148 protein-coding genes, 2 pseudogenes and 2 riboswitches (1 of these 152 cut by a window edge) are annotated in these 168,939 nt (G+C 67.5%); of the genes and pseudogenes, 85 read left to right on the top strand and 65 right to left on the bottom strand.

Annotation, left to right across the window (positions count from 1 at the left end; translation table 11 throughout):
• The 4 genes from C8K38_RS04930 to C8K38_RS04945 form a co-directional block, all read left to right on the top strand.
• A protein-coding gene (locus C8K38_RS04930) for an AAA family ATPase (protein WP_097210832.1) crosses the window boundary here: on the top strand, window positions 1-575 show its 3' portion. The gene continues 559 nt to the left of window position 1, outside the view; only the last 575 of its 1,134 coding nucleotides appear in the window; its start codon lies beyond the left edge, outside the window; it ends in the stop codon at window positions 573-575.
• A 28-nt stretch (window positions 576-603) separates the two neighbouring features.
• Complete coding sequence (locus C8K38_RS04935; protein ID WP_179800477.1) at window positions 604-3,150, top strand: TniQ family protein; 2,547 nt, start codon at window positions 604-606, stop codon at window positions 3,148-3,150.
• Between the two features lie 254 nt (window positions 3,151-3,404).
• Window positions 3,405-5,030 (top strand): HEPN domain-containing protein, encoded by a 1,626-nt coding sequence (locus tag C8K38_RS04940; RefSeq protein WP_143548397.1) that lies wholly within the window; start codon window positions 3,405-3,407, stop codon window positions 5,028-5,030.
• 229 nt (window positions 5,031-5,259) lie between these two features.
• Window positions 5,260-5,871 carry a GntR family transcriptional regulator gene (locus tag C8K38_RS04945; protein ID WP_097210835.1) on the top strand — a complete coding sequence of 204 codons (612 nt, stop codon included), beginning with the start codon at window positions 5,260-5,262 and terminating at the stop codon, window positions 5,869-5,871.
• A gap of 103 nt (window positions 5,872-5,974) precedes the next feature.
• Here the strand turns inward: C8K38_RS04945 and C8K38_RS04950 are convergent, their stop codons facing one another.
• Window positions 5,975-6,691 carry a hypothetical protein gene (locus C8K38_RS04950; protein ID WP_108168798.1) on the bottom strand — a complete coding sequence of 239 codons (717 nt, stop codon included), beginning with the start codon at window positions 6,689-6,691 and terminating at the stop codon, window positions 5,975-5,977.
• On the opposite strand from C8K38_RS04950, the gene C8K38_RS27510 reads away from it, so the two are divergent.
• The gene (locus C8K38_RS27510; protein ID WP_257017193.1) at window positions 6,642-6,839 is read left to right on the top strand and encodes a metallopeptidase family protein; all 198 of its coding nucleotides are present in this window, start codon (window positions 6,642-6,644) and stop codon (window positions 6,837-6,839) included. The two genes, C8K38_RS04950 and C8K38_RS27510, sit on opposite strands and share 50 nt — an antisense overlap.
• Window positions 6,840-7,061: 222 nt before the next feature.
• On the opposite strand, the gene C8K38_RS04960 is transcribed toward C8K38_RS27510, so the two are convergent.
• Window positions 7,062-8,663 carry a serine/threonine-protein kinase gene (locus C8K38_RS04960; RefSeq protein ID WP_097210837.1) on the bottom strand — a complete coding sequence of 534 codons (1,602 nt, stop codon included), beginning with the start codon at window positions 8,661-8,663 and terminating at the stop codon, window positions 7,062-7,064.
• Between the two features lie 367 nt (window positions 8,664-9,030).
• Between C8K38_RS04960 and C8K38_RS04965 the strand changes: the two genes are divergently transcribed.
• Together C8K38_RS04965 and C8K38_RS04975 are read left to right on the top strand one after the other, a co-directional pair.
• A complete protein-coding gene (locus C8K38_RS04965) occupies window positions 9,031-9,801 on the top strand; it encodes a hypothetical protein (RefSeq protein ID WP_097210838.1) in 771 nt (256 codons plus the stop codon).
• Between the two features lie 299 nt (window positions 9,802-10,100).
• Window positions 10,101-10,343 (top strand): hypothetical protein, encoded by a 243-nt coding sequence (locus C8K38_RS04975; RefSeq protein WP_097210840.1) that lies wholly within the window; start codon window positions 10,101-10,103, stop codon window positions 10,341-10,343.
• Window positions 10,344-10,938: 595 nt separating this feature from the next.
• On the opposite strand, the gene C8K38_RS04985 is transcribed toward C8K38_RS04975, so the two are convergent.
• Window positions 10,939-11,289 (bottom strand): hypothetical protein, encoded by a 351-nt coding sequence (locus tag C8K38_RS04985; RefSeq protein WP_143548398.1) that lies wholly within the window; start codon window positions 11,287-11,289, stop codon window positions 10,939-10,941.
• 61 nt (window positions 11,290-11,350) lie between these two features.
• Window positions 11,351-11,884, bottom strand: a complete 534-nt coding sequence (locus tag C8K38_RS04990; RefSeq protein WP_097210843.1) for a hypothetical protein — start codon at window positions 11,882-11,884, stop codon at window positions 11,351-11,353.
• Between the two features lie 507 nt (window positions 11,885-12,391).
• On the opposite strand from C8K38_RS04990, the gene C8K38_RS04995 reads away from it, so the two are divergent.
• Entirely contained in the window at window positions 12,392-14,662 is a 2,271-nt protein-coding gene (locus tag C8K38_RS04995) for a hypothetical protein (protein ID WP_143548399.1), read from the top strand.
• 71 nt (window positions 14,663-14,733) lie between these two features.
• Here C8K38_RS04995 and C8K38_RS05000 read toward each other — a convergent pair whose 3' ends face one another.
• Both C8K38_RS05000 and C8K38_RS05010 read right to left on the bottom strand, forming a co-directional pair.
• Window positions 14,734-15,756 carry a DUF6615 family protein gene (locus C8K38_RS05000; protein ID WP_097210845.1) on the bottom strand — a complete coding sequence of 341 codons (1,023 nt, stop codon included), beginning with the start codon at window positions 15,754-15,756 and terminating at the stop codon, window positions 14,734-14,736.
• Window positions 15,757-16,280: 524 nt separating this feature from the next.
• A complete protein-coding gene (locus C8K38_RS05010) occupies window positions 16,281-17,231 on the bottom strand; it encodes an SMI1/KNR4 family protein (RefSeq protein ID WP_097210847.1) in 951 nt (316 codons plus the stop codon).
• Window positions 17,232-18,287: 1,056 nt separating this feature from the next.
• On the opposite strand from C8K38_RS05010, the gene C8K38_RS05015 reads away from it, so the two are divergent.
• From C8K38_RS05015 to C8K38_RS05025, 3 genes are all read left to right on the top strand, one after another.
• Window positions 18,288-18,746: a hypothetical protein gene (locus C8K38_RS05015; RefSeq protein WP_097210848.1), complete on the top strand. Its 459-nt coding sequence runs from the start codon at window positions 18,288-18,290 to the stop codon at window positions 18,744-18,746.
• 381 nt (window positions 18,747-19,127) lie between these two features.
• Window positions 19,128-19,628: a hypothetical protein gene (locus C8K38_RS05020; RefSeq protein ID WP_097210849.1), complete on the top strand. Its 501-nt coding sequence runs from the start codon at window positions 19,128-19,130 to the stop codon at window positions 19,626-19,628.
• Between the two features lie 64 nt (window positions 19,629-19,692).
• Window positions 19,693-20,181 carry a hypothetical protein gene (locus tag C8K38_RS05025; RefSeq protein WP_097210850.1) on the top strand — a complete coding sequence of 163 codons (489 nt, stop codon included), beginning with the start codon at window positions 19,693-19,695 and terminating at the stop codon, window positions 20,179-20,181.
• A gap of 3 nt (window positions 20,182-20,184) precedes the next feature.
• On the opposite strand, the gene C8K38_RS05030 is transcribed toward C8K38_RS05025, so the two are convergent.
• Window positions 20,185-20,430, bottom strand: a complete 246-nt coding sequence (locus tag C8K38_RS05030; RefSeq protein ID WP_143548400.1) for a hypothetical protein — start codon at window positions 20,428-20,430, stop codon at window positions 20,185-20,187.
• On the opposite strand from C8K38_RS05030, the gene C8K38_RS05035 reads away from it, so the two are divergent.
• Window positions 20,417-21,145 carry a MerR family transcriptional regulator gene (locus C8K38_RS05035; protein ID WP_257017202.1) on the top strand — a complete coding sequence of 243 codons (729 nt, stop codon included), beginning with the start codon at window positions 20,417-20,419 and terminating at the stop codon, window positions 21,143-21,145. The two genes, C8K38_RS05030 and C8K38_RS05035, sit on opposite strands and share 14 nt — an antisense overlap.
• A gap of 1,241 nt (window positions 21,146-22,386) precedes the next feature.
• Here C8K38_RS05035 and C8K38_RS05045 read toward each other — a convergent pair.
• Window positions 22,387-23,181 carry a polymer-forming cytoskeletal protein gene (locus C8K38_RS05045; RefSeq protein ID WP_097210853.1) on the bottom strand — a complete coding sequence of 265 codons (795 nt, stop codon included), beginning with the start codon at window positions 23,179-23,181 and terminating at the stop codon, window positions 22,387-22,389.
• A 300-nt stretch (window positions 23,182-23,481) separates the two neighbouring features.
• Here C8K38_RS05045 and C8K38_RS05050 point away from each other — a divergent pair, with 300 nt between their 5' ends.
• Window positions 23,482-23,841: a hypothetical protein gene (locus C8K38_RS05050; RefSeq protein WP_097210854.1), complete on the top strand. Its 360-nt coding sequence runs from the start codon at window positions 23,482-23,484 to the stop codon at window positions 23,839-23,841.
• 324 nt (window positions 23,842-24,165) lie between these two features.
• Here the strand turns inward: C8K38_RS05050 and C8K38_RS05055 are convergent, their stop codons facing one another.
• Both C8K38_RS05055 and C8K38_RS05060 read right to left on the bottom strand, forming a co-directional pair.
• Complete coding sequence (locus C8K38_RS05055; RefSeq protein WP_097210855.1) at window positions 24,166-24,822, bottom strand: hypothetical protein; 657 nt, start codon at window positions 24,820-24,822, stop codon at window positions 24,166-24,168.
• A gap of 273 nt (window positions 24,823-25,095) precedes the next feature.
• Window positions 25,096-25,404, bottom strand: a complete 309-nt coding sequence (locus C8K38_RS05060; protein ID WP_097210856.1) for a hypothetical protein — start codon at window positions 25,402-25,404, stop codon at window positions 25,096-25,098.
• 512 nt (window positions 25,405-25,916) lie between these two features.
• Here C8K38_RS05060 and vanR-O point away from each other — a divergent pair.
• Together vanR-O and vanS-O are read left to right on the top strand one after the other, a co-directional pair.
• The gene (gene vanR-O, locus C8K38_RS05065; RefSeq protein ID WP_077043363.1) at window positions 25,917-26,609 is read left to right on the top strand and encodes a vancomycin resistance response regulator transcription factor VanR-O; all 693 of its coding nucleotides are present in this window, start codon (window positions 25,917-25,919) and stop codon (window positions 26,607-26,609) included.
• A complete protein-coding gene (gene vanS-O, locus C8K38_RS05070) occupies window positions 26,602-27,702 on the top strand; it encodes a vancomycin resistance histidine kinase VanS-O (protein ID WP_097210857.1) in 1,101 nt (366 codons plus the stop codon). Before vanR-O ends, vanS-O begins: the two co-directional genes overlap by 8 nt.
• Here the strand turns inward: vanS-O and C8K38_RS05075 are convergent.
• Genes C8K38_RS05075 through vanH form a run of 5 tightly spaced genes read right to left on the bottom strand, consistent with a single transcriptional unit; the run spans window position 27,635 to window position 32,121 of the window.
• Window positions 27,635-28,786 (bottom strand): UDP-N-acetylglucosamine--N-acetylmuramyl-(pentapeptide) pyrophosphoryl-undecaprenol N-acetylglucosamine transferase, encoded by a 1,152-nt coding sequence (locus C8K38_RS05075; RefSeq protein WP_097210858.1) that lies wholly within the window; start codon window positions 28,784-28,786, stop codon window positions 27,635-27,637. The two genes, vanS-O and C8K38_RS05075, sit on opposite strands and share 68 nt — an antisense overlap.
• Window positions 28,786-29,394: a hypothetical protein gene (locus C8K38_RS05080; protein WP_097210859.1), complete on the bottom strand. Its 609-nt coding sequence runs from the start codon at window positions 29,392-29,394 to the stop codon at window positions 28,786-28,788. Before C8K38_RS05080 ends, C8K38_RS05075 begins: the two co-directional genes overlap by 1 nt.
• Window positions 29,395-29,426: 32 nt before the next feature.
• Window positions 29,427-30,035, bottom strand: a complete 609-nt coding sequence (gene vanX / locus C8K38_RS05085; RefSeq protein WP_097210860.1) for a D-Ala-D-Ala dipeptidase VanX — start codon at window positions 30,033-30,035, stop codon at window positions 29,427-29,429.
• Window positions 30,032-31,072 carry a D-alanine--(R)-lactate ligase VanO gene (gene vanO, locus C8K38_RS05090; protein WP_097210861.1) on the bottom strand — a complete coding sequence of 347 codons (1,041 nt, stop codon included), beginning with the start codon at window positions 31,070-31,072 and terminating at the stop codon, window positions 30,032-30,034. Before vanO ends, vanX begins: the two co-directional genes overlap by 4 nt.
• A complete protein-coding gene (vanH, locus tag C8K38_RS05095; RefSeq protein WP_097210862.1) occupies window positions 31,069-32,121 on the bottom strand; it encodes a D-lactate dehydrogenase VanH in 1,053 nt (350 codons plus the stop codon). The genes vanO and vanH overlap by 4 nt, the downstream gene beginning before the upstream one ends.
• Before the next feature lie 1,372 nt (window positions 32,122-33,493).
• On the opposite strand from vanH, the gene C8K38_RS05100 reads away from it, so the two are divergent.
• Window positions 33,494-35,044 carry an alpha/beta fold hydrolase gene (locus tag C8K38_RS05100; protein WP_306455723.1) on the top strand — a complete coding sequence of 517 codons (1,551 nt, stop codon included), beginning with the start codon at window positions 33,494-33,496 and terminating at the stop codon, window positions 35,042-35,044.
• A gap of 308 nt (window positions 35,045-35,352) precedes the next feature.
• On the opposite strand, the gene C8K38_RS05105 is transcribed toward C8K38_RS05100, so the two are convergent.
• Window positions 35,353-35,937, bottom strand: coding sequence for a hypothetical protein (locus tag C8K38_RS05105; RefSeq protein WP_257017207.1), 585 nt, complete (start codon window positions 35,935-35,937; stop codon window positions 35,353-35,355).
• A 633-nt stretch (window positions 35,938-36,570) separates the two neighbouring features.
• Between C8K38_RS05105 and C8K38_RS27515 the strand changes: the two are divergent.
• The 3 genes and pseudogenes from C8K38_RS27515 to C8K38_RS05120 form a co-directional block, all read left to right on the top strand.
• Window positions 36,571-36,726: pseudogene (locus C8K38_RS27515) on the top strand (zinc finger domain-containing protein); the annotation flags it as partial.
• 159 nt (window positions 36,727-36,885) lie between these two features.
• Window positions 36,886-37,473, top strand: coding sequence for an SMI1/KNR4 family protein (locus C8K38_RS05115; protein ID WP_097210865.1), 588 nt, complete (start codon window positions 36,886-36,888; stop codon window positions 37,471-37,473).
• Between the two features lie 205 nt (window positions 37,474-37,678).
• Window positions 37,679-37,942, top strand: coding sequence for a DUF6221 family protein (locus C8K38_RS05120; protein WP_097210866.1), 264 nt, complete (start codon window positions 37,679-37,681; stop codon window positions 37,940-37,942).
• Window positions 37,943-38,111: 169 nt separating this feature from the next.
• Here C8K38_RS05120 and C8K38_RS05125 read toward each other — a convergent pair whose 3' ends face one another.
• Both C8K38_RS05125 and trpS read right to left on the bottom strand, forming a co-directional pair.
• Window positions 38,112-38,528 (bottom strand): hypothetical protein, encoded by a 417-nt coding sequence (locus C8K38_RS05125; protein ID WP_097210867.1) that lies wholly within the window; start codon window positions 38,526-38,528, stop codon window positions 38,112-38,114.
• A 650-nt stretch (window positions 38,529-39,178) separates the two neighbouring features.
• Window positions 39,179-40,219, bottom strand: a complete 1,041-nt coding sequence (trpS, locus tag C8K38_RS05130) for a tryptophan--tRNA ligase (protein ID WP_097210868.1) — start codon at window positions 40,217-40,219, stop codon at window positions 39,179-39,181.
• 196 nt (window positions 40,220-40,415) lie between these two features.
• Here trpS and C8K38_RS05135 point away from each other — a divergent pair, with 196 nt between their 5' ends.
• Window positions 40,416-41,324, top strand: coding sequence for a helix-turn-helix domain-containing protein (locus C8K38_RS05135; protein WP_258195853.1), 909 nt, complete (start codon window positions 40,416-40,418; stop codon window positions 41,322-41,324).
• Here C8K38_RS05135 and C8K38_RS05140 read toward each other — a convergent pair.
• Window positions 41,271-41,846 carry a dihydrofolate reductase family protein gene (locus tag C8K38_RS05140; RefSeq protein ID WP_097210870.1) on the bottom strand — a complete coding sequence of 192 codons (576 nt, stop codon included), beginning with the start codon at window positions 41,844-41,846 and terminating at the stop codon, window positions 41,271-41,273. The genes C8K38_RS05135 and C8K38_RS05140 overlap by 54 nt on opposite strands.
• Before the next feature lie 84 nt (window positions 41,847-41,930).
• Here C8K38_RS05140 and C8K38_RS27520 point away from each other — a divergent pair, with 84 nt between their 5' ends.
• Window positions 41,931-42,059 (top strand): hypothetical protein, encoded by a 129-nt coding sequence (locus C8K38_RS27520; RefSeq protein ID WP_257017209.1) that lies wholly within the window; start codon window positions 41,931-41,933, stop codon window positions 42,057-42,059.
• A 215-nt stretch (window positions 42,060-42,274) separates the two neighbouring features.
• Window positions 42,275-42,595 (top strand): hypothetical protein, encoded by a 321-nt coding sequence (locus C8K38_RS05145; protein ID WP_097210871.1) that lies wholly within the window; start codon window positions 42,275-42,277, stop codon window positions 42,593-42,595.
• Window positions 42,596-42,725: 130 nt separating this feature from the next.
• Here C8K38_RS05145 and C8K38_RS05150 read toward each other — a convergent pair whose 3' ends face one another.
• Complete coding sequence (locus C8K38_RS05150; RefSeq protein WP_097210872.1) at window positions 42,726-43,715, bottom strand: RNA polymerase sigma factor; 990 nt, start codon at window positions 43,713-43,715, stop codon at window positions 42,726-42,728.
• Between the two features lie 381 nt (window positions 43,716-44,096).
• Here C8K38_RS05150 and C8K38_RS05155 point away from each other — a divergent pair, with 381 nt between their 5' ends.
• The gene (locus C8K38_RS05155) at window positions 44,097-44,606 is read left to right on the top strand and encodes a hypothetical protein (RefSeq protein ID WP_097210873.1); all 510 of its coding nucleotides are present in this window, start codon (window positions 44,097-44,099) and stop codon (window positions 44,604-44,606) included.
• Window positions 44,607-44,835: 229 nt separating this feature from the next.
• Here C8K38_RS05155 and C8K38_RS05160 read toward each other — a convergent pair.
• From C8K38_RS05160 to C8K38_RS05170, 3 genes and pseudogenes are all read right to left on the bottom strand, one after another.
• Window positions 44,836-44,985, bottom strand: a pseudogene (locus C8K38_RS05160) (zinc finger domain-containing protein); the annotation flags it as partial.
• A gap of 58 nt (window positions 44,986-45,043) precedes the next feature.
• Entirely contained in the window at window positions 45,044-45,178 is a 135-nt protein-coding gene (locus C8K38_RS27525; RefSeq protein ID WP_257017210.1) for a hypothetical protein, read from the bottom strand.
• Between the two features lie 441 nt (window positions 45,179-45,619).
• On the bottom strand, window positions 45,620-46,273 hold the full coding sequence (locus C8K38_RS05170) for a hypothetical protein (RefSeq protein WP_143548401.1): 654 nt from the start codon (window positions 46,271-46,273) through the stop codon (window positions 45,620-45,622).
• Window positions 46,274-47,703: 1,430 nt separating this feature from the next.
• Here C8K38_RS05170 and C8K38_RS05185 point away from each other — a divergent pair.
• The 3 genes from C8K38_RS05185 (at window position 47,704) to C8K38_RS05195 (ending at window position 52,634) form a co-directional block, all read left to right on the top strand.
• The gene (locus tag C8K38_RS05185; protein ID WP_097210878.1) at window positions 47,704-49,563 is read left to right on the top strand and encodes an HSP90 family protein; all 1,860 of its coding nucleotides are present in this window, start codon (window positions 47,704-47,706) and stop codon (window positions 49,561-49,563) included.
• Window positions 49,553-51,898 carry a hypothetical protein gene (locus C8K38_RS26805; protein ID WP_097210879.1) on the top strand — a complete coding sequence of 782 codons (2,346 nt, stop codon included), beginning with the start codon at window positions 49,553-49,555 and terminating at the stop codon, window positions 51,896-51,898. Before C8K38_RS05185 ends, C8K38_RS26805 begins: the two co-directional genes overlap by 11 nt.
• Window positions 51,899-52,154: 256 nt before the next feature.
• Entirely contained in the window at window positions 52,155-52,634 is a 480-nt protein-coding gene (locus C8K38_RS05195) for a hypothetical protein (RefSeq protein WP_143548402.1), read from the top strand.
• A 107-nt stretch (window positions 52,635-52,741) separates the two neighbouring features.
• Here the strand turns inward: C8K38_RS05195 and C8K38_RS05200 are convergent, their stop codons facing one another.
• Window positions 52,742-53,590, bottom strand: a complete 849-nt coding sequence (locus tag C8K38_RS05200; protein WP_097210881.1) for an alpha/beta fold hydrolase — start codon at window positions 53,588-53,590, stop codon at window positions 52,742-52,744.
• A 106-nt stretch (window positions 53,591-53,696) separates the two neighbouring features.
• On the opposite strand from C8K38_RS05200, the gene C8K38_RS05205 reads away from it, so the two are divergent.
• Both C8K38_RS05205 and C8K38_RS05210 read left to right on the top strand, forming a co-directional pair.
• A complete protein-coding gene (locus tag C8K38_RS05205; RefSeq protein ID WP_097210882.1) occupies window positions 53,697-54,149 on the top strand; it encodes a MarR family winged helix-turn-helix transcriptional regulator in 453 nt (150 codons plus the stop codon).
• A gap of 133 nt (window positions 54,150-54,282) precedes the next feature.
• Window positions 54,283-54,762 (top strand): hypothetical protein, encoded by a 480-nt coding sequence (locus tag C8K38_RS05210; protein ID WP_097210925.1) that lies wholly within the window; start codon window positions 54,283-54,285, stop codon window positions 54,760-54,762.
• Window positions 54,763-55,414: 652 nt separating this feature from the next.
• Here C8K38_RS05210 and C8K38_RS05215 read toward each other — a convergent pair.
• On the bottom strand, window positions 55,415-56,353 hold the full coding sequence (locus C8K38_RS05215) for a hypothetical protein (RefSeq protein WP_257017211.1): 939 nt from the start codon (window positions 56,351-56,353) through the stop codon (window positions 55,415-55,417).
• Between the two features lie 118 nt (window positions 56,354-56,471).
• Window positions 56,472-57,557: an RICIN domain-containing protein gene (locus tag C8K38_RS05225; protein WP_097210884.1), complete on the bottom strand. Its 1,086-nt coding sequence runs from the start codon at window positions 57,555-57,557 to the stop codon at window positions 56,472-56,474.
• Between the two features lie 349 nt (window positions 57,558-57,906).
• Here C8K38_RS05225 and C8K38_RS05230 point away from each other — a divergent pair, with 349 nt between their 5' ends.
• Together C8K38_RS05230 and C8K38_RS05235 are read left to right on the top strand one after the other, a co-directional pair.
• Entirely contained in the window at window positions 57,907-58,776 is an 870-nt protein-coding gene (locus C8K38_RS05230) for a hypothetical protein (protein WP_218840955.1), read from the top strand.
• Window positions 58,777-59,170: 394 nt separating this feature from the next.
• Window positions 59,171-60,391, top strand: a complete 1,221-nt coding sequence (locus C8K38_RS05235) for a hypothetical protein (protein ID WP_097210886.1) — start codon at window positions 59,171-59,173, stop codon at window positions 60,389-60,391.
• Here C8K38_RS05235 and helR read toward each other — a convergent pair.
• Window positions 60,326-62,605, bottom strand: a complete 2,280-nt coding sequence (gene helR, locus C8K38_RS05240; protein WP_179800478.1) for an RNA polymerase recycling motor ATPase HelR — start codon at window positions 62,603-62,605, stop codon at window positions 60,326-60,328. The two genes, C8K38_RS05235 and helR, sit on opposite strands and share 66 nt — an antisense overlap.
• Before the next feature lie 258 nt (window positions 62,606-62,863).
• Between helR and C8K38_RS27045 the strand changes: the two genes are divergently transcribed.
• Window positions 62,864-63,007: a hypothetical protein gene (locus C8K38_RS27045; RefSeq protein ID WP_179800479.1), complete on the top strand. Its 144-nt coding sequence runs from the start codon at window positions 62,864-62,866 to the stop codon at window positions 63,005-63,007.
• A gap of 94 nt (window positions 63,008-63,101) precedes the next feature.
• On the opposite strand, the gene C8K38_RS05245 is transcribed toward C8K38_RS27045, so the two are convergent.
• A complete protein-coding gene (locus C8K38_RS05245; protein WP_097210887.1) occupies window positions 63,102-63,755 on the bottom strand; it encodes a TIGR03086 family metal-binding protein in 654 nt (217 codons plus the stop codon).
• A gap of 88 nt (window positions 63,756-63,843) precedes the next feature.
• Between C8K38_RS05245 and C8K38_RS05250 the strand changes: the two genes are divergently transcribed.
• Window positions 63,844-64,812: a helix-turn-helix transcriptional regulator gene (locus tag C8K38_RS05250; protein ID WP_097210926.1), complete on the top strand. Its 969-nt coding sequence runs from the start codon at window positions 63,844-63,846 to the stop codon at window positions 64,810-64,812.
• 11 nt (window positions 64,813-64,823) lie between these two features.
• On the opposite strand, the gene C8K38_RS05255 is transcribed toward C8K38_RS05250, so the two are convergent.
• Window positions 64,824-66,365 carry an FAD-dependent monooxygenase gene (locus C8K38_RS05255; RefSeq protein WP_097210888.1) on the bottom strand — a complete coding sequence of 514 codons (1,542 nt, stop codon included), beginning with the start codon at window positions 66,363-66,365 and terminating at the stop codon, window positions 64,824-64,826.
• 114 nt (window positions 66,366-66,479) lie between these two features.
• On the opposite strand from C8K38_RS05255, the gene C8K38_RS05260 reads away from it, so the two are divergent.
• Window positions 66,480-66,923: a hypothetical protein gene (locus C8K38_RS05260; RefSeq protein WP_257017214.1), complete on the top strand. Its 444-nt coding sequence runs from the start codon at window positions 66,480-66,482 to the stop codon at window positions 66,921-66,923.
• Between the two features lie 51 nt (window positions 66,924-66,974).
• Here C8K38_RS05260 and C8K38_RS05265 read toward each other — a convergent pair whose 3' ends face one another.
• Window positions 66,975-68,213 (bottom strand): AraC family transcriptional regulator, encoded by a 1,239-nt coding sequence (locus C8K38_RS05265; protein WP_143548404.1) that lies wholly within the window; start codon window positions 68,211-68,213, stop codon window positions 66,975-66,977.
• Window positions 68,214-68,215: 2 nt separating this feature from the next.
• Between C8K38_RS05265 and C8K38_RS05270 the strand changes: the two genes are divergently transcribed.
• The 5 genes from C8K38_RS05270 (at window position 68,216) to C8K38_RS05290 (ending at window position 73,951) form a co-directional block, all read left to right on the top strand.
• Window positions 68,216-69,574, top strand: coding sequence for an MFS transporter (locus C8K38_RS05270; protein WP_097210891.1), 1,359 nt, complete (start codon window positions 68,216-68,218; stop codon window positions 69,572-69,574).
• An 81-nt stretch (window positions 69,575-69,655) separates the two neighbouring features.
• Window positions 69,656-70,483, top strand: a complete 828-nt coding sequence (locus C8K38_RS05275) for an SDR family NAD(P)-dependent oxidoreductase (RefSeq protein ID WP_097210892.1) — start codon at window positions 69,656-69,658, stop codon at window positions 70,481-70,483.
• Window positions 70,484-70,557: 74 nt separating this feature from the next.
• On the top strand, window positions 70,558-71,610 hold the full coding sequence (locus C8K38_RS05280) for a 3-keto-5-aminohexanoate cleavage protein (protein ID WP_097210893.1): 1,053 nt from the start codon (window positions 70,558-70,560) through the stop codon (window positions 71,608-71,610).
• A gap of 47 nt (window positions 71,611-71,657) precedes the next feature.
• Entirely contained in the window at window positions 71,658-73,271 is a 1,614-nt protein-coding gene (locus C8K38_RS05285; protein WP_257017216.1) for a long-chain fatty acid--CoA ligase, read from the top strand.
• Between the two features lie 59 nt (window positions 73,272-73,330).
• Window positions 73,331-73,951, top strand: a complete 621-nt coding sequence (locus C8K38_RS05290) for a DUF4304 domain-containing protein (RefSeq protein WP_097210894.1) — start codon at window positions 73,331-73,333, stop codon at window positions 73,949-73,951.
• Here C8K38_RS05290 and C8K38_RS05295 read toward each other — a convergent pair.
• The 3 genes from C8K38_RS05295 to C8K38_RS26815 all read right to left on the bottom strand — a co-directional run bounded on the left by C8K38_RS05295 (window position 73,915) and on the right by C8K38_RS26815 (window position 76,727).
• Entirely contained in the window at window positions 73,915-75,306 is a 1,392-nt protein-coding gene (locus tag C8K38_RS05295) for an MFS transporter (RefSeq protein WP_097210928.1), read from the bottom strand. The genes C8K38_RS05290 and C8K38_RS05295 overlap by 37 nt on opposite strands.
• A 97-nt stretch (window positions 75,307-75,403) precedes the next feature.
• On the bottom strand, window positions 75,404-76,291 hold the full coding sequence (locus C8K38_RS05300) for a hypothetical protein (RefSeq protein WP_097210895.1): 888 nt from the start codon (window positions 76,289-76,291) through the stop codon (window positions 75,404-75,406).
• A gap of 229 nt (window positions 76,292-76,520) precedes the next feature.
• Entirely contained in the window at window positions 76,521-76,727 is a 207-nt protein-coding gene (locus tag C8K38_RS26815) for a hypothetical protein (RefSeq protein WP_143548405.1), read from the bottom strand.
• A gap of 303 nt (window positions 76,728-77,030) precedes the next feature.
• Window positions 77,031-77,204, bottom strand: a riboswitch (M-box (ykoK) riboswitch).
• Between the two features lie 245 nt (window positions 77,205-77,449).
• Window positions 77,450-77,623: riboswitch (M-box (ykoK) riboswitch) on the top strand.
• Between the two features lie 430 nt (window positions 77,624-78,053).
• Here C8K38_RS26815 and mgtA point away from each other — a divergent pair.
• The 4 genes from mgtA to C8K38_RS05320 all read left to right on the top strand — a co-directional run bounded on the left by mgtA (window position 78,054) and on the right by C8K38_RS05320 (window position 82,659).
• Window positions 78,054-80,669: a magnesium-translocating P-type ATPase gene (mgtA, locus tag C8K38_RS05305; RefSeq protein WP_257017219.1), complete on the top strand. Its 2,616-nt coding sequence runs from the start codon at window positions 78,054-78,056 to the stop codon at window positions 80,667-80,669.
• Between the two features lie 79 nt (window positions 80,670-80,748).
• Entirely contained in the window at window positions 80,749-81,417 is a 669-nt protein-coding gene (locus C8K38_RS05310; protein WP_097210929.1) for an MspA family porin, read from the top strand.
• Between the two features lie 47 nt (window positions 81,418-81,464).
• Window positions 81,465-82,145: an MspA family porin gene (locus C8K38_RS05315; RefSeq protein ID WP_108168800.1), complete on the top strand. Its 681-nt coding sequence runs from the start codon at window positions 81,465-81,467 to the stop codon at window positions 82,143-82,145.
• 121 nt (window positions 82,146-82,266) lie between these two features.
• Entirely contained in the window at window positions 82,267-82,659 is a 393-nt protein-coding gene (locus tag C8K38_RS05320; RefSeq protein WP_097214164.1) for an ankyrin repeat domain-containing protein, read from the top strand.
• A 4-nt stretch (window positions 82,660-82,663) separates the two neighbouring features.
• Here the strand turns inward: C8K38_RS05320 and C8K38_RS27050 are convergent, their stop codons facing one another.
• Window positions 82,664-82,831 (bottom strand): hypothetical protein, encoded by a 168-nt coding sequence (locus C8K38_RS27050; protein ID WP_179800711.1) that lies wholly within the window; start codon window positions 82,829-82,831, stop codon window positions 82,664-82,666.
• A 182-nt stretch (window positions 82,832-83,013) separates the two neighbouring features.
• On the bottom strand, window positions 83,014-83,643 hold the full coding sequence (locus C8K38_RS05330; protein ID WP_097214162.1) for a TetR/AcrR family transcriptional regulator: 630 nt from the start codon (window positions 83,641-83,643) through the stop codon (window positions 83,014-83,016).
• A 68-nt stretch (window positions 83,644-83,711) separates the two neighbouring features.
• Here C8K38_RS05330 and C8K38_RS05335 point away from each other — a divergent pair, with 68 nt between their 5' ends.
• On the top strand, window positions 83,712-85,499 hold the full coding sequence (locus C8K38_RS05335) for an AMP-dependent synthetase/ligase (protein ID WP_097214161.1): 1,788 nt from the start codon (window positions 83,712-83,714) through the stop codon (window positions 85,497-85,499).
• A 3-nt stretch (window positions 85,500-85,502) separates the two neighbouring features.
• Here C8K38_RS05335 and C8K38_RS05340 read toward each other — a convergent pair whose 3' ends face one another.
• Window positions 85,503-85,952 carry a winged helix-turn-helix transcriptional regulator gene (locus C8K38_RS05340; protein WP_077043242.1) on the bottom strand — a complete coding sequence of 150 codons (450 nt, stop codon included), beginning with the start codon at window positions 85,950-85,952 and terminating at the stop codon, window positions 85,503-85,505.
• 106 nt (window positions 85,953-86,058) lie between these two features.
• On the opposite strand from C8K38_RS05340, the gene C8K38_RS05345 reads away from it, so the two are divergent.
• A complete protein-coding gene (locus tag C8K38_RS05345; protein ID WP_257017830.1) occupies window positions 86,059-87,510 on the top strand; it encodes an MFS transporter in 1,452 nt (483 codons plus the stop codon).
• Window positions 87,511-87,594: 84 nt separating this feature from the next.
• Here the strand turns inward: C8K38_RS05345 and C8K38_RS05350 are convergent, their stop codons facing one another.
• Window positions 87,595-87,891, bottom strand: coding sequence for a hypothetical protein (locus tag C8K38_RS05350; protein WP_097214160.1), 297 nt, complete (start codon window positions 87,889-87,891; stop codon window positions 87,595-87,597).
• 256 nt (window positions 87,892-88,147) lie between these two features.
• Window positions 88,148-89,698, bottom strand: coding sequence for an MBL fold metallo-hydrolase (locus tag C8K38_RS05355; RefSeq protein WP_097214159.1), 1,551 nt, complete (start codon window positions 89,696-89,698; stop codon window positions 88,148-88,150).
• A 250-nt stretch (window positions 89,699-89,948) separates the two neighbouring features.
• Between C8K38_RS05355 and C8K38_RS05360 the strand changes: the two genes are divergently transcribed.
• From C8K38_RS05360 to C8K38_RS05370, 3 genes are all read left to right on the top strand, one after another.
• Entirely contained in the window at window positions 89,949-91,145 is a 1,197-nt protein-coding gene (locus tag C8K38_RS05360) for an LCP family protein (RefSeq protein ID WP_257017828.1), read from the top strand.
• Between the two features lie 120 nt (window positions 91,146-91,265).
• Entirely contained in the window at window positions 91,266-92,009 is a 744-nt protein-coding gene (locus tag C8K38_RS05365) for a lysophospholipid acyltransferase family protein (RefSeq protein WP_097214158.1), read from the top strand.
• A 17-nt stretch (window positions 92,010-92,026) separates the two neighbouring features.
• Entirely contained in the window at window positions 92,027-92,653 is a 627-nt protein-coding gene (locus C8K38_RS05370; RefSeq protein ID WP_373560300.1) for a SanA/YdcF family protein, read from the top strand.
• A 96-nt stretch (window positions 92,654-92,749) separates the two neighbouring features.
• Here C8K38_RS05370 and C8K38_RS05375 read toward each other — a convergent pair whose 3' ends face one another.
• Entirely contained in the window at window positions 92,750-93,667 is a 918-nt protein-coding gene (locus tag C8K38_RS05375; RefSeq protein ID WP_097214157.1) for a hypothetical protein, read from the bottom strand.
• A 229-nt stretch (window positions 93,668-93,896) separates the two neighbouring features.
• Window positions 93,897-94,367: a COG4315 family predicted lipoprotein gene (locus C8K38_RS05380; protein ID WP_097214156.1), complete on the bottom strand. Its 471-nt coding sequence runs from the start codon at window positions 94,365-94,367 to the stop codon at window positions 93,897-93,899.
• A 211-nt stretch (window positions 94,368-94,578) separates the two neighbouring features.
• Between C8K38_RS05380 and C8K38_RS05385 the strand changes: the two genes are divergently transcribed.
• Together C8K38_RS05385 and C8K38_RS05390 are read left to right on the top strand one after the other, a co-directional pair.
• A complete protein-coding gene (locus tag C8K38_RS05385) occupies window positions 94,579-95,136 on the top strand; it encodes a sigma-70 family RNA polymerase sigma factor (RefSeq protein WP_097214155.1) in 558 nt (185 codons plus the stop codon).
• Window positions 95,137-95,149: 13 nt separating this feature from the next.
• On the top strand, window positions 95,150-95,791 hold the full coding sequence (locus C8K38_RS05390) for an anti-sigma factor family protein (RefSeq protein WP_097214177.1): 642 nt from the start codon (window positions 95,150-95,152) through the stop codon (window positions 95,789-95,791).
• Window positions 95,792-95,805: 14 nt separating this feature from the next.
• On the opposite strand, the gene C8K38_RS05395 is transcribed toward C8K38_RS05390, so the two are convergent.
• Both C8K38_RS05395 and C8K38_RS05400 read right to left on the bottom strand, forming a co-directional pair.
• Entirely contained in the window at window positions 95,806-96,939 is a 1,134-nt protein-coding gene (locus C8K38_RS05395; protein ID WP_097214154.1) for an alanine racemase, read from the bottom strand.
• On the bottom strand, window positions 96,932-97,690 hold the full coding sequence (locus tag C8K38_RS05400; protein WP_097214153.1) for a GntR family transcriptional regulator: 759 nt from the start codon (window positions 97,688-97,690) through the stop codon (window positions 96,932-96,934). Before C8K38_RS05400 ends, C8K38_RS05395 begins: the two co-directional genes overlap by 8 nt.
• A 208-nt stretch (window positions 97,691-97,898) precedes the next feature.
• Between C8K38_RS05400 and C8K38_RS05405 the strand changes: the two genes are divergently transcribed.
• The 7 genes from C8K38_RS05405 to C8K38_RS05435 are packed head-to-tail and all read left to right on the top strand — an operon-like array spanning window position 97,899 to window position 105,430.
• On the top strand, window positions 97,899-99,044 hold the full coding sequence (locus C8K38_RS05405) for an ABC transporter substrate-binding protein (RefSeq protein ID WP_097214152.1): 1,146 nt from the start codon (window positions 97,899-97,901) through the stop codon (window positions 99,042-99,044).
• On the top strand, window positions 99,041-99,973 hold the full coding sequence (locus C8K38_RS05410) for an ABC transporter permease (RefSeq protein ID WP_097214151.1): 933 nt from the start codon (window positions 99,041-99,043) through the stop codon (window positions 99,971-99,973). The genes C8K38_RS05405 and C8K38_RS05410 overlap by 4 nt, the downstream gene beginning before the upstream one ends.
• The gene (locus C8K38_RS05415; RefSeq protein ID WP_209927909.1) at window positions 99,961-100,794 is read left to right on the top strand and encodes an ABC transporter permease; all 834 of its coding nucleotides are present in this window, start codon (window positions 99,961-99,963) and stop codon (window positions 100,792-100,794) included. Before C8K38_RS05410 ends, C8K38_RS05415 begins: the two co-directional genes overlap by 13 nt.
• A complete protein-coding gene (locus C8K38_RS05420; protein WP_245221081.1) occupies window positions 100,791-101,975 on the top strand; it encodes an ABC transporter ATP-binding protein in 1,185 nt (394 codons plus the stop codon). The genes C8K38_RS05415 and C8K38_RS05420 overlap by 4 nt, the downstream gene beginning before the upstream one ends.
• Entirely contained in the window at window positions 101,972-102,655 is a 684-nt protein-coding gene (locus C8K38_RS05425) for an HAD family hydrolase (protein WP_097214148.1), read from the top strand. Before C8K38_RS05420 ends, C8K38_RS05425 begins: the two co-directional genes overlap by 4 nt.
• A 2-nt stretch (window positions 102,656-102,657) precedes the next feature.
• Window positions 102,658-104,526 carry a phosphocholine-specific phospholipase C gene (locus C8K38_RS05430; RefSeq protein WP_179800708.1) on the top strand — a complete coding sequence of 623 codons (1,869 nt, stop codon included), beginning with the start codon at window positions 102,658-102,660 and terminating at the stop codon, window positions 104,524-104,526.
• A gap of 58 nt (window positions 104,527-104,584) precedes the next feature.
• Window positions 104,585-105,430 carry an HAD family hydrolase gene (locus C8K38_RS05435; protein ID WP_097214176.1) on the top strand — a complete coding sequence of 282 codons (846 nt, stop codon included), beginning with the start codon at window positions 104,585-104,587 and terminating at the stop codon, window positions 105,428-105,430.
• Between the two features lie 60 nt (window positions 105,431-105,490).
• Here the strand turns inward: C8K38_RS05435 and C8K38_RS05440 are convergent, their stop codons facing one another.
• Window positions 105,491-105,886, bottom strand: a complete 396-nt coding sequence (locus tag C8K38_RS05440; RefSeq protein WP_097214146.1) for a RidA family protein — start codon at window positions 105,884-105,886, stop codon at window positions 105,491-105,493.
• Between the two features lie 134 nt (window positions 105,887-106,020).
• Here C8K38_RS05440 and C8K38_RS05445 point away from each other — a divergent pair, with 134 nt between their 5' ends.
• Entirely contained in the window at window positions 106,021-107,001 is a 981-nt protein-coding gene (locus tag C8K38_RS05445; RefSeq protein WP_097214145.1) for a helix-turn-helix transcriptional regulator, read from the top strand.
• Window positions 107,002-107,032: 31 nt separating this feature from the next.
• Here C8K38_RS05445 and C8K38_RS05450 read toward each other — a convergent pair whose 3' ends face one another.
• From C8K38_RS05450 to C8K38_RS05460, 3 genes are all read right to left on the bottom strand, one after another.
• Entirely contained in the window at window positions 107,033-107,674 is a 642-nt protein-coding gene (locus C8K38_RS05450; RefSeq protein WP_097214144.1) for a LuxR C-terminal-related transcriptional regulator, read from the bottom strand.
• A complete protein-coding gene (locus C8K38_RS05455) occupies window positions 107,674-108,978 on the bottom strand; it encodes a sensor histidine kinase (protein ID WP_179800710.1) in 1,305 nt (434 codons plus the stop codon). The genes C8K38_RS05450 and C8K38_RS05455 overlap by 1 nt, the downstream gene beginning before the upstream one ends.
• Window positions 108,979-109,136: 158 nt before the next feature.
• The gene (locus tag C8K38_RS05460; RefSeq protein WP_097214142.1) at window positions 109,137-111,374 is read right to left on the bottom strand and encodes an N-acetylmuramoyl-L-alanine amidase; all 2,238 of its coding nucleotides are present in this window, start codon (window positions 111,372-111,374) and stop codon (window positions 109,137-109,139) included.
• Between the two features lie 221 nt (window positions 111,375-111,595).
• Between C8K38_RS05460 and C8K38_RS05465 the strand changes: the two genes are divergently transcribed.
• Together C8K38_RS05465 and C8K38_RS05470 are read left to right on the top strand one after the other, a co-directional pair.
• Window positions 111,596-113,122 carry a SpoIID/LytB domain-containing protein gene (locus C8K38_RS05465; protein WP_257017826.1) on the top strand — a complete coding sequence of 509 codons (1,527 nt, stop codon included), beginning with the start codon at window positions 111,596-111,598 and terminating at the stop codon, window positions 113,120-113,122.
• Between the two features lie 73 nt (window positions 113,123-113,195).
• The gene (locus C8K38_RS05470; protein ID WP_097214141.1) at window positions 113,196-113,669 is read left to right on the top strand and encodes a VOC family protein; all 474 of its coding nucleotides are present in this window, start codon (window positions 113,196-113,198) and stop codon (window positions 113,667-113,669) included.
• A gap of 28 nt (window positions 113,670-113,697) precedes the next feature.
• Here the strand turns inward: C8K38_RS05470 and C8K38_RS05475 are convergent, their stop codons facing one another.
• Window positions 113,698-114,825 carry an alkene reductase gene (locus C8K38_RS05475; RefSeq protein WP_097214140.1) on the bottom strand — a complete coding sequence of 376 codons (1,128 nt, stop codon included), beginning with the start codon at window positions 114,823-114,825 and terminating at the stop codon, window positions 113,698-113,700.
• A 106-nt stretch (window positions 114,826-114,931) separates the two neighbouring features.
• Between C8K38_RS05475 and C8K38_RS05480 the strand changes: the two genes are divergently transcribed.
• The 3 genes from C8K38_RS05480 to C8K38_RS05490 are packed head-to-tail and all read left to right on the top strand — an operon-like array spanning window position 114,932 to window position 117,659.
• The gene (locus C8K38_RS05480; protein WP_097214139.1) at window positions 114,932-115,816 is read left to right on the top strand and encodes a sigma-70 family RNA polymerase sigma factor; all 885 of its coding nucleotides are present in this window, start codon (window positions 114,932-114,934) and stop codon (window positions 115,814-115,816) included.
• 47 nt (window positions 115,817-115,863) lie between these two features.
• Entirely contained in the window at window positions 115,864-117,081 is a 1,218-nt protein-coding gene (locus C8K38_RS05485; RefSeq protein WP_306455756.1) for a cytochrome P450, read from the top strand.
• Window positions 117,078-117,659: a TetR/AcrR family transcriptional regulator gene (locus C8K38_RS05490; protein WP_097214138.1), complete on the top strand. Its 582-nt coding sequence runs from the start codon at window positions 117,078-117,080 to the stop codon at window positions 117,657-117,659. Before C8K38_RS05485 ends, C8K38_RS05490 begins: the two co-directional genes overlap by 4 nt.
• A gap of 23 nt (window positions 117,660-117,682) precedes the next feature.
• On the opposite strand, the gene C8K38_RS05495 is transcribed toward C8K38_RS05490, so the two are convergent.
• Window positions 117,683-118,414 carry a VIT1/CCC1 transporter family protein gene (locus C8K38_RS05495; protein WP_097214137.1) on the bottom strand — a complete coding sequence of 244 codons (732 nt, stop codon included), beginning with the start codon at window positions 118,412-118,414 and terminating at the stop codon, window positions 117,683-117,685.
• 82 nt (window positions 118,415-118,496) lie between these two features.
• Here C8K38_RS05495 and C8K38_RS05500 point away from each other — a divergent pair, with 82 nt between their 5' ends.
• From C8K38_RS05500 to C8K38_RS05570, 15 genes are all read left to right on the top strand, one after another.
• Window positions 118,497-119,033, top strand: a complete 537-nt coding sequence (locus tag C8K38_RS05500) for a MepB family protein (protein WP_257017825.1) — start codon at window positions 118,497-118,499, stop codon at window positions 119,031-119,033.
• A 99-nt stretch (window positions 119,034-119,132) separates the two neighbouring features.
• A complete protein-coding gene (locus C8K38_RS05505; protein ID WP_097214136.1) occupies window positions 119,133-119,894 on the top strand; it encodes a MerR family transcriptional regulator in 762 nt (253 codons plus the stop codon).
• A gap of 134 nt (window positions 119,895-120,028) precedes the next feature.
• The gene (gene glf, locus C8K38_RS05510) at window positions 120,029-121,249 is read left to right on the top strand and encodes a UDP-galactopyranose mutase (RefSeq protein WP_179800709.1); all 1,221 of its coding nucleotides are present in this window, start codon (window positions 120,029-120,031) and stop codon (window positions 121,247-121,249) included.
• Entirely contained in the window at window positions 121,246-123,168 is a 1,923-nt protein-coding gene (locus C8K38_RS05515) for a glycosyltransferase (RefSeq protein ID WP_097214135.1), read from the top strand. Before glf ends, C8K38_RS05515 begins: the two co-directional genes overlap by 4 nt.
• Before the next feature lie 28 nt (window positions 123,169-123,196).
• The gene (locus C8K38_RS05520; protein ID WP_257017832.1) at window positions 123,197-123,718 is read left to right on the top strand and encodes a phosphatase PAP2 family protein; all 522 of its coding nucleotides are present in this window, start codon (window positions 123,197-123,199) and stop codon (window positions 123,716-123,718) included.
• Complete coding sequence (locus C8K38_RS05525) at window positions 123,715-124,620, top strand: decaprenyl-phosphate phosphoribosyltransferase (RefSeq protein WP_097214134.1); 906 nt, start codon at window positions 123,715-123,717, stop codon at window positions 124,618-124,620. Before C8K38_RS05520 ends, C8K38_RS05525 begins: the two co-directional genes overlap by 4 nt.
• A gap of 49 nt (window positions 124,621-124,669) precedes the next feature.
• Entirely contained in the window at window positions 124,670-126,520 is a 1,851-nt protein-coding gene (gene zomB / locus C8K38_RS05530) for a flagellar motor control protein ZomB (RefSeq protein ID WP_257017831.1), read from the top strand.
• A 283-nt stretch (window positions 126,521-126,803) separates the two neighbouring features.
• On the top strand, window positions 126,804-127,799 hold the full coding sequence (locus C8K38_RS05535; protein ID WP_097214133.1) for an alpha/beta hydrolase: 996 nt from the start codon (window positions 126,804-126,806) through the stop codon (window positions 127,797-127,799).
• A 320-nt stretch (window positions 127,800-128,119) separates the two neighbouring features.
• A complete protein-coding gene (locus C8K38_RS05540) occupies window positions 128,120-130,258 on the top strand; it encodes an alpha/beta hydrolase-fold protein (protein WP_097214132.1) in 2,139 nt (712 codons plus the stop codon).
• A gap of 149 nt (window positions 130,259-130,407) precedes the next feature.
• Entirely contained in the window at window positions 130,408-130,941 is a 534-nt protein-coding gene (locus C8K38_RS05545; RefSeq protein ID WP_077043993.1) for a DUF732 domain-containing protein, read from the top strand.
• A 6-nt stretch (window positions 130,942-130,947) separates the two neighbouring features.
• Window positions 130,948-131,928, top strand: coding sequence for a cutinase family protein (locus C8K38_RS05550; protein WP_097214131.1), 981 nt, complete (start codon window positions 130,948-130,950; stop codon window positions 131,926-131,928).
• 99 nt (window positions 131,929-132,027) lie between these two features.
• On the top strand, window positions 132,028-133,020 hold the full coding sequence (locus C8K38_RS05555) for an LLM class F420-dependent oxidoreductase (protein WP_097214130.1): 993 nt from the start codon (window positions 132,028-132,030) through the stop codon (window positions 133,018-133,020).
• A gap of 177 nt (window positions 133,021-133,197) precedes the next feature.
• The gene (gene fadD32, locus C8K38_RS05560; protein ID WP_097214129.1) at window positions 133,198-135,081 is read left to right on the top strand and encodes a long-chain-fatty-acid--AMP ligase FadD32; all 1,884 of its coding nucleotides are present in this window, start codon (window positions 133,198-133,200) and stop codon (window positions 135,079-135,081) included.
• A gap of 51 nt (window positions 135,082-135,132) precedes the next feature.
• The gene (gene pks13 / locus C8K38_RS05565; RefSeq protein ID WP_097214128.1) at window positions 135,133-140,178 is read left to right on the top strand and encodes a polyketide synthase Pks13; all 5,046 of its coding nucleotides are present in this window, start codon (window positions 135,133-135,135) and stop codon (window positions 140,176-140,178) included.
• Window positions 140,179-141,723, top strand: a complete 1,545-nt coding sequence (locus tag C8K38_RS05570; RefSeq protein WP_097214127.1) for an acyl-CoA carboxylase subunit beta — start codon at window positions 140,179-140,181, stop codon at window positions 141,721-141,723. It begins immediately after the preceding gene.
• A 28-nt stretch (window positions 141,724-141,751) separates the two neighbouring features.
• Here the strand turns inward: C8K38_RS05570 and C8K38_RS05575 are convergent, their stop codons facing one another.
• The 6 genes from C8K38_RS05575 to C8K38_RS05600 all read right to left on the bottom strand — a co-directional run bounded on the left by C8K38_RS05575 (window position 141,752) and on the right by C8K38_RS05600 (window position 153,898).
• The gene (locus C8K38_RS05575; protein WP_097214126.1) at window positions 141,752-142,606 is read right to left on the bottom strand and encodes a dienelactone hydrolase family protein; all 855 of its coding nucleotides are present in this window, start codon (window positions 142,604-142,606) and stop codon (window positions 141,752-141,754) included.
• A gap of 83 nt (window positions 142,607-142,689) precedes the next feature.
• Window positions 142,690-145,998, bottom strand: a complete 3,309-nt coding sequence (locus tag C8K38_RS05580) for an arabinosyltransferase domain-containing protein (protein WP_097214125.1) — start codon at window positions 145,996-145,998, stop codon at window positions 142,690-142,692.
• 171 nt (window positions 145,999-146,169) lie between these two features.
• Window positions 146,170-149,481 carry an arabinosyltransferase domain-containing protein gene (locus C8K38_RS05585; RefSeq protein ID WP_257017821.1) on the bottom strand — a complete coding sequence of 1,104 codons (3,312 nt, stop codon included), beginning with the start codon at window positions 149,479-149,481 and terminating at the stop codon, window positions 146,170-146,172.
• A 30-nt stretch (window positions 149,482-149,511) separates the two neighbouring features.
• Entirely contained in the window at window positions 149,512-151,302 is a 1,791-nt protein-coding gene (locus C8K38_RS05590; RefSeq protein WP_097214124.1) for a glycosyl transferase, read from the bottom strand.
• Window positions 151,303-151,405: 103 nt separating this feature from the next.
• Complete coding sequence (locus tag C8K38_RS05595; RefSeq protein ID WP_097214168.1) at window positions 151,406-153,049, bottom strand: GMC oxidoreductase; 1,644 nt, start codon at window positions 153,047-153,049, stop codon at window positions 151,406-151,408.
• A 42-nt stretch (window positions 153,050-153,091) separates the two neighbouring features.
• A complete protein-coding gene (locus tag C8K38_RS05600; protein ID WP_097214123.1) occupies window positions 153,092-153,898 on the bottom strand; it encodes a TioE family transcriptional regulator in 807 nt (268 codons plus the stop codon).
• Window positions 153,899-153,925: 27 nt separating this feature from the next.
• Between C8K38_RS05600 and C8K38_RS28035 the strand changes: the two genes are divergently transcribed.
• Window positions 153,926-154,546, top strand: a complete 621-nt coding sequence (locus C8K38_RS28035) for an erythromycin esterase family protein (RefSeq protein ID WP_354578476.1) — start codon at window positions 153,926-153,928, stop codon at window positions 154,544-154,546.
• Window positions 154,546-155,127 carry an erythromycin esterase family protein gene (locus C8K38_RS28040; protein WP_354578823.1) on the top strand — a complete coding sequence of 194 codons (582 nt, stop codon included), beginning with the start codon at window positions 154,546-154,548 and terminating at the stop codon, window positions 155,125-155,127. Before C8K38_RS28035 ends, C8K38_RS28040 begins: the two co-directional genes overlap by 1 nt.
• Here C8K38_RS28040 and C8K38_RS05610 read toward each other — a convergent pair.
• From C8K38_RS05610 to C8K38_RS05620, 3 genes are all read right to left on the bottom strand, one after another.
• Entirely contained in the window at window positions 155,124-155,660 is a 537-nt protein-coding gene (locus C8K38_RS05610; RefSeq protein WP_097214122.1) for a VOC family protein, read from the bottom strand. The genes C8K38_RS28040 and C8K38_RS05610 overlap by 4 nt on opposite strands.
• A 189-nt stretch (window positions 155,661-155,849) precedes the next feature.
• Window positions 155,850-156,494, bottom strand: coding sequence for a dihydrofolate reductase family protein (locus C8K38_RS05615; protein WP_257017819.1), 645 nt, complete (start codon window positions 156,492-156,494; stop codon window positions 155,850-155,852).
• Between the two features lie 96 nt (window positions 156,495-156,590).
• Window positions 156,591-156,860 (bottom strand): helix-turn-helix domain-containing protein, encoded by a 270-nt coding sequence (locus tag C8K38_RS05620; RefSeq protein WP_097214121.1) that lies wholly within the window; start codon window positions 156,858-156,860, stop codon window positions 156,591-156,593.
• A gap of 52 nt (window positions 156,861-156,912) precedes the next feature.
• Between C8K38_RS05620 and map the strand changes: the two genes are divergently transcribed.
• Complete coding sequence (gene map, locus C8K38_RS05625) at window positions 156,913-157,680, top strand: type I methionyl aminopeptidase (RefSeq protein ID WP_097214120.1); 768 nt, start codon at window positions 156,913-156,915, stop codon at window positions 157,678-157,680.
• Window positions 157,681-157,689: 9 nt separating this feature from the next.
• On the opposite strand, the gene C8K38_RS05630 is transcribed toward map, so the two are convergent.
• Complete coding sequence (locus tag C8K38_RS05630) at window positions 157,690-158,505, bottom strand: alpha/beta fold hydrolase (RefSeq protein ID WP_218840994.1); 816 nt, start codon at window positions 158,503-158,505, stop codon at window positions 157,690-157,692.
• 137 nt (window positions 158,506-158,642) lie between these two features.
• On the opposite strand from C8K38_RS05630, the gene C8K38_RS05635 reads away from it, so the two are divergent.
• Both C8K38_RS05635 and C8K38_RS05640 read left to right on the top strand, forming a co-directional pair.
• Window positions 158,643-159,629, top strand: coding sequence for a sigma-70 family RNA polymerase sigma factor (locus tag C8K38_RS05635; RefSeq protein ID WP_097214119.1), 987 nt, complete (start codon window positions 158,643-158,645; stop codon window positions 159,627-159,629).
• Window positions 159,626-160,219 (top strand): TIGR03086 family metal-binding protein, encoded by a 594-nt coding sequence (locus C8K38_RS05640; protein WP_097214118.1) that lies wholly within the window; start codon window positions 159,626-159,628, stop codon window positions 160,217-160,219. Before C8K38_RS05635 ends, C8K38_RS05640 begins: the two co-directional genes overlap by 4 nt.
• Here C8K38_RS05640 and C8K38_RS05645 read toward each other — a convergent pair.
• The 3 genes from C8K38_RS05645 to C8K38_RS05655 all read right to left on the bottom strand — a co-directional run bounded on the left by C8K38_RS05645 (window position 160,216) and on the right by C8K38_RS05655 (window position 162,868).
• On the bottom strand, window positions 160,216-161,445 hold the full coding sequence (locus C8K38_RS05645; RefSeq protein ID WP_097214117.1) for a serine hydrolase domain-containing protein: 1,230 nt from the start codon (window positions 161,443-161,445) through the stop codon (window positions 160,216-160,218). The genes C8K38_RS05640 and C8K38_RS05645 overlap by 4 nt on opposite strands.
• A 56-nt stretch (window positions 161,446-161,501) precedes the next feature.
• Window positions 161,502-162,185, bottom strand: coding sequence for a TetR/AcrR family transcriptional regulator (locus C8K38_RS05650; protein WP_097214116.1), 684 nt, complete (start codon window positions 162,183-162,185; stop codon window positions 161,502-161,504).
• Window positions 162,186-162,316: 131 nt separating this feature from the next.
• Window positions 162,317-162,868, bottom strand: coding sequence for a carboxymuconolactone decarboxylase family protein (locus C8K38_RS05655; protein WP_097214115.1), 552 nt, complete (start codon window positions 162,866-162,868; stop codon window positions 162,317-162,319).
• Window positions 162,869-162,951: 83 nt separating this feature from the next.
• On the opposite strand from C8K38_RS05655, the gene C8K38_RS05660 reads away from it, so the two are divergent.
• On the top strand, window positions 162,952-163,422 hold the full coding sequence (locus tag C8K38_RS05660) for a MarR family winged helix-turn-helix transcriptional regulator (protein ID WP_257017818.1): 471 nt from the start codon (window positions 162,952-162,954) through the stop codon (window positions 163,420-163,422).
• A gap of 95 nt (window positions 163,423-163,517) precedes the next feature.
• Complete coding sequence (locus C8K38_RS05665) at window positions 163,518-163,955, top strand: DoxX family protein (protein ID WP_097214114.1); 438 nt, start codon at window positions 163,518-163,520, stop codon at window positions 163,953-163,955.
• A 52-nt stretch (window positions 163,956-164,007) separates the two neighbouring features.
• Here the strand turns inward: C8K38_RS05665 and C8K38_RS05670 are convergent, their stop codons facing one another.
• A complete protein-coding gene (locus C8K38_RS05670; protein WP_097214113.1) occupies window positions 164,008-165,852 on the bottom strand; it encodes a galactan 5-O-arabinofuranosyltransferase in 1,845 nt (614 codons plus the stop codon).
• Between the two features lie 259 nt (window positions 165,853-166,111).
• Between C8K38_RS05670 and C8K38_RS05675 the strand changes: the two genes are divergently transcribed.
• Entirely contained in the window at window positions 166,112-166,348 is a 237-nt protein-coding gene (locus C8K38_RS05675) for a hypothetical protein (protein WP_097214112.1), read from the top strand.
• Between the two features lie 91 nt (window positions 166,349-166,439).
• Here C8K38_RS05675 and C8K38_RS05680 read toward each other — a convergent pair whose 3' ends face one another.
• From C8K38_RS05680 to C8K38_RS05690, 3 genes are all read right to left on the bottom strand, one after another.
• On the bottom strand, window positions 166,440-167,201 hold the full coding sequence (locus C8K38_RS05680; protein WP_097214111.1) for a decaprenylphospho-beta-D-erythro-pentofuranosid-2-ulose 2-reductase: 762 nt from the start codon (window positions 167,199-167,201) through the stop codon (window positions 166,440-166,442).
• Window positions 167,198-168,646 (bottom strand): FAD-binding oxidoreductase, encoded by a 1,449-nt coding sequence (locus tag C8K38_RS05685; protein ID WP_097214110.1) that lies wholly within the window; start codon window positions 168,644-168,646, stop codon window positions 167,198-167,200. The genes C8K38_RS05680 and C8K38_RS05685 overlap by 4 nt, the downstream gene beginning before the upstream one ends.
• A 185-nt stretch (window positions 168,647-168,831) precedes the next feature.
• The coding region (locus tag C8K38_RS05690; protein ID WP_306455722.1) for a Fe-Mn family superoxide dismutase at window positions 168,832-168,939 on the bottom strand (108 nt) is incomplete at its 5' end.

A 168,939-nucleotide genomic window follows, 5' to 3' on the forward strand; every position in this document is an offset into this window, starting at 1 on the left:
TCATCGACGACGTCCACTTCCTCAACGCACGAAGCAAGGACGGTCTCGCTGTCGTCAACCACTTCAAGTGGCTCGCAAACGAACTGCCTGTCACCTTCCTCTTCGTCGGTGTCGACCTCAAAGCCAGAGGACTCATGAGCGAAGGGTTGTCGGCGTCCACTGCAGCGCGTGCGCAAACTGCACGACGGTGGACCCGGCTGACCGTCGCACCCTTCGACATCTCGACCAGGCGCGGACATATCGCCTGGATACAGTTGCTGCTCGGCATCGAGGAGAACATTGTCCTGGCACGCAGCCATCCCGGAATGATCGCGGACGACCTGTCCGACTACCTCTTCGCCAGAAGCACCGGACACATCGGATCGCTGATGTCGTTGATCACCCGAGGCTGCTACCACGCGATCAGCAGCGAAGCGGAACAGCTGACCAAGAAGCTGCTCAACGAGGTGCGGATCGACGAAGCCGCAGAGCAAGCACGCGTTGCCCTGCAATCGGCCATGGAGCAGGGGCTCCTCACCACCCGCAACCGATCCGTCACTCCTGCCAGGACGAAATCACTAAGCCGGCAGGGCTAATCGCCGGAGCCACGTGATGCTCCGGACGATGCCCATCTGCCTTTCACCACTAGCCGGGGAATCACTCGACAGCTGGCTCTGGGCATATGCGGACCGACTACAGGTGCAACCGCGTGACCTTCTGATCGCGCTCGGGATCCCCGGACATGCCTACCGCGATTACACGGTCCGTCTGCTTCCCAGCGAGGCTGTCGACGTAAGTTGGGCATCCGGCATCGATCAGCATGTCTTGCACGCGATGACCCTCGCGCGGTACGACCGCCGCGCGATCATGCTCGCTGAAGGTGAGCGGCACATCTCTCGGTTCGAACTCATGCCGCGAGTGACCGGCACCCGATACTGTCCACGATGCTTGAAGGAGGCGGGCGGAAGATGGCAACTGTCGTGGCGGCTGTCTTGGTCTTTCGTGTGCCTGATACACCGGTGCCTACTGGTTGACCACTGTCCGTCCTGCGGCGCGGTTCCCTGCGGCTATCGCGGTATCGGGCACTCCGTCGCACCCAGATGCTGCACCGCGCGGATCCAGGGGCAACCACGCAAGGAGCGATGCCGCGCCGACCTGTCCCGCGCGAAGACCCCGACACTTCGCGCCGGCAGCCGCGTGCTCGCTGCCCAACAGTGGCTCGACGCCCTGATCGCCGGCGACGAGCCCGACGACACAGTCCGTGCAGTGTTGACCGACCTTGCCACCGTCAGCGGTCGGATCCTCACCCAAGGTCGGCCGGAGTCGGTTCGGCAATGCGGCGCCCGCTTCACGACCGCTCTGAATGACGCGCGCGAGAGCAACAGGATCAAACACTTGCGTGGTCTCTTTCCGGAAGAGAACGCCACGCTCGCCGCCGCGGCCCTGACGGCCGCAGTCGACATCATCACTTCCACCACCAGAGAGAAACAGCTGGCGCCTGCGCTTCGCGCCCTCGTTAATGCTGACCTCGAGACCCGATACGCGACGAACCCACTCGGCTACATCCCCGATTGGCACTTCGCTACCGAGAAGATGCGTTCCGCCGTCATCGACATCTATGCCGACTCCATCGCTCATGTCGACGCGCTGCGTCTCCGCGCCTTCTCGTCTTCGCCCCGCGCTCCGGCGCGGTCCCCGACAGTCGACCAGCGAAATCGCAAGATTCCCGAACTGTGCTGGCGCAGAATCTCGCTGATGCTCGACCCCGGCATTACACCGGAAGTTTTCCGTATCGCCCTGAGCGTCGCGTTGCTGCTGCCGGGAAACACAGAGCGTGACCTCGCAACTCTCGCATCACGCCTGTCCTCCCCCTACCCGGGCCGCACGAGCTACACACTCCGTCTGCTGCGGCGACACACCGGAACAGTCGGGTTCGAGGCAATCTGCCGGATAGCTGACTATCTCGACGAGATGGACCCGGTCATTGACTACCATCGCCGCCGCCAGACCGTTGGTCCGAATCTGCTGCCGGAGCGAACCTGGCTGGCACTGTGCCGCGACAATGACCTCGAACGTGGCGTTGGAGGAGCCAAGCTCCGAGCCGCCCGCTGTTACCTCTACACCACGCTGACCGGCACCTCACTGCACCAAGCGCCGCCGCTATTCCACCTTCCGTCCAACGCACTACGCATGCACTACGAGAGTTTCGCCTTCCGGATGGACGAAAAGCTCGCCGGCGCCCTCCGCGACTACAGCCGCGGCTACCTCACCGATCTCGGCATCTCGGGCGAGCCCGTCACATGGCAGCCGCCGACCACCATCCTCGACGGCCTCGAGCTGCCCGGGCCGCATCCCGACTCCCCTGACGTTGCCTCTGTCCACGCCGCCGTCACCGAGACGGATCTGTCCTGCAGCGCCGTCGCAGAATTGTTCGGCACGAATCGCGAAGGCATACGCTGCCTGCTCGCCGATCATCCGCGTCCATACCGGGAGCCCAAACCGCGGACCGTCCCGGGATCGTCACGGCGATACCGCGAGATCCGACTCCCACTCAATCGGGCCGCACTCGACACCTGGGCGCAACAGGGGATCCGGTCGACACGGCACCTGGCCGCCATGACGGGAATCGACCGCAAGCTGATTGCCCGCCGCCTCCGCGAACTCGACATGCCCATGCTCGAGCCCGGAGGTCAGGCCCAATTCCACGTCGACCGAGATTGGCTGAATCAACGCTACGTCGTGGACCAACGCACCCACGGCCAGATTGCCGACGAGGCCAGAGTCAGCCAGTCCACCATCGAAAGACTCACCGCCGCATATGGAATACCCAACAGGAGTCGGGGCGGCGACAGCGACACCGAGACCATCCGAGTCAGAATGGACGCGGATCGCCACGATCCACCACTGCGCAATGTTCTCACCGGCCGAGGAGCGTGGTCACGGCTCGAACGCTTCGAAACCATAGCCCGATGCGGTTCGCTCCAAGCGGCGGCAGTGGAGATGGACGTGTACGCGTCAGTCCTGTCCACTCAACTCGCTCGACTCGAACACGAAGCAGGAATATCACTCTGGGACAGAACGGCCCGGGCGCCAACTCATAACGGTGAGCAGCTCCTGCGACAGTTCCGCGGTGTGACGTCGACGAAAGCCACTCCACCGCCGTGTCAGTGACCTCAGCGGTGTGCACTGGTCAACCGTTGAACCCGTGCGCCGCGAACTCGCGGGCAGCGTGCTCGACTGCCCGTCGTGCCTGGGCCGTATCGTCCTCACGCAACACCTGAGCCATCGACGCTGCCGTGGTGGCCGACGCCGCCCGGCGGGGACTGCCTCGCAAGGCCGCAGTGATAGGCATGACTCTTGAACGCTTTTGCTATACCCGGGGGTGACACCGCGGCAGTACACGATGCACGATGCACAATGCACACGTGGTCGAATCCTCAAGGCAAGCCCTGGTCCTCGCGTATGGAACTGCAGCGCTGTGTCACCTGCTGAATGCTTCGGTGTCTACTGTCGAAGCGCGGTTCGCCGAGTTAGAGGTACCTTTGTCGGCGGAGGCTGAGACCGCCCTGGCTTCCTTGCAGGAGTTGGAAAACGCACTCCCGCCCGGCGTCACCAATGAGGACATCGCCCCCGATCTCGCCCGGTTCAAGATTCTGTCGATGTACGTCGAAGGTGCCGAAACGACCTGTGCCGACATGATAAGGCTGAGCGCCGGCGCACCTAGACAGAGTTTTGACGGCGACGACGACCTGGAACGGACACTTGTCGAGCTCGCCTGGCACGTGTATCCGCTGCTCCTGATAGTCGATGCGCGCCCTGGCCGGCACCACGGGCTTCTGGTCAATTGGACAAGCCCTGTTCGGCACCGGTTCGAGGCTGAGCTCTACAACGACCCAGATCTACGGCAGTTGTTCTCCGAGGAGGAGCGGCATGGCGATCACATCGGGTACGCCTACAGCAGCGCCGGGGCAGGCGGCACGATGCAAACGTGCGGGTTTGCAGACCGTATCCTCAGTTCCGCCTGGAAGCTTGCACACTTTCGCAGCTCTGCCCCCGTCCCAGACGACTTTCTAAGTGCGGCGCGCGAACTTCTGCGGACCCTGCGGTCCGCGATTCGCGGAGAACATGCGACGGTGCCAGTGCGGGTTGGCCTTGCGGGAGTTCTGCCTCCGGAAGGTATGAACACTGTCGACTGGAAATGGGGCCGGATCCGGCCGGTCGACGACCGGGACATGCGATTCTCGCGGCGGACACCGTTTGGTGGCGAGAACGACAATCTTCATTACACCGACGCTGATGGCAACAACGTTCAGATTCGGTACAGCGGCGATATCGTCGTCGAGGTTGACCTCCCATATCGAGTCCAGGGCGCTAAGACACCTGATGAGGTGAACCGGACAGCGAATCCCTTCTCGGACTGGACATCCATCGAAGAGACGATGGACAACATTCGCCTCGCCCTGCTGCTGACAGGTCAAGCGCAGAACACCACCGTGGTAGCCACCTGGAACACCCTCGTAGACCCGTTGTTCCATCCGGACAATATGGGTTGGCAAGACCCTCGGCTCGGTGCGGGTCTGCTCCCAACCCAACTTGATCACCAGCAGATTGATGAGTGGGGAGTATGGGCAGCACGCATCGCGGACACGCGAACCCAAGAAGTTGGAGTTGCCGTCCGCCGTCTGCTCCGCGCCGTCGCGGAGCGACAGCAAGACGAGGACTCCCTTGTCGACGCAATTATCGTCTGGGAGAACTTATTCGGTGCAGCGCAAGAAACCACGCTACGAGTCACCACCGCGATCGCCTGGCTGCTCGGTGCATCTCCGGATGAGCGAATTGAGCTTCAAAAGAAGTACAAGAAGATCTACGCCCAGCGAAGTCAGATCGTCCACGGGAGCGACAAGATCAAAAACAACCTCACCGCTCAGTACGCCAAGGACGCAATCCAGATCTCTATCGACCTACTACGCGTCATCTTTCGCGACCGGCCCGACTTACTGTCAATCAGGGACGCATCAGACCGCAGCATTGCAGTCGTTCTGCAGAAGTAGGCGACAGCCCGGTAGACGTTGTTGGGGGCGGTCCGCGTAGTGAGAGGACTTCGACCATGGCGGCGCACGGTGCGTGCGCCGTTGGCGGCCCGGCCAGTGCCTGACCATCGAGAACTGCTGTCGCATTTCGGTTCCGGGCGATACGTCGGGTGATCGGCGCCAGCGCCGAATCCGGCACACCAGCTCCTCGGAACGGAGTCGGAGAACAAGGACTGGGTACGGTGCGGAGATGTCGATGCTGCCGAAGTACGCCGCGATGCGCAAGTACCTGCTCGACGAGATCCGCTCCGGCCGGTATCGAACCGGAGATCAACTCCCAACCCTCGACGCCCTCAACATGAAGTTCGGCGCGGTCGGCGACGCGACGGGCACCCGGGCCTACTCAGAGCTCGTCAGGGTCGGGATGGCTGAACACCGCTACGGCGTTGGGCACTTCCTCCTCTCCACCACGCCACTCGAGGTCGAACTGGAACGTCACCGAATCCCGGCCCTGGTCCGCCTCGATTCGATCGAATCCGCACTCAGATCGGCCTTTGCTGCAACGCAGGCTCTCCGCGAAGACACCCGAACCGTGATGCACGCCGTGGAGTTCCAGGACAAACGGACCGGCGAACGGTTTGGCGCAAGCCTGCACCCCTCACGTGCCGCGGCAGAGCGATTCGCCGTCGAGATCCTCACCAGACTTGGCGAAGACCCCGCTACCGCCGCAAACCTGGCGAGTCACGCCAGGACAACCATCTGCGACGGCAAGAGGTATGGGGTACAGATCTGTAGCCGGACAGTGAGCGGGGCGGCCACCGATACCCGCGGCGAGGACCACGACGGCCACAGTCACGAATAGAGCCGACTGCATGACTCTTGCGCATGGACGCCCACGCAAGTCCGCCGAGCCGTCCAACAATCGACCGTTGCTGAGACAGTCTCCTGAAGGACGCCGCTGGTCTTTATCGTTCGATCGAATCGGTTTTGGTGCTGACAGGTGAGTCGGCCTCATGCGTATGCGTGACGGGCGGCCGCGTCCAGTTGGCCTCTCGTGCGCGTACTGGTCCGTTCCCGAAGGAGTAAGAGATGGCGACCCGAATCTCGACTAGCTGCTCGCCAGCGGTCCGGTCTTTCACCTCGAACTGCACGGTCTCGCCTGCATGGCAGAGGCGCGGCAAGGTCTCAGTTTCAGTTGGTGTCAAGCCCATCTCGTCGTAATACGTGCCGATACCAGATACGACGTGTGAATCGGTGGGATCCGGGTTCTGCACAAAGACGTACGTCAGCTTGAGGCCGTGCACAGTGACTGTGGCGCCCCGGCATGTAAGGAGCAAGTTCTGCCACGAGGTGACTTTCGCGAGCGAGTCATCCACTGCGTCGTCCGGCCGCAACCCCTCCAACTCCAGTCGACTTAACAGTTGCCGCACTTGGCCGAGCGTGGCGCGCATGCCCGGCTCCACATCGAACTGGACATCGACCGATGCTTCCGCCACGGCGACCGACGAGAGACTCGCCTCGGCTGCGATGCGGGACTGCTCGGCAGCAGTTCGTGCGCTGCTTGCCAGCGACCGCGTTAGGTACGCGTAATAACCCGTGATAGCAGTCAGTGCGACTGTCGATACGAGGATGATGAGGGGGTCCCAGTCATTCATCCAGTCGGTAGCGGTAGCAAGGTTCACCCGCCAATCTTGCCTAAATGCATCCCCGTCGGTGCGTGGGGGCCTGAACCGTCTCGGAATCGACCGGTTGGTACGCCGGACCGATGTCCACGAGGTTGGCCACCATTTCGGTATCGACGACGTACGACTGCACGAACTCGGATGGTGAAAGAGCTGACCCGGTCGTGGTTATGCCTTGGAAATGCTGGAAGAAACCGAGAATTCGGACGTCCGCGGCCTCGTGATGGCGCTGGTCTCTAACCAGAACCCTCGCCCCAGAGGCATCGGACTCCGAATGACCGGGTCCAGGATCCCGACCACGTCCTGGATCTTCGCCCAACTCGCACAGACTGATTGAACCAGGCCTCTCACACGATGGCCGCAGGCGTCATCAAGGTGCTGGCGCCCACTGCTGCACCGCGACTGTCACGTCGGCCAAATTGCTGGGGTCGGTGCTGCTCGCAAATTGGAACGCCGGTGTACTGCAGCCGTCGATGTCCATCCAACCTGCATTTCCCGTCAGCTTTGCGGGGCGAGGTCCTGCGATGGTTGCCACAACAGTTGCATGGGGATTGACCGCCCTCCACCGGACGAGGAACCGCTCGAGGCCGCATCCGTTCTGGGTAGCCGGGAACTCAGATTGGCCAGGCCCCGGCGCGAACGTCCATTTGCCTTGGAAGGCGCGAGACGTCTCGGTCCACGACTTCGAGAGCGCCCACTGCGGAAGCGACTGAGGGAACTCAGGCGACGGCGCGAGCCCGACATTGCCAGGGCCCGGCCAGCCTGGACCAGGTAGCTCACTCGTTGTGGCGTCGCCCGCTGCCGCAGCTGCTTGCGGTGCCCGCGCAGCTGCGGCCTGTGTGGCGGACGGGGCGGCCTGAGCCGCGGTGCGCGGACCATCGACCGCGTAGCCGACAACCGCCGTGCCCGCGGCCACAACGACTATTGCTGCTGCGAGAATCCAAAGATTCCGCTTGGTACTCAACCCCCGACGCGGACTCGAAGCTAGCGGTGACGCTGTCGGGTCTGGATCGGGCCCCGGTAGCGAGGCGGTCGCCATCCATGGCTCCAACTGCCGCGTCGGCGCCGGATCGGGCTGTTGAGCGTTGGCGACGACCATTGCGCCAGCGGCGGCGGAAGTCACGCCGGGGTGGGTGATCACGGCGCCTGTGCCGGGCTCCGTGTTGAGGGCATGTTTGGCGGCGACAGCGAGGTCCCCCGCGGTCACGTAGCGGTCATCCGGATCTTTCGCCATGCCGTGCGCGATGACCTCGTCGAACCCTGCGGGCAACCCTGCCCGGATCAGACTGGGCTGTGGTGGACCTACCGTCAGGTGGGCGGCAATCTGTTGCTCGAGGCTGTCCCCTGGATAGGGCTGTGCACCGGTCAAACATTCGTGGAGCACGCAGGCCAGTGCGTATACGTCGGACCGTGCATCAGCCTGCCCTGTCGTGAATCGTTCGGGGGCCATGTAGGCGAGGGTGCCGATCGTGGCCCCAGTGCTGGTCAATCCTTTGTCCCCTGCGGCGCGAGCGATACCGAAGTCGATGAGGTACACGAAATCGCGGGCACTGACCAGCATGTTGGAGGGTTTGACGTCGCGGTGAACCAGTCCGTCGGTGTGTGCGGCGTCCAACGCGGCAGCGACCTGGTCGATGATGGAGACAGCCAAGGCAGGGGGCATCGGCCCGTGCTGTGCCAACAGCGCCTTCACGTCGGAGCCCTCGATCAGGCGCATGTCGAGGTACAGCCGGCCCTCGATCTCTCCGAAGTGGTGAATCGGGACCACATGGGGTTCGCGTAGGCCGGCAGCTACGTGCGCTTCGCGGCGAAACCGTTCCCGGAACCCGGGATCCGCGGCTGAGTGCTCAGGCAACACCTTCAGGGCCACGATCCGGTCGGTGAGGGTGTCGAAGGCCTTGTAGACCTGCCCCATGCCACCCTCGCCGATCAGCTCCTGCAGGCGGTAACGTCCGAACGGGGTCCCGTCCACTGGCTATCTCCCTCACCGCCGGGTTACCGCATTCTCGTCGAGCGCAGCCTAGCCTCACGCGAGTACACCAGACCCGGCATGGACCCGACCGCGCGCAAACCCGCCTGGGCCGCCGCCACAAAAAGTATCTCGATAGACCATCGTCAAACAGGACACGTCAGCGAGCAGAAACAATCTCCCAGCAAAGTGCACCGTCGACAGCCGCGGGCCTGAAATTGCCCACAGTGATGCCCGACTCCAGAGCATTCGCATGGGCTGCGAGCATCGTCGTGACGCTGTCCCACTTCGGGCCGTGGGAGTCGGCCGCGACGCCGGCGTCGTCGAGGAGGTCGGCCGCGCTGTGGTCGGGACCCCATAGGCTCCGGGGATGGATGACGAGACCTCCTGGTTGCCTCCCGAGTTAGCGCCGGTCGCGCTGCGCCTCGCGCGCGCGGACCAGGCTGAGTTCCAGATCGGGGAGCTCGCACTGGAGTGGTCGCGAGGCGCCCTCGACTTCGACCAGGTCGAGAACGACGAGTCGGGAATTGAACTCACGGTGACCGGTATTCGCCCCATTCCACCGCTGTTGTCGATGCTGTTCAGCGAGGCGATCCACCACCTTCGCGCCGCCATCGAGAACACCCTCTTCTATCTCGTCGGAGCATCCCGGAGCGAGGAGCTATCCGAGGCGCAGGCGCGGGCGATCGAGATGCCGATCTACGAGAAGCCCGGCGATCTCGTGAAGTGGCAGAAGAAGAGGGAACAACGAGGTGTCGATGAGCTGGGTGCCGAGTCCACGCTCGGGCGCCGCGTCGCGAGCCTGCAGCCGTACGCCGACCCCGCCGTGGTGTATTCGCTCACCCCGTCTATCGGTGTGCTGATGGGCGGGGCGCCGGAGACCGCCCATCCGATGCTGCTGCTCCAGAAGTACTCGAACGAGGACAAGCACCGCGCAATCCGGATGGCGGCCGTGCGCACCCTCATCCAGAACTGGGGTGAACCGTTCTGGACAAGTGAGCGGAGGATGCGCCCGACTCGAGGTCGGCGACGTCGTGGCGACGACGCCACTCGGGGTGGTGGTTCCCGTAGAGACGAGCTCGGCGGTGCACGTTCAGCGTCCCGAGAGCTCCACGTGGGTTGCCCCGGGTGGCGAGCTTGACCAGATTCACCGCCATGTCGCCGACGTCGTCATCCCGACTCTTGTGACCGGCTTCGCGCTGACGCGATCGTTACCGCCGAAAATCGATCTCACCAACACCGGCCAGGAACCGGTCGAACGAGTCCGATCCGGCCGCTGGGAGCCGGCCCATCAGCGGTTCGCCAAGATCGCGGTCGCCGCGCTCGAGGACGCCACGGACCCACCGCGCATTCCACCGATCCGTCGCCGAAGCAACGTCGCCGAGGCACCCTCCGACGCGGTGGAATGACGGGACGCTCAGGGTCTGCGATGCTGAGCTGGTGAAGGAACTGCGCGTGACGGTCGGCCGATGGGAAGCCCGCGGCCCGTGGTGGCAGGGCCGTCGGCGCATGCCCGGCCTGTTCCTCGAGATCGAGGGCCACGGAGCGACGCAGACATACGGGACCCGCAGCCTCGACACCGCGCGAGAGATGGTCCTCGAATACCTCGAATGCACCGGAAATCCCGCGCCGGCCGACACGACCATCACCTGGATCGACCGCGCCGCCCCAGCCACCGACTAGCCGGGATATCCCTCCAACGGACACCAGTAACCCTCCGACGCCAGGAAGGTCGTACTGAGCTGGCAGGCGAACGTGCCATCAGTTGTTACTGACATAAGATAGGTTATCAGGAATCATTTTCAGGTGCCGCGAACGGCGACTACCACTGACCGGGCTGGCGCCGGATGGCCACTATGGAAGATAATCGAATCTATGTTCGACACCTGGCGGGCTGAGTTCACCCCGTCGCCGCACCGTGTTGTAGATCCACCGGTGCCCGTCATCGTCAACGTTGCACTCGCGATCGGTGAGGTTGCGGGGCGGCCGGCGAACAGCCTCCCACTCCGAGTTCGTGCAGAAGGACTCAGCGTTGACGTCGAGGTGCCTGGTCAGGTGCACGGCTGGGCCAGGACCAGTCGAGGAACCTGGCTGTGCAAGGTCCGGTTCGCGATACCAACAGGCAATGCTCGCGGCTACCTCGAAGTCGATCAGTGGTGTCCGGCGGCCGCGGTCAGACCGTGTCGCTGACCGCCGGTGAAAGAAGCTATCCCTGGGAGAAGATGGGGATGAGCAGTCTGGCCATGGAATGCGATCACAGCCCCACAGCGTTCACGAATCAGAAGGCCCACACCCATACCACCGCCAATACTGCGGCGAGGGCTCCGTACATAAGTAGGAGCCAGCTCACCGCCTGCCTCCTCATCCGGCGCCACTGCTCATGGTCGTCCTCGACCCATAACTTGCGGTAGAACGTATCCGTGAATCTGAACCTCTCCCAACGCCTCCGGGCGAGATTCCAACGCGGGATCTCCTGCTCGTGAACAGCCCACTCTTTGCCCAATAGTTCACGACTTGGCGTCAACACGTTCGCCTCGAACCGCTCGTAGAGCTTCCTCGCGTCGACTGCTTGTCGAGCGGTGCCAATGAAGGCCAGAATCCCGCTGACGAACTGGAACCAGAGTTCCATCATCCCCCCCTGTGAATACCACCGATCATGAATCTATGCCCCGGCGCACAGAGCGCGGCGGCTACAGCTCGGGACCTACATCGCGGCCGGGTGAGTTGAGTTCCGGGCCCGACGTTTCCGGTCCGTCTATGGACTCGGTGGTTCGGGGGACCTTGCCGAGCGGTTTGGGGAACGCTGCGCTGGCGGCGCGGAGCCCGTCGAGGACAGCGGAGTCGACGTTCGATGTACTCGCCGCGGCGGTGTCTGGTGCCTGCCACGTCAGTTGCAGGTCGCTCCCCCCGGTCCGTTCGTGGCGCTCGACGTGGTCAGCACCGCGGTCGACGGCCTTGGTCCGGTACAGGTCGTACCGGGTGACCGAGGGGGATTCCTCGCTGACTTCGCGGGCGTTGACCTCGGTGACGGACTTTCCGTGCAGCGGCTTGCCGTCGTGCTCCCGGAGGTCGGTGAACAGGCCGTCGACGGCGGCGCGAGGTATCCAGCGGCCTCCCATCTGTGCGCCGGGGTTTGCGGGTTCGGCTGCTGCCGCCAGGAATCCTTGACGCCATCGGGAGACGATGCGCTCGGCCGCAACGTCCTGCGGCGCTTCCACGTCCACGATCTGAATGCTGTAGCCGGGATCGTTGCGTCTGATTAGCGCCTACGCGGAATTTCAGTCCCGGCACGGCGAGACGCGTTTCGGTGTGGATGACTGCTCCCGACCTCGGACCTGTTGGACCTCAGTAGCATTCGAGGGAGGTGAGGTAGGTAATGATGTCGATGAGGGTAAAGACGACCGCCAACGGAAGCGGCCCCAGCCCCGTTTGGCGCCAGGGGCAGTAGAACCGCCGAACAGCAGGTTGGCCAGTCCCCAGTACGTCGACTGTGCGGACGCGCCCTCCAGCACCTGCGCAGTCAGGATCGCGATCGAGGTGACCGTCACACCCACGCAGAACCAGTGATTGGGGGCTCGTAGAGACGCTGCTCTCCCGTCCCAGCCGAGTCTCTTCGGGATGCGAACCAACAGTGACACGGGGTGGGGATAGGAGGAGGATCGCATTGTAAAGCAAACCAACCAGTCGCTACCCACTTTCCATCCATCTCGTCGACGAAAAGGTGAGGGATCATGGCTGTTGAGGTCCAACTATCGCTGCCGTCGTTCAAACAGGCAATTGCGAATATGGTGCAAGACAGGCTGTATTACGCATGTTTCCCGGCTCAAGCTGGGGTGTTTGTCGATCATGTCGACGTTTCCGGTTTGCCTGAGGTTCTCCCAGGTGATGGCGGGACTATCATCGTTCGCCTGGCGATAGATGTGTATCTTGTCAACGAACAGGAGTTGGAAGCTTTCAAGAATCAGGATCAGTTACCACCTGACGCGGCTGCACCTCGTGGTCGTTTGTCGGTCGACTATCGAATTTCGATCTCGGGAACGGAACTGTCGATCATCCTGGACGACGGTCCCCATTCGGTTCCGCCGAATCCAGTCTTTGACGCACTGCTTAATTCCATGAGGGGGAATCTCCCAGCGATACCGCCGGTTCCCTTCGATGGCATTCTCACCAGCTTGGGCGCACCGTTGCCCACCGTGAGCGGTGTTGAGTTGCTCCCAGAAATTCTCACCATCCGATTCGATCCTAGTGGGCCCGCAGTGCCTCACCTCTTCCCTGGGCAGGAGTGGGGAGTGTACATCGACGGTCCCGGGGTGGAGTCGTTGATTCTATCCAGACTCCCAGGTCGAGGCGTGCCAGGCCTGACTCGCACGCCGAGATGGACCCCAATGGGGAATCTGCCACGGGTAACCGTGAACGTGCGCCTCAAGCCAGATCTTCCTGATGGATTGTCTGCCGAAGGAAATGGTGTTGCCAGCGCGAACCTGACAGTTGTGGCCACTCAGCCCGCCGCTCTTCGGGTGACTATCAACTGGTCCCCGCCGGTGGTGGATCTTGGTCCGGCAGTTCCGGGATTCCTGGACAACGCTGTCGAGAGGATCGTGAGGGAGTTCCTCGACAAGACCTTCGATCCCGGAAGATTTGGCGGGACGAAAATTGATGCCAGATCGTTCTTCATCGATATTGGCTTGCCGACCGTCGCACTCGCGGGCGCGATGTTGGAGTACCGCAGCCTCGTATCGGATCAAAGCGGCATGACGCTTGGCGGACGTGTCCGCCAAATGCATGTCGAGTCGGGGACTCTCCGGATTGACGTGACGCCTTTTGGCCGCCCCACTGTGCATGGCACGTGTCGGCACGACGGCGAGCCACCGAAAAGGTTGGACGTGACACAGGTCCGATGCCTGGCGGGAGTGTCCATCAGCTCCTACGGGGCATTCTGCGGTGTAACGCTGCTAACGGCAGGACCGGCGGATAGGTACCTTGATTCGCCGGCGAATGGAGACAGATCAGAAACGATCACGGGGGTGTCCTTCGACCTCCCCGGGCTCGTTGCGATAGGTGTTACGGATGATGTGGAATTCATCATACGCACCTCACGAGGAGTCAGGTATATCAACCTCGGGCACCCTGTGATCGAATTTGACGAGAAGGGCAACGTCATCTTCACCCCGCAATGGGTCTGGGATTGTCTAACTCTGACACCGGAGGACCAAAGTGCCATCGACTTTGCAAAGGGCAAGGGCGGGAGCGCCGACTCACTCAAGAAGCCTCCGTTCGAGGATCCTAATTGGGCGAGCATGCTCGCGGGCGGTAGGGGTTTCGGGGTCCAACTCATTTCGCTGAATAGGCTCCAACCGGGAGAGTTGCTGCGTTACCGCTCGATCAGTCATGACATCTCAGTTTCAGCTGACTCCAACGGTAATGCGGTAGTCCCGATCTTCTATTCCTTCACCGAGGATTCTCGGTCAATGAGACTCGAACGCATCAACCGCCAGAGCCTTGACGGCAGGTTCAATACCAGGGCGCGATCTTTCGTCCGTCATGCGCGACTCGACGAAGGAACCGAGAACAACATTGAAGAAGGTATCGATGGCGGGGTAACTCTCACGAGAGTATTCGGTCGTGAAGTGAGGCGCGAAGAATTCACCTCCGACGGAATCCGTATTATCGTAGATGTCTCATCGGATGATGAGAACTTGTCGGTCGGGGGGGAGGAGGTCGCGTTGAACCCGCAGCCGCTTCCGCCGAAGGAGATGGCGGATATCGCTTCGAGGCTGCCCGGCGTCCTGGAAGTCATACCGATTCCCGGATTCGAAGACGAACCGTTGGCGGTCGCTCGAATGGCCGACGACTCTGCTGTCCTACTGGAACTGGACTCATCCGGCGATGGTCGCGTAGCCGGGTCCTTCTCAGGCCCCATAGGGAAAGTCGCAACGGCAGGGAGTTGGGGATTGGCCACGGCTGCAAACCGCGCCTTCGTGTTCAAGGTTGGCCGCGACTGAGCTGACCGGGGACGTAGCCGCTGGGGCGATCGAGCCGAGGGTCCGCGGGGAGCGCCAGTGGCATTCGGCCACTACAAAACTTCAAAGATGGCGGTTCCGTCGACGTTGGGTCTCGTCAGATGGCGGTACTCGGTGTCGAGTGCCCATTGAGGTGTATCGAGTCTCACCTGCTCGAAGTACTCAGGTAGGGCGGAAGCGCGGTCTCTGACCCGCTGGCGAGGGACCTCTTGAGAAATCTGGCGGAGTAGGTCACGGACGCTCTCGCTGTGCGGCTTCGAAGGATCAGAATCGGTTGGCCGGCTCCGCATCGTGCGTGCGAATTCAGTGCGGATCAGCAGCCCCGTGTGAACCCCGTCCAGCCAGTACTCCAGCATCCCGGTCCTGTCGGGACCAGGCTCGGCGGTCTCGTGGATCGCCCATACCGGAAGGAAGTCTTCTGCCTCCCAGAAGAGTTCAGACCAGGGAAAACAATCGTCCACGTAGGAGTCGACGTGCAGGCGACAAGCGCCTGCCGTCGACAAGATACGGCTCACGTCGTAAGAGGAAACCGCTGCGCAACCCCAACACCGATCTATGTGGTCGTGCGGTCGCTTCATCGCTGCGTATCGCTTTGGAAAGTCGATGGTCGGGTTGAACCGGTGCTCGTCCCACCCGTTGTAGAACACATGGAATGGGAATGTGGGTCGGCCGGCGCTGGTCTCGCTCTCGCAGTCCGTGATCAGGTTCTCGTGTTGATACTCGACTAGGCCGTCTTCGTTCGTATGCGGGTGCTCGAGGTACTTGTATGCCATGCCGTGAACTCGTTTGGCTTGGATTCGCAGGCAGATCCAACCGATGTCGTTCGAGCCAATCCACCAGGCCCAGTCTGCGCCGTTCTTGCGTTCGTCATGCGAAGTGAACTTCCGGACCTGAACTCCCTGGATGCTGCGCTGAATCTCGAACAAGTTCGATTCGGTGATCGACTCCTCGCGGAACTTGAGCTGGGCCGCGTCCCCCTGTTCGATGCGCTCCCACGTCCAGGAAGCGACGCGGTCCAGGATCTCCTGGGCGCCGTACGCCCGTCTGTGGGGCTCAGCACAAGCTGTTTCGTACATCTCGTCACTATCACATGGGCCGTGGCTGTCACGGACACGGCAGCAGGCAACCACTGGCGAGCTTGACCAGATTCACCGCCATGTCGCCGACGTCGTCATCCCGACTCTTGTGACCGGCTTCGCGCTGACACGCTCGTTACCGCCGAAAATCGATCTCACCAACACCGGCGAGGAACCGGTCGAACGAATCCGATCCGGCCGCTGGGAGCCGGCCCATCAGCGGTTCGCCAAGATCGCAGGCGCCGCGATCGAGGACGACACGGACCCGCCGCGCATTCCACCGATCCGTCGCCGAAACGACGTCGCCGAGGCACCCTCCGGCGGACACCAGTAACCCTCCGATGCCAGGCAAGTCGTACGGAGCTGGCAGGCGAACGTTCCGTCAGGTGTTACCCGACACAAGGTGGGTTATCGAAATCCGTTTTCAACTGTTGTTCGGGCTCGACGGGTCAACGCTCTGGCGCCAGCCCGGCTCGGGGAGCGAGCCGGCTTCAACCGAGTCCCAAAACGGCTCGTGCGAAAGATCAGCCGCCGAGAGCGAACGTGAACCCTTCCGGGGGAGCCTCATGGACGATGACCTCGTTCCCGACGCCGGTAACGATCGTCAGATAGACCTTAGTTTCGCCGTCGACGGAGACGAAAGCGTTAACCGTCAGTCCCCGCAGACGCGGAACTCGTTGGAACACCGTCTGACCGCCCTCCACGACCGAACCGGGGTGCAGCGCCCGGGCAGTGTCGAGAACCGTCTGTCGCACGACCTCGAGATCGACGAGGTCGTCATCGGGGCCGACCTGCGACGGCAAGAAACCGGTGACCTCGAACGGTAGACGCAACACCTTCGGGTCAGGCCGCGGTTCCGCGATCGGCATGTCCGAGGTGTCGATCTCCCAGATCAAGGCGCCATTCTCGATGGTCGGTATCAGGAACGGGTGTCCGGTACCGGACTCCACAATCCGGCACAAGGAGTCGATGTAGTCGGCCAGCGACGCGAACGATGGCACACCCTCATCGGCTCCTTCCCACCCGAAGGTCCGCACGCACCCGTGCTGCTCACCGGGTCGGGTGTCGACGCACAGGTAGTCGCCGCCACCGTCCTTGGCGAACGGAACGTACGCGTCGAGGAACATCTCCGCGACTGACCCGGCTGGCTGTTCGCGCGCGTTGTCGGCCCAGTCGGGACCGAGATCCTCCGTGTCGTGGAGCGATTCCCGACAGTACTTATGCTCGGCGACGACCTCGTCGAGTGAGAGCAGCGACAGATCAGGAAGCACGGTCCCCGTGGCGAAGTCGTCAGACGCACCTTGACCGTCGTGCAGGGAGAAGAACTCGCGAAGCTCCCCGGTCCACGGCGTCGTTGCGCGCTCCGCCTCCAGTCGATCTGCCGCTGACCGCGGCGGCCGAACCGCAGCCGCCGTGACCGGCGCGCGCTCCCGGAGCACCGTCATGTACGCCAGCCACGCCTCGGTGAGGGTCATCGCCCGAATCTAATCGACCCTCGACTAGATGTACCCGGCCATCACGTAGCAGTCGGCTGTTCGGGGCGTGGTCTCCGAGAGCGGTGTGGTTTAGGCCGTGGGCACGGCAATGAGAACGCCCTGCCACTCCCGTAGTAATACGGCAGGGCGGGGCGTCCGAGAAGGTGTCAGCTAGCGCTCGTGCTGTCTGCTCACGTCTCGGCGTGGCGGCCGAGGGGGTAAGGAACTTCTCAGGTGAACGTGTCCGCGAACTTGCCACGCGCTACGGCCCCCGCGGGGTCCTGCGCCGCGTCGGACCTGCTTGACGCGCGCGTCCTTCGGAAGTCATCGAAATGCCATCGCATCCTGGTGGGTTCCACGTCGACAATCCGACCATTCGACATCTCGGTGAGGATCGTTTTCGCCCGAATGGAGCCAGCGATCGTTGTCGGTCGGTCGCCGGGCTGCCTGAAACCGGGATGGGTTGGCACGAACCGGCACCGAGTGCCTGCGGCATCCGCGATGAGGCTCTCCTGAGGTCGCGCAGCGGTGACGGTGGAGTTCGCGATAAGTCATGGCCACGATGATGTGGCATCGGCTCGGGCCAGGGCTGAGGGAAAGGACATCTTCGCGCGGAGTTTCAGGGACAAGTGTCGTGGAAGATCTTGAAAATCCCAGGTGGCGCGGACAATTCGATCCGGAACCTACAGCCGCCATCGCCTGAAAATGAGACAAAAATCGGACATCGTGAGATTTTGAGACAAGCACCTGGGGCTTTGTAATCCGATGAGACGACCACGTCGTCGGATGAGCGGGCGAGGTCACGAACTCCACTGCGTTATCTGTGTTTTGTAGGCCCGGTCGGCCAAGTCTGTTGGGACGTTGCGGTGGGCTCGGGACCACGCGGAAATGGGTCCTGCATAGGCGCCCTCGCAGGATCAGCGTGCAGGACGGGTATCCAGGACTGTGTGCCGTCATACAGGACACCAGATTCACGACCGTTTCATGCGATGAGGATCGGATCAGCCCGCAACGAACGGTGCAATGTACGTGGTGTCACACACATAGGGTGTCGAGGTGTCCAACAAGAACGCGAGGGGGCCGCGGCAGGTCGAGCTCATCGGTCCCGTCGCCGGGGTGGTGACGTATTCGATCGCGGGTGGTCTCATCCTGGCCGGGCCGATCGCCGGGTGGGGCGACGGTTCGCTGGCGACGGGCCTGTGGGTAGGAGTCTTCACTCTCCCGTTTGGAATCGGGATCGCAGTCAGTACGTACGGCTGGCGTCGGAACGAAAAGCGATTCCAGTCCGCCGGGATCGCGGGGACGGTGAAGATCTTGGCCGTCAACCGGATCCGGAGCAGCGACGAGAGCCAGTACATCGCCGAACTGACGGTCCGTATCAGTGGCCCGGGTTTTGACACGTTCGAGGCGGACTGTGAGGTGCCTACAAGCAGCATGCGACCGCAGTTCGGTGACCGGCTCACGGTGATGGTCGAACCGTCCGACCTCACCTTCGCCATCTTCCAGCAGGATTAGCACCGATCGTCCTGCTCAATGATCGATATACAGGACGCCAGACACACGACTGTTCGTTGCGATGACGGGCTAGCCCGCAACAAGCGGTAAGGGAAGGCTTGCAAACCCTTGTTTGTCTCAAGGATGTAGGGCGACGTCTGTCTCATTTGCGTTGTTGTTGCAGGCGCTCGTCTCAGAATTCCACGTCAGCGGCACCCTTTTGCAACACTGCTTGTAGCTTCCGGATCTAGTTGGCCTTTTCCGGACCCAGATATCCCGCACTTGTCATGATTCCAGCCTATTTGTCCCTTGGAACTGCAACTCTTCCATGTCGGCAAGCCAACGAGGCGATCGTCATTGTCTTCCTTGCGGAGGGACGCGAGAAGGCAGAGTATTCCGGGCATGGGATTCTCGCTGATCTTCGTACGCGTCCAGGGAGACGAGCAGCGCGACGCGGATCGCGATGCCGTCGGCGCCTTCCTCGAGGCGGGCGGCCTGCGCGCGGTGGACAGCGCCGGCCAAGGTTCGCTTCTCGTCGATGCGGACGGGCAGGCTCTCTCGTTCGACGGCCACTGGACCGACCTACACCTCGACCCGCTCGATCAGGAGGAGCCGCTGAGCGGTGGGATCGATCACGCCTCGCTGTCGGAGGAGGAGACGACATTCATCTATGAGTTGTGCGTCGCGGCGGGATTCCTCATCGTCAATCCGCAGGGCAACCCGACCTATGTCGTCCCCGGCGCCAACCATGCCCCGGGAGATGTGCCGGATCAGGAGGACATGGACTGGGTGAACAGCGCTGCCGAGCTGCGGCAGGCGCTCGCCGGCAAGTTCGACGACTTCCGCGATTGGCGTGACCGCGTGGTCGCGCAGTACGCGGACGGGCGGGCCGACGGCGAGTAGCGCGCGCCAACCCGGCGGATACTCGATCTGGGGAACCTTCGTCCCCGGTCGCTAGGCTGTCGCGATGTCGATGAACTTCATGCTGGGCTTCGTGCCGAACACCGACCTCTCTGCCTTCGGAGCTGACGCCGAATCGACCATCGACTTCGACGACGCGAGCCGCAGCACCGCGGCCGGCCCGTCGGCCGCGCAGGTCGGCGCGCACGTGGTGCTCGTGGATCCCGGTCTCGATCTCCAGCAGCTTCCGCAGCTCTCCGAGCCGCCCGCGGGAACGGTGCTCGTCACCCTCGGTGGCACGAGCGACGTCTACGTGGTCCAGTCGTTCGGCGACGACCCCCGCCTCCGAGTGCTCGCCGAGCGCGAGGTCGCCGAAGACCGCGGCGCCCCGATCGACGCCGAAGCGGTGTTCGAGACCGAGGACGACCCGGAGGACGCGCACCTGGAATTCGTCTGCCGCCTCGCCAGGATCACGGTCGAGGAGCTGTGGAACCTCGAGTGGGCGCCGCTCGCGTCGGGTAGGGGCGGGTTCTTCGGCCGTCTTTTCGGTCGCTGAGGCTCAGTTCGGATCGCGCTCAGGCACGCGGCCGGCGGCTGCCCGCGGCAGTCGGCGCGAGGCGGCGATCACCTCCCGGATGACGCGGTGATGAGTCGAATTCCCGGTTGATTCGGCGCATTCCGGCTTGACCTTCACGTAGCGGCAACTTCTACGGTCGAAGACGAGGCCGGACGGACCGGCCTCACGGAAGATGGGAAGCGCCATGAGCTGGTCGATCGCGGATGTGGCGAGGATGTCGGGCGTCACCGCCCGCACCTTGCGGCACTACGACGACATCGGACTGCTCGAGCCCGCCTACGTGGGCACCAACGGCTACCGCTACTACGAGGATGAGCAACTGCTGCGTTTGCAGCAGATCCTCGTCCTGCGCGAACTCGGCCTGGGCCTTGCCGAGATCGCCGAGGCGGTCGACTCCGAGCGGGACACACTCGCCGCCCTCAAACGGCAGCACATCCGCCTACTCGGAGAGCGCCACCGCCTGACGCGGATGGCCGACACCGTGGCGCGCACCATCGCCGAACTCGAAGGGAAGACGGAGATGACAGTCAAGATCAACCGCCCGGAGAACCTGTTCGAGGGCTTCGACAACACGCAGCACGACGACGAGGCCCGCGAACGCTGGCCGGAGGAGTTCGAACAGTCTCAGCGCAACGCCGCGACGATGACTGCCGAGGACGTCGAGCGCATGCAGCGTGAGATGACCGCGGCGATGATCCGTATGGCCGAGTTCATGGCCGCCGGCACCCCTGTTGTCGACGTGGCGGTCCAAACGGAGATCCACACGCAATACCACGGCATCTGCCGCTTCTGGACCCCGAACCGGGACGCGTACAAGTGTATGGGGCAGATGTACGTGGACGACGAGCGGTTCAAGGCGAACTACGAGAAGATCGCCGAGGGCCTGGCCGAGTACCAGCGGGACGCGATGGTCGTCTACGCGGACGAGCGGCTCGGCGAGTAGCCCTCGGCCAGGAAGCCCGGGGTATCCCGGAGATACAGCGTCCCCTCCGCGGCCAGTGCGGAGGGGACGCTCCCATTGTCTCGGCAATCAGGCCGGAACCGACGGCGTGGACCGTCGACATTTGGAAACCCATCATCTCCCGTCCTGCAATGCGTCCACTCGGCCCGTACCGCCAAAGCGCTCAGCAGAATCGGCAAACACGCCCCCGACCTTTTGTCGCCGTCGACTGAGGCGGCTACTTGTCATCGGGTGCGTCGGAATCGCGCACCGTATAGCCCTGTTCGCGCAAGATCTTGATGACCTCGGCGAACGACGAGATCCAGTGGTGCAAGGGCGGAGGCAGCATCGGCAGCGGCAGCGCCGGTACCGGCCGCCTCGGATTCTGACCGCCCGGGCCGTGAACAGGAGCAGCACACGAGAACAAGCAGCATTGCCCGCCGAATCGGCTGGGGCACGGTCTGTTTGATGGCGGCGTCCGCCACGGCCGGGCTCACGGCGGCGACCACGTCGGCGGATTTGATCATGACCATCAACACCCCCCGCCGGTGGCTTCGTGGTGGGTACCGGCGTGTACATCGCCGGGACGGTTTCCCCACGGTGCTGTATCTCCCGTGGGTGCGGGTGACTTTCCGTGACAACGGGACCTAGTCCGGGAGCCCATACCGACCGTGTGCCTCGGCATCGAGTGCCGGCGCCCCTCCGCCCCAGAACCCATGCGGGTGGAGGGACGGCAACGATCACTGCTCAGGTGCCCGAGAGTGTGATCCTTGGATGCCCAGTACCCGAGGGCCTGCGGAATAGGACATCGGCAGCCGGAATTTCTAGGGCATTTGGCGTGGAAGATCTTGAAAACCGCAGGCCGATCGGACCAGTAGATCCGGAACCTACAACTACTACTTGCTTGCCGCGGACACGGAAACTTGAGACAAAAATCGGACATGTTGAGATGTTGAGATAGAAATCGGACATTTCCGGCTTGTTGAGACAAGGCCTCGGTCGCCATCGCCCGCATCGCGAGGGTCACGAAATCGAAAGATTGTGTGAGGGCGTTCTCGGGGGGTCGGTTGGCCAAGTCTGGCTCTGGGACGTTGTGGTGAACTTGGGACCGAGTGGAAGTGGGTCCTGGATAGGGAGCCCTCGCAAGATCAGCGTGCAGGACGGGTAACCAGGACTAGTTGATGGCAGTTGACTGACGTATCCGATCGGCTCGCTCACCGGAGTCCCGCTCTGTTTGCTGATCGTCAAACAGGACAGTCAGTAGCAGGGTCTTCGTCCATACGTTTCCACCCGGCGATACGCGCCCGGCACAGCGCCTCCAGTGCCTCGTGCTCGGCGCGCCAGCGGGCATGATCTTGCGCTGTTCCTGGCCACGTCTGTGAGCGCCGATCTACCTCGGCACGGAGTGTGTCGATGGTGCCGCCATGCCAACATCCGACCGATAAGTTGTGGCCGGCGGCGGTGCGGGTGAGAGTCGCGGTGACGGACTGGGAGCCGATGGGATATACGACGAGGATGTCCTGGCGCTCGGTGACAGTTGCTCGGCCGTGCACCTCCGCGCGGCCGGATACCCGCGCGTCGCCGGACACGTCCGCGTTGCCGTACACGCTGGCATTGCCTTCGACCTCCGCATCGCCGAATATCCTCGCCTCGCCATGCACCGTCGCATCTCCAGACACGTCCGCGTTGCCGTACACGTTGGCGTTGCCGTACACCTCGGCGTCGCCGTATACCCGCGCGTCGCCGTGCACCCGCGCGTCTCCGGAGACCTCCGCGTTGCCCGACACCCTCGCGTTGCTCGAGACCTCCGCGTTGCCTGAGATCTCCGCGTTGTCAGATACCGACGCGTCGCCAAACACCCTCGCGTCGCCTGACACCCACGCGTACCCAGACACATTGCGCTCGCATTCAACCCATCCTCCGACGTCGCCCTTGCGGACGCAGTACCGTGTCATGTCGCGTGTGGCGCGGATGCGATGCAGGTTGTGGCCGAAGTAGTTTCGCGTTTCGTCGGTCAGCTCGAAGTGCTTGCCGGTCATGTCGTCCTTCGCTTCTGGTCTCAGTCCCCACGCACAGCCGGGGCACAAGACGACTCGCTGGCATGAGGAGGCTGGCGGTGAACATTCTCCCCGGGGCCTCCATTCCGCAGCTCTCGAACCCGTGTCGCGTTCAGCGATCGTTAGACAGGACGGCCGGTAGAAGGGGAACCCGAGAGTTCAAGCGCCCTCGCGGCCACCGCCAGTAACGATGCGCCTGCCCCAGCGGACATACAGACTGTCCGTTTCTTTCGCAGGGGGTAGATCTGAATGAAGCGCTCATTTCTCGTCCGAGCTGGCGCAGTGGCCGTCGGACTCGCGGCGCTCGGCGCGGGTGTAGCGGCGCCGCAGGCGAGTGCGGCGGAGGCGTACGTTCCGCCGCCCGGGTACGAGCTGAACATGAGGTGGTTCAAGCTGCCGTGGGAGCCCAGCAGGTCGTGGGACAACAACTCGAACCTGCTCAGTCCGTTCGGCACTATCGACATCTACTGCTACACCTACCCGGGGGCCGTGACCGGCCCGCTTCCGCTCGACTGCTTTCAGCTCGATCCGTGGCGGCAGACCCATCAGGTGATGCGGGTCCCGTTCTCGCAGAACTTGCACACCATCAATCCGGTCCCGACCCCGCCTGGCCTGCTCCCAGGGACGCTGGGATCGTCCTGACACGTGAAGCGCCCAACCGTAATCGGTTGGGCACTTCACGGTTCGCCCTGAGCGCCGCGGCCGGAATTCTCTCACCAGCTCCGGCACGGTCGTCTATGACTCTCAGGGTGCCGTCAGCCGTCCTGTCCGGCGATCGTCAAACAAGGACGCACGTTGAGGCCGCGAATCCGGGGCGTGCACGGGTGGAACCGCTACTGGTATGCGAGGCGGAGTACCGCGAGCATACCGGCGGAGCCTTCGTCATCCGAGCTGGAAGGGACTGCGCGACAAGGCGCCCGGCGAGGTCAACGTGCCATGACCGGGGCATGCCCGGGGCGTCCATGGTCAGCCGACGCTCGCATAGAAGGGCTCGAGTCCCGTCAGTAAATCGTCGATCAACGCGGCAACAGCGTCCACCTCGTTCAGGTGGATCACCTTCCGTGTCGTCGTCGGCTTGTCGAGCTTGTAGGTGAGTTCGGTGTAGGGATGCTTCGACATCCCCATGTAGACGCAGTACGGCCGATCTTCGATCCGGGTGTAGGTGACGTCGATGAAGAGCTTCCCGCGAGTCGCCGAGAAGACCAGTTCCACGTCGTGGTGCGCAGCTTCTGTTTCAGTCAGATTGTTGACGACAACCGTCCAACTGGAGAGCCGGAGAGGAATCAGGTCCTTGTTGAGTGGGTTGAGGAACCGGAGGAGCAGGCCATAGATGGCCTCGATGTCGTGGCCGGCTGCGATCGTCGTGTGGACACTCCTGTCTTCGTCGTACATCCATCGGCCCAACGATCTCGACAGCAGAATCTGCTCGAGCGAGTAGCCGATGGCTGCGTTCTCATAGGAGAGGGAAACCGTCTCGCCGGTGATGCTGTTCACCGCGGTGAACAGCACGGTGTCATCGAACGGCACGTCCTGTGCGTTGTAGTGCTCGTCGACGAACGCATTGGAGTCGACACTCCACCCGCCGTCGACCTGGATCCCTCTTGTCCTGCTGATCTTCGTCACCGAGCTCCCTTGAGTCCGTCCTGCGTCCGCGAGCGTAGCGGCGCCCGGCGCTCTCCACGGCTGCATCGACGGTCCCACGCCTAGGGCATGCGGCGGGCGGCCTGCTCAGCGATCGTCAAACAGGACACAGGTTCACGAGTGTTCGTTGTGATGACGGGTCAGCCCGCAACAGATAGCAAGTGAAGGCTTGCAAACCCTGGTTCGTCTCACCATGTGGGGCGACTTCTATCTCATCCGCATTGTTATCTCAGGTACTCGTCTCAGATTTCCGCGTCAGCGGCACCCACTGCCGCAGACACCGAATCTTGAGACAGAATTCGGACATGTTGAGATGTTGAGACAAGAACCTGGGGTTTTGTGATCCGATGAGACGGACGCATCCCGAATGATCTCGAAGTTGTTCTGGTGCGGGCTCAGCACCACCAGCGCCTTGCCGTCACCAGCGCACGGCTGCGCAGCCTGCGCCTGCGCGAGCAGTTCGAGTTCGTCCTCGAAATCCGCGAGGCCTCCGGAGAGACTGAACAGTCCGTAGTCCATCGCCAGGACCACGGCCTGCTCACTGATCTGACTCGCGCTGCTCATCTCTCGATTGCCTGTGAACCTCAAGCGACGTGCTCGTACACAGCTTGCTCAGTGGCCAGCATTCGCGAAGGTGTGCGCCTCGCTAGAGCTGGATGCCATCGTCAGCGGCGTCGTTCGCGGCTGCGAGCATGGCCTGGAGTAGTGCTGGCTGAGGTTCGCTATGCCAGGGTGCTGGCGATCGAAGACTGTCGCGCCGTCGGGGAGGGCTCCGTCAGATTCAGTCATGTCGCCATCGGCATCGGTCCGCGTATCTCTGGTGCCGCCTACCTCAGACCCGCACTGCACCAGGTCCAGTCGTCCCCGATGGCGATGCCGACCGGTCTACGACGATCCCGACGGTCACAGCGAAGATGACGAGGACCAGGCCGACAATGGTCGGTCTGGGAGTCCTGCGGGTCTTCGGTCGTGCTGCGGTCTGGCCCACACTGCTCAATCAAGGCAATGCGCTGTTGCCAGCCCGAAGGCGATTTTTGATACGCCGGCGATATACGCGGCCGCCTAACATGGCGAGCATGCGTGTGTTGGTCGTCGAGGACGAGCGGTTCATGGCGGAAGCCATCCGCGATGGGCTGCGCCTGGAAGCGATCGCCGCCGACATCGCCGGTGATGGGGACACTGCCCTGGATCTGTTGGGCGTCAACGCCTACGACATCGCCGTCCTCGACCGTGATATCCCCGGCCCCTCCGGTGACGAGATCGCCCAGCGCATCGTCGCTTCCGGTGGCGGCATACCAATCCTGATGCTCACTGCCGCGGACCGGATGGACGACAAGGCCTCCGGGTTCGAGCTCGGTGCCGACGACTACCTCACCAAGCCGTTCGAGCTGCAGGAGCTCGTGCTCCGTCTCCGGGCCCTCGACCGCAGGCGCGCGCACAGCAGGCCGCCCGTGCGGGAGATCGCTGGTCTGCAGCTGGACCCGTTCCGTCGCGAGGTCTACCGGGACGGCCGGTACGTCGCGCTGACCCGGAAGCAGTTCGCGGTGCTCGAAGTTCTCGTCGCTGCCGAGGGCGGTGTGATCAGCGCCGAGGAGTTGCTGGAGCGGGCGTGGGACGAGAACGCCGATCCGTTCACGAATGCCGTGCGCATCACGGTCTCGACGTTGCGCAAGCGGCTCGGCGAACCGTGGCTGATCGCCACGGTGCCGGGGGTCGGGTACCGCATCGATACCGAACCGGACGCCAGAGGCGGCGGCGACGGTGGATAGAGCGCCTGGGTTGGGCGTTCGCCTCAAACTCACTCTCAGTTATGCCGGGTTCCTCATGCTCGCCGGTGTCTTGCTCCTTGCGGCGGTTTGGGTCTTCCTGCTGAGAGGGCGGTCAACGAATTTCCAATTCCCTGATCTGGCCGACTTTGCCCGGGTCTTCGACCCGAGCAACTTCGGTCCCGTGGTGTTTGTCCCAGCAGCGATCTTGGCGCTCGGGTTCTTGCTGGTGTTCGGCCTTGTCGGTGGTTGGATTCTCGCGGGCCGAATGCTTGCCCCGTTGACGCGCATTACGCGCGCCGCGCGGGAGGCGGGGAGTGGCTCGCTGTCGTACCGGATCGAACTGGAGGGACGCAACGACGAGTTCCGTGAACTTGCCGATGCCTTCGACGCCATGCTCGCACAGCTCGAAGCACGAGACGCCGCGCAGCAGCGATTCGCCGCCAACGCCTCCCACGAGCTGCGCACCCCGCTGGCGATCACACAAACCCTTCTCGATGTCGCCCGCAACGATCCGAACCGCGACGGCGGCGAGCTCGACGAACGCCTCCGCGCTGTCAACGCACGGGCGATCGAGCTCACCGAGGCATTGCTCCTGCTCAGCCGTACCGACCAACGGTCCTTCAGCCGAGAAGACGTCGATCTGTCGCTCATCGCGGAAGAAGCCGCCGAGACGCTCCTCCCGTTCGCGGAGAAGCACGGCGTCAGCATCGAGACCTCGGGGGACATCGCGCCGGTCATCGGCTCACACGCACTCTTGCTGCAGTTGACTACGAACCTTCTGCACAATGCGATCGTCCACAACGTCCCCGAGCACGGCAGCGTGCAGATCAGCACCGCCATCGGCCCCGAGTCCGTCATGCTCACGGTCGAGAACACCGGCGACAAGCTCAGTCCACAGTTGGTCTCGACACTCACCGAGCCGTTTCAGCGCGGCACTGCTCGGACCCGCGGGGACGATGCGAGGGTGGGCCTTGGCCTGGCGATCGTCAAGAGCATCACTCAGGCACACGACGGATCCCTCACGCTCAGCCCCCGAGCTGCCGGCGGGCTCTCCGTCGCAGTGCGACTGCCCGCCGCTCAGCGACGACCGTAAGCACGTGCCGGGCCAGCAGCGAACCCACGTCGGGTGCGCCGGCTGCCAACGCATGAGCCGACATCACCGCTCTCCGCTCGGTATCGGCGAGCAGCGGGATCAGAGTGGTTTCGATCCATCCTGCGTTGAGATCGGCATCGTCGACGATCACTGCCCCGCCGGCAGCAACGACCGCCTCGGCGTTCAAGCGCTGCTCACCGCCGCGCAGCGGCAGCGGCACATAGGCGGCCGGTAAGCCGACAGCGGCGAGTTCGGCGCACGTCATCGCCCCCGAGCGGCAGATCGCGAAGTCGGCTGCGGCGTAGGCGTACTGCATCTCATCGACGTACGGGACGACGACGTAGGGCGGGTCGCCGGGGTCGCCGTCGGGCGGCTCGACCATGCGCTGTGGCCCGGTGATGTGCAGCACCTGCACGCCGGCCGCCCGCAACGCTGTTACAGCGCCGGCCACGGCGGCGTTGATCGCTTGAGCTCCCTGCGAACCGCCAGTGACCATCAGTACCGGCTCGTCCAGGCGCAGGCCGAACCGTTGCCGAGCCGCCTCGCGCAGCGCGGCCCGGTCGAGCCTGGTGATCGCCGGCCGCAGCGGGATGCCGATCGCGCTGGCGTGAGCCAGGTGGACACGGGGCGCGGCGGTAAATACGTGGGTCGTCATCCGGGCCGCCAGTCGGTTCGCCACTCCAGGCCGGGCATTCGCCTCATGGACGACGATCGGCATTCCCCGCTGGCGTGCGGCAAGATAAGCGGGCATGGCCACGTAGCCCCCGAAGCCCACCACGACCTCGGCCCGCACGCGGTCGAGTACGGCTCCGGTCGCCCGGACGGAGTCGCGCAGTCTGCCCGGCGTGTGCAGCAGATCGCGGCTCAGCTTGCGCGGCAGTGGCACGGGCGGGATAAGTTCGAGCGAATAGCCGCGGGCAGGGATGAGCGTGGTGTCCAGGCCACGGACAGTGCCGAGCGCGGTGATCTCGGCCGTGGGCTCCAGCAGGCTCAGCGCGTCGGCGAAGTTCATCGTGGGCTCTATGTGCCCGGCTGAATGGCCGCCCGCGACAACGACGCGCGGTGCGGGTTCGCCAGCCAGCATCACGATGCCCCTCTGACCAAGATTCCTCGGTTGGCATGAAACCGCTCGAACACATGCATGGGCAGCGATGCAGAGTCTGAATTGTGGGAGTAGCCCGACGGATTATGAAAACGCACCACTCCATCGTCGACTGCATAGATCAGCACAAGATGGCCTCCTCGTCGCGGCTCGTAGGTGTTGGGATCGCGAATCTCGGGTGATACCGAAGCGATCATGACCTGCCCGGGCCGCAGCTCTCGGGCCGATACCTGAATCGGGGTGTGCTCGACCAGTTGGCAGTCGAATCCGAATTGTGTGCTGACCCACGCCATGAATGGCCTGTAGAGCAGGCCGTGGACCTTGCCCGAAGGCTCCACCACATAGCAACCCCACTCGACGGCCAGCGCAAGGAGTTCGCCCATCGACAGTCGGACGTCAGTCCAGCCGTGGAGCAGGGACTGGAGACACGCCAAGCCGCAGACCTTGCGGGACCAGAACAGGTACTCCTCGCTCGAGGGGTATCCGTCGGAGGCCCAGTCGTACAGTTTCGATGGATCGGTGTGTCGCAAGAAGACCTCCAGCCCCGATGGGCGTGTGCGCCGCATCACGACCTCGTCGTTGGTCGCCAAACGCCCCCACTGCGAGACACAATGGAGACCCATCACGTGATCGGAAAGTCGAAGTAGACATCTGGATATGGTTCGCGTTTCAGCGTGTAGTGCCACCACTCGCAGTCGTACCGATCAAATCCGCAGTCCTCCATGATGGAACGAAGAAGCTCACGATTCTTGGACTCGATTGGCTTGATTCCTCGCGCTCGATGACGTGAGATCGGGTCCATGAGGTCGTGGTCGCCACCCATAGGAGCAAGTTCACCGGTCGCAAGGTGATAGAGCGTCAGGTCAACGGCGCCGCCCCTACTGTGGCCCGACTGGGTTGCCACGTATCCCTTTTCGAGCATCTCGGGTCTGTCGATATTGGGATAGTGCCGCTGCTTCGTCTGGCCATCCTCCGGCTGTTCTGACCAGCGTAGGAAGCTGTCGACGGCGCGTCGAGGACGGTAGCCGTCCCAGAGAAGCAATCCGAAGCCGAGGGAAGCTGCCTTCTCGCGTGCTTGCTCGAGGGCCGCGCACAAGGCCCGGGTGCCGACGATTCGATTCGCGAGGTAGCCGTCGACCGGTTTGCCGGTGAAGTTGTCCCACGTGGCGTACTTGGCATCCCAGCGGACTCCGGGCACCCAGTCGTCGACGTAGACGAAGTCGTCGTTCATCGCTTCTTCCCGTGCATTGTCATCGAGATGAGCCGGTCGATCACGTCGGAGATCGGCAGCCCCGCGGCGGCCATCATCCGCGGGTACCGGCTGTACGACGTCATGCCGGGCATGGTGTTGACCTCGTTGAGGACCACCCGCCCGTCGTCGGTGAGGAACATGTCAACGCGGGCAAGTCCCTTGCAGCCCAGGGTGCGGTAGATGACCTTGGCGGTCTCTTGGACGAGCCGGCGCGATTCGTCGGAGATGTCGGCGGGAACGATGAACGTCGAGTTCTCCGATCCCGTTTCGGGTGAGTCCTCCTGGTGGATCCTGAAGAATCCGTGCGAGAGGTCGACGCGGTCCACCTCCCCAGTGATCAGGCCGAATAGTTCACCCATGACCGCGCAGCCGATCTCGCTGCCGGCCACGGCTTCTTCGATCAGGACCTTCGAGTCGTACTGTCGCGCCGCGCTCAGCGCGTTCGGCAGCTCGTCTTCACGGGTGACCTTGCTGACGCCGAAAGATGAACCCGAACGGGCCGGCTTCACGAAGACCGGATAGCGAAGATGATCGGCGTCGACCTTCTCGTTCTCCGCGACAACCCAAAAGGTCGGCGTGGCGATTCCCGCGCTCTTGGCCACGGTGTAGGCCAGGGCCTTGTCCATGCACACAGCCGAGCCCTGGATGTCGCAGCCGACGTAGGGGATGCCGGCGAGCTCCAACAGGCCTTGGATCGCGCCGTCTTCGCCGAGCTTGCCGTGAAGTACGGGGAAGACGAGGTCGAGGCGCACGGTTTCGTAGCCCCCCTGCTCCATGACCAGCAGGCCGTGCACACGTCGATCGGGTGACAGCACGGCGGGACGGGCGCTGCGATTCTCCCAATCCGCGTCGGGGCCGTCACAGAGCTTCCACTCGCCGCCGGTCGTGATGCCGATCCAGAACGGTTCGTACTTCTCCGTGTCGAGATTTCTTGCCACCTCTCGCGCCGACTTGATGGAGACGGGATGTTCTTCGGAAGCCCCTCCGAAGATGACCCCGACCTTCAATCTGCTCATGCTGTTCTCCCACTTTCAAAGTTGAGGCAGTTGACGAGGCTGTTTTCGACGGTGTCGTTCAGGGCGTGGTCTGTGTAGTAGGCGGAGTGCGGACTGATCAGCACATTCGGCAGGCGCTGTAGCCGCACCAGGGCCTTGTTCTCGATGAGCTTTTTCCTGCAGTCGGCGTAGAAGATCCCTTCCTCTCCTTCGACGACATCGAGCGCCGCGCCGCCCAACCGGCCGCTCTCCAAGGCGGAGAGGAGGGCCTCGGTATCGAGCAGCGGTCCGCGACCCGTGTTGACGATGTACGCGCCGTGCTTCATCTGGTCGATGCGTTGGCGATCGAGGAGATGGTGTGTGTCCGCGGTGAGTGGAGTGTGGAGCGTGACAATGTCGCTCTGCCGCAGCAGTTCATCGAGCGGAACGTAGTCGGCGGAGGCGTGAGGCCCGCTGTCATGTGCCAGCACTTGGCAGCCAAATCCCTGCAGCCGGTCGATGACTGCTGTGCCGATGCGCCCTGTTCCGATCACCCCGACGGTCAAGTCGCGCAGCTCCCTGCCGCGCGTCTCATTCAGCCGGTAATCATGCGTATCGGCGCGGCGGACAATTGATTTCGCGTGGCGTACGGTCATCAGCATCAACATCAGTGTGTAGTCGCCCACGCTGTCGGGCGAGTAGTCGACGTTGCCGACCGAGATGCCGATGCTCGCCGCGAATTCCACGTCGATGTGGTCGTACCCGACGCTTCTGGTGGAGATGTACTCCACTCCGACTCGGCTCAGCGCCAGCAGCGTGGAGTTGTCGATCTGCGTCTTGTGGCTCACGCTGATGCATCGGTTGCCACGCGCCAGTTCAGCGTTGGTTTCACTGACCGCTTCCTCGGTGATGCTTGGCGTTAGCCCGAGGCGGGGTCCCATCTCGCGGAACAAAACGGCTTCGTCGTGACCGCATCCGAAAACTCTGACCCCAGTGGTCGGGACGGCCGAGGGTGACGAATCGTCGAGCGCTCGGACGCGTCGCTCCGCGATCACTTCGCTGTCGATCAAACCCAGGTCGCTGTAGGACATGCCGAAAGTCAAGACAACGCGGTGTTGCCAGCGTGTATGCAATTTTCGATATGCGGACGATATGCCGCCCGTGGGGTTGCGTTCGGAAGCGGCATGCGCGGAACGAAACAGCGGCAAGATGTCCGCGCCGGCGCCACTAAAAGAAGGTAACTGAGCCTTACTTTATGCACCGTGTCTCAACGTGGGATATCGATACCGTCTCAACCGCCGCGTATCCCATGGTCGTTGTCTCATCTTTCGGCGCGGGCGGCAACATTTGCCGCGGACACCGAAACTTGAGACAAAATCGGACATCTGACGGATTGTTGAGACGGGCGTCATGTGACAAGTCGTAGATCCGGTTCGCGGCCGGTGCGACCTCGCGTGTGGATCCGCATGCGCTGTAACCCCTGGCCGCACCTGGTGGGCGTTGTACAACACGCACCGGCGGGCCGCTCAACAGGTCGCAGCACGGCCCGCCGGTGTGATCGCGAGCTAACTTTCGTTGTGCATCCGGCGTGCCTGACGGAGGCGTCGTCGAGAGAGCCCGCGATCGCGAGATCTGCCGATGGGACCACGCTGAAATGGGTCCTGGATAGGGTGCTCTCGCAGGATCAGCGAGCAGGACGGGTAACAAGGACTGTTTGATGGCAGCGGGCCGACTGCTGAAATGAGTCAGGCGTAGTCGGCATACGCGCGCCCGACAGTGTGCGGTGATCGAACTCCGTGGTGTCGGTTCAAGTGCGGCCTGCGCCTAGCTCTACGAATGACCTGGTTCCGGTATCCACACGTCAGGTGGTGTACGGGGTCGAGGACGGCTTCGGTATCGGAGAGCCTGCCGCGCAGGGATGACTGAACGCCGTCCATTGGCGGTTCTGAAGGAGATTCCGGTGAAACAGGAACCCGCCGAACAGACCTCGACCGTCCAGCCGAGGCTGCGTAGGAAGCCCGGCCGCTCACGACTGGGAGGAGTGCAATAGCGATCACGTCATCCGTTCACCGCCGGCGCCGGCGCCGTTGCCAACTTGCGGCAGCCGGGGCGTCTGGCAGCGGTCGACGAGCCGTCAGCGCCCTTCGGCAGAGAACGAGGCGTTGGGGTGTGTCATCGCCCGTACCCGATCCGTTTCCGGTCGGCGGCCGGAGCGCATTGATCGGCGATCGCAAAGAGTTCAGACCACTGCTCGGGGGAGAGATCCCGCGCGCCGACCCCATATCAGGGTGGCGTTCGCGTGGGCCCATCGCGCGAATAGGCTAACGATGTCGGCGGCGAGCGATTGGCCGAAAAGCGTTCGCGCGCAGTACCGTCGTGGATGTGCTGAACTTGGGGAACAGTATTCGGAAGTCGCAGTCCCGCACTGGTCGGGGTGCTCGCTTCGGTGTCGTCGCGATCGGTGTGACGGTCGGATTCGCTTCCGTCGCAGTACCGTCGGCTGCCGCCGACCCGGTCGGCGGGGAGCTGGCCTGGGGCCCGTGCCCCGTCGAGTACGCGCTCGATCCGGACACCGACCAGTGTGGAACCGTGACGGTGCCGCGCGACTATGCGAATCCGACGGCCGGATCGATCGATGTCCTCGTCACCCGTCACCGCGCCGAGGATCCGGTCGCCCGGCGGGGCGTGCTGTTCACCAACCCCGGTGGGCCCGGCGGCGACGCGATCGCGTCCAACAGCATGTTCGCGCAGGCGCTTCCCGAACAGATCCGCCGGCAGTGGGACTTCATCGGTGTGCAGCCGCGGGGTCTCGCGCATGCTGGGGCGGTCGAATGCGCCGTCACCCCGGAGCTTTTCGCCGCGATGAACGTCGGCTTCGCGGGTGGGGCGGCGCGGCTGGCGTGCGACGGCGCGACGCCCGGCGCCACCGCGCACATCACGACGGAGAACACCGCCCGTGACTGGGAACAGGTGCGGATTGCGCTCGGTGTCGGTGTGATCGACGTCTACGGCCTGTCGTACGGCACGATCCTCGCCTCGACATATGCCACCCTGTTCCCGCAGCACACGGGACGCATGGTGCTCGACTCGGCGGTCGATCGCGACTGGATGTGGAACGACGTCCTGTGGCACCAGAACGACGGGTACAAGACGCGCTTCTACGACCTCATGGACTGGATCGCGGCCAACGACGCGACCTACGGCCTCGGCGACACCCCGCTGAAGGTGTACCAGCGCTGGTCCGACCGCATCGTCGAGGAAGCGGGCGGCAATCCCACCCTGGCGCCCCCGCCGGCCAGGATCGGGGACGTCCCACCCGGCCTGGAAGGCGTCGCCGCCGCGTACCGGGCCGGTGTGGACCTGACTGGCCCTGCCCGGGTGCAGTTCGAGGCGTTCCTGCGACGACTCGGCGATTCGGCCCACACCCAGGCCGCGTCGAGCACCTATGCCCTCACACGCCAAGTGCTGCCCGCCCGGAACACTTGGCCGATGGTCGCCCGCGTCATCCGGGACGGCACAGGGGCGCTTCCCGAGGGTGTGTCCGGCGACTTCACTGCCGACAAACTCGACTCGATTGTCCGGACCCAGATGATGCAGGCGGTCGTGCTCTGCAACGAGAACGCGGTCGCGCCACGCCCGGAGCGGCTCCCGGGCTGGCTCTTCTCGACGTTCGTCACCGGCGATCTGTTCGACGCCATCGGCTACGGCTACAGCGCGGGGCCGGGGTGCGCAGGGGCGCTGCCGGTGACCGCGCTACCGGAGATCGGCAACCACGGTTTGGCCACGGCGCCCCTAGTGCTGCAGGGATTGCGGGACCCGCAGACGCCCTACGACGGCGGAGCCCAACATGCCCGCGACATGGACGCGCACCTGGTCACCGTGGAAGGCGGGGACCACGGCGCCGCCATCCAGGGCGACAACACCACGGTCGACACGGCAATCACGGACTACCTGCTGACCGGGACCACCGCGGTCACCTGGGCGCCGGAGGCACCGATAACCACGCCGCTGTAACGCGGCGGCGGTCCCGCCACCACAGCCTGTGGCGGGACCGAGCTGCCTGGGAGGGTTCTCGCGCGCCGCTGTGACTCCGGCGTCATGCCTTCTTCCTAGATCGCAGCGAGCTGGGGCCACCAGTCAATCCAGCGGCGCGATTCGCCAATCCTCGCTGCAAGTCGTCACCACCGCGCAACTCGCGTCCCACGGGCCGCGCACCTACTTTGACGGACTTCGGCGACTCGCCCGAGATCCGTCAAAGTAGCGGGGCGTGTCCCGCTAGTCTGCGCTGCATCTCGATAACGATTATTGCCCTGGTGGACCGATCAAATCGAGTCGGCGCTATTTGCCGACTCGACGAACCGTGACCAGAACGGCACTCGCACGACGATAGGTGAGAGCGCTTTTCGTCCCTGGCCGAATGGCAGTTCGTTGGTCAAATACTCGACGAGGTTGGCCCCGTAGTAGATGATGTCGGTTTGCCACGCGGAAAACACCGGCGATCCCGCCGGGGAGGGCGCTGCGGGGGTGAACCGGTGCCCGAAGATAGGGACGAGGCGAGGCCACATCGCTAGTTCTCGGTGCACGGTCGTGGCTACATCCTCAGGTGCGCAGGGTAACTCGCCCCAGGATGCAGGCCAGAAGGGTGGATTTTGGTTCAGTGCGTCGAAGATGAACCCTTCGGCCACGCTGTCCAGCCAGGTCCTTAACTCGAGGTCGCTACCATTGCGCCAATCCGGCCAGCGGTCGCCCAGCGGTAGGGCTGTCGCGAGGAGACTGTGGTGGTCCGGGTTGAATCGGAATCCGAAGCGTTCGTCGATCGAGTCGAATTCGGCGTCGGTCAAGCCGGGACTAAGTTCGATCCCTGCATCGTCCAGCAGTGTCGCCGCGTCGTGCCCGGGTTGTCCCACTCGAAGATTATCGCAGAGCATTGGCCGGACAAGTGCGGAGTTCTTCCTCGATCGAATTTTCTTTGCAGGAAGCCGTCGACTCCCGTACTCACTCCGGCAGTCAGGTATTCGGTCTTGTCTGCGAGGTCTGCGGAAGGAACGACGCATCGCGTAGGAGACACCGGAAGCACACCGCAGCGACTTGCATGCAGGACTGTTAGGCGGGACCCCGGGCGGGCCGTTCGTCCAGCTGTCGAGATGCAGCGAAGATTGACGGGACGCGCCCGCTACTTTGTCGGATCTCGGGAGGGTCGGCGAAGCCCGTCAATATAGGTGTACCGCCGGATCGAAAGGTGGCGAATCTGCTACGCCATGACCCCACAACAGGCTCGTTCACGGACCGCACAGCAATGGATCCCACTCCTGGTCGATTGCATCGCGTCGACACGGCGAGAGACGATGCGCCTGTGAGTATCTCCGACAAGAAGGCTGCCGACCTCAATGCACGCGCGGACGATGGCGAACAGAACGTAGAAAGTGCATCTCGTCCAATCCCGTACGTGCCCAAGCACTTTCGGACATCGATCTTCGCCATGTGTGACCACCGCTGAGAAGGCTGCGTTTAGTCGGGGGGGCGATGGGCAGACCCTGCGGTCATACGTCAACGGGGCATCCGGGTACTTCGAGCACTCCCTGAACGCCTATGGGCGCGCCGGCAAGCCGTGCCCGCGTTGTGGCACGCCGATGGTGCGGGAGGCCTTCATGAACCGCGGTTCGCACGTCTGCCCGAGGTGCCAGCGACGGCGCTGACGCTCGTGTTCAGTGCCGGGACTCAAGCCCTCGTAAGTGCTGTCCCGTTTGACGAATGAGCTACAGGACTTCCGCCAGCAATAAGGAGCCGTTCTCTTCAGTGTTCGTGTTCTGTGTGATTCGCTGAGGTTCGATGCTTCCGCGGATACCTTCGGCTGCATGAGTGTTGAGTCAAACTGGGCCCGGATCGTCCGATGGTGCAAGCAGCATGCCCCGACGACCACAACGAGGTTGCTTCCGCCGGCCGACCCGCAGGCCGTGCTCGCGGCCGAAGCGGCAACGGGCCAGACCTGGCCTGGGGAACTACACGAGTGGTTCGCGCTGCATAACGGCGGTCATCCAAACCCCCCAAGCCCTTGGGTCCTTCCCACCAACCAGCCGATCTCCGTTGCTTGGGCTGTCGAGCTCCACGACGAGATGGTTCGGTCATCGCAGGACAACACCGACGATCTCGGTGGCACCGACGTGCTGATGGCGGAACCGGCGGGAACTAGGGTCGAGACCTACCTGCCTGCCTTCATCCCAATTGGAGAGGACGGCGCCGGGGATTACCTCGCGGTCGACACCCGTGGCGGCGACCGCAGCGGCTGCGTTATCTTGTTCTACAAGGACGGGGGTGCAGCCTTCCAGTGGGACTCGATCGAAGCCATGCTCGACTGCACTGCTTCGGCGCTTGAACAAGGAACGGACTGTGCGGGGTGGGTGCCAGTCGTTGAGGACGGCGAGATCCGCTGGGACTATCCCTGATAGCGACGTCATGACGCTGTCTTCTCCGGGGCGCGTTGGATTGAGCGCCATACCGCACTCCTACTGGAAGCCCGTTCGATCGGCTCGGTCGACTCGCCGCGAGAGTGCAAGATCCGGTGTCCTGTTTGACGATCGTCAAACAGGACACTCGTTGGAATGGTTCGCATCCGACGATTCTCGGACTTGCGGTGTGGAGAATTAACCGATGAACATCGTCCAGTTCCTCGAGGCAAGGCTCGCCGAAGATGAGCGCGCGGCGATCACCGAGTTGAACGGGGGAAGTCAGTCGGCGCGCGCGTTACGGGAGGTCTCGTTCAAGCGGGGGCTGGTCGACCGCGTGTATCGAGAATCGAACTGGGATCTTCGCCCGGGCGCTGACGAGGAGAACCACGGGGGCAAGCCACTTCTAGTGCAACTTGCGGCCACATACGCGGATCATCCGGACTTCGACCCCCGGTGGGCCGACTAGGCGAACCGTGCTAGTTCTGGCTTGCCCTGGTCAGACCGAGCGTTTCCCGCTATGCGGGTCGATGCAGCGGATTCGCCGGCCACTCCAGCGATCCGAGCTGCGCACTACGCCCGCCGTGAGGCGCCTCTGAACGGCCTCGGCGCTGGGGCGGACGCGGTCCCCCGTCGTCTCAGGCCACCACAAACCGGGTCATCACCCGATTCGGGTCGAAGCTGCCGGTGCTGAACGCCTCGGTGGTCACGGTCAGGCCGGCGGGGCCGGAGCCGATCGGGATGCTGATCTGCTGATTCCAGTTCCCGCGGGGAGTGGCGAGGCCACTGGATTCATTGGTCAGGTTCGCCAGCATCGTGCCGCCCTGATGGGTGGCGGTGTTCCAGAAGTTCACGTAGGCCGTGATCGCGCAGGGGCTGGTGAAAAACGGCGTCCAGGACAGCGTGACCAGCGCGATTCCCGGCCGATCGTGTGGCGTCTGCACGGTGCCGGTGATCTGACCGCTGCACGGGATCGAGTTGCCTCGGCCGAGGGTGTGTGCCGTCGGCAGGGGTGTCCACTCCTGGTGGTGGGCGGAGGCAGTGGGGGCCGACAAGACAAGTGCTGAGGCCGCTAGGGTCGCCGGAATCAGTGCTCTGCGAAGCCGTCTCATCACTCGGCGGCTGCTGTCGGAGCCACGACGGTGCCCAATCCGATGGCCAGTACACCAGATATGACGAACATTGAACGCTTCATGCAGATCTATCCCCCGTGAAAGTAATGGACGGTCTGTTTGTCTGATTCGGTGTAGCTGGCGTTACAGGCTCAGGTCACGCCACTGCACCGGAGGGTGTCGGTCACGATGATCGTGACCGACACCCTCCTGCGATGTACGACCGGGCCCCGGTCCTCACACTCGTCGAGATGGAGGACCTTCGGCTGCGCGAGGTCGCGCGATGGTGCGCGAGCAAGGCGTACGAGTTCGGGACATCGCCGACCTGCCCTGGGTTGCACCCGCATTGGCGGCCCTGCACGCGGGCGGGCCACTGCCGCTGCCGTTCGACGACCCTGCCTCGGCATCCAAGAACCTCGGCGCCGATCGCCGCAAGGAAGCGACGGCCGCGAATGCACCGGTAACCCCGCGCCGGCCGACACGACCATCACCTAGATCGACTGCGCCGCCCCAGCCACCGACTAGTCGCGTGAGATCAGTGTCCCGTAAGACGATCGACAAACAGGACCCCAGGCATCCGCCTCAAGGGTGGGTCAGTACGTCGTTCCCATCGCGGTGCGAACTTCGTCGAGTGTTCGCTCCGCGATCTCGACGGCGCGTTGGTTTCCGTCCCGAAGGACGCTGCGGATGTGCCCTGGTTCTTGGGCCAGGGCCGTTCTGCGTTGGCGGTGTGGAGCGAGGAACTCGTTGACGGCGGCGGTGGTGAGCTTCTTGAGTGCGCCGGCGCCGGCGTCACCGATCTCGTCGGCGAGTTCGTGTTCGTCTCGGTCGGAACACAGTGCGGCGGTGGTCAACAACGCGGAGACACCCGGTCGACCGATGGGATCGAAGGTGATGCGTCGTTCGGAGTCTGTCGGGGCGCGCCGAATCGCGGCCGCCGTCTCGTCGGAGGTCATCGACAGCGTGACCGCGTTGCCGTAGCTCTTGGACATCTTTCTGCCGTCGAGGCCGGGGACTTCTGGCGTGGACGTGAGCAGTGCTTGCGGTTCCGGGAAGACGTGGTCGTAGCGGTCGTTGAAGCGCCGGGCGATCACCCGTGTCATCTCGACGTGCGGCAGGTTGTCCTTGCCCACGGGCACGAGATTCCCCTTGCAGAACAGGATGTCCGCCGCCTGGTGAACCGGGTACGTGAGTAACAGGCCACTCAGTGCCCGACCGGACGCTGCGTGCTCGGCCTTGACGGTCGGGTTGCGGTGCAGCTCGGCCTCGGTGACCAGGCTCAGGAACGGCAGGAGCAATTGGTTCAGCGCCGGCACCGCGGAGTGGGTGAAGATCGTCGCCCGCTCCGGGTCGATGCCGGCGGCGAGGTAGTCCAGCACAGCGTTGTGCACGTTCTCCTGGACCTGGCCGATGGCGTCGCGGTCGGTGATGACCTGGTAGTCAGCGAGGATGGTGAAGGTGTCGACGCCGAGGTTGTGCAGGCGGACCCGTTCGGCGATGGTCCCGAAGTAGTGCCCCAGATGCAGTGGGCCGGTGGGTCGTTCGCCGGTGAGGATCCGGTATCGATGCGGGTGTTCTGCGACGTCGGCGCGCAGCTGCTCGCTGCGTTCGACGGTGGTGGCGAGGGAAGTCACGTACGGCTCCTGGATGGTCAGGGACTGTACGAACCTCGTTCAAGTCGGATGACGTCGCGGGCTGCGTACAGCCCGTGGATATGGTTAGACGGGCTGCTGGAGCAGCCACCGCCATGCCTGTCGGATCTCGATCATCAGTCGACCATAGCAACCGTCTCATTTACCTTTCCCGAAACAGGACAGCTGCCGGAGCTTGATGACTGAGTCTGGCGTGGCGGCTTTCCGGGCCGGACTACTCCCGGCGGAGAATGCTCGCAGCGGGAGAACATCGCCCGCCGCGTCGATCTCGGCCTGGCGGGGCGGAAAGGTTCGTCACCGACACAAATCGATGTTGCGACACATTGATCGTAGGGTAAGCACCGTGGGGCTACACAACGAGACGCGCACGTCCGACTCGCCGTGGATATCGTCGGTATGGACCAGTCGCAGCGAAGACGTCAACGAAATGACGGCAGTCGCGTGCGAGACGTGGGGACTGGTGTTCTGGGAGCAAGACGGGGTGCGTTCCGCGGCTGTCGTCGGCCCCGAAACCCGATCCAGCACCGCTCCGGTTCCCGAGAACGCCCAGTTCACTGGCATCCAGCTCGCCGTCGGCTCCTCTCTGCGGATGACGCCGACTTCGACGTTGGTCGATTCCGGCATTGACCTACCCGACACCACCTCTCGACGGTTCTGGCTCGACGGCAGTCGATGGGAGATCCCCCACCCCGACGACGCTGAAACGTTCATCGGCCACCTCGTACGAAACGGGACACTCACGAGAGACCCACTGGTGTCGGCTTATCTAGCCGGCAATCCCTCGTTCGCCACCAACCGCACCCTCGAGCGGCGGTTCCGCGCCGCAACCGGCCTCACCCGCGGTGGCGTCGAGCAGATCCAACGTGCCCAACGCGCTGGCGAACTGCTCGTGGCCGGTCGGCCGGTCGCCGACGTGGTCGCGTCGTTGGGCTACTACGACGAACCACACCTCGCCCGCGCTCTGCGTCGTTTCGTGGGCCGCACAGCCGGTCAACTCAGGGGCGGCATCGGCGGTGCGATCGCGCTGGGCGGATCAGTGGACGACGTCGTAGACGACCTTGACCACACCGTTCGAATAGGCAGCTGAATCACGTAGTTCGAGCCGCTGCTCAGGCCGACTCATGTGCCCGAACAAGTTCTTGCCAGCGCCGAGCACCACCGGAAACACCAGCAGGTTGTAGCGATCGATCAAACCTGCGTCGGCCAGCCCGCGCGCTAGTTCGCCGCTGCCGTGAATGAAAATTGCGCCGCCGTCGGTTTCCTTCAGGCCAGCCACATCCTCGACCGAACGCAGGATGGTTGTGTCCCCCCACCCCTCGACGAGTGCTGTGTCGCCCAGCGTCGTCGACACCACGTACTTGGGCAGGTCCTTGTAGCTCACGTGATCCTCGGACTCCACCCAGAGCGGGGCGAACGCCTCATAGCTGCGCCGACCGAACAGCAGCGCCGTCGTCTCCTCCAGTTCCTCACCCTTCAGAGAGAAGGCCTCAGGCACGAAATTCGTACGGGCGACCCACCCACCGCTCGGGTGCCCCTCCGCCTCGCCGCCCGGGGAGTCCACCACACCGTCAACCGACATGAAACCCGTCCATACCAACTCGCGCGTCATCACATTCCCCAACTCTCAGAAAGAAACAGGCCTTCTCGGCCCGCGAGGACCCGTTGTCCTCGGCTGATTTCACAGTAGAGAGCGATGACGACCGGAGTCTTGGACGAAAACGACATCGACGACGCTCCCCCGGACCGCGGGGCACTGATGTCTGGCGAGCTGAACGAGGACGATGGCATCGTGCGGGGCCGCTCCAGAGCGCAGCGCAACTGAGCTTGGTCCAGTTGAACAACGGAAAAGACAAGGCGTTGCCGACACGCAGTACCCGCTTCTCCTCGGGCGGGCGGGCGGGCGGGCAGGCAGGCACGTCGCGATAGCGCCTCAATCCCGACGCGAGGTGGCCTGTTCGACGATCGGCGAGCAACACGGATCAACTCGGAATGAGAGCGTTCGGGGCAGAGATTTCACTCGCATGACAGGAGCGAAGCATGAATGCTGACGAACACAACGAGCCGTCAGGCGCACGGCGCCCGACGGCAAACGATGGGCCGTTTACCCTAACGGTCGACGGGGAGGTCTTCGCTGTGAAACTGCGCCCGGAGGAACCAGGCGCCTGTGACTATGACTGGGTATCCGGACCGAACAAAGGGTACGGATTCTCAAGCTTTCAATGGGTGGCCTACCCCAGCATTCAAGATCGAGCAGGCAGCCCGTCCGCACTTGAGCCGATAACGGTTGACGAACATCGCGAGTCAATCCGCGACTTCCTCAGCCAGATCAACCCTGAGACTGGGTATCTCGGCGGCTAGCTGGGACCTTCGCCCTGTTCCATGGTCGCCTCGCCGATCTAGCCGTTGCTCTGTCCTGTTTGACGACCAGTGAGCGGGACGGATTCAGGTCCGCACCGCATCGCCGGTTCTACCTGGATCAGGACAGTGGTCAGCCGCTGAAGTCGAGATTGACTGGTTCGGTGATTGTGGGGCCGGTCGTCGGTACATCGGTTCCGACCTTCTCAAACGTCAAGCCTGAAATATCGACTGCTCCCGCACCTGATAGCAGTACACCGAAGGCGATGCCGCGGGCCTGCGGGACAACATCCAACACGATCTCCACGCTCATCCACCCGGTAGAGCCGCGCACCGCACGGTCCTGCATGTTGTCGAATGCCTCGACCCCGGCGGGCCCGTCGATGCGCAGCCACAGTGCCGCCCACCCTCCAACATCACCGCCGCGGAGGGAGCCGGCGAACCTGATCCGACACCCGACGTACTCGTCGGCGGCGATGTTCTGCATCGCGGTACCGAAACCCTGTGGCGAATCAGCGGTGCACCGCAGTCGAGCAATAGCTTTGCCACCGACAGATTCGGTCGTCTTGTCGAACGAGTAATCGGCGGGGTGGCTACCCGCAATGGTCCAGCCGTTCATCCTTGTGCTCCTGTCTCGTGTGGGGTGGGGCAAAACGGTCGCAAGCGTCGCGCGTGCTCGATGCAGGGTGCTTTTCACCGTGCTCACCGAGATCCCTAGGCGGGCAGCGATATCAGCGACGCTCAGATCGCTGTAGTAGTGCAAGACGAGTACCTGTGCCTGTCGCGGCGGAAGCGCCTTGACCGCCTCCGCTACCTCGTCCAACCGCGAGAATCGATCCGCGTCGACGACCGGCGACTGCGCATACAGCGCGGCACGCCGCAGCGCAGCCTCTTCCCTTCTGCGGCGACGCAGCTCGTCCAGGCCCGCATTGTGTGCGACGGTCGTGATCCACGGCGCCAACGAACCGATGGGACTTCCACGCTCGGTGCTCAGCCAGGCTCGGACCAACGCCTCCTGAACCGCGTCCTCGCCATCTGCCCAACCACCAAGCCGAACCTGCAGCCGGTGCGCCGCCCCAGCGAACTGTCCCGATACCCACGACTCCAGATCTTCGACACCCATACAACCCTCCCTTCAACCGTCCTCATTCATGTAGACGTTCGAGAGCATGTGAAAGGTTGCTTCACTCGCCTGTCCTGTTTGACGATCGTCAACCAGGACGGCCGATCGCGTCCTGAGAGCAGATCCGGTGCTGGTGTCGACTTGCAGCGAAGATTTAGCGAAACGCGACGCTAGTTTAACTAGCGCGGTTCGACGCGATCCTGAGCTCTACCTGCGATGTCTACGGTCAACTGGCGTCCGATGTCGGGCGAGGAGTACTGCCGGATCCCTGCAGTGTCCGGACACGAACGCGTCGTGTTCCTGGTGTGGGACTGACGGTCGCCGCCTTCACTCCATCTGGCTCCAGGGGTGTGGCTCCCGCAACCCGACCATAATCGAGTCATGAGTGTCCCCGCGCCTGAATCCCCCTCGTTCGAGCATGTCGACTTCGAGGCACTCGATTCGTTCCGTTTCCCGGACGGCGGCGGGTACCCCCAGAGCTACCGCGAGTTTGTTCGCTCCTGCGGCTGGGCCCGCACGTTCGGCCTGTGGCTCATCTACCCGCCCGTGCAACCCGGTTTCGCAGACGGGCGGGCCCGTGCAGCGAACCTCACCGAGCACTTCCACACGGTGTTCCGCGACGGCGAAGAGGAGGAATTCGACTGGATGATCGAGCCCGACGGTAGCTGGGACCTCGCCGAGCGACTCGAAGTCTTCGGCTGGAGCGAGAACGGCGACCTTCTCCTCTGGGACGTCGCAAGCCGCAATGCCGACGAGGAGTTTCCGGTGTGGGAATCGCGCGGCATGAACACCCTCCACCTGCTCGGCTCGAGCCTTGACGAGGCGCTACTCAAGCTGCGCGAGCGCTCCGAGGCCCAGGTCATTGAGCCGCTGAGACCTGCCCGTCTCTGACCCACAGCTCATCCGGATCCGCTCGAGGTTGAGATCCGCCGGGACGCCACCGCGACCCGAGGCGCTCCGGCGTCAAGCAGCAGCGCCTGCAAGCCACGGACACGTTCACGTCGCGCTACACGCCGATCGCTCGCTCACTCCGCGTTGACGTAGACCTGAGCCACAGAGCCAGAAGCGACTGCGCTCACGCGCCAAGTCTCGACATCCTTCCCGGCATTGAACACGAGCGTCAGCGCCGTCGCTGGCACCTCGGGCAGCAGTGCGAACCGCGGTTCATGAAGGTCTCGCGCACCATCGGCGTGCCGCAACGCGGGCACGGCTTGCCGGCGCGTCCGTAGGCGTCCAGGGAGTGCTCGAAGTACCCGGATGCCCCGTTGACGTATGACCGCAGGGTCTGCCCATCGCCCCCCGACTAAACACAGCCTTCTCAGCGGTGGTCACACATGGCGAAGATCGATGTCCGAAAGCGACTCGGGCACGTACGGGATCGGACGAGATGCACTTTCTACGTTCTGTTCGCCATCGTCCGCGAGTGCATCGCGGTCGGCAGCCTTCTTGTCGGAGATACTCACAGGCGCATCGTCTCTCGCCGTGTCGACGCGATGCAATCGAGCAGGAGTGGGATCCATTGCTGTGCGGTCCGTGAACGAGCCTGTTGTGGGGTCATGGCGTAGCAGATTCGCCACCTTTCGATCCGGCGGTACACCTATCTTGACGGGCTTCGCCGACCCTCCCGAGATCCGACAAAGTAGCGGGCGCGTCCCGTCAATCTTCGCTGCATCTCGACACCCGTCGTCTCTTGTAGGTTCCGCACCTGGATGACGGCGCCGCGACGCGGCGGGCACGGATCACGAACGCCGACAGTGTCGCGGCGTTGCGCGCGATGAGTTCCTCGTGAACGGGCAACGGTGGCCATTCGGTCGGTGGGTGGGTGCGGTCACCGGTCGGGTCGTAGCAGCTTCGGGTGTTGTTGCGCGGCGAATTGACCGCGGTCGAGACCTCTACGGCGGACGTCATGTTCGTTGAGCGGGCCGGGTAGCGGCGAGTTCAGCTGATTGGAGCACTTCCGTGTCGGTGAGCTCGGCGAGCAGCGGAGACGGCGGAGTGCTCGCGGCGAGGTTGTGGCGGAGTTGGAACATCAGGCGCGGCACGTCATCTGGTGGGTCGATACGGTGGTAGGGCCGAGGGTCGTGAGGCTGTCCGGGTTGCCAACCCCGTAGGAATATCACCTCGCCCGGGTGGGTGGTCCACTGCTCGATGACATCTCTGTGATTGCGGGACGCATGGATCGCGAACGTCGCAGTGCCCTGCAGGGTGACGATCGCGATGTACGACGCGTAGTAACGCTGGTCGCGATGAGGTGGAATCCCGTTGCCGCCTGGTAGGTAGCGCTGGTAGCTCGCCTCGTTCGGAGCGAAGGGACCCAGGCCCACAGCGCTCGCAGCGTCGCCGATCCATCCGCTCGCTCGGCTCGGCGCGCGGTCCTGGTGTTCGAGTGAGGTCATAGCGAAGGCGCCACCGACGTGAGCGTGAGGCGTCGTGAAAGTGTGTCGGTCCGCATCCGCGATAAGGGCGGCGCGCAGGTCCTCAGGGAGCTCGCTGCGCATCACGCAAAATCCGTCGCGTGCCAAGCGAGTCGCATCTGGCACGTGCGAGGTGTTGTGCATTGTTTGCTTCCATTCTGAATGTTCGTTGGTCGCTTGGCTACCGAAGTATCGCTTTCCGTTGACGGAGGAACCCCCGCGGCCCGCAAAAACTATCGGGCAATTGTGAACCGTCCCGGGCTTCTTGCCGCTCCTATGCTGGCGACAACTCCGGCTGGAGGATCGATGGTCGAGTGGCGCTGTGCCGCCGGACGCTCGGGCCGGTGACCTTGGAGAGAGTCGCTGCTCACGCAGTGGAGTCAGCCGGACTCGCGTCCAAGCGTTCGACATCCGCGATCAGGTCGCGCACCGCCTCGTAGCAATGCGAGATATCGTGCGTCGCAGCACATTTCTCGACGATCCGACTCGCCTCGTCGCTTCCCGATTTCAGCGACTCCTTGCCCGTGAAGATATAGGAGAGTACCCAACCGATTGAGTACATCTCGTTGTGAAGGTCGTAGTCACGGAGTTCGTGTGCCGCCTCGCCAGGATCACGGTCGAGGAGCTGTGGAACCTCGAGTGGGCGCCGCTCGCGTCGGGTAGGGGCGGGTTCTTCGGCCGTCTTTTCGGTCGCTGAGGCTCAGTTCGGATCGCGCTCAGGCACTCGGCCGGGGTCTGCCCGCGTAGTCGCGCGAGGCGGCGATCACCTGTGCGCTCAGCTCGCTCAGCTCTGCGAGTCGGTCGCCTCCCAGCGCGGCCCCGACATGGTCGGCTCAGGCATGCTGCTCGACGGCCATGGCGCTCAGGAACTCTCCGTTCAGCGCGAAGGCCGGGAGCACCAGCGCTGTCAGCGCGTCGCCCCAAAGAAGGGGCGTCGCAGATGTGGCGAGGAACAGCGGGGGATCATGCCCGCTGGCGCGCCGAGTATGAGGGGGAATCCGTTCTCGAGCATGGTTTTCCGTCACGTGCCAGATCTGCTGTCGACCGATGCTGATGGCGCCGTGACCCTCTGGGACGTACGGAATCCTCGACGGCTGGATGAAGAGTTCACGCTGCAGTCGGACAGGACCCGCTCAGTGTGTGCGGCTGACGGATCGCGGTACGAGGTCTTGACCGGTCTTGGCGAGGTCGAACGACTCAACCTGTTGTGGCTACACGGATATCGGAGAAGGCCGAAGTGGCAGGGTGGCGTCGAGGCAGCCATCCTGGCCGCCGCGGCGGGCCATGGTGTGGTGTTGGACGATCTGTTTGCGCTCGACGACGGCTCGGGGCGGACGAAGTCATCGGTATCCGCTCCGCACACGTGGCGCTCTGCGCGGATTCAGGCGGTAGCCCCGCGGTCGTCAGTCCGGCACTCTCGCCTCCCGGCGACGTACTGAACTACTTCCGACGGCCACCTCGAGTGCACCCCCGCGATGACTACTGGCCGCAGAACTCGCCGATTGCGCAGGAGGACAAGGGGCCGCATCGCCCCTGGCTGAAATGTCGTATTCGCTCGATAGGCTCTGTCCCCGATGACTACTAGAGCAGACGGCGACAGCCGTCCATTTCAGGTACACCTCGGCGGGATCATCGAGCTTCTCAGCGCGAGCATCTACACCGGGCCGCAGGTCTTCATCCGTGAGCTCCTGCAGAACGGGTGCGATGCGATCGCGGCTCGTCGCGACCACGAGCCCGGCCACGTCGGCACCATCCGGGTGCTGCCCGCAGACGAGGCCGGGGCCGTGTTCGCGGTCGAGGACGACGGCGTCGGACTGACCGCGGCCGAGGTGGGTGAGCTGCTCGCGACGGTGGGCCGCAGTTCCAAGCGCGACATCCTCGATCTGCCCCGCACCGACCGTCTCGGCCAGTTCGGGATCGGACTGCTCAGCTGCTTCATGGTGAGCGACGAGATCCGGGTCCGGTCCAGGTCGGCCACCGGTGCGCCCGCCGTCGAATGGGTCGGGCGCGCCGACGGCACGTTCACGGTGACCGAGCTCGCCGACGAACTGCCGGTCGGAACCCGGGTCGAACTGTTCCCCCGCCCGGACTCCGCCGGACTCGTATCGCGCGTGGGGGCGCACGAGCTGGCCGACCGGTTCGGCCGGCACCTGCCGGTGCGGGTGACCGTGGCCGGCGAGACGGTGACCCGACCGGCGCCGTTCCTCGAGCGCACGACAGTCCCGTCGCCCGAGCTGCGCGAGCTCGGCCGGGAGATCGTCGGTGCCGAGCCCTTCGCCACGATTCCGTTGCATGTCCCGTCCACCGGCACGCGGGGCACCGCGTTCGTGCTGCCGTTCCAGCTCTCCCCCGGCCAGCGGCAGTCGAGCCGCGTCTACCTGGGCGGCATGCTGCTGTCCGAGCGCATGGACGACCTCCTGCCGGACTGGGCGTTCTTCGTGCGGTCCGTCGTGGACACCACCGGGCTGCACCCGACGGCCTCCCGCGAGTCCCTGATCGAGGACTCCGCGCTCGAGGAGACTCGCGCCGAACTGGGGGCCGCGGTTCGCCGCTGGGTCATCGGTCTGGCGGCGGAGTCGCCGCGCCGGCTGGCGGCGTTCCTGTCCGTGCACCACCTGGCGTTGCGGGCGCTCGTCCTCCACGACGACGAACTGGCCCGGTTCATCGTCCCTCACCTGCCGATCGAGACCACCGAGGGGCAGACGACCTTCGGCGAGGCCGCCCGCCGCGGCACGGTGCGGTACACCCGGACCGTCGACGAGTTCCGGCAGCTGGCCGGGATCGCCCGCCCCGGCGCTCCGATCGTCAACGGCGGCTACGTCTACGACGCGGAGATCGCGGCCCGGCTGCCGGAGTTCGTGCCCGATGCCGCAGTCGAGATCGTCACCGTGGCAGACGAAATCGACCACCTCGACGTGCCGCCGCTGTCCGAGCGGGCTGCGTCCCGCCGCCTGCAGGAGCGTGCCGACGCCGCCCTGGCGGACCTCGACTGCGCGACCGCGGTGCGGGCGTTCCAGCCGGAAACCGTCCCTGCCCTGTACGTCGCGGACGAGGCGGTGCTCCGGAACCTGCGGCGCGAGCAGGCCGGCGAGTCGGTCGGTGGATTCTGGGCCGATGTCCTCGGCCGGGTGGAGGACGCAGCTGCGGCCTCCGGTGCCGACGCCTCCGGTCGGCTGGCCCTGAACTGGCGAAATCGGTTGGTGCGTACACTCGCCGCCGTCGACGACGATGCGGTGCTGTCGCGGGCGGTGCGAATCCTCTACGTCCAGGCACTGCTCGCCGGGCACCGGCCGCTGCGGGCGGCCGATCGTTCGGCCCTGACCGACGCCATGACCGACATCGTGCACCTGTCCGTCGGTCTCGACGCGGGCGTCGTCACCGATCCCGGACCGCACTCCCCCTCCACCATCGACAAGGACGACCATGCCGACTGAGACCACCCTCGACGCACTGATCAGCGAGATCGACTCGACGTCCTACGGACCGGCGGAACGCGAACTCATCGAGCGGGCGATCACGCTCGCCGAGGAGGACGGCGACGAGGCCGCCGCCTACGCCGTGCGGATGCGACTGATCCAGTCCGCCTCCATCACAGGCGACACCGACGCCCTGCTCACCGCTTTCGCGTGGTGCGTCGGGCGAAACGCCGCCGACCCGGCCACTTTCCCCACCGAGGTCGACGACCACGACCTGCTGTGGTTCCACAAGTGGATCGCCGACGCGCTCGCCTCGAACCCGATGTTCCCGCGGGCGACGATCGCCGAGTCGATCGAACAGATGGAGACCGCGTACCGGCAGGCCGGCGTCGGCCTGTCCGGGGTGGTGCAGACCCGGTTCTGGCAGGCATTCGAGGCGGGCCGGATCGAGGAGGCCGCCCGTTACCTGGAGGAGCTGGGACGGACCCCGCGCGACGACTACAGCCACTGCGAGGCGTGCGTTCGTTCCGAGGAGGCCCAGTTCCGGCTCGCCAGCGGGGACCTCGAGGCCGGACTGGCCGTCGTCCAGGAGATGCTGGACCAGGACATGGGGTGCGCCGACGAACCGGAGCGGGCGATTGCCCACACGCTGGTGCCGCTGCTCGAGGTCGGTCGTCTCGACGATGCCGAGCAGATGCACATGCGGGGCTACCGACTCGCGCGCCGCAACGTCGACAACATCGACATGATCGGGCAGCATCTGATCTTCCTCTCGGTCACCGGGAACGCCCAGCGCGCGCTGGAGATGCTCGAGCGGCACATCGGCTGGCTGGCGCACGACAACCTCAACGCGGTCGCGCACCTCGACGCCCTCACCGCCTTCGCGGTGACGTGCACGGCCGCAGACCGAGCCGGGATCGGCCACGAGCACGTCCGCGGGGCCGACGCGGAGCCCCTGCGCCGGTTCTTCGGCGCGCACACCGGCCCCTGGACCGTCGCCGAACTGGCACAGGCGTCCTGGCGTGCCGCCGAGGAACTCGCGACCCGTTTCGACGTGCGCAACGGAACCGAGCGCCGCAGCGAGAAGGTCTCCGCCGCAAGGACTCTGGCTGGGCAACGCTGGGACCTGCCGATCGGCACGACACACGCTGTGCCGGCCCCTCCGGCCTCGGCGGACCCGGCCGCGACGACGGCCTTCGTCGACGAGGTGACGGGGGCGGGCCCGCTGGACGAGCAGGTCGACACGATCCTGGGCGCCGAGGGCGGGGATGCGGCGCTCGCCTGGCTCGAGTCCGAACTGACTCCGTCGACCGCCCCCGGCCGCCGAACGGTGCTGTTGCGGTTGCTGGCCCAGCTGCTGGCGGGCGGCGGCCGGTTCGAGGAGGCGCTGACCGCAGTCGATGCCGCACTCGACCTGTCCGTTGCCCACGCGGCCCGGTCCGTGACCGCCCCGCTGGCTGCCCTGAGCGCGCAGATCTGCGACGACCTGGGCCGGCTGGACGAGGCGGCCGGCCGACTGCGCCTGGCCGTGCGCGAGGCGGATCTGGCCGGTACCGAGTCCGTCGGCCACCGCTACCGGCTCGGCGTGACGCTCGTGCGGTCCGGACGCCCCGACGAGGCTGTCGACGAACTCACGACGGTGGCGGAGATCGAGAAAGCCAGGGACACCGAGCCCGCATCTCGTGCCCTGACCCTGCTGTGGCTCGGCTACGCGAGGCGCGATGCCGGCGAGCCGGGGGCAGCGGTCGCGGTGTGGGCCGAGGGCCGGGAGCTGGCCCGGGCGGGCGAGGACTACGCGGTGGCGGCACGGGTCGGCAAGGAACTCGGGCTTCTGATGATGCAGTTCGACGACGAGGACGCCGTCGAAGCCCTCGACGGCGCGGTCCAGGACGCCCGGAAACTCACCGATCAGCCGGACGCGCTCGCCGACCTCCTGCACGCACGTGGGCGGGCTCGGTGCCAGTTCGCCGATGAGGACGGGCTCGAGGACCTGCGGGCTGCGGCCGAGCACGCCGAGCCGTGGACCCGTGCGGACATCGAGGACTCGACGGCTCGGGCACTGTCCCAGCTGGGCCGGTTCGAGGAGGCGGTACGGACGGGGCTCGCCGCCTCCGACGCCTACGCCGCAGCCGAGGACGTCGTCGGTTCCGGCAGCGCACTGATCGTCGTCGCGCAGGCGTTGCTGTCGACCGACCGCCACGAGGAGGCCCTCGCGGTGCTCGCCGACGCCGCGCCGCGGGTGACCGAGGCACCGCGGCTCGCGGTCCGGGTCGCGCTGATGGAGGGCGACGCCCACGAGGCTCTCGGCCGGCACGACGCCGCAGCGGCCGCGCGGGCGCGGGTCGACGGCTGACGCGATCTCGCCGCTGCGGATCTGGATCACGCCCGTCAGATCCGCGGCGGTGAGCTGCCGGAGCACGCTCAGCCCCCTTCGCGTCATCGGCACACTGCCGCGACGGCGTCACACCAGGGCCTCGCGGTCGGGATCCGATTGCCTCTGCTGCCCCGGAAATCTGGGCCAACCCGAACCAATGGAATCTCCTCATTTCACACACTGCGAACGTTAGTGTGCGTAACGCCCCAACGCGGGGCCCGAACAGGAGATTCAGATGGCTGCGAGCAGGATGCTTTTTCGCCGGATCGGTTGGGGTGCATCGGGTTTGATGATGGTGGCCGCGGCGGTCGGCATGTCCGTCCCGGCCGCGTCGGCGGCCACGTCCCCCGACGGCCGGCTGGCCTTGGATGTCTTCCCGCCGCCCGGCGGATACGTCGTGGGTGTGAGGGCGGACATCACGGTGGAGGGGGTCGGCGGCTCGATGTTCCCCCTCCCCCAGTCGCGGGTGACCCTCAGCGACAACGGAACCTGCGTCTACTCCTTTTTGCCGGGCCAAGCCCCCTCGGGATTCAGCTACCTGTCGTGGGTACCGACCACGGCCGGTACCCACACGATCAGTGTCACCCAGTACGGCACAACGGTGTCGGAGGCCGTCACGGTCAACCCAGCCCCCGACGGCGCCCCGGTGCCGACTCCGGAGACCCCGGGATGCTCGGGCGGCGGCAGCATCGATACCGGCAGCCTCGGATTCTGATCGACCGGTTCGAACAGAAGCAGCGCATGAGCGTGCTTCCGCCCTCTTGATCACGAACCTCCCCGAGATACATATCGATGTCGCGGGTCGGCGATGTCGCGGGTCGGCTAGAGGGCGTTGAACGCGGTGCGCAGGGCGGCGGCATAGGCGCGGGGGTGGGTGGTGTTGCCGTTGTGGCCGCCGGGGAATTCGTGCAGTTCGCTGCCGACCAGGTCGGCCAGCGCGAAGGCGCACTTGTTGTCGAAGACGGTGCGCGGGGTCGTGCGCCCAACGGCCGCAACGATTCGGGTCGGGGTGTCGGCGAGCGCGGTGACGTCGAGGGTGTCGCCGATGACAGCGGTGAAGTCGTGCTCGACGAAGAAGTCGAAGTTGCGCGTCCGCTGGGGTGTCATGGGCTGCGGGGTGAGGCCGGGCTCGGCGTCGGGGTTGGCGGGGTCGATGCCGAGCACCTCGGCGACCACCTTGAAGGTGGCGGCCAGTCCGTCGCGGCGGTGGACCCGCTGAATGTGCGCCAGTTCCTGCTCGTGGTGGGCGTGCCGGTCGGGGGGCAGTAGCCGCGGCGTGACGGGCTCGTGGGCGATGAGCGTGCTGATCTGCCCGGGGTGGTCGTCAGCCACGTGGAACCCGATGGAGGCGCCCAGGCTGCAGCCGAGCATGAGCACCGGCTCATCGCTCAGGTGGGACAACAGGCGGTGCACGTCATCGGCGTGTTCGGCCAGGCTCACCCCTTGCGCGGGGTCGTCCAGCGTGCTGCGGGACAGGCCGCGGCGGTCGTAGGTCACCACGGTGTGATCGGCGACGAGGTGGTCGACCAGGTCTTTGCTGCGCCCGGCGTCTCCCTCGCCACTCTGGGAGATCAACAACATCGGGCCGGTGCCGCGCACCTCGTAGTAGAGCGTGGCGCCGGCAGCCCGGAGCATGCCGGTCGTCAGGCCCGGGGTCGTGGTGGTGTTCATCGAAGGCCCTCTCGATTGGGGCGACTCGGCCCGTTCGAGAACCACCGTAAAGCATCAGTTTTGATGAATCGATATTGATACATCAGAACTGATGTAGATTGTGGGCATGGATGGAGTCGAACTGTTCCTGCTGGGAAGGACCTTGATGAAGATCGGCGAGGAGGCCCTGCCCACCGACGGCATCGGTCCGCACTCCACCAGCGTTCGGTCCGTGCTGATCGTGGTCAGCGACGTGCGCGCACATCCCGGTAGTGCGGTCGGAGAAATCGCACAACGCACCGGCCTTCCCCAGAGCGCGGTCTCGGCAGCGGTCGCCCGGCTGCGCGACGCGGGCGCCGTCGTCACCGCGCCCGACCCCCGCGACCGACGACGCCTCCTCATCGACGCCGCACCCCAGCCCTCCGAGAGGGTGGAGGAGGTCAGGTCGAGCCCCATCGACGCGGCCGTCGCGACCGCCATCGACACCGACGACCCGCAACGGGTCGCCGAGGTCGTCAGCCTCCTCGAAGAGCTTGCGCGGCACCTGACCCCGCAAGCGATCACCCGCCTGCGGGGCTAGACACTTCCGAGGACCAGCAAATCGGGTCGAGCCGTCCCCTTCCGTGACGTTCGCGCGCGTGATGTTCTGGATGGGCGTCACCGACCCCGGCCTCAGGGCCGGATCGGATCATCCACGTGTCAGGGAAGGCGCCATGACCACGATTCATCTCCACCAGACGACCACCGCGACGCCTGAGCAGGTCCTTGCAGGCCTCACCGACTTCGGGCCGGGTCGCGAGGAAATCTTCGGCAGAAGCGCAGACAGTTACCTCAAGGTGCATCAGGAAGGCCCTCATGACGCCGATGTCACGGAGGGCTCGAGCGGTATCTGGGAACGACTCCACTACGACTGGACCGACCCCCATCGTGTCGTGATGACGACGACCGACTCCAACTTGTGGGGTGGTGCCTCGGGCCACACCTACACCCTCACGCAGGAGCCCACGGGTGTGACCGACGTGGACGTCGTCGTGGTCCGCGACGGTAAGAACCTCAAGGGGCGGCTGCTCGCGAGCGTGCTCGGGATCGTTGGCTCCCGCGTCGTGGGTAAGGGGCGCAGGAAGTCCGTCGAGGCCATCGAAGCTCGCAACGGCGGCGAGCGCGGAACGGCCACGCAGAAGCCAAAAGGGTGAACTGGTCAGAGAAGTCGCCGGTCGACCGGGCGGCCGACCCCTATGGGGCGACGTGCGTCAGGGGACGACCACTTCAGTCGAAACCGGAATGCTCGGGCGGTCGGTCCGCATGGTGAGCTGAACCCGTCCCGGGCCCACCCGAGCTGGCAAGGATTGGCCGCGTCTGCGGCGCCGGCTACGCCCGGCACCGCAACGAACATGGCAGCGCCAACGAGTCCGGTAACTGCGGCCGTCCTGGGGTTCAGTGTCGCGCGGTGTAGCGGTGAATGTGGATCGCCCAGGCGACAAGGTCCCGCCGTAGCGGTTCCACGTCGCTGGGACCCGGTATCTGGGCGGCAAGGATAGGCTCCACGCGCTCCGCAGCGATTCGATGTCGTCGTTGTTGAGCGCCCACCACAACTGTTTGCTGGTCGTTTCCGCGATTCGGTGTGGGATCACGCTGGTCCACTCTGCTTCGAGTCTGGCCACCGTCTCCTGGTCAATGCTGCCGTACTCGGCGTCCTCACCGAGTACGTCGCGGCCGATGGCGGACAGCGTCGTAGCCAGACCGTCGACCGAACTGAGCCAGCCGAAGAGGTCTACGGTCACCACAGCCACCATGCGTCCTCCCCTCGTGGATCCACGGGCGCAACATGAATCGGGTCCACTGTCCTCATACCAGCCCCTGCACGCACTCGCATTCAGTACCGAACAACGAACGTGATGCCGCCGACCGCTCATGCAGCATTGAGACCAGTCCGGCCGCAAACTGGTCGGGCTCTCGAATGAGCACCATGTCTCCCGGCAGGAAGAAGCGGCCGAACCTCATCTGGCTGACGCTGGGAATCTCGAGTTCCAAGTAGAAGCAGCGCTGTGTCCGGATTCGCTGAAAGGTGAACTTGACGATTCCGCCGTGTAGCCATTCGAGCGCTATGGGTCTGAGGTTGCTTCTGATGGCGGATCTGCGCGACAGGGCGCCCAGCGTTGCATCGAATGCCTCACCGAGCCCTGAGTTTTCGGGCGGCGGGGTGACGTGCAGCTTCCAGTACCTGCCTCGTCCATCCATATACGAGTGGTAAAAACTCCTGTTCATCGAGCGGTATACCGACGTCAGCTGGTCCTGGGCACCGTCTGCTCGGTATACCGAGAATTCTCCGAATACGTTCGCGTACTTCCGCCAATCGAAATTCGGCGGAGCTTCGAGCATGGATCCCGAACCCGAGAAGAAAGCGGTAACCAGATATCTCGACCACGTAGCCCCGGCTTCGGGGACGTATACGTAGACAGGGCCCAAGTTCACTGGCGCCGCGAGTCGCACGACACGAACGGCGCTACAGGGGCGCATGGCGATATCCACGACGCCAAACCGGATCATTATGTTTCCGGCCTCGGGAACGAATGTTCCGTCGTCGTCGACGCAGTGTCGGCCCACCGTGATCCGGATCGGCTCGCCGCCGACTTCTGTCGAATACCCTCCGATGGGAATTCGGCTTCCCTGCAGGATTGCCGGGACGTCGATGCCGCGCTCCCCGGCGGGTACTGGGTCGAGGTATCCATTTCCGTGACCACTGCGCTCGTGCGCCGGATGGGTCCGTTCGCGATGTCTCGTCACGTTACGTACTCCTGAGGACTCCATCCGGAGACGAAGAGAGGGACTCTACACCGCCTCCTTCTCCGACGAGACGATTCATGCCGGCGTCAGTAATCGGGCGGCTACTTGCAGGTGCGGATCACCACTTGTTGCAGGCGCGGATCACCACCCGGCCGCCGTTCTTGGTCACATCGTTCGGGTGCGGGGCCAGGCAGAGGCCGGTCCACTGGTTGCTGAACGTGTATTTTCCGTCCTTTGTCGGATTGACCGACCACATCTGGTTGCCTGAGTCCCAACGACTCTCGCAGCCCCACCACATGAGCTGGGTGTTCGCGCCGGGCGGGGTTCCGTTGTTGTACGGAGTGGTGAGGCAATAGCCGTTGTCGTTGCGGATGGTGAAATAGCCGTTGCTCGCCTTGACCGCGTTCCACTTCTGCCCGGCCTTGCCGTCGCAGGTCTTTTGCACGACGAGCCCGCCGTTCGGGATCGTGCCGCCGAGGGCGAGGCATTTGCCGCTCAGCTCGTTCTTGTAGGGAGCTCTGGAACCGGCCGACCAGATGCCGTATGCGTTGTTGGCCGGGGTCTTGCCGCAGATGTCCCTCTGCTCCGTGTCGGTCATCGGACGGCTCTCATACTGCCAGGCGAACGACCGGCTGGTATCCGGTACGAAAATGGTTACTCCCCTGGCGCTTTCGTGCCTGTTGCCGTCGTAATCGGCGTCGATGTCGATGACCGCCTCGATCAGAGGCTCACGCACCGTGATCCAGGCCACGCTCCCGAGCGGGACCACGGCGGTGTGGGTGTGGGTGTCGCTGGTGCTCCAGGTCCAGCTCCAACCGAGCTTGGGTCCAATCGACCCCTCCCAGTCGCCGAACTTCTTCTTCGCGCCCAGGTCGAGGCCGAAGGAGAAGCTGGTGGAGGAGGACTTGGTCCCGGACACGGCCACGCTGCCACTGGTAGTGCAGCCGTAGGCCATTGGGCTGTTGCTCCCGCCGAGCTTGTTGGGAATGGTGGCCTTGCCCCAGACCTGCTTGCTGCTCTTGTAGGTGAGATGGCACTCGGGGTCTTCGTAGATCATGTCGCCGGCCTGCTTGAGCATGGGCGCGGCGCAATCCTTGGCAACCTGTTCGGGCGACGCTCCTGCAGCGAGCGCAGCGGGGGCCGCGTTGAGATAGCTCGCTATCAAGAAGAGCAGGACGGCTGCCGCTCGAAGGCTGAATTTCATTCGGCGAGCCTAGGGATCACGGATGAAGCGCGCGGGAACGCCGCATGTATGTTCCGCGAGAAATGCGGGGCGGCTCAATCGATTTGGTTGATAGTTGAACTTCTGCCGTGGCGTCATTTGCGGTCGCAACCTTGGGTGAGGACAGAGGGTACGCACCGAAGTTGCGATGACGCGGACCTGATGTCCGGAACTGGCGTAGGTGCTCTCAAGCCAAGGGAGGTGTGGCTGGCCCCACCCCAAATGGGTGGCGAACCCCAGTGACGGACCGTTGCGGGTGCTGAATGGTGATCGGGTGTAGACAGCGTCACGCCACCCGAGCGCACAGCTCGAACGAGCTGAAGGAGCCTTCTTGCACCGCTACGCCGCCCCGCCGCGACCCGCGGGAGTGTCCGGTCGCGTCCTCGCCCTGCTCGTCGCGCTCGCCGCGGCGCTCGTCGCCGCCTTCGTCGTCGCCCCGCGCACCCTGGCGGCGATCGGGCCCGGCGAGGGGTTCTCCGACCAGAGCAGCCTCCTCGACGCAGTCCGAGAGACGTTCGTTGCGTATTGGAGCACCGGCGACCGGGACTTCTCGCCCGGTATGGAGGGGGTTGTCGACTACTGGGTCCGCTACCACGTGGCCAAGGGTGCGATCGCTGCGATCCTGCTGGTCGCGCTCGTTGTGCTCGGTGTTCTCCTCTGGAAGTCGTTCGCGAATTCAGGCGGCACCGGGGCGGTGAGGCGTGCCGCGCTCGCGGCGGGCGGCGTTCTGGTCACGATGCTCGCCCTGTTCTCGTTGGTGGTGGTGATGGCCAACGTCCAGGGTGCCGTGGCGCCCTTCTCCTCGCTGATGTCGATGTTGCCGGTCGGCGAAACCGACGGAGAGCTCGCCGATACTCTCAGCCAGGTCAGGCAGCAACTGGCCGACCCCCCGAGTGCGGGTGGTGACCGGATCCCGCCTGCCCTCGATGTGATGATCAGCGACTTTTCTCGATATCACGCGGTGATGGCCGTGATCGCCGCGATGGTGGCCGCCGTCCTCGTTGGCCTGAGCGTGGTGTTGTGGAAGTGGTTTGCGAGCACGGAGTCATCCGCCAGGGAAACGAGGCGCATCTTGGGGTCGTGCGCTGTCCTCTCGGCGGTGGTGTCGCTGGGCATGATCGTTGTCGGCTTGGCAAACACGACCACCGCGACAGATCCGACGCCGGCACTCTTGGCGTTCTTCGATGGCGGATTCGTCTGAGCGCCAGTCAATTACCGGGCCACTAGATCCCGGCGAGCGCAGATTCCAGATCGCGCCTGCTCGGCAGACTCTCCAGATCCTGCACGGGTATTCGACCAAACGCGCACCTTTGGTCGAATCAGGTGTGGGCCTGGCCATCCGATAGCGTTTCTCTTGGTACGTATGGAGGGCCGCGTCGTTCTCGCGAGCGCCCGAGCGGGATCTGTCTGTGTGGGGGTGGGTAGCAATGCAAGCCGGTCAGCTCCGCAGTCGCGCAACTGAGGCCGTAAGCCCTGCACCGAACGGACATTCGCGACGTCGAGCGGTCCGGTCGGCGGGATCTGTTCTCGGAGGCGGTCGTTACCGTCTACTCCGGCGTTGGGGTGTCACCGCCGATTTCGAGTTCTGGCATGCGATGGATCGGGTCCTGGATCGCGAGGTCGCGCTGACCATCATCGATGGTGTCAGTACGCAACTCGGCCGCTCGTCCGTCAACGAGGTCTTTGCGCGAACGGTGGTGCTGGGTCAGGTCAGGACTGCCGCTGTCGCTTCCGTTCTCGACATGGTCGACGGGGCTTCGTTCAGCGCGGTGGTCGCAGAGTGGATACCCAGTGTGTCAGTGGACGAGGCGTCCGCCGGCTCGACGTCGGTCCTGGGTGTGGCCCGCGCGGTCGTCGAGCTTGCCGACGCCATGCGCAGTTTCCACGAGTCCGGGGCGGTACTGGCGCTCGGAGACGCCGGGCGCGTGCGGGTTAGCCTGGATGGCATCGCGTACGTCGCCTTTCCCGGAACGCCCGCGTCCAGCGAGCGCGACGGTGACGTTCGGGGCTTCTGCCGCGTGGTCCAGACGTTGGCCGCGGGAGTCCAGAGTCCCGACGCCTTGGGCCTCATGACGAGGCGCGACGGCCCGGAGGTGACCGCGGGCGCCATTACCGACACGCTGCGGGGGATTGTCGATCAGCCACTCCCCCCGGAGGCTCCGGTTCCCGAACCGATCTCCGATGCAGAGCCCGCGACGCAGGATGACCCGACGCGACCGGGCGCTCTGGCCGCATTTGCCGGCATCGCAGCGGTCGCCGTGGCGATGCTCGGCGCGATCGGGTGGCTCATCGGGACGGCCATCGCCGATCCGCCCACCTTCGAGGCCGTCGCCTCGGCCGATGAAACGAACGGAGTTGGCGCGCCGCCACCGCCGCCTCCACTGATCCCCGTCGCTCCGGGCGGAGCGGCCGTGTACTCGCCCCAGCAATACCCGGACAACGCGCTCGCGGGCGGCCTGGCCATCGACGGGAACCTGGAGACGGCCTGGTCGACGGACACGTACATGCAACAGTTCCCGCAATTCAAGAACGGTGTCGGGCTGACGGTGGCGCTGCCCGTGGACACCGCGCTGAGGGGGGTGTGGATCGCATCGCCCTCCGCGGGAGCCCGCGTCGAGATACGAACCCTCCCCCCGGTCGGCGGAGCTCTCGAAGAGACCGCGGTGCTGGGAGCAGCGACCCTGCAATCGGGAGTGACGCCCATTGCCCTTGTCGCCTCGGCGCCGTACTCCGGGTTGACCGTCTGGATCTCAGCTCAGGCGGGCAGTGAGGGAGGCTTCCGGACCGAACTGTCGGAGGTCGGGTTCCTGAGCTGAGGGCGCGGACGTCCCGGGTTCATCGAGTTCGGCCAGGGCCTGCGGCAACGGGCCCTGGTGCAGCACCCCGAGACGTTGGGTCGCCCGGGTGAGGGCGACGTAGAGCTCGGCCGCGCCGCGCGGGCCGTCGGCGAGGATCCGTTCCGGCTCCACGACCAGGACGGAGTCGAATTCCAGCCCCTTGGTCTCCGACGCCGCCACCGTGCCCGGCATGTCCGCCGGCCCGATCACGATGCTGGTGCCTTCGCGCCCGGCTTCGTCCCGAACGAATTCTTCGATGGCAGAAGCCAGTTCGCCCGTCGAGACCCGCCTGGACCAGGGCTGGACGCCGCAGGCTCGGACGGATTCCGGGGCCTCGACTCCGGGAGCGAACTCCGCGAGCAGCGCGGCGGCGACGGTCATGATCTCTGCCGGGGTGCGGTAGTTCACTGTCAGCGACCGGTAGACCCAGCGGCCGGGCACGTACGGCTCGAACATCGCGTCCCACGAGGTCGCGCCAGCCGCCGACCGGCGCTGGGCGAGATCGCCCACCACCGTGAAGGATCGGTCCGGGCAGCGCCGCATCAGCACCCGCCAGTCCATCTCGGACAGCTCCTGGGCCTCGTCGACCACGACGTGCCGGTACGTCCAGTCTCGGTCCGCCGCAGCGCGTTCGGCGAGCTCCCTGGTGTCTCGTTCGACGAATCGATCGGCAAGGTCCTCGGCGTAGAGCAAATCCGTCGCGAACAGATGGTCGTCGTCGTCCATGTGGTCTGCACGGCCGACCATGAGGTCGAGCACGCCGGCGGCGTACGCCGCCTCGGCCTCGGCCTCAGCCTTCCGTTCCCGCGCGGCGGCCTGCTCGGCGCGCGGGTCCGGGCCGAGCAGGTCGACCAGTTCGTCGAGCAGCGGCACGTCCGATACCGTCCAGGCATCGCCCTCGGCGCGAAGCAGTGTCTGGCCAGCGCCCGCCGCGCGCAGCCGTTCGGGTGACGTGTACAGCTGTGCCAGTAGTGTTTCCGGCGTCAGGATCGGCCAGAGTTCGTCGAGCGCGGCGGTGAACGCGTCGTTGTCGGCGAGTTCGGCGACCAGGTCGGCCCGCAGCTCCTCCCACGCCTGCTCGTCCTTCCGGGTCAGCCAGCCCCGGCCGATCCGGCCTATCGCCCGTTCGGTGAGTACGTAGGCCACGATGTCAGCGAACACCGCGCGGGCCTCGTTGTGCGGCAGCCCACTCGCGCGCGCCTCCTCCCTGGCCCACTCCGCGGTCTCGGCGTCGATCCGCACCGTGACGTCCGACAGATCGACCGGCAGCGGATCCCCTGGCAGTCGCTGCCGATCGGCGATCGCGGCGGCGAGGATGTCCAGGATCTTCAGCGAACCCTTGAGCCGGGCGGCCTCCGGGGCGTCCTCGGCGGTGACGCGCAGACCGGGCACGAGATCGCCGGTGGTCATGAACACCACGTCGGACTCGCCAAGCGACGGGAGAACGCGGCCGATATGGTTCAGGAAGGCCGGGTTCGGCCCGACCACGAGCACGCCGTGGCGTTCCATCCGCTCCCGCTGGGTGTAGAGCAGGTAAGCGACGCGGTGTAGCGCCACCACGGTCTTCCCGGTGCCGGGGCCGCCCTCGATCACCAGCACCCCGGGGTGGTCGAGCCGGATGATCCGGTCCTGCTCGGCCTGGATCGTCGCCACGATGTCGCGCATCCCCTCACCGCGCGGCGCGTTGACCGCCGCGAGCAGGGCGGAGTCTCCTCTGTCATCGTCGGCGGCACCATCCGGGCGGCCGAGCACCTCGTCGGTGAAATCGACGACCTCACGCCCACGAGCATGGAACTGGCGGCGCCGGCGCATGCCCTCCGGACTGGCGGCGGTGGCGACGTAGAACGCGCGCGACGCGGGTGCCCGCCAATCGAGCAGCAGCGGTTCGAACTCGTTCTCCTCGTCGAAGATGCCGACCCGGCCGATGTACGAACGTTCGCCCGACAGGGCGTCCAATCGGCCGAAACACAGCCCGTTGTCGGCGACCTCCAGCCGATTCACCTCCCTCGCCAGCGCGCGCACCTCGGCATCGCGGTCGACGAGTGTCCCGCCGTTCTCGGCGTCGATCGGGCCACGGAGCGCCGCGCTGTGCCGACCCTTCACCCGCGCGCGCTCGGCGTCGAGCCGCGCGTAGAGCTCGGCCACGTGGCTCCGTTCGGCGCGCAACTCGTCCTCGTATCCCTGAGTTGACATGTGCCCCCCATTTCCGCAGTTCCTGGCTTCGGCCAGCGATTCTGCGGCACCACCCGGGTCTTGCCGCAAGCCCCCCGGTGCGCTATACATTGAAAGTGGAAAGGGGTACGGACTCCTTTCCATTCTTCGTCCGGACGGACAAATCCCCTCGAGAAGTGGCCTCGCGGTGTGCGCGGCACGAGCAGTTTCGTGCTGTAACGGAACGTGCTTTGCCGCCGACAGTTCTGTTGTATTGCAAACAAACAGGGAGGGAAGCGCATGGGTTCGGCGACTGATGCTTTGGAATGGATCCGCGAGGGATACCTGGCCGGTGATCCGCTGCGATCGGCGCTCTTCGTCGGCGCGTCGTTCATCACGATGCCGCTGCAGCTGATCGCGACGATGCTGGGCCGGCCCTTCTGACCCGCGTCAGCACCAGATCTCGAAGCCGCCCCTCCCATCGCGGAAGGGGCGGTTTTTTGACCCCGGCTTTGGCACACGCCGGCACCGCCTCGGATCAGGCGCGCGGGTCACGCCCGAGGTAGCGAAGCAGCTCGGCGACGGTGGTATCGCCCGACTCGTCCTCGAGCACCGCGGCGTATGCGCCCCACTGGCGCAGCGGTTCGACGATCTCCGCCTCGATGCCACTGCCGGGCGCCGGATGCGCGGTGCGTGCCGCGGTCAGGAGGTATCCGGCGAGTTCATCGGTCAGCGGCGACGGCTGGCCGGTCGCGATCGCGATATCCCAGGCGTGCACGGCGGCGTCCAGCGCGGCCATGACGGCGGCGACCGGGGTCGCGAGCGCGCCGTGCGGAAGTGGGGTCGGAACGGAATCGGTGTCGTCGGCGACGGTCGCCCACGCGGCGCCGGTCTGTTCGATCGCCTCGCGCACCAGTGCCGCTGCCGAGCCGTCGATGGCACCGGAGGGGTCGAAGGGGTTGTAGGCGGGTCCGGCCCCGACGCCGAGGGCCTGGGCGAAGGCGAGCTGGTCGCCCGCGGCGTGCTGGATCACCTGCGTGACATTCCATTCCGAGCACGGGGTCGGCAGCTGCCACTGCTGGTCGCCGACTCCTGCGACGACGCCTTCCAGCGCCGAGTAGGAGGTCGAGAGCACGTCGCGCCACACGGGGCGCAGGGTCGCGGTCGCGTCGGCGTTGGTGATGTGGTTCATGGCGGACCTTTCGTCGTACTTCCTGGGTGTGACCTGAGCCTATGAGGCCATTAGGCTGGATTCGTTCCTAATAATTTCGGAGGTGAATGTGGCGCCAACCACAACGCGTGTCCTGCGCCTGCTCTCACTGCTGCAGGACCGCGCGCACACCGGCAGGGAGCTGGCCGAACGGCTCGACATCACCGACCGCACCCTCCGCAACGACATCCAGCGACTGCGCGAACTCGGCTACCCGGTTCACGCCGAACGCGGCGCTATCGGCGGCTACCGGCTCGGCCGCGGTTCGACGATGCCGCCGCTCCTGCTCGATGACGACGAGGCGGTGGCGGTCGCCGTCGCGATCGACCTCGCGGCGGACGGCTCCACCGGCATCGCGGACATCACCGAGAGCGTCACGCGGGCCCTGGCGAAGCTCGAACAGATCCTGCCGAAGCGGTTGCAGCGTCAGGTGACAGCACTACGGAATGCCACCGCACTCGGGCCGGCGACCACCGGTTCGCGGGAGCCGGACGCCCCGGTGCCTGCCGCGGTGCTCACCGCCCTTGCGGGGGCGATCCGCGACACGACCGCGGTGTCCATCGAGATCGAGAGCGACACCGTAGAAGTCGAGCCGTACCGCCTGATCAACTGGCAGCGTCGCTGGTACCTGGTCGCCTACGACATCGGAACCCATTCCTGGCGAGCGATTCCCGTCGCACAGGTGCGCCAGGCAGCCGCGGGCAGCCGCCGGTTCGGGCCCCGCGCACTGCCCGACGAGGACCTGGTCGCGTTCGTCATGCGCCACATCGCGAGCACCGGCTGGAAGGTGCACGCCCGCGTCACCGTGCTCGCGCCCGCCGAAACGGTGATCGCCCGCATCAATCCGGCCGTCGGCGTGGTGGAGGCCGTCGACGCGGACACCTGCGTCCTGCTGACCGGCGCGGACGCCCTCGAGACCATCGCCGTCTACCTCAGCATGCTGATGATGGACTTTCGCGTCGACGGACCGCCGGAGCTGGTCGCGCATCTGCGCACGCTGGCCCGGCGGTATGCCGCCTCGGTGGAATCGGCACCGTAGCGGGAACCGGTTCAGCGACCCGAGCTGGGTTCGCCGAACCAGGACGAGAGCGCCTCCCGCAGCGCGGGCCCGGCGGCATCGGCGGGCTCGTCGATGGTGGCCGCCCAGGCGATGTGGGCGTCCGGTCGGATCAGCAGGGCGTCGGCCGGGCGATCCTCGGTCTTGGCGGGGTGGATGTCGATGCGGTGCTCCCAATCCCGCGCGACCTCGCGGAGGTCGGGGCGGTCGGCGAGGTCGAGGAGGGTGGGCCGACCGGGGTGCATGATTTCCGCGACGCTGGTGATGCCCTGGTCGGTGTGCAGGGTGAGGTTCGGTGCGAAGGTGCCGGCCATGGCGTGGTGATCGGAGCCCGGCATCGGGTAACGAATGTCGGTGTGGCCGACGAGGGATCCCATGCGGCGCAGCGCCGGCTCGTCGGCGACCAGTTCCTGGAAGACCTGCCGAAGCGCGTCGGCGGCTGCGTCGTGCCCGCGCCGCAGCGCCACCTGGGCTCGGGTCTGGAGCCGCGCACGCCCGCCGGCGTAATGGCGCTCGTCCTGATAGGTGTCCAGCAGTCCGGCCGGTGCCCAGCCATGGATATCGGCCCCCAGCTTCCAGGCGAGGTTGACCGTGTCGAGCATGCCGACGTTGAGCGCGGTGCCGGTGGCGGGAAACAGATGGGCCGCATCGCCTGCCAGCAGGATGCGCCCGGCGCGGTACTGCTCGGCCTGCCGATCCTTGAATGTATAGCGCGACAGCCGAATCGGGTCTCCCAAGGGGAGATCCGCGCCGAGCACCCGTCGGGCACTGTCGCCGAGCTCGGTCAGGGTCAGCGGCTCGTCATCGTCGTATTCGGTGGATTCGCCTTCGGTGGTTTGCAGCGACAGAACGCCGGAGCCGGCCGCGAACGCGAACACGCCGCGGTCGGTTCGGGTGAACCCGGCCTGGATTCTGCCCAGCCCCGGGACGTCGATATCGCCGTTGCCCTGCACGGTCACCGATTCGTGCACGGCGACCTGGGCGAGCCTGTTGACCTCCGGATAGGTGGTGCCGGGGAACGGGATACCGGCCATGTCCCGGACCCGGCTGCGTCCGCCGTCGCACCCAACCAGGTATCGGGCGGTCACCCGGAACGGCCCGTCCGGCCCGCGCACGTCCGCGGTGACCGTGGTGTCGTCCTGACTCACGCCGACCACCTCGTGTCCGCGGCGGATGTTGGCGCCGAGCTCGCAGGCGTGCTCGTCGAGCAGTCGCTCGATCTCCATCTGTGGGATCGGCAGCGCCCGCATCGGCGGATCCACCATGTCCGTGAAGTCCAAATACAAACCAGCGAAGGGGAATCGGGGTGCAATGTTGGGGTCGCTGCTGGCTGCTTCGAACCGTTCCAGCAGACCTCGGTAGCGCAGCAGGTCCAGGATCCGCCCGCCGATGCCGCTGGCCTTCGGGATGTCGCGAATCTGAGGCTGTCGCTCCAGCACCAGAGTTCGCACTCCGGCCAGGCGCAGCTCACCCGCCAGCATCAGGCCGGCCGGGCCTGCGCCCACGATGATCACGTCGGTGTCCGTCACTGGCATTTCGTTGACTCCCGTTTCCTCAGTTCTGACTCAGGCCAGCGATTCTGCGGCATAACCCGGGTCTTGCGGCAAGCCCCCCGGTGCGCTATATCTTGAAAAGGGGAAAAGCCGTGAGTGATCGCTTCTTCCTCGTTGGGGCAAAATAGGCCGGTGTTACGTTTTGCTCGTCCCAGACGCTCCGGTGGTGCTCATGCGCCCTATGAGCCGCGAGACCTGTTGCGCGCCTATGAGCATCATGCGACACGGGAGGTTCGGCCGAGCTCCGGCGAGCTGCTGATCGTGATCCCGCTCGGCGATGAGGACACCCTGGAGATCACCGTCGTCGATCCCACGGCGGACTGGATCGAGTCGCGAATCCGCGGCCTCTGCGCCTCGCTGGCCGAGATCGACCGGCGAGCCCAGCGGGTTCTGCGCGGAGGGTTCCGCATCGGCTGGATCGAACTCGATTCAGCGCATCATGGCATCGTGGACTATTGGGCCACCGGGGTGAACAGTGAATATGCCATCGAGATCTCGTGGACCGGAGATGCCTGGGAGGAATCGCCGGCCGCCCGCTGACCTGGCAGCCGATCGTGTAGCCGACCCGGGCTCCACAAGGCCGGAGAGTCCTTATCTCGGCCGCGGGCCGAGTTCACGTTCCCCGGCAGCCCAGGCCGTCGGACTCAGGCCGAACTGTCGGCGGAACCAGCGCGAGAAGGCGCTCAGATCCGAGAATCCGAGTTCGCCTGCGATGTCGGTGAGGTTCCTGTCGCCGCGCGCGATGTACCGGCGCGCGAGGTCTCCGCGTACCGAATCGACTACGGACGAGTAGGTTTCGCCCGCCTGGGACAGGTGTCGATGCAGGGTCCGCCTGTCCATTCCGAGACTGCGCGCAATACGGGCCGCAGTGCAGCTCCCGCCGGGGAGGAGGGCTTCGATGATGTCGCGCACCCGTCCGACGACGGAGGCATCCTCCGGTGGCGCGAGCAGATCCAGGTACTGCCGTGCGTAGGGCTGGAACATCGGGTCCGACAGCGGATTGACGGAGTCCAGATCGCTCGAATAGAGCACGAAGCCGTTGAAGTCTTGTTCGAACGCGATGTCCGTCCCGAACGCGCGGTGATGGACGTCGAGTGTGGGCGGTGCGTCGTGGACGAAGCACGTGGACAGTGGTCGCCAGTCCTCCGGAAGGAAGGCGCTGAGGATCCGGGCCAGCGATGCGATGACCAGTTCGATGGACTGGCGACCGAGTGTCATCCCTGGCGCGGGCTCGATCCGAAGGGATGCAAGCCCGTTCAACTCGACGAGCCGAATCCGAATCGCCTCGTTGTGTACCCGCATGTGGCGCAGGATGAGCGCGATCGCACTCCGGACGTCGGGCTCTTCCCTGGCGGCCAAACCCACAGCTCCGAGAATCGACACGCCCCTTCCGTCCGCCATCCTGACTGCGAAGGCCGGGCAGGCCGTTGCCAGTGCGGTGCGCTCCAACAGCTCGTCAACGCGCTCCGCGGGAAGCCACGTGTTCGGCTGGGCCAAGGCCGTCGGATCGATGCCGACGGCACGCATGAACGGATCAGGGTCCGAGCCGAGGGACTGCGTCAACTCGACGTACCCGGTCAGAGCCGAACTCCGCACCTTCAGCGCCGTCATCGATTTCCCCTGTCCCAAACTGCCAAAGAATGTGTCCCAATGGGTCAAGTGATGTCGACCCAATCCGTATAGCGTGACCTGAGTCACCCGCACTTGTCGAATCCGTCCATACGGTCGCTTCTCGCGGGCAGACCTCTGGTTCAGGACCGCAGCGAGCTCTCCGAACCGGCCATATCCGAGACGCGTCGCCCCAACGCGATCTTTCAAGAACAGGAGCACGCATGGAACTGGAGCCCCAGGAGTCCGCGCCGTCCCGAGAGGTTCCCGGCGCAGGCAACCGCTCGACGATCTATCCGTGGGTGGTCTTCGCCCTGATCCTCGGCCTCATGATGTCGGACTACATGTCCCGCCAGGTTCTCAGCTCGGTCTTCCCGGTACTGAAGGCCGAGTGGCACCTGTCGGACTCGCAACTCGCGGGTCTGACCAGTGTCGTTGCCCTGACCGTCGGTGTGTTGGCGTTGCCGATTTCGCTGCTGGCCGACCGTTGGGGTCGCGTCAGGAGCGTGGTGGTCATGGCCGGCATGTGGAGCGCTGCCACGATCCTGTGCGCCGCGGCGGGAAACTACGCGCAGTTGTTCGGCGCACGATTCCTGATCGGGTTCGGTGAGGCCGCCTACGCGAGCGTGGGCATGGCCGTGATTCTGGGAGTCTTCTCCCCACGACTGCATGCCTCGCTCAGTGGCTCCGTCATCGGCGCAGGGTTTCTCGGCTCGGTCGTGGGTGTCGCGCTCGGCGGGATCCTCGCGGATCGGCTCGGCTGGCGAGGGGCGTTCCTGATCATGGCGGCCTTCGGTCTGTGCCTGGTCATCCTGTTCCGGATCCTCGTCAACGAGCAGCGACTGGCGCGTCATGCCGCTGATCAGCAGATTCCCGGGACACGTGCTCCAGGGAATGGACGCGCCCCCATCTCGAGTCTGTTCACCAACGCGTCTCTGACCTGTGCATATGTCGGTGCGGGAATGCAGTTCTTCGTCGCGGGTGTGCTGCTCGCCTGGCTTCCCAGCTACTTCAACCGCTACCACGACATGGCGGCCGCGGATGCCGGATTGGCGGCCTCGGTCTTCGTGCTCTTGATCGGTGCGGGAACGGTCCTCTGTGGTATCGCTGCCGACCGGATCGGGCGACGGCGACCCGAACGCAGGTGGAGTGCCGCGATCGCGTACGGCGCCATCTCGATGGTGTGCCTGATGATCGGCTTCCAACTCGACAACGGGCCGGCGCAGCTGACGTTGATCGGAATCGGGGCATTCTTCTGCTCCGGATTCACCGGTGCCACAACGGCGGTCGTCGCCAGCCTGAGCCACCCGTCGATCCAGGCCTCGGCCTTCGGCGTGGGCACCCTCGCGAACAACGTCTTCGGACTGGCGCTCGGCCCGCTCGTCGTCGGGATGATGTCCGATCGACTGGGTCTGCTCGGCGCGTTGCAGTGGGTTCCGCTCGCCTCCGTCCTGTCGATCGTGGTCTTGGTCCTCGGCGTGAGGCTCTACCCCGCCGGTCTCCGCAAGCTTGCTTCGGTGGCGCTGAAGACCTCCGGCGAGACATTGGAAGCCCCGGCAGACGCGCTCGTGTCCCCGGCCTAGATCACCACGCTCATCGGAGCCTGTCGTCGCCAGGGGCGTCGAGACGGCTCGTCTATCCACCCACTGAAGGAGAGCAGAAAGTTGCAGCAGCTACTCGACAAGGTTGCCGTCGTCACCGGGGCAGCACAGGGCCTCGGCAGGTCGATTGCCCTGGCCCTGGCGCAGGAAGGCGCAGATCTGGTGCTCTGCGACGTGCAGGAGGACAGGCTGAACGAGGTCTCCGCGGAGATCGAGGCCCTCGGCCGCAAGAGTCTGCCCATCCGGTGCGACGTCTCCTCGCGGGAGGAGGTCTCGGCGATGTTCGCCCGCGCAGGCGAGCAGTTCGGGACCGTCCACATCCTCGTCAACAACGCCGCCCGCGTGCCGAACTCCCCGGCCGACGAGGTGCGTCGCAACAAGCACTACGCCTACATCACCACGCCGATGGAACGCCAGTCCCTCGGCATCACCAGCAGCCTCACCGACGACGACTGGCTCAAGTGGTGGGGCGTCAACGTGCACGGCGTCTTCTATTGCATCCGTGAAGCATTGAAGTTCATGGAGCCCCAGGGCTACGGGCGCATCATCAACATCGCATCGATCGCCGGTACCTCCGCGGCCAGCACCCACAGTCCCGGCTACTCCGCCAGCAAGGCCGCTGTGGTGAGCCTGACCAAGACTGTTGCGCTCGACGTCGCAGGCGCAGGCATCTACGTCAACGCCATCGCCTGCGGAGGCGTCTTGACGCCTCCCTTCCAGGAGTACCTCGACGGGGCCACCGAGGAGCAGAAGCGCAGCCTCTACCAGATCGTTCCCGTTGGCCGACTCGGTACTCCCGAGGAGTACGCCTCCCTCGCCGTCTACCTCGCAGGCGAAACCCACTACCTCGTCGGCCAGGTCATCAGCCCCAATGGTGGCGCCGTCATCTGACCGCCGCCGCCCCGCGGCTCCATCGAAAACCACATCCCACCAACTCTTTCCAGAGTCACCGACAGGAGCAACACATGCACTTCCACGACGACGCCCTCTTCCCGGAGAACCAGGAGAAGCTGGTCATCACGGCTGCGCCGTACGGGCCCGAGTGGGAGCCCAACGACTTCCGTGAGGACCTTCCGCTGACCATGGACGAGCACGTCCAGCAGGCCGTCGACTGCTACGAGGCCGGCGCGTCGGTGCTGCACATCCACGTCCGTGAGCTCGACGGCAAGGGCAGCAAGCGTCTCTCGAAGTTCAACGAGCTCCTCGGTCGGCTGCGCGAGGCCGTCCCGGAGATGGTCCTGCAGGTCGGCGGCTCGATCTCGTTCGCTCCGGAAGGTGAGGGCGCCGAGGCCAAGTGGCTCTCCGATGACACCCGGCACATGCTCGCCGAGCTCGACCCCAAGCCGGACCAGGTCACGATCGCGATCAACACCAGCCAGATGAACATCGCAGAGCTGTTGACCGCGGACGATATCGCGGGCACATCCCTGGCGCGTCCGGAGCTGCAGGAGACGTACCGGGAGATGACGATCCCGGCCGGCCCGGGTTGGGTCGAGGAGCATCTGCGCCGCCTACAGGCCGCCGGTATCCAGCCCCTGTTCGCGCTGACCGGCATCACCGGCCTCGAGAGCGTCGAGCGGCTCATCCGTCGCGGGGTCTACACCGGCCCGCTGAACGTGACCTGGACCGGCATCGGTGGCGGCATGGAGGGCCCGAACCCGTACAACATCATGAACTTCATCCAGCGCGTCCCGGACGGAGCGGCCCTTACCCTGGAGTCCCTCATGCGGAGCGTGCTGCCTGTCAACACGATGGCGATCGCGATGGGCCTGCACACCCGCTGCGGCAACGAGGACACCATCTGGGGCCGCAAGGGCGAGAAGATGACCTCGGTTCAGCAGATCCAACAGTTGGTCCGCATCGCCGGTGAACTCGGACGCGAGGTCGCCACCGGCAAGGACGCCCGCGACATCTACAAGATCGGCACCACCTATGCGGACGCCGACGAGACCCTCGCCAAGCTCGGCTACGCGCCGAACCGCCGCCCGGGCCAGGTCGGGTTCACCCACCACGCCTGATCAGCGACAGCGCCTCGCCGAATTCTGCCCCCATCTAGGAGTGTTACGTGATCAACGGCCTGACCATGGATGACTATCCGCTCTCGCTGACCGCGGTGGTCGAGCGAGCCGAGCGATTCCACAGCGGAAAGGATGTCGTCTCACGCCGCCCCGACGGCAGCATCGCCCGGACCACTCTCGGGGCGTGTGCCCGGCGGGCGCGCCGGCTCGCCACCGCGCTGGCCGAACTCGGCGTCGGCGACGGCGACCGGGTCGCCACGCTGCTGTGGAACCAGGCCGAGCACCTCGAGCTGTACTTCGCGGTCCCGGCGATGGGGGCGGTCGTGCACACGCTGAACCCGCGCCTGCACTCCGACGAGCTCGCGTTCATCGTCGGCGACGCACAGGACCGGGTGATCGTGGTCGACGAATCGCTGCTCGATGCGTTCGAAGGCTTCCGCGATGCTCACCGTTTCGAGCACGTCATCGTCGTCGCGCACGGCGAGTCGGCGCCGGAGGGGATGCTCGACTACGAGGCGCTGATCGACGGGGCCGAGTCGATGGAGTGGCCGGTTCTCGACGAACGACGCGCCGGCGCAATGTGTTACACGTCCGGCACCACGGGGCGCCCGAAGGGCGTGGTGTACTCGCACCGGGCGCTGGTGCTCCATTCGCTGACCGCGGCACTGCCCGACGCGTTGGGGGTGTCGACGCAGGACACCCTGCTTCCGGTCGTGCCCATGTTCCACGCCAACGCCTGGGGTCTCCCGTACGCGGCCGCGCTGCTCGGCGCGCGGCTGGTCCTGCCCGGGTCGAAGTTGGACCCGGTCAGCGTGCTCGACCTGATCGCGGACGAGAAGGTCACCATGACCGCGGGGGTGCCGACGGTGTGGATGGCGATGCTCGACGCTCTCGACGCGCAGCCGCAGCGCTGGGACCTACGTCACCTCGACCGGCTGATCGTCGGAGGGGCGGCGGTGCCGCGCAGCCTGCTCGAGGGATACGACCGCCACGGTCTGACGGTGGTCCAGGCCTGGGGAATGACAGAGACCGCACCGCTGGGCACCGTCAGCCGGCTCCCCGCGGACCTTGACGAGAGCGAGAAAGACGACCAGTACGCGTTCCGAGCCAGGCAGGGTGTCGCGATGCCGTTCGTCGACATCCGAGCCCGCAGCGAGGACGACGGGTTCATCGAGTGGGATGACCGTGCCATGGGTGAGCTCGAGGTGCGCGGGCCGTGGGTGACGGCCGGCTACCACAACGGCAAGGGCGCAGACAGTTTCACCGATGATGGCTGGTTCCGCACGGGCGACATCGTCCGCATCGACCATCGCGGCTGCATCCGGATCTGCGACCGCTCCAAGGACCTGGTCAAATCCGGGGGCGAGTGGATCTCGTCGGTCGATCTCGAGAACCATCTCATGGCGCACCCGTCGGTGGCGGAGGCCGCGGTGATCGCGGTGCCCGACCCGCGTTGGGGCGAGCGTCCCCTTGCTGTGCTCGTGCTCAGGGACGGTATGACGGCGGATCCGGCGCTGCTGCGCGAGCATCTGTCGACCGAGTTTGCGCGATGGCAGCTCCCCGAACGGTTCGAGTTCGTCTCGACCATTCCGAGAACGGCCACCGGCAAGTTCAAGAAGCTCACTCTGCGCGAGCAGTTTGTCACGGCCGACGGACTCTGACGGTGTCTGCGGCCGGTGGTCGACTGACCGCCGGCCGCCGGGTCTGCGAGCATGGTCGAATGGAGCAACCGTCCGCTGAACATGCCTTTGCCACTCTTCTCGGTGAGAGTGCTGTTCCGCTACTGAAGGAGCAGGGGTTCCGGAAGCGAAAGCTGACTTTCACGCGGGAGCGGGATGGTCTTGTCGACGTCATCAACCTGCAGCGGTCGGCGGGGAACAGCCACGAGTCGATCCGGTTCTACGTCAACTGCGGTGTCTACTCGGTGGAGTTCGACCGGGTCATCGGACGGACACCCCAGCAGCGACCGTCCGAGGTCGACTGCCAGTACCGGCGCCGGATCGAGAGCATCGCGACCGGGATCGGGCCGCACGTGACCGTACACGCCGACACCGACGTTCCCGCGGCCGCCGACGAGCTCCGCGCGGCACTCACCAGTGCGTTGGCTGTGATGGGTCAGCTTCGCGGCCCTGACGATATCGCCCAGTCCGTGGGGTCTGACATCGACTTCGACGTCCTCCGCTATCGACTCGCCACCCGCGACGAGTCCGGTGCGCGCGAGCAGTACATCAGAGCGCGGTCCCGTTTCGGTGCGGAGGACCGCTGGCCGCGCCTCGAGGAGCAGTTCCGAAAAGCGGCGGACTCCTACGACGTGGCCATCCTCGACCGCGAACGAGGGTAGGGAGCGGTAGGCCAGCGCCTGTGCTCGGCGTCCATGACGTACACGTGGGTGTGCCGGTAGAGACGCTCCCCCACGCGGACGGCGTCGGCCAGCCGGGCGTCGTCGATGGTCCCGGCCTCGTGCAGGTGGGTGATCTCCGCCGGGTCATGACGCGGCCACATCCGAGCGGCCACGGTGATCCCGATGCCTGCGATCACGGCCAGCGTCATCCAGGTGGTGGTGAGACCGGCGGCGGTCAGCCACCCTGCGATCGGGTAGGTGAGCAGCCAGGCCAGGTGCGACAGCGAGAACTGGGCGGCGAAGAGCGCGGGCCGGTCGGCGGGTTGCGACGAGCGCCGCAGTACCTGCCCGGTCGGGGTGAGCACCGCCGCGGTACCCGCGCCGACCACGGCCCACACCGCGATCGCCGCGCCCCAGCGCCAGTCGCCCGCATCGGCGGCCGAAAGGGCGACAGCTGCTCCGAGTCCCGCGATCAGGGTGGCGGCACCGGTCAACATCACCGGCCGGGCGCCGAGCCGGTCGAGGAACCGCGGCAGCGACAACGCGACGAGCATCGTGCCGAACCCATTGGCGGCCAGGAGCATTGCCACTCCCGACTGGGAACCGCCGAGCGTGTCACGGACGTAGTTGACGGTGTTGACCATGATCACCGAACCGGCCGCGGCGACCACCAGGTTCAGGCCGAGCAGACCGCGCAGCCGTGGCGTGGCGGCGAAGATCCGCATGCCCACCGCGATCCGGTCCCGGAAGGTGTCCGCGGTGGCGGAACGGGCGTTCGGGATGCGGGTCGCGATCACCAGGACGGCCGATACCGCGAATCCGATTGCGGTGCCGACGAACAACCAGTGGAAGCTGATGAGGGTCAGGACCGCGGCGGCCAGCATCGGGCTCAGCAGGGTCTCCATCGTCGCGGCGAGCTGTGCGGCCGAGAGCGCTCTGGTGTACTCGCGCTCGTCCGGCAGGATGTCGGGGATGATCGCCTGGTAGGTGGGGGTGTACGCGGCCGAGGCGGTTTGCAGCACCGCGATCAGCACATAGATCTGCCAGATCTGGTCGATGAACGGCAGCGCCAGCACGACCGCGGCGCGAATAAGGTTGAGCTCGACCAGGAAGAGCCGGCGGGGAAAGCGGTCGGCGTAGGCGGCGACTATCGGCGCGACCGTGACGTACAAGAACATCTTGATTGTCAGCGCGGTGCCCAGCACGGCGGCCGCATCGGCACCGGCGAGCTCATAGGAGAGCAGTCCCAGTGCGACGGTGGTCAAACCGGTACCGAACAGGGCCGACACCTGAGCGGTGAACAGTCGCAGGTAGTCGCGGTTGGTGAACAGAGATGTGATCAACGGCTTTCGCATCGCGAACACTTTCTTCGAATGTCTGAAATGGGCAGGGGTGGGTCACGGGTTCGCCGACAACTGCAGGTGAACATGGGGCCTCCTCCGGGGCTGGGTTTCAGTGCTGGTGGGCGGTGGCCACGAGGGTGAACGCCGCGGTGCGGACGGTGTCGCCGTGCTTGAAATCGAGGAACAGTCGGTAGATCCCGGGACCGGGCACCGCCGTGTGGAAGGTGACGTCGGGTCCGGGAGCCGTGACCCCATCACCGGGTTCGCCGTTCGGGTGAACGTGGATGTATGCCAGGTCACCGGCTCGGAGCACCACCAGGTGACCAAAGGCGGCCAGGTAGGGCTGCAGATCGGTGACCGGCCGGCCGTCCTTTCGTACGGTGAGTGACAGCAGTTCGCCGTCTCCGGGGGCGAGATTTCCCTCGAGGATGACCTCGTAGCCGTCGACGACCGCGGTGCGAGTCTCGCTCGGCGTCGGTCGCGGATCGTAGGCGCCCGCGACGGCGAGATCCGCGCCCAGGGTGATCGTCCGCCCGAGCGGCGTGGGCGAGATGTCGGTGAACACGCGGTAGGACCCAGCCTCCGGCAGGTTCAGTCGAACCGACCAGGTGCCGTCGGCCGCGAGTTCGGGGTGCACGTGCCAGAACCCGGTCAGCTCGCGCTGCACCACGATCAGGTGCAGGTCACGGTCATGGATCGGGGTGTAATCGGTGACCGGTCGGCCGTCCGGGCCGAGGACGCGGAACCGGAAGTCGACGTCGCCCCGGCCGACGATGGTCTCGGCGAGGTCGAGTGTGTATCCGTCCTGTGTGATCTGGAGACCTCCGGGCCCGCTCGCGCCGTGACCGTGGTGGTCGGCCGGGGTGTGGTGTGCGTGGGCGGTGTGGTCGCCCTCGCCGTGGCCGGCGTGCGCCGCGGCCGCCGGATGCCCGTGGTGGTGGTGAGCAGTGTGATCGGTGTGCGCAGCCTGGTGGTCGCCATGCGTGTTGGTGCTCATGTCTCGGCCTCTCGTCGTGTGGTGTTCCGTCGACCAAGTTAGTACCCCCTGGGGGTATGTGCAAGGAGGCAAAGTGTGGCGCAGGTCATATGGGAAGCTATCGCGGATCGCGGATCGCGGATCGCGGATCGCGGATCGGAGCCGGCCGGACGAGGTCAGCCCGCCTGACGCTGACTCCGCTCCGCCCTGAATCGGGGCGGAGCGGAGCCTTCGGGTGGGATCGGCGGCGTCACCAGTGACGCGCCCCGCCCGGGTGCGGGTGCCCGCCCATCGAGGCGGTGATCACCGCCACCGGTGTTCGCGACGCGTACAGGTTTGCGCGTTCCTGCGGGGTCAGGTTGCGCCGGCCCCACAGTCGGGTTGCCGCGCGTCGAATCGTGTGCAGCATCGCGGACTCGCGTGCCGACGAAATAGGTTGCGTGATAACAAAAGCCACGGTCTTCTCCTGTCGGAGGAGCCGGCCCCACGGCAGAGACGATGCAGGTCCGTCGAATTGGCGCCGTGCCGGAACTCGGTCGAGGCAACTGGAGTACTCACGCCCAGGCCGGGATCGGGCTACGAAGGCGTCAGGTCGCAGAAGGCTGATGCTGCGCCGGGGCCGGTTCGGAACGAAATGAAAGTCCTACACGGATACGGACTATCTCTGATACTCACTGCGTTCCTCACCTCCTCGCAGACAGGACGCACGCGGGCGTCGACTCGCACACGGGGAGGGCGCCGGGTCGACAACTGTCCCGGTCGGGCACCCCTCTCGTCAGAGCTTCGGCACTGCATGACGTGTCCCGATACGATCGAGAAGCCACTTGGGATAGACCCTTAATCCGGGAATACCTGTCCTAACCTTGGGCGTCTGTCGACGTCGTCAGATCAGTGGCCTGTGTTCATGCAGGAGCCTCGCCTAGCGAGGTGCTTACGCCGACCATGGTGCCGACACCCGCGATATATGTCAAACCGCAAGCACGACGGTGCACCAAGATCATTCCGATTGCGGAAAATATTGCTGCGAAATGTATTTCGATTCTTGCTTGTTCAATTCTACAGTTGCACAACAATATTTGGATCAACATAGGACCTGAAGCGTGCGCCGGTGCGTCGTGCAGAGCGGTGATCTGTGGCACGCAGGTTGACATCCTCCGCCCGCAATGATTGCCTGTCGGCGCAGCACCTCGTTAGGTGAGGCGTCTGCACGAACACAGGCCACTGATCTCACGACGTCGAGAGACGCCCAAGGTCAGGACAGGTCTCCCCGGCTTAAGGGGTGACCCAAAGTGGCTTCCCGCAGTGGGGTGGGACACGTCGTGCAGTGCCAAAACTCGTACGTGGGGGTGTCGAATTCGGCAGCGCGACTCGTTCGTGTCGGTATTCACACGCGGTCGCGTCGCGACCTCGATCCTGCCCTTCTGTGCTGTGGAAACACCATCGCGGAGCTTCGTCCCTCCTGGACGTGCCCGCGTCCGAGCCCGGGAGGTGACCACCGTGGACGAACCGCCGAGTCGATATCCGGCCCCGCCCGGATTCCTCACCGCCGGTGTCCATCGCGCCCGCTAGTCGCGGACATCGCCGGACCTCCACGCGCGGCACCTTGCCGCGATCATGCTCGCGACAGTCGTAGTCGCAGAGCCTATTTCGTCGTGCCCGAACACTAGCGAGTTCGTGCACGACCGAGAGATCTGTCATGTCAGAAACCAGTGTCTCGGCGCCACCGAGGCGTCCGGGCAATGCTGCCAAACGAAATAATCAAGCTGTTCTCCCCGACCGTCAGATGGCGGCACTCGCCGGGATCACCCGCCTGCGTCAGCCGGGCGTGTACGCCGAACTGCACACCACTCCAAAGGGATTGAGAGCGGACCAGATCGACCCGCTGCGCCGCAGGCATGGCAGCAACGAGGTTCGTCACGACCGACCTGCGCCGGCAATTGTGCAATTCCTCGCCACCTTCAAGAATCCGTTCATCCTGATCCTGCTGTTCATAGGCGTGATCATGTACATCACCGAGGTCTACCTGGCCGACCCCGAAGAGGGCCCCGACTACATGGGAATCAGCACGGTCGGCGTGATGATCCTGGTCAGCGTGTCGTTGCGGTTCTGGCAGGAGTACCGGTCGGGGCGGGCCTCTGAGGCGCTCAAGGCGATGGTGAGCACCACGGTCTCCACCACCCGCCAGATGGGCGAGACGGTGGTGACCGCCGAGATCCCCATCGAGCAGTTGGTGCCAGGGGACGTGGTCCAGCTGGCTGCCGGCGACATGATCCCCGCGGACATGCGGGTCGTGCGCGCCAAGGATCTGCAGGTCAACCAGGCGATGCTCACCGGCGAGTCGATGTCCGCGGAGAAGACGGGCGATCCGGTGGCCGGACTCGAACCCGATCGGATCCTCGAGGCCGGGAACCTCGCGTTCATGGGCACCTCGGTGGTGTCCGGCTCGGGGACCGCGGTCGTCGTCCACACCGGGGACGACACCTACTTCGGCGCGATGACCGAGGGGCTGGGCACCAGCCGTCCCGAGACCAGCTTCGACATCGGGGTGAAGAAGGTCAGCTTCTTGCTGATCCGCTTCATGGTCATCATGGTGCCTGCGGTCTTCATCATCAACGGGCTCACCAAGGACTGGAGCCAGGCGCTGCTGTTCGGTGTCGCGACCGCGGTCGGGCTGACGCCGGAGATGCTTCCGCTGATCGTCACCGCCAACCTTGCCAAGGGCGCGCTGTACATGTCGCGGCACAAGGTGATCATCAAGCAGCTCAATGCCATTCAGAACTTCGGTGCGATGGACGTGCTGTGCACGGACAAGACGGGAACTCTCACCGAGGACCGAATCGTGCTGGAGGAGCACCTGGACACGGCCGGCAGGCTCAGTGCCGACACGCTGCGTCTGGCCACGATGAACTCGGTGTTCCAGACCGGGCTGCGCAATCTCCTCGACGGCGCCGTCGTCGAGGCCGCGGGCCCGGACCTGGTCGAGCGGATCCGCCGCGAGCACGGCCTGGTCGACGAGATCCCGTTCGACTTCGCTCGCCGGCGGATGTCTGTGGTCGTCAACGACGACGACGCCGACCTGATCATCATGAAGGGCGCCGTCGAGGAGGTGCTCTCCGTGTGCACCTCGGTCGAGATGAACGGCGCAACCCACGAGCTGACGCCGGGCCTGCTCTCGGCCCTCGACCGGCTCGTCGCCGAGCAGAACGGGCTCGGCAAGCGGGTCCTGGCCCTCGCCACCCGGCGTCTGCCGGCTGCCCCGGGCGGTGCCATGCGCGACTACTCGACGGCGGACGAGACCGAGATGACGATCGTCGGCTTCCTGACGTTCCTCGACCCGCCGAAGGACTCGGCCGCCGCCGCGATCGAAGCGCTTCGGGCCCACGGGACCGCGGTGAAGGTTGTCACCGGCGACAACGAGCTGGTCGCCGAGACCGTCTGCGGGAAGGTGGGTCTCGATGTCGGGTCCATCATCACCGGCGCCGAGATCGACCGGTTGGATGATGACGGCCTCGATGCGATCGTCGGAGAGACCACGGTCTTCGCGAAGACCAACCCGCTTCAGAAGGCACGGATCGTGGACGCGCTCAAGCGGAATGGACACACCGTCGGATTCCTCGGAGACGGGGTCAATGACGCACCGGCCCTGCGCACCGCGGACGTCGGCATCTCGGTGGACACCGCCGCCGACATCGCCCGCGAGTCGGCCGACATCATCCTGCTCGAGAAGGACCTCGGTGTGCTCGAGCGGGGCGTGGTCGAGGGGCGCCGCACCTTCGGCAACATCCTCAAGTACATCAAGATGACCGCCAGCTCGAACTTCGGCAACATGTTCTCGGTCCTCGTCGCGAGCGCACTGCTTCCGTTCATCCCGATGATCCCGGCCGTGCTGCTGGTGCAGAACCTCGTCTACGACATGGCGATGCTGACGATCCCGTGGGACAAGGTGGACCGCGAGTTCGTCGAGAAGCCGCGCAAGTGGGAGACCCGCAGCCTGACCCGGTTCATGGTCTTCATCGGTCCCATCAGTTCGATCTTCGACATCACCACGTTCGCGCTGATGTGGTTCGTCTTCGCCGCGAACACCCCCGAGCAGGCCGCGCTGTTCCAGTCCGGGTGGTTCATCGAATCCATCATCTCGCAGACGCTGATCGTGCACATCATCCGGACGGGACGTATTCCGTTCATCCAGTCGAGGGCGTCTCTGCCGGTCCTGATCTCCACCGGGCTCGTCTGCGTCTTCGGATTGGTGTTCCCGTTCATCGGATGGGGTCAGGCGCTGGGCCTGGTTCCGCTGCCGTGGTCCTACTTCCCGTGGCTGATTCTGACGCTGACCGCGTACTGCGTGCTCACCCAGGGCGTCAAGGTCTGGTTCATCCGCCGCTTCGGCGGCTGGCTGTGAGCCGCAACGGCCGTCGTGCCAACCCGACGCCCACGATGTCCCATCAATGTCCGTTCTGCGGACCGTCAAGAGGAAATCCATGAACACGAACAACTCTCGTGCGCGCCGTCTCGCCCACCGGGCAGGCGTCGGTGCCGCCGCAGCCATCGCGATCGGACTGATGTCCACCGGTGCCGCCCATGCCGACACCTTCGTGCCGCTGCCCGACGGGCAGAAGGCAGGTCCGGGTGCGGTCATCACCCGGACCGAGGAGAGCGCCCTGATCTCCCCGTCGCTGGCCGCCAATGGCGCCGGCCGCACCGCGTGGGTCTCGGGCACGGTCACCGCCGATGTCACCGGCGCCCCGGACGACGGCGAGGCCGGACCCTCGAACGGTGCGACCAACGGGAAAGGAACCAACAACTCGTCCACGCACGGCGTCTCGCGGATCAGCACCGGCTACATCGTCGGGTGCCAGGTCGACATCACCGGCCTCGGCGGCTCCATCGGCGCAGGCATCGACCTCTCCGGTCCCTCGATCTCCGGTTCGCTGACCGTCCCGGTCTCGGCCGGCCAGGTCAAGTTCGTGAATGTCGCGGGCAAGGACATCAAGAAGAACGGCAAGTACGCCGTGCAGTACCAGGACACCCAGCTCGAGATCCAGAACTGCGGCGGCTTCGCGCAGGCCCGCTCGTACACCGTGGTCGAGATCGTCGGCAACGACTACTCCAAGACCACCCTGTACGGCCAGCCCTTCAGCATCGGCTGACCCAGTCCCCGCCTGAACTCGATACCTGAACCCTCAGAGGAAAATTCATGAACACCAGCAAGAATGGCCTGCGTCGCGGGCTGCGGATCTCCGCCGTCGGCGCGGCCACCGCGATTGCGGTCGGCTTCCTGTCGGCGGGTGCGGCGAACGCCGACACCTTCGTGCCGCTGCCCGGCGGCACCATCACCAAGACGCTCGCCGACGGCACCGTCGTCACCGTCACCATGACCGGTGAGTCCGCGAACATCTCCGGCTCCATGGGTGCGACCCCGCTGCACCGCAACGTGTGGGTCTCCGGCTCGGCGAAGGTCGAGATCTCCGGCGGCTCCGGCGCCGAGGGCGGTTACATCGAGCCCGGCTACGTCGTGGCCTGCCAGCTCACCCTCGGCGGCGAGGCCGGCGGTGAGTCCGGTATGGGTGCCGGCTGGGACGGCACCGCGGGCGAGCCCGAGGCCGCTACCGCGGGCAACGTCTCCATCGGACCGGGCGAGGCCGCGAGCTTCTCGGTCCTCGACCTCGAGTATGCGGACGATTTCGGTGGCGAGTCGCACTCCGGCGAGCACTCCTTCGAGGGCGCCACCGGCAGCGTCACCTGGGCCGACTCCACCATGGGCGTCGAGGGCTGCGCCGGTTACGCGCAGGCCCGCTCCTACGTCAACGTCACCGTCGACACCGAGAGCATCATCAGCACCGTCACCCTCTGGGGACAGCCCTTCAGCATCGGCTGACCGCCGCACGCAAGGACCCGGCCCGCGCACCCCAGGAACTGCGGGGGTGCGTGGACCGGGTCCTGGTTCGACGCGTGGTGCCGCTGCGGAAGTCCATGCACCGCGAGTAACTTCGGTCGACATGACGGACGATCCGATCGACCCCCGGCTCCAAGAGATCGCGGAGCGCGTCTTCGACGCGGCCAGGACGGGTGATTCCGCGACCATCGCCGCCTATCTCGATGCGGGTGTCCCGGTGAATCTCACCAACGGCGCCGGCGACACGTTGGTGATGCTCGCCGCGTACCACGGGCACGTCGAGGTGGTGCAGCTGCTGATCGACCGGGGCGCGGACGTCGACCGCCTCAACGGTCGCGGTCAGTCGCCGGTCGCGGGGGCCATCTTCAAGGGCGAGGAGGCAGTGGTGCGTGCGCTCGCCGCCGCCGGGGCCGATCCGAACGCCGGCCACCCGACCGCGGTCGACTCGGCGAAGATGTTCGGCAGGGAGGACTACCTACAGCTGTGGGGCTCGTAGTCGGTCAGCCGAGGTCGACGCCGAGCCGGTCGGCGAGCTCGCGCAGTTTCTGCATGTCGTCGATGCCGACCGCGACATAGGCGTGCAGGCCGTCCGGGTCCTCGCGGAGCAGGTACTCGTAGTCGCCGGTGGTCAGCGTCTCGCCTGCGGAGTCCAGAAAGCGCCATCGCACCCGGACCCGCACCAGCCGGTCGGTGAGCGCGACCGATTCGAGGAGCTCGTGCGCGACCCCTGCGACTCCTCCGAAGCGCCACTATCGACCACCTTGATCGCGCAGCCGCTAATTATCGAGGTAGTTGAGACCTGGGTCATGGGTATCGACCCGTTGTCCTCTGCATACGCCTTCTCGTGCTCTCAGCCCTGCTCGCCGCGCACCGACTGCCAGATCCGTTCGGGCAGTACCTTCGCCGCCTCGTCCAGGTCGATTCCCGGCGCAGCCGACAGCCAGCGCCTGCTGGTCTCCGCGACCGGTCCGATCACCAGCATCTCGATCAGCGCGGGGGACAGCGCGACCACCCGGCCCGCCTCGACGTGCGGGGTCATCCAGTCGGACATCGCCCGCATGCGGGGTTCCTTCTCGGCCGCGAGCTCCTCTGCGTGCGCGGGTAGAAAGCCCGAGTACGCCGAGGCGTGGATGAAGTGTGCCTGGGCGCGGTGTCGCCCCACCCAGCGCAGGTAGGCCGCGGCCATCGCCTTGACCCCCGTCCGCGCGGTGCGGCAGCGGACCAACTCGGCGATCAGCGAGTCCAGCAGATCGGACATGCACCGGCTGTACAGCGCCGCGGACAGGCCGTCGAAGCTGCCGAAGTGGTGGTAGAGGCTGCCGACGCTGACCCCGCTCTCCGTGGTCACCGCGGTCATGGTGAATCCGGAGGGCCCGGACCGTGCGAACACCGCCAACGCCCCGTCGAGGAGTCGCTGCCTGGTCTCGGTGCCCCGATGCTGCGTGCCGATGTCCACCTCCAGGGCCCACGGGCATGCCATTGACAGGCCGCCGCGCATTGACAATGCTTTCTAGAAAAGCTCTCTAATTTTAGCGGAGGGATCTGCGCATGCGCGAGTTCGAACTTCCAGCGACGTTCACCATCCCGGCGGATGTGTCGATGGCGGACACGGTATTCCGGTACGCGCAGGTCTCGCCGGATTTCGTCCCGTTCCAGCTGCCGTCCGGGTCCGGCTGGTCCGATGTCACCGCCGCCCGGTTCGCCGAGGGCGTCACCGCGGTGGCGAAGGGCCTGATCGCCTCCGGGGTCGCGCCGGGGGACCGCGTCGCGATCATGTCGGCGACCAGGTACGAGTGGGTGCTGCTCGACTACGCCATCTGGACCGCGGGCGCCTGCACGGTGGCGATCTACGAGACTTCGGCTGCGGCACAGGCGAAGTGGATCCTCGAGGACTCGGGGACCACGCTGCTGATCGTCGAGGCGCAGCGGCACGCCGACACGGTCCGAGAGGTGGCGGCCACCGCGCCCGCGCTGCGCGAGACGCTGCAGATCGACGAGGGTGCTGTCGACGAGCTGATTCGCCGCGGGGCGGGGGTGGACGACGCGGAGCTGCGCGCCAGGCGCACCGCGGTGGGGGCGAGCTCGCCGGCCACGCTCATCTACACCTCCGGCACCACCGGTCGCCCGAAGGGCGTGCAGCTGACCCACGCGAACCTGTTCGCGGAGTCGGTGGCCGTGCGCACCGCGCTGAGCGAGGCCCTCGTCGAGGGCAAGCGGACCCTGATGTTCCTGCCGCTGGCGCACGTGTTCGCCCGCGCCATCTCGGTGGGTGCATTCGACGCCAAGGTCACCGTCGCGCACACCTCGGACTGGACGACGCTGGTCGACCAGTTCGCAGCGTTCAAACCGAATTTCATCCTGTCCGTGCCGCGGGTGTTCGAGAAGGTCTACAACGCGTCCCGGCAGAAGGCCGTCGACGGCGGCAAGGCCAAGATCTTCGACAAGGCGGCGGCGACCGCGATCGAATGGAGTCGCGCCCGGGACGAGGGCGGCCCGGGCCTGGGGCTTCGGCTGCGGCACGCACTGTTCGACCGGCTGGTCTACGGGAAGCTGCGGGCGGCGCTCGGCGGCGAGTGCGACCTCGCCGTCTCCGGTGGTGGCCCGCTCGGCGCCCGGCTCGGGCACTTCTTCCGCGGCGTCGGCCTGCCGATCTACGAGGGGTACGGCCTCACCGAGACCACCGCCGCGGTCACCGTGAACACCTCGTCCCGCCAGCGGGTCGGCACCGTGGGCCGTCCGCTCGACGGACACGGGGCGCGGATCGCCGACGACGGCGAGCTACTGGTGCGCGGCCCGGTGGTGTTCGACGGGTACTGGCACAACGAGGAGGCCACCGCGGACGCCTTCGTCGACGGCTGGTTCCGCACCGGCGATCTCGGCACGATCGACGAGGCCGGGTTCGTCACCATCACCGGCCGCAAGAAGGAGATCATCGTGACCGCGGCGGGCAAGAACGTCTCCCCGTCGCAGCCCGAGGACGCGCTTCGGGCGCACCCGCTGATCGGTCAGTGCATGGTCGTCGGCGACGCGAAACCCTTTGTCGGGGCGCTGATCACGATCGACCCGGAGGCACTGCCCGGATGGCGGGAGCGCAACGGGGTGGCCGCCGACGTGCCGCTCGTGGAGCTGATCGGTCACCCGGCGCTCGTCGCGGAGATCGATGCCGCGGTCGCGGAGACCAATGCCCAGGTGTCCTCGGCCGAGCAGATCAAGAAGGTCCGGATCCTGGCCGTCGACTGGACGCAGGAGACCGGCGAGCTGACCCCGAAGATGTCGCTCAAGCGCAACGTGGTCCTCGAGCGCCACGCGATCGATGTCGAGGAGATCTACACCTGACGGTCAGCGGGCGCCGGTCACGAGGTCGCGCTCGGCGTCCGCGCGGAGGTCGTACTCGGCGCGGGCCTTGGCGACCTCGTCCTGATGCAGTTCGGTCCAGCTGACCAACGCCTGGATGGTCTCGTGCAGCGTCTCGCCGAGCGGGGTGAGCGCGTAGTCGACCCGTGGCGGCACCACGGGGTACACGGTGCGGCGGACCAGTCCGTCGCGTTCGAGTTGTCGCAGCGTGACGGTCAGCATCCGCTGGCTGATGCCGTCGATCTCCCGACGTAGTTCGGTGAAGCGCAGGGTTCGCCGGTCCAGCAGCGCGATCACCAACAGTGACCATTTGTCCGCGATCCGGTCCAGGATCTGCCGGACCTCGCAGTCCTCCCTGGTGTCCCACTGGTAAGGGTCCCGGTCGTCGCCGGTATCGGCGCAGTGAGTCGGTTCCTTCAAAGTGCCTTCTTCCATAGTTCTCAATGGTGCCGAAGGATTGGGCCAGTTACAAGAGGGAACCGACCCCACGGCACGGAACCGGGGTCGATCGGTTCCCGACGGCCGACCGAAGGAGCGTTCAGTGCTGGAATCACCGCAACCACCCCTGCTCGAGCGAGATCGCGACCGGTTCGCCGGTCGGGAGTGGGCCATGCTCCTCGTGCTGTGCGGCGCGATCTTCCTCGAGGGCGTCGACGTGTCGATGTTCGGTGTGGCGCTGCCCTCGATCTGGGCCGACCTGTCGATGTCCACCGCAGAGCTCCAGTGGGTGATCAGTGCTTACGTGCTCGGGTACGGCGGCTTCATGCTGCTCGGCGGCCGGGCGGCGGACTTGCTGGGACGGCGCCGGATGTTCCTGCTGTGGCTCGGGGTGTTCATCGCCTTCTCCGGACTCGGGGGACTCGCCTCGGAGGGCTGGGTCCTGATCGCCGCCCGCTTCGTGACGGGTGTGGCCGCCGGTTTCATGGCGCCGGCTGGGCTGTCGATCATCACCACGACGATCGCCGAGGGGCGCAAGCGCAACCAGGCGCTGCTGGTATACGCGGGGACGGGCGCGGCCGGGTTCTCGCTGGGCCTGGTCGTCGGCGGAGTGCTCGCCGAGTTCTCTTGGCGCTGGGTCTTTTTCGCCCCGGTGATCCTCGCGACGCTGATCCTGCTCGCAGGCGTCCGGCTGATCCCGGTGCAGGCACGTCCGGCTGTGCGGTCGATGCGGGACTTCGATCTGATCGGTGCGTTCAGCGTCACCGGTGCGATGCTGCTGCTGGTCTACGGCGTGGTCCGGGCGCCCGACGTCCCGCTCGGCGCGACGGTGGCAGCGCTCGCGGGCAGCGCCGCGTTGCTGACCCTGTTTGTCGCAGTCGAGCGCCGGGTGCCCGCGCCGCTGGTTCGCCTGGGCATCCTGCGCTCGGGGCCCCTGGTTCGGGCGAACCTGGGCGCGGTCCTGTTCGCGGGCTCGTTCGTCGGATTCCAGTTCATCCTGGTGCTCTACCTGCAGGAGATGCGCGGTTGGTCTGCGTTGGCGACCGGGTTGGCCATGCTCGCGGTGGCGGGTGACGCGGTGCTCGCGCCCACGCTGACGCCGCGTCTGGTGAACCGGTTCGGGAACGTCCGGGTGATCTTCGCCGGGCTGCTGGTGGCCGGGGTGGCGTACGCGTCCTTCCTGTGGATCGGTGCCGACACGGCCTATGCCGCGATGCTGCCCGCGCTGATCCTCATCGGTGTCGCCTTCGCCCTGGTGTACGGGCCGTTGACGATCGCGGGGACGGACGGGATCGCCGAGGACGAGCAGGGCCTGGCAGGCGCGCTGCTCTACACCTCCTGGCAGCTCGGATCCGCGCTCGGTCTGGCGGTGGTCACAGCGGTGCAGGTCACCACGCTCGCCGGCGACCCCTCGGAGGCCGGCCTGCTCGACAGTTACCGTGCCGCGCTGACGGTTCCGGTGCTCGCCATCGCCGCGGCGGCCGTCATCACCGCGTTTGGTCTGCGGGCGCGTGCGGAGATGCGTTCGTCGGAAAGCGTGCCGGTAGCGGCCTGACCTCGCGCGCCCTCCCGCCGTCCCGCGCGCTATCAGGTGCGCGGGACGCTTCCGCGCGCCAGGGGAGATGCGCTGCTCAGCGACTCACGCGGCGCTCTGGAAGATTCCGGGAGGCTCGCAGACGTCCGGCGGCAGCTGGTCCCTCCGGTCCTGGAGGTCCTGGTTGCGTTCCATCCGTTCTCGCTCCCGGTCGCGCCAGGTGTCGTCGTCCCGGTCCATATCCCCGTCATCGAAGGGCGAGCTCGCGTTGTCGGGCTGTACCTGACAGGGGACCGGGTCCGGCGCGGCCACGTTCGTTCCAGCCCGGTCGTCACCGTAGCCGCCGAATAGCACGGCGGCAGCGGCAAGGGATCCGAACATCCAGGTGATGGCGAGTTTCACTGCCTCGTCCTTCCTGTCGGGGAAGGAGGGTCGACGCGATGCGGGCACAGCCCTGCTCCGGCGACAATGTCGATCGTCGTCGTCGCCCAGCCTTCCGGCAGGCTTCCGTCATGCTCGCGACCTGGCAGTGCCATCGGTCTTCGCGATCGCCCGCTCGCCCACCAATGGTGGTGGCCGTGGACATGGCGCGCCTCGAATAACCGTGTTCAGGTGCAACCAGGTGGCGCCAGGAGATATTCCCGATGACGGTGCGTGGCTACAGCTTCGACGACCGCAGCTCGTGACCCTTCGAGGTCTTGCAGCGCCCGGTCTCGAGGTCCCACTGCCAGCCGTGCAGGTTGCAGGTGAGGTTGGTGCCCTCGACGACGCCGAACTTGGACAGGTCCGCCTTGAGGTGCGGGCAACGCCGCTGGATCTCGTAGCCGCCGACCTCGATCGACGCGGAGTCGTCGTGCGCCTCGGAGAACCAGCCGTCGGCGTACGCGATCCGCTCGTCGGTCAGGCACTTGAAGAAGGTGTAGAGGAACTCGTTGTAGCCACCGACCCGCCACGCCTGGAACCGGGTGGACAGGAAGATGGTGTTCACCCAGTCGGGCTCGTCGTCGCGCAGGACCGTGCGCACCAGCTCGGGGGCGATGCGGAAGCCGTACCGGTACTTGCCCTCGCCCTCGATCGGCTCGCGCACGGTGCGGTTCGGGAAGTCCAGGACGACCGTCTCAGGTTCATTGCCAGGGGTGCCCATCACCAGGCCGACCGGGTAGCCGATGCCGTCGCAGATCAGGTCGGACTGCGCCATGATCGGCTCGAACTTTGCCCGCAGCGGCCCGAGCAGCGGCTCGCCCTCGGCGGGCGCCCATGACGCCTTCTCCGCCGCGAGGACCGGCGCCATCCGCTGCGCCATGTCCTCGATGTAGGCGGCCTTGTCGCTGAAGATCTTGTCGACCTCGGCATCCGGGATCGGGTGCGTCAGGGTCAGTTCGGCGCCGTGGACGTCCACCGTCGAGCCGGGGATCATCAGCACGCCGCCGTCGTTGCCGTGGATGCGCATCTGCTCCAGGAAGACGATCTGATCCGGGAAGATGTTGCCCTCGTCGCCGCGATCGTCGTTGAGGTAACGCAGCTCCTCGTCCAGGAACACCGGGGGACCGGCCGATGGCACCACCCAGGTGGCCCCGACCTGCTCGATGTAGCTGCGGCAGCGGTCCATGCCGCGCTGGCGCTTCTGCTTGCCGAAGTTCGACTTGGTGCGAGAGGGGATGTCGTAGACCATCGGGTACCAGATCGCGCCCGAGTACTGCAGCAGGTGGATGTCGATCTTGCCGAACTGCTCGTGCAGCACGTCCATGTCGACCGGGCGGGCGTCGTTCATGTTGAAGCAGGTGGTCTCGCCGTCGGAGATGACAAGGCCGGAGTCGCCGATCGGGCCGTCCGCGGGGGCGCGCAGCGCGATGATCATCACATCGAGGTCGCCCACCCTGTGCTTGACCGAGTCCTCGGTCTCGAAGAACTTGGTGAAGCCCAACTTCTCCAGTTCACGCTTGAGGTCCGGCACCGGGTAGTCGGGCAGCAGCACCGTCGCGTCCTTGTTGACGTGCTTGGTGAGCGTCTCCGGGTCGAAGTGGTCCTTGTGCAGGTGCGAGACGTAGAGGTAGTCGCAGTTGCCGAGGGCATCCCAGTCCAGCGCGGTGTTGTCCGGGAACGGGAACCACGATGCGAAGTACGCGGGGTTCACCCAGGGGTCGCACAGGATCGATCCGGCCTTGGTCTGGATGTGGAATCCGGCGTGTCCGACGCTGGTGACCTGCACTGGTAGTCCTCCTGGGGGTTTACGACGCCTCCAGGGTAGGCGGCCGGGAGGTCGCCCGGCACCTCGCGTGGCGTCGGCCACTCCAAGAAGGGACCAAGGTCCTTGCTCCGGCGACCGCGTCCGGCCCGTCCGTACGGTGGATGCGGTGAATGCCCGGAACAGTCCTCGCCCCCCGGTCCGTCACCAGCACGCGGCGGAGCGACGATCGGGACGACACCGTTCACAACAGCGGCGGCGACGGGGTGGGCGGGTGCGGCTGCTGTCGGCCTCGTTGTCCGCGATGGTGCTCGGCGGCGTGGGCCTCGGCTGGGCGGCGCAGTCGCACCTGACCTCGGGGCTGCAGTTCTCGGACGCGCTCGACGCGCTCGCGGGGAGCGGCCCGAAATCCCGGCACGGCGACGCGAACATCCTGTTGATCGGGTTGGACAGCCGCAAGGCGATGGACGGCAGCGACCTGCCCGCACAGTTCGTCACCGACGAGCTGCACGCGGGGGACAGCGGCGTCGGCGGGTACAACACGAACACCCTGATCCTGCTGCACGTCCCGGGCGACGGCAGCCGGGCGACGGCGGCCGCGATCCCGCGCGACGACTACGTGAGCGTCCCCGGGTACGGGATGCGCAAGATCAAGGAGGCCTACGGTCTCGCCAAGGCCGACGAGGACAGCCGGTTGGCCGAGGCCGGTGTCGACGACGCCGAGGACCGGGAACGGCAGTCGCGCGATGCGGGTCGCCGCTCGACACTCGCGACGGTACAGAACCTGCTGCAGGTGCCCATCGACCACTTCGCCGAGGTGAACATGCTCGGCTTCTACCACCTGGCGCAGGCGGTCGGCCCCGTCAAGGTCTGCCTGAACAACGCCGTGCAGGACGACTTCTCCGGGGCCGACTTCCTGGCCGGTCCGCAGTCACTCGATCCGGCGCAGGCGCTGGCGTTCGTGCGCCAGCGGCACGGTCTCGACAACGGGGACCTGGACCGCACGCATCGCCAGCAGGCGTTCATCGCCGGGGTGATCGCCAACCTCAAGAACAGTGGCGTCATCGGCAACATCGGCAAGATGCAGTCGCTGGTCGACATCGTCAAGAAGGACGTCGTCATCGATTCGGGGATGGACCCGGTGTCCTTCGCCTCCCAGGCCGACAATCTGACCTCCGGCAACCTGGACTTCTTCACGCTGCCGATCGAGGAGTACGCCACGGTCGACGGGCAGTCCGTGAACCGGGTCGACCCGGACCGGCTGAGGGCGGAGATCGCGGCGCTGTTCGGAAGCGGTCGGTCCGCAGTCGTGCAGGGCGGCAGGCAGGCGCCGAGTCTCCCGGACCGTGACGAGCCCGCGCGGGGCGCGGCGCCGGACGAGGGCCTGCGCGCCTTTGCGGGCGACGTGCCCTCCTCGGGGCCGCAGGGCGGGGCCGTGCGGGCGGACGACGGCATCCCATGCGTCGACTGACCCGACCCGGGTGTGTCGACTGACCCGACCCGGGTGTGTCGACTGACCCGACCCGGGGTGAGTCCGTCCCGCTCTCGTCGTGGTGGGCCGGATCACGGTGGTCGGGCTACGCTGGCCGACGTGGAACCCGTCTACAGAACGATCATCGGTATCGCCCGCGTGGTGTTCGCCGCCGAGGGATTGAAGTTCACCGTCAAGGGTGACGAGCACATCCCGGCCACGGGTGGGGCGGTCATCGCCGTCAACCACACGGGGTACATGGACTTCACCTACGCCGGTTTACCGGTGCGCACCGTCAAGCGCTACATCCGGTTCATGGCGAAGAAGGAGGTCTTCGACAACAAGATCTCCGGTCCGATCATGCGCGCGCTCAAGCACATCCCGGTCGATCGCGCTGCGGGCGCCGAGTCCTACCGGGCGGCCGTCGGCGACCTGCGCGGCGGGGAACTGGTCGGCGTGTACCCGGAGGCGACGATCAGCCGCAGCTTCGAGCTCAAGGAGTTCAAGTCAGGCGCCGCGCGGATGGCCATCGAGGCCGGGGTGCCGATCATCCCGGTCGTGATCTGGGGCGCTCAGCGGGTCTGGACCAAGGGTCATCCGAAGCGGTTGGGGCGCACCAACACTCCGATCTCCATCGCGGTCGGCGAGCCGATCCAGCCGTTCGAACCGGCTGGCGAGCTCACCGCGAAACTGCACGCGACGATGGAGTCGATGCTGCACGGGCTGCAGCAGGACTACGAGCACCCGGCGGGCGCCTACTGGGTCCCCGCGCGCCTCGGTGGCGGAGCCCCCACCCTCGAGGAGGCCAACCGGATGGATGCCGAAGAGGCTGAGGCGAAGGCGGCACGTCGGGCACAGCAGTGAGGCGCCGGCTGCTGCGCATCGCGGGTGCGGTCGTCGTCGTCCCGGTCGTAGTGCTGCTGGGCTCGATGGCCTGGGTTGCCGCCGCATCGGCGGGCCACGTGTACGACCCGGAGGACGCTCCGGAGGCTCCGGTGGTGATCGTGCTCGGCGCCAAGGTCAAGGATGGAAAGCCGATGTCCTTCCTCGCCGGTCGCCTTGACGTCGGCGCGCAGATGGTGCGCGAGGGCAAGGCCCGCGCGGTGCTGGTCTCCGGCGACGCGAACGGCACATCCGGCAATGAGATCGCGGCGATGACCGACTACCTGGTGGCCAAGGGCATCGACCGGTCACTGATCGTCGGTGACGACTACGGCCTGGACACCTACGACACCTGTGCGCGCGCCGCGACGACCTTCGGGGTGCGCAAGGCGCTGATCGTCAGCCAGGGCAATCACGTCGCCCGGGCGGTGGCGCTCTGCCGCGACGCAGGCATCGATGCCGACGGCATCAAGGGTGACTGCGACTGCCGCTTCATCACCGTGGCCAGGAACACCGTCCGGGAGTGGCTGGCCAGCCCGAAGGCCGTCGTGGACATGCTCAGCAGCAGGGACCCGAAGGTCGTCTCGGATCCCGACGACTCGGTCGAGCGGGCGCTGGCGGGCTGACGGCGCCCGGCACCAGACGACCCCGGCACCAGACGACAAGGGCCGGCTCCCCGATGGGGAGCCGGCCTCCGTTGTCAGGTCAGGATCCGGTCAGGGTCAGGAACCGAAGATGGACCCGACCGAGCCGAGGTCGACGGACCCGTTTCCGGTGCCCGGCTCCGGGTCGGGGCCCGGGTCGACCGGTCCGCCCGCGCCGACCTGGATGGTCGCGAGGGCCCGGCCGCCCGCGTTCACCGGCACGTCGTTGGCGGGCCGGGTGCCGTCCTTCGGGGTGCAGAAGGTCGGAGCGTTCTGGTTCGAGCCGAGCGCGAACGCCCGAGCCAGGAAGGTGTCGTAATTCTTCTCACCGTTGTAGTTGGCGGCCTCGCCCGCGACGCGCACCTTGGGGGTGACGACGCCCTCGGCGACGGCCTTGACCGTGACCTCGACGGCGGGCAGCTGGAACTTGGTGGAACCGTCGGCGGTGGGGTTGCCGTCCATGTCGGTCTTCGTCTTCTCCACCGCGATGCCGCCCGGGGTGTTCAGGCTGGACTTCGGGCCGTTGCCGACGGTCTCGTTGTCGCCGGACAGCCGCAGGATGGTGCCCGCCGCGTCGGGCTCGCCCGCGTCGTTGACGCGGATGACCGAGGGCGTGACGCCGGTCAGGCCCTTGCCGGTGCCCGCCACGACCGTGGCGCCGACGAACTCGGTGTTCTCCGGGAGCTCCCAGTCGATCTTGAGTCGCTGAATGTCGGTGGTGGTGGCGATGGACTCCTTGTCCGGCAGGGAGCTCACCGTCGGTTGCAGGCGGTAGCTGAACTGTTCGCCGACCTTCACGGAGCCCGGGGCGTCGATCGTCATGCCCAGCGGCTGCGACATGTGCTGGGTGAGGATCGCCCTCGCCTGGCAGGCGCCCTGGAACTCGATCGAGGTGGGCGCGGCGGATGCGGGCGACGCCATCAGCAGGCTGCCCGCGGCCACCGCCGCGGCGGCGACCACGGGGACCGCACCCCGGCGAACGTGCGTGAAGGACATGCATTGCTCCTTACTGGCTTCGGAAACAGTTAGTTGTACAGAAGTAAAGAGATTCTGTGACCCGGACCATAGAGGAGAACTCGTTCGCATAGGCATCGAATCGTTGAAACTGCGATCAGCCCAGCGTGACAGGGGATTCCGCGTCCCGGTCCCGCCATGGATGGAACGCGTTGCACCGATTCGGCATCGTCCGTCACCGCGACAGCATCCGCTGACCCGCGCCGCGCCGTCACCCGCCGGAGGCGCCCGCCGTGATCACGTGCCAGGTCCCTTTGACTCCGTCGCCGCTGGTCTGGCCGGGCTCGGTGTCCTTCGCAAACCGGTACAGGGGCAGGCCGTCGTAGGTCGCCTGCATGGCCCCGTCCGGTCGGGTGACGGTTCCCAGCGCACCCGCCAGCGGCACGACGGCCCGCGGTGCCCCGAGGGCGGGCGGCCAGATCTCGGCGCACTGACCGGCACACCGGCTGACGCCAGGCGAGTCCTCGTCGAACCGGTAGAGCGTGAAGCCGTCGCCGTCGGTCAGCACGGTGCCGAGCGGAGTTTCCGCCGTGCTCAGCCCGGGGCCAGCCGCCGGCGCCGCGGTCGTGCTCGATGCGGCAGGCGCCGCGGCAGGCTCGTCGGTGCTGCCGCCGCAGCCCGAGAGCGATGCGATGGCCGCGCAGGCGCAGGCCGCCGAGATGATCGACTTCTTGGTAAGCACAGGATCTCCGTCCACTCGTCACTGGTCGTCGCCGCCCGCGGCGGGGCGACGCAGGGGAGTACGGACGGCCCAGCGGCGCCGTTCACCGGCGCCACGACCCGGCAGGTGAACCCGATGCCAGACTCGGGGTGAACGCAGCAGCCCTCGGCTCCGTACTCCCCGGTGGACGTCGAGCGAACCGACGACATTCCGGCGGTGTGGAGGTGAGGTCGTGCGGCTACGCAGGTTGCGTCAGCGAGCGGATCAGTCGGTCGGCAGCCTGGCCGACGACACGGTGTTGCGGGCCGCGTACGACGATCACGGGAGCGAACTCTTCGCGCTCGCCTACCGCTCGCTCGGGGACCGGGGGCGCGCGGAGGAGGCGGTCCAGGAGACGTTTCTGCGGGCCTGGCGGGGCGCGGATCGTTACGACCCGCAGCGCTCCGCCCTGCGGACCTGGCTGTACGCGATCTGCCGCAACGTGGTGATCGACGCGAGCCGCGCCCGCGCCGCCCGGCCCCGCCTGGCTGACGCCGAGCCGCCCGACCTCCCGGTGGTGGAACGCCCGCTCGAACAACTCCTCGTGGGCCTGCAGATGGAGGAGGCGTTGCGACGGCTGTCCGAACAGCATCGGCTCGTCCTCGTCGAGATCCATCTGCGCGACCGCCCGGCTGGCGAGGTCGCGGCCCAGCTGGGCGTCCCCGTGGGCACCGTCCGCAGTCGGGTGTACTACGGGCTGAAGGCGCTGAGACTCGTACTCGAGGAAATGGGGTGGCACGGTGACCAGTGATCACTGCCTGCAGATGCGTCCCCTGCTGGGGATGTACGTGCTGGGGCGTCTCGACGACCGCGAGTTCGTCGCGCTGCGTGCCCATCTGGACGGATGCCCGGACTGCCGCTCGGAATTGCGCGACCTGTCGCCTGTCGCGGCGGCCCTGTCGGAGGCCGATCCCGACCGGCTCACCGAGCCGCTGCCGTTGCCGCCTGCGGCCCTGCCCGACACGATCTTCGGGGCCCTCGACCGCGAGCGCGGACGGCAACGGTACCGCCGGATCGGGCTCGTCGCCGCGGCCGCGGCGGCCGCCATCGGCCTGGCTGCCGGTGGGTTCGTGCTCCGCGGCATCACCGTGAGCGGCCCACCCGGCCAGCCGGTGGCGTTCACCGCACTGTCGCCGGGGGTGGCGGCCTCCGCCCGGGTGGAGAACCGGGCCTGGGGAACCGGCATCAGCCTCGATGTCACCGGACTCCCACAGGGCGGGACCTACAACGTCTGGCTTCAACGCCCGGACGGAAGTCGCATGAACGCAGGAAGTTTCATCGGGGGCGGCGACCGGACGATGTCGATGCAACTGGCGGTGGGACTGCCGATGTCGGACGCGACGACGCTCGGGGTCAGCGCCCCCGGCGACGACCGCGCGCTCCTGCAGGCGCCGCTGCGCTCCTGACGCCTCGCGAGGGCTCAGCGAAACCGCGGGTGCCACACCGCGCGCACGCGGTCGTCCTCGACCACGGTGATGTCGGGCCAGCGGTCGAAGGCCGAACAGGGGTGCGAGATCCCGAGATCGACGATGTCGCCGACGTCGAGTCCCTCGGCGTCGGCGAGCACCAGGTGATGGTCGAAGATCTGGGCCGCCGTCGCCTTCGCCGCTGTGCGGGGCACGCCCCGGGAATCGGTGGCGGACAACAGGACCGGCAGGCCCGCGTCGTAGGGCAATTCGCGCTTTCCGGCGCCGACCACGATCCGCCCGGCTTCCGGCGCGGACAGAACGACGGCCCGGACCGTCAGGGCCGCACGCAGACCCGAGACCGGGGACACCTCCGCGTAGGTGCCGTGGTCGTGCGTGACGTAGCAGCCCGACCGCAATACCGGGACCACACGCCCGCCGTGGTCGGGAAGGTCCACCAGGGCGTCGACGACCCGGTCCGGGAACGCCGAGCCGCCCATGCTGAACACGGGTCGTTCGGCCCGGATCCATGGTGACGCGGCGCGGAACGCCGCCACCGCCTCTCGGCAATGCGCATCGACCAGGGCGATGGTGTCCGCGTCCCGTCGATTGGGGCGGACGCCCTCATAGCCCGCGACGCCCGCGAGGACGACGCCCGGCGTGGTCGCGCACTCCCGGGCGAGGTCGAGCGCCGCCGCTGCATCCCGGACACCACTTCGTCCGCCGGGGGTCCCGATGTCGATGAGGACATGCAGGGGATGGGCCGCGTCCCTCATGACAGAACCCGCCTGGCTCAGGCCCGCCCTCGAGTCCACCAGGAGATAGAGCTCGACCGTCTGGTCAGCATCCAGCCACGCACGCACCGCCTCGAGGTCCGGGCGATGGATCACCTCGTTGGCGATGAGGATGCGCCGCGGCCCCCATTCGAGGGCGATGGCGGCTTGCCGAACCGTGGCGACCGTGACCCCCCACGCGCCTGCGGCCAGCTGACGCTCGACGATCGGGCGCGTCATCGTGGTCTTGATGTGCGGGCACAGCTCGACGCCGCGGTCGCGGCACCACGCCGCCATGAGCCCCACGTTGTGCTGGACCGCGGGCAGGCTGAGCCGCAGCTCCGGCAGCGACGACGGCCCACCGGGGCTAGCCACGGCGGCGAGACAGGGCCGTGCTGGCCACGGAGTTGTGGACGGTGAACGAGACTGTGCCGGGCAGGAAGCGGTCGTCGGACCACAGCAACGGGGTGCTGGCCGGGTCGGTGACGCGCCTGCGCTCGCGCAGCAGTGGCGATCCCTCGACGCACCCCAGGTGACGGGCGTCGTCCACCTCCGCCTCGACGAGGTCGACGGTGTGATCGGCGTCGGCGAACACGACGCCCGCGTCCAGCAGCGGGGACGCGTGCGATGGGGCGTCCGGCGGCAGGTCGGCGACCAGTTTGCCGATCTGTTCGGGGTAGATGGCGCGCTCGAGCATGACTGGAATGCGCGAGAGGGTCCGCAGTCGCACCACCTGGTAGATCCGCGATCCCGATGCGAGCTGGAGCTGCTCGCACTCGAGCGGCAGGGCGACGCGGTCCTCGACGGCGATCGTCCGGCCTCCGGGATCCTCGCCGATCGAGTGCGCCCAGCCGCTGAAGCTGAGCAGTTCGAAGAAGCTCTGTGTGCGCGCCGTGCCGAGAATGACGCGGCGGGTGCCACGTCGTGAGGTGACCAACCCGTTCGCGCGCAGGACGGCCAGCGCCTGACGGACCGTGCCACGGGAGACACCGTACTGCCCGGCGAGGCTCTCCTCGCTGGGCAGACGGTCCCCGGAACCGAATTCCCCTGAGGTGATCGACTCTCGCAACTTGGTTGCCAACTTTTCGTACTCGGCCCGGGGGCGCTTGCCCCTCGACTCAGCCAATGCTCGTCTCCGTCCGGCTCGGTGATCTTTGCCCCAATCCTAGCTTCCACAAACTCTTCCCGCAGGTCAAAAGCACACCTCCGCTGGAAGCCGAGGGTTCCTGGCCGGTAAATCTTCACGGCTCGATTACGGCTCGTTCATCCCGTGGCCACGTCGCTCTGGCGAAATGAGGTCACGTTGTATAGACAACATTGACCAGGGAGACACCATGCGACTGCACCACCTTCGCCAGGCGAGCCTTGCTTGCTCGCTGGCGATCGCCCTGTCAGCCCTCGCCGGCTGCGGCCTGACCACGAAGGCGGACGGCGACGCCGGCAAGGCCGCCACCGCCACGTCTGCCCAGGACTTCGGTGGCATGGACGGCCTCATTGCCGCCGCCAAGCAGGAGGGCAAGCTGAACGCCATTGCGCTGCCACGGGACTGGGCCAACTACGGGGAGATCATCGACACCTTCGAGGCGAAGTACGGGATCGACGTCGAGGTCGAGAACCCGGATGCATCCAGCCAGGACGAGATCAACGCCGCGACCTCACGCAAAGGGCAGGACCGATCGCCGGATGTCCTGGACGTGGGCCACACCTTCGGGATCAGTGCCTCCGAGCAGGGTGTGCTGGCGCCGTACCGCGTGCAGGCGTTCGGCGACATCCCCGAGGGGCAGAAGGATGCCGCTGCAGCCTGGTACAACGACATGGGCGGCTACGTCTCGATCGGCTGTGATGCCCGCGTTGTCAAGTGCCCGAAGACTTTTGCCGAACTGCTCGACCCCCAGTACAAGGGCATGGTCGCGCTGACGGGCAACCCCACGCAGTCCGCCTCCGCGTTCTCCGCCGTCTACGCGGCCGCGCTCGCGAACGGCGGCTCCTTCGACAACATCGCGCCGGGTCTTGACTACTTCGCCAGGCTCAGCGAGGTCGGCAACTTCAACCCGGTCGAGTCCACGCCCGCGACCATTCAGAAGGGCGAGACGCCCATCAGCGTGAACTGGGACTACCTCAACGCCGGGTACCGGGACGCGCTCCGCGACAAGGGTGTTGATTGGCAGGTCTCCATCCCGGCCGACGGCTTGTTCGCCCAGTTCTACTCGCAGGGAATCGTGAAGTGGGCGCCTCACCCGGCCGCGGCGAGGCTGTGGCAGGAGTTCCTCTACAGCCCTGAGGGCCAGAACCTCTGGTTGAAGGGCTATGCCCGTCCGGTGCTCATGCCCGCGATGGAGAAGGCGGGAACTCTCGATGCCACGCTCGCGGCCCGCCTGCCGGAGGTCGATGCCGACGCTCCCGTCTTCCCGGCGGAGGAACAGTCGACCAAGGCCAAGGACGTCGTCAGCCGCGGCTGGGGCAGCGTCCTCTCGAAATGAGCATCCCACTGACCGTGGCCGGTAGCCGGGCCACGCTGCCCCGCCCCGCCCTTGACAGCGCTCTGGTCCCCCGGCGTCGCAGCCTTCGGGTGGCGGCGGGGGGCTGGCTCGGCGTCCTTCCGCTGTTCCTGTTCGTTGGGGTCGCGTTGGGCCTGCCCGTCGCCACGATGGTGATCGGTGCGTTCACCACACCCTCGACGAGTTCGGCCGAGGGCGGACTGACCACGGCCAACATGGCCGCGACGATGCAGGACCCCTACCTGTCGAGCCTGATCGGCAGCATCAAGCTCTCAGCGACGGCCGCGGCGATCGGGGCGGCCGTCGGCCTGCCGATCGCGCACGCAATCGTGACGTCGCGGTTCCGGGCCCTGCGCGAGGCGGTCCTGGCGGCGGCAGGCGTGCTGGCGAACTTCGGCGGGGTTCCCCTGGCCTTCGCGTTCGTGGCGACCCTCGGTAACGCGGGCGTCCTGACCAACGCCTTCCACCTCGGCGACCTCGGTTGGAGCCTCTACGACATGCGGGGACTGACCGTCGTGTACCTGTACTTCCTCATCCCGCTGATGGTCCTGACCCTCACCCCGGCACTCGAGGGTCTGCGGGTGCAGTGGCGTGAGGCGGCGGCCAACAACCGCGCGAACACGGTGCAGTACTGGAGGCACGTGGCGTTGCCGATCCTGCTGCCGTCGCTTCTCGGCGGATTCGTCCTGCTGTTCGGGACGGCATTCAGCACTTACGCGACGGCCGCGGCGATCGCAGGTAGCACGGTGCAGCTGGTCACGGTGCAGATCGCGGCAGGCCTGTCCGGCGACGTCTTGGTGGGGCAGGGCAACGTCGCCCTCGCCCTCGGCCTGGACATGGTGCTGATCGCGGCGATCGTCATGGCCATCTATCTGCCGCTGCAGCGAAGGAGTGCACGATGGCTGGCCTGACGATGTCCAGGCCGGGACTCGGCCGCGGGGTCGTGCTCCTGGTCGCCGGCCTCTACTTCGTGGTCCCGATCGTGTGCGCGTTCGCGTTCAGTGTGGGCATCGGGTCGCCGGGCCAGCAGGTCGGTCTCGACGCCTACACCGGGATCGGCGCCGCGGAGGGCCTGGCCGACAGCCTCGCGCTGACGCTGAAGGTGGCCGCGGCGACCGTCGCCCTTGTGCTCGGGGTGCTGGTACCGGCGCTGCTCGCGGTGCGGCTCGCCGCACCGCGTCTGCGCACGGCCGTGCAGGCCGTGTGCCTGCTACCGCTGGTCGTCCCGGCCGTCGCCCTTGGCGCGGGCATCACCACGCTGCTGCGGTGGGGTGCGGATCGCTATTACGGCACGCCGTTGTTCGAGGGCCTTGTCGCGCTGCAGGATCCAGATTTCCCCGTGATCCTCGTGCTCGCCTTTGCCGTGATGGCCCTGCCTCTGGCGTACAGCACGCTCGACGCCGGCCTGTCGGCGCTCGACCTGCGGGTCCTCGTCGAAGCCGCGCGGTCCTGCGGGTCCTCGTGGCCGCGCACTCTTGTCCACGTCGTGCTGCCGAATCTGCGTGGCGCGCTTCTCAATGCCGCATTCCTGACCCTCGCCCTCGTCCTCGGCGAGTACGCCGTTGCCGCGCTCCTCGGGTACCAGCCGTTCGCCGTGTGGACCGTCGTCATCAGCGGGTCCGAGGCGCAGATGTCGGTGGCCGTGTCCATCGTCGGCTTGCTCGGCACCTGGGCACTGCTCATGGTGATCGCCGCGGCCGGGCGCACCAAACGCCTCAAGGAGGCCTCATGACCGAGTTACTGACCGATCGGATGCCCACCCTCGCAACGGGGGCCGGTTCCACCGTGGAGTTCCGCGGATTGCGTCGCACATTCGGCGCCACCACGGCGTTGGACGGGCTGGACCTGGAGATCCGGCCTGGCGAGCTGCTGGCGCTGCTCGGCCCGTCCGGATGCGGCAAGACGACTGCCCTTCGCACCGTTGCCGGCTTCGAGCGGCCCGACGCGGGCACGGTGCTCATGGACGGCGAGGACGTCACGCGGATCCCCGCGCACCGCCGCGATGTGGGCATGGTGTTCCAGTCCTACAGTCTCTTCCCACATCTGAACGCCGTCGACAACATCGCGTTCGGTCTGCGGATGCAGGGGACGGGCAAGTCCGCCCGGCGTGCCCGCGCGATGGAGCTGCTGGAGCTGGTCGGGCTGCCGCAGCATGCCGAACGGTTCCCGAGCCAGCTCTCCGGCGGGCAGCAGCAGCGGATCGCGTTGGCCCGCGCCCTCGCGCTGCGCCCCAAGGTCCTGTTGCTGGACGAGCCGCTGTCGGCGCTCGATGCGCAGGTTCGACAGACCCTCCGGGAGGAGATCCGCAGGCTGCAACAGCAATTGGGCATCACGACGCTGTTCGTGACCCACGACCAGGAGGAAGCCCTCTCGATGGCGGACCGGGTCGCTGTCATGCGGTCCGGGCAGATGGAGCAGTGTGCCGCTCCGGCCGAGCTCTACCAGCGCCCCGCGACGGCCTTCGTCGCCGAGTTCGTCGGGGTCATGAGCCGGATACCGGGACGGCTTGCGTCGGACGGCCGGGCGGTGCACGTCCTCGGGTGCAGCCTGCCGGTCCACGGGGAGCTCCCGGGCTCAACGGACTTCGGAGGCGGCGCCCGCGACGTCGATGTGCTCGTGCGCCCGGAGACCCTTGGCGTGACGGCGGCAGACGACGGAACCTCCCGCATCACCGCCGCGACGTTCCGGGGCGCAGGCACCCGGTTGACGGTGCGATTGCCGGACGGGCGCGAGGCGGTTGCGGACGTGCCGACTGCCGCCGCCACCGCGCTCGGCGCGGGCACTGCCGTGACCCTCTCGTTGCCGGATTGTCCGGTGCTGGTGGACCGCCCGCGCGGAGCCGCGAGGCCGGCCGGCAGTGCAGTGCAGCAACCTGTTTCGACCACCCGCCGACCCTGGAGGCGCACCCGATGAGCCACGACGCCCGCCCCGGCGCCCCGGCAGCCGTCCTCTTCGACATGGACGGGACACTGGTCGACACCGAGCGGCTCTGGTGGGATGCGGTCGAGCAGGTCGCGGCATGGCACGGCCGTCCCCTGTCGCCTGCCGACGCGCCAGACGTCTTGGGGCGTCCCTCGTCTCACACCGCGGCCCACCTGTGCCGGGCGCTGGGACCGACTGCGCCCGACGCGGATGCGCTTGCCCGCGAGCTCGATTCGACGTTCACGACCCTGGTTGCCGACGAGGTCGTGCCGCGCCCCGGCGTGCTTTCGTTGCTCGACGAACTGGTCGCCGCACGGATCCCCACGGCGATCGTGACGGCGTCACCGCGAAGGGTCGTCGACCTGGTGCGCGATACGCTCGGCGCGGAGCGGTTCACCACGACGATCGCCGTCGAGGACACGGTCCACTCCAAGCCGGCGCCGGACCCCTACCTCGCGGCCGCGGCGGCCCTCGGTGTGGACCCGCGCGCGTGCGTCGCGGTCGAGGACACTCCCGTGGGTGTGGCGGCAGCCGAGGCCGCGGGATGCGCCGTGCTCGTCGTGCCCTCGGTTGCGATCCCGCCTGCGGCGGGCCGGACGATCCTGGACTCGCTCGAGGGGGCCGACGTCGCCTTCCTCGCCTCCCTGCTGCACCCGGCCGAAAGGTATTGAGCATGGACGACATCCGTCACGTGGTGATCCTGATGCAGGAGAACCGCAGCTTCGACCACTACTTCGGCACGCTCGGCGGAGTCCGCGGGTTCGAGGACCGGCAGGCCCTGACTTTTCCTCACGGCGACAGCGTCTTCCGGCAGCCTGCGCTGTCCCGCGCCGACGGGGGTGTGCTCCTGCCGTACCGGATGGACTCCACCCGGTACAACGCCCAGAACGCGGAGGGTCTGCCGCACGACTGGGAGAGCGGTCACGATGCGATCAATCAAGGCGCGATGAACCGCTGGACCTCGGCCAAGGGCGAGCAGAGCATGGGATACCTCACCCGGGAGGACATCCCGTATCAGTACGCGCTCGCGGACGCGTTCACGATCGGCGATGCGTACTTCTGCTCGATGGCCGGCCCCACCAGCCCGAACCGCCTCTACCTCTGGACCGGGACGGTGGGGCCCGGCCGCGACGGCACGACCGGGCCGTGGATCGACAACACGCCCCTACCGGAGAGCCCGGTCTGCGACTGGACGACCTATGCCGAGCGTCTCTCGGACGCAGGTGTCTCCTGGCGCGTCTACCACACTCCCGGCCTGGACGAGCGCGACGGCAACTACGAGGACAACGCCCTCGAGTACTTCCCCCAGTTCCACGATTTCCCCGAGGACGATCCCCGATACATCAACGCGATGACGAGGTGGGACCTGACGGACTTCGACGCACACTGCGAGGACGGGACGCTGCCCACGGTGTCGTGGCTCGTGTCGCCGTACCTGTTCTGCGAACACCCGAACGCCAGCCCCGCGTACGGTGCGCACTGGGTCGACACCGCCCTCCAATCGCTGTTCGCCAACCCCGAGGTGTGGCGGCACACCGTGTTCCTCGTCATGTACGACGAGAACGACGGCTACTTCGACCATGTCGTGCCGCCCTTCCCGCCCGCCGGGACCCCGGAGGAGTTCGTCGACGGGCAGCCGATCGGGCTGGGCAACCGGGTGCCGCTGTTCGTGGCCTCCCCGTGGTCGCGTGGCGGATGGGTGAACTCCCAGGTGTTCGACCACACCTCGGTGCTGCGTTTTCTTGAGCGCGTCACGGGGGTGCGCGAGCCCAACATCAGTGCATGGCGGCGTGCGGTGTGCGGCGACCTGACGAGCTGCTTCGACTTCGGCAATCCCGACTACTCAATTCCGGAGCTACCGGACACGAGGGCGCTGATGGCGGCCGCCGATGCGGCCGTGGACCTGCCCCCGGTGCCGCTGCCTGCCTCGGGCGCCCAGGTCATGCCGACTCAGGAGCCGGGGAGCCGCCCGCACCGGCCGCTGCCCTACCGGCCCTGGGTCGATGTCGTGGTGGATGGCACCGCCGGCCGGGTTCGCGCCGAGCTGATGAACGAGGGGAGCGTGGCGTTCCACTACACGGTCTTCCCCAACGCGTACCGGCCATTCGCAGGCACGCCGTTCACGGTCGCGCCGCTGGGCACGGCCGTCTACGAGTGGGACGCCGTCCGCACGGCGGGTCGCTACGACTTCACCGTCCACGGGGCCGACGGCTTCCTCTGCCACGTCGCGGGCGTCCTGCCGCTGGCCGAGAACGCGGCGGCACCCGACGTGAGGGCGGTGCTGCGGGTCAGCGGCCCCGCGGATGCGTGGATCGAGCTGGAGCTGGCCAACCACGGTGCGACCACGCTGAACTTCACGATCGCCCCGCAGGAGGGCGGCGGGGAATCGCGGACCTGCGAGGTCGGGCCGATCGGGCGGGCGAGCATCCGCTGGCCCGCGGTGGACGGGCGTTACGACGTGACCATCACCGCCGACGACGGCACGTCATTCACCCGGCGCTACGCGGGAACGGTGCACGGTTCGGACATCGCGCAGGCGTGACCCGCCGTCGCTCGGCACCGCGCGACGCATCGGCAGGCCGTTGGGAGGTTGCGGCATGATGGGTTCGGTGCAGGACAACCGACACACCAAGCCCCTGCTGATCGCCAGCGACGTCGACGGCACCCTGATCGACGACGACGAGAAGGTCAGCGCCCGGACCAGGGCCGCAGTCCAGGCTGCGGTGGCCGACGGGACGCCCTTCGTGCTGTCCACCGGGCGCCCGCCGCGATGGATCGCCCCGGTGGTCGACGAGCTCGGATTCGCGCCGCTCGCCGTCTGCGCGAACGGCGCGGTGGTCTACGACAGCAACGCCGACCGGGTGCTGAGCGCCGTCACGCTGTCCACCGACGAGCTGGGCTGGCTGGCAGACCTGGCGATGAGCGCGCTGCCCGGCTGCGGCCTCGCCGCGGAACGGGTCGGGGCCAGCGCCCACGACGCGGCCACCCCGCAGTTCGTCAGCTCGCCGGGCTACGAGCACGCCTGGCTGAACCCGGACAACACCGAGATGTCAGGGGACGAGGTGCTGGCGCACCCCGCGGTGAAGCTGCTGATCCGGCTGCCCGGCACCAGCAGCGCCGCGATGGCGGCCACCCTCGCCCCGCTGATCGGCGCCCGCGCGGACCTGACGTATTCGACCGACAAGGGTCTGATCGAGGTCTCCGCCCCCGGGATCACCAAGGCGTCCGGGCTCACGGTGGTCGCCGAGCAGCTCGGTATCCCGGTGTCCGGCATCGTGGCGTTCGGTGACATGCCCAACGACGTGCCCATGCTCACCCTGGCCCGCCACGGGGTCGCCATGGAGAACGCGCACCTCGACGCGATCACCGCGGCCGATGAGGTGACCACGTCGAATTCGGCGGACGGCGTGGCACGGGTCCTCGAGCGCTGGTGGGGCCAGCCGTAGGCACCCACCTTCGTGCTACTCGCCGCCTCCGGTAGCCCTACCGGAGGCGGCGAGGTGGCATCACTCGACGGCGGTTCCCTCGAGCTCGACCATCTGGCCGGGGATCGCCAGCCGTGTCACCCCGAGCATCGTTGTGGCCGGTGCCACCCCGGAAGCGCCCAACCGTGCCGCCAGCACGCCGTAGTGCTGGAAGAGCAGATCGACATCGGTGGTGTAGACGTTGAGCCGGACGAGGTTCGACAGGGACATGCCTGCCTCACCGAGCACGGCCTCCAGGTTGTCGAGGCTCAGCGCCAACTGCTTCTCCATGTCACCGTCGTGCTGAGGCTTGCCGTCGGCGCTCATCGCGGTCTGCCCGGAGCAGTACAGGGTTCGGGTGTGCCCGGAGACGAGCTCACCCTGGTTGAATCCCATCTCCACCGACCACATCACCGGGTTGACTGCCGTTCGTTCCACTGCCACATCAGGCTCCATTCGCTTCGTCGGAGTACGCACGTCCATCGGCCCGGTGGCCGCTGTCTGGGACGCCGTGGTGGCAAGCCTCCCAACGAATCAGGACACCTTGTGTCGTGATTCAGTAGAGTTTTCGGATGCGTGCCGACCGGTTGGTGTCACTGGTGCTGCTGCTGCGCCAGCGCGGTCGGCTGACCGCGGCCGAGCTTGCCGACGAGCTCGAGGTGTCCACCCGCACCGTGCTGCGCGACATCGAGGCGCTGTCCGTGGCCGGCGTCCCGGTCTTCGCCGAACGCGGCAGGCACGGCGGGTTCGCGTTGCTACCCGGGTTTCGGACCGAGCTCACCGGGCTGAACCACGACGAGGCGCTTGCCCTGCTGGTCGCCGGATCGCGGCGCGGCGCGCAGGCATTCGGCCTCGACTCGGCGCTGGCCGCGGCGATGCTCAAAGTGGTTGACGCGCTACCCGAAAGCTATCGGGACACCGCTGCTGACGTGGCCGAGCGATTGCTCATCGACCCGGAGACCGATCTGCTGTCGCGACGGCGGGACGCGGAGGAGGTGCCCGGCGCCATAGTCGCCGAGATCCGGCGCGCGGTGTTCGCAGGAAACAAGCTGCGCATCCACTACGCGGCGCTCGACCAGACCCCGCGGTGGCGCACGGTGGACCCGATCGGCCTGGTCGCCGTGCGCGACCGGGGCTACCTGCTGGCCACGAGATCTGGCGCGGACCGCACCTACCGGCTGTCGCGGGTGGTAGCCGCCGAGGAACTCCCCGAACCGGCACAGCGACCGGACCGGGTGGATCTGGATCGCGCCTGGCGGGATCGCAGCACCCGGTTTCGGACCGGCGGCGACCAGGTCGCCGTGGTGGTACGGGTGAACCCGGCGCGGCGGGAAGACCTGCTGGACACCGCGCTGGCCGTCCGCACCGAGGAACCCGACGCACACGGCTGGCTGCGGCTGGAGGTGACCTTCCAAGATCCACGACATGCCGAATGGGCGCTGTGGCAGCTCGCCACGGACGGGGAAGCCCTTGCCCCGCAATGGTTGCGCGACTCCCTGCGCGACCGCGCCGCCGCGATCGCCACTCGCTATGGGGACAGCCGGTTCGGCTGATGCGCTGAGATCTACTGACGCCAGGGCGATCTCACTCCAGGTAGCGCAGCACGGCGAGCACCCGTCGGTGGTGGCCGTCCGACGGCGGCAGGTCCAGCTTGGTGAAGATGTTGCCGATGTGCTTCTCGACCGCGCGCTCGGTCACGTGCAAGGAGGCGGCAAGGGCGGCGTTGGACAGGCCCTGCGCCATCAGCCCGAGTACCTCCCGCTCGCGCGGGGTGAGGGCATCGAGGGCCTTGGCCTTGCGGCTCGAGCCGATCAACTGGGTCACCACCTCCGGATCCAGGGCGGTGCCGCCCGCGGCCACCCGCTGCAGGGCATCGACGAACTCGCCGACATCGGCGACCCGGTCCTTGAGCAGATAGCCGACACCCGCAGCCCGGCCGGCGAGAAGCTCGGCGGCATACCGCGTCTCGACCCACTGGGAGAACACGAGCACCCCGACCTCGGGGAACCTGCGGCGCAGGGCCACCGCCTCGACCAGGCCCTCGTCGGTGAAGGTGGGTGGCATCCGGATGTCGACGACCGCGACATCCGGGAGGTGCTCGGCGACGGCCGTCCCCAGCGAGGTCGCGTCGCCGACGATGGCCACGACCTTGTGTCCACGTTCGATCAGCAACTGCGCCAGACCATCTCGGAGGATGGCGTTGTCCTCTGCGATCACGATCCGCATCAGTGTGTCCCGTCGACCGGCAACGAAAGGGTCACCACCGTCGGACCCCCGACCGGGCTGTCCACGTGCAGTGATCCGTCCACGGTACCGGCCCGGGCCGCGAGCCCGGCGAGCCCGCTGCCTGCACCGATGACCGCACCGCCGATGCCGTTGTCCCGCACCGACACCGACAGTCCATCACCGTCGGACATCGCGGACACCCATACCCGGGTCGCCCCGGAATGCCGGGCGACGTTGGTGAGCAGCTCGGCAACGGAGAAGTAGGCGATCGTCTCGGTGCCGGGAGTCGGCCGCGGATCCACCGACACCGCGAGGTCGACCGGCACGACGCTGCGGGCGGCCAGTGTCTGCAGCGCGGGCCCCAGGCCGAGGTCGAGGGCGGGCGGATGGATGCCCCGCACCACTTCCCGTAGCTCGGTCAGCGCCTCCTTGGCGGCGGAATGCGCGCTGTGCACCAGCTCCGAGGGATCCTCGCCCGCCGCGATCCGGTCCTCCGCGCGACCGAGGGTCATCGCCATCGCCACCAATCGGGCCTGGGTGCCGTCGTGCAGGTCGCGCTCCACCCGGCGCAGCCTCGTGGCCGAGTCCTCGACCGCCTCGGTGCGGGTGCGCTCGAGTTCCTCGACGCGAACATCGCGAGCCGCGGGCCCGAGAAGCGCCCGGATCAGCATCCGGTCCAGCGCGGCGAGCGCGCGGATCGGCCAGGGCGCCAGGAACAGCCCGACGATGCCCACCGTCGACAGCATCAGCATCTGCGCCCAGGTGTCGAGGTACACATCGCCGAATTGGATGAGCGAACGTCGGGCGACGCCGTTCTCGTCGTAGTTCGTGGGCTCGATCAGCCACCACAGCAGCGGCGAGACCGCAAAGCCCATCGAGACGACCACGAAGAGCAGGGCGCCCCACACGGCTGCGATCGCGAGCACGGTCTTGATCAGTATGAACGCGATCGCGCGCCATCCCGTTCGGTCGATGAGCCCGGACCAGATGAACCCGAGCGCACCCGGCCGAGGGGAGAACGGTGGCGGATCCTCCACCGGCGAGCGGAGCATCGACGCGGAGAGGGTGCGATAGGCGTGGCCGAAACCCCTGGCCCCCACGATCATCGCCGCCAGCAGGGGGATACCGATCAGGGTGATCACGAGGACGCCCCCGAACATGGCGCCAAGGAAGAGATACGTGATGCCGGCAAGGGCCAGCACGGCGGTCACCGCCAGGTATCCGCCCTCACGCCAGGTCTGCGCCGCGATCGGGGCTCGGAGGAACTCGCGGAGCGCCGGTGCGCGGGGAGTGGTCGTCGTCATGGGAACCATGTTTCCCGATGCCCGATGCGCGTTCGAGGGTGTTGCCAGGCGATTCGGGGGTGTGGCCAGCCACACCGCGGCGCGAGGCACGGAAACGGGAACGGCTCCGCATCGGGGAAACCGATGCGGAGCCGATGTTCTCGTTCCTGTGCCCGGGGTCAGCCGGCGGGCGCGGGGGCCGGTTCGGCAGCCGCGGGCGGAGCGGGAGGCGCCACCGGAGCGGGTGCCGCCTCGGCGACGGGTGCGGCTGCGGGGGTCGCGGCAGCGCCCTCCTGATAGGCCTTCGCGTAGGCGTCGTTGTAGGTCTTGAGGATCGTGGTGACGATGCCGGTGACCTCGTTGAAGATCAACGATCCGCCCTCGAAGTCGGTGCGCTTGCCGTCCGGCACCGTGTATTCATCGCTGGTCGGCAGGCCGAGCGAACCGGAGTCGAGGCCGGAGGTCTGCCAGGTCTCGAAGATCTTGCCGAGCACCGTCCACACCCCACCGTTCGGGGAGGTGGCGATGGCGCCGTTGGTGAACTTCACGACCTTGTTGCCGCCCTTGACCGGGATCTCGCCGGACAGCGAGTTCCCGAGGCGTCCGGTGTCGCCGCCCTCCGCGATCCACTTCTGTGCGATGGGGGAGGGGTCGGTCAGCCGGAGCAGCTCGCCGACCAGTGCGCCGATGGCGCCCGCCGTCGAACCGGTGCCTGCCGCGGCTGCGTCCGGGGCGACGCCCGGGCTCGCGTTGTCGGTGGGCGGGTTGTTCGGTGCCGCGGCGAGCACGCCGGACGACGAACCGCCGCCCAGGTTCGCCGCCGCGATGTCGCGGATCTGGCCGAGCTTGGCGTAGCCGGCGTCGCCCGGGCAGCTGGTGTTGCCCACGTCGCGGTGCGCGAAGATGATCGGCAGGTCAACGGCCTCGCCCTGGGCGTACGGCGTGAACTCGGTGCCCTCGGAGTACATCGTGGTGCGGCCCTTGGGATCCAGGCCCGCCTTCGCGAGTCGCCAGCCGAGGAACTTGCCGACCGCGTTGACGGTCTCCTGTGGCGGGGTCACCGTGGAGAAGTCGCCCATCATCGCGATGCCCATGGTGTTCTCGTTGAAACCGCCCGCGTGTGCGCCCTGGACGTTGCGGTCCAGACCGCCCGCGCGGCCCTCGAAGATCTGGCCGTACTTGTCGACCAGCACGTTGTAGCCGACATCGCACCAGCCGAGCGTGGAGGCGTGGTACGCGTAGATCGCGCGGACGATCTCGACCGACTCCGACTTGGAGTAGTCGTTGCTACCCGCGGTGTGGTGCACCGTCGCACCGCCGAGGGAATCGTCGTACACCGGCTCCTGGCAGCGGATGGACTCGTCGGCCCCCCACTGCGCGCGGGTGATCACCTTCGGGCCGGAAGTACTGCCCAGGGGAGTCGCGATGTCGCCGAGGGTGCTGTCCGATGCCGAGGTGCCGGGCTCGATGAGCACGGCGGTGACCGCCTCGGCGAGCTGCTGCACGGAGTTCGCCTGCGGTGCGGCCGCGGGCTGCGGTGCGGGCGCCTGCTGCGGTGCCTCCGGCTGCGGCGCGGGTTCCTGGCCGCGCAGCGGGCTCGACAGCGCGGCGGGCGCGAAGCCCATCGGCAGCTGCGCGGGATCGGCAGGGGCGAGCTGGTTCGGCAGCGTCGGAGCCGCGGGAGCGTCGGCGGTTCCCGACGCGGGCAGCGCCGCCGCGGCCTGCTCGACCTTGGTGACCAGCACCTGGACGGCCTTGGTGGCGCCGACGAACACCGGCTCGGTGCCCGTCTTGCCGCCAGTGGTCTTGTCGTCCTTGCGGGAGTCGACCTTCTCGGTGGCGAACCAAGGGCCCCACGAGCCGTCGGCCAGCTGGGCGCGGACCTTGGCAGCGGTGGCGCCGAGCTCCGAGGTCAGCGCGATCATGCTGAACGGGGTGTCGCGGGTGATCTCCTTGACCGCGGTACCGAACTGCTCCTCGGGGCTCGCGGCGGGAGCCGCTGCGGGCTCGGGTGCCGGTGCCGGCGCGGGAGCCGGTGCGCCGCCCGCGATGTCGCCGGGCGCGGTCAGCTGCGGGATCTGGATCGACGGCGGAAGCGAGATCCCGGGGGGCAGCGGCAGGTTCTGCGGCAGCGGGATCTCGGTCGGGAGGTTGGCCGGGATCGGGATCTTCTTCAGGTCGGACAGATGGAGGTCGGGCAGGTCGAGTCCGGTGATGTCCTTGAGCGGGATCACGATGTCGGGAACCTGCGCGAGGACCACCTCGGCGATCTGCGTCGGGACCGCCGACGGCGCGGAGGTGGTGGTGGAACGGACGCCGGTGGCGCTGGTGACGCCCCAGACCGCGAGCGGGCTCGCGATCGCCAAGGCGGCAACCGTGCCAAGAACGATTGACGGCTTTGGTCGGCGGTAAGGCAAAAGGGACTCCCTCAGTTGTGGTTTGCGGGTGTCGGTGTCAGCAACTGGTGGTGCAGGTGTGACGGTTGTTGCCATCGCTAGTCACTCTTGCCACACTAGTCACAAACTTTCCAACGCTCAACCTTAACTTGAGGCTTTCGAGATCGGCACGTACGCGCCACCGCGCGTCATCCCGTATGTCGCGCGCTGACGATCAACTCCGTCGATGAGGAGATCAGGGTATGGCGAGGACCAGTAGGAAGAAGTTTGTCGTCGGTCGACCGATGCGGGGCGGCTGGACACCGTTCGCGATGCGGGCCGCGGTCCTGGGGCTGGCGCCCGCACTCCTGGTCGGCGGCACCGTCGGCGTGGTGGTCGCGACCAGGTCCGCGGGTCCGGATGTCGCCGAGACCGTCGCCGCCGACGCCCCGTACACACTGACCGGCTACGGCCACGGTCACGGCCGGGGAATGGGGCAGTGGGGCGCATACGGCTACGCAAAGCAGGGCTGGACCGCCGAACGCATTCTCGGCTACTACTACGGCGGAACCACGCTCGAAGCGTTGGGGGACAAGGCGATCGGCGTCCGGCTCATGGGCCTGGACGGCAAGGGGCTCGACGTGTTCTCGGATTCGCCGATGGGAGTGGCGGGCCGGACCGTGGCGCCAGGGGAGGCCGCGCACCTCACCGCCGCTCCCGGCGGCGGCGCGACGGTCGTCGTCACAAGGGGTTGCGACGGCGAGGTGCTGTGGCAGGAGTCCACCGCCCACCCCTGGGTGGACCCCGTAGACCTCGGCCCGGACCGGGAGGCGAAGGAACACCTGAAACTGTGTGGTGGCGGCGCGCCGTTCCGCGGCTCGCTGGGTGTCGCGCTCGAGGGCGACGCGCCCCGGGTCGTCAACCACGTCGGCATGGAGGACTATCTGCTCGGCGTCGTGCCGGCGGAGTCGAGGGCCGAATGGGCCGACACCGGCGGCGCGGAGGCGCTGCGCGCGCAGGCCGTCGCGGCCCGGTCCTACGCGGCGGCCGAGAGCAGGTACGCCTACGCGGAGACCTGCGACACGCAGGACTGCCAGGTCTACGGCGGCTCCTCGAAGGAGAATCCGAAGACCACCGATGCCGTCCGCTCCACCGCGGGCAAGGTGCTCACGAAGGAGGGCAAGCCGGTCTCCGCGGAGTTCTCGGCGTCGACCGGCGGGTACAGCGCCGGCGGCGCGTTCGGGGCCGTCGAGGACCTGGGCGACACCGAATCGCCCAACCACAAGTGGACGCAGACCCTGACCGCGGGCGAGATCGCCACCGCGTTCGGTGTCGGCGAGCTGCATTCGATCGAGGTCACCTCGCGCAACAACCTCGGGCCCGACGGCGGGCGGGTCACCGGGCTGAGGGTGGCGGGCTCGACCGGCACCAAGGAGGTGACCGGCGACGAGGCGCGCACCAAGCTGGGTCTGAAGTCCGACTGGTTCACCATCACCGAGGGCGTCGGGCCCGCCGCGCCGCCGCCTGCCTCCGCCCTTGCGGCGCCGGGCGTCGACAACGCCGACCCGACCGGGGCGGTGGAGCCGACCGACATCGAGCGCAAGTATGCGGAGCTCGGGGGCCATCTGGGCGTGCTCGGGGCCCCGGTCGGGCCGGAGCTGGCGATGCCCGACGAGGCGGGGCGGTTCCGGATGTACACGCACGGGGCCATCGTCTGGACCAAGATCACCGGCGCGCAGGTGCTCGATGCCAGCGTCCTTACGGCCAAGCTGCCCGGCCTGGGGAGCTGACCGGCGATGAGTTTCGGCTGCCTCCCGGGTCACAACATGTGACAGTGGAAAAACCACGACCCGGGAGGCAACGATGCAGATCTACCCCTCACTCTGGTTCGACGATCAGGCCGAGGAGGCCGCGAACTACTACGTGTCGATCTTCAAGAACTCGAAGATCCTGACGATCGCCCGATATCCGGCCGGAGCGCCAGGCCCGGAGGGCAGCGTGATGACCGTGGACTTCGAGCTGAACGGGCACCGCATCAACGCGATCAACGGCGGACCGCAATTCACCTTCACCGAGGCGGTCTCCCTGCTCGTCGACTGTGATTCGCAGGAGGAGGTCGACGAGTACTGGGCCAAGCTGACCGCGGACGGCGGGCAGGAGGTGCAGTGCGGCTGGCTCAAGGACAAGTACGGACTGTCCTGGCAGATCGTGCCCCCGGGATTCGACGAGATGATGGTGACCGGCGATCCCGAGAAGTCGCAGCGGGCCATGCAGGCGATGATGCAGATGAAGAAGCTCGACGTGAACGAGCTGCGACGCGCGTACAACGGGGAGTAGGGTCGCCGCCCGCCGGTCGCCGTCTGCGTCAGGCACCGCCACCCGAGCAACCGCTGATCGGGTAGTCCACGTAGCCCCCTGCGTCGCCGGAGTAATAGGTGTCGGTATCGCCCATGGCCAGATCGTGGTCCAGTGCGAACCGACTGACGAGGTCGGGGTTGGCGATGAAGTGCGTGGCGAACGACACAGCGTCGGCGATACCCGCGTCGACCAGGGCGTTCCCGGATTCGCGATCGAACCCGTTGTTCGCGATGAGCGGGCCGTCGAACTGCCGGCGGTAGCGGGCGATCGCGTCGAAGTCGGGAGTGGCGCCTGGCGCGGCGGGGTTTCGTCCGCGCAGGTGCAGGTACGCCACGGGGTGGTCGGCGAGGTCGGCCACGAGCTCGTCGTGGTCGGCGAGTGCCTGATCGTCGGCGACGAAACGATCGCCCGATGTCCAGTACGGCGACAGGCGGACCCCGACGCATCGTCCGTTCCACGGCTCCGCGACCGCGTCGAGGATCTCGAGCAGCAGGCGCCGCCGCCTGGCGCTGTCGCCACCATAGGAATCGGAGCGCCGGTTCAGGCGTGGGTTGAGGAACTGCGGGACCAGCGTCGAGCCGATGGCATGGACCTCGACACCGTCGAACCCGGCGCGACGGGCATTCTCCGAGGCTCGGTGGTAGTCCGCGATCGTGTTCTCGATGTCCACCACGGTCATCGCGCGCGGCGTGACCGTGTTCTTGAATCCGTCATGGGTGAAGGACAACTCGTGCGGGTTGATCGCCGATGGTCCGGCGGGCAGCTCGCCGCGCAGGTGGTCGGGGTGCGAGGCGGCACCGTTGTGCCAGAGTTGCACCAGGATTCGACCGCCGACGGCGTGCACGACGTCGGTGACCCGTCGCCATGCAGTGACCTGCTCGTCGCTGTAGATGCCAGGCACGTTGACGAACCCGATCGCCTGCTCGCTGACCCAGGTCCCCTCGGTGATGATCAACCCCGCGCTTGCCCGCTGGGCGTAGTAGGCGGCATGCATCTCCGTCGGCGCCAGCCCGTCGTTGGCCGCGCGAGCCCGGGTGGTCGGGGCCATGACGATGCGATTGGGTAGCTGGAAGTCTCGGAAGTCCGCTCGCCGCAGCAGTGGCTGCTCGAGCGCGGTCGTGTGGGTCCGGGTCATGTTCTCTCCTCATCATCGGGCCCCGGTGGTGCCGGGGTCGGCCGGATCGCCTCGGCTGCGTTGTGCCTCAATGACGTAGACGGAGCACGGCGCGGAAAGGTGACCGATGGGTGATCAAGACGAGCTCGCACGGCGATTCGAGTCGGAGCGCAGCAACCTGCGGGCGGTCGCCTACCGGATGCTCGGCTCGCTGAGCGAGGCCGAGGACGCGGTCCAGGAGGCGTGGCTGCGCCTGAGCCGTGCGGACGCCGGCGAGGTGGAGGATCTGGCCGCCTGGCTGCGGACCGTCGTGTCGCGCCTGTGCCTGGACATGCTGCGCACCCGGAAGTCCCGACGGGAGGACCCGGCCGGGCAGCAGGTCCCCGACCACTTCGTAGGCGCCGCCACGGGAACTGACCCGGAAAACGAAGCGCTGCTGGCTGATTCGGTCGGACGCGCGCTGCTTGTGGTGCTGGACAGGCTGGTTCCCGTCGAGCGAATCGTGTTCGTGCTCCATGACATGTTCGCGGTGCCGTTCAGTGAGATCGCCCCGATAGTGGGGCGAACCCCCGTCGCCGCCAAGAAGGTCGCCAGCCGCGCGCGACTGAGAGTGCAAGGTGTGGAATCGATTTCACGCGCCGACCTGGGCGTCCATCGACACATCGTGGAGGCATTCCTCGCAGCGTCGCGCAGCGGCGATCTGAACGCGCTGTTGGCCGTGTTGGCGCCCGACGTCGTGCGGACGGCCGACCCGGCCGCCCTGCCTGCCGGTGCGGCGACCGTGGCCCGCGGTGTGCGCGCGGTGGTGGAGGGCGTCATGGCGTTCGGCAGGCGGGCGCGGTTCGCCGAGGCTGCCCTCGTCGACGGTGCCGTTGGGGTGATCGTGGCCCCACGTGGGCGGTTGCTCCTCGCTCTCACCTTCGCGATCGCGGGCGACCGGATCACGGAGTACGAGGTGATCGCCGACCCGGTGCGGCTGAGGGACCTGGATCTGGCCGTCCTCGCCGAGTGATTGACAAAGTCCAGAATGTGTCTCACGCTCGACACATTACAACAACTATGTCCGGCCAGGCCGCCTACGTTCCGCCCTCGGCAGAGTCCTGGCGCGACCCCTGGGGCATGTACGCGGCGCTGCGCGAGGACGACCCGGTCCACCACGTGGTGCCCGAGGGGTCGCCCGCCGACGACTACTGGGTGCTGACCCGGCACGCCGACGTGTACGCGGCCGCCCGCGACCACGAGACGTTCTCCTCCGCGGACGGCCTGACCACCAGCTACGGCGAGCTCGAGAAGATCGGGCTCAAGGACAACCCGCCCCTGGTGATGCTGGATCCGCCGGTGCACACCGACTTCCGCCGCCTCGTCGCCCGCGGGTTCACGCCGCGTCAGGTCGAGGCTGTGGAGCCTGCGGTCCGCGAGTTCGTGGTCGAGCGCATCGAGCGGTTGCGCTCGGCGGGCGGCGGCGACATCGTCACCGAACTGTTCAAGCCGCTGCCGAGCATGGTGGTGGCGCACTACCTGGGCGTTCCCGAGGAGGACCGCGGGCAGTTCGACGGCTGGACCGAGGCGATCGTCGCCGCCAACGCCAACGGCGACCCGCTCGAGGCGGCGACCGCGGTCGGCGACCTGATGGGCTACTTCGGCGGGCTGATCGAACGGCGCAAGGCCGACGTCGCCGCGGGCAGGGAAGCCGACGACACCATCTCGCACCTCGTGGCCGCGGGCATCGCCGCCGATGGGGACTTCGCGGGCGTGCTGTCCATCCTGGGCTTCGCGTTCACGATGGTCACCGGCGGCAACGACACCACCACCGGCATGCTCGGCGGCTCCTCGGCGCTGCTCACCCAGCACCGCGACCAGCGCGCCCTGCTGCTGGAGGATCCGTCCCGCATCCCCGACGCCGTCGACGAGCTGCTCCGCCTCACCTCGCCGGTCCAGGGGCTGGCCCGCACGACCACCCGCGACGTCACGATCGAGGGCGTCACCATCCCCGCGGGCCGCAAGACGCTGCTGGTCTACGGATCCGCGAACCGCGACCCCAGGGCCTACGGCGCGAACTCCGAGGAACTCGACGTGCTGCGGGCGCCCCGCCAGATCATGACCTTCAGTCACGGCAGTCACCACTGCCTCGGCGCCGCGGCCGCGCGCATGCAGGCCCGCGTCGCGCTCGAGGAACTGCTGGCCCGCTGCCCCGACTTCGAGGTGGACGTCGACGGCATCGAGTACGCGGCCGGTAACTACGTCCGGCGGCCGACGCACGTACCGTTCCGGCCATGAGTTCCGGAACCTGGCTGCGCGACGAACGCACCGATCTCGCGGCGGAGCGCATCCTCGACGCGGCCGCGGAGCTGTTCGTCGAGCGGGGCGTCGCGACGACCGGCATGGCCGAGGTCGCCAAGGCCGCCGGGTGCTCGCGCGCGACCCTCTATCGCTACTTCGAGAACCGCCGCGCGCTGCACCTGGCGTTCGTGCACCGGGAGGCGCGGCGGCTCGGCGAGCGGGTGACCGGTCTGGTGGCAGGCATCGAGGATCCGGCTGAGCGGATCACCGCGGCCATCCTCGCCTCGGTGCGCGAGGTGCGCGCGACACCGACGCTGGCCGCCTGGTTCGGCCTCGGCGACGCGGGCATCGCCTCTGAACTGGCAGGCACCTCGCAGGTGATCGAGGTGCTCGGCTCGAGCTTCCTCGCCGACGTGTGGGGCAGCGACGACCGTGAGATCTCCAGCCGGGCACGGTGGTTGGTGCGCGTCATCGTCTCGCTCCTCACCGTCCCCGGCGCCGACGACGCCGACGAGCGGGCGATGATCGAGCAGTTCGTGATCCCGGTGCTGATGTCGGGAGCGGAGCGGGTCTGAGAACTTCGATCACCGCGACGGGCTCAGATGTGGACGGTGTCCACGATCTGCCCGATGCCGTAGGTGACGAGCATTGCGAGCGCGCCGCCCAGCACCACCCGCAGCACGGCCTTTCCGCGTGGTGACCCGCCGAGCCGGGCGCTGACGCTGCCGGTCAGCGCGAGCGCGACCAGCACCGCGACGAACGTGATCGGCACGCGCGAGGTGGCGGGCGGGACGAGGATCGCGATCAGCGGCAGCAGGGCGCCGAGGGTGAAGGAGATGGCCGAGGAGGCCGCCGCGTGCCACGGATTGGTCAGCTCGTCGGGGTCGATGCCCAGCTCGGCGTCGGCATGCGCGGCGAACGCGTCGTGCGCCGTCAGTTCCTCCGCCACGGTGCGGGCGGTCGCGGGGGTCAGGCCCTTCGCCTCGTACAGGGACGCGAGCTCGTCGAGCTCGGCGTCGGGCAACTCGGCGAGTTCCCGGCGTTCCTTGGCCAGCAGCGACCGCTCGGTATCGCGCTGGGTACTGACCGAGACGTACTCGCCGAGGGCCATGGACACCGCCCCGGCCGCCAGCCCGGCGATGCCCGCGGTGAGGATCGGGCCGCGCGCGGTGCTCGCCGCGGCGACGCCAACGACCAGGCCGGCGGTGGAGACGATGCCGTCGTTGGCGCCGAGTACGCCCGCCCGCAGCCAGTTCAGCTTGGCGGAGAGCCCCTGGACGTGCGGCTCCGCCGGATGCGAGGCAGGGAGTTGATCCGGATCGGTGCTCATACGCGGAACGCTATCGGCATCAAGATGACTCGGCCAGCAATGCAAGGCTGGCCGAAGTCGCGCCGCCCGTACCCTCGGGCACGTGAGCATCGAACCTGAACCCTGGCCGGATGCAGGGGCCGTCCCCGCCGATCTGCTGGTGGCGAAGACGCTGGTATTCGACCCGTGTGGCTTCGCCTGCTCGGCTCCCGTGCCCGAGCCGGAGAGCGCGGCCTACGTGGCGCACGAGTTCACGGTCGAGGGCTGCCCGATCCGTTTCCGGGTCGCCAAGACGACGCCGAAGAAGGTCGGCCAGTTCGTCACCTTCTGGAAGCGGTCGGCGCAGGGTCCCATCGCGCCCTTCGACATCGTCGACCCGGTCGAGTTGTTCATCGTCGTCGCCCGCGACGGCGATCACCTCGGGCAGTTCGTCTTCCCGAAGCGGGTGCTCGCCGATCGCGGCGTGCTGTCGCGAGACGGTGTGGGTGGGAAGCGGGCGATCCGTGTGTACCCGCCCTGGGCGGAGCCGACCAGCCGCCAAGCCCGCGGCACGCAGGCGTGGCAGCTGGACCATTTCCTGCCGATCGACGATGCGGGCGCGCTCGACACCACCCGCGCCCTGGCGCTCTACCGGGCCTAGGACGTGTCATTCCCGTCGCGCCCTTGACATTGACGCAACGTCAACCTCCATCCTTGTCTTGTCGGATCGCACCGACACCGATGAAGGGGAGGGAGCTCGATGGCAGGGGAATGGTCGATCCAGGACCTGGCCAAGGCGGCCGGGACCACCAGTCGCACGCTGCGCCACTACGGCGAGCGGGGGCTGCTGGAACCGAGCCGGATCGGCGCCAACGGGTACCGCTACTACGACCAGGACGCCCTCGTGCGGCTGCAACGGATCCTGCTGCTGCGCGAACTCGGGCTCGGCCTCCCGGCCATCGCCGAGGTCCTGGCCGGCGAGCGGGACACCGCGGTCGCGCTGCGCACCCACCTCGGGCTCCTCGAGCAGGAGCTCGGCCGGGTGCGACGGCAGATCGAGTCGGTGCGGACGACACTGCGGAAAACGGAAGGAGGTGAACAACTGATGGCAGAGGAAGTTTTCGACGGCTTCGACCACACCCAGCACAAGGACGAGGTGATCGAACGCTGGGGCGAGCAGGCCTACCAGTCCAGCGACCGCTGGTGGCGCGGCATGACCGGCGACCAGCGTCGGGACTGGCAGGCGGCAGTGGCCCAGCTCAATGCCGACTGGATCGACGCCGCGACCTCGGGCGCGGCGGCCGACGGTGAGCGGGCGCAGGACCTGGCCCGTCTCCACGTCGAGTGGCTCGGCGGCGTCCCCGGCACGCCGGGGTGCGGCGCGGCTCCGAACAAGGAGTACATCCTGGGCCTTGGCGAGATGTACGTCGCGGACGAGCGCTTCGCCGCCAACTACGGCGGAACGCATGGCGCGGTCTTCGTGCGGGATGCGTTGGCGGTGTACGCCCTGCACAACCTGTAGGTGAAGACGGCGTGAACTCCGGCTGCAGACGGAGTTCACCCCGGCGCGGCGGCCACCGGATCGTCTGTGACGTATCACCCGGCAGCCCCGGGTTGCCCGGGACCTCCACGCCAGGTCCGATACCCTGGTTGCCCGTGACCTCTGTAACCCCAGGCCCCGCCACCTCTGGCCAGTACGACCTGATCATCGTCGGTTCGGGTTTCTTCGGACTGACCATCGCCGAGCGCGCGGCGACCGAGCTGGGTAAGCGGGTCCTCGTGCTGGACCGTCGCCACCATCTCGGCGGCAACGCCTACTCGGCGGCCGAGCCGGAGACCGGCATCGAGGTGCACATGTACGGCGCGCACCTTTTCCACACCTCGAACAAGCGGGTCTGGGACTACGTCACCCAGTTCACCGAGTTCACCGGCTACCAGCACCGCGTCTTCGCGATGCACAAGGGGCAGTCGTACCAGTTCCCGATGGGCCTCGGCCTGGTGTCGCAGTTCTTCGGCCGCTACTTCAGCCCCGACGAGGCGCGCGCGCTGATCAAGGAGCAGTCAGCCGAGATCGACGCGAAGGACGCGAGCAACTTCGAGGAAAAGGCGATCTCGCTGATCGGGCGCCCGCTGTACGAGGCGTTCATGCGTGACTACACCGCCAAGCAGTGGCAGACGGACCCGAAGAACCTGCCCGCGGGCAACATCACCCGGCTGCCGGTTCGCTACACCTTCGACAACCGCTACTTCAACGACACCTACGAGGGCCTGCCGGTCGACGGCTACACCGCGTGGCTCGAGAACATGGCCAAGGACGAGAAGATCGAGGTCCGGCTGAACACCGACTGGTTCGACGTGCGGGACGAGCTGCGGGCCGCGAGCCCCGACGCCCCCATCGTCTACACCGGCCCGCTGGATCGCTACTTCGACTACTCCGAGGGCGAGCTGGGCTGGCGCACCCTCGATTTCGAGACCGAGGTGCTGCCGACCGGTGACTTCCAGGGCACCCCGGTGATGAACTACAACGACGCGGACGTGCCGTTCACCCGCATCCACGAGTTCCGGCATTTCCACCCCGAGCGCGAGTACCCGTCGGACAAGACGGTCATCATGCGCGAGTTCTCCCGCTTCGCGGAGAGCGAGGACGAGCCGTACTACCCGATCAACACCCCCGAGGACCGCGAGAAGCTCGAGGCCTACCGGACGCGGGCCAAGGCGGAGACCGCGCAGAACAAGGTGCTGTTCGGCGGCCGCCTCGGTACCTACCAGTACCTGGACATGCACATGGCCATCGCGAGCGCGCTCAGCATGTTCGACAACACCCTCCGGCCGCACCTCGAGACCGGTGCGGCCCTCGGCAACGGGAGCGGCGAATGAGCCCGCGGCATCTGATGGAGCAGGACACCCTCTTCAGCGAGGACGTCGAACCGCTCGGCAAGGCGTTGCTGCAGCGGGTCATCCTGCCCCGGCCGGGCGAGCCCCTCGACGTGCGCACCCTCTACCTGGAGGAGGCGACCACCAACGCCAGGCGCGCCCACGCGCCCACGCGGACCTCGCTGTCGATCGGCGCCGAGTCCGAGGCCTCGTTCTGCACCTACTTCAACGCCTTCCCGGCCAGCTACTGGCGCCGCTGGTCGATCCTGACCTCCGTCGTCCTGCGCCTGGAGCTGTCCGGTCACGGCCGGGTCGACGTATACCGCTCGAAGGCCGACGGCTCCCGAATCCACGTGGAGGGCAGGGAGTTCCAGGACGGCGACGTCGCGGTGGAGTTCGAGGTGGAGCTGGCTCCGTTCGAGGACGGCGGCTGGATCTGGTTCGACATCACCTCCGACACCGAGGTGGTGCTCGAGAGCGCAGGCTGGTACGCCCCGATGGAGGCGCCCGGCGCAGGCCGCGTCGCGGTCGGCATCCCGACCTTCAACCGGCCAACGGACTGTGTCAAGGCGCTGGCCGCGCTCGGCTCGGACCCGCTGGTGCTCGGCGCGATCGACGCCGTGATCATCCCGGACCAGGGCACCCGCAAGGTGCGCGACGAGCCGGGCTTCGCCGAGGCCGCCGCGGTGCTCGGCGACCGGCTCGCGATCCACGATCAGGCGAACCTCGGCGGCTCCGGCGGCTACAGCCGCGTCATGTACGAGGCGCTGAAGACCACCGACTGCGAACACATCCTGTTCATGGACGACGACATCGAGATCGAGCCGGACTCGATCCTGCGCGCGCTGGCGCTGTCCCGGTTCGCCAAGACCCCGACCCTGGTCGGCGGGCAGATGCTGAACCTGCAGGAGCGCAGCCACCTGCACACCATGGGCGAGGCGATCAACCGCGGCATCTTCATGTGGTCGGCCGCCCCGAACGTCGAGTACGACCACGACTTCTCGCAGTACCCGCTCAACGACCGGGAGAACTCGAAGCTGCTGCACCGCCGCATCGACGTGGACTTCAACGGCTGGTGGATGTGCATGATCCCGCGCCAGGTCGCGGAGGAGATCGGCCAGCCGCTGCCGCTGTTCATCAAGTGGGACGACGTCGAGTACGGCCTGCGGGCCCGCGAGGCCGGCTACCCGACGGTGACCATGCCCGGCGCGGCCATCTGGCACATGGCCTGGTCCGACAAGGACGACGCCATCGACTGGCAGGCCTATTTCCACCTGCGCAACCGCCTGGTGGTCGCCGCGCTTCACATGCCGGGCAACGGCAGGGGCCTGGTCGTCAACACGGTCAAGGCCACCCTCAAGCACCTGCTCTGCCTCGAGTACTCCACCGTCGCGATCCAGAACAAGGCCATCGCCGACTTCCTGCAGGGGCCGGAGCACATCTTCGAACTGCTGCCCACCGCGCTCGGCGAGGTCCGGGCGATGCGCGAGGACTTCCCGGACGCCGTCGTGCTGCCGTCGTCAACGTCACTGCCGCTGCCCTCGGGGGCCGAGGTCGGCGCGGTCGGTGAGCCGGGTAACCCGCTCGCGAAGCTCGTCCGCCTCGGCAAGGGTCTGGTGCACAACGTCCGGCCCGCGCACGAGCAGCACCACGAGCGCCCGCAGCTCAACGTGCCGACCCTCGACGCGCGCTGGTTCCTGCTCTCCCAGGTGGACGGCGTCACCGTCACCACCGCGGACGGGCGCGGCGTGGTCTACCGCAAGCGGGACCCGCGTCAGGCCTGGGGCCTGCTGAAGGAGGCCATGCGGCTGCGCCGCGAGTTGGCCACCCGGTTCCCCGAGCTCAAGCGCGTCTACGCCGACGCGGTTCCTTCGTTGACCAGCAAGGAGAGGTGGGAGAGTGTCTTTCATTACCCGGCGTAGGCCAGAGGGTGCCCTGCTCGACGGCACCGTGACCACCGAGTCCGCCGCCGAGGTGAAGATCCTGGGCACCATCCAGTCCACCATCGGTGCACAGCCGGGCGTGATCGCCGCGGCCCGCGGCATGTCGCACTTCGGTGAGCACGCGCTCGGCTGGGTCGCGATCGCGGGCGTCGGTGCCGCGCTCGACAAGCCCCGCCGCCGTCAGTGGGCGGGCGTCGCGGTCGGCGCGGTCGGCGCGCACGCCGCCTCCATCGTCATCAAGCGGGTGGTCCGGCGTCCCCGGCCGAACGACCCGAGCGTGGCCGTCAACGTGTCGACGCCGAGCAAGCTGAGCTTCCCGTCGTCGCACGCCACGTCCACCACGGCCGCCGCGGTGCTACTCGGCCGGCTGACCGGGCTACCCTTGCCCGCGGTGCTGGTGCCCCCGATGCTGCTCTCGCGGCTCGTGCTGGGGGTCCACTACCCGACCGATGTGCTTGCCGGATCCGCCTTGGGCGCAGCCTCGGCCGCAGTGGTGCTGCGTGCCGAACGGAAGTTTGGAGAGAAATGAGCGAGCACCCGACCGAGGTCTCCGGTCCGCCGAAGTCGCTGCCTGCCGGGATCGTGAAGGCACTGCGCCCGCGCCAGTGGGTGAAGAACGTCCTGGTGCTGGCCGCGCCGCTCGCCGCAGGCTCGGTGAACCAGGTCGACGTGCTGCTGCCGGTGGCGCTGGCGTTCGTCGTGTTCTGCATGGCCGCGTCCGGCATCTACCTGGTCAACGACGCGATGGACGTCGAGGCCGACCGGGCGCACCCGACCAAGCGCTTCCGCCCGATCGCCGCGGGGGTGCTGCCGGTCCGCCTCGCGTACGCGATGGCCGTGGTGCTGCTGGCCGGAGCCATCGGCCTGTCCTTCTTCGCGAACTGGCAGCTCGCGGTCGTGATGGCGGTGTACATCGGCATCCAGCTCGCCTACTGCTTCGGCCTCAAGCACCAGGCCGTCCTCGACATCTGCATCGTCTCGTCGGGGTTCCTGCTGCGGGCGATCGCCGGTGGCGTGGCCGCCGAGATCCCGCTGTCGCAGTGGTTCCTGCTGATCATGGCGTTCGGTTCGCTGTTCATGGCGGCGGGCAAGCGCTACGCGGAACTGCAGCTCGCCGAGCGCACCGGGGCGAAGATCCGCAAGTCGCTCGAGTACTACACCGGCACCTACCTGCGGTTCGTCTGGACGCTCTCGGCGACCGCGGTGGTGATCTGCTACGGACTGTGGGCCTTCGAGCGGGACCAGGTCAACAACACCAACTGGTTCGCGATCTCGATGGTCCCGTTCACGATCGCGATCCTGCGGTACGCGGTCGATGTCGACGGTGGCGAGGCGGGGGAGCCGGAAGAGATCGCGCTCGGCGATCGGGTGCTCCAATTCCTCGCGATTGCTTGGATTGGAGCGGTGGGTGTCGCTGTCTATATCGTCTGACCGGCCCCAGGTGGAGAACACCGAGGCCACCGAGCAGGCCGGCTCCGCGATGCGGTTGCCCGCATGGCTGCCCCGCTCGGTGTTCCTCAGTGGGATCGCGCTGACCGCCGCCCTCTTCGTCTGGGGTGGCTGGGAGCGCCGCTGGATCGCCGACGACGGGCTCATCGTGTTGCGCACGGTCCGCAACCTGCTCGCAGGCAACGGTCCGGTGTTCAACGCGGGGGAGCGGGTCGAGGCCAACACCAGCACCATCTGGACCTACCTGGTGTACGCGTTCAGCTGGCTCACGCAGGCCCGCCTCGAGTACGTGGTGCTCGGCATCGCACTGGTGCTCTCCGGTGGCGCGATCGTGCTGGGCATGCTCGGGACCGGCGCACTCTGGCGTGGCATCGGCCGCCCGGGTGCCACGCTGCTGCTGCCCGCGGGCGCGCTGGCCTATATCGCGGTGCCGCCCGCCCGCGACTACGCCACTTCCGGGCTGGAGTCCTGCCTGGTCATCTTCTGGATCGCCCTGCTGTGGCTGCTGCTGGTGCGCTGGACTCAGCGCCCGCCGACCACAGCCTCGGTGCTGATCCTCGCGTTCGTCGCCGGTCTCGGACCGCTGGTCCGACCCGAGCTGGTCATCCTCGCCGGGCTCGCGCTGCTGATGATCTTCCTGGCGCCCGGTACCTGGAAGCTGCGCGCGTCTATCGTCGCGGTCGCGGGTGCGGTCCCGGTCGGCTACCAGATCTGGCGGATGGGCTACTACGGGCTCCCCTATCCCAACACGGCGGTCGCCAAGGACGCAGGCGGCGCCAAGTGGGGTCAGGGCTTCACCTATCTGTGGAACCTGGTGGGGCCGTACTGGCTGTGGCTGCCGCTGCTCGTGCTGGCCGTCGCGGTCCTGGTGACCCGGCCCTGGTCCGGCGCGGGTGCCGCCGCCGACACCGCGGGCGGCTCCGCAGTCGCACGGTGGCAGTCGCGGCTGCGTACCCCCGGCGCCGTGGTCGCGGTCATCCTGGTCACCGGGCTGCTGCTGATGATCTACTCGCTGCGGGTCGGCGGCGACTTCATGCACGGCCGGGTGCTGCTGCCCGTGCTGTTCTGCTTCATGCTCCCCATCGCCGTGCTGCCGATCCGTATCCCGGCCCGCGAGGACTGGGGCAAGACACGGTCCACCGCGCTGTTCGCGGTCGGTGCCGGCGCCTGGCTGATCACCGTGATCTGGGCGATCTCGGTGACGAACTCGTCGGGCATGCCGAATGGCACCGTCGTCGGCAAGTCCGGGATCGTCGACGAGCGGAACTTCTACGCCCTCAACACCGGTCACCCGCATCCGATCCTGGCCGAGGACTACCTGGACTACCCGCGCATGCGCCCGATGGTCGAGGCGATCGCCAACACCCCGGACGGCGGCCTGCTGCTTCCTGCCGCGGCCTTCACCTACTGGGACGTGGTGCCGCCGCCGGAGCCGATCCCCGAGGGCGGCGCCGGACACACGGTGTACTTCCTCAACCTGGGCATGACCAGCATGAACGTCGGCCTCGACGTGAAGGTGATCGACCAGATGGGCCTGGCCTATCCGTTGGCCGCGCACACCAAGCGGCTCGACGACGGCCGGATCGGCCACGACAAGGCCCTCTACCCGGACTGGGTGGTGGCCGACACCGGCATGGTCGACATCCACCCCTGGCTGCCCTGGTACATGGACGAGGACTGGGTGGCCGACGCCAAGGTCGCGCTCACCTGCCCCGAGACCCAGGAGGTGCTGGCGTCGAGCAGGGGGGAGCTGACCCGCCAGCTTTTCATCCGCAATTTCAAGCGCGCTTTCGACTATGCCAAGTACCGTTTCGACCGGGTTCCGGCCTACGAGCTCCAGCGGTGCAATCTGGTGCCGCCGCCGCCGGTGGAACCCAGGTGAGCGGGTGTCGTCCAGGCCTCGCTTAGTTCGTCGTGCGAACTTGTCTCAGACGTGTAACGATGACTACCAACGAGTCGATATAGATGTCGTGTGTGCCTCGGGGAACACGAGCCGAGGCACCGTTTGTCAGTGCTCGCTGTGTGACATACGCTCCACCGAGCGCAGTGTGATCTTGATCAGTTCCACTGTCGCTGCCACATGTGTGGGGGCGACAGAGCATGGCTTCCGCCGGATCGTCGGGCCGCTTCGGCGGGCACCGCAGAGAAGAAAGAGAGCAGTATTCATGCGTATTGGCAGACCGAGGTTTTCTGAGCGCCTCAAGCAGCGCGCCCTCGGCCTCACAGCAGCCGCGCTCGTCCTGCCGATGGCTGCAGGTATTGCCGGCACCGCCGTCGCAGGTGCCGCCCCGGTCGCGCACCGCGCGCCCGCAGGCGGATTCGAAGAGGTCATGGTGCCCTCGGCGATGGGCGACATCAAGGTCCAGATCCAGTGGGCGGCCCATGGTGGCAACGCCGCGCTGTACCTGCTCGACGGGTTGCGTGCGCGCAACGACCGCAACGCATGGACCTTCGAGACGAACGCGCTCGACCAGTTCCGCAACGACAACGTCACCCTGGTGATGCCCGTCGGCGGCGAGTCCAGCTTCTACACCGACTGGATGTCGCCCTCGAACTTCAACGGGCAGAAGGGCACCTACAAGTGGGAGACCTTCCTCACCCAGGAGCTGCCGGCCTACCTCGAGACCCGTGGCGTCTCGCGTAGCAACAACGGCGTGCTCGGCCTGTCGATGGGTGGCTCCGCCGCACTGACCCTGGCCGCACACCACCGCGACCAGTTCAAGTTTGCCGGTTCGCTGTCGGGCTACCTGAACATCTCCGCGCCGGGCATGCGTGAGGCGATCCGCGTCGCGATGCTCGATGCCGGCCGCTACAACGTGGACGCCATGTGGGGCCCGCCGTGGAACAAGCAGTGGCTGCGCAACGACCCGTTCGTGTTCGCCCCGCAGCTCAAGGGCCTGTCGATGTACGTCTCGGCGGCCAGCGGCCTGCCCGGTGCGCATGACAACCCGCGCGCGCCGATCGACTACTTCAACACCGCGAACGGCATGGCGCTCGAGGCTCTCTCCCTCGCCAACACCCGCGCGTTCCAGGTCCGCCTTGGCACGCTCGGTATCCCGGCCACCTACAGCTTCCCGGCCCGGGGCACCCACGCGTGGAAGTACTGGGAGTCCGAGCTCTGGAATGCGCGCCCGCAGATCCTGTCGGCGCTCAACGCCTGATCGACCGGCTCAGGTCGCGGCGTAAACCGATGATGCCGCCCCTCGTGCCGATTCAGGCAGCGTGGGGCGGCATCGCCGTATCCGGAGCGGACCAGCACCGCGACCATGGGGTTCTTATCCCGCAGAAGTAACAATTGCACCACCCGTCACAGCGCGTCACCCACTTACGCCGGTCCCCTGCGTGTAAAAAGAGCACGAGGTGTAGGTGTCGCTCGATCGAACGACACCTACACGGGCCGGGGGGTAACGGTCGAGGTCCGGATCTTCCAGACCGAGGTCACAGCACTGGGGCCAAACAGCAGAAGGAGTGTCACGGTCAGATGCGAACAGCACTGAGGAATCCGGGAACGCGTCCCGGGGGGAAGGCGTCCGCACCGGGCGCGCGCGGCAGGGTCTTGCGACTGCTCGCGGCCGCGCTCGTGCTGCCGACCGCGGCCGGCCTGACCACCGCGACCGCGACCGCATTCGCGGCGCCCGAGGCCTCCGAGACCACGACCACGACCACCACCACGACGACGACGGCGCCGAAGGCGACCACGACGGCGAAGGTGCCCGCGGCCGAGACCCTCGAGCCGGTCGCCAGCACCACCGAGGCCGTCGCCACCACCACCGAGGCTCCCGCGCGGACCACGGTGGAGCAGACCACGACGGTCGCGCCGACCACCACGCCCGAGGCCGCGCCCGCCGCTGCCCCCCGGGCGCCGCAGGCCGCGCCGTCCGTCGCCCGCGCCGCCGCGCCGGTGCTGTCGATCCCCGGCGTCTCCAAGGTCGAGTGGATCACCGACCGGCGCGTGGCCCTGTGGGTGGACTCCGCCGCGATGGGTGCCCCGTTCCAGGTGCAGGTGCTGCTGGCCAGGGACTGGAACTCGCGGCCCGACGCGTCGTTCCCCGCGCTGTACATGCTCGACGGTCTGCGCGCGCGCGACGACGAGAGCGGCTGGACGATCGAGACCGACGCCGCGAACTTCTACGCCGACAAGAACGTCAACGTGATCCTGCCGGTCGGTGGCGAGTCGAGCTTCTACGCCGACTGGCTCGCGCCGGACAACGGCAAGTTCTACAAGCTGGAGACCTTCCTGATGAAGGAGCTCCCGCCGGTCCTCGAGAACGGGCTGCGGACCACCGACACCCGCGGCATCATCGGCCTGTCCATGGGCGGCACCTCGGCGATGTTCCTCACCGAGCGCAACCCCGGCTTCTTCAAGTTCGCCGGGTCGTTCTCCGGCTACCTGAGCACCACCTCACTCGGCATGCCGCAGGCGCTGCAGTACGCGATGACCGATGCGGGCGGCTACAACGTCTCGAAGATGTGGGGCCCGCCGGGCGCCCCGGCCTGGGCGGCGCACGACCCGTACACCAATGCCGAGAAGCTCAGGGGCGTCAGCCTGTACGTGTCCAGCGGCAGTGGCATGACCGGTCCCTACGACCAGCCGTCCGGGATCCCCGGCGTCTCCACCAACTACGCGGGCATGGGTCTCGAGATCCTGTCCCGGCTCAGCTCGCAGAGCTTTGCCACCAAGCTGAACAAGCTCGGCATCCCCGCGCAGATCAACTACCGACCGTCCGGCACGCACTCCTGGCCGTACTGGCAGTTCGAGATGCACCAGGCCTGGCCGCAGGTGGCCAACGCCCTCGGTCTCGACGCCAGCGCCCCGAACTGTGGCACCAGCGGTGACATCGGCGCGGTCGCGAACGCGAACCCGTGGCTCAGCGGCTGCGTCACCGGCGAGTACGACGTCGCGGGTGGCAAGGCGCAGGACTTCCGCAACGGCCGGATCTTCTGGTCGGGCGCTACCGGTGCGCACGTGCTGACCGGCATGATCGGCGGCTCGTACCAGGCCAACGGCGGTCCCGCGGGGCCGCTCGGACTGCCCAGCACGGACGAGAACGGCACCCCGGACGGTCGCGGGCGCTTCAACCACTTCCAGCACGGCTCCATCTACTGGACCCCGCAGACCGGCGCGCACGCGGTCCGCGGCGCGATCCGGGACGAGTGGTCCCGTCAGGGCTGGGAGCGTGGACCGCTTGGCTACCCGATCCTCGACGAGGTGAAGGCGCCGGGCAAGGACGGTGCGATCCAGGGCTTCGAGATCGGCGCGATGTACCACAGCCCGCCGAACGGGACCCACGCCGTTCAGGGCCTGATCATGAAGAAGTACGGCGAACTGGGCTGGGAGGGCGGCTGGCTCGGCTTCCCGAGGACCAGCGAGGTCCCGGTCAAGGACGGCGGCCGCTTCAACGAGTTCGAGAACGGCAACATCTACTGGAGTCCCCTCAGCGGGGCCTGGTCGGTGCGCAACGGCCAGATCTTCGACGCGTGGAAGAGCCAGAACTACGAGAACGGCAGGCTGGGCTTCCCGGTTGGTGACCAGCGCGACATCGCGGGTGGGATCCAGCAGGACTTCCAGGGCGGAAACATCACGGTCCGCAACGGCAACGCCGAGATCCACAACCGTTAGCCCCCTTCGCGCACGGGCCGGTGGCCGGGTGAACCCGGCGACCGGCCCGTTCGCGTCGGTAGCCTGTTCATCGACACCCGCGTGGCCGTTGGCACCTCGTCCGCCGGGTGGGTCGCACCCGCAGATCACGAATCCGAGGACTGAACACCATGCTTGTTTCCACTCGTAACTCCCTGGCCCGAGCGCTGACGATCGGCGCGCTCGCGGCGGTCACCGGCGGGCTGCTCGCCGGGTGTGGCAGCGACGACTCGACGGCCAGCAGCACGCCCACCCTGACCACCCATTCCAAGTCCGCGCCCGCACCCGAGACCTCGATCGAGGTGCCCCCGTTCACGACGCCTGCCGTCGCCGCGACCGCACCCCCGGAGACGCCCCAGGCGGTCCCGAGCGGGTTCCCCGGCCCCACGGAGGCCCCCGCGCTCGACGACCGCGGCAAGGCATACCTGGACGCGCTGAAGAAGGGCGGCATCGCCGTCGCCGACAACGGCGACATCGCCATCGTGACCGCGAACTACATCTGTGGCGCCAAGGTCAGCGGTGCGAACAGCGAGGAGGTCACCGCCTACGTCACCGGCATGGCGGGTGCGGAGGCCAGCATCACCGGTGCCACGATGACCCCGGAGCAGGCCGCCGCGGCCGCCCAGGTGTACATCGACGCCGCCAACACCCACTACTGCAAGTAGCCGCGGATGAATGCTGCCGGACGTAAGGGCCGCAAGTCGGGGCGCGGTGTGCTGCGCGTGCTCATCGTGCTCATCGTGGTGCTGCTGCTCGCGCTCGTCGCGTTGGTGGCCTGGTACCTGCTGGCCGGGCGGGTGCCCGCGCCGCCGCCGGGTCCCGGCCCGGAGCCGGAGCGGCCGAGCGCCCAGCCGGCGAGCTGCCCGGACGTCCAGGTGGTCGCCATCCCGGGCACCTGGGAGTCGAGCGCGATCGACGATCCGTTCAACCCGGGCGCGAACCCGGCGTCGTTGATGCTCAACATCACCCGGCCGCTGCAGGCGCAGTTCGAGGGCCAGCGCGCGGAGGTGTACACCGTCCCGTACGTGGCGCAGTTCTCGAACCCGGTGGCGCTCCCGCCGGACGGTCAGATGTCGTACAACAAGAGTCGCGGCGAGGGCACCGCGCGGGCCAGCGAGGCGATGTCGGCCATGCACGCGAACTGCCCGCTCACGACCTTCATGCTGTTGGGCTTCTCGCAGGGCGCGGTCATCGCCGGTGACCTCGCCTCGTCGATCGGCGCGGGCACCGGGCCGGTGCCCGCGGACCTGGTTCTCGGCGTCGGGTTGATCGCGGACGGCAGGCGCGAGCCGGGCACGGCCCAGATCGTCGGCACGCCGGTGGCCGGTGTGGGCGCGGAGCTGTCGCTCGGCGGCCTGAAGGTGCCGGGCATGACGATGACGGGGGCCCGGCCGGGTGGTTTCGGGTCGCTCGGTGATCGGGTGGTCGACATCTGCGCGCCGTCGGACGGCATCTGCGACGCGCCGGCGAACGCCTTCAATCCGGTGAACTTCCTCGCGAGCCTCGCCCGGATCGGCGAGTACATCAACAACCCGGTGCATGCCATGTACAACTCGTTCGTGGTGGACCAAAACGGCACCACGGCCACGCAGTGGATGACAAACTGGGCGGCCGACAAGGTGAGGTCCGCGCCGACCCCAGCTCACGAATAGTGGGAACGGTGCGATGCCGATAGAGTGTCCCACCGGCCACGTTGCCGTACCGCGCCGTCCAGGTCCCCCGTTGTGCCCAGGTTTCAGGAGAAATGATCGATGAGTTCCGCCGACGCACCCGCGCCGCGTAAGTTCCGGTTTGCCGCCGGCGGAGAGGGAAACGCCGAAGAGGGCGGTGCCCGCCGGTTCATCAAGTTGGCCCAGAAGGCCGAGGAACTCGGCTACGACAGCTTCATGATTCCCGACCACCTCGGTAATCAGGTCGGCCCGATCGCCGCGCTGGGTGCCCTCGCGGTGGCGACGGACAAGATCCGGATCGGCACCGCGGTGCTGGCCAACGGATTCCGGCACCCGGCGGTGCTGGCCAAGGACGCGGCGACGATCGACGTGCTCTCCGGCGGACGGCTCGAGCTCGGCATCGGTGCGGGCTGGATGAAGGAAGAGTTCGACAAGGGCGGCATCACGTACGACAGCCCGGGCGTGCGCATCGCCAAGCTCGCGGAGTCCCTCGAGATCCTCGACACGCTGCTGCGCGGCCAGGAGTGCAACTTCCAGGGCGAGTACTACCAGATCAACGGGCTCAAGGGCAGCCCGCGGCCCCGGCAGGGCCCGCGTCCACCCATCGTGGTCGGCGGCGGTGGCCCGAAGATGCTGGCGCTGGCCGCCAAGTACGCGGACATCATCTCGCTCGCCCCGCCCAGCAACAAGGACGGCAAGATGCTGCTGTCCGGCATCACGATGGAGGCGACCGCCGCGCGGGTCGAGCGCATCCGCGAGGCAGCGGGCGACCGGTTCGACGACATCGAGCTGAACTGGACGATCACCACGATCATGCCGACCGATGATCGGGAGGCGATGGCCGAGATGGCGCTGGCGGCCCTGGACAACGGGTACCCGCCGAACATCGAGGTGGACGTCAAACTCACGGTGGAGCAGATCCTGAACTCCCCGTACCTCGCATTCGGCTCCTACGAGGAGATCGCGGACCAGATCCGCGGCGTGCGGGCGCAGACCTCCATGTCCTACGTGGGGATCTTCCCCACGCAGATGGAGGCATTCGCTCCGGTGATACCCCTGCTCAAGGGTGAATGAGAACGGCACTGTCTGTAACATGCTGTTGGTTTGGGATGGGGCGCGCGTCGTTACCGATCTGAGACCTGCACGCATTGCCACCACTAGTCACTATTTGCACGATCCCACGCGGCTGCAGGGGACGAAGCTCACCGGTGTTCGTCGCGATCACGGGGAGCTTGCCTTGGAGGAGAAGGTATGAAGAACTTCGATGACTACGTCGACGACGCCGGCAACATCAGGCTGATGCCCGGCAGCACCCTCGTCGATCACGTCGAACAGCACACCCGCGAGAACGCGGACGAGCTGGCATACCGCTATATCGACTACTCGCGCGAGCGGGACGGTGAGGTGCACGAGCTCACCTGGACCCAGTTCGGCAACCGGCTGCGCGCCGTCGCCGCCCGTCTGCAGCAGGTGACCGAGCCGGGTCAGCGGGTCGCGATCCTGGCGCCGCAGGGTCTCGACTACGTCGTGTCCTTCTTTGCGGCCATGCACGCGGGCACCATCGCGGTACCGCTGTTCGACCCGGACGAGCCCGGTCACGGCGACCGCCTGCACGCCGTCCTCGGCGACTGCAAGCCGTCGGCGATCCTCACCGCGACCCAGTCGGCCGCCGGCGTTCGCCAGCTGTTCCGTCACCTCCCCGCGGCGGAGCGGCCGCGGATCATCGCGATCGACGCGATCCCGGACACCGTCGGCGAGACCTGGGTGTACCCCGAGATCGGGCTCGACGACATCGCGTACCTGCAGTACACCTCCGGTTCGACCCGGGTGCCCGCGGGCGTGGAGATCACCCACCGGGCGGTCGGCACCAACGCGCTGCAGATGGTCGACGCGATCGAGCTGACCACCGACTCCCGCGGCGTCACCTGGCTGCCGCTGTTCCACGACATGGGCCTGCTCACGGTGATCCTGCCTGCGCTGGGCGGCAAGTACATCACCATCATGAGCCCGCGCGCCTTCGTGGCGCGTCCCTACCGCTGGATCAAGGAACTCGCCGCGATCACCGACGGCGCGGGCACCTTCGCCGCGGCGCCGAACTTCGCCTTCGAGCACGCCGCAGCCCGCGGATTGCCGAAGGACGGCGAGACGCTCGACCTGAGCAATGTCATCGGCCTGATCAACGGCAGCGAGCCGGTCACCACCTCGTCGATGCGCAAGTTCAACGACGCCTTCGGGCCGTACGGACTGCCCAAGACCGCGATCAAGCCGTCCTACGGCATGGCCGAGGCGACGCTGTTCGTCTCGTCGACCAAGCACAGCGACGAGGCCAGGGTCATCTACGTCGACCGCGACGAGCTGAACCGCGGTCGCATGGTGAAGGTCGACAAGGACGCCCCGGGCGCCATCGCCCAGGTGTCCTGCGGCTACGTCTCGCGCAGCCAGTGGGCCGCGATCGTGGACGCCGACACCGGTGCCGAGCTCGAGGACGAGAACGTCGGCGAGATCTGGCTGCACGGCAACAACATGGGCCAGGGCTACTGGGGTCGCCCCGAGGAGACCGAGCAGACCTTCCACAACCGGCTGTCCTCGACGATCGCCACGGGCAGCCACGCGGACGGCGCGCCCGAGGACTCGAATTGGATGCGCACCGGTGACTACGGCGTCTACGTCGACGGCGAGCTGTACATCACCGGCCGCGTCAAGGACCTGGTGATCGTCGACGGTCGTAACCACTACCCGCAGGACCTGGAGGCCACCGCGCAGGAGGCGAGCGCCGCGCTGCGCCCGGGCTTCGTCGCGGCGTTCGCGGTGCCCGCGAACCAGCTCCCGAAGGAGGTGTTCGAGGCAGGCGCAGGGCTGACCTTCGACGCCGACGACGCCTCCGAGCAGCTCGTGCTCGTCGGCGAGCGGGCGCCGGGCGCGGGCAAGGCCGATCCGGCCCCGATCGCCGACGCGGTGCGCGCGGCGATCTCCACCCGGCACGGCGTGACCGCCCGTGACGTGCTGCTGGTGCCCGCCGGATCCATCCCGCGTACCTCCAGCGGCAAGATCGCACGGCGCGCCTGCAAGGCCGCATACATCGAGGGGACGCTCCGTGGTGGTTACACGCAGACCGCGTTCCCCGATAGCGTGTAAAACAACCTTCTTCTTGACGGGTAGCGTGGTGTGTTGATGGCTGAGACAGAGATGACGGTCGCGCAGCTGCGCGAATGGCTGCGCAACTGGGTTGCCGAGGCGACCGGGCAACCGGTCGATCAGATCTCGGATGACCGTCCGATGGAGGAATTCGGGCTCTCGTCCCGGGACGCCGTCGCTCTGAGCGGGGAGATCGAGGAACTCGTCGGCATCACGCTGAACGCCACGGTCGTCTATCAGCACCCCACGATCGCCGCGCTGGCGACCCTGATCATCGAGGGCGAGCCGGAGGTCCCCGACGAGCCCGAGGACGCGGCGTTCTACGCGGTCAAGGACACCTCGCAGTCGCACGACATCGCGATCGTCGGCATGGCCAGCCGGTTCCCCGGCACTGGTCACACCCCCGACGAGATGTGGCGGCTGCTGATCGAGGGCCGCGACGCGGTCACCGAGCTGCCGGAGGGTCGCTGGTCGGAGTTCGCCGCGGACTCGCAGATTGCTGAGGCGATCGCGAAGGCCAACACCAGGGGCGGTTACCTCGACGACGTCAAGGGCTTCGACGCGGAGTTCTTCGCGATGTCGCCGCTCGAGGTAAAGAATGTCGACCCGCAGCAGCGCTTGGCCATGGAGCTCACCTGGGAGGCGCTCGAGCACGCCCGCATCCCGGCGAGCGAGCTCAAGGGCGAGCAGGTCGGTGTCTTCATCGGCAGCTCCGCCAACGACTACCAGCTGCTCGCGGTCAGCGACCCGGTGCACGCGCACCCGTACGCACTGACCGGGACCTCGACGTCGATCGTCGCGAACCGGGTCTCCTACTACTTCGACTTCCGCGGACCGTCGATCGCGATGGACACCGCGTGCTCGTCCTCGCTGGTGGCCGTGCACCAGGCGGTGCGCTCGTTGCGTTCCGGTGAGTCCGACCTCGCCCTGGCCGGCGGCGTCAACATGCTCGTCGCGCCCGCCGCGACCCTCGGTTTCAACGAGATCGGAATGTTCGCTGAGGACGGCAAGATCAAGGCCTTCTCCTCCGACGCGAACGGCATCGTGCGCGCCGAGGGCGGCGGCCTGGTCGTGCTCAAGCGGCTCGAGGACGCCGAGCGCGATGGCGACGACATCCGCGCGGTGATCGCCGGCTCGGCCGTCAACCAGGACGGCCGTTCCAACGGCATTGTCGCGCCGAACCCCGACGCGCAGGCCGCCGTGCTGAGGCTGGCGTACCGCGACGCGGGCATCGCCCCGTCCGGCGTCGACTACATCGAGGCGCACGGCACCGGCACCATCCTCGGCGACCCGATCGAGGCGGACGCGCTCGGCCGCGTCGTCGGCCGCGGCCGTTCTGCGGACCGGCCGGCCCTGCTGGGCTCGGCGAAGACCAACTTCGGTCACCTCGAGGCCGCCGCCGGCGCCGCGGGCCTGATCAAGGTCGTGCTCGCGATGCGCGAGGACAAGCTCCCGCCGTCGCTGAACTACGCGGGCCCGAACCCGTACATCGACTTCGACAAGGCGCACCTGCAGGTGATCCCCGAGGCCACCGACTGGCCGCGGTACACCGGCCGCGCCGTCGCGGGCGTCTCCGGCTTCGGCTTCGGCGGCACCAACGCGCACGTCGTGGTCCGCGAGTACGAGGCGCCTGCGGCGCCCGTGAGCACTTCCGGTCCGGATGGGGACCAGAAGGACTCACAGGCCACGGAGTCGCTCGATGTCGAGACGGAGGCCGCGGGCGTGCTCGCCGACGCCGCCGAGTCGATGGGCGTCGAGCCGGTCGTTGTCGCCGAGCAGCCCGAGGCCGAGGCCGATGCGGAGCCGATGCCGGTGCTGCTGGCCGTCTCCGCCTCGATGCCCTCGCGCCGTCGCCGCGCCGCCGCCGACCTGGCCGACTGGCTGGAGACCGAGGCAGGCAGCACGACCCCGCTCGAGGACGTCGGCCGCACGCTGGCCCGCCGTAACCACGGCCGGTCCCGCGCGGTGGTGCTCGCACGCACCCGCGCCGAGGCCATCACCGGTCTGCGCGCGGTCGCCGCGGGCAAGCCCGGCCAGGGCGTGCTGTCCGCGGACGCACCCGCCTCCAACGGACCGATCTGGGTGTTCTCGGGCTTCGGCTCGCAGCACCGCAAGATGGCCAAGCAGCTCTACCGCGGCAACGCCGTGTTCCGGAAGACGGTCGACGAGGTCGACGAGCTCATCGAGTACGAGGCCGGCTACAAGATGGCCGAGAAGTTCCTCGACGACTCGGTCGACTACGACGTCGAGACCGCGCAGGTCGGCATCTTCACCATCCAGATCGGCCTGGCCGCGGTGCTCCGCCACCACGGCGCCGACCTGGAGGCCGCGGTCGGCCACTCGATGGGTGAGGCGGCCGCCGCCTACGTCACCGGCGGGCTCTCGCTCGAGGGCGCGGTCCGGGTCATCACCGCCCGCTCCCGGCTGATGGGCGAGGCCGAGTCGACGCTGTCCGGCGACGACATCCGGTTGATGGCGCTCGTGGAGTACAGCGCCGCCGAGATCGAGGCCGTGCTCGGCGACTTCCCGCACCTCGAGGTCTGCGTGTACGCCGCGCCGACCCACACCGTCATCGGTGGCCCGCAGCCCGAGGTGGAGGCCATCGTGGCCCGCGCCGAGGCCGAGGAGAAGCTCGGCAGGATCCTGCAGACCAAGGGCGCCAGCCACACCTCGCAGGTCGACCCGATCCTGGGCGAGCTCGCCGCGGAGCTGGCAGGCATCGAGCCCCACAAGCTGAAGGCCGGGCTGTACTCCTCGGTCGACAAGGAGACCTTCTACCGCGTCGGGCATGACCCGATCCACCCGGTCGAGTACTGGACCAAGGGCCTGCGGCACAGCGTGTACTTCACCAACGCGGTGCGCCTCGCCGTCGACGCCGGGCACACCACGTTCGTCGAGCTGGCCCCGAACCCGGCGACGCTGATGTCGGTCGCGGCCACCGCGTTCGACGCCGGGCTGCACGACGCGCAGCTGATCCCGACCCTCAAGCGCAAGGAGGACGAGGAGCTGGGCGTGCTCAGTGCCCTCGCCCAGCTCTACGTCCACGGCCACCCGGTGAATCTGCCGTCGCTGTTCGCGGACGGCGGCTACGCGGACCTGCCGCGGACCGCGTTCCTCCGCAAGGAGCACTGGCTCGACATCCGCATCTCCTCGGGCGGCAACGCCCGGGTGCCCGGTGCGCACGTCTCGCTGCCCGACGGCAGGCACGTGTGGGAGGTCGAAGCCGCCGCGGTCTCCGACCTGAACGCGCTGGCGACCGAGGCCGCCGCGCAGGTGCTCTCGGATGTGGTGCTGACCGCCGCCGTCGCGCGCGGCGAGGTCCCGGCCGCGGGCACGCTGACCACGACGCTGAACCCGCACCCGGGCGGCGCGTCGCTGCAGGTGCACGCCAAGACCGCGGACGGCTTCGCGCTGCTGCTCGACGCGGTGGTCACCGCGGGCGAACCGCTGCCCGAGCTCGTCGTCGCCGCGGCAGCTCCGTCGCCGCGCTCCAGCTCCCCGATGGAGGAGTTGCCCGAGGTGGTCGAGTCCTTCGGCGACCGTTGGGACCCGAGCAGCTCGCAGTCGATGGAGGAGCGGCTGGCGTTGATCGTCGCCGAGTCCATGGGCTACGCGCCCGAGGACCTGCCCGCCGAGATCCCGCTCATCGAGCTGGGGCTGGACTCGTTGATGGCGGTGCGGATCAAGAACCGCGTCGAGTACGAGTTCGACATCCCGCAGCTGCAGCTGCAGGCGGTCCGCGACGCGAGCCTGCGCGAGGTGGAGAAGTACCTGCGCTACGCGATCGACAACCGTGAAGAGGTCGCCGCGCTCGCCGAGAAGCAGCGCGTCGAGAAGGAGGCCTCCAACGCGGCCGCCGCCGAGGAGGAGGCGCTCGCCGACGAGGACACCAGCCCCGTCACCGAGGCCGAGGCCATCGTCGCCGCCGCCGCCGCCGAGCAGGCCGCCCCGGCGCCTGTCGCGGAACCCGAGACGAAGGTCGACGCCCAGCAGGCGACGGCGGAGGCGACAGGAACCGATGTGCCCCCGCGTGACGCCGCCGAGCGGCTGACGTTCGCGACGTGGGCGGTCATCACCGGCCAGTCCGCGAAGGGCATCTTCAACACCCTGCCGGTGCTCGACGACGAGACCGCCGAGAAGCTGGCGGCCCGCCTGACCGAGCGTGCGGGCGGCGAGGTGACCTTCGACGACATTCTCGACTCGGAGACCATCGAGCAGCTCGCGGAGAAGGTGCGCGAGCACCTCGAGGACGGCGTCCGCATCGACGGGCTGGTCCGCACCCTGAGCCCCCGTCCCGAGGGATCCACCGCGGTGCCGGTGTTCGTGTTCCACCCGGCCGGTGGCTCGACGGTGGCCTACGAGCCGCTGCTCAAGCGGCTGCCTGCGGGGACCGCGATGTACGGGCTCGAGCGCACCGAGGGACCGATCGAGGAGCGTGCCAAGGCCTACCTGCCGCTGGTCCGCGAGATCCAGGGGGACGGCCCGTACGTGCTGTACGGCTGGTCGCTCGGCGGCGTGCTGGCGTACGCGGTGGCCAAGCTGCTCCGCGAGGAGGGCGCCGACGTCCGGATCGTCGGACTGATCGACACCGTGATGGCGGGCGAGAAGGTCGAGGACACCCCGGAGGAGATCAAGGCCCGCTGGAAGCGGTACTCCGCCTTCGCCAAGAAGACCTACAACGTCGACGCCCCGCTGCCGTACGACAAGCTGGCGGCGGCCGAGTCCGACGAAGCGCAGATCCAGATCCTGATGGACCTGCTGAAGATGAGCGGGACCAAGATCCCGGGCGGCATCCTCGAGCACCAGCGCACCTCCTGGCTGGACAACCGCGCCATCCAGACCGCGAAGCTCGAGCAGTACGACGGCGACGTGGTGCTGTACCTGGCCGATCGCTATCACGACGACGCGATGGCCCTCGAGCCCGCGTTCAGCACCCGGCAGCCGGACGGGGGCTGGGGCGAGTGCGCGAAGAACCTGGAGATCGTCCACGTCGGTGGCGATCACATCCAGATCGTGGACGAGCCGTACATTGCCAAGGTGGGGGCGGACCTGACCAAGAAGCTGGCCGACATCGAGGCCGAGAATCGGAGCAACTGAGTGAGCACCACTACGGCCGAGAAGCTGGCGGACCTTCGCGAGAAGCTCGAGCTGTCGAAGGCGCCTGGTAACCCGAGGGCCATCGCGAGGCGCAAGGAGAAGGGTCTGCCGACCCCGCGTGAGCGCATCGACATGCTGCTCGATCCGGGCAGCTTCGTCGAGGTCGGCCAGCTCGCCAGGATGGCGGGCGATCCCAACAACCCGTACGGCGACGGCGTCGTCACCGGGCACGGCACGGTCGAGGGCCGTCCGGTCGCGGTGTTCTCGCACGACCAGACCGTCTTCGGTGGCGCGGCGGGCGAGATCTTCGGCCGGAAGGTCTCCGCGATCCTCGACTTCGCGATCAAGATCGGCTGTCCCGTCATCGGGATCAACGAGTCCGCGGGCGCGCGCGTTCAGGACGCGGTCGCGTCGGTGGCCTGGTACGCGGAGATGGGCCGCCGTCACGAGCCGCTGTCCGGGCTGTGCCCGCAGATCTCGATCATCCTCGGCAAGTGTGCCGGTGGAGCCGTCTACGCGCCGATCAACACCGACGTCGTGATCGCCACCGAAGAGTCGTACATGTTCGTCACCGGTCCGGACGTCATCAAGTCCGTCACGGGCGAGGATGTCAGCCTCGAGGACCTGGGCGGTGCGCGGAAGCAGGCCGAGTACGGCAACGTGCACCACGTCGCGGCCGATGAGAAGGCCGCGTTCGAGTGGGCCCGCAAGTACCTGAGCTACATGCCGTCCAGCTGCACCGAGAAGCCGCCGATCGTCAATCCCGGCCTGGAGCCGGAGATCACCGAGGACGACCTCACGCTCGACACGTTCATGCCGGACGCCGACAACGCCGGCTACGACATGCACGACGTGCTGCTCAAGATCTTCGACGACGGCGATTTCCACGAGGTCCGCAGCCAGAGCGCGCAGAACATCATCACCGGTTTCGCCCGGGTGGACGGCCGCCCGGTCGGCGTGGTCGCGAACCAGCCGATGTCGCTCTCCGGCGCGCTGGACGCCTCCGCCTCCGACAAGGCCGCGCACTTCGTGCAGGTCTGCGACGCGTACGACATCCCGCTGGTGTTGGTCGTGGACACCCCGGGCTTCCTGCCCGGCGTCGAGCAGGAGAAGGTCGGCGTCATCAAGCGCGGCGGCCGGTTCCTGTTCTCCTACGTCTCGGCCACCGTGCCGAAGGTGACGGTCGTGGTCCGTAAGTCCTACGGCGGCGGGTATGCGGTGATGGGTTCCAAGCAGCTCGGCGCCGACGTGAACTTCGCGTGGCCGACCGCCCGGATCGCCGTGATGGGCGCGGAGAGCGCGGTCGCGGTGATCGGCCGCAAGCAGATCGAGGCGGCGGGCGAGAACGCTCCCGCGGTGCGCCACCAGCTGATCAACTACTACAACGAGCACGTCGCGACCCCCTACGTCGCGGCGGAGCGCGGCTACATCGATGCGGTGATCGAGCCTGCGGCCACCCGCCTCGAGATCCGTAAGGCGCTGAACCTGCTCCGCGACAAGGAGCTCCCGAAGAACCCGCGCAAGCACTCGCTGATCCCGTTCTAGCGCAGGGCGATCGCGCCGCCCGCGGGGCTCACGCCGGATCGACAGGTCCGGCGTCGGGGTCCGCGGCCGGCGTCAGCAACCGCGTCCGCATCAGGTCGAGGACCTGGTCGAGCGCGGCGCGGGTGGGCTGACCGGGCTCGTCGATGAGGTGCTCGGTCAGCACCGAATGCGGGGGCAGTAGCCCGTCCGGGTTCGCGGCGCCGCCGTCGATTTCGACGGCCACGAAGGCGTCGCCGAGCTGTTCGCGGAGGAAGTCGAAGCGTTCGGCCGGTGAGAGACGGTCGGAGTCGAAGCGCAGTCCCAGGACGGTCAGCCCGTTCGCGCAGCGCTGCTTCACCCTGGCCAGGTCACCGGGCGAGATGTCGATGGTTCGCCGTCGGCGCGCGGAGACGGCGAGGGGCAGCGAGGGCTGCGACAGGACCGGGGCGACCAGGACGTCGTCAACGGCCATCGCGAGTGCGTAGCCACCGGTGAAGCACATGCCGACCGCGCCGACCCCCGGTCCGCCGCACCGATCGTGCTCGTGGGCCGCCAGCGCCCGCAGCCACGTGATCACCGGCGAGCTGCGCCCGGTCGCCAGGATCGTGAACTCGCGGCTGACACAGACCGGGACCATGGTGGTGACCGTGTCGGCCGCCGTCGCGACCCGTCCGTGGGTGCCCGGATCCGGATCCCGGCCGGGGCGCCCGAAAAGGTGCGGAAGCACTGCCGTGCACCCGATCTCGGCGACGCGGCGGGCGAACTCGAGCACCTTCGGGGTGATGCCAGGGATCTCCGCCATGATGATCACCGCCGGACCGGTGCCGCGGCGGTAGATCGCGCGCGTCGTGCCGTCGTGGGTGAAATGTGCGGCCTCGAAATCGCTCAGGTCGTCGTCCGGCATCTACCGAGTATGCGGCCGCCGACCCTCCGATGCGACGAAGACCGGCTCCCCGTGTGGGGAGCCGGTCTTCGTCGGGCGGGCGACTACTTCTCGTACACGCGCATCATGCCGGGGCTCCAGAAGCCGGAGCGTCGCACCTCGCCGGTGTCGACGACGGCGGCCTCAGCCTGTGGGAAGTACGGCGTGTACCGCTCCAGTGCGCCCCAGTCGCGGCCCCAGTCGTCGACCAGGTAGGTCGGCACCGTGGATGCCTCCGCGAGCATCTCGGTCCAGCCGAGCGGTCCGCCGTTCTCGTGGGACTGCCAGGTGTCGGTGGAGCTGACCGCGAGCGGGCGGTCGGGGAGGATGCGGAACCCGGGGACCTCGGCGACGCCGTACTTGTGGTCGAACGGGCGCTGGCAGGGGAACTGCAGGCCGACCGCCCAGTCGAGCAGCACCGGCTGGGTGGTGCCGATGTAGTCGTTGAGCGACTGCAGCTGCGGTACCCGCGGCGGGGTGAACGCGAGCCACTGATCGCCGGTCAGGTTCGGGTCGTTCGCGACGATCCGGACCACGTCGGTGCCCGCGGGCAGCTCGTCGATCGGCACCCGCAGGTTCCGCCAGGACGGTGCCGGGCCGATGTCCTTGGGCAGGTAGGTGCCGAGCGCGGTGATCGTGCCGTCGGCCTCGCGGTGCCCGGACTCGAGCAGCAGCGACTGACCGTAGGTGACCTCGCCGTCCTTGCTCTCCGACCAGATGCGCCCGGCCGCGGAGATCACGACCAGAGGCGACTGCTCGCTGCGGGCAGGCAGTCCGTACCAGCTGGAGGTCAGGCTGGCCGGCTCCTGGATCCCGGTCTGGTAGCTGCCAAGGACCGGGGTGGTCGCGGGGTTCAGGCCGTACGGCAGCTTGACGTTGCTGCCGTTGACGCCGACCGCCCCGGTGCCGCCCTCGGTGCCGGCGCCCGCGCCGGTGGCGAAGTTCGGGCCGACCGTCTGGCCGTCGGTGTTCGACTGGCCGGGCTTGACCTCGGTGTAGTCCGCGGACAGGTCGGTGGGCACGCCGTTCGGGCTGAACCCGGTCGGATCGCTGCCGCCGAGGGGGTTGTTCGGATTCAGGGGAGGATCCGACGGGTCGATGACCGGCTGCAGTCGGCCGGCGTTCGGATCCGCCTCGGTCAGCACGTCGTCGGCCAGACCGCACGGCGACCCGGTGACGGCGTCGATGTTGGAGCGGGCCAGCGAGTACGCCGGGTACTGGGAGACCGCGCCCTTGGCCAGCGAGAGCACCTCGAACAGCACCATCAGCGCGGCCACCACCGTCAGCGGCACGGCCGCGAACTTCTTGATGCGCCTGCCCTTCTCGCTGGACGCCTTCACCTCGGTGCCGATGAAGTCCTCGCGGAAGTACTGCCATGCGACGACCAGCACGGCGACGACGAACAGCGCGAGCAACGCCGAGTTCAGCTGCCTACCGCCGAGCGAGACGGTCTTGTCGAACCACGGGATGCCGTAGCTGGAGACGTACCACCAGCCGTTGATGCCGGAGAAGGAGAAGGCGAGCACCAGGAGCAGTCCCGCCGCGAACATGGTGCGGTTGCGGCGCGAGCGCAGCGCGGAGGCGGAGACCGCCACCGCGGTGAGCGCGGCCAGCGAACCGGCGATGCCCGCGTACGCACCGAAGTGGTGGGTCCACTTGGTGGGGTTGAACATCATGAAGAAGATGGTTCCGAACACCACGCCGAGCAGGCGCCACGACGGGCCGACCGCCGCGCCAGGGATCTTCTTGCGGCGCAACAGCACGAACAGCGTGGTGAACAGGCAGAGGATCATCACAAGGAACGCGAACCGGCGGGCCACGGAACCGTCGACCGTCTGCACGAACAGGTAGTAGTACCGGAGGAACTCCTCGTACCAGTTCATGTTCGGGCCGATCAGGCTGCGCACCCGGGTGGCCTCGCGGACGCCCGCGAAGGTCTGGTCGGCGAACACCACGACGAGCACCACGGTGCCCGCCGCGAGCAGCGGGGAGATCAGCGGCCAGGCGCCGACCTCGCGGTGCCTGCGGACCAGGATCCGGACCATCGGCCGGGCGCCGGCCAGCAGGGCCGCCACACACATCAGGCCGGTCGGGGCGGCGCCGAGCGAGAACGCGGCGATCAGGATCGCGACCGCGGCGGGCAGCAGCCTGCCGGTGGCGATGGCGCGCTCCACCGAGCACCAGGTCAGCAGCGCGCCGAGGGCCACGATCGGCTCCGGGCGCAGGCCGTTGTTGTAGGCCATCCAGAACGCGAGGAACACCAGCCCGCCGGTCCACACCGCGGCGGAGCTGTGCCGAACCGCGCGGCCGAGGCGGGGGATCACCTCGCGGCTGATGACCAGCCAGCAGAGGATGCCTGCCAGCAGCGCGGGCAGGCGCATCCAGGGGCTGGCCGTGGAGATCTTGGCCATCGCGGCCAGCACCTCGTAGTACCAGCCGAACGGGGCCTCGGGGACACCGAACCAGCGGAAGTAGTTGGCCATGTAGCCGGCGTGCTCCGACACCCGGGCCATCGTGAGCAGGTAGCCGTCGTCCGCGGTGTTCGCGCCGATGAAGTGCCAGACCAGCAGGACGCCGACGACCGCGCCGTCGACCGGCTTGAACCGCCACCAGTGCGACGGGAAGAAGCGCCGGTGGCCGCGGCCGTCGGTGCCGTCGAGACGGGCGAGCGCGACCAGTGAGGAGATGGTCAGCAGGACCGCGAGCACCATCGCCGCGCTCTTGATCAGCGTGGGGGAGGAGGTGAACCGGGAATCGATGTTCGCCGTCAACGAGAGTCCGGCGGGGGCGGGGCCGTCCAGGCTGGTGAAGACGCCGACCACCTGAGGCCGCAGGTCTCCGGTCAGGGTGCCGGTGACCGGGTTGCCGCCGATGGACAGCCCCTCGAAGGTGGCGGTGGTGCTGTTGATGTCGGAGCTGAAGGTGATGGCCGTGCAGCCGCCGGCCTCGACCCGGGCCCGCGGGGCGGATGCGACGACCACGTTGCGGTCGAGCACGTCCACGGTGTCGGCGGTGACCCGCATGAACATCGCGTTGAGCGGGGCGTCCGTGCCCTGCGGCGGGGCGGTGGCCAGCAGCAGGCCGCCCTCACGGGGCAGCTCGCGGACCAGCGCGCACGGCACCGTTGCCTGCAGGTCGATCGGCACCTGGGCCATCAGCGGCGCGTCGACGCTCGCGGCGACCCCCGCCTGCGGCCAGTTCATGGTGGACGTCGTCTGGGTGACCGGCAGGAACGGCGTCGCCAACGCGAACAGCGCACCGAGCAGACCGGTGACGACCGCGATCAGCCGCGCGGTGCGGTACTTCGCTCTGAAGTCGACCGGTGGCGGCGGTGCGGAAATGGCTGGTTCAGGGGCTGTCACGACGTCGGGCACGGTTCACGATGGTAGGCGAGGGTCGGTCGGCGTTCACATCGCTACGGAGAATCTCTGTAATCGGTGATCCACGCCCCCGTGACGCAGCCCTGAACCCCAGCTCAGCGGCCTGGTCGGCCGCTGCGGCGGAGGGATCGGCTGCGATCACGGGGTTCGCGATCGCAGCCGCCGTCACCGCGCCGGGATCGGCCCCGGGTCCCACAGCCCGGAACGGGTCACCGTCGCGGTGTCCACCCGGGCAGGCACCGCGGATTCGTCGAGCGGGGTGAACCGCTCCAGCGAGCCCCAGTCGCGGTCCCAGTCGCGGTCGAGGTAGCTGGGCATCGTCTGCGCGGCGAGCAGCAGGTCGGTCCAGCCGAGAGGTCCGCCGCCGAGGCTGTCCTGCCAGCCGTTGGTGGAGTCGGCGCCGACCCGGTCCGGCAGGATCCGGTACTCGGGCGCCTCCGCGACCCCGTACTCGTGGTCGAACGGCCGCTGGCAGGGGAAGGACAGGCCGACGGACCAGTCCAGCAGCACCGGTGCGCTCGAGCCGACCACCTCGTTCAGCGTCCGCAGCTGCGGCACCCGGGGCGGCGTGACGGCCAGCCACTGCCGCTGGGAGAGGTCGTGGTCGTTCGCGACCAGCCGCACGGCGGTGGCATCGGCTGGGATGTCGGCCATCGGGACCCGGAGGTTCCGCCACGACGGCGACGGGCCGATGTCGATGGGCAGCAGGCTGCCGCGTGCCTCGATCGTCCCGTCGGCTGCGGGGGCGCCGTACTCGACGACGAGGTCCTGGCCGTAGGTGACGACGCCGTCGGCGTCGACGGACCGGATCCGGCCCGCGGCTGTGACCACCAGGATCGGCGCCGCATCGCTCCGCTGCGTCGATGTACCGGCAGAGCCGGTATCCGGCAGCCCGTACCACCCGGAGGTGAGCTTCGCGGTGGACTGCTCGCCGGTCTGGTAGCTGCCGAGGACCGGGGTACGCGCCGGGTCGAGCCCGAACGGCAGCGCCACGGAGCTGCCGTTGATGCCCGTGCTGCCGGTGCCGCCGCCGGTGCCCGACGCGGTGCCGGATGTGGTCGTGGTGGCGTCGCTGTCGATGGTGTTCGCGCCGCCCGCGGCCTTGTTCTCCTCGTCGGCGGTCAGGTCGACGGGGACCCCGTTGGGGGTGAAGCCGGCGTCCGACTCCGCGCCCAGCGGATTGTCCGACGGGCTCACCGGGATGAGCGTGCCTGCGTTCGCGTCGGACTCGACGAGCACGTCGTCGGCCAGCGCGCAGGTGTCGCCCGCGAGTGCCTCGACGTTCGAGCGGGCCACCGAGTACGCCGGATACTGCGCGACCGCGGCCTTGGCCAGGGACAGCACCTCGAAGAGCACCACGAAGGCGGCCGCGAGCGTGAGCGGGGAACCGAGCAGCGCCCGCAGCCCGCGCGGCGGGGCCGCCTGCTCCTCCGGCCGGTACGGGGCCCGCAGGTGCTGCCAGCCCGCCAGCAGCAGCGCCAGCACCGCCAGGCCGAGCAACGCGGTGGAGAAGGCGTTGCCGCCGATGGACGGCGGCTTGTCCCACCACGGCACGCCGTAGCTGGAGACGTACCACCAGCCGTTAGAGCCGGTGAAGGCCAGCGCGAGCAGGAACAGCACGCCCGACGCGAACAGCGTGCGGTTGCGGCGCGAGCGGAGCGTGGCCGCGGCGACCGCGACGGCGGTCAGCGCGGCGATGGAAGCCGCCAGGCCCGCGTACACGCCGAAGTGGTGGGTCCACTTGGTGGGGGTGAACATCATCAGCACCAGCGAGCCGAACACGATGCCGAGGATGCGCCGCGACGGACCGGCGGCGGCGCCCGGGATCTTGCCACCCCGGCGCAGCATGATCATCGCGCAGACGACCAGGCAGAGGATCATCGTGAACACGCCGAACCGGCGGGCCAGCGACCCATCCGGGGAGACGTTCATCAGGGCGTCGTAGCGGTGGTATTCGTCGAACCACTTCACGTTCGGGCCGACCAGGGTGCGGACCCGGGTCGCCTCGAGCACGGTCGCGAGGGTCTGGTCGGCGAAGACCACGGCCAGCACCAGGGTGCCCGCCGCGGCGACCGGCGCGAGCAGCGGCAGCCACCCCACCTGGCGGGCCCGCGTGACCAGGATCGCCGTGATCGGCCGGGCACCGACGATCAGCGCGGCGACGGCGATCACCCCGGTCGGCCCGGCCGCCAGCGAGAACGCCGCGATGAGCACGCCGACCGCGGCGGGCAGCAGCCTGCCGGTGGCGATCGCGCGTTCGATCGAGCACCAGGTCAGCAGCGCGCCGAGCGCGATGATCGGCTCGGGTCGCAGGCCGTTGTTGTAGGGCAGCCAGAACGCGAGGAAGACCAGTCCGGCGGTCCAGATCGCGATCCGGTTGTGGCGCACCGCGTTACCGAGGCGCGGGATCACCTCGCGGCTGATCACCATCCAGCAGAGGATGCCTGCGAGCAGCGCGGGCAGGCGCATCCACGGGCTGGCGGTCGAGATCTTGGCCATTGCGGCCAGCACCTCGTAGTACCAGCCGAACGGGGCCTCGGGGACGCCGAACCAGCGGAAGTAGTTGGCCATGTAGCCGGCCTGTTCCGACACCCTGGCCATGTTCAGCAGGTAACCGTCGTCGGAGGTGTTCGCGCCGATGAAGTGCCACAGCGCCAGGGTGCCGACCACCAGACCGTCGACGCCGGTGAACCGCAACCAGTGCCGGGGCAGGAAGCGGCGCGCCGCGCGGCCGTCGGTGTTGTCGAGGCGGTGCAGCGCGATCAGCGCGATCAGCGTGGCCAGCGTCCCGACGACGATCGCGAGCAGCTTGAACACCGTGGGGCTGGAGGAGAACCGCGAATCGATGTCCGCGCGGACCTCGAGGCCGGCGGGGGCGGTGCCCCCTGTGCCGTTTGCGGCGGCGCCCTTGAGGTCGCTGAAGATGCCGACCATCTGCGGGCGCAGGTCGCCTGCGACGTCGACGCTCAGCGGCTCGCCGGCGTCGTCGGTCAGCCCGGCGAAGGTGGCGGTGGTGTGCGCGGCGTCCGAGAACACGGTGATCGCCGAGCACTTCGCGGCGACGTCGGCCAGCGGTGCCGAGAGCAGCACGCTGTTGCGCAGGATCACCTGCACCTCGCGGCCGGTCTCGCTCGCGGGATCGCCCGCGACCTTGACGGTGAGGCCGTCGAGCTCGGCGTCCGCCGCCTGCTTCGGGGCGGTGGAGAGCAGGACCTGCCCGTCGGGCGGTAGCTGCGTCGCCACCGCGCACGGGATGTGCGCGCTGAGGCTGAGCGGTTCGTAGCTGACCAGCGGCGCGGACACGCTGGTCAGTGCGCCGTTCTGCGGCCAGGACACGCTCGCGGTGGTCTGCTTGACCGGCAGCAGCGGGGTGAGGACGGCCAGCAGCAGCCCGGCCAGACCCGCGACAACCGCGATCAGGCGGGCGGTGCGCAGGGAGGTGCGGTCGGCTGGCGTGGATTCAGGCGCGTCGGACACAAGGTCCGATCGTATGGGACGGCGCCCGGGTCAGTGACCCGCGGCGACCAGGGCGCGCACATCCCACACCCAGACGTCGTCGGCGGCATGGCCGCTGTCCCGGAGCAGCTCGCTCACCGTCTCGCGGAGCACCTGACGGTTCTTTCCCGGCGGGAGCACTAGCACGTCGGCCCGCCAGAACCTCAGGTCCGCGACCGCCTGCGCGCGCAGTTCGTCGGTGATCGTCGGCGCCGCGCCGGTCTTGTCCACCTGGGCCAGCAACAGCGCCGTCGGCCGATCGTCCGGGCCGTACTTGGCCTTCTTGGCGGCGCCGGCCGGTCCGACGAAGTAACCGCCCGCGAGCGGGAAGCCGAAATCGGCCTTGGCCTGCCAGGACAGCGCGCGCGCGTCCTCGGGCCTTGGCAGCGGGACCGTCACGACGGAGCCGTCGTCGACGTATCCGCGCCAGGTCCCGTCGGCGAAGAACTCGGGAGCGGGTTTGCGGTCGACCGCGGGGAGCGGCATCGGGGTCAGCGGCAGCAGTGCGAGCACCAGACAGATGCACCAGGGCACCAGCGTCGCCCGCTCGCGGACGGCCCGGTCCGTCGCCATCGCCAGCAGCAGCGCGATGGCGGGGACCGCTCCCATCGCGAACCTGGTCTCGAGCACCGATTCGAGCAGCGGGACGTGCTCGAACCAGGCCCACGGCAGGGTGATCCCGGTCTTGTTCCGCCCGACGGTCAGCTCGGACCCGAGCGAGAGCACGCCCATCGCGAGCGTCGTCACCGTCGCCGCCCGCGCGAGCGGTGAGCGCCACAACCAGGCCGACGCCGCGGCGACGAGGGCCAGCAGGGGCCAGCCGAAGTAGGCGTTCTCCTCGGTGGCGCCGATCGAGACGTCCTGCCCGGGGTTGGTGCGCCCGCCGAGCGACTGCTCCGGGAACTGCAGCAGCGCCTTGAGATCGTTGCCCATCGCCCCGTGGTCGATGACCCGGTAGCTCTGCGGCCCGAAGAACTGCCACCACAACGGGATCGCGGTGATCGCCAGCGCGATCGCCGCCGCGAACAGCAGCGGCCGCCACGCGGACCGCACCGCGGCGCCTGCGAGCCGCGGCCGAAAGGCGAAGTACGCCACCGTGAACACGGCGAAGGACATGGCGCAGATGAGCAGCGGTTCCTCGCCGAGCAGGATCTGCGCCGCGACCAGCAGTCCGAGCGCGATCGTGGTCCGGACGCCCGCACCGCGGCTGAGCCGGATCACGCAGCCGAGGATCAGCGGCAGCAGCGCCAGCGCCACGAAGTTCGGGTGACCGTTGGCGTGCGAGATCATCCCAGGGGCGAACCCGCAGAACAGCCCGCCGACGGCCGCCGCGGCCCGCGACCGCACCGCGAACCGGGACAGCAGCCAGTACCAGGCGAAGGCGGTCCCTGCCAGGCCCGCGGTCAGCACCAGCGTCCAGGTCGCGGTCGGGCCGAACAGCAGCGTGACGGGCGCGAGCGGGATGCTGACGCCGAACATGGCCGTGTTGGCCATCAGGTTCACGCCATCCGGGTAGTTCTGCAGGAGCGTGCCCAGGGGGTTCTCCAGCCGGGTGACCGAGTGCGCCGCGACCGCGAAGAACCACTCCCACATCCGCTGGTCCTGGCCGCTGCCGGTCAGGTAGCCGACGGTGGGGGAGCGCCACTGGCGACCGAGCACCACCATCGCGAGCGCGGTGAACCCGAGCGCGGCGGCCACGTCCGGCCCGGCCCGGTGTCCCCGCAGGCGCCCGACGACGGCGCGCGCGGACCTCGGTGTGGTCGAGGTCCTCGCGGGATCCGCCAGCATCGGTGCCTGGGGCATTGCACGTTCCTGTCCGTCGGCGGGCCGACGGATTGCCGAGCCCTTGGCCCCGGCCACCGTACTCACCGGCCCCTGTGAGGTTCCTGTCGGCGGTCGGCCGGGCTCAGGACCGGGCAGCCACGAAGCGGTCCATGCAGCGCTCCGCCACCGCGGTGATCGTCAGCGCCGGGTTGACCATCGCGGAGGACCCCGGCAGCAGGGCGCCGTCGACGACGAACAGGTTGGAGTAGCCGTCGACCTGGCCCTCGTGGCTGCACGCCCGGCCCATCACCATGCCGCCGAGGCCGTGCCACGTGCACCCGGAGCCGAAGTCGCTGAGCCGGGTGTAGATCGGGATCCCGGTGGCGGGCGAACCGAACCGGGTCTCGGTCCGCTCGTGGAAACGGCCTGCGAAGTTCCGCCCGCGCGCGTCCACGTTGCTGTTCGACTCGCCGAACGGGTAGTTCAGTTCCGCTCGCCCGGTCGCCGGGTTGTAGTCGATCGAGCCGCGTTCGTCCGAGATGACCTGGATCAGGTTCGCCATGTTCGAGCCGCCCGCGATGTCCGGGAACGGCGACGCCTCCCAGGACATCGAGATCGGGCCGTCCGGATTGTCGTCGTCGTACATCACCGCGACGCCGGGGCCGCCCTGCTTGGCGCCGCAGTCCCGGCGCAGGAGTCCGCGGGCGATCAGGAAGTCGCCGTTGTTGCCGTATCCCTTGCCGACGTGGTCGTTCAGCCGGGTCAGCGAGCCCTTCGCCTTGGCGGTCGCGAGCAGCGCGGAGGTGTAGTACGAGCCGGCCGCCATGAACACGTAGTCGGCCACGAGCGTCTGGTGTTCACGCACCGCGCCGGACTCGTCGATCCGCTTGACCACGACCTCGAACCGGTCCTGCCCGGAGATCTCCCGGATCTCGATGACCTCGTGCAGCGGGAGGATCGTCACGTTCCCGGTGGCCTCGGCCTCGGGCAGGTAGTTGCGGTCGACGCTGTTCTTGGCGCCGGAGTTGCTGCCGTACGGGCCCTCACCGATCGAGTACGACGCGGGGGTGCGGCCGGCGAGCTCCGCGCGGACGACGTCCCAGTCGACGCAGAAGTCGTGCAGGACGGGCTCGCCGCCGAAATCCTCGATGTAGTCCAGCCAGGCTCGCGCACCCCGGTAGGCGGGGTTCGCGAGGAGGTCCGCCGGGAGGGGCGAGGTGCCGAGCATCTTCTTGGCGCGCGGGTAGTACGTCCGGTCGAGCTCGTCGTAGTCGATCTGGGCGGGGAAGACCGTGGCGAAATCCTTGCGCCGGGGCTGCGGCGTGAACGCGCCGAACGCGAGCGAGCCGCCGCCGACCCCGACGCCGTAGATGGCGTCGATTCCGTTGCCGTACACCCGGTCGATGAGGCCCGGGTACCGGGCGATGGACTGCAGCCGCGTCAGCTGGTTGATCGGCGGGTGGTCGGCGAACCACGCGGATCGGCCGTCGGGTTCGTTGATCGTGCAGAAGGTGGTGCCGTCCGGGTTGACCGGCCAGCGCCTGCCGCGCTCGAGGACCGTGGTCCGGACGCCGGCCTGGCCGAGCCTCAGCGCCGCGACCGCGCCACCGAATCCGCTGCCGACCACCACGGCGGTCTTGCCGCTCAACGCCGTTGGGGAGGCGCCCGCTCGCGCGGCGGTGAGGGGCCCGAGGGCCGCGCCCGCGGCCAGCGCGCCGACGCTCAAGGCGGCGCCGCGCAGGAGGGACCGGCGGTTCGGGTTGGGTTGCGGTGCTCGCTCGTCGATGGTCACGTCGGCAACCTACGCGGCCGCTGCGCAATCGAATAGTTAAACAATAAATTGGGAGCGCGTCGGATGGCCGCGACGGTGCTCGGTCGGAGGCTGGTGCCGCGCGCCGGATGCCGTGACCGGCTCTGGCAGGGCGCGGTCGAGCGATTCCACGTAGCGGCCGAGCTCGCCGGCCGCGTCGAGCATGGCGAGACCCTGGGCGGTGAGCCGTCGTTGCCAGTCGTCCAGCGCGGCGGCCACAGCGTCTGTGCCGCCGGCGCTTCGGACCTGCTGGACCACGGCGGCGATGCGGTCCAGCGGATAGCCCCCTCGCCGGAGGAGATGGGCGAGGTCGGCGTCGCGGACGTCGATCGCGCGGTAGCGGCGGTACCCGGTGGCCGCGTCGCGTGCCGGGGCGAGGATGCCGGAATCCTCCCAATTGCGAAGCGTCGCAGGGGTGACGCGGAGGTGGTGCGCGAGTTCGCCGATGGTTCTTGTTTCGGTGCCGTCCGATGGGTCCGTGGCGGGACCGGAATCGGCTGTCAGGTGACGCACCGCCTTCCTGACGGCCTCGAGGGTGTCCCGGTCGCGGAGGGACTGGCTGTGGCCGCGGTCGATGATCATCAGGAAGTCGTCGAGTTCGCCATCGTGGAGTGCGTTCATGATCTGTCCGCTTGCCGCATGGCCGTACGCCGGGAGGAGTGCGAGGTAGGCGCGCAGCGCCGCCGCATGCACCTCGGTGTAGACCCGGTAGCCACTGGGCGTGCGGTCGGCGGGTGGGATGAAGCCGTCCCGCTCGTAGTTGCGGACCGCCTGGGTCGAAATGCCGTGCTCGCGCGCGAGGTCGGATGGTCGCAGGTTGATCATCGATTTGAGACTTTACCGGGTATCTCGGTGGCTGATGCTTCACAAGTCTCGACGGATCTTTCAACGATACGATTGAGACACATGAGCCAGGACATCAGAGACTTCGTACCCGCATCATGTGACATTCTCGCGCTCGGAGAGCCGACGCATCTGGAACCCGCGTTCGCGCGGGTCCGCAACGAACTGTTCGCGCAACTGGTCGACCGCGGCTTCCGGTCGATCGCCCTGGAGACCGATCGCGTGGCAGCGCTCACCGTGAACGACTTCGTGCAGGAGGGGGTCGGGAGCCTTGATCTGGCGATGAGCGAGGGCTTCTCGCACGGCCTCGGGGACCTGGAGGCCAACCGGGAACTGGTTGGCTGGATGCGCGACTACAACGAGAACAGGCCGCCGACAGAGCGATTGGCCTTTCACGGCGTGGACGCCTCGACGGAGAACACCAGCGCACCCAGCCCGCGACGCTACCTCGAACACGCCCGCGACTATCTGGGGCTCGACCTCGACATCGCGGGCCTCTGTGGCGATGACGAACGCTGGAGCCGCGCCGAAGCGGTGATGGACTCGGCCGCGTCGATCGGCGCCACGGCCGAGGCCGAACGGCTGCGGACGACCTGCTCACCACGCTCTACGTACGGGCGCCGGAACTGATCGCGACCACATCGCGCGCCGAATGGCACAGGGCCGAAACGTATCTCACGGCAGGCCTCGGCCTGCTCCGCTACCACAGGCAGGCGGCGCAGCGCATCGACGAGAGCGAGCGGATATCGCTCCTGCTGGGCACCCGCGACGCGCTCATGGCCCGAAACCTCCTCGACATCCGAAGCATCGAGGATCGGCGGGGAGCGACGCTGGTCTTCGCGCACAACAGCCACCTGCAGGAGCGCCCGAGCACCATGCGGATGGGGGAGATGGACCTCGAGTGGTTCAGCGTCGGCGCCATCGTCGGGTCACTGGTGGGCGACCGGTACGCCTTCATCGCGGGCAGCCTCGGCCGCAGCGACGCGATCGGGCTCGGCGACCCGGAACCGGACACCTACGAAGGCTTCCTCCAGGCCCGGGTCGCCACCTGGGGTCTGACGCCCGCCGCCGAGGTCGCCGCCGGTCGCACCCGCACCGACAACACGCCGGCACAGGGCTACTTCCCGCTCGACCGGGCGACCCTCGACACGGTCGGTGCGATCCTGTACATCAGCTCCGGCGCAACGGCGCTCACGCACGCTCCCGGCTAGGCCTCGCCGGGGGCAGGCGGCGAGAGGGTGCGCATCGCCTCGCAGATCGTGGCGTGGATCCTCGACTCCTCGGCGAGGGCGTCGGGATCCCATGTCGGTTCGGGTGCGCCCTCGATCGCCGGGCCGAACAGCCACCACACGTTGTGCCAGGGGTCGACGAACCGGGCGAGGGAGCTGTCGCCGTAGAACGGCGTGGTCGATGTGATCACCCGGGAGCCTCGGTCGCCGGCGCGCCGGAGTACCTCGTCGCAGTCGGCGACGTTCACCTGGAGCAGCGCGGGGGTGAACGCCCAGTCCGGCTTGGAGTCGACGACCATCAGGCAGGAGTCGCCGATCCGGACCTCCGCGTGGATCAGCAACCCGTCGGTGTCCACCGCGTGCGCTTCCTCGGTTTCTCGGCCGTCGAGCACCTCGGTGAGGAACCGGATGAACGCCCGGGCGCCGCCACGGCCCTTCACCGCCGCGAAGGCGTTCAGGCTGCCGTAGCCATTGTGCAGGTCGGAATTGGATCGGATCAGCGCTCTCGTGGTCATGCCTGCGAGGCTGTCATCGAATGCGGTCAGCGGCTGTCCGCGGTTTGCACCGCCGGTAGTCAGGATCGGGCAGCCTGAGAGGGACCAGCATGCAGGGGCGGGTGACCAGGACACCCGGGTCGTGTCGACCCGGGTGACCCTAGCTGGTCGGTGATCGGACTGTTTCTTATCCGTGAGCGGTTCCCCGGGTCATTTCCGCCAGAACAGGTGGTGGGCCACACCACTCGGGCTGGGCACGATCTCGAGGTGGAACCGGTCGCGCAGTTCTTCCGGTGACTCCCAGAGCCGGAGCCCGGATCCGAACGTTATCGGGGAGACCGCCACGTGCATGGTGTCGACGAGGTCGGCGTCGAGGAACTGCTTGATGGCGGTGACTCCGCCGCCGAGTCGGACGTCCTTGCCCTGCGCTGCCTCGCGAGCCTGCTCGAGGATCGTGGCCGGGTCGCCGTCGACGAAATGGAACGTCGTGTCGGAGAGCGTGAACGAGGGCCGCTTGTGGTGGGTCATGACGAACACCGGGGTGTGGAACGGTGGCTCCTCGCCCCACCACCCGCGCCATTCGTGATCCTCCCAAGGGCCGCGCTGGGGGCCGAACTTGTTGCGTCCCATGATCTCGGCGCCGATGTTGCGGGCGAAGTCCCGTGTGAAGTAGTCGTCGAGGCCGCGGCTGCCGCCGGGGTCGGTGCGGGTGGGCCAGCTGGCCGTGGCGCCGCCCCACGCGAACATGGCACCGGGGTCGAGGCCGAACGGGCTCTCGAAGCTCTGGTTTTCCCCGGCGCCGATTCCGTCACTCGAAACATTGAAGTTCTGGACCCGCAGTAGCTGCTGACTCACTCTGTGCTCCCACTCTCGATGATGGTGATCAAAGTAGAGACTCCCCGAGGCGCACAAACTCATCGGAAGGCTGACCGGCATCCCAGGAACGGCAGGCTACGAGGCCGCCTCGCGCCGCGAAGGCGGATCGGCCAGGGCTTCGGCGACCAGGTCCAGCGACAGGCCGAGAACCTGGGCGAGGGCGGCGACGGTGAAGAACGCGGGCGTCGCGATCCGTCCGGTCTCGATCTTGCGCAGCGTCTCCACGGAGATGCCGGCGTCCAGCGCGACCTCGACCATGCTGGCCTCGCCGCGGGCCCCGCGCAGCAGCTCGCCGAGCCGCCTGCCCCGTTCGAGTTCCTCCGCCGTCAGCGGCACGCGCACCATGATGCCTATAGTAATACCGGTATAGTTATTCGTAACCGGAGGTGGAGTGGGAATGGTCGAGATAAAGACCGAGGATGAGGTGCGTTCGATGCGGGCGGCCGGACGGGTGGTGGCGCAGGCCCTCGCGGCGGCGCGTGCCACGGCAGCGGTCGGGGTGAGCCTGCGCGACCTCGACGCGGCCGCCGCGGCGGTGATCCGAGAGGCGGGCGCCACCCCGGCCTTCCTCGACTACCACCCCGCCTGGGCACCGTCGCCGTTCCCCGGCGTGGTGTGCGCCAGCGTCAACGACGCGATCGTGCACGGCATCCCGACGGACCAACGGCTCGCCGACGGAGACCTGGTGAGCCTGGATTGCGGGGCCTATCTCGACGGGTGGTGCGGTGACTCGGCGATCAGCTTCGTGGTCGGCGAGGCCGATCCCGAGGACCTGAGCCTGATCGCGGACACCGAGGCGGCGCTCGCGCGGGGCATCGAGGCCGCGCGGGTGGGGAACCGGATCGGTGACATCGCCGACGCCATCGGCGCCTTCGCCAGGAGCAGGGGGCGTGGGGTCCTCGCCGATCACGGCGGCCACGGCATCGGCCGCGCCATGCACGAGGACCCCGACGTGCCCAACGAGGGACGGCGCGGCCGGGGGATGAAGCTGCGCGCGGGCCTGGTGCTCGCGCTCGAGCCGATGCTCATCGGCGGCGGCACCGACGACTACCGGCACGACCCGGACGGCTGGACGCTGCGCACCCTCGACGGCACCCGCGCGGCGCACAGCGAACACACCATCGCCATCACCCCGGACGGGCCGCTGATCCTCACCGCCGCCTGAGGGCCGCGATCACGAGGCCGCCGTCAGGTGATCGAGCAGCACCGGCGCGAGGGTCTCGGGCGGGACGTCGTGGAAGCCGCCGTCGAGCGTGTGGTGCCGGGCGCCGGGGATCATCTCCGCGACACCGCGGGCGGGCAGCTGCAGCGAGGGCGGGCTGGCGGCGCTCGCCAGCGTCAGTGTCGGAGCCGAGATCCCGGCGAACCGGCCGGCGGTCAGGGGCCGCACCGTGATGGCGCCGTCGTAGCCGAGGGTATGCGCCAGCGATTCCATCCCGGCCCACATCGGCGACTGCCTGGTCTGCGCGACCGCCTCCCGCGGCAGCCCGACCGCCGCGGTCATGAAGTACTCGACGGCCTCCCCGCGGCGGTCCTCGGCCGCGAAGGTGGCCAGCCGGTCCAGGTAGTCGTCGGGGAGCTGTGGGCCGCCCTCGATCTGAAAGGGCGGTTCGAAGATCGCCACCGAGGTGACGGGCAACCCGGCGGCGGCAGCGTCGAGGGCCAGGATCGCACCGGACGAGAGGCCGAACAGGCCCGCGGACCCGCCGACGTCCTTGATCAGCGCCGCGAGATCCTCGATCTCGCGTTCGACCGCGTACGGCGCGGTGTCGCCGCTGTCGCCGCGGCCGCGCCGGTCATACGCGATCGCGGTTGACCCCGGTGCCAGCGCGGCGGCCAGGGCGGCCGCGGTCCCGCGGTCGTTGAAGGCGCCTCCCACGATGATGATCGGCGGGCCGTCGCCGGACCGCTCGTACGCAATGACGGTGCCGTCCCGTGAAATCGCCTTGTACACGGGGTTCTGCTGCGGTGTTTCGGACGTCTCGGACATGGGCTTCCCTCGCTCCTCGGATCGTGTTCCTCTGTACTGACCGAACGTGGCACGAAAATTCATCGCGCGAGACCGATGAGTTTTCACCGCGCGGCTGGTCTGTACTCGGGAAGGCATTCGACGAAGGGTGGGAAGCGATGACAGAGGGCGCGGTTCAGGAGGACTTTGCTCCGCTGGCGGAGCCGTATCGGCGGGAGTTGTTGGCGCACTGTTACCGGATGTCCGGTTCGGTGCACGACGCCGAGGATCTGGTGCAGGAGGTGTACCTGAAGGCGTGGCGCGCCTACGAGAAGTTCGAGGGTCGCTCCTCGCTGCGTACCTGGCTGTACCGGATCGCGACAACCACCTGCCTGACCGCGCTGGAGAGCAAGGGCAAGCGCCCGCTGCCCACCGGCCTCGGCGCGCCGAGCTCGGATCCCGCAGGCGAACTCGTCGAGCAGGGCGAGGTGCCCTGGCTCGAGCCGATCCCGGATGCCCTCCTCGGCACCGCCGCGAGCGACCCGGCTGTGGTCGCGACCTCCCGCGAGAGCATCCGGCTGGCGTTGATCGCCGCCCTGCAGTTCCTGCCGCCGAAGCAGCGGGCGGTGCTGATCCTGCGCGAGGTGCTGGCCTGGCCTGCCGCGGAGGTCGCGGAACTGCTCGGCATCAGCACGGCGGCCGTGAACAGCGCCCTGCAGCGCGCCCGCGCGCAGATCGATCAGGCCTCGCCCGCCGAGGACGCCGTCGTGGAGCCGGTCGCGCCGGATCAGCGCGAGCTGCTCGACAAGTACATGGCCGCCTTCGAGACGTACGACATGGCCGCGCTCAAGGAGCTGTTCACCCAGGACGCCGTCTGGGAGATGCCGCCCTTCGTCGGCTGGTACCAGGGCCCCGATGCGATCCGCACCCTCATCGAGAACAACTGCCCCGCAAATGGTCCCGGGGACATGAAGCTGATCCCCACGGTGTCGAACGGGCAGCCCGCGTTCGCGATGTACATGCGCGAACCCGACGGCGGGTACTCCGCCTTCCAGCTGCAGGTGGTCTCGCTCGGGCCGTCGGGGATCGGTCATGTGACGGTGTTCTTCGACGTGTCGCTGTTCGGCAAGTTCGGGCTGCCCGAGACGCTGCCGGTCGGGTCATGACGGGCGCCGCGGTCGCGTGGCCGCTGGCCGACCCGGTCGCGTTGCTGGAGCGTTCGATCGCCTACACGTTGGGCAGCCTGCAGCTCGTGACGGAGGAGTCGATGGACCGGGCCACGCCCTGTCGCGGGTGGGACCTCCGACAGCTGTTGGCGCACATGAACGATGCCCTCGGCACTCTGCAGGAGGCCGCCCTGGACCGGCACATCGCGCTGGCACCCGCCGCGGCCGCGCCCGATCCCGAGTCCGATCCCGTTGCGGCGCTGTGTGATCGCGCCTGCCGACTGCTCGGTGCGTGGGCTCGTTCGGGTGATCCGGAGGGGATCCAGATCGGCGGCGTCTCGATGGCCGCGGGCATCGTGCCCGCCGCCGGTGCGCTGGAGATCGCCGTGCACGGGTGGGACGTCGCAAGGGCGTGCGGGCGCAACCGGCCGATCCCGCCGGACCTCGCCGAGGAACTGCGCACCTGTGCAACGCTTTTCGTCAGTGATGCGGACCGGCCGGCGCGCTTCGCCGCCCCCGTCGAGTTGTCGGCGGGGGCGGGGCCGGGGGAGCGGCTGCTGGCCTTCCTCGGCCGCGACTCGCGCGCCTAGGCGCCGGCAATCGCCCGCAACACCTCGAAGGTCTCCTGCTCGTCCTGCTCGGTGCCGTGGTCGCTGAGCTTGACGATGACTGTGCCGGTGGCCGGGTCGACGTAGGTGTACTGGCCGTAGACACCGAGCGCGGACAGGTCCGGGCTGTCTGGGGTGGGGTGCCACCACTGCGCGGAGTAGCCCCACGGCGAGCTCGAGACCTGGTGCGGGGCAGGGGCGCTGATGCGTTCGATCCAGGCGGGCGGGACCACCTGGGTGTCGCCCGCGCGCCCGCCATCGAGGACGAGCTGGCCGATCTTGGCGTAGTCGCGGGCGGTCGCGTTGAGGCAGCAGAACGCCTTCTCCTGGCCGCCGTCCCGGTCGAGGTTCCAGGTGGCGCCGTCCTCGGCGCCGATCGGGGCCCACAGGTTCCGCTCGAGCAGCTCGGTCAGCGGTCTCCCCTCGACCCGGGCCAGCACCTGTCCCAGGAGCTGGGTCTCGACGCTCCGGTAGTCGCCCTCGCTGCCGGGGCTGTAAGTGAGCTCGCGGTGGTCGGCGACGAACTCGTCGAGGTCCTGGGTCAGGTACATCCGGGCCGTGCCGGTCAGCGGCCAGTACGGGTTGTAGTTCTCGGACACATCGACGCCCGCGGTCATGTCCAGCAGGTGACGCACCGTCACGGTGTCGTACTCCCCGCCGGTGGCGAGCTCCGGCAGGACGTCGACCAGCCGGTCGTCCTCGCTGAGCTTGCCCGCGTCGATGGCCTGACCGATCATCAGTGAGACGACGGACTTGGCCATCGACCACGAGGCCAGCGGTGTCGTGGCCTCGACGCCGTCGCGGTACCACTCGTGGGTGAGTGCGCCGTCCCGCAGCACCAGGAAGGCGTTGGTGTGGGTGGTCTCGAGGAACTGCGCGACTGGGATCTGCTCGCCCCGCCACGGCACCGTGTCCGGCAGCGGAATCGAGTTCGACTGCAGCGGAGCGGGATCCGGCGAGGCCGCCACCGCGCGAGATGGATACAGCTCGCCCTGCTTCGACGGGGCATCGGTCAGCAGCCGGGCCAGGGTCGGCGGCGCGGGGATCTCGAGCGCCGCGGCGGCCGCATAGGTAGCCGCCACCAGCGTCGCGGCGGCCACCGGGACGACGATCGCGGCCGTACGCAGCCGGGAGCGCTTGCGAGGCGGCTCGGCGACGGTGGGCTCGGCGACGGTGGTGGGCTCGGTGGTGGTGCTTGGCTCGGTCATGCGTGGGTGATCCTCGATATCGGGGTGGGTGGGTCTTTGGCGCCGTGCGGGCCGGGTCAGTCCGTGCGCACGCGGGCGGACGCGGTGTCGGCCTTGGCGTCGAGCGCGGTCCAGAAGGCCTCGATCATGGTGGCGAGTACCAGATCCGGGCCCATCTCGGCCAGGGCAGACGCGTGTGCGGCGATCGCGGGGTAGCGCGCCGGGTCCGCGCCGACGTACTCGTGGGTCCAGGCGCGTTCGTCGCCCGCGCGCAGCTTGTCCGGCAGCAGCGCGTGGCCGGCCTGCATCCCCGCGTAGGAAAGCACGGCCTCGGCCATCATCCGTTGGTAGCGGACCACATCCGCCGGCTCCAGCCCCAGCTCGCCGAGCGCGGCGAGCATCATCTCGACCAGGGCGAACTCGCCAGGGCCGCGGGTCGTGCGCGGGGCCACGGCGGCGCCGACATGGGGATGCTCGGTGAACACCGCGACCACGGCGCCGGCGAGGTGTTCCATCCGCTCCTTCGGGCCGAGCCCGGCGGGGACGCGATCGTGCGCCATCGTCAATAGACGGTCGCCGACGGCTCGCAGGAGCGCGTCCTTGTCGGAGAAGTGCCGCCAGACCGCCGACCGGTCCACGCCGAGCTCCTCGCCGAGGGCACGTCCGGTCAGTCCGTCGGGGCGGCCCCGCGCGGCGATCCGCACGGCGGCGTCCACGATCACCTCCGGCGTCAGTCGCGTGCGCGAACTCTCCTCGGCCATCCCTGTATCCCTCCCGCCGTGAGTCCTTCTGGTCCGCCCTGGGGTCAGAAGAACTCACGGGCCGACTGTCATCGTCGTTGTCATCAATGATGACAACGCTGATGTGGCGGTGGGGGCAAACGGCGAAAGTGCTACGCGGCGCCCTCCCAGGCGAACGGTGCGAACGGCGGGTCAAGCGGCGCCTCGGTCATCCGATTGGCGAAGGTGGACAGCGTGTAGGTGCCGACCCCCAGTACGACCTCGAGGGCGTTGCGGCGCGTGAAGCCGTGGTCGAGGAACGCCTGCATCTGCGCCTCATCGACCCCGCCCGCGGCGTCCAGGACCTCGAGCGTGAACCTGCGGATGGCCTCGAGTCGCGGGTCGGAGAGCGGCTGCCGGGAGCGGAGGTCCTGGACCAGCTGCTCCGGCGCCGCGGCACGGGTGAGGGAGGCGGTGTGCAGGGCGACGCAGACGTGACACTCGTTGCGCGTCGCGATGGTCAGGACCAGCACCTCGCGTTCGAGTTCGGTGAGCGTGCTGCGCTCGAACAGGGCGTTCGACCGGGTGAAGGCCTGCAGTAGCTCCGGCGATTCCGACATGAGCGCCACGGGGGCGGGCAGGAACCCGAACTTCCCCTCGATGGTCGCCATGGTCGGGCGGGCGGCGCCGGGGGCGGTCTGGGCTGTGTGGTGGGTGAAGGGCATCTGGCGTCCTCTCTGCGGTAATATCGTCAACGTGGTTGTCCATATAGTAAACATGGTTGTCTATATCCGGCAAGGGGTGCGCCGTGGCCGTCGATGAGAGCCCCGGCTACGAGCTGCCGCTGCTGCTGTTCGCCGGATTTCGGACACTGATCGACGAGGTGCATCGCCAGCTGGCAGAGCAAGGGCACCCGGACATGCGGCCCGCCTACGGATTCGCGATGCAGGCCATCGGGATCGCGGGAACCAGCGCGAGCGAGCTGGGACGACGGCTCGGCGTCTCCAAGCAGGCGGCGGGCAAGACGGTCGATCGGCTCGAGGGCCTCGGTTACGTGGCGCGCGAGAGCGACCCGTCGGACGCCCGCAGCAAGCGGGTGGTGCTCACCGAGCGGGGGCTCGACAGCCTGCGACGGTCCGCGGTCGCATTCGACCGACTGCAGGCGGACTGGGCGGCGACGATCGGGCCGGAACGGCTGCGCGCGTTGGAGTCCGATCTGCGCGCCGTCACCGCTGGTCAGGGCTTCCGTCTCGACGCGCAGGCCTGGTTCGGCGGATAATTGACCCGCGCGCGATGAGTTTTGCGGTCGTCGCCGGTCTATATGGCAACCGCTTCGCGCGCCATGCACGAAGCAATCCAGCATCGGAGCCCGCCATGACCACCACGCCGCACACCACGACCACCGCACCCGCCGCCGGCTCGGCCGCCCCCTCGCGGGGTGCCCGGATCGCAGGCCTGATCATCACCGGGCTGGTCGTCGTGTTCTTCCTCTTCGACTCGCTCACCCACATCGCCAACGTCGAGCAGGTGCGCACCGCGATGGCCGACCTCGGGTTCGACCCGAGCCTGAACAGGGTCTTCGGTGTGGTGCTGCTGATCTGCCTCGCCCTCTACGTCGTGCCCGTCACGTCGATCCTCGGTGCGGTCCTGCTGACCGGCTACCTCGGCGGTGCCGTGGCCACCAACCTGCTCACCGAGCAGCCCATCCTGAGCACCACCCTCGCGCCGATCTACTTCGGCATCCTGGTGTGGGGCGGGCTGTACCTGCGCGATCTGCGGGTGCGCGCGATCATGCCGCTCGTCCGCGGCTGACCGACCTCGGATGCCGTCCCCCGCACCGAACCGGTGTGGGGGACAGCCGTGTTCAGCCGACCCGGGTGACGATCACGAACGGACCGACCTCGGTGGTGGTGAACCGGGGGTCGTCGAACAGCTTCTCCGGGAAGGTCACGGTGTAGCGGCGCACGTTCGGATCGTTGGGGTACACGTCCTCCGCCAGGCGCAGCGTGTAGCCGTCGGACCCCTTGCGGAAGACGAATACATCCGGTGTGCGCCAGGGGCTTTCGTCCATGGCCCGGACCAGCTCGTCGGGGCTCTCGGTCTCGGACCAGCCGGCGATCGCGGCGGCGCGGCGGTCGAACTGCGCCAACGGGTTCGCGTAGTGCGACGTCAGCCCCTGGAAGCCGAAGTACGGGTAGAAGCTGAGGAAGCTGGTGTCGGCGGTGAGCACCACGGTGTCGGAGCGCGGTCCAGGGCGCTGCGCGGTGATCGCCGCGTCGACCTCGTCGTAGTAGGAGGCGGCGCCGGGCGGCCGCTTGTCCGCCCGCTCGCCGTTGCCGTCGGTGTCGGTGTACGCGGTGGTGATCTCCGAGGCGAGCACCTGCGGGATGTTCTGGGCGAATGCCAGCGCGCCCAGCGCGCCGATCGCGACGATCGCGGCCCGGACCCGCGGATTCTCGCTGGTCGCCAGGATCGTCCAGCGCGCGAAGTCGAGGAACCCGAAAACGCCTGCGGCGCCGAGCAGGACCCACAGCACCGGTTCGAGGCGGAAGGACAGCAGGGTGTTGCCGATCGCCGTCACGGCCATCGAGAGCAGCCACCAGGCGTACACGGCGACGACGCCGATCCCGAGCGCCTGCGCGCGCCGCGAGGACGAGGTGCGGCCGACCAGCCACACCGTGCCGAGCAGGCAGAGGCCGCCGAGCAGCGAGAAATGGAACATCGGCAGGGGCAGGTGGGCGCCCGAATCGGGCAGGTAGTGCAGTGCCGTGCCCGAGCTCGCGGTCGGGCCGGTGCGCAGCGCGTTCAGGTACGGCAGCCACACGATCAACGCGATGAGCCCGGCGATCACGCCCGTCACCGCCAGCCGGAGCAGCGGGTCCAGCGCCGCCCGTAGCCCGTTGGCCCGCACCGCGAGCGCGGCGGCGAGCACGGCCATCAGCGTCACCGCGAACGCCGCCCAGCCGAGGTAGAGGGTGTAGAAGGTGGCGGCGACGCCGAGGAAGATGCCCGTCCCGACGATCGCACCCCAGCCGTCGGCCCCGCTCCGGCCCGGTCGGTACAGCCCGCCCCAGGCCAGCACCAGCACCGGCGGCAGCAGCACCACGAGGACCGCGCTGTACGCCTCGGGGGATGCGTAGGCCAGCGCGATCGCCGTCACGGCCGTCGCGACCAGCACCGCCACGTGGTCGCGGATCAGCTTCGACCACAACACCAGCGACACGACGGCGGCCACCGCGATGGAGGCGATCGCGTACGGCTTGAACGCTTCCCAGCCCTCCATGCCGAGCAGATTCGCGACCCGGCCGCCGACCCAGAACCAGCCCGCCGGGTAGAACGAGGGCAGGTCCGCGTAGGTCATGTCGTCGAGCCGGGCGGTGTCCGTCATCCGGGTGAGGAACTCGGTGCGGAACTCCTGGTCCACCGAGATGCCGTGCAGGTACAGCTTCGTCGCGGCCAGCGGCATCCCGAGGGTGACGGTGACGAAGCCGGACAGCGCGGCCCAGGACAGCAGTTTCGCCGCGACCACCGCGCGGCGGGCCCGCAGCAGCCACACCGACAGACCCAGCGCCGCCAAGGTCACGACCTGCCCGACCGTGGTCAGCGCCTGGGTGACGTTGGAGGAGTTGAACGCAGGCCAGTCCACCAGCCCGAAGGCGATCAGCCCGACCGCGGCGACGGCGGCCGCGACGACCGCCGCCAGCCCCATCTCCCCGGCGGTGGATGCCGCGCGACGCAGCGGATCCCTGCGGGCCGCGGACGTGCTCGGAGCTGTGTCGGGGATCGGAGCTGCGGGAGCGTCAGTCACGAGCACTGAGCTTAGTGAACCGAGGGTGAGCCGGACGCGGGCGCCGCGGCGGGGTTGCGGGGGTGGCCGAATCGGCGCCCTTGGGTGCCTGGTGGTGTGGGCCTCGACGCGCCATATTTGGTGTAGTCCACCCGCACCCGATCCCAACGGAAAGCCTCAGATGATCTCTCGAACCGCAAAGACGCTCGGCATCGCGTTACTCGTCGCCGCGGGATCGATCGGGGCCACCGCCTCGGTCGCCCAGGCGGAGATCCGCAGCTCGGCCGAGGGAACGCAGGCGGTCGTCTGCGTGCACGACGGCAAGGAATACAGCGTCGGCAGCAAGGTCTATCTCCCGGACGGCAGCTACCAGACCTGTGAGAGCAACGGCCAATGGCGGCGGGTCATGCCTGGATGAGCGACGTGCGGCCCTGCCCGAACGACGAATCGGCCCCACCACGGTGCACTGTGGTGGGGCCGATTCGTCGGGTGCTGCGGGTCGTGTGGGGCTAGATCGGCAGCTTGCGGAAGATCGCCCGCGGCACGTGCCGCAGCGCCATCATCACGAAGCGCCAGGGGCCCGGGGTCCAGACGATTTCCTTGCCCTTGTCGGACGCGGCGACGGCGAGCGAGGCGACGATGTCCTTGTTGACCGTCAGCGGGGCTTCCTTGACGTGCGCGCTGAACTGGGTGCGCACCATGCCGGGCCGGACCACCGTGACCTTCGGTCCGAACTGGGCGAGGGCCTCACCCAGGCCGAGGTAGAAGCCGTCGAGGCCGGCCTTGGTGGAGCCGTAGACGAAGTTGGCGCGCTTGACGCGCTCACCGGCGACCGAGGACATCGCGATGATGCGGCCGAAGCCCTGCGCCTTCATCTTCTCGCCGACGAGCACACCGACCGACACCGCCGCGGTGTAGTTGACGTTGGCCACCAGCACGGCCTTGCGCTGGTTCTGCCACAGCTCCTCGGCGTCGCCGTCCAGCGCGAACGCGACGATCGCGACATCGACGTCGCCCTTGGACCAGGCCGCGTCGATCACCTTCGGGTGCGACTCGGTGTCCACGGCGTCGAAGTCGACGAGCTCGACCTCGGTGGCGCCCTTGGCCTTCAGCTGGGCGACGGCGGCGTCGCGGCCAGGATCGCCAGGCAGTGCGGCCAGTACCACCCGCATCGGAGCCTTCTTCAGGTACTCCTCGCAGATGGCCAGGCCGATCTCGGAGGTGCCGCCGAGGAGCAGCAGGGTCTGGGGGTTACCCACGGCGTTGATCACAGTTCCAACCTTCTGGACATATCGGAGGCGAAAACGCCTGTGGGGTCGTACTTCCGGCGGGTCGCGATCCACTCGTCGATCCGCGGGTACATGGCGTGGAAGGTCTCGGCGGTGGTGCGCGAGTCCTTGGCGGTGTACAGCCGGCCGCCGAATTCGAGGACACGCTTGTCGAGTTCGGTGACGAACTCGTTCAGGCCGGCCTTGATCGGGAAATCGACGCAGACGTTCCAGCCGTGCATCGGGAAGCTCAGCGGCGCCTGGTTGCCCTCGCCGAACAGCTTGAACACGTTGAGGAACGAGTAGAAGCCCGACCGCTGGATGTCGACGATGATCTTCTTGAACTCGTCGACCGCCTCGGGCGGCACCACGAACTGGTACTGCAGGAATCCGTTGGATCCGTAGGCGCGGTTCCACTCCCCGAACAGGTCGAGCGGGTGGTAGAACGCCGTCAGATTCTGGACCTGGTTGGTGGCGTTCTTCGTCTTCCGGTAATACAGCTCGCCGACGATCGTGAAGTCGAGTTTGTTGGCGAGGCCGTTCGGGAAGATGTCCGGGAACGTCACCAGAGGCTTGGCGTTGAACCGCAGTGGATCCTTCTGCAGCTTGGCCGGCAGCTGGTCCAGCTTCGCCAGCGAGCCGCGGGACACGGCCGCTCGGCCCAGCTTCGGCGGCGCGGAGATCGCGTCGAACCACGCCGACGAGTAGTCGTAGTTTTCCTCGGAGCCGTCGCTGTGCAGCGCGATGGTCTCGTCGAGGCTGGTGGTGCGGACGCTGTCCGCGATGAAGTACGCCGTCTCGGTGGGCGTCATCTTGATGGTGGCGCGCAGGATGATGCCCGTCAGGCCCATGCCGCCGACCGTCGCCCAGAAGAGCGCGGCCTTGGGATCGTTGCGCCCGCCCTTGGGGGTGAGCGTGCGGACCTTGCCGTCGGCGGTCAGCAGGTCCAGCGACACGACGTGGTTGCCGAAGCTGCCGGCGCTGTGGTGGTTCTTGCCGTGGATGTCGGAGCCGATGGCGCCGCCGATCGTGACCTGGCGGGTGCCCGGAAGTACCGGAACCCACAGGCCGAACGGCAGGGCCGCCTTCATCAGCTGGTCCAGGTTCACACCGGCGTCGACGTCCACCAGGGCGGTGTCGCGATCGATGCGATGAATGCGATTGAGCGCATTCATGTCGATGACCAGGCCGCCTGCGTTCTGCGCCGGATCGCCGTAGGACCGGCCGAGCCCGCGGGCGATGACGCCGCGCCGCAGGTAGGACGGCTTGCCCTCGTTCTGCTCGGCGACCTGCGCGACCGCGCTGGCGATCACCTCGACGTCGGGCGTGGACAGCACCTGGGCGGTGGTGGGCGCGGTGCGCCCCCAGCCGGTCAGGGTGCGGGTCTGGGTGGTCAGAGGCTGCGGCTGCACGGCGGCGGCCGGGGACTCTTCAGCTGTCGTGGACATCGTTGTAGAGGTTACCTGGCGGTAGCGGATCCGACCCCTGGCGAGTGTGCAGGTATGGCCGCCGCCACTCGACGTTTGGCCCGGTAGCTGCACACTCGGCGCCCGGCCCGGACCCGCCGAGTGTGCAGCTCCCGTCGCCGTTCCTGGGGGTTTGGCCCGGCAAGTGCACACTCGGCCGGGCGGGACTAGACGATGAGTCCTGCGGTCTGGGTGCGGGCGCGGTCGAAGCGTGCGGCGACGTCGTTCCAGTTGACGATGTTCCAGAAGGCGTTGACGTAGTCGCCCTTGACGTT

It is taken from the genome of Rhodococcus sp. OK611 (genome assembly GCF_003050885.1).
Taxonomy (GTDB): Bacteria; Actinomycetota; Actinomycetes; order Mycobacteriales; family Mycobacteriaceae; genus Rhodococcus_G; species Rhodococcus_G oryzae.

What these genes read in the sequence shown, in the direction of transcription:
- C8K38_RS04935 (WP_179800477.1), top strand. Translation starts at nt 604, where the DNA reads ATGCCCATCTGCCTTTCACCACTAGCCGGGGAATCACTCGACAGCTGG.
- C8K38_RS04945 (WP_097210835.1), top strand. Translation starts at nt 5,260, where the DNA reads ATGTCGATGCTGCCGAAGTACGCCGCGATGCGCAAGTACCTGCTCGAC.
- C8K38_RS27510 (WP_257017193.1), top strand. Translation starts at nt 6,642, where the DNA reads ATGAGGGGGTCCCAGTCATTCATCCAGTCGGTAGCGGTAGCAAGGTTC.
- C8K38_RS04965 (WP_097210838.1), top strand. Translation starts at nt 9,031, where the DNA reads ATGGATGACGAGACCTCCTGGTTGCCTCCCGAGTTAGCGCCGGTCGCG.
- C8K38_RS04985 (WP_143548398.1), bottom strand. Translation starts at nt 11,289, where the DNA reads ATGGAACTCTGGTTCCAGTTCGTCAGCGGGATTCTGGCCTTCATTGGC.
- C8K38_RS04995 (WP_143548399.1), top strand. Translation starts at nt 12,392, where the DNA reads ATGGCTGTTGAGGTCCAACTATCGCTGCCGTCGTTCAAACAGGCAATT.
- C8K38_RS05000 (WP_097210845.1), bottom strand. Translation starts at nt 15,756, where the DNA reads ATGTACGAAACAGCTTGTGCTGAGCCCCACAGACGGGCGTACGGCGCC.
- C8K38_RS05010 (WP_097210847.1), bottom strand. Translation starts at nt 17,231, where the DNA reads ATGACCCTCACCGAGGCGTGGCTGGCGTACATGACGGTGCTCCGGGAG.
- C8K38_RS05020 (WP_097210849.1), top strand. Translation starts at nt 19,128, where the DNA reads ATGGGATTCTCGCTGATCTTCGTACGCGTCCAGGGAGACGAGCAGCGC.
- C8K38_RS05025 (WP_097210850.1), top strand. Translation starts at nt 19,693, where the DNA reads ATGTCGATGAACTTCATGCTGGGCTTCGTGCCGAACACCGACCTCTCT.
- C8K38_RS05035 (WP_257017202.1), top strand. Translation starts at nt 20,417, where the DNA reads ATGTCGGGCGTCACCGCCCGCACCTTGCGGCACTACGACGACATCGGA.
- C8K38_RS05045 (WP_097210853.1), bottom strand. Translation starts at nt 23,181, where the DNA reads ATGACCGGCAAGCACTTCGAGCTGACCGACGAAACGCGAAACTACTTC.
- C8K38_RS05060 (WP_097210856.1), bottom strand. Translation starts at nt 25,404, where the DNA reads ATGAGCAGCGCGAGTCAGATCAGTGAGCAGGCCGTGGTCCTGGCGATG.
- vanR-O (WP_077043363.1), top strand. Translation starts at nt 25,917, where the DNA reads ATGCGTGTGTTGGTCGTCGAGGACGAGCGGTTCATGGCGGAAGCCATC.
- C8K38_RS05075 (WP_097210858.1), bottom strand. Translation starts at nt 28,786, where the DNA reads ATGCTGGCTGGCGAACCCGCACCGCGCGTCGTTGTCGCGGGCGGCCAT.
- vanX (WP_097210860.1), bottom strand. Translation starts at nt 30,035, where the DNA reads ATGAACGACGACTTCGTCTACGTCGACGACTGGGTGCCCGGAGTCCGC.
- vanO (WP_097210861.1), bottom strand. Translation starts at nt 31,072, where the DNA reads ATGAGCAGATTGAAGGTCGGGGTCATCTTCGGAGGGGCTTCCGAAGAA.
- vanH (WP_097210862.1), bottom strand. Translation starts at nt 32,121, where the DNA reads ATGTCCTACAGCGACCTGGGTTTGATCGACAGCGAAGTGATCGCGGAG.
- C8K38_RS05115 (WP_097210865.1), top strand. Translation starts at nt 36,886, where the DNA reads ATGAGTGTTGAGTCAAACTGGGCCCGGATCGTCCGATGGTGCAAGCAG.
- C8K38_RS05120 (WP_097210866.1), top strand. Translation starts at nt 37,679, where the DNA reads ATGAACATCGTCCAGTTCCTCGAGGCAAGGCTCGCCGAAGATGAGCGC.
- C8K38_RS05135 (WP_258195853.1), top strand. Translation starts at nt 40,416, where the DNA reads ATGACTGAGTCTGGCGTGGCGGCTTTCCGGGCCGGACTACTCCCGGCG.
- C8K38_RS05140 (WP_097210870.1), bottom strand. Translation starts at nt 41,846, where the DNA reads ATGACGCGCGAGTTGGTATGGACGGGTTTCATGTCGGTTGACGGTGTG.
- C8K38_RS27520 (WP_257017209.1), top strand. Translation starts at nt 41,931, where the DNA reads ATGACGACCGGAGTCTTGGACGAAAACGACATCGACGACGCTCCCCCG.
- C8K38_RS05145 (WP_097210871.1), top strand. Translation starts at nt 42,275, where the DNA reads ATGAATGCTGACGAACACAACGAGCCGTCAGGCGCACGGCGCCCGACG.
- C8K38_RS05150 (WP_097210872.1), bottom strand. Translation starts at nt 43,715, where the DNA reads ATGGGTGTCGAAGATCTGGAGTCGTGGGTATCGGGACAGTTCGCTGGG.
- C8K38_RS05155 (WP_097210873.1), top strand. Translation starts at nt 44,097, where the DNA reads ATGAGTGTCCCCGCGCCTGAATCCCCCTCGTTCGAGCATGTCGACTTC.
- C8K38_RS05170 (WP_143548401.1), bottom strand. Translation starts at nt 46,273, where the DNA reads ATGCACAACACCTCGCACGTGCCAGATGCGACTCGCTTGGCACGCGAC.
- C8K38_RS05185 (WP_097210878.1), top strand. Translation starts at nt 47,704, where the DNA reads ATGACTACTAGAGCAGACGGCGACAGCCGTCCATTTCAGGTACACCTC.
- C8K38_RS26805 (WP_097210879.1), top strand. Translation starts at nt 49,553, where the DNA reads ATGCCGACTGAGACCACCCTCGACGCACTGATCAGCGAGATCGACTCG.
- C8K38_RS05195 (WP_143548402.1), top strand. Translation starts at nt 52,155, where the DNA reads ATGGCTGCGAGCAGGATGCTTTTTCGCCGGATCGGTTGGGGTGCATCG.
- C8K38_RS05200 (WP_097210881.1), bottom strand. Translation starts at nt 53,590, where the DNA reads ATGAACACCACCACGACCCCGGGCCTGACGACCGGCATGCTCCGGGCT.
- C8K38_RS05205 (WP_097210882.1), top strand. Translation starts at nt 53,697, where the DNA reads ATGGATGGAGTCGAACTGTTCCTGCTGGGAAGGACCTTGATGAAGATC.
- C8K38_RS05210 (WP_097210925.1), top strand. Translation starts at nt 54,283, where the DNA reads ATGACCACGATTCATCTCCACCAGACGACCACCGCGACGCCTGAGCAG.
- C8K38_RS05225 (WP_097210884.1), bottom strand. Translation starts at nt 57,557, where the DNA reads ATGAAATTCAGCCTTCGAGCGGCAGCCGTCCTGCTCTTCTTGATAGCG.
- C8K38_RS05235 (WP_097210886.1), top strand. Translation starts at nt 59,171, where the DNA reads ATGGATCGGGTCCTGGATCGCGAGGTCGCGCTGACCATCATCGATGGT.
- helR (WP_179800478.1), bottom strand. Translation starts at nt 62,605, where the DNA reads ATGTCAACTCAGGGATACGAGGACGAGTTGCGCGCCGAACGGAGCCAC.
- C8K38_RS27045 (WP_179800479.1), top strand. Translation starts at nt 62,864, where the DNA reads ATGGGTTCGGCGACTGATGCTTTGGAATGGATCCGCGAGGGATACCTG.
- C8K38_RS05245 (WP_097210887.1), bottom strand. Translation starts at nt 63,755, where the DNA reads ATGAACCACATCACCAACGCCGACGCGACCGCGACCCTGCGCCCCGTG.
- C8K38_RS05255 (WP_097210888.1), bottom strand. Translation starts at nt 66,365, where the DNA reads ATGCCAGTGACGGACACCGACGTGATCATCGTGGGCGCAGGCCCGGCC.
- C8K38_RS05270 (WP_097210891.1), top strand. Translation starts at nt 68,216, where the DNA reads ATGGAACTGGAGCCCCAGGAGTCCGCGCCGTCCCGAGAGGTTCCCGGC.
- C8K38_RS05280 (WP_097210893.1), top strand. Translation starts at nt 70,558, where the DNA reads ATGCACTTCCACGACGACGCCCTCTTCCCGGAGAACCAGGAGAAGCTG.
- C8K38_RS05290 (WP_097210894.1), top strand. Translation starts at nt 73,331, where the DNA reads ATGGAGCAACCGTCCGCTGAACATGCCTTTGCCACTCTTCTCGGTGAG.
- C8K38_RS05295 (WP_097210928.1), bottom strand. Translation starts at nt 75,306, where the DNA reads ATGCGAAAGCCGTTGATCACATCTCTGTTCACCAACCGCGACTACCTG.
- C8K38_RS05300 (WP_097210895.1), bottom strand. Translation starts at nt 76,291, where the DNA reads ATGAGCACCAACACGCATGGCGACCACCAGGCTGCGCACACCGATCAC.
- mgtA (WP_257017219.1), top strand. Translation starts at nt 78,054, where the DNA reads ATGGCGGCACTCGCCGGGATCACCCGCCTGCGTCAGCCGGGCGTGTAC.
- C8K38_RS05310 (WP_097210929.1), top strand. Translation starts at nt 80,749, where the DNA reads ATGAACACGAACAACTCTCGTGCGCGCCGTCTCGCCCACCGGGCAGGC.
- C8K38_RS05315 (WP_108168800.1), top strand. Translation starts at nt 81,465, where the DNA reads ATGAACACCAGCAAGAATGGCCTGCGTCGCGGGCTGCGGATCTCCGCC.
- C8K38_RS05320 (WP_097214164.1), top strand. Translation starts at nt 82,267, where the DNA reads ATGACGGACGATCCGATCGACCCCCGGCTCCAAGAGATCGCGGAGCGC.
- C8K38_RS05330 (WP_097214162.1), bottom strand. Translation starts at nt 83,643, where the DNA reads ATGGCATGCCCGTGGGCCCTGGAGGTGGACATCGGCACGCAGCATCGG.
- C8K38_RS05335 (WP_097214161.1), top strand. Translation starts at nt 83,712, where the DNA reads ATGCGCGAGTTCGAACTTCCAGCGACGTTCACCATCCCGGCGGATGTG.
- C8K38_RS05340 (WP_077043242.1), bottom strand. Translation starts at nt 85,952, where the DNA reads ATGGAAGAAGGCACTTTGAAGGAACCGACTCACTGCGCCGATACCGGC.
- C8K38_RS05375 (WP_097214157.1), bottom strand. Translation starts at nt 93,667, where the DNA reads ATGTCCTTCACGCACGTTCGCCGGGGTGCGGTCCCCGTGGTCGCCGCC.
- C8K38_RS05390 (WP_097214177.1), top strand. Translation starts at nt 95,150, where the DNA reads ATGCGTCCCCTGCTGGGGATGTACGTGCTGGGGCGTCTCGACGACCGC.
- C8K38_RS05405 (WP_097214152.1), top strand. Translation starts at nt 97,899, where the DNA reads ATGCGACTGCACCACCTTCGCCAGGCGAGCCTTGCTTGCTCGCTGGCG.
- C8K38_RS05410 (WP_097214151.1), top strand. Translation starts at nt 99,041, where the DNA reads ATGAGCATCCCACTGACCGTGGCCGGTAGCCGGGCCACGCTGCCCCGC.
- C8K38_RS05415 (WP_209927909.1), top strand. Translation starts at nt 99,961, where the DNA reads ATGGCTGGCCTGACGATGTCCAGGCCGGGACTCGGCCGCGGGGTCGTG.
- C8K38_RS05420 (WP_245221081.1), top strand. Translation starts at nt 100,791, where the DNA reads ATGACCGAGTTACTGACCGATCGGATGCCCACCCTCGCAACGGGGGCC.
- C8K38_RS05425 (WP_097214148.1), top strand. Translation starts at nt 101,972, where the DNA reads ATGAGCCACGACGCCCGCCCCGGCGCCCCGGCAGCCGTCCTCTTCGAC.
- C8K38_RS05430 (WP_179800708.1), top strand. Translation starts at nt 102,658, where the DNA reads ATGGACGACATCCGTCACGTGGTGATCCTGATGCAGGAGAACCGCAGC.
- C8K38_RS05435 (WP_097214176.1), top strand. Translation starts at nt 104,585, where the DNA reads ATGGGTTCGGTGCAGGACAACCGACACACCAAGCCCCTGCTGATCGCC.
- C8K38_RS05445 (WP_097214145.1), top strand. Translation starts at nt 106,021, where the DNA reads ATGCGTGCCGACCGGTTGGTGTCACTGGTGCTGCTGCTGCGCCAGCGC.
- C8K38_RS05450 (WP_097214144.1), bottom strand. Translation starts at nt 107,674, where the DNA reads ATGCGGATCGTGATCGCAGAGGACAACGCCATCCTCCGAGATGGTCTG.
- C8K38_RS05455 (WP_179800710.1), bottom strand. Translation starts at nt 108,978, where the DNA reads ATGACGACGACCACTCCCCGCGCACCGGCGCTCCGCGAGTTCCTCCGA.
- C8K38_RS05465 (WP_257017826.1), top strand. Translation starts at nt 111,596, where the DNA reads ATGGCGAGGACCAGTAGGAAGAAGTTTGTCGTCGGTCGACCGATGCGG.
- C8K38_RS05470 (WP_097214141.1), top strand. Translation starts at nt 113,196, where the DNA reads ATGCAGATCTACCCCTCACTCTGGTTCGACGATCAGGCCGAGGAGGCC.
- C8K38_RS05475 (WP_097214140.1), bottom strand. Translation starts at nt 114,825, where the DNA reads ATGACCCGGACCCACACGACCGCGCTCGAGCAGCCACTGCTGCGGCGA.
- C8K38_RS05480 (WP_097214139.1), top strand. Translation starts at nt 114,932, where the DNA reads ATGGGTGATCAAGACGAGCTCGCACGGCGATTCGAGTCGGAGCGCAGC.
- C8K38_RS05485 (WP_306455756.1), top strand. Translation starts at nt 115,864, where the DNA reads ATGTCCGGCCAGGCCGCCTACGTTCCGCCCTCGGCAGAGTCCTGGCGC.
- C8K38_RS05490 (WP_097214138.1), top strand. Translation starts at nt 117,078, where the DNA reads ATGAGTTCCGGAACCTGGCTGCGCGACGAACGCACCGATCTCGCGGCG.
- C8K38_RS05495 (WP_097214137.1), bottom strand. Translation starts at nt 118,414, where the DNA reads ATGAGCACCGATCCGGATCAACTCCCTGCCTCGCATCCGGCGGAGCCG.
- C8K38_RS05505 (WP_097214136.1), top strand. Translation starts at nt 119,133, where the DNA reads ATGGCAGGGGAATGGTCGATCCAGGACCTGGCCAAGGCGGCCGGGACC.
- C8K38_RS05515 (WP_097214135.1), top strand. Translation starts at nt 121,246, where the DNA reads ATGAGCCCGCGGCATCTGATGGAGCAGGACACCCTCTTCAGCGAGGAC.
- C8K38_RS05525 (WP_097214134.1), top strand. Translation starts at nt 123,715, where the DNA reads ATGAGCGAGCACCCGACCGAGGTCTCCGGTCCGCCGAAGTCGCTGCCT.
- zomB (WP_257017831.1), top strand. Translation starts at nt 124,670, where the DNA reads ATGCGGTTGCCCGCATGGCTGCCCCGCTCGGTGTTCCTCAGTGGGATC.
- C8K38_RS05535 (WP_097214133.1), top strand. Translation starts at nt 126,804, where the DNA reads ATGCGTATTGGCAGACCGAGGTTTTCTGAGCGCCTCAAGCAGCGCGCC.
- C8K38_RS05540 (WP_097214132.1), top strand. Translation starts at nt 128,120, where the DNA reads ATGCGAACAGCACTGAGGAATCCGGGAACGCGTCCCGGGGGGAAGGCG.
- C8K38_RS05545 (WP_077043993.1), top strand. Translation starts at nt 130,408, where the DNA reads ATGCTTGTTTCCACTCGTAACTCCCTGGCCCGAGCGCTGACGATCGGC.
- C8K38_RS05550 (WP_097214131.1), top strand. Translation starts at nt 130,948, where the DNA reads ATGAATGCTGCCGGACGTAAGGGCCGCAAGTCGGGGCGCGGTGTGCTG.
- C8K38_RS05555 (WP_097214130.1), top strand. Translation starts at nt 132,028, where the DNA reads ATGAGTTCCGCCGACGCACCCGCGCCGCGTAAGTTCCGGTTTGCCGCC.
- fadD32 (WP_097214129.1), top strand. Translation starts at nt 133,198, where the DNA reads ATGAAGAACTTCGATGACTACGTCGACGACGCCGGCAACATCAGGCTG.
- pks13 (WP_097214128.1), top strand. Translation starts at nt 135,133, where the DNA reads ATGACGGTCGCGCAGCTGCGCGAATGGCTGCGCAACTGGGTTGCCGAG.
- C8K38_RS05575 (WP_097214126.1), bottom strand. Translation starts at nt 142,606, where the DNA reads ATGCCGGACGACGACCTGAGCGATTTCGAGGCCGCACATTTCACCCAC.
- C8K38_RS05590 (WP_097214124.1), bottom strand. Translation starts at nt 151,302, where the DNA reads ATGCCCCAGGCACCGATGCTGGCGGATCCCGCGAGGACCTCGACCACA.
- C8K38_RS05600 (WP_097214123.1), bottom strand. Translation starts at nt 153,898, where the DNA reads ATGATCAACCTGCGACCATCCGACCTCGCGCGCGAGCACGGCATTTCG.
- C8K38_RS05610 (WP_097214122.1), bottom strand. Translation starts at nt 155,660, where the DNA reads ATGACCACGAGAGCGCTGATCCGATCCAATTCCGACCTGCACAATGGC.
- C8K38_RS05620 (WP_097214121.1), bottom strand. Translation starts at nt 156,860, where the DNA reads ATGGTGCGCGTGCCGCTGACGGCGGAGGAACTCGAACGGGGCAGGCGG.
- map (WP_097214120.1), top strand. Translation starts at nt 156,913, where the DNA reads ATGGTCGAGATAAAGACCGAGGATGAGGTGCGTTCGATGCGGGCGGCC.
- C8K38_RS05630 (WP_218840994.1), bottom strand. Translation starts at nt 158,505, where the DNA reads ATGTCCGAGACGTCCGAAACACCGCAGCAGAACCCCGTGTACAAGGCG.
- C8K38_RS05635 (WP_097214119.1), top strand. Translation starts at nt 158,643, where the DNA reads ATGACAGAGGGCGCGGTTCAGGAGGACTTTGCTCCGCTGGCGGAGCCG.
- C8K38_RS05640 (WP_097214118.1), top strand. Translation starts at nt 159,626, where the DNA reads ATGACGGGCGCCGCGGTCGCGTGGCCGCTGGCCGACCCGGTCGCGTTG.
- C8K38_RS05645 (WP_097214117.1), bottom strand. Translation starts at nt 161,445, where the DNA reads ATGACCGAGCCAAGCACCACCACCGAGCCCACCACCGTCGCCGAGCCC.
- C8K38_RS05650 (WP_097214116.1), bottom strand. Translation starts at nt 162,185, where the DNA reads ATGGCCGAGGAGAGTTCGCGCACGCGACTGACGCCGGAGGTGATCGTG.
- C8K38_RS05655 (WP_097214115.1), bottom strand. Translation starts at nt 162,868, where the DNA reads ATGCCCTTCACCCACCACACAGCCCAGACCGCCCCCGGCGCCGCCCGC.
- C8K38_RS05665 (WP_097214114.1), top strand. Translation starts at nt 163,518, where the DNA reads ATGACCACCACGCCGCACACCACGACCACCGCACCCGCCGCCGGCTCG.
- C8K38_RS05670 (WP_097214113.1), bottom strand. Translation starts at nt 165,852, where the DNA reads ATGGGGCTGGCGGCGGTCGTCGCGGCCGCCGTCGCCGCGGTCGGGCTG.
- C8K38_RS05675 (WP_097214112.1), top strand. Translation starts at nt 166,112, where the DNA reads ATGATCTCTCGAACCGCAAAGACGCTCGGCATCGCGTTACTCGTCGCC.
- C8K38_RS05685 (WP_097214110.1), bottom strand. Translation starts at nt 168,646, where the DNA reads ATGTCCACGACAGCTGAAGAGTCCCCGGCCGCCGCCGTGCAGCCGCAG.